General features: G+C 69.0%; 197 protein-coding genes, 3 pseudogenes and 2 riboswitches (1 of these 202 cut by a window edge). Of the genes and pseudogenes, 112 read left to right on the plus strand and 88 right to left on the minus strand.

Features of this window, described 5'->3' with window-relative positions; all coding sequences use genetic code 11:
• Positions 1-225: 225 nt before the first annotated feature.
• On the plus strand, positions 226-1,401 hold the full coding sequence (locus ACXC9Q_RS32520) for a DUF418 domain-containing protein (RefSeq protein ID WP_457060488.1): 1,176 nt from the start codon (positions 226-228) through the stop codon (positions 1,399-1,401).
• On the opposite strand, the gene ACXC9Q_RS32525 is transcribed toward ACXC9Q_RS32520, so the two are convergent.
• Complete coding sequence (locus ACXC9Q_RS32525; protein WP_457060489.1) at positions 1,347-1,985, minus strand: peptidoglycan recognition protein family protein; 639 nt, start codon at positions 1,983-1,985, stop codon at positions 1,347-1,349. The two genes, ACXC9Q_RS32520 and ACXC9Q_RS32525, sit on opposite strands and share 55 nt — an antisense overlap.
• A gap of 106 nt (positions 1,986-2,091) precedes the next feature.
• Here ACXC9Q_RS32525 and ACXC9Q_RS32530 point away from each other — a divergent pair, with 106 nt between their 5' ends.
• Both ACXC9Q_RS32530 and ACXC9Q_RS32535 read left to right on the plus strand, forming a co-directional pair.
• Positions 2,092-2,562 carry a hypothetical protein gene (locus ACXC9Q_RS32530; RefSeq protein ID WP_457060490.1) on the plus strand — a complete coding sequence of 157 codons (471 nt, stop codon included), beginning with the start codon at positions 2,092-2,094 and terminating at the stop codon, positions 2,560-2,562.
• Entirely contained in the window at positions 2,559-3,512 is a 954-nt protein-coding gene (locus ACXC9Q_RS32535; RefSeq protein ID WP_457060491.1) for a hypothetical protein, read from the plus strand. The genes ACXC9Q_RS32530 and ACXC9Q_RS32535 overlap by 4 nt, the downstream gene beginning before the upstream one ends.
• Here the strand turns inward: ACXC9Q_RS32535 and ACXC9Q_RS32540 are convergent.
• Positions 3,444-3,857: a hypothetical protein gene (locus ACXC9Q_RS32540; RefSeq protein ID WP_457060492.1), complete on the minus strand. Its 414-nt coding sequence runs from the start codon at positions 3,855-3,857 to the stop codon at positions 3,444-3,446. The two genes, ACXC9Q_RS32535 and ACXC9Q_RS32540, sit on opposite strands and share 69 nt — an antisense overlap.
• A 109-nt stretch (positions 3,858-3,966) precedes the next feature.
• Between ACXC9Q_RS32540 and glnA (ACXC9Q_RS32545) the strand changes: the two genes are divergently transcribed.
• Entirely contained in the window at positions 3,967-5,307 is a 1,341-nt protein-coding gene (gene glnA / locus ACXC9Q_RS32545; RefSeq protein WP_328522078.1) for a type I glutamate--ammonia ligase, read from the plus strand.
• Positions 5,308-5,371: 64 nt separating this feature from the next.
• Here the strand turns inward: glnA (ACXC9Q_RS32545) and ACXC9Q_RS32550 are convergent, their stop codons facing one another.
• The gene (locus ACXC9Q_RS32550; RefSeq protein WP_457060493.1) at positions 5,372-5,515 is read right to left on the minus strand and encodes a hypothetical protein; all 144 of its coding nucleotides are present in this window, start codon (positions 5,513-5,515) and stop codon (positions 5,372-5,374) included.
• 44 nt (positions 5,516-5,559) lie between these two features.
• The gene (locus ACXC9Q_RS32555; RefSeq protein ID WP_457060494.1) at positions 5,560-6,054 is read right to left on the minus strand and encodes a hypothetical protein; all 495 of its coding nucleotides are present in this window, start codon (positions 6,052-6,054) and stop codon (positions 5,560-5,562) included.
• A 190-nt stretch (positions 6,055-6,244) separates the two neighbouring features.
• On the opposite strand from ACXC9Q_RS32555, the gene ACXC9Q_RS32560 reads away from it, so the two are divergent.
• Both ACXC9Q_RS32560 and trmB read left to right on the plus strand, forming a co-directional pair.
• The gene (locus tag ACXC9Q_RS32560) at positions 6,245-9,244 is read left to right on the plus strand and encodes a bifunctional [glutamine synthetase] adenylyltransferase/[glutamine synthetase]-adenylyl-L-tyrosine phosphorylase (protein WP_457060495.1); all 3,000 of its coding nucleotides are present in this window, start codon (positions 6,245-6,247) and stop codon (positions 9,242-9,244) included.
• A 179-nt stretch (positions 9,245-9,423) separates the two neighbouring features.
• Complete coding sequence (gene trmB / locus ACXC9Q_RS32565) at positions 9,424-10,134, plus strand: tRNA (guanosine(46)-N7)-methyltransferase TrmB (RefSeq protein WP_457060496.1); 711 nt, start codon at positions 9,424-9,426, stop codon at positions 10,132-10,134.
• Here the strand turns inward: trmB and ACXC9Q_RS32570 are convergent.
• Positions 10,115-12,745 carry a family 78 glycoside hydrolase catalytic domain gene (locus ACXC9Q_RS32570; RefSeq protein ID WP_457060497.1) on the minus strand — a complete coding sequence of 877 codons (2,631 nt, stop codon included), beginning with the start codon at positions 12,743-12,745 and terminating at the stop codon, positions 10,115-10,117. The genes trmB and ACXC9Q_RS32570 overlap by 20 nt on opposite strands.
• Before the next feature lie 218 nt (positions 12,746-12,963).
• Between ACXC9Q_RS32570 and ACXC9Q_RS32575 the strand changes: the two genes are divergently transcribed.
• The 5 genes from ACXC9Q_RS32575 (at position 12,964) to ACXC9Q_RS32595 (ending at position 16,437) form a co-directional block, all read left to right on the plus strand.
• Positions 12,964-13,050, plus strand: coding sequence for a putative leader peptide (locus tag ACXC9Q_RS32575; RefSeq protein WP_363818422.1), 87 nt, complete (start codon positions 12,964-12,966; stop codon positions 13,048-13,050).
• 98 nt (positions 13,051-13,148) lie between these two features.
• Positions 13,149-14,231 (plus strand): ABC transporter substrate-binding protein, encoded by a 1,083-nt coding sequence (locus tag ACXC9Q_RS32580; RefSeq protein ID WP_457060498.1) that lies wholly within the window; start codon positions 13,149-13,151, stop codon positions 14,229-14,231.
• Between the two features lie 28 nt (positions 14,232-14,259).
• Complete coding sequence (locus ACXC9Q_RS32585) at positions 14,260-15,057, plus strand: ABC transporter ATP-binding protein (RefSeq protein WP_457060499.1); 798 nt, start codon at positions 14,260-14,262, stop codon at positions 15,055-15,057.
• Positions 15,044-15,922 carry an ABC transporter permease gene (locus tag ACXC9Q_RS32590; RefSeq protein ID WP_457060500.1) on the plus strand — a complete coding sequence of 293 codons (879 nt, stop codon included), beginning with the start codon at positions 15,044-15,046 and terminating at the stop codon, positions 15,920-15,922. The genes ACXC9Q_RS32585 and ACXC9Q_RS32590 overlap by 14 nt, the downstream gene beginning before the upstream one ends.
• Before the next feature lie 83 nt (positions 15,923-16,005).
• A complete protein-coding gene (locus ACXC9Q_RS32595) occupies positions 16,006-16,437 on the plus strand; it encodes a PLD nuclease N-terminal domain-containing protein (RefSeq protein ID WP_457060501.1) in 432 nt (143 codons plus the stop codon).
• 70 nt (positions 16,438-16,507) lie between these two features.
• Here ACXC9Q_RS32595 and ACXC9Q_RS32600 read toward each other — a convergent pair whose 3' ends face one another.
• The 4 genes from ACXC9Q_RS32600 to ACXC9Q_RS32615 all read right to left on the minus strand — a co-directional run bounded on the left by ACXC9Q_RS32600 (position 16,508) and on the right by ACXC9Q_RS32615 (position 18,510).
• Positions 16,508-16,801: a WhiB family transcriptional regulator gene (locus ACXC9Q_RS32600; RefSeq protein ID WP_131350551.1), complete on the minus strand. Its 294-nt coding sequence runs from the start codon at positions 16,799-16,801 to the stop codon at positions 16,508-16,510.
• A 221-nt stretch (positions 16,802-17,022) separates the two neighbouring features.
• Positions 17,023-17,577 (minus strand): histidine phosphatase family protein, encoded by a 555-nt coding sequence (locus ACXC9Q_RS32605; RefSeq protein ID WP_457060502.1) that lies wholly within the window; start codon positions 17,575-17,577, stop codon positions 17,023-17,025.
• 9 nt (positions 17,578-17,586) lie between these two features.
• Positions 17,587-17,928, minus strand: a complete 342-nt coding sequence (locus tag ACXC9Q_RS32610) for a hypothetical protein (protein WP_457060691.1) — start codon at positions 17,926-17,928, stop codon at positions 17,587-17,589.
• Positions 17,929-17,994: 66 nt separating this feature from the next.
• Positions 17,995-18,510: a GNAT family N-acetyltransferase gene (locus ACXC9Q_RS32615; RefSeq protein WP_457060503.1), complete on the minus strand. Its 516-nt coding sequence runs from the start codon at positions 18,508-18,510 to the stop codon at positions 17,995-17,997.
• Positions 18,511-18,763: 253 nt separating this feature from the next.
• Here ACXC9Q_RS32615 and ACXC9Q_RS32620 point away from each other — a divergent pair, with 253 nt between their 5' ends.
• The 3 genes and pseudogenes from ACXC9Q_RS32620 to ACXC9Q_RS32630 all read left to right on the plus strand — a co-directional run bounded on the left by ACXC9Q_RS32620 (position 18,764) and on the right by ACXC9Q_RS32630 (position 22,008).
• Complete coding sequence (locus ACXC9Q_RS32620) at positions 18,764-19,843, plus strand: 3-deoxy-7-phosphoheptulonate synthase (RefSeq protein WP_457060504.1); 1,080 nt, start codon at positions 18,764-18,766, stop codon at positions 19,841-19,843.
• A 140-nt stretch (positions 19,844-19,983) separates the two neighbouring features.
• Positions 19,984-21,705: pseudogene (locus ACXC9Q_RS32625) on the plus strand (phosphocholine-specific phospholipase C); the annotation flags it as partial.
• A 42-nt stretch (positions 21,706-21,747) separates the two neighbouring features.
• Entirely contained in the window at positions 21,748-22,008 is a 261-nt protein-coding gene (locus ACXC9Q_RS32630; RefSeq protein ID WP_457060692.1) for a phospholipase domain-containing protein, read from the plus strand.
• 65 nt (positions 22,009-22,073) lie between these two features.
• On the opposite strand, the gene ybaK is transcribed toward ACXC9Q_RS32630, so the two are convergent.
• Together ybaK and ACXC9Q_RS32640 are read right to left on the minus strand one after the other, a co-directional pair.
• The gene (gene ybaK, locus ACXC9Q_RS32635; protein WP_457060505.1) at positions 22,074-22,562 is read right to left on the minus strand and encodes a Cys-tRNA(Pro) deacylase; all 489 of its coding nucleotides are present in this window, start codon (positions 22,560-22,562) and stop codon (positions 22,074-22,076) included.
• The gene (locus ACXC9Q_RS32640; protein WP_457060506.1) at positions 22,555-23,235 is read right to left on the minus strand and encodes a helix-turn-helix transcriptional regulator; all 681 of its coding nucleotides are present in this window, start codon (positions 23,233-23,235) and stop codon (positions 22,555-22,557) included. Before ACXC9Q_RS32640 ends, ybaK begins: the two co-directional genes overlap by 8 nt.
• 76 nt (positions 23,236-23,311) lie before the next feature.
• Between ACXC9Q_RS32640 and folE the strand changes: the two genes are divergently transcribed.
• Positions 23,312-23,923, plus strand: coding sequence for a GTP cyclohydrolase I FolE (gene folE / locus ACXC9Q_RS32645; protein ID WP_457060507.1), 612 nt, complete (start codon positions 23,312-23,314; stop codon positions 23,921-23,923).
• 30 nt (positions 23,924-23,953) lie between these two features.
• On the opposite strand, the gene ACXC9Q_RS32650 is transcribed toward folE, so the two are convergent.
• Positions 23,954-24,280, minus strand: a complete 327-nt coding sequence (locus ACXC9Q_RS32650; protein WP_457060508.1) for a hypothetical protein — start codon at positions 24,278-24,280, stop codon at positions 23,954-23,956.
• Between the two features lie 389 nt (positions 24,281-24,669).
• Between ACXC9Q_RS32650 and ACXC9Q_RS32655 the strand changes: the two genes are divergently transcribed.
• From ACXC9Q_RS32655 to ACXC9Q_RS32690, 8 genes are read left to right on the plus strand one after another with little or no spacing between them, the layout of a single operon-like run.
• Positions 24,670-26,562: a glycoside hydrolase family 127 protein gene (locus ACXC9Q_RS32655; protein ID WP_457060509.1), complete on the plus strand. Its 1,893-nt coding sequence runs from the start codon at positions 24,670-24,672 to the stop codon at positions 26,560-26,562.
• Positions 26,563-26,568: 6 nt separating this feature from the next.
• Entirely contained in the window at positions 26,569-28,260 is a 1,692-nt protein-coding gene (locus tag ACXC9Q_RS32660; protein WP_457060510.1) for an ABC transporter substrate-binding protein, read from the plus strand.
• 3 nt (positions 28,261-28,263) lie between these two features.
• Positions 28,264-29,229, plus strand: coding sequence for an ABC transporter permease (locus ACXC9Q_RS32665; RefSeq protein ID WP_457060511.1), 966 nt, complete (start codon positions 28,264-28,266; stop codon positions 29,227-29,229).
• Entirely contained in the window at positions 29,226-30,209 is a 984-nt protein-coding gene (locus ACXC9Q_RS32670) for an ABC transporter permease (protein ID WP_457060512.1), read from the plus strand. Before ACXC9Q_RS32665 ends, ACXC9Q_RS32670 begins: the two co-directional genes overlap by 4 nt.
• The gene (locus tag ACXC9Q_RS32675; protein ID WP_457060513.1) at positions 30,206-31,012 is read left to right on the plus strand and encodes an ABC transporter ATP-binding protein; all 807 of its coding nucleotides are present in this window, start codon (positions 30,206-30,208) and stop codon (positions 31,010-31,012) included. Before ACXC9Q_RS32670 ends, ACXC9Q_RS32675 begins: the two co-directional genes overlap by 4 nt.
• Positions 31,009-31,833 (plus strand): ABC transporter ATP-binding protein, encoded by an 825-nt coding sequence (locus ACXC9Q_RS32680; protein ID WP_457060514.1) that lies wholly within the window; start codon positions 31,009-31,011, stop codon positions 31,831-31,833. The genes ACXC9Q_RS32675 and ACXC9Q_RS32680 overlap by 4 nt, the downstream gene beginning before the upstream one ends.
• A complete protein-coding gene (locus ACXC9Q_RS32685; protein WP_457060515.1) occupies positions 31,830-33,107 on the plus strand; it encodes an alpha/beta fold hydrolase in 1,278 nt (425 codons plus the stop codon). Before ACXC9Q_RS32680 ends, ACXC9Q_RS32685 begins: the two co-directional genes overlap by 4 nt.
• 52 nt (positions 33,108-33,159) lie before the next feature.
• Positions 33,160-33,876 (plus strand): GntR family transcriptional regulator, encoded by a 717-nt coding sequence (locus ACXC9Q_RS32690; RefSeq protein ID WP_457060516.1) that lies wholly within the window; start codon positions 33,160-33,162, stop codon positions 33,874-33,876.
• Between the two features lie 50 nt (positions 33,877-33,926).
• Here the strand turns inward: ACXC9Q_RS32690 and ACXC9Q_RS32695 are convergent, their stop codons facing one another.
• On the minus strand, positions 33,927-34,904 hold the full coding sequence (locus tag ACXC9Q_RS32695; protein ID WP_457060517.1) for a carbohydrate kinase family protein: 978 nt from the start codon (positions 34,902-34,904) through the stop codon (positions 33,927-33,929).
• Between the two features lie 112 nt (positions 34,905-35,016).
• Between ACXC9Q_RS32695 and ACXC9Q_RS32700 the strand changes: the two genes are divergently transcribed.
• The 4 genes from ACXC9Q_RS32700 to ACXC9Q_RS32715 all read left to right on the plus strand — a co-directional run bounded on the left by ACXC9Q_RS32700 (position 35,017) and on the right by ACXC9Q_RS32715 (position 40,837).
• Positions 35,017-35,634 (plus strand): O-methyltransferase, encoded by a 618-nt coding sequence (locus ACXC9Q_RS32700; protein WP_457060518.1) that lies wholly within the window; start codon positions 35,017-35,019, stop codon positions 35,632-35,634.
• Positions 35,631-36,284, plus strand: a complete 654-nt coding sequence (locus ACXC9Q_RS32705; RefSeq protein WP_405065666.1) for an ABC transporter ATP-binding protein — start codon at positions 35,631-35,633, stop codon at positions 36,282-36,284. The genes ACXC9Q_RS32700 and ACXC9Q_RS32705 overlap by 4 nt, the downstream gene beginning before the upstream one ends.
• Positions 36,281-37,870, plus strand: a complete 1,590-nt coding sequence (locus tag ACXC9Q_RS32710) for a DUF6297 family protein (protein WP_457060519.1) — start codon at positions 36,281-36,283, stop codon at positions 37,868-37,870. Before ACXC9Q_RS32705 ends, ACXC9Q_RS32710 begins: the two co-directional genes overlap by 4 nt.
• Before the next feature lie 807 nt (positions 37,871-38,677).
• Positions 38,678-40,837 carry an MMPL family transporter gene (locus ACXC9Q_RS32715; RefSeq protein ID WP_457060520.1) on the plus strand — a complete coding sequence of 720 codons (2,160 nt, stop codon included), beginning with the start codon at positions 38,678-38,680 and terminating at the stop codon, positions 40,835-40,837.
• 71 nt (positions 40,838-40,908) lie between these two features.
• Here ACXC9Q_RS32715 and ACXC9Q_RS32720 read toward each other — a convergent pair whose 3' ends face one another.
• Both ACXC9Q_RS32720 and ACXC9Q_RS32725 read right to left on the minus strand, forming a co-directional pair.
• On the minus strand, positions 40,909-41,682 hold the full coding sequence (locus ACXC9Q_RS32720; protein ID WP_457060521.1) for a peptidoglycan recognition protein family protein: 774 nt from the start codon (positions 41,680-41,682) through the stop codon (positions 40,909-40,911).
• Between the two features lie 81 nt (positions 41,683-41,763).
• Positions 41,764-42,615 (minus strand): helix-turn-helix transcriptional regulator, encoded by an 852-nt coding sequence (locus tag ACXC9Q_RS32725; protein ID WP_457060522.1) that lies wholly within the window; start codon positions 42,613-42,615, stop codon positions 41,764-41,766.
• A 145-nt stretch (positions 42,616-42,760) separates the two neighbouring features.
• Between ACXC9Q_RS32725 and ACXC9Q_RS32730 the strand changes: the two genes are divergently transcribed.
• Positions 42,761-43,540 carry an NAD(P)H-dependent oxidoreductase gene (locus tag ACXC9Q_RS32730; protein ID WP_457060523.1) on the plus strand — a complete coding sequence of 260 codons (780 nt, stop codon included), beginning with the start codon at positions 42,761-42,763 and terminating at the stop codon, positions 43,538-43,540.
• 136 nt (positions 43,541-43,676) lie between these two features.
• Positions 43,677-45,578: a glycoside hydrolase family 76 protein gene (locus tag ACXC9Q_RS32735; protein WP_457060524.1), complete on the plus strand. Its 1,902-nt coding sequence runs from the start codon at positions 43,677-43,679 to the stop codon at positions 45,576-45,578.
• On the opposite strand, the gene ACXC9Q_RS32740 is transcribed toward ACXC9Q_RS32735, so the two are convergent.
• Complete coding sequence (locus ACXC9Q_RS32740; protein WP_457060525.1) at positions 45,575-46,630, minus strand: LLM class flavin-dependent oxidoreductase; 1,056 nt, start codon at positions 46,628-46,630, stop codon at positions 45,575-45,577. The genes ACXC9Q_RS32735 and ACXC9Q_RS32740 overlap by 4 nt on opposite strands.
• Positions 46,631-46,717: 87 nt before the next feature.
• Here ACXC9Q_RS32740 and ACXC9Q_RS32745 point away from each other — a divergent pair, with 87 nt between their 5' ends.
• From ACXC9Q_RS32745 to ACXC9Q_RS32755, 3 genes are all read left to right on the plus strand, one after another.
• Entirely contained in the window at positions 46,718-48,124 is a 1,407-nt protein-coding gene (locus tag ACXC9Q_RS32745; RefSeq protein WP_457060526.1) for a DUF2252 domain-containing protein, read from the plus strand.
• Positions 48,125-48,229: 105 nt separating this feature from the next.
• Positions 48,230-49,201, plus strand: a complete 972-nt coding sequence (locus tag ACXC9Q_RS32750) for an aldo/keto reductase (RefSeq protein ID WP_457060527.1) — start codon at positions 48,230-48,232, stop codon at positions 49,199-49,201.
• 153 nt (positions 49,202-49,354) lie between these two features.
• The gene (locus ACXC9Q_RS32755) at positions 49,355-50,167 is read left to right on the plus strand and encodes an RNA polymerase subunit sigma-70 (RefSeq protein WP_457060693.1); all 813 of its coding nucleotides are present in this window, start codon (positions 49,355-49,357) and stop codon (positions 50,165-50,167) included.
• A 28-nt stretch (positions 50,168-50,195) separates the two neighbouring features.
• Here ACXC9Q_RS32755 and ACXC9Q_RS32760 read toward each other — a convergent pair whose 3' ends face one another.
• Together ACXC9Q_RS32760 and glnA (ACXC9Q_RS32765) are read right to left on the minus strand one after the other, a co-directional pair.
• Positions 50,196-51,362 (minus strand): helix-turn-helix domain-containing protein, encoded by a 1,167-nt coding sequence (locus ACXC9Q_RS32760; protein ID WP_457060528.1) that lies wholly within the window; start codon positions 51,360-51,362, stop codon positions 50,196-50,198.
• A 310-nt stretch (positions 51,363-51,672) separates the two neighbouring features.
• A complete protein-coding gene (gene glnA / locus ACXC9Q_RS32765; protein ID WP_328522032.1) occupies positions 51,673-53,097 on the minus strand; it encodes a type I glutamate--ammonia ligase in 1,425 nt (474 codons plus the stop codon).
• A gap of 189 nt (positions 53,098-53,286) precedes the next feature.
• On the opposite strand from glnA (ACXC9Q_RS32765), the gene ACXC9Q_RS32770 reads away from it, so the two are divergent.
• Positions 53,287-53,754: an RDD family protein gene (locus ACXC9Q_RS32770; RefSeq protein WP_457060529.1), complete on the plus strand. Its 468-nt coding sequence runs from the start codon at positions 53,287-53,289 to the stop codon at positions 53,752-53,754.
• A gap of 75 nt (positions 53,755-53,829) precedes the next feature.
• Here ACXC9Q_RS32770 and ACXC9Q_RS32775 read toward each other — a convergent pair whose 3' ends face one another.
• The 3 genes from ACXC9Q_RS32775 to lipA all read right to left on the minus strand — a co-directional run bounded on the left by ACXC9Q_RS32775 (position 53,830) and on the right by lipA (position 56,920).
• Positions 53,830-55,110 carry a class I SAM-dependent methyltransferase gene (locus ACXC9Q_RS32775; RefSeq protein ID WP_457060530.1) on the minus strand — a complete coding sequence of 427 codons (1,281 nt, stop codon included), beginning with the start codon at positions 55,108-55,110 and terminating at the stop codon, positions 53,830-53,832.
• A 148-nt stretch (positions 55,111-55,258) separates the two neighbouring features.
• Positions 55,259-55,954, minus strand: a complete 696-nt coding sequence (locus ACXC9Q_RS32780; RefSeq protein ID WP_457060531.1) for a DUF4191 domain-containing protein — start codon at positions 55,952-55,954, stop codon at positions 55,259-55,261.
• Between the two features lie 21 nt (positions 55,955-55,975).
• Positions 55,976-56,920 (minus strand): lipoyl synthase, encoded by a 945-nt coding sequence (lipA, locus tag ACXC9Q_RS32785; protein ID WP_457060532.1) that lies wholly within the window; start codon positions 56,918-56,920, stop codon positions 55,976-55,978.
• A gap of 56 nt (positions 56,921-56,976) precedes the next feature.
• On the opposite strand from lipA, the gene ACXC9Q_RS32790 reads away from it, so the two are divergent.
• The 5 genes from ACXC9Q_RS32790 (at position 56,977) to ACXC9Q_RS32810 (ending at position 62,274) form a co-directional block, all read left to right on the plus strand.
• On the plus strand, positions 56,977-58,347 hold the full coding sequence (locus ACXC9Q_RS32790; protein WP_457060533.1) for a sensor histidine kinase: 1,371 nt from the start codon (positions 56,977-56,979) through the stop codon (positions 58,345-58,347).
• On the plus strand, positions 58,340-59,017 hold the full coding sequence (locus ACXC9Q_RS32795) for a response regulator (RefSeq protein ID WP_457060534.1): 678 nt from the start codon (positions 58,340-58,342) through the stop codon (positions 59,015-59,017). The genes ACXC9Q_RS32790 and ACXC9Q_RS32795 overlap by 8 nt, the downstream gene beginning before the upstream one ends.
• A gap of 130 nt (positions 59,018-59,147) precedes the next feature.
• Positions 59,148-60,029, plus strand: coding sequence for an ABC transporter ATP-binding protein (locus ACXC9Q_RS32800; protein WP_457060535.1), 882 nt, complete (start codon positions 59,148-59,150; stop codon positions 60,027-60,029).
• A complete protein-coding gene (locus tag ACXC9Q_RS32805) occupies positions 60,026-61,198 on the plus strand; it encodes an ABC transporter permease (RefSeq protein ID WP_457060536.1) in 1,173 nt (390 codons plus the stop codon). The genes ACXC9Q_RS32800 and ACXC9Q_RS32805 overlap by 4 nt, the downstream gene beginning before the upstream one ends.
• 110 nt (positions 61,199-61,308) lie before the next feature.
• Entirely contained in the window at positions 61,309-62,274 is a 966-nt protein-coding gene (locus ACXC9Q_RS32810) for a LysR substrate-binding domain-containing protein (RefSeq protein ID WP_457060537.1), read from the plus strand.
• Positions 62,275-62,278: 4 nt separating this feature from the next.
• Here the strand turns inward: ACXC9Q_RS32810 and ACXC9Q_RS32815 are convergent, their stop codons facing one another.
• Positions 62,279-63,754 carry a hypothetical protein gene (locus ACXC9Q_RS32815; protein WP_457060538.1) on the minus strand — a complete coding sequence of 492 codons (1,476 nt, stop codon included), beginning with the start codon at positions 63,752-63,754 and terminating at the stop codon, positions 62,279-62,281.
• 87 nt (positions 63,755-63,841) lie between these two features.
• Here ACXC9Q_RS32815 and ACXC9Q_RS32820 point away from each other — a divergent pair, with 87 nt between their 5' ends.
• Together ACXC9Q_RS32820 and ACXC9Q_RS32825 are read left to right on the plus strand one after the other, a co-directional pair.
• Positions 63,842-65,143 carry a sulfatase-like hydrolase/transferase gene (locus ACXC9Q_RS32820; protein WP_457060539.1) on the plus strand — a complete coding sequence of 434 codons (1,302 nt, stop codon included), beginning with the start codon at positions 63,842-63,844 and terminating at the stop codon, positions 65,141-65,143.
• 15 nt (positions 65,144-65,158) lie between these two features.
• Positions 65,159-66,540: pseudogene (locus ACXC9Q_RS32825) on the plus strand (sulfatase family protein).
• A gap of 338 nt (positions 66,541-66,878) precedes the next feature.
• Here the strand turns inward: ACXC9Q_RS32825 and lipB are convergent.
• Complete coding sequence (lipB, locus tag ACXC9Q_RS32830) at positions 66,879-67,595, minus strand: lipoyl(octanoyl) transferase LipB (RefSeq protein ID WP_457060540.1); 717 nt, start codon at positions 67,593-67,595, stop codon at positions 66,879-66,881.
• Positions 67,596-67,726: 131 nt separating this feature from the next.
• Between lipB and ACXC9Q_RS32835 the strand changes: the two genes are divergently transcribed.
• The 4 genes from ACXC9Q_RS32835 to ACXC9Q_RS32850 all read left to right on the plus strand — a co-directional run bounded on the left by ACXC9Q_RS32835 (position 67,727) and on the right by ACXC9Q_RS32850 (position 73,968).
• Positions 67,727-69,865, plus strand: a complete 2,139-nt coding sequence (locus ACXC9Q_RS32835) for a serine/threonine-protein kinase (protein ID WP_457060541.1) — start codon at positions 67,727-67,729, stop codon at positions 69,863-69,865.
• Positions 69,866-70,401: 536 nt separating this feature from the next.
• The gene (locus ACXC9Q_RS32840; RefSeq protein ID WP_457060542.1) at positions 70,402-72,018 is read left to right on the plus strand and encodes a DUF222 domain-containing protein; all 1,617 of its coding nucleotides are present in this window, start codon (positions 70,402-70,404) and stop codon (positions 72,016-72,018) included.
• Positions 71,987-73,633, plus strand: a complete 1,647-nt coding sequence (locus ACXC9Q_RS32845) for a transposase (RefSeq protein ID WP_457060543.1) — start codon at positions 71,987-71,989, stop codon at positions 73,631-73,633. Before ACXC9Q_RS32840 ends, ACXC9Q_RS32845 begins: the two co-directional genes overlap by 32 nt.
• 71 nt (positions 73,634-73,704) lie before the next feature.
• Positions 73,705-73,968, plus strand: a complete 264-nt coding sequence (locus tag ACXC9Q_RS32850) for a hypothetical protein (RefSeq protein ID WP_457060544.1) — start codon at positions 73,705-73,707, stop codon at positions 73,966-73,968.
• Between the two features lie 787 nt (positions 73,969-74,755).
• Here the strand turns inward: ACXC9Q_RS32850 and ACXC9Q_RS32855 are convergent.
• The 3 genes from ACXC9Q_RS32855 to lpdA all read right to left on the minus strand — a co-directional run bounded on the left by ACXC9Q_RS32855 (position 74,756) and on the right by lpdA (position 79,361).
• Entirely contained in the window at positions 74,756-75,646 is an 891-nt protein-coding gene (locus ACXC9Q_RS32855; protein WP_457060545.1) for a TIGR01777 family oxidoreductase, read from the minus strand.
• Between the two features lie 141 nt (positions 75,647-75,787).
• Positions 75,788-77,737, minus strand: a complete 1,950-nt coding sequence (sucB, locus tag ACXC9Q_RS32860) for a 2-oxoglutarate dehydrogenase, E2 component, dihydrolipoamide succinyltransferase (RefSeq protein WP_457060546.1) — start codon at positions 77,735-77,737, stop codon at positions 75,788-75,790.
• Between the two features lie 244 nt (positions 77,738-77,981).
• Positions 77,982-79,361: a dihydrolipoyl dehydrogenase gene (gene lpdA, locus ACXC9Q_RS32865; protein ID WP_457060547.1), complete on the minus strand. Its 1,380-nt coding sequence runs from the start codon at positions 79,359-79,361 to the stop codon at positions 77,982-77,984.
• Positions 79,362-79,529: 168 nt separating this feature from the next.
• Here lpdA and ACXC9Q_RS32870 point away from each other — a divergent pair, with 168 nt between their 5' ends.
• Complete coding sequence (locus tag ACXC9Q_RS32870) at positions 79,530-79,847, plus strand: hypothetical protein (RefSeq protein ID WP_457060548.1); 318 nt, start codon at positions 79,530-79,532, stop codon at positions 79,845-79,847.
• A 7-nt stretch (positions 79,848-79,854) separates the two neighbouring features.
• Here ACXC9Q_RS32870 and ACXC9Q_RS32875 read toward each other — a convergent pair whose 3' ends face one another.
• On the minus strand, positions 79,855-80,625 hold the full coding sequence (locus ACXC9Q_RS32875) for a carbon-nitrogen hydrolase family protein (protein WP_457060549.1): 771 nt from the start codon (positions 80,623-80,625) through the stop codon (positions 79,855-79,857).
• Between the two features lie 29 nt (positions 80,626-80,654).
• On the opposite strand from ACXC9Q_RS32875, the gene ACXC9Q_RS32880 reads away from it, so the two are divergent.
• The 3 genes from ACXC9Q_RS32880 (at position 80,655) to ACXC9Q_RS32890 (ending at position 82,459) form a co-directional block, all read left to right on the plus strand.
• On the plus strand, positions 80,655-81,293 hold the full coding sequence (locus ACXC9Q_RS32880; RefSeq protein ID WP_457060550.1) for a GntR family transcriptional regulator: 639 nt from the start codon (positions 80,655-80,657) through the stop codon (positions 81,291-81,293).
• A gap of 157 nt (positions 81,294-81,450) precedes the next feature.
• On the plus strand, positions 81,451-82,128 hold the full coding sequence (locus tag ACXC9Q_RS32885) for a DUF2848 family protein (protein WP_457060551.1): 678 nt from the start codon (positions 81,451-81,453) through the stop codon (positions 82,126-82,128).
• 1 nt (position 82,129) lies between these two features.
• Positions 82,130-82,459: a cupin domain-containing protein gene (locus ACXC9Q_RS32890; RefSeq protein ID WP_457060552.1), complete on the plus strand. Its 330-nt coding sequence runs from the start codon at positions 82,130-82,132 to the stop codon at positions 82,457-82,459.
• Here the strand turns inward: ACXC9Q_RS32890 and ACXC9Q_RS32895 are convergent.
• Complete coding sequence (locus tag ACXC9Q_RS32895; protein ID WP_457060553.1) at positions 82,448-83,944, minus strand: leucyl aminopeptidase; 1,497 nt, start codon at positions 83,942-83,944, stop codon at positions 82,448-82,450. The two genes, ACXC9Q_RS32890 and ACXC9Q_RS32895, sit on opposite strands and share 12 nt — an antisense overlap.
• Positions 83,945-84,042: 98 nt before the next feature.
• On the opposite strand from ACXC9Q_RS32895, the gene gcvT reads away from it, so the two are divergent.
• From gcvT to ACXC9Q_RS32925, 6 genes are all read left to right on the plus strand, one after another.
• Positions 84,043-85,149: a glycine cleavage system aminomethyltransferase GcvT gene (gcvT, locus tag ACXC9Q_RS32900; RefSeq protein ID WP_457060554.1), complete on the plus strand. Its 1,107-nt coding sequence runs from the start codon at positions 84,043-84,045 to the stop codon at positions 85,147-85,149.
• Between the two features lie 473 nt (positions 85,150-85,622).
• Positions 85,623-86,630: an ABC transporter permease gene (locus ACXC9Q_RS32905; RefSeq protein WP_457060555.1), complete on the plus strand. Its 1,008-nt coding sequence runs from the start codon at positions 85,623-85,625 to the stop codon at positions 86,628-86,630.
• Positions 86,631-86,671: 41 nt separating this feature from the next.
• Positions 86,672-88,429 (plus strand): ABC transporter substrate-binding protein, encoded by a 1,758-nt coding sequence (locus ACXC9Q_RS32910; RefSeq protein WP_457060556.1) that lies wholly within the window; start codon positions 86,672-86,674, stop codon positions 88,427-88,429.
• A 106-nt stretch (positions 88,430-88,535) separates the two neighbouring features.
• A complete protein-coding gene (locus ACXC9Q_RS32915; RefSeq protein ID WP_457060557.1) occupies positions 88,536-89,528 on the plus strand; it encodes an ABC transporter permease in 993 nt (330 codons plus the stop codon).
• Between the two features lie 32 nt (positions 89,529-89,560).
• Positions 89,561-90,688 carry an ABC transporter ATP-binding protein gene (locus ACXC9Q_RS32920; RefSeq protein WP_457060558.1) on the plus strand — a complete coding sequence of 376 codons (1,128 nt, stop codon included), beginning with the start codon at positions 89,561-89,563 and terminating at the stop codon, positions 90,686-90,688.
• A gap of 18 nt (positions 90,689-90,706) precedes the next feature.
• A complete protein-coding gene (locus ACXC9Q_RS32925) occupies positions 90,707-91,789 on the plus strand; it encodes an ABC transporter ATP-binding protein (protein WP_457060559.1) in 1,083 nt (360 codons plus the stop codon).
• 194 nt (positions 91,790-91,983) lie between these two features.
• Here ACXC9Q_RS32925 and ACXC9Q_RS32930 read toward each other — a convergent pair whose 3' ends face one another.
• From ACXC9Q_RS32930 to ACXC9Q_RS32990, 13 genes are all read right to left on the minus strand, one after another.
• On the minus strand, positions 91,984-93,315 hold the full coding sequence (locus tag ACXC9Q_RS32930; RefSeq protein ID WP_457060560.1) for a sugar ABC transporter permease: 1,332 nt from the start codon (positions 93,313-93,315) through the stop codon (positions 91,984-91,986).
• Positions 93,312-94,127 carry an ATP-binding cassette domain-containing protein gene (locus tag ACXC9Q_RS32935; protein ID WP_457060561.1) on the minus strand — a complete coding sequence of 272 codons (816 nt, stop codon included), beginning with the start codon at positions 94,125-94,127 and terminating at the stop codon, positions 93,312-93,314. Before ACXC9Q_RS32935 ends, ACXC9Q_RS32930 begins: the two co-directional genes overlap by 4 nt.
• A 149-nt stretch (positions 94,128-94,276) precedes the next feature.
• Positions 94,277-95,353 (minus strand): substrate-binding domain-containing protein, encoded by a 1,077-nt coding sequence (locus ACXC9Q_RS32940; protein ID WP_457060562.1) that lies wholly within the window; start codon positions 95,351-95,353, stop codon positions 94,277-94,279.
• A gap of 171 nt (positions 95,354-95,524) precedes the next feature.
• The gene (locus ACXC9Q_RS32945) at positions 95,525-96,715 is read right to left on the minus strand and encodes an ROK family transcriptional regulator (protein ID WP_457060563.1); all 1,191 of its coding nucleotides are present in this window, start codon (positions 96,713-96,715) and stop codon (positions 95,525-95,527) included.
• A 731-nt stretch (positions 96,716-97,446) separates the two neighbouring features.
• A complete protein-coding gene (locus tag ACXC9Q_RS32950; protein WP_457060564.1) occupies positions 97,447-98,232 on the minus strand; it encodes an adenosylcobinamide-GDP ribazoletransferase in 786 nt (261 codons plus the stop codon).
• Between the two features lie 236 nt (positions 98,233-98,468).
• Positions 98,469-98,999 carry a bifunctional adenosylcobinamide kinase/adenosylcobinamide-phosphate guanylyltransferase gene (locus ACXC9Q_RS32955; protein WP_457060565.1) on the minus strand — a complete coding sequence of 177 codons (531 nt, stop codon included), beginning with the start codon at positions 98,997-98,999 and terminating at the stop codon, positions 98,469-98,471.
• Positions 98,992-99,846, minus strand: coding sequence for an ECF transporter S component (locus tag ACXC9Q_RS32960; RefSeq protein WP_457060566.1), 855 nt, complete (start codon positions 99,844-99,846; stop codon positions 98,992-98,994). The genes ACXC9Q_RS32955 and ACXC9Q_RS32960 overlap by 8 nt, the downstream gene beginning before the upstream one ends.
• Positions 99,843-101,453: an ABC transporter ATP-binding protein gene (locus ACXC9Q_RS32965; protein ID WP_457060567.1), complete on the minus strand. Its 1,611-nt coding sequence runs from the start codon at positions 101,451-101,453 to the stop codon at positions 99,843-99,845. Before ACXC9Q_RS32965 ends, ACXC9Q_RS32960 begins: the two co-directional genes overlap by 4 nt.
• Complete coding sequence (locus ACXC9Q_RS32970; protein ID WP_457060568.1) at positions 101,450-102,538, minus strand: CbiQ family ECF transporter T component; 1,089 nt, start codon at positions 102,536-102,538, stop codon at positions 101,450-101,452. Before ACXC9Q_RS32970 ends, ACXC9Q_RS32965 begins: the two co-directional genes overlap by 4 nt.
• Positions 102,539-103,246 carry an SCO2322 family protein gene (locus tag ACXC9Q_RS32975; protein ID WP_457060569.1) on the minus strand — a complete coding sequence of 236 codons (708 nt, stop codon included), beginning with the start codon at positions 103,244-103,246 and terminating at the stop codon, positions 102,539-102,541. It abuts the gene before it with no gap.
• Between the two features lie 86 nt (positions 103,247-103,332).
• Positions 103,333-103,464, minus strand: a riboswitch (cobalamin riboswitch).
• Positions 103,452-103,661: a hypothetical protein gene (locus ACXC9Q_RS32980; protein ID WP_328521993.1), complete on the minus strand. Its 210-nt coding sequence runs from the start codon at positions 103,659-103,661 to the stop codon at positions 103,452-103,454. (Overlaps the previous riboswitch by 13 nt.)
• Positions 103,658-104,668: an aldo/keto reductase family protein gene (locus ACXC9Q_RS32985; protein ID WP_457060570.1), complete on the minus strand. Its 1,011-nt coding sequence runs from the start codon at positions 104,666-104,668 to the stop codon at positions 103,658-103,660. The genes ACXC9Q_RS32980 and ACXC9Q_RS32985 overlap by 4 nt, the downstream gene beginning before the upstream one ends.
• Before the next feature lie 22 nt (positions 104,669-104,690).
• Positions 104,691-105,278: a DUF3043 domain-containing protein gene (locus ACXC9Q_RS32990; protein ID WP_457060571.1), complete on the minus strand. Its 588-nt coding sequence runs from the start codon at positions 105,276-105,278 to the stop codon at positions 104,691-104,693.
• Between the two features lie 164 nt (positions 105,279-105,442).
• Here ACXC9Q_RS32990 and ACXC9Q_RS32995 point away from each other — a divergent pair, with 164 nt between their 5' ends.
• The 4 genes from ACXC9Q_RS32995 (at position 105,443) to ACXC9Q_RS33010 (ending at position 109,026) form a co-directional block, all read left to right on the plus strand.
• Positions 105,443-106,270 (plus strand): PspA/IM30 family protein, encoded by an 828-nt coding sequence (locus ACXC9Q_RS32995; RefSeq protein ID WP_457060572.1) that lies wholly within the window; start codon positions 105,443-105,445, stop codon positions 106,268-106,270.
• The gene (gene pspAA / locus ACXC9Q_RS33000) at positions 106,267-106,542 is read left to right on the plus strand and encodes a PspA-associated protein PspAA (RefSeq protein WP_457060573.1); all 276 of its coding nucleotides are present in this window, start codon (positions 106,267-106,269) and stop codon (positions 106,540-106,542) included. Before ACXC9Q_RS32995 ends, pspAA begins: the two co-directional genes overlap by 4 nt.
• Positions 106,543-106,810: 268 nt before the next feature.
• Positions 106,811-108,337, plus strand: a complete 1,527-nt coding sequence (locus tag ACXC9Q_RS33005) for a sugar transferase (RefSeq protein WP_457060574.1) — start codon at positions 106,811-106,813, stop codon at positions 108,335-108,337.
• An 89-nt stretch (positions 108,338-108,426) separates the two neighbouring features.
• The gene (locus tag ACXC9Q_RS33010) at positions 108,427-109,026 is read left to right on the plus strand and encodes an RNA polymerase sigma factor (RefSeq protein WP_457060575.1); all 600 of its coding nucleotides are present in this window, start codon (positions 108,427-108,429) and stop codon (positions 109,024-109,026) included.
• Positions 109,027-109,059: 33 nt separating this feature from the next.
• Here the strand turns inward: ACXC9Q_RS33010 and ACXC9Q_RS33015 are convergent, their stop codons facing one another.
• The 11 genes from ACXC9Q_RS33015 to ACXC9Q_RS33065 form a co-directional block, all read right to left on the minus strand.
• Positions 109,060-109,431 (minus strand): hypothetical protein, encoded by a 372-nt coding sequence (locus tag ACXC9Q_RS33015; RefSeq protein WP_329475636.1) that lies wholly within the window; start codon positions 109,429-109,431, stop codon positions 109,060-109,062.
• A 6-nt stretch (positions 109,432-109,437) separates the two neighbouring features.
• Positions 109,438-111,063 (minus strand): right-handed parallel beta-helix repeat-containing protein, encoded by a 1,626-nt coding sequence (locus ACXC9Q_RS33020; protein WP_457060576.1) that lies wholly within the window; start codon positions 111,061-111,063, stop codon positions 109,438-109,440.
• Between the two features lie 31 nt (positions 111,064-111,094).
• The gene (locus ACXC9Q_RS33025; protein WP_457060577.1) at positions 111,095-112,309 is read right to left on the minus strand and encodes a glycosyltransferase; all 1,215 of its coding nucleotides are present in this window, start codon (positions 112,307-112,309) and stop codon (positions 111,095-111,097) included.
• Complete coding sequence (locus ACXC9Q_RS33030) at positions 112,306-113,535, minus strand: O-antigen ligase family protein (protein ID WP_457060578.1); 1,230 nt, start codon at positions 113,533-113,535, stop codon at positions 112,306-112,308. The genes ACXC9Q_RS33025 and ACXC9Q_RS33030 overlap by 4 nt, the downstream gene beginning before the upstream one ends.
• On the minus strand, positions 113,532-115,163 hold the full coding sequence (locus ACXC9Q_RS33035; protein ID WP_457060579.1) for a hypothetical protein: 1,632 nt from the start codon (positions 115,161-115,163) through the stop codon (positions 113,532-113,534). The genes ACXC9Q_RS33030 and ACXC9Q_RS33035 overlap by 4 nt, the downstream gene beginning before the upstream one ends.
• Positions 115,160-116,377, minus strand: a complete 1,218-nt coding sequence (locus ACXC9Q_RS33040; protein ID WP_457060580.1) for a Wzz/FepE/Etk N-terminal domain-containing protein — start codon at positions 116,375-116,377, stop codon at positions 115,160-115,162. The genes ACXC9Q_RS33035 and ACXC9Q_RS33040 overlap by 4 nt, the downstream gene beginning before the upstream one ends.
• 89 nt (positions 116,378-116,466) lie before the next feature.
• The gene (locus tag ACXC9Q_RS33045) at positions 116,467-118,440 is read right to left on the minus strand and encodes an alginate lyase family protein (RefSeq protein ID WP_457060581.1); all 1,974 of its coding nucleotides are present in this window, start codon (positions 118,438-118,440) and stop codon (positions 116,467-116,469) included.
• The gene (locus ACXC9Q_RS33050) at positions 118,437-120,599 is read right to left on the minus strand and encodes a bi-domain-containing oxidoreductase (protein WP_457060582.1); all 2,163 of its coding nucleotides are present in this window, start codon (positions 120,597-120,599) and stop codon (positions 118,437-118,439) included. Before ACXC9Q_RS33050 ends, ACXC9Q_RS33045 begins: the two co-directional genes overlap by 4 nt.
• A gap of 9 nt (positions 120,600-120,608) precedes the next feature.
• Positions 120,609-122,528 carry an asparagine synthase (glutamine-hydrolyzing) gene (asnB, locus tag ACXC9Q_RS33055; protein WP_457060583.1) on the minus strand — a complete coding sequence of 640 codons (1,920 nt, stop codon included), beginning with the start codon at positions 122,526-122,528 and terminating at the stop codon, positions 120,609-120,611.
• A gap of 1 nt (position 122,529) precedes the next feature.
• Entirely contained in the window at positions 122,530-123,759 is a 1,230-nt protein-coding gene (locus ACXC9Q_RS33060; RefSeq protein WP_457060584.1) for a glycosyltransferase family 4 protein, read from the minus strand.
• The gene (locus ACXC9Q_RS33065) at positions 123,756-125,078 is read right to left on the minus strand and encodes a UDP-glucose dehydrogenase family protein (protein ID WP_457060585.1); all 1,323 of its coding nucleotides are present in this window, start codon (positions 125,076-125,078) and stop codon (positions 123,756-123,758) included. Before ACXC9Q_RS33065 ends, ACXC9Q_RS33060 begins: the two co-directional genes overlap by 4 nt.
• 170 nt (positions 125,079-125,248) lie before the next feature.
• Between ACXC9Q_RS33065 and ACXC9Q_RS33070 the strand changes: the two genes are divergently transcribed.
• The 13 genes from ACXC9Q_RS33070 to ACXC9Q_RS33130 all read left to right on the plus strand — a co-directional run bounded on the left by ACXC9Q_RS33070 (position 125,249) and on the right by ACXC9Q_RS33130 (position 137,915).
• The gene (locus ACXC9Q_RS33070) at positions 125,249-125,614 is read left to right on the plus strand and encodes a hypothetical protein (RefSeq protein WP_457060586.1); all 366 of its coding nucleotides are present in this window, start codon (positions 125,249-125,251) and stop codon (positions 125,612-125,614) included.
• A complete protein-coding gene (locus ACXC9Q_RS33075; protein ID WP_457060587.1) occupies positions 125,614-126,297 on the plus strand; it encodes a hypothetical protein in 684 nt (227 codons plus the stop codon). Before ACXC9Q_RS33070 ends, ACXC9Q_RS33075 begins: the two co-directional genes overlap by 1 nt.
• A 203-nt stretch (positions 126,298-126,500) precedes the next feature.
• Positions 126,501-127,595: an NAD-dependent epimerase/dehydratase family protein gene (locus ACXC9Q_RS33080; protein WP_457060588.1), complete on the plus strand. Its 1,095-nt coding sequence runs from the start codon at positions 126,501-126,503 to the stop codon at positions 127,593-127,595.
• The gene (locus ACXC9Q_RS33085; protein WP_457060589.1) at positions 127,595-128,827 is read left to right on the plus strand and encodes a class I SAM-dependent methyltransferase; all 1,233 of its coding nucleotides are present in this window, start codon (positions 127,595-127,597) and stop codon (positions 128,825-128,827) included. Before ACXC9Q_RS33080 ends, ACXC9Q_RS33085 begins: the two co-directional genes overlap by 1 nt.
• Before the next feature lie 45 nt (positions 128,828-128,872).
• Positions 128,873-129,727: a glycosyltransferase family protein gene (locus tag ACXC9Q_RS33090; protein WP_328521970.1), complete on the plus strand. Its 855-nt coding sequence runs from the start codon at positions 128,873-128,875 to the stop codon at positions 129,725-129,727.
• Positions 129,727-130,392, plus strand: a complete 666-nt coding sequence (locus ACXC9Q_RS33095; protein WP_457060590.1) for a PIG-L deacetylase family protein — start codon at positions 129,727-129,729, stop codon at positions 130,390-130,392. Before ACXC9Q_RS33090 ends, ACXC9Q_RS33095 begins: the two co-directional genes overlap by 1 nt.
• Positions 130,393-130,406: 14 nt before the next feature.
• The gene (locus tag ACXC9Q_RS33100) at positions 130,407-131,528 is read left to right on the plus strand and encodes a class I SAM-dependent methyltransferase (protein ID WP_328521968.1); all 1,122 of its coding nucleotides are present in this window, start codon (positions 130,407-130,409) and stop codon (positions 131,526-131,528) included.
• Between the two features lie 2 nt (positions 131,529-131,530).
• Complete coding sequence (locus tag ACXC9Q_RS33105; RefSeq protein ID WP_457060591.1) at positions 131,531-132,823, plus strand: hypothetical protein; 1,293 nt, start codon at positions 131,531-131,533, stop codon at positions 132,821-132,823.
• The gene (locus ACXC9Q_RS33110; RefSeq protein ID WP_457060592.1) at positions 132,820-133,764 is read left to right on the plus strand and encodes a glycosyltransferase family 2 protein; all 945 of its coding nucleotides are present in this window, start codon (positions 132,820-132,822) and stop codon (positions 133,762-133,764) included. The genes ACXC9Q_RS33105 and ACXC9Q_RS33110 overlap by 4 nt, the downstream gene beginning before the upstream one ends.
• 2 nt (positions 133,765-133,766) lie before the next feature.
• Positions 133,767-135,026 carry a polysaccharide pyruvyl transferase family protein gene (locus ACXC9Q_RS33115; RefSeq protein ID WP_457060593.1) on the plus strand — a complete coding sequence of 420 codons (1,260 nt, stop codon included), beginning with the start codon at positions 133,767-133,769 and terminating at the stop codon, positions 135,024-135,026.
• 2 nt (positions 135,027-135,028) lie between these two features.
• Positions 135,029-135,577: a dTDP-4-dehydrorhamnose 3,5-epimerase family protein gene (locus ACXC9Q_RS33120; RefSeq protein ID WP_328521964.1), complete on the plus strand. Its 549-nt coding sequence runs from the start codon at positions 135,029-135,031 to the stop codon at positions 135,575-135,577.
• Positions 135,574-136,890, plus strand: coding sequence for a glutamate-1-semialdehyde 2,1-aminomutase (locus ACXC9Q_RS33125; RefSeq protein WP_457060594.1), 1,317 nt, complete (start codon positions 135,574-135,576; stop codon positions 136,888-136,890). The genes ACXC9Q_RS33120 and ACXC9Q_RS33125 overlap by 4 nt, the downstream gene beginning before the upstream one ends.
• Before the next feature lie 125 nt (positions 136,891-137,015).
• Complete coding sequence (locus tag ACXC9Q_RS33130) at positions 137,016-137,915, plus strand: phytanoyl-CoA dioxygenase family protein (protein ID WP_457060595.1); 900 nt, start codon at positions 137,016-137,018, stop codon at positions 137,913-137,915.
• 2 nt (positions 137,916-137,917) lie between these two features.
• Here the strand turns inward: ACXC9Q_RS33130 and ACXC9Q_RS33135 are convergent, their stop codons facing one another.
• On the minus strand, positions 137,918-138,496 hold the full coding sequence (locus tag ACXC9Q_RS33135) for a phosphatase PAP2 family protein (RefSeq protein ID WP_457060596.1): 579 nt from the start codon (positions 138,494-138,496) through the stop codon (positions 137,918-137,920).
• 327 nt (positions 138,497-138,823) lie between these two features.
• Here ACXC9Q_RS33135 and ACXC9Q_RS33140 point away from each other — a divergent pair, with 327 nt between their 5' ends.
• Genes ACXC9Q_RS33140 through ACXC9Q_RS33160 form a run of 5 tightly spaced genes read left to right on the plus strand, consistent with a single transcriptional unit; the run spans position 138,824 to position 144,275 of the window.
• On the plus strand, positions 138,824-140,314 hold the full coding sequence (locus ACXC9Q_RS33140) for a sugar transferase (protein ID WP_457060597.1): 1,491 nt from the start codon (positions 138,824-138,826) through the stop codon (positions 140,312-140,314).
• Positions 140,314-141,243 carry a GDP-L-fucose synthase family protein gene (locus ACXC9Q_RS33145; RefSeq protein WP_457060598.1) on the plus strand — a complete coding sequence of 310 codons (930 nt, stop codon included), beginning with the start codon at positions 140,314-140,316 and terminating at the stop codon, positions 141,241-141,243. The genes ACXC9Q_RS33140 and ACXC9Q_RS33145 overlap by 1 nt, the downstream gene beginning before the upstream one ends.
• Positions 141,240-142,223, plus strand: coding sequence for a GDP-mannose 4,6-dehydratase (gmd, locus tag ACXC9Q_RS33150; RefSeq protein ID WP_457060599.1), 984 nt, complete (start codon positions 141,240-141,242; stop codon positions 142,221-142,223). Before ACXC9Q_RS33145 ends, gmd begins: the two co-directional genes overlap by 4 nt.
• A 3-nt stretch (positions 142,224-142,226) precedes the next feature.
• Entirely contained in the window at positions 142,227-143,003 is a 777-nt protein-coding gene (locus ACXC9Q_RS33155; RefSeq protein ID WP_457060600.1) for a WecB/TagA/CpsF family glycosyltransferase, read from the plus strand.
• Between the two features lie 9 nt (positions 143,004-143,012).
• Entirely contained in the window at positions 143,013-144,275 is a 1,263-nt protein-coding gene (locus tag ACXC9Q_RS33160) for a hypothetical protein (protein WP_457060601.1), read from the plus strand.
• Between the two features lie 57 nt (positions 144,276-144,332).
• Here the strand turns inward: ACXC9Q_RS33160 and ACXC9Q_RS33165 are convergent, their stop codons facing one another.
• The 3 genes from ACXC9Q_RS33165 to ACXC9Q_RS33175 all read right to left on the minus strand — a co-directional run bounded on the left by ACXC9Q_RS33165 (position 144,333) and on the right by ACXC9Q_RS33175 (position 149,827).
• A complete protein-coding gene (locus ACXC9Q_RS33165; protein ID WP_457060602.1) occupies positions 144,333-145,832 on the minus strand; it encodes a fibronectin type III domain-containing protein in 1,500 nt (499 codons plus the stop codon).
• 105 nt (positions 145,833-145,937) lie between these two features.
• Positions 145,938-147,464, minus strand: a complete 1,527-nt coding sequence (locus ACXC9Q_RS33170) for a fibronectin type III domain-containing protein (protein WP_457060603.1) — start codon at positions 147,462-147,464, stop codon at positions 145,938-145,940.
• A 143-nt stretch (positions 147,465-147,607) separates the two neighbouring features.
• Positions 147,608-149,827, minus strand: coding sequence for a LamG-like jellyroll fold domain-containing protein (locus tag ACXC9Q_RS33175; RefSeq protein ID WP_457060604.1), 2,220 nt, complete (start codon positions 149,825-149,827; stop codon positions 147,608-147,610).
• Positions 149,828-149,999: 172 nt separating this feature from the next.
• On the opposite strand from ACXC9Q_RS33175, the gene ACXC9Q_RS33180 reads away from it, so the two are divergent.
• Positions 150,000-151,625: a Wzz/FepE/Etk N-terminal domain-containing protein gene (locus tag ACXC9Q_RS33180; RefSeq protein ID WP_457060605.1), complete on the plus strand. Its 1,626-nt coding sequence runs from the start codon at positions 150,000-150,002 to the stop codon at positions 151,623-151,625.
• Between the two features lie 2 nt (positions 151,626-151,627).
• Positions 151,628-152,926, plus strand: coding sequence for an O-antigen ligase family protein (locus ACXC9Q_RS33185; protein ID WP_457060606.1), 1,299 nt, complete (start codon positions 151,628-151,630; stop codon positions 152,924-152,926).
• On the opposite strand, the gene ACXC9Q_RS33190 is transcribed toward ACXC9Q_RS33185, so the two are convergent.
• A complete protein-coding gene (locus ACXC9Q_RS33190) occupies positions 152,912-154,447 on the minus strand; it encodes a right-handed parallel beta-helix repeat-containing protein (RefSeq protein WP_457060607.1) in 1,536 nt (511 codons plus the stop codon). The two genes, ACXC9Q_RS33185 and ACXC9Q_RS33190, sit on opposite strands and share 15 nt — an antisense overlap.
• Before the next feature lie 844 nt (positions 154,448-155,291).
• Complete coding sequence (gene uxaC, locus ACXC9Q_RS33195) at positions 155,292-156,698, minus strand: glucuronate isomerase (RefSeq protein WP_457060608.1); 1,407 nt, start codon at positions 156,696-156,698, stop codon at positions 155,292-155,294.
• A gap of 170 nt (positions 156,699-156,868) precedes the next feature.
• Between uxaC and ACXC9Q_RS33200 the strand changes: the two genes are divergently transcribed.
• The gene (locus ACXC9Q_RS33200; RefSeq protein ID WP_457060609.1) at positions 156,869-157,894 is read left to right on the plus strand and encodes a LacI family DNA-binding transcriptional regulator; all 1,026 of its coding nucleotides are present in this window, start codon (positions 156,869-156,871) and stop codon (positions 157,892-157,894) included.
• The gene (locus ACXC9Q_RS33205) at positions 157,891-159,273 is read left to right on the plus strand and encodes a mannitol dehydrogenase family protein (RefSeq protein WP_457060610.1); all 1,383 of its coding nucleotides are present in this window, start codon (positions 157,891-157,893) and stop codon (positions 159,271-159,273) included. Before ACXC9Q_RS33200 ends, ACXC9Q_RS33205 begins: the two co-directional genes overlap by 4 nt.
• Here the strand turns inward: ACXC9Q_RS33205 and ACXC9Q_RS33210 are convergent.
• Together ACXC9Q_RS33210 and ACXC9Q_RS33215 are read right to left on the minus strand one after the other, a co-directional pair.
• Positions 159,248-160,840, minus strand: coding sequence for a right-handed parallel beta-helix repeat-containing protein (locus ACXC9Q_RS33210; protein WP_457060611.1), 1,593 nt, complete (start codon positions 160,838-160,840; stop codon positions 159,248-159,250). The two genes, ACXC9Q_RS33205 and ACXC9Q_RS33210, sit on opposite strands and share 26 nt — an antisense overlap.
• A gap of 133 nt (positions 160,841-160,973) precedes the next feature.
• Positions 160,974-162,668 carry a right-handed parallel beta-helix repeat-containing protein gene (locus ACXC9Q_RS33215; protein ID WP_457060612.1) on the minus strand — a complete coding sequence of 565 codons (1,695 nt, stop codon included), beginning with the start codon at positions 162,666-162,668 and terminating at the stop codon, positions 160,974-160,976.
• 79 nt (positions 162,669-162,747) lie between these two features.
• Between ACXC9Q_RS33215 and ACXC9Q_RS33220 the strand changes: the two genes are divergently transcribed.
• From ACXC9Q_RS33220 to ACXC9Q_RS33240, 5 genes are all read left to right on the plus strand, one after another.
• Positions 162,748-163,959: a glycosyltransferase family 4 protein gene (locus ACXC9Q_RS33220; RefSeq protein WP_457060694.1), complete on the plus strand. Its 1,212-nt coding sequence runs from the start codon at positions 162,748-162,750 to the stop codon at positions 163,957-163,959.
• Positions 163,960-164,059: 100 nt separating this feature from the next.
• Entirely contained in the window at positions 164,060-164,485 is a 426-nt protein-coding gene (locus ACXC9Q_RS33225; RefSeq protein WP_457060613.1) for an adenylyltransferase/cytidyltransferase family protein, read from the plus strand.
• Positions 164,482-165,207, plus strand: a complete 726-nt coding sequence (locus tag ACXC9Q_RS33230; RefSeq protein ID WP_457060614.1) for a CDP-alcohol phosphatidyltransferase family protein — start codon at positions 164,482-164,484, stop codon at positions 165,205-165,207. Before ACXC9Q_RS33225 ends, ACXC9Q_RS33230 begins: the two co-directional genes overlap by 4 nt.
• Positions 165,207-165,623, plus strand: coding sequence for an adenylyltransferase/cytidyltransferase family protein (locus ACXC9Q_RS33235; RefSeq protein WP_329475684.1), 417 nt, complete (start codon positions 165,207-165,209; stop codon positions 165,621-165,623). Before ACXC9Q_RS33230 ends, ACXC9Q_RS33235 begins: the two co-directional genes overlap by 1 nt.
• Positions 165,623-166,810 carry a glycosyltransferase gene (locus ACXC9Q_RS33240; protein WP_457060615.1) on the plus strand — a complete coding sequence of 396 codons (1,188 nt, stop codon included), beginning with the start codon at positions 165,623-165,625 and terminating at the stop codon, positions 166,808-166,810. Before ACXC9Q_RS33235 ends, ACXC9Q_RS33240 begins: the two co-directional genes overlap by 1 nt.
• A 16-nt stretch (positions 166,811-166,826) precedes the next feature.
• Here the strand turns inward: ACXC9Q_RS33240 and ACXC9Q_RS33245 are convergent, their stop codons facing one another.
• Genes ACXC9Q_RS33245 through ACXC9Q_RS33255 form a run of 3 tightly spaced genes read right to left on the minus strand, consistent with a single transcriptional unit; the run spans position 166,827 to position 171,326 of the window.
• A complete protein-coding gene (locus tag ACXC9Q_RS33245) occupies positions 166,827-168,548 on the minus strand; it encodes a CHAT domain-containing protein (RefSeq protein ID WP_457060616.1) in 1,722 nt (573 codons plus the stop codon).
• Between the two features lies 1 nt (position 168,549).
• A complete protein-coding gene (locus ACXC9Q_RS33250) occupies positions 168,550-169,278 on the minus strand; it encodes a hypothetical protein (RefSeq protein WP_457060617.1) in 729 nt (242 codons plus the stop codon).
• The gene (locus ACXC9Q_RS33255; RefSeq protein WP_457060618.1) at positions 169,278-171,326 is read right to left on the minus strand and encodes a CHAT domain-containing protein; all 2,049 of its coding nucleotides are present in this window, start codon (positions 171,324-171,326) and stop codon (positions 169,278-169,280) included. The genes ACXC9Q_RS33250 and ACXC9Q_RS33255 overlap by 1 nt, the downstream gene beginning before the upstream one ends.
• Before the next feature lie 88 nt (positions 171,327-171,414).
• On the opposite strand from ACXC9Q_RS33255, the gene ACXC9Q_RS33260 reads away from it, so the two are divergent.
• The gene (locus ACXC9Q_RS33260) at positions 171,415-173,001 is read left to right on the plus strand and encodes a hypothetical protein (RefSeq protein WP_457060619.1); all 1,587 of its coding nucleotides are present in this window, start codon (positions 171,415-171,417) and stop codon (positions 172,999-173,001) included.
• An 11-nt stretch (positions 173,002-173,012) separates the two neighbouring features.
• Here the strand turns inward: ACXC9Q_RS33260 and nadA are convergent, their stop codons facing one another.
• Entirely contained in the window at positions 173,013-174,194 is a 1,182-nt protein-coding gene (nadA, locus tag ACXC9Q_RS33265; protein ID WP_457060620.1) for a quinolinate synthase NadA, read from the minus strand.
• An 82-nt stretch (positions 174,195-174,276) separates the two neighbouring features.
• On the opposite strand from nadA, the gene ACXC9Q_RS33270 reads away from it, so the two are divergent.
• From ACXC9Q_RS33270 to ACXC9Q_RS33305, 8 genes are all read left to right on the plus strand, one after another.
• Positions 174,277-174,924: a nucleotidyltransferase family protein gene (locus tag ACXC9Q_RS33270; RefSeq protein WP_457060621.1), complete on the plus strand. Its 648-nt coding sequence runs from the start codon at positions 174,277-174,279 to the stop codon at positions 174,922-174,924.
• Between the two features lie 38 nt (positions 174,925-174,962).
• Positions 174,963-175,838 carry an AAA family ATPase gene (locus ACXC9Q_RS33275; RefSeq protein ID WP_328521936.1) on the plus strand — a complete coding sequence of 292 codons (876 nt, stop codon included), beginning with the start codon at positions 174,963-174,965 and terminating at the stop codon, positions 175,836-175,838.
• Positions 175,839-175,845: 7 nt separating this feature from the next.
• Positions 175,846-176,937 carry a vWA domain-containing protein gene (locus ACXC9Q_RS33280; protein WP_457060622.1) on the plus strand — a complete coding sequence of 364 codons (1,092 nt, stop codon included), beginning with the start codon at positions 175,846-175,848 and terminating at the stop codon, positions 176,935-176,937.
• A complete protein-coding gene (locus ACXC9Q_RS33285; protein ID WP_457060623.1) occupies positions 176,930-178,051 on the plus strand; it encodes an XdhC family protein in 1,122 nt (373 codons plus the stop codon). Before ACXC9Q_RS33280 ends, ACXC9Q_RS33285 begins: the two co-directional genes overlap by 8 nt.
• A 76-nt stretch (positions 178,052-178,127) precedes the next feature.
• Positions 178,128-178,598: a (2Fe-2S)-binding protein gene (locus ACXC9Q_RS33290; protein WP_328521933.1), complete on the plus strand. Its 471-nt coding sequence runs from the start codon at positions 178,128-178,130 to the stop codon at positions 178,596-178,598.
• Complete coding sequence (locus tag ACXC9Q_RS33295) at positions 178,595-180,979, plus strand: xanthine dehydrogenase family protein molybdopterin-binding subunit (RefSeq protein ID WP_457060624.1); 2,385 nt, start codon at positions 178,595-178,597, stop codon at positions 180,977-180,979. Before ACXC9Q_RS33290 ends, ACXC9Q_RS33295 begins: the two co-directional genes overlap by 4 nt.
• Positions 180,976-181,830 carry an FAD binding domain-containing protein gene (locus tag ACXC9Q_RS33300; RefSeq protein ID WP_457060625.1) on the plus strand — a complete coding sequence of 285 codons (855 nt, stop codon included), beginning with the start codon at positions 180,976-180,978 and terminating at the stop codon, positions 181,828-181,830. The genes ACXC9Q_RS33295 and ACXC9Q_RS33300 overlap by 4 nt, the downstream gene beginning before the upstream one ends.
• Entirely contained in the window at positions 181,827-182,669 is an 843-nt protein-coding gene (locus tag ACXC9Q_RS33305) for an SRPBCC domain-containing protein (RefSeq protein ID WP_457060626.1), read from the plus strand. The genes ACXC9Q_RS33300 and ACXC9Q_RS33305 overlap by 4 nt, the downstream gene beginning before the upstream one ends.
• Positions 182,670-182,695: 26 nt before the next feature.
• Here ACXC9Q_RS33305 and nfi read toward each other — a convergent pair whose 3' ends face one another.
• Complete coding sequence (nfi, locus tag ACXC9Q_RS33310; RefSeq protein WP_457060627.1) at positions 182,696-183,346, minus strand: deoxyribonuclease V; 651 nt, start codon at positions 183,344-183,346, stop codon at positions 182,696-182,698.
• Between the two features lie 227 nt (positions 183,347-183,573).
• Complete coding sequence (locus ACXC9Q_RS33315; RefSeq protein ID WP_457060628.1) at positions 183,574-183,966, minus strand: VOC family protein; 393 nt, start codon at positions 183,964-183,966, stop codon at positions 183,574-183,576.
• A gap of 63 nt (positions 183,967-184,029) precedes the next feature.
• Here ACXC9Q_RS33315 and ACXC9Q_RS33320 point away from each other — a divergent pair, with 63 nt between their 5' ends.
• Together ACXC9Q_RS33320 and ACXC9Q_RS33325 are read left to right on the plus strand one after the other, a co-directional pair.
• Positions 184,030-185,268, plus strand: coding sequence for a glycerate kinase family protein (locus ACXC9Q_RS33320; protein ID WP_457060629.1), 1,239 nt, complete (start codon positions 184,030-184,032; stop codon positions 185,266-185,268).
• Between the two features lie 154 nt (positions 185,269-185,422).
• Entirely contained in the window at positions 185,423-185,779 is a 357-nt protein-coding gene (locus tag ACXC9Q_RS33325; protein ID WP_328521926.1) for a HesB/IscA family protein, read from the plus strand.
• Positions 185,780-185,836: 57 nt separating this feature from the next.
• Here the strand turns inward: ACXC9Q_RS33325 and ACXC9Q_RS33330 are convergent, their stop codons facing one another.
• Positions 185,837-187,333 carry a DHA2 family efflux MFS transporter permease subunit gene (locus tag ACXC9Q_RS33330; RefSeq protein ID WP_457060630.1) on the minus strand — a complete coding sequence of 499 codons (1,497 nt, stop codon included), beginning with the start codon at positions 187,331-187,333 and terminating at the stop codon, positions 185,837-185,839.
• 97 nt (positions 187,334-187,430) lie between these two features.
• Between ACXC9Q_RS33330 and ACXC9Q_RS33335 the strand changes: the two genes are divergently transcribed.
• The gene (locus ACXC9Q_RS33335) at positions 187,431-188,141 is read left to right on the plus strand and encodes a TetR/AcrR family transcriptional regulator (RefSeq protein WP_457060631.1); all 711 of its coding nucleotides are present in this window, start codon (positions 187,431-187,433) and stop codon (positions 188,139-188,141) included.
• A gap of 211 nt (positions 188,142-188,352) precedes the next feature.
• Here ACXC9Q_RS33335 and ACXC9Q_RS33340 read toward each other — a convergent pair whose 3' ends face one another.
• The 4 genes from ACXC9Q_RS33340 to ACXC9Q_RS33355 all read right to left on the minus strand — a co-directional run bounded on the left by ACXC9Q_RS33340 (position 188,353) and on the right by ACXC9Q_RS33355 (position 192,376).
• Positions 188,353-189,342, minus strand: a complete 990-nt coding sequence (locus ACXC9Q_RS33340; protein ID WP_457060632.1) for a MerR family transcriptional regulator — start codon at positions 189,340-189,342, stop codon at positions 188,353-188,355.
• Positions 189,343-189,573: 231 nt separating this feature from the next.
• The gene (locus ACXC9Q_RS33345) at positions 189,574-190,899 is read right to left on the minus strand and encodes an amidase family protein (RefSeq protein WP_457060633.1); all 1,326 of its coding nucleotides are present in this window, start codon (positions 190,897-190,899) and stop codon (positions 189,574-189,576) included.
• 104 nt (positions 190,900-191,003) lie between these two features.
• Positions 191,004-191,651: a GntR family transcriptional regulator gene (locus tag ACXC9Q_RS33350; RefSeq protein WP_457060634.1), complete on the minus strand. Its 648-nt coding sequence runs from the start codon at positions 191,649-191,651 to the stop codon at positions 191,004-191,006.
• On the minus strand, positions 191,648-192,376 hold the full coding sequence (locus ACXC9Q_RS33355; protein WP_457060635.1) for a maleate cis-trans isomerase family protein: 729 nt from the start codon (positions 192,374-192,376) through the stop codon (positions 191,648-191,650). The genes ACXC9Q_RS33350 and ACXC9Q_RS33355 overlap by 4 nt, the downstream gene beginning before the upstream one ends.
• A gap of 45 nt (positions 192,377-192,421) precedes the next feature.
• Between ACXC9Q_RS33355 and ACXC9Q_RS33360 the strand changes: the two genes are divergently transcribed.
• Positions 192,422-195,394 (plus strand): FAD-binding and (Fe-S)-binding domain-containing protein, encoded by a 2,973-nt coding sequence (locus ACXC9Q_RS33360; RefSeq protein WP_457060636.1) that lies wholly within the window; start codon positions 192,422-192,424, stop codon positions 195,392-195,394.
• 179 nt (positions 195,395-195,573) lie between these two features.
• Here ACXC9Q_RS33360 and ACXC9Q_RS33365 read toward each other — a convergent pair whose 3' ends face one another.
• Positions 195,574-195,906 (minus strand): ArsR/SmtB family transcription factor, encoded by a 333-nt coding sequence (locus ACXC9Q_RS33365; RefSeq protein WP_328521919.1) that lies wholly within the window; start codon positions 195,904-195,906, stop codon positions 195,574-195,576.
• 198 nt (positions 195,907-196,104) lie between these two features.
• On the opposite strand from ACXC9Q_RS33365, the gene ACXC9Q_RS33370 reads away from it, so the two are divergent.
• Positions 196,105-197,016 (plus strand): cation diffusion facilitator family transporter, encoded by a 912-nt coding sequence (locus tag ACXC9Q_RS33370; protein ID WP_457060637.1) that lies wholly within the window; start codon positions 196,105-196,107, stop codon positions 197,014-197,016.
• A gap of 6 nt (positions 197,017-197,022) precedes the next feature.
• Here the strand turns inward: ACXC9Q_RS33370 and ACXC9Q_RS33375 are convergent, their stop codons facing one another.
• The 8 genes from ACXC9Q_RS33375 to ACXC9Q_RS33410 all read right to left on the minus strand — a co-directional run bounded on the left by ACXC9Q_RS33375 (position 197,023) and on the right by ACXC9Q_RS33410 (position 206,680).
• Positions 197,023-198,201, minus strand: coding sequence for a M20 family metallopeptidase (locus ACXC9Q_RS33375; RefSeq protein WP_457060638.1), 1,179 nt, complete (start codon positions 198,199-198,201; stop codon positions 197,023-197,025).
• A gap of 121 nt (positions 198,202-198,322) precedes the next feature.
• Positions 198,323-198,628, minus strand: a complete 306-nt coding sequence (locus tag ACXC9Q_RS33380) for an NIPSNAP family protein (protein ID WP_457060639.1) — start codon at positions 198,626-198,628, stop codon at positions 198,323-198,325.
• Positions 198,629-198,742: 114 nt separating this feature from the next.
• Positions 198,743-200,323 (minus strand): allophanate hydrolase, encoded by a 1,581-nt coding sequence (gene atzF, locus ACXC9Q_RS33385; protein WP_457060640.1) that lies wholly within the window; start codon positions 200,321-200,323, stop codon positions 198,743-198,745.
• On the minus strand, positions 200,320-202,272 hold the full coding sequence (locus ACXC9Q_RS33390) for a 5-oxoprolinase/urea amidolyase family protein (RefSeq protein ID WP_457060641.1): 1,953 nt from the start codon (positions 202,270-202,272) through the stop codon (positions 200,320-200,322). Before ACXC9Q_RS33390 ends, atzF begins: the two co-directional genes overlap by 4 nt.
• A 2-nt stretch (positions 202,273-202,274) precedes the next feature.
• Positions 202,275-202,892 carry an urea amidolyase associated protein UAAP2 gene (locus tag ACXC9Q_RS33395; protein WP_405065771.1) on the minus strand — a complete coding sequence of 206 codons (618 nt, stop codon included), beginning with the start codon at positions 202,890-202,892 and terminating at the stop codon, positions 202,275-202,277.
• The gene (locus tag ACXC9Q_RS33400) at positions 202,889-203,491 is read right to left on the minus strand and encodes a DUF1989 domain-containing protein (protein WP_457060642.1); all 603 of its coding nucleotides are present in this window, start codon (positions 203,489-203,491) and stop codon (positions 202,889-202,891) included. The genes ACXC9Q_RS33395 and ACXC9Q_RS33400 overlap by 4 nt, the downstream gene beginning before the upstream one ends.
• A complete protein-coding gene (locus ACXC9Q_RS33405; protein ID WP_457060643.1) occupies positions 203,488-205,071 on the minus strand; it encodes an amino acid permease in 1,584 nt (527 codons plus the stop codon). Before ACXC9Q_RS33405 ends, ACXC9Q_RS33400 begins: the two co-directional genes overlap by 4 nt.
• A 53-nt stretch (positions 205,072-205,124) precedes the next feature.
• A riboswitch (guanidine-I (ykkC/yxkD leader) is annotated at positions 205,125-205,233 on the minus strand.
• A gap of 259 nt (positions 205,234-205,492) precedes the next feature.
• Positions 205,493-206,680 carry an aminotransferase-like domain-containing protein gene (locus ACXC9Q_RS33410; RefSeq protein ID WP_457060644.1) on the minus strand — a complete coding sequence of 396 codons (1,188 nt, stop codon included), beginning with the start codon at positions 206,678-206,680 and terminating at the stop codon, positions 205,493-205,495.
• A 447-nt stretch (positions 206,681-207,127) separates the two neighbouring features.
• On the opposite strand from ACXC9Q_RS33410, the gene ACXC9Q_RS33415 reads away from it, so the two are divergent.
• The 3 genes and pseudogenes from ACXC9Q_RS33415 (at position 207,128) to ACXC9Q_RS33425 (ending at position 209,434) form a co-directional block, all read left to right on the plus strand.
• A complete protein-coding gene (locus tag ACXC9Q_RS33415) occupies positions 207,128-208,051 on the plus strand; it encodes a D-2-hydroxyacid dehydrogenase (protein ID WP_457060645.1) in 924 nt (307 codons plus the stop codon).
• Positions 208,048-208,896 (plus strand): annotated as a pseudogene (locus ACXC9Q_RS33420) (amidase family protein); the annotation flags it as partial. The gene ACXC9Q_RS33415 and the pseudogene ACXC9Q_RS33420, both read left to right, overlap by 4 nt.
• A gap of 94 nt (positions 208,897-208,990) precedes the next feature.
• Entirely contained in the window at positions 208,991-209,434 is a 444-nt protein-coding gene (locus tag ACXC9Q_RS33425) for an amidase family protein (RefSeq protein ID WP_457060695.1), read from the plus strand.
• 106 nt (positions 209,435-209,540) lie between these two features.
• Here ACXC9Q_RS33425 and ACXC9Q_RS33430 read toward each other — a convergent pair whose 3' ends face one another.
• Complete coding sequence (locus ACXC9Q_RS33430) at positions 209,541-210,479, minus strand: NAD-dependent epimerase/dehydratase family protein (protein ID WP_457060646.1); 939 nt, start codon at positions 210,477-210,479, stop codon at positions 209,541-209,543.
• 72 nt (positions 210,480-210,551) lie between these two features.
• On the minus strand, positions 210,552-211,958 hold the full coding sequence (locus ACXC9Q_RS33435) for a serine hydrolase domain-containing protein (protein ID WP_457060647.1): 1,407 nt from the start codon (positions 211,956-211,958) through the stop codon (positions 210,552-210,554).
• 61 nt (positions 211,959-212,019) lie between these two features.
• On the opposite strand from ACXC9Q_RS33435, the gene ACXC9Q_RS33440 reads away from it, so the two are divergent.
• Positions 212,020-212,889: a diacylglycerol/lipid kinase family protein gene (locus ACXC9Q_RS33440; RefSeq protein ID WP_457060648.1), complete on the plus strand. Its 870-nt coding sequence runs from the start codon at positions 212,020-212,022 to the stop codon at positions 212,887-212,889.
• Here ACXC9Q_RS33440 and ACXC9Q_RS33445 read toward each other — a convergent pair.
• The gene (locus ACXC9Q_RS33445) at positions 212,863-213,423 is read right to left on the minus strand and encodes a sigma factor (RefSeq protein WP_457060649.1); all 561 of its coding nucleotides are present in this window, start codon (positions 213,421-213,423) and stop codon (positions 212,863-212,865) included. The genes ACXC9Q_RS33440 and ACXC9Q_RS33445 overlap by 27 nt on opposite strands.
• A 78-nt stretch (positions 213,424-213,501) precedes the next feature.
• Here ACXC9Q_RS33445 and ACXC9Q_RS33450 point away from each other — a divergent pair, with 78 nt between their 5' ends.
• A complete protein-coding gene (locus ACXC9Q_RS33450) occupies positions 213,502-213,873 on the plus strand; it encodes a DoxX family protein (protein ID WP_457060650.1) in 372 nt (123 codons plus the stop codon).
• 39 nt (positions 213,874-213,912) lie between these two features.
• Here the strand turns inward: ACXC9Q_RS33450 and pulA are convergent, their stop codons facing one another.
• From pulA to ACXC9Q_RS33475, 5 genes are all read right to left on the minus strand, one after another.
• Positions 213,913-219,612, minus strand: a complete 5,700-nt coding sequence (pulA, locus tag ACXC9Q_RS33455; RefSeq protein ID WP_457060651.1) for a pullulanase-type alpha-1,6-glucosidase — start codon at positions 219,610-219,612, stop codon at positions 213,913-213,915.
• A 79-nt stretch (positions 219,613-219,691) separates the two neighbouring features.
• Positions 219,692-220,408: an SIR2 family NAD-dependent protein deacylase gene (locus tag ACXC9Q_RS33460; RefSeq protein ID WP_457060652.1), complete on the minus strand. Its 717-nt coding sequence runs from the start codon at positions 220,406-220,408 to the stop codon at positions 219,692-219,694.
• Positions 220,405-220,971: a GNAT family N-acetyltransferase gene (locus ACXC9Q_RS33465; protein ID WP_457060653.1), complete on the minus strand. Its 567-nt coding sequence runs from the start codon at positions 220,969-220,971 to the stop codon at positions 220,405-220,407. Before ACXC9Q_RS33465 ends, ACXC9Q_RS33460 begins: the two co-directional genes overlap by 4 nt.
• A gap of 12 nt (positions 220,972-220,983) precedes the next feature.
• Positions 220,984-221,196: a sulfurtransferase TusA family protein gene (locus ACXC9Q_RS33470; RefSeq protein WP_457060654.1), complete on the minus strand. Its 213-nt coding sequence runs from the start codon at positions 221,194-221,196 to the stop codon at positions 220,984-220,986.
• Positions 221,193-222,308 (minus strand): cysteine desulfurase family protein, encoded by a 1,116-nt coding sequence (locus ACXC9Q_RS33475; protein ID WP_457060655.1) that lies wholly within the window; start codon positions 222,306-222,308, stop codon positions 221,193-221,195. The genes ACXC9Q_RS33470 and ACXC9Q_RS33475 overlap by 4 nt, the downstream gene beginning before the upstream one ends.
• Before the next feature lie 94 nt (positions 222,309-222,402).
• Here ACXC9Q_RS33475 and ctaC point away from each other — a divergent pair, with 94 nt between their 5' ends.
• From ctaC to ACXC9Q_RS33515, 8 genes are all read left to right on the plus strand, one after another.
• Entirely contained in the window at positions 222,403-223,296 is an 894-nt protein-coding gene (gene ctaC, locus ACXC9Q_RS33480; RefSeq protein WP_457060656.1) for an aa3-type cytochrome oxidase subunit II, read from the plus strand.
• A gap of 47 nt (positions 223,297-223,343) precedes the next feature.
• Positions 223,344-225,074, plus strand: a complete 1,731-nt coding sequence (ctaD, locus tag ACXC9Q_RS33485; protein WP_457060696.1) for an aa3-type cytochrome oxidase subunit I — start codon at positions 223,344-223,346, stop codon at positions 225,072-225,074.
• Positions 225,071-225,466, plus strand: coding sequence for a cytochrome c oxidase subunit 4 (locus ACXC9Q_RS33490; RefSeq protein ID WP_457060657.1), 396 nt, complete (start codon positions 225,071-225,073; stop codon positions 225,464-225,466). Before ctaD ends, ACXC9Q_RS33490 begins: the two co-directional genes overlap by 4 nt.
• Before the next feature lie 199 nt (positions 225,467-225,665).
• Positions 225,666-226,907, plus strand: a complete 1,242-nt coding sequence (locus ACXC9Q_RS33495) for an Ig-like domain-containing protein (protein ID WP_457060658.1) — start codon at positions 225,666-225,668, stop codon at positions 226,905-226,907.
• 717 nt (positions 226,908-227,624) lie between these two features.
• Positions 227,625-228,830, plus strand: a complete 1,206-nt coding sequence (locus ACXC9Q_RS33500; protein WP_457060659.1) for an ABC transporter substrate-binding protein — start codon at positions 227,625-227,627, stop codon at positions 228,828-228,830.
• Between the two features lie 5 nt (positions 228,831-228,835).
• Positions 228,836-229,564, plus strand: coding sequence for an ABC transporter ATP-binding protein (locus tag ACXC9Q_RS33505; protein WP_457060660.1), 729 nt, complete (start codon positions 228,836-228,838; stop codon positions 229,562-229,564).
• Positions 229,561-230,274 (plus strand): ABC transporter ATP-binding protein, encoded by a 714-nt coding sequence (locus ACXC9Q_RS33510; RefSeq protein ID WP_457060661.1) that lies wholly within the window; start codon positions 229,561-229,563, stop codon positions 230,272-230,274. Before ACXC9Q_RS33505 ends, ACXC9Q_RS33510 begins: the two co-directional genes overlap by 4 nt.
• 5 nt (positions 230,275-230,279) lie before the next feature.
• A protein-coding gene (locus ACXC9Q_RS33515; RefSeq protein ID WP_457060662.1) for a branched-chain amino acid ABC transporter permease crosses the window boundary here: on the plus strand, positions 230,280-230,686 show its beginning. The gene runs 466 nt beyond the window's last position; only the first 407 of its 873 coding nucleotides appear in the window; the start codon lies at positions 230,280-230,282; its stop codon lies beyond the right edge, outside the window.

Genomic DNA, 230,686 nt, shown 5'->3' on the forward strand with positions numbered 1-230,686 from the left:
ACCGCACCTCGGACAACTTCCGCCCCATCACAACACCCTCCAACAATCAGGCGTTGCAACAATCCCCTGAATCTGCCCCCCCGAATCGGGCAGAAAACCCCCCACTCCGCGTTCACCGGTCACGAGGTGGATGGCCGGCGCACCAGCGGGACTAGCGACCAAGGTTCGCCGTCCGGGGACTTTCGGCGGATGTGAGAGCAAGGTCGCGCGGATTGACTCGGTGGTATGAGCGTTCAGGGTGGACCGACCGGGTCGAGTGAGCGGGCGTTGGGGCCGGACCTCGCTCGGGGGTTCATGTTGTTGTTCATTGCGTTGGCCAACTCGCATTACTTCATCTACGGAGACCGGGTGTTCGGGGGGTTTCCGGTGGATGCCGGGCCCGTGGGGATGGGGATCTCGACGTTCGTGGATGGGCGGGCGTTTCCGATGTTCGGGGTGTTGTTCGGGTACGGCGTGGCGCAGATCGTGCGGCGGCAGCGGGAAGCGGGGACCGAGTGGTGGGGGATCCGCAAGCTGTTGTGGCGGCGGAGTCTGGTGCTGGTGGTGCTCGGGTTCCTGCACGCGATGCTGCTCTACATCGGCGACATCCTCGCGGCGTACGGCGTACTCCTCTTCCTCGGCGTCTGGGCGCTGCGCTGGAAGGACCGCTGGCTGTTCATCGTGGCCGCGTTCGTGCTCGTGGTCACCGCACTGCCGAGTGACGACTCGATGGCGACCGCCTCCGACGCGGCGGATCCCTCGATGCTGCCGCCGGACTTCCTCGGCCAGTTCGGCGACCGGATCGTCGTGCAGCCCTTCATCGCCGGGCTCGGATGGATCGGGTTCATCACCCCGTTCCTGATCGGGCTCTGGGCCGGCCGGCGGCGCATCCTCGAGCGTCCCGCCGAGCACCTCACCCTGCTGACCACGACCGCGGTCGTCGGCCTCACCATCGCGGTGGCCGGCGCTCTGCCGGTGTCGCTGGTCGTCGGCGGAGTGATCGACCGGCCGAGCGACCAGGCGCTGAGCATTCTCGGTCCGCTGCACGACGCGTCCGGTGTCTTCGGCGGTTTCGGGTACGCCGCCCTGATCGTCCTGATCGCGCTGCGGCTGAACGACCGCCAAGGTCCGATCACCCTGGCGATCGCCGCCGTCGGCCAGCGCTCGCTGACCTGTTATCTGTCCCAGTCCGTGGTGTGGGCTGTCGTCTTCACGCCGTACCTGCTCGACCTGTCGCGCACGCTAACCCCCACCACGACGGCATTGCTCGCCGCCGCGACCTGGCTGGCGACCGTGGTGATGGCCGACCGGATGCGACGCCTCGGCTACCGCGGACCGTTCGAGCTCCTGATCCGATGGATCACCTATCAGCCGAGGACAACGGCGGCCACCCGGTCGCGCAACTCGGGCAGCCTGGCGTAGAAGACGTCACCGGGGCACTGGGTCGTGTTGTAGTCCCGGTGCCCGACGATCGCCGCGTGCGGATCGAGGCCGTACTTCGTGCACAGCCAGGCGCACGTCAGCACCGACATGTCGAACAGCGCGGTCGGCACGTTCTCGGTGACGTAGATGCCCTCGTGCTCGATGCCGATCGTGTGGCTGTTGTTGTTAGCGGTCTGGGCGCCGAGCACGTTCTGCCCGTTGTTGATCGAGGACAGCGACTTACTCCGGCCCTCCATCAGGAACCCGCCGCGGCTGATCGTCAGTTGGTTGCCGATGTCGATCCAGCCGTTGGTGTCCATGTGCAGGTCCTGGATCCAGTGCTGGACCTTGTACGCCGCCGCGAGCGAGTAGTCGGTGACGTTCGGGCTCGCGGTGTGGTGGATGACGATGTGGTCGGGCGCGCCGATCACGGAGGTGGCGGACCTGGGCGGGCGCGCGGACCATTCCGTGCGCGTGTAGCAGCGCGGCGCGGGGGCCGCCTGGACTGCTGTGGTCGGGAGGGCGACGCCGCCGATCAGTACGCCACCGGCGGCAGCGCCGCGCAGCAGGGTACGCCGGGACATCCGAGGACGTTGGAAACTTTCTGGGGCGGTCATACTTCAGAAAATTCCCTACCGCCAAGTCTGTCAAACCGAGCTCCGCGAAAGCGAGGATGGTCTAATGACGGGCGTGACAGATGGTGTACGGGCGGGGGACGTCCGGCTGGGCCGGATCGGCAAGGGCGTACGGGTAGCGGTCGCCCTGGCCGGAATCGGCCTGCTGATCAACGGTTCGGTGCGGGCCTCCGACGACGCCTGGCCGTTCGGCCCGATGTCGCAGTACGCCGGATCGGTCGCCGACGACGCCGCGATCACGTTCACCCGGATCAGCGCGCTCACCGATGCCGGTACGACGGTCGACGTACCGCTGAACATCGAGGGCGCCGGCGTCGCCCGGGCCGAGATCGAGGCCCGGACCGGCGAGATCGTCAAGGACCCCTCGCTGCTGCAGCAGGTCGCGGACGGGTGGGCGCGCAAGCATCCGGACAAGCCGAAGTACGTGAAGCTCGAACTGATCCGGGACACCACCCAGTTGGTCAAGGGCCGGGTCGAAGGCCCGCCGACGTCCGAGGTCCTCGCCACCTGGGAGGTGCGCAAGTGAGCACCCCCGAGACCGCCGCCGAGACCGCCGACCGGACCATCGCCGGCCGGGTCGCCGACTGGTTCACGCCGAAGATCGCCCTCGCCCGGGTCGCGTGGTTGCGGACGGTCTTCTACCTGTTCGTCATCCTCGACATGCACGCGTTCGTCCGCGACACCCGCGACAAGGGCGAGCACCCCGGCCTCTACCAGCCGTTGCTGCTGGCGCGGATGCTCGATCTGCCCAAGCCGTCGGTGGCCAACACGACCGCCCTGTACGTCGTCCTGATCGTGGCCTGCCTGGTCGGCGCGACCAACTACTTCCCGCGGATCGCGGGCTGGATCGTGGCGCCCGCGTTCACCTGGTGGGTGTTGATCGGGATGAGCGACGGCAAGGTCGACCACGACCACCTCGCCTTGGTGGTCGCCCTCTGGGTCCTCCCGACCGTGAAGGCCGGCCGCCGCGGCCGAGCGTCGTACGGCGATCAGACCAGGTCCGAGGCCGCCGGCTGGGCGATCAAGTGCATCCAGATCTCGGTGATCGCGACGTACTTCCTGTCCTCGATCGCCAAGCTCCGTGGTGCCGGATGGACGCTCGCGTGGCCGAACAGCGCGATCCTGACCTGGGCGATCGTACGACGGCCGCACCCGGTCGGGGAGTGGTTGCTGCACCACCCGTGGATGCTGCACGTGATGCAGTGGGTCGGCATCATCGCGGAGTTCCTGTCGCCGGTGATCCTGTGGCTGAAGGGCCGGTGGCAGTTGCTCGGGGCCCTGTTCTTCCTCGGGTTCCACGCGGCGAACACGGCGATCCTGCTGATCCACTTCCTGCCGACCGTGGTCTGCTGGCTCGCGTTCGCGCCGCTCGAGCGGGTGGTGCCGTGGTTCCAGGCGCGGCGGGCGTCAGAAGGCGGAGAGCCCGAACACCAGGCCGAAGAGAGCCGGGAGGCCAAGGAGCAGGCCGGCGCGTAGCCGGAACCGGCGGCCGCCGGGACCCGGTGTCCGGACGACCCGGGACAGCACGGCCCCGGCGTACCCGAAGACCAGTGCGGCGAGCAGGATCTGCCTGGTCGGCAGGTTGTCGGCGTCGTGGTGGGTCAGTCCGAGCGTGACCAGCCCGGGGCAGCAGAACGCGAACATGCCGAACCCGAGCTCCGGGACCGGCAGCCAGCGCCGGCCGAGGACGTCCCGCTCGGCGGGCCGTTTCTTCCGGATCGACTGGACGAACCGGGCGGTGCTGAGCAGCAGGTCACTCAGGCACAGCAGTGCGGCCACGATCAGCGCCACCTGGTACCCGGCGCCGAAGATCGTCTGCACAAGGGAACACGCTAGGCCCTGACGGGGTGGATGTCGCCCGCAGCACGTAACGTCTGCTTAACAGAGCCGGGGCACACTGTGTGCGGGCTTCACATCTGGAGGTGGACTGATGGACAAGCAGCAGGAGTTCGTGCTGCGCGCGCTGGAGGAGCGCGACGTACGCTTCGTGCGGCTCTGGTTCACCGACGTGCTCGGGTTCCTGAAGTCGGTGGCGGTGGCGCCGGCCGAGCTGGAGGGCGCGTTCGCCGAGGGGATCGGCTTCGACGGGTCCGCGATCGAGGGGTTCGCCCGGGTGACCGAGGCGGACATGCTGGCCAAGCCGGACCCGTCGACGTTCCAGATCCTGCCCTGGCGGGGCGAGACGATGGGCACCGCGCGGATGTTCTGCGACATCAACATGCCGGACGGGTCCGCGTCGTTCGCCGACCCGCGGCACGTGCTGAAGCGGACGCTGTCGAAGGCGGCCGACCTCGGATTCACCTTCTACACGCACCCCGAGATCGAGTTCTACCTGTTCAAGTCGCTCGTCGGCGCGCCCGGTACGACGCCGGAGCCGGTGGACTCGTCCGGGTACTTCGACCACACGCCGCAGGGGATCGGGAACGACTTCCGCCGTGAGGCGATCACCATGCTCGAGTCGATGGGGATCTCGGTCGAGTTCAGTCACCACGAGGGCGGGCCGGGCCAGCAGGAGATCGACCTGCGGTACGCCGACGCGCTGTCGACCGCGGACAACATCATGACGTTCCGGGTGGTGGTGAAGGAGGTCGCGCTGTCGCAGGGCATCTACGCGTCCTTCATGCCGAAGCCGCTGAGTGACCAGCCCGGGTCCGGCATGCACACCCACATGTCGCTGTTCGAGGGGGATCGGAACGCGTTCTTCGAGGGCGGCGCGCAGTACCAGTTGTCCAAGACCGGGCGTGCGTTCATCGCCGGCCTGCTGCACCACGCGGCCGAGATCACCGCGGTGACGAACCAGTGGGTGAACTCGTACAAGCGGCTCGCGGTCGGCGACGAGGCGCCGTCGTTCATCTCCTGGGGGCACAACAACCGGTCCGCGCTGGTCCGGGTGCCGATGTACAAGCCGCACAAGGGGCAGTCGAGCCGGGTCGAGTTCCGCTCGCTCGACTCCGCGGCGAACCCGTACCTCGCCTTCGCGCTGATGCTGGCGGCCGGGCTCAAGGGCATCGAGGAGGGGTACGAGCTGCCGCGCGAGGCGGAGGACGACGTCTGGTCGCTGACCGCCCGCGAACGCAAGGCCCTCGGCATCAAGCCGCTCCCGAGCAGCCTCGCCGAAGCCATCCAGGCGATGGAGGACAGCGAACTGGTCGCCGAAACCCTCGGCGAGCATGTCTTCGACTTCTTCCTCCGCAACAAGCGCGCCGAATGGCAGGACTACCGCCGCCAGGTCACCCCCTTCGAACTCAACAAGCTGTTACCTGTCCTGTAGATCTGTCCACGTGTACTCCAGCAGTCGCTCCTCCGCCGCAAAGCTCAATCAGTTCGCTTTCTGATCAGCCGATCAGCACTTCGAGCACCCTGACGGCACCGATGATGGTGGAGTTCTTCGGCAGCGCGGAGTCGGTGCGGACGAAGAAGAACGCGCTGCCGTTGCTCATGGCAACCACGCCGCGCAGGTAGGCCCGTTTCCAGCGCATGTATCGTCGGTAACACTCGGTAGGCGAAGTGCGACAGAAGGTGTTCAGACGTTGGCGGGCTGCGGTGGGGCGTCGTCCGAGGCGTGTTGCGAGGTCCACCGGGACGCGGCCGTGGAGTGCCGGTACGGCGGCTCGTCCGCAGGCGACTGCGTGAGCGTCTGGATCGGCGGCTCTTCCGCGGCCGGGATCACCGGCGTGCCGTCGGGGGCCAGGGCGTGCACTTCCTCGACGGTGAGCAGGCCGACCGGGCGGACTCCCTCGGTGATCACGACCAGGCAGCCGGGAATCACCTGCTGGGCCCGATTTCCCTTGGCCGGCACGAGAATGCCCTCGGCCTGTGTCCGCCAGGCGCCCGGCGCGAACCGGCGCAGCGCGATCCCTGCCTGACCGTCCTCGGCCGTCCGTGGTGGCAGGTACGCGGTGGCTGTGTAGTCGTAGTCGTAATCCGGCTCAGGCGGCCCGGACACTCGCCCGCCCTGCTGGGGCGTCAACCAGACCACCGTGCCCCGAACAGCGAGCGACCCCGTCATCATGACCATGAGAAGCCATCATGCCGACTACAGCCCGAATATGCCAGGCAACTCCGTGTGTTGATCGCAATCCCCTCGCAATCAGGTCGCGCGCTCATCGAGATTGTGTCACGCGGGAGCCCGCGCGGCAGGTGTGAGGGGCCTGGTAGAGCTGACGCCCGGGGGTTGGCGGGTGGGTGCGCTTGGGTAGCCTGCAGAGGTGGCTGAGGCTCGGAGGGGTTCGTGGGAAGGACGGCTGGCCCGGCTGGGCTTCGGGGATCCGCACCGGGCCGGGGTGATGCTGGAGCAGTTGGATGCGCTGGACAGCCGTAGCCCGATGGCCACCGAGCAGCTGATCACCACTCTGTCGGAGTCGGCGGATCCGGACCTCGCGCTGCACGGGCTGTGCGGCATGGTCGAGGCGCTGCAGCGGCATCAGTACGACGTCGCCGCCTTCACGCGCACGCTCGAGATGGACGACGGCTTCCGTCGCCGGCTGGTGTACGTCCTCGGCGCGAGCGAGGCTCTCGGGCGGCATCTCGGCGTACATCCGCGGCACTGGTACGACCTGGCCGACCCCGCGCTGGCCGGCGCACGCCCGTCGGTCGAGGACGTCGCGGCCAAGCTCGCGACCGCGGTCGACGCCGACAACCCGGTCGATGCGCTGCGCATCGAGTATCGGCGGTTGCTGCTGAGGCTCGCCGCCCGTGACCTCGCCGAGGGTCTGCTGGTCGACGAGGTGGCCGCCGTACTGGCCGACCTGGCCGGGGGAGCGCTCGAGACCGCCCTGCACATCGCCCGCAACGAGTACTTCGCCGCGCACCCCGGCGCGGCCGACTGCCGGCTCGCGATCATTGCCATGGGCAAGTGTGGCGGCCGCGAACTCAACTACGTCAGCGACGTCGACGTGCTGTTCGTCGCCGAGCCGCTCGACGGCGAGCCGGAGGCGCCTGCGCTGAAGACCGCGACCCAGCTGGCCGCCGCCGCGATGCGGATCTGCTCGGCCCACACCGGCGAGGGCACGCTCTGGCCGGTCGACGCCGCGCTGCGCCCGGAAGGCAAGTCCGGCCCGCTCGTCCGCACCCTCGACAGCCACCTCGCGTACTACCAGCGCTGGGCCAAGACCTGGGAGTTCCAGGCGCTGCTCAAAGCTCGCCCGGTCGCGGGCGACGCCAAGCTCGGTCAGCAGTACGCCGAGAAGACCGCGGAGCTGGTGTGGTCGGCGGCCGATCGCGAGGGGTTCGTCGACGACGTCCAGGCGATGCGGCGTCGTGTCGTCGACCACCTCCCCGCGGCCGACGTCGATCGCCAGCTCAAGCTCGGCCCCGGCGGTCTGCGCGACGTGGAGTTCGCCGTACAACTCCTGCAGCTCGTCCACGGCCGCAGCGACGACGCGGTCCGCAGCGGCACGACGCTCGTCGCGCTGGAGTCGCTCACCAAGACCGGGTACGTCGGCCGCACGGACGGCGCCGTCCTCGCCGACGCGTATCGCTTTCTCCGGTCGATGGAGCATCGCATCCAGCTGTACCGGTTGCGTCGTACACATCAGGTGCCGGACGACGAAGCCGACCTGCGCCGGCTCGGCCGTTCGCTCGGCTTCACGAAGAACCCGGTCGGCGACCTGACCGCGGCCTGGAGGAAGCACGCGCTCGAGGTACGGCGGCTGCACGAGAAGCTGTTCTACCGGCCCCTGCTCGCGGCCGTCGCCCGGATCCCCGGCGGCGAGGTGCGGTTGACCCCGGAGGCTGCCAAGCAGCGCCTGACCGCGCTCGGGTACGCCGACCCCGCCTCGGCGCTGCGGCACATCGAGGCCCTGTCCGAGGGTGTGTCGAGGCGATCGTCGATCCAGAAGGCGTTGCTGCCCGCGATGCTCGGGTGGTTCGCGGAGTCGCCGGATCCCGACGCGGGGCTGCTTGCCTTCCGGACCATCTCCGACGCGCTGGGGTCCACGCCGTGGTACCTACGCCAGCTTCGCGACGAGGGCGCGTCGGCCGAGCGGCTCGCCCACCTGCTCGCGAGCGGCCGGTACGCCGTGGACCTGTTGCAGCGCGCGCCTGAAGCGACCGCGATGCTCGCCGACGAACGCGAACTCGTGCCGCGGACGCAGGAAGCCCTGGTGAGCGAGATGTCCGCCGCCGCCGGCCGGCAGGACGAGCCCGAGGCCGCGGTGGCCGCGATTCGTGCGGTCCGGCGGCGCGAGCTGTTCCGGGTGGCCGCGGCGGATCTGTCCGGGCTGCTCGACATCGAGGCGGTCGGGGAGGCGCTGACCGTGATCTCGGTCGGGACGCTGACCACCGCCCTGGACGTCGCGCGGCGGGCAGTCGCACAGCGCTTGATCGCAGATGGCGAGCCCGAGCCGACCCGGATGGCGATCGTCGCGATGGGCCGGTTCGGCGGGCACGAGCTCGGGTACGGCAGCGACGCGGACGTGATGTTCGTCCACGACCCGAAGCCGGGTGCGGACGAGAAGGCGGCGACCGACTTCGCCACCCAGGCGGCGACGGAGTTCCGCCGGTTGCTGGCCTTGCCGGGCGCGGACCCGGCCGTCGCGGTCGATGCCGATCTGCGTCCCGAGGGCCGGCAGGGCGCGTTGGTCCGGACGTTGGCGTCGTACGCGTCCTACTACGCGCGCTGGTCCGCGGTGTGGGAGGCGCAGGCGTTGCTGCGCGCCGATCCGCTCTGCGGTGACGCCGATCTGTGCCGGTCGTTCCGGGAACTGATCGACCCGCTGCGCTACCCGGCGAACGGCGTCAGCGAGCGCGACGTGATGGAGATCCGCCGCATCAAGGCGCGCGTGGACGCCGAACGTCTGCCGCGCGGCGCGGACCCGAGCACCCACACCAAGCTCGGTCGCGGCGGTCTCGCCGACATCGAATGGACGGTCCAGCTCCTCCAGCTCCGCGAGGCGCACCGGGTCCCCGGCCTCCGGACGACGCGCACGCTCGGTGCACTGGACGCGGCCGTCGAGGCCGGCCTGGTGGACCCGGCCGAGGCGAACACGCTGCGGGCCGCGTGGAAGATGGCCTCCCGCATCCGCAACGCGATCATGCTGGTCCGCGGCCGTCCCAGCGACTCCCTTCCGCGCGACCCCCGCGACCTGGCCGCGGTCGCCCAGATCTGCGGCTACCCGCCCGGCGAATCCAGCCGTTTCTCCGACAACTACCTCCGCCTGACCCGCCACGCCCACAACACCGTCGCTCGTCTGTTCTGGGACGACTAGGTCGTGTCTGGTGGTCCATCGCCGTAGCGAGCAGGTACTCGGTGCGGTGCATCGGCGTGCTGGAGCGAAGGTCTCGATGCGGAGCATCGCGGCCTTTGGCCAGTGCGGCGAGGTGCCGTGCCGAGTGCCGCGCAGTAGGCGAGGGACCACCAGACACGGCCTTCTATAGACTCGTGCTGGTGGATGCGGTGGATCAGGTCAGGCAGGAAGGTGTGTTCAGCCACGTCCGGCGGAGTGTGCGGATGACGGTTGGGCAGCGGCGTGTCTGGGAGACACGCTGGTCCGAGCTGGGCCACAAGCTCGAGGACTTGCCGCCGGGAGCGGTCGATCTGGCCGAGTGGTTCGGGCGCGACGCGCCGACCGTGCTGGAGATCGGGACGGGAATGGGCGACGCGACCGCCCAGCTCGCGGTCGCGGCGCCGGAGGTCAACCACCTGGCCGCCGAGGTGTATCCGGCCGGCCTCGGCCAGCTGATGCTGTGGATGGAGAAGTACGACCTCGACAACGTCCGGCTGCTGCACGGCGACGCGCTCGACTTCCTCCGCGACCACGTGGCTCCCGGCGGGCTGGCCGGCGTACGGATCTACTTCCCCGACCCGTGGCCGAAGAAGCGGCACCACAAGCGCCGCCTGGTCACGCCGCCGTTCGTGCGGCTGGTGGCGTCCCGGTTGCAGCCCGGCGGGACGTTGCATCTGGCAACCGACTGGGCGGACTACGCGGAGCAGATGCGCGATATCTGCGAGGCCGAGCCGGCCCTGCGCAACCAGTACGACGGCTGGGCCCCGCGACCCGAATGGCGGCCAGTCACCAAGTTCGAGTCCCGCGCCCAGGCCGAGGGCCGCGAGTGCCGCGACCTCCTCTACACCAAGGTCACGCCGACCGGCTCGTGAAGCTCCACTGCCCGGCCGGCACCGTGTAGATCGTGAACCCGTCCTGGTACGACGCCTCGCCCGCCAGCGGAGCCGGTACGGCGGTGACGTCCGACGCGGCCGCGGACGGTACGTGGACCTCGGCCGTCGTACCGACCGGGACCTGCACGTCCAGTGACAGCACCCGGCTCGTCTTCTTCCACACCACCGACACCCGGCCGCGGATCGTCTCGGTCCGGATGCTCGCGGAGTCCACCTCGCCGCGTGCATCCGGCCGGACCACGATCCGCTCCCAGCCCGCGTCGACGTTGCGGAGGCCGGCCACGTTCTCGAAGATCCACTCCACGACCGTGCCCTGGAAGTAGTGGTTCCGCGACCGCGAGTCGTCCTCCCACTTCTCCCACATGGTGTCCGCGCCGAGCTCGAACCAGTAGCCCCAGCTCGGGTACGTCCGCTGCAACGCGACCTTCGTCGCCGCGTCGCCGTACCCGTGCGCGGTGAGCACCGGCAGCAGTACGCCGACGCCGAGGCAGCCGGTGTTCAGGTGGAAGCCGCGCGCCTCCACGTCCGCGGCCAGCTTGGCGGCGACCCGCTCGACCAGCTCGCCGGGGACCATGCCGAACGCGAGCGGTACGGCGTTGGACGTCTGCCGGTAGTCCGGGTCGTCGGCCGAGCGGTAGCGTCCGGCGGCGCGATCCAGGAACGCGCGGTTCAGGCCGTCGGCGAGCTCGGCCGCCGCCTTTCGATAGTCGTTGGGCTGGCCAATGATGTCTCCGATCTCGGCGGCCGCGACCACGGCCCGGTACAGGTACGCCGTACCCGTGAGCCGCCGATCCTCCGGCGCCGGGCCGCTGCCGAAGCCCGGCGGGAGCCAGTCGCCGAGCACGCTGACGGACAGGCCGTCCTCGACCCGGTCGAGCTCCCAGGCGAGGTAGCGGGTGAGCGACTCCCAGTGCTCGCGCAGCAATCGCTCGTCGCCGTACCAGCGGTACAGCTCGCGCAGCAGGAACGGATAGACCGTCGGCCACTCGGTCGCGGGGGAGAGGTCGGTGAATCCCCAGCCGCTGGACGGGACGATCACCGGCAACTGCCCGGACTCCGCCTGGCTGTCCCGGATGTCGCCGAGCCACTTGGTGAAGAACCGCGCCAGGTCGAGCGTGGCCAGCATCGTCGGCCCGCCCACCTGCGCGTCACCCGTCCACCCGTTCTTCTCGAAGAACGGCGTATCGGTCGGGATCCCGTGCAGATTGCTCAGGATCGTCCGGCGCATCGCCTGGTCGAACTGCTCGTACGACGGCTGGGTCGAGGCGAACCGGGTCACCGGGCGAACGTCGGAGTGGACGACGCGCATCAGCACGTCGGGACGCTCGGTCACGCCCTCGACCTGGACGTAGCGGAAGCCCTTGTAGGAGAAGCGCGGTTCCCACTCCTCGACGCCGTTGCCGGCGGCAATGTATTCGTCGCGCTGGATCCGGTCGCCCTCGACATGCCCGTTGACCGCCACCACGTTGCCATCAGCAACTGTCTCGCCATGGGTGAGGCTGATGGTGGTGCCGGCGTCGGCGGTGACCCGGAGCTTGGTCCAGCCGGCCGTGGTCCGGCCGAAGTCGACGATCCACACCCCGGGCCGGGTCTCGGTCACGTCCGTCGGGGGGACGGTCTCGATGACGCGGATCGGCTCGTGCTCCTGGGCTCGCACCTGTCCGTTCGGTGCGTCCACCTGCGTGGCGGTCGACCACGTCGAGTCGTCGAACCCGGGCGCGTCCCAGCCGGGCAGTGCGCGGCGGGCGTCGTACGTCTCGCCGGTGTAGAGGGAGTCGGAGAAGGTCGGGCCGCCGGTGATGCGCCATGACTCGTCCGTGACCACCTCGGCCGTGCGGCCGTCGTCGTACTCGATCACCAAACGGGCGATCAGGCGTGGCTCGGCGGTCCATGGTGTCTGGTGCCAGCGCCAGACGTTCGGGCTGGTCAGACCGAAGAACCCACGGCCGAGCTCCGCGCCGACCACGTTGTCACCGGGCTGCAGGAGGTCGGTGACGTCGTGGGTCACGTAGAGGACAGTGTGGTCGTACGCCGTGAAGCCGGGGTCGAGGACGGCGTCACTCACTGCTTGGCCGTTGAGCCGGAGGTCGGCGTACCCGAGGCCGCTCGCATACAGCCGGGCTCGGCGTACGGTCCCGTCGACCGCAAAGCCCCGGCGCAGGAGCGGAGCGCTGTCCACCTCGCCACCGATCCAGCGCGCGGCGGCGAACCCCTCGTCGAGGAGAGCGGTCTCGAACCATTCAGGCGCGGCCCACTCGCCGGCCCGGTCGAGTCCGTCCCACAGGCGCACGGTCCAGTGGTAGCGGGTGCGCGGCGCCGCCGGGCCCTCGTGCTCGACGCCGAAGGTCCGCGCCGAGCTCACCTTGCCCGAGTCCCAGACGTCGGCGCTCTCCGGTGTCAGCAGCTCCGGAGCGGTTGCGACGAGGATCTGGTACGCCGTCTGGGTCGCGCCGTACCCGGGAGCCGTGGCGATCCAGCTCAGCCGGGGCCTGGTCACCTCGGTCCCCAGCGGCCGGACGGCGTACTCGGTCTTGAGGGATCGGGCGGTCAATGGACCACCAGGCGTCCAACCGTCCGGCAGTTCGGGCATCAGGCGGCTCCTCAGGCTCGGGTAGGCACCTCGAGGACCGTAGGCAGCCGGGCGGCTCGCTTTCAACACTGTGACCAGATCCGGCCGTGAGTGATCCACGTGCTTCCGACTGAACTCGCTTCGCTCGTTCAAGTGATCGTTTGTCTCACTTCGCGATTTGTCGTCTCACATCGCGAAACCTGAGCATGTTACTCGACTTTGTCCGCTTTCATGGACTCATGCAGGTCACCGCCAACCGGCCCGCCGACGCGCTCACCCGCCGTCGGCACGTCGACCTGCTCCGCGTCGCCTCCGCGACCTGTTGACCTTCGGCGCCGTCCTCAGCCCGCTGCCGTTCCAGCCCGCTCTGAACCACGCCCGCCCGCGGTGAGTCTCCGCCGCCCGCACAATCAAAGGTCTTCCTGTGAGCATTCCCAGCATTCGTCCTGCCCGTCGTCGCCTGTTCGCCGCCTCCGCGGCTGCCCTGGCCCTGCTCGTCGCCGCCGCCGGTTGCTCGCGGGCCGACCGCGACGCCGCCCCGGCCGCCTCGTCCGACAAGGGCCCGGCCACCGAGCTCCGGCTCGGCTACTTCCCGAACGTCACCCACGCCGCCGCGCTGGTCGGCGTCGGCAAGGGCCTCTTCACCAAGGAACTCGGCAGCACCAAGCTGGTGCCGACCAAGTTCAACGCCGGCCCGGAGGCCGTCGGCGCGCTGCTCGGCGGCTCGCTGGACGCGTCCTTCATCGGCTCCGGCCCCGCGATCAACGCCTACGCGAAGTCCAACGGCGAAGCGGTCCGCCTGATCGCCGGTACGACGTCCGGCGGCGCACAGCTCGTGGTCCGGTCGACGATCACCAAGCCGGAGGACCTGGTCGGCAAGACCGTCGTCACCCCGCAGCTCGGCAACACCCAGGACGTCTCGCTGAAGAAGTTTCTGGCCGAGAAGAACCTGACCGGCAAGGTCAAGGTGACCAACCTGGAGAACGCCCAGACCCTGGACGCGTTCAAGAAGGGCGACGTCGACGCCGCTTGGCTGCCCGAGCCCTGGTCGTCGCGACTCGTCCTCGACGCCGGCGCGAAGGTGCTGCTGGACGAGGCGTCGCTGTGGCCGGACGGCAAGTTCCCGACCACCGTGCTGATCGTCCGGACCCAGTTCCTGCAGGAGCACCCGGAGACGGTGAAGGCGCTGCTGACCGGCCTGGTCGCCTCGATCGACTTCGCGAACACCGACAAGGCGGCCGCCAAGACCGTGGTGAACGACCAGTTGAAGGAGGCGACCGGGAAGGCACTGAAGCCGGCCGTCATCGACCGCGCGTTCGAGCACATCGAGATCACCGCGGACCCGATCGCGTCCACGTTCCCGCAGCTGGCCAAGGACCAGGTCACCGCGGGCATCGCCAAGACGGCACCGGCCGTCGCTGGGTTCGCCGACCTCGGCCCGCTGAACGACGTACTGAGCAAGGCAGGCAAGCCGGCCGTCGACGCCGCCGGTCTGGACAGCAAGTAGTTCACGCAGTATCCGAGGGAGGCAGACCATGACCGCGACAGTCGAGCTCGATCAGACCGTGTCGGACAGCGTGATCAGTCCGGTGCGGTTCCACCAGGTCGGCAAGGCGTTCGGGACCGGCCGGAAGGCGGTTGTGGCGCTGGACGGCGTCGACCTCGAGGTCGGGGCGGGCGAGTTCGTCTGCCTGCTCGGCGCCTCGGGCTGCGGGAAGACCACGCTGCTCAACCTGGTCGCCGGTCTGGACCAGCCGACCAGCGGGCGGATCGAACTCAACTCGTCGCGGCCGGCTGTCGTGTTCCAGGAGGCCGCGCTGATGCCGTGGCTGACGGCCGCCGGGAACGTCGAGCTCCCGCTGCGGATGGCCGGCGTACCGAAGTCGCAGCGGCGCGCGAAGGCAGCCGAACTGCTCGAGCTGGTCAGGTTGGCCGGATTGGGTGACAAGCGACCGCATGAGCTGTCAGGTGGCATGCGGCAGCGCGTCGCGCTGGCGCGCGCTCTGGCCTCGACGACGGACAACACCGGTAGCGGCGCGGGCAAGCCGTCGCTGCTGCTCATGGACGAGCCGTTCTCGGCGCTCGATGCGATCACGCGCGACGTCCTGCAGGGCGAGCTGCTGCGGATCTGGCGTGCGACCGGTACGGCGATCCTGTTCGTGACGCACGACGTCCGCGAGGCCGTCCGGCTCGGTCAGCGCGTCGTCCTGCTGTCGTCGCGGCCGGGTCGCGTCGTCCGCGAATGGGACGCCGGCAAGCTGCCCGAGGCTGACTCGGTCGACGAGATCAATGCCGCGCTGCGCAAGGTGATCAGTAGCCATGCCGCAGCCTGAGCTTCTGGAAGCGGGATCGGTCGAAGCCGGCCTGGACGTGCTGGACACGCCGGTCAACGCTCCCGATGGCTCGCGCGCACGGCGAATCGCGGCCCGGGTGCTGCCGCCGGTGGGTGCGATCGTGGTGCTGGTCGTGGTGTGGCAGGTGTTGTGGGCGGCCGCGTTCTGGCCCGAGTTCAAGCTGCCCGCGCCGGCTGATGTCTGGAGTCAGATCTGGCAGCTGGTGACGACCGGCAAGATCGTCGAGTTGTTCTGGGTGTCGGTGCACCGGGCCGTGATCGGCTTCGCACTCTCGCTGCTGATCGCGGTACCGCTCGGGCTGGCGATCGCCAACATCACCGTCGTACGGCGGGGGATCGGGCCACTGGTCTCGGGGTTGCAGAGCCTGCCGTCGGTGGCCTGGGTGCCGGCCGCGATCTTGTGGTTCGGGTTGAACGACCGGGCGATCTACTGGGTCGTGCTGCTGGGTGCGGTGCCGTCGATCGCGAACGGGCTGGTGTCCGGGCTCGACCAGGTTCCGCCGATCCTGCCGCGGGTCGGCAAGGCGCTCGGGGCCGGCCGGTGGGGCGGGATCCGGTACATCCTGCTGCCGGCCGCGCTGCCCGGGTTCCTCGGCGGACTCAAGCAGGGCTGGGCGTTCTCGTGGCGGTCGCTGATGGCGGCCGAGCTGATCGCGACCTCGCCCGAGCTCGGCGAAGGCCTCGGGCAATTCCTGCACAACGGGATGTCGCTGTCGGACATCTCGACGGTGTTCGCCGGCATCCTGCTGATCTTCGTGATCGGGGTCGGCATCGAACTGCTGGTGTTCCGGCCGTTGGAGAACTCGGTGCTGCGCGCGCGAGGGCTGACCGCCTCGGCCCGTTGAGCTTCGCGGCCCGGCTGGTTACGGGTTAGCGACTTGGCCGTCGTGGCGCGGGCGTGTTGCCCGAAGCGCCGTACTGTTGGACCGTGGTCCGATTTCTGCCGTTCCTGATCAGCCTGGTGCTCAGCGTCTACGCGCTGTTCTCCTGCATCCAGACACCCGATGAGGACGTGCCGCACCTGCCCAAGCTGGTGTGGATCGTCCTGATCGTGTTCGTCCCGTTCATCGGGCCGATCGTCTGGCTGCTCGTGTCGCGCACCGCGAGCGGCCGTCGCGATGCCGGCGCCCGGCCGTCGAAGCCGGGCCTGCGCCCGGTCGCGCCCGATGACGACCCGGACTTCCTCAAGTCACTGGATCGCTACCGGGACCCGCGGACGACGGTGAAGCCGCCGGAGGACACCAAGCCACCCGAGCCGCCGAAGCAGGACAAGCCCGAGGACAAGAAGAGACCCAAGGACAAGAAGCCGCCGGCCGCGCCGGAGGAGACCACGGCAGAGCCCGACGACGGTAAGGCCTGAGCTTTCGCGCAGGCCTCACCGGGCCGGACGATCTGCGGCTGTGGGTGGAGGAGAAGCGGCTCCCCGCGGGTTACGCAGACTTTCGGTGTTCGGGCAGGAGGGTGTTGTCGCGTTCGGACTCCGTGGTGCCGCCCCAGACGCCGTACGGCTCCCCCACGGAGAGCGCGTGCTGACGGCATTCGGGCTGGACCGGGCAGGTGCCGCAGAGCGACTTGGCCACCATCTCGCGGGCACGTTTGCGGACGCCACGCTCCGATTCGGGCGAGAAGAACAGCTCTGGGTTGACATCGCGGCACGCGGCCTGCGACTGCCAGTCCCACAGATCCATGAGCGGGCGGGGTAGGCGAGGCATCCCTCTCGACATGGCAACCTCCTTGACTCACCGTGAGCGCGGACGGGCGCTCGGTGAAAACTATGCTCAACTCACACCGAGTTCAACCCTCGTTGTCTCGAACTTCGGTCCATTTGTTATCGCGAAGTGGCCGCGCGACGCCGTCGCGGGCCGTGATCAGGGGTTTTCACGCGGAGCCGGTGTTCACGTCATCACCGGATGTGACATGGGTCACTCGGTTGCTTCAAGCAAGTTCAGAGCGGGCCGTCGTCGGCCGGGTCGTACCGGTAGTACTCGTGCCCGCCGTGCGGCGTACCCGTCTCGCCGGTCAGCGCACGGATCACCATCGCGTGCGTGATCGCGAGCACCGGTCCGTCCGTGCTGGCCGTGTGACGGGCCAGTGCCGCCCGGGCTCGCTCCCGGACCCGGGAGAGTGGCTCCCAGGGTCGCTGGAGGCCTTCCGGCCACTCGCCGTCGTACGCCTCGAACTCGGCGTGGGCCGCCCGTACGTCGGCCACACCGCGCCAGGACCCGGTATGGTCCGGGAGCCAGTCGCGCAGGTCGTAGTCGACCCGGACGCCGAGAGCCAGCCGGTGACCGATGATCGCGGCGCTGTGCAGCGCCCGCGTGAACGGGGAGCTGACCAGGTACGTCGCCTGGATGCCGCTGAGCAGGTCGGCGAGCTCCTCGGCCTGCTTGACGCCGAGGGCGGTGAGCGGGGCGGAGTCGGCCGCCATCCCGGGCCAGCCCCGGGAATCGATCGGCGCGTAGTCCGGCTCACCATGCCGGACCAGGTAGATCTGCGTCACGGGCATGTTCTACCTGAGATGGCGGGCGCCTGCCCATCCCCGGGCGTGGCTGGGCTGGACGGGATCGCTCAGCGCGTCGGGTGGCCGAACCTGATGCAGCTCGTCGAAGAGGTGGTCGACGCCGGCCGGCTCGGCCGGCGACTCGATCCAGCGGACCTCGGTCGCACCCTGGTGGCCGTGCACCGCGAGAACCGAGTGGAGGTCCGGCCAGACTGCCGTCGCGGGGTTGTCACCCCGCCAGCGCAGCGCCACCGAGCCGTCGGTGAACTCACAGCCCTCGGCGACCACACCCGTGCCTGACACCCCACTTGGATCCCGGTACCGCACCAGCTCGAAGGTCCGCGGCCTCACCACCTGCTGCACTCCCCGTTGTCTCGACCCGTCTTGCAGCCCTCAACGAGTCCACACCGCTCGCGGTTACTGACCGGCGACCGAACGACGCATGAAGATCCGCTGTCCGGGGTCGAGTCCGAACGCCGTCTCCGCCGCCAGCAGGTCGGTCAGTCCGGAGGTCAGCTCCTGCGGCGACAGCTCCTGGAAGCCGAGGCGGGCGTAGTACGGCCCGTTCCACGGCACGCTGCGGAATGTGCTGAGGGTCAGGGCCGGCAGCCCCTGCTCCGCGGCCGAGGCGTCGACGTGGCCGATCATCCGGCGGCCGAGTCCCTGACCCTGGTGATCCGGGTGGACGCTGATCTGCTCGATGTGGGCCGCGCCGTCCACCAGCGTGACGAGGACGAAGCCGGTCGGGTGATCGTCGGCGTCGACCGTCACCCAGAGGCGGCCGGCCTGTCGGGCCTGCTCGAAGAGCTGGAGCGGTGGCGGCGGGTGCTCCGCGATGTCCGTCATCCCGATGCGGCGGAAGAGCACGCCGGCGGCGGACTCCAGGGTGCGCAGGAGCTCCAGCTCGTCCTGGCGCGCGGTCCGGATGGTCACCGGACGAGACAACCATGACCGAGGAGCGGGCGTCACGGAGTTTCCGGCAGTGGTAGCCTCTGTCACGTGAAGCGCAGCTATTGGCGATTTTTTGAGTGGCCGGCCTTGGTGCCGGGCGACTCAGCCGATCGCTGACGCCCAACCGCAGACACCAGAGCCGGCCCGAAGGCAAGGACATCCGTCCTTGCCTTTTCTCGTTCCCAGCCGGCTGCCTGCGACCTTCCGCGGTCATCCGGCGGAAAGGTCCCCACTCATGAACACCCTCCCGCAGCAGGCCGATCAGGCGGCAGTCGTCGATCGACGGATCGAGAAGACCGTCCCGCTGATCACGCCGCAGGCCCTGCACGACGAACTGCCGCTGAGCGACGCACTGGTCCGGACCGTGGTCGACGGTCGCCAGGCGGTCGCCGACGTACTGAACGGCGTCGACGACCGCCTGCTGGTCGTTGTCGGTCCGTGCTCGGTGCACGACGCGAAGGCGGCCCACGAGTACGCCGAACGCCTCCGACCGGTCGCCGAGCGACTCTCCGACGGTCTGCTCGTGGTGATGCGCGTGTACTTCGAGAAGCCGCGCTCGACCCTGGGCTGGAAGGGTCTGATCAACGACCCGGGCCTGGACGGCTCCGGCGACGTGAACCGTGGTCTGCGGACCGCTCGTCAGCTGCTCGTGCAGGTCCTCGAGCTCGGCCTCCCGGTCGGCTGTGAGTTCCTCGACCCGATCACGCCGCAGTACATCGCCGACACCGTCGGATGGGGTGCGATCGGCGCGCGGACCGTCGAGAGCCAGGTGCACCGCCAGTTGTCGTCCGGCCTGTCGATGCCGATCGGGATGAAGAACCGCCCCGACGGCTCGATCGCTACGGCGGTCGACGCGATCAAGGCCGCCGCCGTACCGCACGTCTTCACCGGTATCGACCACGACGGCGCGCCGGCCATCCTGCACACCCGCGGCAACCCGGACTGCCACCTGGTACTGCGCGGATCGGACAGCGGACCGAACTACGACGCGGACTCCGTCGCGGGTGCGCAGGAACTCCTCCGCAAGGCCGGTCTGCCGGAGCGGGTGGTCATCGACGCGAGCCACGGCAACAGCCGCAAGGACCACCGCCGGCAACCGGTGGTGGCCGAGGAGATCGGCGCGCAGGTCGCGGCCGGCAACCGCGCGATCGTCGGCGTGATGCTGGAGTCGTTCCTCCAAGAGGGCCGGCAAGACCTCGACCCGACCCGCGAACTGACCTACGGGCAGTCGATCACCGACGCCTGCATGGGCTGGGAAACCACCGGGTCCGTGCTTGAGAAGTTGCGCGACGCGGCGGTGGCCCGGCGGGGATAGCTGTTCATCTGACGGCTGCGCGGCGGCTACGGGCCTTGCCTAGGGTCCGGACCATGACTGAGATCTCCCGGCGCCTGGTGCTCGGTTCGGCGGTGGGTGGGGCAGCGGTCTCGCTGCTCCCACCCTCGCTGCACACCGCGATGGCGCAACCTGTGCGGCGCGGTGGTCTGCGCGCGATCGAGCACGTCATCGTGCTGATGCAGGAGAACCGCTCGTTCGACCACTACTACGGGACGCTCCGCGGCGTCCGCGGGTACGGCGACCGGCAGCCACTGCGACTGCGCGACGGCAAGAGCGTGTTCCACCAGCCGGTGACCGGTGGCGGCGAGGTGCTGCCGTTCTCGATCCGCAAGGCCGCCGCGGACGCGGGCCGCGACCCCGACGACATCCAGTACCTGGGCGCGCTGGCCCACGGCTACGGCGACGCCACTCAGGCCTGGGCCAACGGCTGGCACGACGACTGGGTCCAGGCCAAGACATCGGCCACGATGACCCACTACGAGCGCCGCGACATCCCGTTGCAGTACGAGCTTGCCGAGACCTTCACGATCTGCGACGCGTACCACTGCTCCGTCAACGGCTCGACGAACCCGAACCGCAACTACCTGTGGTCCGGCACCACCGGCTACGAGCCCGGTACGACGCAGCGCGCGGTCACGAACGCGGCGTACTCCTACGACCACGCCGGCTACGACTGGACGTCGTACCCGGAACGGCTGGAGAAGGCCGGGGTCTCCTGGCAGATCTACCAGGAGTGGGACAACTTCACCGACAACGCGGTCGAGTACTTCAAGACCTTCAAGGAGCTCGGGCACCGGATCCTGGCCGGAGTGCCGGGTGGTTACCGGACCACCGAGGAGTTCTACGACAAGCTCTTCGCGAAGACGCCGGCCGAGCAGGCCGAGGCGCTGCAGCAGTTGACGGCGGCGGTCGAGAAGCTGCCGATCAGAGACCAGAAGCTGTTCCGCAAGGCGATGTACCGGTCCGAGCCGGAGTCGCTGATCCCGCGGCTCCGGGCCGACATCAAGGCCGGGACGCTGCCGCGGGTCAGCTGGCTGGTGCCGTCCGCGGTCGACTCCGAGCACCCCGGATCGTCCACGCCGGTGGGCAGCGCGAACGTCGTCTACGACCTGCTCGACGCGATCGCGTCCGACCCGGAGACTCTGTAATCGCTGACCCCACCCCACCACCCCGGTCAGGTGTCGAAGACCGTGCTGCTGATCAACTTCGACGAGAACGACGGGTACTTCGACCACGTCCCGCCGCCGGTCGCGCCACGGCCTGCCACGGGCGAGGGCGACGACTGGTACGCCGGTCAGCCGATCGGGCTCGGCCCGCGAGTACCGATGACGGTGGTGTCGCCGTGGTCGGTCGGCGGGCACGTGGACTCGCAGGTGTTCGACCACACCTCGGTGATCCGCTTCCTCGAGCTGTGGACCGGCGTACGGGAGCCGAACATCAGCAGCTGGCGACGGACCGCGTGTGGCGACCTCACCACGGCGTTCGACTTCGATCGCTCCTATCGGCAGCCGTCGGTCGACAAGCCCGGCCCGGTGCCGGCGCCGATCGCGCGCTGGAAGCCGACGCCGCCGGCCGACCAGGCGGTGCCGCAGCAGGAGCCTGGCCGCCGTCCGGCGCGCGCGATCCCTTACCAGCCGTCGGTTTCCGGCCTTGTTGCTGACGGCAAGTTGATGTTGGCCTTGGGCAATGAGGGCGCCGAGCCCGCGCACTTCGCGATCTATCCGTACGGCGGTGAGCTGCCGGTGCCGGCGCACGTCGACGTCAAGCGGTCCCGGGTCGAGAAGATCGCGGTGGACGGCCCGTTCGAGGTCGCCGTGCAGGGGCCGAACCGGTTCTGGGTCGAGCTGGCCGGCTCGGTCGACGGCGCGGCCGCCGGACTCGACGTGCGCGCCGACCGGCACGGTGACTCGCTGGAACTGGAGTTGGTGAACACCTCGCGCAAGCCGCTGACCGTCAAGGTGAACGCCCTCGGGTACGGCAGCAAGACGGTGGCGATCGAGCTGCGCGGCAAGCAGACCCGCTCGCTGTCCTGGCCGACCGACCACGGCTGGTACGACGTCGAGGTCACCACGACCGACGACACGTCGTACCGCCGCCGCCTCACCGGCCACCTCGAAACCGGCCACCCGAGCATCACCGGCTGACCCACCTCGTTGCGTCCGAAGATGTGTGGCCTATAGCCCTCACATCTTCGGACGTAAGGGAGTGGTCAGCGGGCGATGGGTGCGGTGCGGGCGTTGGTGACGGTGATGAGGTCGGTGGGGGACAGGCCGATGTCGAGGCCGCGGCGGCCGCCGGAGACGTAGACCGTCGGGTGGTCGGTGGCGGTGCTGTCGACGACCGTGGGCAGGGTGCGCTTCTGGCCGATCGGGCTGATCCCGCCGACGACGTACCCGGTGGTGCGTTCGGCGGCGGCCGGGTCGGCCATCACCGCCTTCTTCCCGCCGGCCGCGGCCGCGATCGCCTTCAGGTCGAGCTGCTTGTCCACCGGTACGACGCCGACCGCGAGCTTGCCGTCGACCTCGACCAGCAATGTCTTGAACACCTGCTCCGGCGCGAGCCCCAACGCCTCGGCCGCCTCGAGCCCGTAGGACTTCGCTGTCGCGTCGTGTTCGTACGCATGCGTCGTGAACGCGACCTTCGCCTTCGTCAACGCCACCGTCGCCGGCGTCCCCTGACTCTGCTTGCCCTTAGCCACCAGCCGAGCTTAGTCCGGCCGGGACCAGCCGGACGCAGCAGTGGCCGGGGGTCGGGACGAGGCGGGCTTCGTAGGGGATGTCGAGGGCGCTGACGAGGCCTGCGAGAAGGTGCAGGTTCATGCCGCAGACCAGCTGAGGCTGCTCCTGGGCGATGCGCCGGAACGGGCAGTTCGCCAGCGCGATGCCGTCCTTGTCCGGGCGAGGCTCGAAGCCGTGCGCGGCCAGGATCTCGGTCAGCGGAGCCCCGCCCGCCGCGCGGCCGAGGGCCTCGCCGTACTCGCGGGCCCGGCGGTTGACCGCGTCGCGCGGTGAGCTGCCGGTCGTCTCGGCGTCTGCGACCGCAGCGGCCAGTAGGCGACCCGCGACGGCGTACTGACGCTCGGGCAGGGAGATCTCGATCTCGCGGTCGGAGCGGTGGTAGAGCTTCGCCGGCCGTCCGGCGCCGGGGCCGGTGCGGCCGGTTCGGCGCTCGTAGCACGTCGCGAGCAATCCTTCTTCGGTCAGCTTGTCCAGGTGGAACGCCGCGGTCGTCCGCGGGAGCTCCAGCGCGGCGGCCGCGTCGTCACGACTCACCGGCTCCGGCCGGCCGACGACGTACTCGTAGAGGCGGCGCCGGGTCGGTTCCTCCAGAGCGGCGACCGCCTGCACGCGCGCGTCCCAGGAAGTGTCCACGGAATGATTCTATCGACAACATCGGTTGATGTAAGAGCTATGATGGCAGTTCGTTGAACTCTCAGGGAGTGTGCAGATGGCGATCTCGGCCGACCTCGAGTCCGTCCCCCTTCACATCGTCGCCGGACGCGCGGAGATCGATCTTCCCGCCGCCCAGCGCGCTGTCGCGGATCTGCTGACCGCGCTCGGACGGGACCCCCACAGCGCACATCTCGCGGACACCCCGCGCCGGGTCGCGGATGCGTACGCGGAGATGCTGACGCCCCGCGAGTTCGAGCTGACCACGTTCCCGAACGACGAGGGGTACGACGAACTCGTCCTGGCCAAGGACATCCCGGTGCAGTCGCTATGTGAGCACCATCTGCTGCCGTTCCAGGGTGTCGCCCACGTCGGGTACCTGCCGGGGCAGCGGATCCTCGGGCTGTCGAAGCTGGCCCGCGTGGTCGAGTTGTTCGCCCGCGACCTCCAGGTGCAGGAGCGGCTGACCAAGCAGGTCGCCGATTGGCTCCAAGACCACCTCGAGCCGAAGGGCGTCGGCGTGGTGATCGAGGCCGAGCACCAGTGCATGTCGTTGCGTGGTGTCCGCGCGGTGGGCTCCCGGACGGTCACGTCGTCGCTGCAGGGCATCCTCCGCGACAACCAGAGCTCCCGCCAGGAGTTCTTCGCCCTGACCGGCCTCACCCCGTAGGTACGGCGGTCACAGGCGAAACGTGACCGGTTAGGCCGAGGCGACCACCACCGGTGGGCGGTGATGGGTGTGCCGGCCGGTGGCGAGGATGTGGGCCACCTCGCCGGGGAGCAGGTCGGTGCCGGGGACGGGCTCCATCTCGGAGACGTCGAGCCAGCGGACGACGGTCGCGCCGTCGTGGCCGTGGACGGCGAGGATGGAGTCGAGGTCCGGCCAGACGGCCGTGGACGGGTTGGCTCCGTGCCAGCGGAGCGCGACCGAGCCGTCGGTGAACACACAACCTTCGGCGACGACGCCGGTCCCGGAGACTCCGCTGATGTCGGTGTAGCGCACGAGTTCGAATGTGTGGGGTTTCACCGGCAGACCTCGCCGGGTCTTATCGGGTCGTCGTGGCCGGTGTGGCCTGGGAGAGCTGCCATGGTCCTTTCCCCGCAGTCGACGTGGTTGGGCGCTCGCCACAAACCAGGGACATTACCGACTGTCAGCGGGGAAGTACGGTCTGTAGCGACTCTTCTTCTCAAGACAAGCTAGATCCAAACTGGCCTGACGCGCCAGAGCTCCCGCAGCGTGTCTCATTCCTGGACTCCTTCGGAGCCTGAAACTCCTGACAAATCACGGCAAATCGAGTGCGCCGGCCCGCGAGGGCGTGTTGTCTCCGGTAGGTAAACGTCTTTCGGAATCGCTTGGCAAGGCGTGGGAGAGCACCTTAGGGTCTGTGCAATGTCACACGGTACTGGAGTGCACGGATGAGTGGAGCGGTGCGGACGAGCGCCGGAGCGGTGGTTCCGGTGGGGGAGGTGGAGCTGACCGGAGGGCTGTTGGGTGCCTGGCAGCAGCGCAATCGGGTGGCGACGATCCCGCACTCGATCGGCGAGCTGCGGAAGGCCGGCAACCTGGAGAACCTGCGCCGGCTGGCGGATCCTTCGGTCGGGCCGTACCGCGGGCGGTACCCGTTCCTCGACACGGATCTGTACAAGACGCTCGAAGGGCTCGCGTACGAGGTCGGCCGGGAGGATGCGCCGGCCGGGGCACGGGAGTTCTTCGACGAGGTCGTCGGACTGCTCGAGCAGGCGCAGGCCGGGGACGGCTACCTGAACTCGTACTTCCAGGACCCGGATCAGCCCAAGCAGCCGTGGTCGGACCTCGGCTGGGGGCATGAGCTCTACAACCTCGGCCACCTGATCCAGGCTGCCGTCGCCGCGAACCGCCGGCTGGACGACAGTCGATTGTTGACAATCGCCTGCCGCTTCGCGGATCTCGTCGTCCGGAAGTTCGGCGTGGACGGCGAGGAGGTCGTCGACGGGCATCCCGAGGTGGAGATGGCGCTGGTCGAGCTTTATCGAGAAACCGGGAACGCGGACTATCTGACGCAGGCACGGCTGTTCGTCGATCGCCGCGGGCAGGGGAAGCTGAAGCACACGATCTTCCCGGCCGAGTACTTCCAGGACAACGCGCCGTTCCGGGAACTGCCGTCCGTCACCGGACACGCCGTACGGATGGCGTATCTCGCGGCCGGGGCCGCGGACGTGCACCTGGAGACCGGCGATCCGACGCTGCTGAAGGCGTTGGAGCGGCTGTGGGACGACATGGTCGCGACGAAGCTCTACCTCACCGGTGGACTGGGCAGTCGACACTCGGACGAGGCGATCGGCGACCGGTACGAGTTGCCGTCCGAGCGCGCGTACGCCGAGACGTGTGCGGCGATCGCGGTGATGCAGTGGGCGTGGCGGATGTTCCTTGCCACCGGCAAATCGTCGTACGTCGATGTGTTCGAGACGGTGCTCTACAACGCTTACGCTGTTGGGCTTTCGGCCGATGGAACGGCGTTCTTCTACGACAATCCGTTGCAGCGGCGGCCGGATCATGAGCAGCGCTCCGGAGCCGAGGCCGGTGGCGATCCGCTGCGTCGTCCGTGGTTCGGCTGCCCGTGCTGCCCGCCGAACATCATCCGCTGGATGTCCGAACTCCAGGATCACGTCGCCGCCGTCCGCGACGACACTCTGTACGTCGGCCTGTACGCCGACGCCCACATCACCACCAGCGACCTTGCCCTGACGATCACCACCGATTACCCGTGGGACGGCGAGGTGACGATCACGGTGGAGCACGCACCGGAGGAGGAGCACGCGCTCGCCCTGCGCATCCCGTCGTGGGCCGCCGACGCCAAGCTCACCGCTCCCGGCGGAGTAGAGGGCCCGGTCGTGGCGGCCGACGGGTGGGTTGTGGTGCGGCGGCGGTTTGTTGCCGGCGACATCGTTCGGCTGCACCTGCCGATGTCTCCGCGAGCCCACGGATCGCATCCCTATCTCGATGCGACCCGGGATGCCCTTGCCGTTGCCCGGGGCCCGCTTGTTTATTGCGTCGAGCAACAGGATGTCGAGGCGTCCGTGGACGACCTGTTGCTGACGCCAACCGCGGTCGCGGCGGCGACAGCGCGCCGGCAGGACGACGGCCTCGTGCTCGAGCTGACCGCGGGCGTCGCACAAACACCGGCCGCAGAGCTCTATCCGGTGATCACCGATCAACAACCCCAGACCGCCATCAGCGAGGTGCCGGCGACTTTCGTCCCGTACTTCCTCTGGGGAAACCGTCAGGCCTTGGCCATGCGTGTATGGCTCCGCGCCGCGAACCGAAAGTAGAAACAGATGAAGAGAACAATGCTGGTGGGGCTCGTGCTGTCCGGGGTGCTGGCGGTGAGCGCCTGTGGTGGTGGCACGACCGGGGCCAAGGCAGAGTCGGGCGGGCCTGGCGGCAAGGCGGTGCAGGGCGGCACGCTGCAGGTGCTCCAGAACGCGGCCTACTCCCACCTCGATCCGGCCCGGGGATTCGATGGTGGTGTCAACAACTTCTATCGGCTGATCTACCGGACGCTCACGACGCAGGGCGCCGCGCCCGGTGCCGAGGGCACCAAGATCGTCCCCGACCTGGCGACCGACACCGGCAAGCCGTCCGACGGCGGGAAGACCTGGACATTCACGCTGAAGGACGGCCTGTTCTTCGAGACCGGTGCGCCGATCACCAGCGCGGACGTGAAATGGGGCGTGGCCCGGGCGTGGGATCCCGAGATCGGCATCGGCTCACCGTACGCGAAGCAGTTGATCGAGGCGCCGGCGTCGTACCAGGGCCCGTACAAGTCGGGTGACCTGTCGACAATCGCCACGCCGGACGCGAAGACGATCGTGTTCCACCTCAAGAAGCCGTACGCCGACTTCGGCAGCGTGGTCGCGCAGAACACGTTCACCCCGGTGCCGAAGGGCCAGGGCGCGGGCAACCAGCTGGACAGCAAGCCGATCTCGTCCGGCCCGTACAAGGTGTCCGAGTACAAGCCCGGCGCCTCGCTCAAGCTGGTCCGCAACGACAAGTGGGACAAGAAGAGCGACGACGTCCGCACGGCGAACCCGGACGCGTTCCAGTGGACGTTCGGGCTCGACGGCGCGACCATCGACGAGCGGATGATCGCCGGCCAGGGCGCCGATGCCGACGCGATCGCCGGCACGGTCCAGGCCGCCTCCGTGGCCCGGATCCAGACCCCGCAGCTCAAGCAGCGCACGATGACCGGCCTCGGCGGCTGTACGACGTACATGGGCCTGAACACCACGAAGAAGCCGCTGAACGACGTCAAGGTCCGGCAGGCGATCAACCTCGCGGTCAACAAACAGACAGTCCGCGACGCGGTCGGTGGATCGACGCTCGCCGACATCGCCACCAGCATCCAGCCGCCGACCGTGACCGGCCGGGTGGACTACGACCCGTACCCGAGCCCGGACCACGAGGGTGACGTCGAGGCGGCCCGCAAGCTGCTCACCGAGGCCGGTCTGGCCGGAGGCTTCACGATGACGCTCGACACCCGGGCGCAACCGAAGATGCAGGCGATGGCGGTCGCGATCCAGCAGGCGCTGGAGCCGCTGAAGATCACCGTGAAGATCAACACGATCGACACCGCGACGTACTACGAGGTGATCGGGACGACGTCGCAGCAGCACGACGCCGCCATCACCGGCTGGTGCCCGGACTGGCCGTCCGGTGCGACCTTCCTGCCGCCGCTGTTCGACGGCCGCAATATCACCACCAAGGGCAACTCGAACCTGGCCCAGCTGAACGACCCGGGCGTGAACGCGAAGATCGACGAGATCGCCAAGCTGACCGACGTCACCGCGGCGAACGCGGCGTACGGCGACCTCGACAAGCAGATCATGGAACTCGCGCCGGTCGTCCCGCTGCTGTACGAGAAGGTGCTGATGCTGGTCGGCAGCAACATCGCCGGCGCGTACCTGCACGACGGGTTCTCCGGTGGGATCGACCTGGTCTCGGTCGGCCTTGCCGACGCCGGGAAGTAGCCGATGACAACGACCATCGGGGGGACTAGCACAGCACTGGTCGAGGAGGTGGGGGCCCCGGCTGCGGCTGCGGGTCCCCCGACCTCGACCCGGCGGATCCTGACCACGATCGCCAAGGACAAGGGCGCCGTACTGTGCGTGATGTTCCTGGCGATCGTGGTCCTGATGGCGGTGGCCGCGCCGGTGATCACCAAACTCAGCGGCTGGGGGCCGTACGAGTTCGACTCGGCGGCGATCAACTCCGCGCTGGGCGGCATACCGAACGGCGCGCTCGGCGGGATCAGCCGGGAGCACTGGTTCGGCGTCGAGCCGCAGAACGGCCGCGACCTGTTCGCCCGGATCGTGTACGGCGCGCGGGTGTCGATCACGATCTCGCTGTCGGCGACGCTGCTGACCGGGATCCTCGGTGTCGTCCTCGGCATGCTGGCCGGGTTCTACCGCGGCTGGGTCGACCAGGTGATCTCGCGACTGATGGACTTCCTGATGGCGTTCCCGGCGCTGATCTTCATGATCGCGATCCTGTCCTCGCTGCCGGCCGGGAACCGTCCGGTGCTGCTGGTCGTGGTGATCAGCGCGTTCGGCTGGCCGTACCTGGCCCGGGTGATCCGCGGTCAGACGATGACGCTGGCGAACCGGGAGTTCGTCGAGGCGGCACGGGCGTCCGGGGCGAAGGACGTGCAGGTCGTGTTCCGGGAGATCCTGCCGAACCTGCGCGGCTCGATCATCGTGATGACGACGCTGGCGATCCCGGGCTACATCGGCACCGAGGCCGGCCTGTCGTTCCTCGGCGTCGGCGTCTCGCCGCCGACCGCGTCCTGGGGCCAGATGATCGCGAGCTCGGTCAGCTGGTACTCGGTGGACCCGATGTTCTTCGCGATCCCGGGCGCCTTCCTGTTCCTCACCGTGCTGTCCATGACAGTCCTGGGCGACAAGATCCGCGCGGTGATCGACCAAGGAGAGGCGGCATGACCCGCTACGTGCTGGAGCGGCTGGGCGGGGTCGTGGTGATCTTGCTCGCGGTTTGCCTGTTCACCTATCTGATCTTCTTCAAGCTGTCGCCGGATCCCGCGGTGATGATCTGCGGCAAGACCTGTACGCCGGACCGGATCAACTCGATCCGTGACGTACTGGGGCTGAACCAGCCGATCCTGACCCAGTTCGGGGAGTTCCTCCGGGGCATCTTCGCCGGCCGCGACTACGGCTCGGTGCACTGCCCGGCGCCGTGTCTGGGGTACAGCTTCCAGACCAACGAGTCGGTGTGGAGCATGATCACCACCCGGCTCCCGGTCAGCGTGACGGTTGCGGTCGGCGCCGCCGTACTGTGGCTGCTCGCCGGTGTGATCGGCGGTCTGGTCAGCGCGATCAAGCAAGGAACGTGGTGGGACCGTGCGGCGATGGCGCTCGCCCTCGGTGGCGTGAGCGTGCCGAACTACGTCCTCGCGCTCGTGCTGCAATACGTCCTGGTCGTGAAGCTGCAGGTGTTGCCGTTCCCGTCGGCGCCGGCGTTCGCGGACGACCCCGTGCTGTGGTTCGAGTCGTACCTGATGCCGTGGACCGTGCTGGCCGTCGGCTACGCCTGTCTGTACGCGCGGTTGACCCGGAGCAACGTGATCGACACGTTGTCGGAGAACTACTTCCGGACCGCGCGGGCCAAGGGACTGAGTCGCCCGCTGGTCCTGCGCCGGCACGCACTGCGACCGGCGTTGACCCCGATCGCCACGATCTTCGGGATGGACTTCGCCGGCCTGCTCGGCGGCGCGCTGATCACCGAGACCGTGTTCGGGCTGAACGGGATCGGCAAGATGGCGGCCGACTCGATCGCGAAGAACGACCAGCCGGTGATCATGGCGGTCACCCTGCTCGCCGCGTTCTTCGTTGTCATCGGCAACGTCGTGGTGGACCTCGTCTACACCGCGCTGGATCCACGAGTGAGAGTGACGTCGGCATGACGGATGAGTTGTTCGTGGTGGAAGACCTGACCGTCACATTGCCGACCAGTCGTGGGCCGGTGGATGTGGTGAAGAACGTGTCGTTCACCGTCGGCCGGGACGACACGCTCGGGATCGTCGGCGAGTCCGGGTCCGGCAAGTCGATGACGGCTCTCGCCGTACTCGGGCTGCTGCCACGCGGAGCGGAAACGAAGGGCAGCATCCGGCTGGATGGCGCCGAGTTGCTCGGGCGGTCGGAGCGGGAGCTGCAGTCGGTGCGCGGGAACGCGATCTCGATGGTCTTCCAGGATCCGTTGTCGTCCCTGAATCCCTACTACACCGTGGGTTTGCAGATCGAGGAGATGTACCGGGCACACCGCGGTGGGTCGCGCCGCGCGGCCCGGCAGGTGGCGGTCGCGGCGCTGGACCAGGTCGGCATCCCCGATCCGGGCCGGCGGGCCGACCACTATCCGCATCAGTTCTCCGGTGGCCAGCGGCAACGAGTCATGATTGCGATGGCCCTGTGCTGCTCGCCGGCGCTGCTGATCGCGGACGAGCCGACGACCGCGCTCGATGTCACCGTCCAGGCGCAGATCCTGGAGCTGATGGCTGACCTGCAGTCGACCACCGGGACCGGGATGGTCTTCATCACCCACGACCTGGCCGTAATCAGCTCGATCGCTCAACGGGTGCTGGTGATGTGTGCGGGTGAGCCGGTCGAGTACGGCACGGCCGAGCAGGTGTTCTCGGATCCTCGGCACGAGTACACGCGCACGCTGCTGGACGCCGTACCGCGAATCGATGACGAGGTGGTCGCGTCATGACGTTGCTGAAGGTGCGTGGGGTGACGAAGCAGTTCGTCACCCGCGGCGAAGGCGCGATGGCCCGGAAGTCCACGTTCACGGCGGTCGACGACGTCAGCTTCGAGGTGGAGCTGGGTGAGACGCTGGCGATCGTGGGGGAGTCGGGCAGCGGGAAGTCGACCACTGCGCGAATCGCCGCGCGGTTGCTGGAGCCGACGAGCGGGTCGGTCGAGTTCGACGGGCAGGATGTGACGCGGGCGACCGGGAACGAGTTGGCGTCCTTCCGGAACAACGTGCAGGTGGTGTTCCAGGATCCGTTCTCGTCGCTGAACCCGCGGTACACGGTCGAGCGGATCGTCACCGCACCGCTGACCTATCAAGGGATCACGCCGGCCGGTGGGCGGCGGGCGTTCGCGCAGGAGCTGATGGCACGGGTCGGGCTGAACCCGGACCACTGCCAGCGGTATCCGGCGCAGTTCTCCGGCGGGCAGGCGCAGCGGATCGGCATCGCCCGGGCCCTCGCGGTGAACCCGAAGCTGGTGATCTGCGACGAGGCGGTGTCCGCGCTCGACGTGTCGATCCAGGCGCAGGTGCTGGAGCTGTTGATGCGCTTGCAGCGGGAGAGCGGGTTCAGCTACATCTTCATCGCGCACGATCTGGCCGTGGTCCGGCAGATCTCGCAGCGGGTCGCGGTGATGAACCAGGGCAGAATCGTGGAGCTGGGGTCGCGCGACCAGGTATTCGGGGATCCCCAGCACGATTACACGAAGACGCTGCTGGCCGCAGTACCGCGGATCAATCCGGCGTGGGACGCCAGACGCCGGGCGAAGGAGGCTTCATGACCAGCTACACGATTCCTGGAATGCATGTGCGGGAGCACACCGTCGAGGTGCCGCTGGACTGGGCTGATCCTTCGGAGACCATCACGGTCTTCGCCCGGGAGCTCGTCGACCCGGTGCGCAAAGACGAGGACCTGCCGTGCCTGCTGTTCCTGCAGGGCGGTCCGGGCGGGAAGGCGCCGCGGCCGCCCGGGCGGACGGGGTGGATCGACCAGGCCCTGAACAGCTACCGCGTGATCCTGTTCGACCAGCGCGGGACCGGTCGCAGTACGCCGATCTCCGGGCGGCGGATGGCGTCGCTGTCCGCCGAGGAAGGGGCCGACTACCTGGCCTGCTTCCGGGCGGACTCGATCATCGCCGATGCCGAGCACCTGCGGACGACGGTCTTCGGCGGGCGCAAGTGGTCGACGCTGGGCCAGAGCTACGGCGGGTTCCTCACGCTCACCTACTTGTCGAAGGCTCCGGACGGACTGACGGCCTGCTACGTGACTGGCGGGCTGGCCTCGATCGATCCGTCGGCGGCCGAGGTGTATCGACGGACGTATCCGCGGGTAGCGGCGAAGAACCGTGAGTTCTACCAGCGCTATCCCCACAACGTGGAGCGGGTCGGCCGGATCGCGGACCTGCTGGCGGCTTCCGACGTACGGCTGCCGGATGGTGATCGGCTGACGGTACGGCGGTTCCAGTCGCTCGGGATCGACTTCGGGATGAAACCCGGGTACGAGCGGATCCACTGGCTGCTCGACGAGGCCTTCGACGGGGATTCGTTGTCGGACACGTTCCTCGGTCAGGCGATGGCGTTGTCGTCGTACAGCTCGAACCCGTTGTTCGCGGCGCTGCAGGAGAGCATCTACGGATCCGGCGAGGGCGCCACGGGCTGGGCGGCCGAGGCGGAGCGGAAGCTGCGGCCGGAGTTCGCCGAGGAGGCGCGGCCGCTGCTGTTCACCGGCGAGATGATGTACCCCTGGATGTTCGAGGAGATCCGCGGACTGCGCCCGTTCCAGGGAGCCGTCGAGGTGCTGGCCGGCCGGGCGCGGTGGTCGGAGCTGTACGACCTCGAGCGGCTCGCGGCGAACGACGTACCGGTGGCCGCCGCGGTCTACTACGACGACATGTACGTCGACTCCGGGCTGCAGCTCGACACCGCGAGCCGAGTCGGCAATCTGCAGGCGTGGGTGACGAACGAGTACGAGCACGACGGGCTCGGCGTGGAGCGGGTGTTCGCCCGGCTGACCGAGCTGGTGCGAGCCGTTGGGGGTGGCGTACCCGCGAGTTGAGGGGTGGAGTGCATCACAATGGGCGGCGAGCGGTGACCAGGGAGGTGAACGGATGGTTCAGGGGACTTCGGCGGCTCATCGCGCCGTAGACGGCTCGGCCGGGCCACTGCCGAGCGTGCGGCGGCTGAAGCAGCGCGAGAACCTGCGCGACAGCGTCGCCAACGCGCTGCGGGCGGCGGTGATCTCCGGCGAGCTGGAGCCGGGGCAGGTGTACTCGGCGCCGATGCTGGGCGCGCGGTTCGGGGTGTCCGCGACGCCGGTGCGGGAGGCGATGCTCGACCTGGTCCGCGAGGGCCTGGTGATCTCGCTGCGGAACAAGGGCTTCCGGGTCACCGAGGTGTCCGACGCGGACCTGGACGACCTGGCCTCGCTGCGGCAGCTGGTCGAGCCGCCGACGATCCGGGTCGTAGTACCGGCGATTCCCGCCGCGGACTTCCCGCGGCTGCGTGCGCTGGCGGAGGACATCGTGGTGGCGGCGGAGGCGGGTGACCTGATTGCGTACATCGAGGCGGACCGGGTCTTCCACGTCACGCTGCTCACGTACTCCGGCAACCAGAGGCTGGTCGACCTGGTGTCGGACCTGCGGTCGCAGACGCGGCTGCTCGGGCTCACACCGCTGGTCGAGAGCGGGCGGCTGGGACAGTCGGCGGCCGAGCACCACGAGCTGATGGACCTGGTCGAGGCGCGCGACGGCGACGGCGCCGAGCAGTTGATGCGCCGCCACATCGGCCACGTCCGTGGCCTGTGGGCAGGGTCGCAAAGCAGCTGACGCCGGAGGGAGCCGGCGCCTGCTTCAGTAGGACGCGCAGACGGGTGGGCTTACTTCGTGAGCGCTCCGGCGGCGGTTGCGGCGGCGGGGGAGCCGTAGGTGGCGGTCAGGCGGTCCAGGAAGGCGGGGTGGTCGAGCGTGTACTCCTGGGTGCCGACCGTCTCCAGGACCGTGGTCGCCAGCGTGCAGCCGAGGTGGGCGGACGCCTCGTGGTCGAGGCCGGCCGCGCGGCCGGTCAGGTAGCCGGCCCGGAAGGCGTCGCCGCCACCGGTCGGGTCCACCAGACCCGGCGCCGGGACAGCCGGAACCTTGGCCAGGATCCCGCTGGAGTCCTCGATCACGACGCCGTCGCCGCCGTGGGTGGTGACCCGGACGCCCACGCGCTCCAGGATCTCGCCATGGCTCCAGCCGGTCTTCTGCACCATCAGGCCGGCTTCGTACTCGTTGCTGAACAGGTACGCCGCCCCGTCGATGAGCCGGCGGATATCGGCACCGTCCATCCGCGCCATCTGCTGCGACGGGTCCGCCGCCACCGCGATCCCGTGCTGCTTCGCCAGTTCAGTGTGCTTGAGCATGCCGTCGGGGTCGTCCGCACCGATCAGCACCAGGTCGATCCCGCCGGACTTCGCGTGGATCGCGCCCAGATCGAGCTCCCGCGCCTGCGCCATCGCGCCGGTGTAGAACGAGGCGATCTGGTTCGCGTCGAGGTCCGTCGTACAGGTGAACCGGGCGGTGTGTACGTTCTCACAGACGCGCACGTGCGACACGTCCACACCGGCGGTCGTCAGCGCCGCGCCGTACTCGGCGAAGTCGGCACCGACCGAGCCGACCAGCAGCGACGGCTGCCCGAGCTGGGCCATCCCGTAGCAGATGTTCGCCGCGACGCCGCCGCGGTGAACGACCAGCTCGTCGACCAGGAACGACAGGGAGACCTTGTGCATCTGTTCCTCGAGGAACTGGTCCTTGAACCGGCCCGGGAACGTCATCAGGATGTCGGTCGCGATCGATCCGGCGACGGCGATGCGCATACGGGGTGCTCCCTCAGGTGGGGTGGGTGTGCGACGTGCGGACAACCCATAGAGACTACAGGCGACCGATCTAATACATGGAGGGCGGGAATTCATGGGCCATCAGGTACCTGTGACCGAGGAACTGCACGACTACATGGTCGCGCACGGGATGCCGCTGGACGAGATCGCGACCGAGCTGGTGGCCGAGACCGAGGCGCTCGGCGGCCCCGCGCGGATGCTGACCACCTCCGACCAGGCCGCGCTCCTGACCACGCTGACGCGGCTGATCTCGGCCCGCCGGGCGGTCGAGATCGGGACCTTCACCGGTTTCTCCGCGCTGGCGATCTCGCGCGGTCTGCCGGCCGACGGCGAGCTGATCTGCCTGGACGTGGACGAGGACTGGACGTCGATCGGCCGCAAGTACTGGGAGCGGGCCGGCGTGGCGGACAAGATCGACCTGCGCATCGGTGACGCGCACGAGTCGGTCCTCCAGCTGGACGGCGAGTTCGACCTGGCCTTCGTGGATGCCGACAAGGACTGGTACATCCAGTACTTCGAGGCCGTGCTGCCGCTCGTCCGGCCGAACGGGTTGCTGCTGTTCGACAACACGCTGGCCGGCGGCCGGGTGGCCGATCCGGACGGCCCGGCGGACCGCAAGGAGTTCAACGCGCACATCGCCAAGGACGACCGGGTCGACGTGGTCATGCTCGGCATCGGCGACGGACTCACCCTGGTCCGCAAGAAGTGAGCAAGGCGGGGAGCAGGGCCGCGGCGCGACTGGCAGTGACGGACCTGCAGCACAAGTACGGCGACCGGCCGGTGATCGAGGGACTCACGTTCACCCTGTCCGCGGGCCAGGCGATCGCCCTGGTCGGGCCGAACGGCGCCGGCAAGACGACCGTGCTCAAGTGCATCGTCGGCTCGGCCGAGCCCGCGGCCGGCAAGATCCTGCTCGACGGCCTGCCGATCGACGAGCGAGCCGAGACGGTACGGCGTGATGTCGCCACCCTGCTCGACGACCTGGACTTCTTCCCGGACCTGACCGCGGCCGAACACCTGGACCTGCTCGCCCGCGCGCACGGCAACCCGGAGCCGGAGGACCTGGTCGACACGCTCCTCGACGACATCGGCCTGCTCCCCGCCGCCGACCAACTGCCCGGCTCGTTGTCCTCCGGTCAGCGCCGTCGCCTCGCCTTGGCGACGGCGCTGGTTCGCCCCCGGAAGCTGATGGTCCTCGACGAGCCCGAGGCGCGCCTCGACACCAACGGCGTCCAGTGGCTGTCGGACCGCCTGATCGAGGAGAAGAAGTCCGGCACCTCGATCCTGTTCGCCAGCCACGACCCGGCCCTGGTGGAGGCCGTCGCCGACTCCGTCGTCACCCTCACCCCGCTGCCATGAGCTCAGCAGAAGGCCCGGTCGTCTTCGACCCGAACGACTTCGGGGCGATCCCGACATCCCGCGCACTGCGCCAATGGATGCGCACGACCCGGCGGCGGCACGCGGACCGGTCGTTCTGGCAGGTGTTCGAGGACGCCTACCTGGTCATCTTCACCCTCGCCATGCTCGGCGCGACCGGCGGCAACGTGGTCCACCACCTCAACTCCAACGCCGCCAGCTGCCGGTCGTTCACCTGTGGTGAGCTGTCGCACTGGACGCCGTGGATCGTGGTGCCGTTGCTCCTGGCAACCACGCTCCGGGTGCTGCTGAGCGTGGGTCCCGTCTCCGCGTCGCAGGCGACCGGCTTCTGGCTGCTTGCCACTCCGGTGAATCGGGCGTCTTTGCTGCGGCCGACGTACCGGCTGGTGATGGGCGTGGTGGCGGTGGTCGGATTCGTTGCCTCGGCGATCATCTGGGCGCTGCTGGGATCGAGGTTCGCCGACGTGACCGAGGTGTCGGCGCTGATGGCGGCCCTGCTCGTCTGCGTCGGGACGGTGACGGTCTGGGCGCAGCAGACGGCCCAGCGGTCGCGCTGGGCGCTGCGGATCGCGGATCTTCTGCTGATTGCTGCGGTGGTTCCGGCGGTGGCGCTCGCGCTGCAGCCTCGCTCGCAACAGGACACCTTCGAGAACCTCGTCATCGTCTCGACCTTCACCGGCTCCGGCAATCCCCCGACCAGCCGCGACTGGACGTCGTCCGGGCCGGCGCTGTTGCTCGGCTCGTCGCAGACGTGGCTGCTGATGATCTGTGCGGTCGCGCTGGTGCTGTGTGTGGCGCTCGTCGTCGTCACCTCGCAGACGCTCGACAAACTCAGCCGGACGAGCGTGATCGCGGGCGGGGAGTTGCTGGCCGGTCTCGCCGGAGCGGCGAGCAGTCTGGATATCAGCATGCTGGCCGACGTGGTGTCCGGTCGGCACTGGCGGTTGAAGGGGCGAGTGCATTCGCGGCGCGGTCGTGGGTCGCGAGGGTCGGCTCTGATACATCGGGAGTTCCTGCGGATCCTCAGGTGGCCGCGGCGACTCGTGATCGGCTTCGCGCTGCTCGTCGTCCCGTATGCGGTTTCCGGCGCGGGCTTCGACGTACTGGTGCCTATCGCTGCGGGGTTCGCCGGGTTCGTCGCCGTACGTCCGTTGATGGACGGGCTGCGGTCGGTGTGCCGGTCGACCGGGTTGGTGCGCGCGTTGGGGATGGACCTGCGCGATCTCCGCGTCATCATGGCGGTGGTCCCGGCCGGCTTCGCGGCGCTGTGGTCCCTGCTGGCGTCGCCGGCGATCGGGAACGGGCCGGCCACTTTCGCGGTTGCGGCCGGCATGCTCGCCGGCGCCGTACGTCAGGCGTCGGCCCGGCCCCCGTCGTACTCCGGACCTCTGGTCGCCTCGCCCATGGGCGCCATCCCGCCGGGCCTGTTCTCCCAGCCGATGCGCGGCTTCGACCTGCTGCTGGTCTGCCTGGCCCCGGTCCTCCTGGGAATCAGCTCCACCTGGGTCCTGATCATCCCCTCCATCGTGCTCATGATCATGTTCGCCGTACGCCCCAAAACCGAGTAACCTCACCCGATTAGTGCACCCAGTTAGTTTGGTGCGCCAAAGGACACCGCTTCGCGGCGGCTGTCTGATGCCCCGCCTCCGGCGGTGCGCGGGCTGGTGTCCCGCGCTGGTGTGGTTGGCGCCGAGGACTGTGGCAGGTGGTGCCCTGGTGCAGCCTGGGCGAGGTCCGACAAGGCGTGGTGACTGGCTAAGGACACAGTTGGTTGGGTGCGCCCAAAAGGGCAGCTCCCGGGTCCCCACCTCTCTATCCCACTGGTCTACAGCCGCCCATCGAGTCGTGGTGTACGGCTGCGCAGCGAAACCTCGAGTCGCGGATTGTGGTTGTGAACTGCGTGGTGTCCGCGGCCCCATTCCACGACTCGACGAAGGGGCGCGGCGCTTCGCGGCGGCGTGCGCGAACAGGTGTCGCGGGCTGGCGTGGTTGGCGCCGAGGGCTGTGGGGGGCGGGTGACTGGCGTGTGGTCGGGGGTCCAACAGACGTGGGGAGTGGCTAAAGGAGGCCGCCTTCGGTGGCGGCTGTTGTTGTCGCCTTGGGCGGCGTGCGTGGGCTGGTGTGGTTGGCACCGGGTTGTCGGCGGGTGGGGCTTGGCGTGTAGCCGGGGTGCGGTCCGAGAAGACGGGGTAAGTGGCTCGAGGGATCGGCTGCGGGGCGGCTGTTGTTGTGGGCGGGGTGGTGGTGCGGGCTGGGGTGGGTGGTTCGGGGCGGCGTGTCAGGGGTGGTGTCAGGGGGGTGACTGGGCGGCGTCAGGGGAGTGGGTCAGCGTGGCGGTTGACCTTCTACCAATCACTGCCCGGAGGCAGACCGAGATGTTTCATCGCATCGGGCGCGTTGTCGTCCGTCATTCCGTGTGGACGATCGTGGTGTGGATCGTTGCCGCGGTCGCCATTGCCGCTACGGCACCGAGCCTGCCGTCGAGTAGCGACGAGACCAGCTTCTTGCCCAAGAGTTACGAGTCGATCCAGGCTGCGGATCTGCAGCAGAGTGCGTTCCCGAGTGCCTTCACGCCGTCCGCGATCGTGCTGTACCAGCGTTCGGACGGCGGCAAGCTGACGCCGGACGATCTGAAGGACGCGGGGCGCATCACCGCCGAGTTGGCCGCGAAGAAGATCGATCAGGTCCAGCAGGTCGTTCCCGGGCCGCCGTCGAAGGACGGCCGGTACGTGCTGGGTCTGGTCTCGATGGACACCAAGAGCGCCGGTCAGACGACACAGCTGGACGCCGCGAAGGCGCTGCGCGCGGACGCCAAGGAGCTCACGAAGGGCACGCAGCTCGACGCCAAGCTCGGCGGTTCGGCGGCGCAGGGCCTCGACCAGCAGGACTCCTCCACCCGCGCCAACGCGATGGCGCTGGTCGGCACCTTCGCGATCATCCTGATCACACTGCTGATCATCTTCAGGTCGCCGATCCTCGCGGTGCTGCCGCTGCTCCTCCTGATGACCCTGGTGTCCGCCACCGCCAACTCGCTCATCGCCGACGCCACCAAACTCTTCGGGCTCCAGGCGGACAGCTCGATGTCGGCATTGCTGATCGTCGTACTGCTGGGGGTCGGCACCGACTACTACCTGTTCCTGATGTTCCGCTACCGGGAACGCCTGCGAGCCGGCGATGAGCCCAAGCAGGCGATGGTCAACGCGGTCGGCCGGGTCGGCGAGGCGATCGCCTCGGCAGCCGGTGCGGTGATGATCTCGTTCCTCGCGCTCCTCGTGTCGACGCTCGGCTTCCTCCGGCAGATGGGCCCGGCGCTGGCCATCACCGTCGCGGTGACGCTGCTCGCCGCGCTGACGCTGTTCCCGGCGGTCTGCTCGCTGATCCCGCCGCGCGCATTGTTCTGGCCGTCGAAGGCGTGGCGCAAGGAACCCTCGAACGCGCGCTTCGCGGCGCTCGGCCGCGGAGTGCAGCGCCGGCCGGCCCTCTTCGCCGGCGTCTCCGGCGTGGTCATGGTCGCGCTGGCGCTCGGCACCTTCGGTTTCAAGCCCACCTTCGACCTGGCGTCCGGGTCGATGCCGAAGACCCAGGAGTCGATGGTCGTCCAGACCGAGATGCAGAACGCCTATTCGGCCGGCGCCGCCGAACCGACCTCGGTCCTGGTCACCTCGACCGGCGACGGCCGGCTCGACACGGCTGCGCTGCCCGCGTACGAGCGCAAGCTCAGCGCGGTCGCGGGTGTCGCCGACGTCCAGCCCGCCGCGATCAGCAAGGACGGCCGGACCGCCAACATCACAGTCACGCTGAAGTACGGGTCGGCCACCGACCAGGCGATCAGCGCGGTCGGCGACGTCCGCGACGTCGCGCACGCCGACGCACCGCCCGGCACGAAGGCGCTCGTCGGCGGTATGTCGTCGATCTACAAGGACATCAACGCCGCGGTGAACCACGACTACCGCACGGTGTTCCCGCTCGCCGCGCTGCTGATCATGATCATCCTCGGCCTGCTGCTGCGCAGCGTGGTGGCGCCCTGGTACCTGATGGCCTCTGTCGGGCTGGGCTTCGGCGCCACGCTCGGCGCGACGGTGCTCATCTTCCAGAAGGGTCAGGGACACTCGGGGCTGATGTTCATGCTCCCGGTGATCATGTACCTGTTCGTGGTCGCCATCGGCACGGACTACAACATCCTGATGATCTCCCGGCTCCGTGAGGAGGCGCGGGAGGGCCGCGATCCGCGCGAGGCCGCCAGCAGGGCGGTGCGGCACGCCGGTCCGACCGTGGCCGCGGCCGGGTTCATCCTGGCGGCCACCTTCGCCACCTTGATGTTGGCGGGCAACTCGCTGCTGACCGAGATGGGATTCGCCGTCTCCTTCGGCATCGTCGTCGCCGCGTTCGTGATGGCAATGTTCTTCACCCCGAGCCTGACCGCACTGATCGGCCACGCCGCCTGGTGGCCGGGCCACCAGGACCGGAAGGAGGCCGCGAACGTGGAGGCCGCCGACTCCGACGCCCGGGAGCTCGAACCGTCGGCGAAGAACTGACGTACGGCGTACCGCAACGGGGCTCCGGCGAGAGCCGGAGCCCCGTCCGACGGCCCGTCAAGGGCCTCGCCCTATTGCGTCGCGGGCTCCTGGTCCGCCGGCTGCTCTGGATCGGGTGTTGGTGGTGCATCGGGGACGAGGGGCTGGTCGAGACCGGCGTCCTCGCTGATCGCCGCGCGGGTGACGGCGGCCTCGATGCGGTTCAACTGCTGGCGGAGCGCGGTGCCGGTGCCGGTGGGGGCAGCCCAGAACCGCTTCATGTACTCCTCGATCTCGGCCTGCATCATGGCCCTGAGCTGAGCTTGTGTGTACGGCAAATCGTCCTCCACGTGGCCTGGGGTGAAGTCACCGCGGGCGATCGCCGCCCGGGCTGCTGGACCGGGGCAGTCGGTCGGGTCGGGGCGGACCGCGGAGTGCGGCCTGATCGCCGTGCCGCGGGGATAGAGCCGGCGGAAGTCCGCGATCACCGCACGGGTGGTCGCCTTCATCGCCGCGGTCGGCTGCTCACCGGTGACGAGCACCAGCAGGATCGCGCCGTACCGCTCGTTCACGTCGTTGTTGCCGTTGGCGCCCGACTGGGTGCGCAGACCGCGCAGCGTCCAGGCCCGGCCGGACTGGTCGACGGCGACCTGGTACGCGATGTCCGACCAGCCGCGGGTGTCCATGTGGTAGTCCTGCCACCCGCGCAACGCGGACGCGACCGCGGCCTTGGTGTGGATGACGCTCGTCGACCCGGTGCCGGGCCAGTGGATCACCGCGCCCTCGACCCGGGACACGGTCAGGTTGCCAGGCCCGGCGGTCGGCGGTCGCGCGTTCCACGCGGACCGGGGCAGATATTCGACCATCAGTGCTCCTCACATGCCTCACAGCACCGCATACCCCACGCTGGCGCTCGGTAATCAACCGATCACACGCGGCACCTGACGTCAAGCACTAACAGTCAGTGGATCCGCCACCTTCACTGTGGGATGTCTATCACCACTGAGCGCGCCCAGCAGGCGCAGCCCATCCTCGGCGGGGCTCCCGGGCGCCGCGGACAGCACCAGCAGCTCCATACCTGATTCGCCCGGCAGTGCGAAGTTCTCCTGGTGCAGTTCCAGTAGTCCGACCAGCGGATGCCGGTACGCCTTGCGTCCGTGTGTTCGGGCGCGCACGTCGGCGCGGGCCCAGAGGCGGCGGAAGCGCTTGCTGCCCATCGCCAGCTCGCCGATCAGCGAGGCGAGGCCCGGATCGTCGGGGGACTGCCCGGCCGCCAGCCGAAGGTGCCCGACCACGTCGAGGGTGCAGGTCTCCCAGTCGGCGTAGAGGCCACGCTCCGCCTCCTCGAGGAAGATGTGCCGGGCGGTGTTCAGGCCCGGCATCTCCCGGCCGTAGAGGAGCCCGGCGAGGCGGTTCCCGGCGACTACGTCCAGCCGGTGGTTCATGATCAGCGCGGGTGCAGCTGTGACCAGCTCGAGTACGCGCAGCAACTCCGGTCGCAGGCGCCCGCTGGGCGACTTCGCGCGGCGGCGGCGCTGCCGCGCCAACCGGTACAGATGCTCGCGTTCGGTCTCGTCCAGGCCGAGGACGCGGGCGAGCGCGTCGAGGACCTGTTCGGAGGGCTGGGTGGCGCGGCCCTGCTCCAGCCGTACGTAGTAGTCGACACTGACCCCGGACAGGTGCGCGACCTCTTCGCGGCGCAGCCCTTCGACGCGGCGGCGGCTGTCGGTGGGGATGCCGACGGCGGAAGGGTCGACCCGGGAGCGCCGGGTGCGCAGGAAGCCTGCCAGATCGTCCACGCGCCAAGTATGGCTCAGCCAACGGCCGTAAAGGGTGGTCCTGCCAATACCAGGAAGGCCCGGCCGATGGAAGAGGCGCCTCTGGATGACGCGGCCCTCGACAGCAGAGCATCTGTGGCGACACACCTCGTTGAAGGGAACAACCATGAAGACACTCATCGTCTACGCCCACCCTGAGCCGCGTTCGCTGAACGGCTCACTGAAGGACGTCGCCGTCTCTACTCTCGAAGCCGCCGGGCACGAGGTGCGGGTGAGCGACCTGTACGCGATGAACTGGAAGGCCGTGGTGGACGCGGCGGACTTCGGCGAGTACGCCACCAGCCCGCTGCGGGTGATACCGAGTTCGGCCGGCGCGCACGACGCCGGCGCGCTGACGCCCGATGTGGCGGCCGAGCAGGAGAAGCTGCTGTGGGCCGACACGGTGGTCTTCCAGTTTCCGATGTGGTGGTACACGATGCCGGCGATCCTCAAAGGCTGGGTGGACCGGGTGTTCTCCTACCATTTCGCGTACGGCGTCGGGGTGCACGACGAGACCAGGTACGGCGAGCGCTTCGGTGAGGGAACGCTGCAGGGGCGGCGGGCGATCCTGTCGGTGACCGTCGGCGGCCCGGAGTCCCACTACACCGATCGCGGGATCAACGGCCCGATCGAGGACCTGCTGTTCCCGATCCACCACGGGATCCTGTACTACCCGGGCCTGGAGGTGCTGCCGCCGTTCGTGCTGTACGGCACCGACCGGTTCACCGACGGCGACGTCGAGGACGCCGCGAAGGCGTGGAAGGAGCGGCTGCTGTCGCTGGAGACGACCGAGCCGATCGCGTTCCGTCGGCAGAACTTCGGTGACTACGAGATCCCGTCACTGCAGTTGAAGGAGGGCCTGGAAGTGCCGGGCCGCAAGGGTTTCGGCCTGCACGTTCGGGGTTAGCCACCGCCGAGCCGCAGGACGAACGATCGCTTCGAGCCGAGGTCTTGACATCGTTGTCGGGGCTTGATGAAGTTCCGCGAGGAAGCGGTGAAACGTTTCCAACTCTCGCCGCCCGAGGTACTCGAGGAGATCGATCATGGTCGTCGTGAATCGTCCGGCGCGCGCCCTGCGCGCCGTCCTGGCCGGAGCCGTCGCGCTGGGCCTCGGGTTGGCCTCGGCACAGCCGGCCGGAGCCGATCCGGGCCCCGGTACCGAGGGCGCGACCGCCGTCGCGCGGGCCCGGGTCGCGGCCGACGTGCTGATGAGTTCGTACGAGCCGGTGAAGGCGTGGTTCCCGTCGAGCTGGTGGAACTCGGCGGTCGCGCTGCAGACGATCGGCGACTACATGCAGCGCACTGGCGACCGGCGCTATCTGTCCCAGCTGGACAACACGTTCGAGAAGGACAAGGGAGCGTTCCCGGCGGGATATCTCTCGGGCGATCCGCTGCTCGGCAACTTCACCAGTCGCGCGATCGACGATTCCGAGTGGTGGGGTCTGACCTGGGTGCAGGCCTACGACCTCACCAAGAATCGCAAGTACCTCGACATGGCGGTCACGATCGCCGAGTACGTCGAGGGGTACTGGGATCCCAGCACGTGCGGTGGTGGCGTCTGGTGGGACGGGGAGCGGACGTACAAGAACGCCGTCACCAACGGACTCTGGATCCGGCTCACGGCCGAGCTGCACAACCGGCTGCCTGGTGACCACCGCTGGCTCGGCCGGGCGCAGGACGGCTGGAACTGGCTCAACAGCAGCGGCATGATGATCAACTCCGACGGTCTGGTCAACGACGGTCTGAACAGCAACTGCGAGAACAACGGCGGCACGGTGTGGAGCTACAACCAGGGGCTGGCGATCGGCGCCGGCCTGGAGCTGTGGCGGGCGACCCGGGATCCAGGGTTGCTGACCACCGTACGGCGGCTGGCCGACGCATCGATCGGATCCGGCGGACTGGTGTCGGACGGCGTACTGACCGAGTACTGCGATGCTCCGGACCGGCAGTGCGATGACAATGGCAAGCAGTTCAAGGGCATCTTCCAGCGGTACCGGATGGATCTCGCCGACACCACCCACGACCCGCGGTACGTCGCCTTCGTCCAGCAGCAAGCCAACAGTGTGTGGGACCACGACCGCGACGCGTCCGGACGGCTGGGTGAGCGCTGGTCGGGTCTGACCAATGCCGATCACCCCAACGCGTTCGACTGGCGCACACAGGCCAGTGCGCTGAGTGCTCTGATCGCCGCCGTACCGAAGCAGACTCCTGATCATTCACTGTCCGCGACGCTGAGTCCGGCCCAGCCGGTGGTGATGCCGGCGAGCGGCGGCCCGACCCATGTCAAGCTCAAGGTCGATCTACAGGCCACTGCGCCGGCCGGCACGCTCAAGGTCGAGGTGAAGGCGGCAGCGCCCGCGGGGTGGGCCGTGACGCCGGCGCGTGCGACGACCACGCTCCATCCGCACGGGAACGCCGTACCCGCGCGATCGAGTGTCCAGCTGGACGTGACGATTCCCGCCGGCACGACGGACGGGCACTACCCGGTGACCGCGACGGCGACATCCGGTAGCCGGCTGGCGTTCAGTGCGCAGGCCGACATCCTGGTTGCGCGCACCGTCGACTTCGACACCGGTACGGCGGCCGAGACGCCCTGGTTGTGGGACGCCGACGGCTCACAGAGCAACGGCGTACAGAACCGGTTCGCCGATGGCAACTCCTACTTCGTCTACCGCTTCCCGTTCCCGGCCGACACTACCGCGGCGCACGCGGTGCTGACGATCGACAACGAGTACGTCGTTCAGGTCAGCGGTGACGGTCAGAACTGGACCACTGTCCTGACCGAGACCCGGCAGCTCCACGACGGCGAGAACAAGGCGGACCAGACCATCGACCTGACCCCCTACCTCGGCCCGGACAAGGCCGCCTATGTCCGAGTCTCCGACTCGTTCCCGACCGACGGCTGGGGCGGCCGCGTCTACCACGTGAGCGCCACCTACGGCTAGGCGTTCTTGAGCAGTGGGAGGAGCTGGTCGCCGACGCGGACGGTCTCCTCGCGGTACGGCGTGTCGGACAGGATGAAGTGGGTGAGTCCGAGGTCCTGGTACTTGCGGAGGGACTTGGCGACGTCGTCGGCCGACCCGACGAGCCACGTCGTACCGGCGCCGCCTCCGCCGTACTTGCCGGGAGCGGTGTAGAGGTTGTCGTCGAGGACCTCGCCGCGCTCGGCGAGTTCGAGCAGCCGCTGCTGGCCGACCGCCTTGAACCACCGGCGATCGCGAGAACCTTGGGCCTCGGCCATCTTCGCCACCTTGGCCTCCGCGTCCGCCCAGGCCCCCTCGGTGGTGTCGCGGATGAGCGTGGTGATCCGCAGTCCGAACTCGAGCGGTGGGTGCTCGCGACCGAGCTCGGACTCCAGCGCCCGCAGCCGGCTGATCCGCTCGGCGATCCCGTCCAACGGCTCGCCCCAGAACAGCTGCACGTCGGCGTCGGTCGCTGCGACCCGCTGCGCTGCCTCCGACGCACCGCCGAAGTACAGCCGCGGATGCGGCCTGCCTTCGCGTACGACGGGACGCGTCGCGACCGTGGACCCGGTGACCGAGAAGTGGTCGCCGGTGAACGTGACGTCCTCCTCGGTCCACAGGCGCCGTACCAACTGCAGGAACTCACGGGTCCGCGCGTACCGCTGGGCCTGGTCGCCCTCGGAGTCGCCGTACGCGGCCAGATTGTCCTGACCGGACACGATGTTGATCAGCAGTCGCCCGCCGCTCAGCTGGTCGAGCGTCCCCGCCGCGGACGCGAAGTGCGCGGGCTGCCAGTAGCCCGGCCGGATCGCGACCAGCGGCTGGAAGGTCGTCGTACGCGCGGCCAACGCGGCGGCGACCGTGAACGTGTCGGGCCGGCCCCACCCGGTGCCGAGGAGCGCACCGGCCCAGCCGCGGTCCTCGGCGAGCCGGGCCAGCTCCGTCAACCGCTCGAGGCTGTTGTGTCCCTGGACGGTGTCGTCCCCGCGATGGCCGGGAGCGACCTGGTTCGGGATGTACCAGAGGAAGGTCATGCAAAGCAGTTTATGTTTACCTGATTAGTCGACTTTCAATCGTCTCGCGGTCTGGTCACGGCGGACACAGTGGGCCAGGCTGGGGTCATGACGGCGGACCTGAGCGCCGACGAGCGGGCGGCGCGGGGGAAGGCAGTGCGGAAGGACGTGCCGCTCGAGTCGCACGCCGAGTTCCGGGCGGGCGACGAGCGGGATCCGATCGGGCTGCTGCTCACCCAGGCCGAAGGGCGGGTCCCGGAGCTGATGCCGATCCGGAACGGCCGGATGCTGGCGTCACCGTTCAGCTTCTATCGCGGTGCGGCGTTGGTCATGGCGGCCGACCTGGCACAGACGACCGCGACCGGGCTGACGGTCCAGCTGTGCGGCGACGCGCACCTGTCGAACTTCGGTGCCTACGCCTCGCCGGAGCGGCGACTGGTGTTCGACATCAATGACTTCGACGAGACACTGCCCGGGCCGTTCGAGTGGGACGTCAAGCGGATGGCGACGAGCTTCGTGGTGGCCGGCCGGGACAACGGGTTCAGTGCGAAGGAATGCAACGAACTCGCGCTGACTGCCGTACGGAGCTACCGCGAAACCATGCGCGAGTTCGCGGGGCAGTCGATCCTCACGGTGTGGTACGCGCGCCTCGACGTCGAGGAGGCGGCCAAGAAGTACAAGGCCGCGCTGTCGTCGGCCGAGCGCAAGCGGCGGAAGGCCGGGCTCAAGTCCGCCAACCGGACGCTCGCGAAGGCATACACCCGCGACAATCTGCAGGCGATCGGGAAGCTGACCACTGTGGTCTACGGCCGGCGGCGGTTCGTCTCCGACCCGCCGCTGGTCGTGCCGCTCGAGGAGCTCGCGGGCGTCGACACCGACGCCGTGCTCAGTCAGTTGCACGAGCTCGTCACGAGCTATCGCGACACGCTGCCGCAGGATCGGCGGCACCTGATCGACCACTTCCGCCTCACGAACGTCGCGCACAAGGTGGTCGGTGTCGGCAGCGTCGGCACCCGGGCGTGGATCCTGCTGATGGAGTCGACTGTCCAAGACGATGCCCTCCTTCTGCAGGCCAAGCAGGCCGGTCCCTCGGTGCTCAGCGAGTACGCCGGCCGCTCGGAGTACGTGAACCAGGGAGAGCGCGTCGTGGTCGGCCAGCGCCTGATGCAAGCGGCGAGCGACATCTTCCTCGGCTGGCTGCACGCCGAGGCGGCCGACGGGCCGCAGGACTATTACGTGCGGCAACTCCGCGACTGGAAGCTCTCCGTCGACATCGACAACCTGAACCCCGACGGCATGCGGGGCTACGCCCAGCTCTGCGGCTACACGCTGGCTCGCGCCCACGCCCGTTCCGGCGACCGCTTCGCGATCGCGGCGTACCTGGGAAAGTCCGACCGCTTCGACCGTGCCGTCGCCGAGTTCGCCAAGACCTACGCCGGCCAGAACGACCGCGACCACGCCGCCCTCGCCGACGCCGTCACCACCGGCCGCGTGAAGGCCGAGCCCGGCGTCTGACTCAGTACTGCGAGTTGTGAAGGTCAGTTTGTTTCCGTGTTGGACGGACACAGGGAATCGTGATGAGGATGCTGGAAACGTTCCCGCTACGGTTCGGAGGACCGGATGACGAAGGCAGCACAACGTTCGCTCGGCGACGGTGGACCGGTGGTCAGCGCGCTCGGGATGGGGTGCTGGGCGATCGGCGGCCCGCATGCGCGGCAGGGGAGTCCGGTCGGCTGGGGGGTGATCGACGACACGGAGTCGAAGCGGGCGCTGCGGCGCGCGTACGACCTCGGGGTGACGTTCTTCGACACCGCCGACGTCTACGGCTGCGGGCACAGCGAGAAGCTGATCGCGGCCGCGCTCGGTGACGTCCGGGACGAGATCGTGATCGCCTCCAAGGCGGGTTACACGTACGTCGAGGAGACCCGGGAGGCGCCGGGGGAGAACGGCGACCCCGACTACATCCGGTGGGCCTGCGACGAGTCGCTGCGGCGGCTCGGGACGGATCACATCGACCTGTACCAGTTCCACCTGGGCGGCTACGACCTGGCGAAGGCGGACGATGTACTCGCGGTGTTCGAGGAACTCGTTGCCGCAGGCAAGGTCCGGGCGATCGGGTGGAGCACGGACAGTCCGGAGCGGGCGGCGGTGTTCGCGAAGAGTGAGCACTGCAAGGCGATCCAGCAGCACTTCAACGTGTTCGGCGGCAACGACGAGGTGCTGGAGCTCTGTGAACGCAACGGACTCGCGAGCATCGTCCGCGGTCCGCTCGGGATGGGGCTGCTGACCGGGAAGTTCGACCAGGACAGCAGTCTGCCGGCGGACGACGTACGGCACGGCTGGAACTTCCGCACCGGCGACCAGGCCGAGTCGCTGCGCCGCCTCGACGCCGTCCGCGACGTACTGACGTCCGACGGCCGCACCCTGGCCCAAGGCGCCCTCGCCTGGCTCTGGGCCCGCAGCGAAGCCTTCATCCCGATCCCCGGCTTCAAAACCGTCGCCCAGGTCGAGGAGAACGCCGGCGCCTTGGCACACGGCCCGCTGACCTCCGACCAACTAGCCGAGGTCAGAACGATCCTCACCCGGCAATAGCCCAGTCGGACCTACGGCTGTCCCGGCGGTCGAGTCGGGGCAGCCGATTCCTTTGCGCGGTGGCGGGGGTCTACCTGGTAGAAGGGCCGGCCCAGTGGACGGGTCGGTCTCGACCTGCCGAGGAAGGAACGGTGATCGCGGCGCCGTGCGTCGATTCGGTCGTGGCTGTACAAGATCGCGACCAACGTCTGCCTGAGGGCGTTGGAGCCGCGCCGTATCCGCGTGCTGCCGTCCGGACTGGGCGGCCCGTGCGACGATCCCGACCGTGTGCCGAGCCCAGTTGCGCCCGGCGAGATCTCGTGGCTGGAACCGTTGCCGGACGCGTGGATCACCCCGCCCCACGACGATCCGGCCGCGGTGGTGGTCGCGCGGGAGTCGCTGCGGCTGGCGCTCATCGCGAGCTTGCAGCACCTGCCCGCCCGTCAGCGCGCGATCCTCATCCTGCGCGAGGTGCTGGCCTTCTCCGCGGCCGAGACCGCGGAAGTCCTCGACACCACCACTGCCGCGGTGACGAGCGGCCTGCAGCGCGCCCGCGCCCGGCTGAACGAACTGGAGACGGAGCCCGCCGAGCTGCTCGAACCGACCGATCAGCGGGCACGCGCGCTGCTGGACGGGTACATCGCCGCCTTCGAGCGGTCCGACGCTGCCCTGCTGGAGAAGGTGTTGCGGACGGACGCCACGCTGGAGGCGACGCCATTCCGCGACTGGCAGGCAGGTCGGGCGATGTGCATCCACGTGCTCGACGCCTACGTGCTGGGCACCCCGGGCGACTGGCGGATGCTCGCGACCACCGCCAACGGCCAACCCGCGGCCGTCGTGTACTACCGGGCCCCGGACGGCGTGCTCCGGGCGAACGGTGCCGTAGTGCTGGCCACCACAGCCACCGGTGTCGAACGTGTGGTCGCGTTCCACCACCATCCCGCACTGGTCGCGATGTTCGGCTTCCCGGAGGTGTACCCAGACTGACCCCGACCGACGAGCGAGCGTACAACAGTCAGACTCCGTGCAGCGTCTCTTCGAAGTCGGACACGAGTCCTTCGTCGGGGAAGCGGTCCCGGAGCTCCCGGTCGAGTTCTCCAGCGATCATCAGGAGGTGGATCTTGCTCTGGCGGCCGTGCCTGAGTCCGGTCTTGCCGAGTTCCACGGCCTGTTCCAGGTCGCCGTCGCGGCCCGCGACGATGCCGAGCGTGATCCGGCACTCGGCTATCCGCATTGGGCTCAGCTCGGCGCCGTCCGGGGTGACGTTGTCGTTGATCACGGTCGTCGCGTACTGCGTGGCCAGATCGTCGTCACCGGCGATCCGGTGTACGTCCATCGCGTAGTAATCCCACTTCGCCGGGTCGATCTTGAAGTGGTTGTCCGGCCGGTCCGGGTACGGCAGGCGGTCGAGCATCTCCTTGCCTGACGCAAGCACTGTGCTCAGGTTGGATTCACCGAGCCGGGCTTTCGCCTTGGCTTCCTGTGCGATCAGTTGGACGTGGACGTGGACGCTGGACGACTGCGCGACCGCCTGACCGCGTTGGGCTGCCTCTACGGCCTGCCGGAACCGGCCTTGGGTGAGGGCGAACCAGGCCGTCATCTCGTGACCCCACCCGGCGATCTCGGGGTGGCCTGCCTCGAGGCCGAGTTGCAGCGCCGCCGTACGGGTGGCCTCAGCGGCCGACCGCATGCCCAGGTCGTACTCCACGCACCCGGCGAGCAGGGCGAGCCATCCACCCGCCACCAGCAGGTCCTGATGGGCCTTCAGACCGACCGGGCGCCGTAACAGTCCGCTGACGTGCTGGAGCCACTCGTGCGCCTCCCGCCGCAGGTCCAGGGCGTCGCGGTAGTTGTACTGACAGCACAGTTCCTCAATGGTCGAGTGCAGCGTCTCAAGTGTCTGCGAGGTTGTGTCGCTCGACTGCATCCGCTGGACGAGTTCGGCCGTCTGCCACGGCGTACGGTCCAGCTTCGCCGCGACATCCTCCCGGACGGATGCGATCAGCTCGCCTTTCGCCCTCAGCGCCTCGTCGCACAGCCGGGCCAGGTCGTCGGTCGGGGCCTTGCGGCCGTTCTCGATGTTGCTCAGGTACGACCGGCTGTAGTGCGTGGCTCGGGCAAGGTCAGCCAGGGACCAACCCCGGTGGTCCCGGTACTCCTGTAGCCGCCGTCCGAAGCTCACCCGCCCAGCGTCCCGGAACGAGCCCTGCGACGGCTCCAACCCCAGACGGGGCAGCCGTGCGTACTCGCGCACCACGGGGGCTACCACCGCGACAACCTGCTGACGCGGAACTCGTGTAGCCGCCGCGCGTCATCGGGGCGCGGGCAAGCAGCGCGAAGACCACGCTGGACACGTACGGGCACTTGTGGCGGGATGCAGATGAGTCGACCCGTGCCGCCGTTGGTGCTGTGCTGGCGGCACGGGTCGGGGGTCTCACGGAACAGCCACGGAACGCGGAGCAGTCATGACGACGGTTCCGCAGGTCAGCTGATCAGACGTCGTAGTACAGCTCGAACTCGTGCGGGTGGGGGCGGAGCTGGATCGGGGCGATCTCCTGCTCGCGCTTGAGGTCGACCCAGGTCTCGATCAGGTCGGAGGTGAAGACGTCGCCCTCGAGCAGGAAGGCGTGGTCGGCCTCGAGCGAGTCGATCACGGCCGGCAGCGAGGTGGGAACCTGCGGGATGCCCGCATGCTCCTCCGGCGGCAGCTCGTAGAGGTCCTTGTCGACCGGGTCGGCCGGCTCGATCTTGTTGCGGATGCCGTCCAGGCCGGCCAGCAGCTGGGCCGAGAAGGCCAGGTACGGGTTGGCGGACGGGTCCGGGCAGCGGAACTCGATCCGCTTCGCCTTCGGGTTCGAGCCGGTGATCGGGATCCGGATGCAGGCGGAGCGGTTGCGCTGCGAGTAGACCAGGTTGACCGGCGCCTCGAAGCCCGGCACCAGGCGGTGGTAGGAGTTCACCGTCGGGTTGGTGAAGGCCAGCAGCGACGGGGCGTGCTTGAGCAGGCCGCCGATGTACCAGCGGGCGATGTCGGACAGGCCGCCGTACCCGGACTCGTCGTAGAACAGCGCGTCGCCGCCGGAGAACAGCGACTGGTGCACGTGCATACCCGAACCGTTGTCACCGAAGATCGGCTTCGGCATGAAGGTCGCGGTCTTGCCGGCCGCCCAGGCGGTGTTCTTGACGATGTACTTGAACTTCTGCAGGTTGTCCGCGGTCTTCAGCAGCTCATCGAAGCGGAAGTTGATCTCCGCCTGACCGGCGGTGCCGACCTCGTGGTGGGCGCGCTCGACGACCAGCCCGGACTTCTCCAGGTTCAGCGTGATCTGGTCCCGCAGGTCGCCGAAGTGGTCGGTCGGCGCGACCGGGAAGTACCCGCCCTTGTAGCGGACCTTGTACCCACGGTTGCCGCCGTCCTCGACCCGCCCGGTGTTCCAGGCGCCGGCGACCGAGTCGATCGAGTAGTAGCCGGAGTTCTGCTTGGTCTCGAACCGAACGTCGTCGAAGACGTAGAACTCGGCCTCCGGCGCGAAGAACGCGGTGTCCGCGATGCCGGTCGACTTCAGGTACTCCTGCGCCTTCCGCGCGATGTTGCGCGGGTCGCGGCTGTAGGCCTCGCCGGTCAGCGGGTCGTGCACGAAGAAGTTGATGGCCAGCGTCTTCGTCCCGCGGAACGTGTCGAGGAAGGCCGTGGTCGGGTCGGGCAGCAGCTTCATGTCCGATTCGTGGATCTGCTGGAACCCGCGGACCGACGAACCGTCGAACATCAGGCCCTCTTCGAAGACCTCGGGCCCGAACGACGACACCGGGACGGTGAAGTGCTGCATGATGCCCGGCAGGTCGGAGAACCGGACATCGATGATCTCGATGCCCTCGTCCTTGACGTAGGCGAGCAGCTCCTCAGCGCTGGAAAACATACGTACTCCTAGGGTGGCTCAGAGATTGATCTGAACGTAGGGCCTCGGGATTACTCGGTCGTGACCCTGGTGTTTCGCGGATGTTACGCCCAGCGTGTCCGCGCTGACCCACTGGTGTACGTCGGCTACGCCCTGAGATCTCCAGGTCCGCTGTGAGCGGGGCGTGGCAGCTTCCGTAGGCTAGCCATCATGGCATCATCGGCGCGGCCGGGCACAGGACCCTCCGAAGAATTCCGCTTTCCGGGGAACCGGTTCGGCCTGCCGGAGCACGGTCCGGGCTCGGTCGCGAGCTGGGGCCGGCGGATCCTCGCACTGCTCCTGGACTGGCTGATCGCCGGCCTGGTCGCGTCCGCGGTCACGTCGAAACCGATCTGGGCCGGTGGGAACGACTTCAACACCGCCCAGCTGATCACCTTCTTCGGCATGACCGCGATCCTGACCGGCCTGGCCGGCGGCACGATCGGCCACCGCGTCCTCGGCCTCCGCGTCCTCAACCTCAACGCCCACGGCCAGACCGGCTACGCCGCCCAGGCCGGTCTCCTCGGCGGCGTCATCCGGGCCCTCCTGATCTGCCTCCTGATCCCCGCCGTCGTCTACGACCGCGACCGCCGGGGCCTCCACGACCGCGCGGCCAACACAGTCGTCGTACGCCGCTGACCAGATCACCCCAGCCGAGCATCCGCCGTACGACGCATCAGCAGCGAGCGCCGACCCCGCATGCGCCCATTGTGGTCAGGGGCGGGTCAGGCGGAGTTGGACGTCGTCCAGGTAGCCGGTGCGGAAGCCGGCCTCGGAGTAGGCCAGGTAGAACTCCCACATGCGGCGGAAGGTGTGGTCGAAGCCGAGGTCGGCGATGGCCGGCCACTGGTCGATGAAGCGGTTGCGCCAGATCCGCAGCGTCCGGGCGTAGTCCGCGCCCAGGTGGCGGATCACCTCGGTACGCAGGCCGGTGTGCCGGGCGGTGATGTCGTCGATCACCTTGATCGACGGGATCAGGCCGCCGGGGAAGATGTACTTCTGCACCCAGGTGAACGTGTTCCGGGTCGCCAGCATCCGCTCGTGCGGCATCACGATCGCCTGCACCACGCCGACCCCGCCCGGGGCCAGCCGCCGCTCGATCGCCTCGAAGTAGACCGGCCAGTACTTCTCGCCGACCGCCTCGATCATCTCCACACTCAGTACGGCGTCGAACTCGCCGATCTGATCGCGGTAGTCGCGCAGCGCCACCTGCACCCGGTCGCTCACGCCCGCGTCCGCGATCCGGCGCTGAGCGAGCAACGCCTGCTGCGAGGCGATCGTGATCGCGGTGACCCAGGCACCCCGCTGGGCGGCGCGGATCGCCAGACTCGCCCAGCCACAGCCGATGTCGAGGACGCGTGACCCCGACACGATCCCGGCCGCGTCGAGGATCGAGTCCAGCTTGTTCAGCTGCGCCTGCGTGAGTTCGTCGTACGACGCGGTCGCGAGGCCGGCCACGGGATCGCCACCGAAGTAGGCCGCCGAGTACGTCAGGGTCGGGTCGAGGAACTCGGAGAACATCGCGTTGCTGAGGTCGTAGTGCCGGCTGACGTTCTCCCGGGCGCCGGCCCGGTCGTTCTCCTGCTCACCGGGCTGCGTCCGGGTCACCAGCCAGCGCAGCGACTGGGCCCACTTCGGCAGCAGGTGCCGGGTCTCCTCGTTGCTGAAGCGCTCGGCGAACGGGACGAGCAGGTCGGCCAGATCGGTGCCCGGCTCCGGATCCCAGTCACCGGCCAGGTAGGACTCGCCGAACCCGGACCCGGCGTCGTGCCCGAGCCGATCCAGGAAGTGCGCGCTCCGGTGCACCCGCATCGCCGGGCCGCCCAGCCCGTACGACCGGTTGTTGTCGAGATGGATCGTCGCCGGCAGGTCCTTGGCGATCAGACGGATCGCGGCGAGCGCGCCGGCCCGGCGCACCGGGTTCGACCGCGGGCGGGCCAGTGTCGGCCAGGTCTCGGCCGTCGGCTGGTGCACCCGCGGCATCAGATCCGTCATCTACACCCCTGTATCGATCCGTCCTGGTCGCACCTTAAGGCCAACCAGCCACCCCACAGCGCGACACGAGGGCACTCTCGTGCCACGTCACGACAGATCAACTGCTGAGCGGCTGCCGGGTTACCGGCATCTCACTCAGAGAGAACGCTCAGCGCCCCTTCATCGCCTGCCGGGCGCCCTTGAGGCTGGTCGGCACGGGGCCCTTCGGCATCGGCACCTGCGGGCGGACGGCGTCCAGCGCCTTCAGCCGCTGGAGCAGGTCGGTGATCTCCGACGGCTGCAGCGCGGCCGGCAGCTTCATCACGTGCTTGGTGAGCTTGCGGATGTCGATCTCGTCCTCGCCCTTGCCGGCGACGATCTGGATCACCGGCGCACCACCGGCCACCCGGGTGTGCTTCTTGCCCTCGGCGGCGAGCAGGTTCTTCACCCGGCTCGGCTGCCCCTCGCCGACCAGCACGATGCCCGGCCGGCCGACCACTCGGTGCACGATGTCGGCGTTCTTGGTGACGGCGACGGCGGGCGTCACGGTCCAGCCACGGCGCAGCGTCTGCAGCGCGGACGCGGCCGCACCCGTCTGGCCCTCGATCTGGCTGTACGCCGCCTTCTCGACCCGGCGGCCGAAGACGATCGTGGCGGCGAGGAAGCCGAGTGCGACACCCAGCGGGATCCAGATCATCAGGGGCCCGACCAGCAGGCCTACCACGACGAACACGGCCACGATGCCGAGGAAGATCCCGGCGAGGATCAGACCGATCTTCGGGTCGGACTTCTTGGTCAGCTGGTACGCCGACCGGATCTGCTTGAGCCGGCTGGTCTTCTCTTCGGGCGCGTCGTTCTTGGCCATCTCTACCTTTGTCCGTGATCTCTATGCGTCCTGGGTCGCGGCGGTCATCCGCGACTCCACAGCCTGACGGTACAGCCGACCGGCCCGGTACGACGAACGTACGAGCGGACCGGACATGACGCCGACGAAGCCGATCTGCTCCGCTTCGGCCTGTAGCTCGACGAATTCCTCCGGCCGGACCCACCGCTCGACCGGGTGGTGCCGCACCGACGGGCGCAGGTACTGGGTGATGGTGATGATCTCGCAGCCGGCCGCGTGCAGGTCGCGCAGCGCCTGGCTGACCTCCTCGCGGGTCTCGCCCATGCCGAGGATCAGGTTCGACTTGGTGACCAGGCCGTAGTCGCGGGCCTGGGTGATGACGTCCAGGGACCGCTCGTAGCGGAACCCGGGCCGGATCCGCCGGAAGATCCGCGGCACCGTCTCGACGTTGTGCGCGAACACCTCGGGCCGGGACGAGAAGACCTCGGCCAGCTGCTCCGGTACGGCGTTGAAGTCCGGCGCGAGCATCTCGACGCCGGTGCCCGGGTTGAGCTCGTGGATCTGGCGGATCGTCTCGGCGTACAGCCAGGCGCCGCCGTCGTCCAGGTCGTCGCGGGCGACGCCGGTCACGGTCGCGTAGCGCAGGCCCATGGTCCGGACCGACTCGGCGACCCGGCGCGGCTCGTCGCGGTCCAGCGCCTCCGGCTTGCCGGTGTCGATCTGGCAGAAGTCGCAGCGCCGCGTGCATTGGTCGCCACCGATGAGGAAGGTGGCCTCGCGGTCCTCCCAGCACTCGAAGATGTTCGGGCAGCCGGCTTCCTGGCACACCGTGTGCAGCTGCTCGGACTTCACGAGCTTCTGCAGCGCCTGGTACTCCGGGCCCATCTTGGCGCGGGTCTTGATCCACTCGGGTTTGCGCTCGATCGGGGTCTCCGCGTTGCGCACCTCGAGCCTGAGCAGTTTCCGTCCTTCTGGGGCGATCGTCACGCCCTCCAGGGTACGCGGCCCGAGTCAGGCGTGATCAGGCCCTAGGCTGATGAGCCATGTCAACGCTTGAGCTCGGTACGACGCCCGCGGGCGCTGAACCGGGGACACCACCGGCCACCGGGACCACGGTGCGAGGGTGGGTGCGACCCGGTCCGACTGCGCGGGAGCGTCGTACCGACGTGTTGCTGGGGCTCGGGATGGCGCTCGCCGCGGTGATCGGGACCGAGCTGGCCCGCGGCGCTGCCCCGACGCACGTCGACCTGGGGATCGGCGGGGTCGAGGCGTACGTGCTGAGTGCGGCGATCGCCCTGCCGCTGTGCTTCCGCCGCCGGTACCCGATCACGGTGCTGCTGGCGGTCGCGGTGTTGTTCGTGGTCAACGGCGAGCGGGCCACCTTCGCCTTCGCCGGGAACCTGATCACCCAGGCGACCATGTTCATGGCGGTCTACGCCGCGGTCGCCTGGGCGCGGGATCGGCGGCTGATGAAGGCCTCGGTGGCGTTGGTCTTCATCGCGATGTTCGGCTGGCTCACGATCAACTTCGTCCGGGCGCTGCGCAACAACGAGATCGAAGGGCCGAACCACGCGCTGCTCTCGCCGTACGTCTCCAGCGTCGTCCTGACCCTGGCGCTGAACGCCCTCTACTTCTTCGGCGCCTACTTCTGGGGCCGGACGGCGTGGGGGATCGCGCGGCAGCGGTACGAGCTCGAGCAGCAGGCCACCGAGCTCGCCGCCCAGCAGGAGTCCAACGCCAAGCGTGCGGTGATCGACGAGCGACTGCGGATCTCCCGGGAACTGCACGACGTGGTCGCGCACCACATCAGCAGCATCGGCGTACAGGCGGGCGGGGCCCGTCGCGTCATGGAAACTGACCCCGACGCCGCAAAGAGCGCTCTCAGCGTGATCGAGAACTCCAGCCGCACCGCGGTGAACGAGATGCGCCAGCTGCTCGGAATGCTGCGCGCGGCCGACCCGGATCTGGACCTCGAAGCACCGGCCGTCAAGCAGCCGCAGGCCGGCGCCGACCGGCTGCCCGCGTTGATCGCGGACGTGAACGGCGAGGGTCTGTCCGTCGGTTTCCACCAGATCGGCCCACCGGTCCGGCTGCCGGAGACCGTCTCGGTCTCGGTGTACCGGATCGCCCAGGAGGCGCTGACCAACGTACGCCGCCACTCGACCGCCCGCAGTGCGCACATCACCCTGCGTTACCTCGGCGACGCGGTCGAGCTCGAGGTGATCGACGACGGCCGGCCGAAGCACGCGCCGGTGGGGAGCCGGCTGGGCCACGTCGGGATCCGTGAGAGGGTCGGTCTGCTCGGCGGCGAGAGCGAGATCGGGCCGCGCCCGGTCGGCGGCTTCCGGGTCCGGGTCCGGATCCCGCTCGACCCGCAGAACCGCCCGCTGACCGGAGGGACTCAGGATGAGTGACACCGCGCCGATGCGGGTGCTGCTGGTGGACGATCAGGACCTGGTCCGGGCCGGGTTCCGGATGATCCTGTCGGTCGAGCCGGACATCCAGGTGGTCGGCGAGGCCGCCGACGGCGAGAAAGCGATCGAGCTCGCGCTGACTCTGCGGCCGGACGTCGTACTGATGGACGTCCAGATGCCCGGTATGGACGGGATCTCCGCGACCCAGCAGATCGTCGCGGCGGACGCCGGCAAGGTCGTCATCCTGACCACGTTCGATCGTGACGACTACCTGTTCGAGTCGCTCGGGGCCGGGGCCAGCGGGTTCCTGCTGAAGAACACCGCGCCGGAGGATCTGGTCGACGCCATCCAGGTGGTCCACTCCGGCCACGCTCTGCTCGCGCCCGAGGTGACCCGGCGGGTGATCAAGCGGTTCACCGGCGGCGGCGAACGCGTCTACCGCCCCGATCTGCTGGCCGAGCTGACCGACCGCGAGCGCGAGGTTCTCGGCCTGATCGCCCGCGGCCTCACCAACACCGAGATCGCCAACCAGCTCTACGTCGGCGAGGCCACCGTCAAGACCCACGTCTCCCGCGTCCTGCTCAAACTCGGCCTCCGCGACCGCGTCCAAGCCGTCGTCTTCGCCTACGAATGCGGCCTCGTCACCCCCGGCGACGACCCCACGTCCTGATTCGTCCACCGCGCGGATGACTCGGGTGATCACCCTGGCGGCCGACGTGCGGGGGCGCTTGTCCTGACTAGCTTTGAGGGTGCTGGGGACGGACCCGGCCGGGGGCTGAGCTGATGGGGAACGGTGACGGATGCTGAGGGTGGCTGGGCTCACTCGGCGGTTCGGGGAACAGGTGGCGCTGGACGACGTCCACTTCGACGTCGCGCCGGGGCGGATGACGGGATTCGTCGGGGCCAACGGGGCCGGGAAGACGACCGCGATGCGGATCATCCTCGGCGTGCTGGCCGCGACGGCCGGCGAGGTGCTGTGGAAGGGCGAGTTGCTGACCCAGGAGGTACGGCGTGACTTCGGGTACATGCCCGAGGAGCGTGGGCTGTACCCGAAGATGAAGATCCGCGACCAGCTCGTGTTCTTCGGCCGGCTGCACGGGCTCGACCCGGACCGCGCCGCCGAGCGGACCGACAAGCTCCTCGAACGACTCGGGCTGGCCGAGCGGGCGACCGACGTACTGGAGACGCTGTCGCTGGGCAACCAGCAGCGGGTACAGATCGCGGCCGCGCTGGTGCACGAGCCGATCGCGCTGGTCCTGGACGAGCCGTTCAGCGGTCTCGATCCGCTCGCCGTCGACGCGATGGTGGATCTGCTCCGCGAGGAGGTCACGCCGGAAGTGCCGGTGCTGTTCTCCAGCCACCAGCTCGACCTGGTCGAGCGGTTGTGCGACGACCTCGTCGTACTCGCCCGCGGCAAAGTCGTTGCCGCCGGCCCCGTTGCGGACCTGGCCGCCGGGCCTTCCCTGACCTACAAGCTGGTCGTGGACGGCGACGCGGGCTGGCTGCGCGACGTCCGCGGGATCCAGGTGCGCGATGTCGCCGGGGGTACGGCGCTCTTCGACGTCGAGGACGACGGTGTGGCACAGCAGGTCCTGCAGCAGTCGATCTCCCGCGGGCCGGTCCTCGAGTTCGGACCCGAGCGGGTGGCGCTGAGCGACGTCTTCCGGGAGGCGACCCGATGAACGACCGTACTCTCGATCGGCCCTGGATGCTGATCGCTCAACGTGAGGTGAGTACCAAGCTGCGGGACAAGACCTTCATCGGGTCGACCGCGGTGATGCTGCTGATCGTGCTCGCCGCGGTGATCATCCCGGCGATCCTGGCCGGCCGCGGCGGCGCCGACAAGATCGCCGTGATCGACGACGTCGGCGCCAAGGTGGTGCAGCAGGCGTCGACGACAAAGGGCGGCGACGGTTTCGAGGTGACCCGGGCCGCGGACCGGCCGGCGGCCGAGCAACTCGTCACGAGCGGCGAGGTGAAGGCGGCGCTGGTGCCGGTCGCCGACGGGTACGCCGTCATCGGCAAGGACCGGGTCGATTCGGGGCTGGAGAGCGCGCTGCGCGAGGCGGCCTCTTCGGTGGGGATGGAGCAGAACGCGGCCCAGGCCGGTCTCACTCCCACCGAGCTGCGCGCCGGGACCAAGGTCGATCTGGTGTTGCTGAAGCCCGGTCCGCTGCCCGACATCGTGTCCGACTTCGTCAACATCGGGCTGGCGCTCGTGTTCTACATGACCGCGCTCGGGTTCGGCATGATGATCGCGCAGAGCGTCGTCCAGGAGAAGGAGAGCCGGGTCGTCGAGATCCTCGCCGCCGCGGTGCCGATCCGGTCGCTGCTGTGGGGCAAGGTGCTCGGCAACACCGCGCTGGCCCTCGGGCAGATCGTGGTCATCGCGGGGGCTTCGCTGGTCGGGCTGCTGCTCACCGACCAGGCTGACATCCTCGAGGTGGTCGCGCCGGTGGCGGGCTGGTTCGTGGTCTTCTTCGTCCTCGGGTTCGTCGCGCTGGCCGGGCTGTGGGCGGTGGCCGGGTCGCTGGCCACCCGGCAGGAGGACCTCGGGTCGACCACGCTGCCGGGGCAGATGATCCTGATGATCCCGTTCTTCTTCGCGGTGTTCGCCGGGTCGTCGGCCAAGACGGTCGCGTCGTTCGTGCCGATCGCGTCGTCGATGGCGATGCCGGGGCGCATGCTGACCGAGGACGTACCGGTCTGGCAGCCGTTGCTGGCGATCGCGATCCTGCTCGCCGCGACCGTGCTGATCGTCCGCCTCGGCGCCCGCCTGTACGAGCGGACCCTGCTGCAGACCGGCCGCCGGCTCGGCTACCGCGAGGCGATGGCGCTCAAGGCTGGGTAGCTTTATCGTCCGGCAGGTGACGGGCGTTACAGGAATTGTGTGGGCTGTGACGAAACCGCAATGTTGGGTACCTGTGTGCTGTGCCTACACCTGGACTACGGTCTCAACGCATGAACGTCGAGCTGCGCCACCTGCGGGTGGTCGTCCTGGTAGCAGAAGCGGGGTCCGTCGGACGGGCCGCCCGCTGGCTCAAGGTCAGCCAGCCGAGCCTGACCGCGCAGCTCAAGCGGATCGAGGCAGCGTTCGGCGGTGAGCTGTTCGAGCGCTCCCGCACCGGCGTGACCCCCACTCCGTTGGGCCGGTACGCCGTCGATCGCGCCCGGGCGATCCTGGTCGACGTCGACCACCTGTCGGCGACCGTGTCCGCGATGACGGCAGTGGAGTCTTCGGCCGTTCGGCTGGGTGGGTTCCCGACGGCTCCGATGTCGGGGATCGCGTCGCGGCTGCGCCACCACGGCGAGATCGAGCAGGTCAGCATCGAGGTCGAGTGGTCGACCAGCGTGCTGCTGCAGCAACTGGAGTGCGGGCGGCTCGACTTCGCGCTGTTACGGGAGTTCCCCGGCTTCGAGCTGCGGCTGTCGAGCGGTGTCGAGTCGACCACAGTCGTCGAGTCGGAATCGGCGTACGTCGTGATGGCCGCGGACCACCCGTTGGCGGTCGCGTCGCGGGCACGCGGGGAGATCGAGCTGTCGGCGCTGTCGGGGGAGGAGTGGATCGGGGAGCCGCCGGACGACAGCGGGTTCCATGTGTTGTTCCGGGCGGCGTGCGAGCAGGCCGGGTTCCAGCCGAAGATCGAGCACCACTCGGTGGACACGTCGGTGCTGATGGGGTTCGTGACGAGTGGTCAGGGCGTCGCGCTTGTCTCACCCACGTCGTACCGGATGCTCTCCTCCGACGTCACCACCCGCACCCTGGTCGGCGACCCGATCCACCGGAAGCTGATCCTTGCGTGGAGCACCGAGTCACCGCGTGCACAGATGGCCGGCGACGTGCTCGCCATGGCCAGCGCCGCCTACGACGAAGCCATCACCGAACACGCCCGCCGCGACCAGCACCAACGCATGCACGTCGCCTGAAACCTCAAGCTCCCGCGGGCCTGACCACGGGGTTCTCGAACGCGGTCATGTGGAACTCCCCGGTGTCCTCCGGGTCCTCCATCCGCTCCCGATACTGAGACCCCATCTGCTCCCTGACCGTCGGCACCGCCCCAGCCATCCGCTCCTCCTTACCCGAAGCACCCTGCGGCACCTGCCCCGCCCTGCCTGCCGGAGCCTGCACCACCTGCTCCGCGTCGCCCGCCGGAGCCTGCTCCGCCTGACCAGGAGTCTGCTCCGCCTGACCACGAGCAGTCGGCGGCTCCACCCGTGGGGCCGCCTGCGTCGCATCCTCATCGGCATCCGCCGCTGGCGCCTGCTCCGCCTTGACCGGGGGAGCCTCCTGCGTCGGGTCCTCACCGGCGTCCGGAACCGGCGCGGCCGGGGGAGTCTGCGCGGCCTGCGGCTTCGCGCTGGGCGCTACTCGTGTCGCGTCGTCAGCGTCTGGCGCCGGCGTTTGCTCTTGTTCCGCTTGCGGCTGCTTCACCTCAGGTGCGGCGGCAGGCTGCTCGGGCGCGACCTTGGGCGCCGCCGGCGGCTGCTGCGGCGCTACCGCCGTGGGCTCGTCGTCGGGAGTGACCGCCTTCTCCCGCTGCGATTCGCGCGCCTCCGCGGCCACCGCCGCCCCAGCGGCCGCCCCAGCGACTGCGGCCGGCGCCGCCCCTGCGGTCGACTCGCCACCCTCGGGCTGCTGCGGCTCGGGGGCTGCTTCCGGCTGTTGGGCCGGGACCTGGACGGTCTCGTCGCGGTCCGTGGGGACGAGGACCGTGTCATCGCCCGGATAGTTGCCTGAGGCATCGTCTTCCGGAGCTGCGCCACGGAACTGCGCGGTGTGCTCAGCCCCAGCGGTCGGGTACTGGTCGGTCTGCTCCTCCGCCTGGTTGCGCGGCTGGACCGGCTGCTGCTCATCGTCGAACAGGTCGTCGAAGCGGCTCCTGTTGCCGAACGACTCGCCGTACGCCGGATAGGTGCTCCCGGCAACCGGGTACACCGCCGCGGCGTCCGCCTCCTGCTCCGCCTGCGCGGCCTCCTGCTCACGCTGCAGGCGATCCGCCTCGACCCGCTCCCGCCGCCGGCGCTGCACGCTGCGCACGATCAGCTGGATCGCATACACCAGCGAGATCACCGCAAGGATCGGTACGACGCCGCTCAGCGTGTACCGCCTCGACCCATCGATCATCCCGGTCGTGACGCCCGGGACGTCGTTCAGGAAGTTCGTGGTCCGGTTCGGGATCCAGAGCCAGCAGTAGATCAGCGCGCCGAAGGCGACGAACGCACCGAGCGCACCGGCGCCGGTGAAGTACGACGCCACGGCCCAGAAGATGAGCGCGCCGATGCCGTAGGCAAGCGCCATCTCCTTCGTATTCAGCTCGATACCACCCGGCGCCGCGAGTACCCCGAACACAGCCGGTCCGGCCAGTGCTACCGCCACCCCGAGCAAGAACCCAAGAAATTTGGCCACACCCCCAAGGTAGCGACGTTTTGCCGTCACACCCCGCAGACACTTCGGCACCGCGCGGAAGGGCAATCGCTTGCTTAGGCTGTCCCCATGCGCCCTCCCAACGTCCTCGTTGTCCTGTCCGACGAGCACACCGCCGCTGCGGCGGGGTGGGCCGGGCATCCGCACGTTCGGACACCACACCTGGATCAGCTGGCCGCACAGGGCGTTTCGTTCGACCGCGCGTACACAAATAGCCCCATGTGTGTGCCTTCGCGGCTGTCACTCATGGCTGGCCAGTACGTGCACCAGATCGGGGCTTGGGACAACGGCGTGATCCCTGGACCGTCGTTCCGCACCTGGGGTCATCATCTGCGCGAGGCCGGTTACACCTCGGTGATCGCGGGCCGGACCCACTTCAACGGACCGGACCGGTTGCTCGGGTTCGATCGCCGGCTGACCGACGACCTGGACTTCTGGCTCGACCACAGCGGCAAGCCACCTCGTCGTACGACGGACTGGCGGCGACCGTCCAACTCACACGTGACCGAACACGGCCCCGGCGACCACGTCCACACGAGGCACGACGTCGCGGCGACCGATGCCGCGCTGGACTTCCTGCGCGATCCGGGATCGGAGCCGTTCCTGCTGTCCGTCGGGTACATGCATCCGCACTTCCCGCTGGTAGCACCGCCGTCGTATCGCGCTCTCTACGATGCAGCGGACGTTGAGCTGCCGTCAGCCGCTGCCGACGAACACCCGGTGATCTCGTTGCTGCGGCACGGTTTCCGCAACGACGAGCCGCTGACCGAGGAGGAGTTGCGCGAGGCGACGGTTTGCTACTGGGCGCTGATCAGTCACCTCGACCACCAGATCGGTCGGCTGTTGGCGGCGGTGCCTGACGACACGGTCGTCATTTACACGAGCGATCACGGTGAAATGGCCGGTCACCACGGCATCTGGCAGAAGCAGTGCTTCTACGAGCCCGCCGTACGCATCCCTCTGCTGCTGCGCCATCCGTCGGTGCAGCCAGGGCGCAACCACGACCACGTGAGTCTGGTCGACGTACTACCGACGTTGCGAGACATCGCCGGCCTGACACCGGATCCAGCGCTCCCGGGACGGACTCTGCTCGATCCGCTCGATCGGCCGGTGCTGTCGGAGTACCACGCACAGGGGATGGTCGACGGCGGCTTCATGCTCAAGTCCGGTCCGTGGAAGTACTGCTACTACGGTGTGTGGTGCAGCGGCCGCAGGTCTTCAACGTCGACCTCGATTCCCTCGAGCTGCACGACCTCTCGACCGACGAGGCCCTGGTCGCCAAGCTCGATTCCGAGCTCCGATCGATCCTGGACCCCGACCGGATCGACGTACTCGCGAAATCCGACCAGGCTGAGCGCCTGGCCACCCTGACGAGAGGATGATCCTTTGTCCGCGCCCAACATTCTGCTGATCGTTTCGGACGACCATGGGTACGCCGATCGTGGCGTCCAGGGAATTCACGCCGACGTCCGGACGCCTGCGCTGGACCGGCTCGCGGCCGAGGGGGTGAGTTGCACCGACGCGTACGTGACCGCGCCGATCTGCAGTCCCTCGCGGGCCGCGATCATCTCCGGGCAGTATCAGCAGCGGTGGGGCGGCCAGTGGTTCGACTCGGCCGCGTTCCCGCCGGACGACGTACCGACGCTGGCGGAGATCCTGCGTGATCAGGGTATCGAACCGGGTACTTCGGCAAGGTGCACTACGGGGGAGAGTCGGTCGGTGATCGGGCGTGCCCGCCGCATCACGGGTTCGAGGAGACGTTGTACGGGCTGGCCGGTCAGTCTTTCGGGCGGCTGAACTATCTGCATCACTCTGAGGACGCGGTCTCGTCGTACGGGCAGCCCGCGGCGCATCACATGGCGGTCCAGCCGTTGCTGTCGGGGGACGAGCCGGTTGAGCACGAGGGCTTCCTGACCGCGGAGTTCGGGCGGCGGGCTGCCGAGTTCATCACCGGTGAGGACGAGCGGCCGTACTTCTGCATGCTCGCGTTCAACGCCGTACACAACTTCTGCTGGCAACTTCCCGAGTCCGAACTCGCGGCTCGCGGCCTGCCCGCCTTCCGCGACTGGACGCCGGACGTCAACAACTCCTTCGCCGATTGGTACGACGACGTGATCGTGCCGAACCTGCCGCACGGCCGGGAGTACTACCTCGCACAACTGGAACTGATGGACGCCGAGATCGGCAGGCTGCTGGACCTCGTCGATGACAACACCATCGTCGTCTACACCACCGACAACGGCGGCTCGACCTGCAACTTCGGCGACAACACACCGCTCCGCGGCACCAAGTACACAGTCTGGGACGGCGGCATCCGCGTCCCAATGCTCTGGCGCTGGCCGGGCCACCTTCCCGCCGGCCGCCGTACCGATGCCCTCGTCAGCACGCTCGACCTGGTCCCCACCCTGGCCGCCGCCGCTGGCGCGACTGTCGAGGCGACCGACGGCCTGGACATCCTGCCGGCCCTATCGGGCGAGACGGACGCTGCCCACGACACCCTCCACTGGGACTGCGAATTCCAATGGGCAGTCCGCTCCGGCCCCTGGAAACTCAGCTGGGTGGCCGACAACCTCGACACCCAACACCTCAAGACCTACGAACATGCCCCCATGGGCAACGGGTGGTCCCTGACCAACCTCACCAACGACCTGGCCGAACAACAAAACCACTTCACCACCGAACGCACCGTCGCCACCCACCTACAAACCCTCCACACCACCTGGCGCACCAAGGTCGGCCTCCCCCCACTGACCCACCCCGCCCCATAACCCAAGCGGACCTCACCCACGGTCGCCAGCCTCGCCGAATCACCCGGCCCCACCCACATCCGGCGGTCTCACGACATGACCCCGGCCCGCTCACAACCGGCGACTCACCACACCGCACGGGGACGCTCCGGCCACAACCGACAACCGCGCGACCACCCGGCCCACACCACCGGGCCGGCGGCACCCACAACCCACGCCCGCCAGACGAACGGCATCATCCACAACCGCTCACATTCGGTGCTTTGCCTAGGCACCGACGGATCAGCCGAACAACCACCGGCAAAGCACCGAATGGGAGCTACCCGCACCCACGCACCCACGCTGCGGCAGCAAGACCCTCAGACAGTCAACCCGTAGGTAATCGCCGTCGGCGGTTCCTCATGGTGGTCGATGTCCGGACTCCGCTCGTACTCCTCCCACGCCAGCAGCCGATCCAAGTTCCGGCGCACCGACTCGAGCACCTCCGTCACCGGCACATCCCGCCCCAGCTCCCTGGACAGCGTGGTCACATCCGCATCCGAGATCCCACACGGCACGATCCGATCGAACCAGGCCAGATCGTTGTCGCAGTTCAGCGCGAACCCGTGCATCGTCACGCCCTGCGCGACCCGGATCCCGATCGCCGCGATCTTCCGCTCCCGGCCGCGATCGTCCGCCGCCACCCAGACCCCGCTGCGCCCCTTGACCCGCCCGGTCTTCACCCCGAGCTCGGCACAGACCGCGATCAGCGCCTCCTCCAGGCGCCGTACGTAGTCCACCACGTACACATGTGAGGCCAGCTTCACGATCGGGTAGCCCACCAGCTGCCCCGGACCGTGCCAGGTGATCTTCCCGCCGCGGTCGACGTCCACCACCGGCGTCCCGTCGAGCGGCCGCTCGTGCGGCTCGGTCCGCTTGCCCGCCGTGTACACCGGCGGGTGCTCGAGCAGGATGACCGTGTCCGAACCGGTGCCCTCGGCAACTTCCGCGTGCAGGCGCCGCTGCTCGGCCCACGCAGCCTCGTAATCCACGGCGTCGGCGCCGAACCCGGCCTCCACATACCTGATATCCCTCACGTGTTCGAGTGTATGCGGCGCCCGATCCCGCCGTACTCCGCCATCCACAGGCCACCGCTGTACGCCGAACCCCGATGCCGTCTGTGGATAACTTCCGCGGCGGTTGCGGCGATTCGTGCACTCTCTTGGGCATGGACCTCGACATCGCCGGCTACAGCCTCCGCAAGAAGCTCGGGTCCGGATCCGCCGGCGCCGTCTGGCAGGTCCGGGACCTCGCGACCGGCCGCAACGCCGTACTCAAACGCATCCCAATCACCGCGATCCCCGACCAGGAGAAGTTCCGTGAAGACATCGCCATCCTGCAACGCATCCGCCACCCACACATCGCCCGCCTCCTCGAGTTTCGCGAGACCGGCACCGACTGGCTCCTCATCACCCAGTACGTCGTAGCCGGCAGCCTGACCGCCCTCCGAACCCGCCGCGGCCCCCTCTCACCAGGCGAACTGGTGACCCTCCTCACCCCACTCGCCGAAGCCCTGGACCACCTCCACCGCTCCGGCCTGACCCACGGCAGCCTGACCCCCACCAACACCCTCTTCGACGCTGACGGCCGCCCCGTCCTCACCGACGCAGCCCTCCACCCCGGCACTCCGACCGACGACCGACGAGCCCTCGCCACCATCGCCCATCAAGCCGGCGGCGACCCAGCCACCTTCACCCCCGACCTCTTCACCACCCACAACCTCCCCAGCCGCCTCCTCGCCCTAGCCGCCCCTGAACCCATCGACCTGGCCTTCCCCGAAGACCCCACCACCCCTCTAACAACCCTGCCCGACATCGCCACCCCACCCCGCCCCCCAACCACCACCAAACCCCCCACCACCGACGACCCCCTCCAACGCTCCCGCACCCCCCTCACCCCACTCCCACCCAAACCCCTCGCGCCCCAACCCCCACAAGCCACCACCCCTCACCCGCCCGCCCCCACCAAGTCCCTCCCCAAACCCTCCCGCCGCCCCCTCCGCCGCCCGAAACTCACCCGCCGCACGCCCATCCCACCCCCCATCAACCCCCTAACTCGCCTAACCCCACCAACCCCCACACCCGCCCTCACCTCGCCCCACCCCACAACGCCACCCCACCCGTCGGCCCCGCCCGATACCTCCACGCCGCCCTCTACCTCGACCCCGCCAAAGGCTTGGATCCCCGCACAGGCCTGGACCCCGGCCCGGACCTCGACGCCGCCCCACGCCTCGACCCCGCCCCACGCCTCCACGCCGTCACTCACCTCGACTCCGGCACAGGCCTGGACTCCGGCACAGGCCTGGACGCTGGACGCCGTCCAGAGTGCATCGCCCACGACGACCCCAGCGCCCGCCGAGACCCCAGCACCCGCCCAGACCCCATCACCCGATCAGAGCCGGACGCACACTCCAACCTCCGCGCTCGCTTCGAGCCCGACAGTTGCCTCCACCGCCATCGTCACGCCAACCAGACCTGACCGCCCGCGCACCCACCGCCACCCCTGGCGCCGCAGCCACACCCTGTGGTCCCGCCTCCTACACCCAAGAACCTCACCAGAACGACGACGCTTACCTCACCCCGCGTACGGCGTACTCGCCGCAGCCGCCTTCGGAGCCGTCATCGTCCTAGTCATCGGCATAGCAACAATCGGCGCCCTGAACACCCCCACCACCCCAACCGCTGTGACCAACCAACCCACATCCCGAGAGACATTGACTCAACCCACAACCCCACCGACACCCACTCAACCCGCAACCCACCCGACACCCACCGGACTCGCGAGCTCACCGGCACCCAGCCAGCCCACGCCCTCACCAACATCCACCCAGCCGACAGCCCCGCGAGCAACCCCGCCAACGCCGACCCGGCCCCCAACCTCTCAATCGCCCATCAAGCCCTCGACCACCACATCACGCACCGACGCGGCACGATGGGCGCTCACCCTCCAAGCCCTAGATGCCCAACGCGCACAGGCTTTCTGGACACTCAACCCGGACGTACTGGACAAGATCTATGTCCCCGGCAGCCCACCCTGGCTAGCCGACCGCGCACTCCTCGCCTCCTACCTCAAACAAAACGTCCGCATCCAAGGCCTACGCATCCGGATCGACCAAACCACCGTCACCCACCAGACCCCCACCACCATCACCCTCAAAACCACCGACCACCTCTCAGCCGGCCAAGCAGTGGACCACGCCGGCACCACAACCCCACTCCCGCCCGGTACCCCCACAACCCGCCTCATCACCCTCACCACCACCCGAACAACCCCCACCTGGCGAATCACCACCATCACCCCAACCTGAGCCTCCGCCCGCTCCGACCGCTGTCACACCCACCTCGCACCCGCCACCCCACGCACCCGCCACCGCTTGCGCCCGCCACCCCAGGCACCCGCCACCCCACGCACCCGCCACCCCACGCACCCGCCACCCCACGCACCCGCCACCCCACGCACCCGCCACCGCTTGCGCCCGCCACCCCACGACCCGCCACCGCTCGCGTCCGACCACGCCGGCGATCGAGGGCGTGCTGATGATCAAGTTCGCCGCGATTGGCTTCGTCGTCGCCCTTCCGGCATGGCCTTTGGCCCGTTGACGCTTGTCGTCAGCCTCAGCAGGGTCGTCTGCGCAGGCTCCTCAACAATTGGAGTCATCTGCCGCCTCGACCGTCAGCAGCGACTCGACCGAGCCTGATGTTGCCCGAGGCAACGTCCTTCAGGTTGTCCACAAGGGCTGCAGGTTGTGGACAGCCGACGATGCGTTGTGGATGAGCAGAATCCCTTGAAAACAAGGGGTTCCGGGTTTGGGAACTGTCGGTGGCTGTGTCTAGAGTTGACGGCATGGAACTCCTGGGCGAGCGGCCGGTGTGGTCGATGAGCGGCAGCGAAAAGCTCGCGGCTCTCGACGCCCTCGAGGCCGACCTCGCCCGCCGGCAGACCTACCGCCTCCACCTCATCGCCGGCCTCGACCACGACGGCTACGCCCAGGAAATCGGCGCCCACGACACCACCCAGTTACTCGCGTTCCGCTACCGCCTCGACCGCCCCCAAGCCCGCCGCGACGTCCGCCTCGCCCAAACCCTCTCGAAGTATGCCGCCGTGTCGGCCGCCCTGCCCGCCACCGGCCACCCCGGCGCGCCGGGCAACGACCCGCCGACAGATCCACCCGACGACGCGCCAGAGCCCGACGAGCCGGACGAGGCGGGTGGCGCGGGGGCGGCGGAGGGGTTCCTGCGCCCGGCCCAGGCCGAGGCGATCGTGACCGCGCTCGAGAAAATCCCCGACACCGTCCCGGTCGAAGACCTCGACGTGGCCGAACGCGAACTCCTCGCCCTGGCCCGCCACCTGTCCCCGGCCGAACTACGCAAGGCCGGCCAACGCGTCCGCGACATCCACGACACCGACGGCCCCGAACCCGACGAACACCAGGCCTACGCCCGCGAATCGCTCACCCTGACCGGAGCCGACCGGGGCGTGAAGTTCCGCGGCTACCTGGCCAACGAAAACGCCGAACTCCTCCGCTCCCTCATCCACGCCGGCGCCCGCCCCCACCGCACCCACACCGGCGACCTCGACCCCCGCCCCCGCGACAAACGCCAAGCCGACGCCCTCACCACCGCCCTCACCCTCGCCGCCACCGCCTACGACACCACCACCCCAGCCCGTCCAACTGATGCCGCCACGGCCGGTGCCACTACAGCCCGCGCCCGCACGACGGGTTCGGCCGGTGCTGATACGGCGGGCGCTGGGACGCCGGGTTCGGCCGGTGCCGGTACGGCGGGTGCGGCCGATGCTGATATGGCGGGCGCTGGTCAGGCTGACGTGACTGAGGCCGGCGTCGGTACGACGGGTGCGGCTGGTGCCAGTCCGGCCGGTGCCGGTACGGCGGACGCGGACGGGACGCTCAGGGTCGGCAGGGCGGACGCGGACGGGCCGGGCGGGGTCGGTGCTGGTGGGGCTGGGCGGATTCCGGGGTTCGGTGCGAAGGCGAACATCACCGTGACCATCGACCTGCAGGACCTGAAGTCCGCGACCGCGGACGCCATCGGCGACGTGGTGTACGGCGACGGACTGTCCGCGGCCACCATCCGGCGACTCGCCTGCGATGCGAAGGTCATCCCGCTGGTGTTGGGGTCGAAGTCGGAGCCGTTGGACGTCGGGCGGGCCGAGCGGCTGGTCACCGGCGCGATGCGCCGCGCCCTGAACGCCCGCGACACAGGCTGCGTCGTGTGCGGTGCGCCACCGGTGCAGTGCGACGCCCACCACCTGCAGTCGTGGATCGACGGCGGCGCCACCGCCGTGCACAACCTGTGCCTGCTGAGGCTGTCGCATGAATCGCGTGTCGGGCGGGTGGGGCTGGGGTGGTGCGAAATACTCGGGTGTGGCTGTGAACGTGCGTTGTGGCGATGTGGACCAGCTGATGTTGATGCCTCCTTCTGTGCGGGAGTGGCTGCCTGAGGATCATCTGGCGTTCTTCGTGCTCGACACCGTGGCTGAGCTTGATCTTGCGGAGTTCTTCGCGGCGTATCGGACTGATGGGCGCGGTGGTTCGGTGTATGACCCGTCGATGATGATGGCGGTGTTGCTGTATGCGTACTGCACTGGTGAGCGTTCCTCGCGTCGTGTCGAGCGGCGTTTGGTCGAGGACGTCGCTTACCGGGTGGTCGCGGCGAACCAGCAGCCCGATCACGCCACGATCGCGCGGTTCCGGGCACGTCATCAAGGAGCGATCGCCGGTCTGTTCGGGCAGGTCCTTGGTTTGTGTGTGAAGGCCGGGCTGGTCGATGCCGGTGTGGTCGCGATCGACGGCACGAAGATCGCTGCGAATGCCTCGTTCTTCGCCAACCGCAAACGTGATGCCTTGAGCAAGGAACTCCCAGGGTTTGCCGAGGCCAACGAGTCGCAGGACGTAGCAGGGCTGGCGGGGTCTGCCGGGTTGGCTGAGGCTGCGAAGGCAGCGGCGAGGGTGATTCTGGACGAGGCGGCGGCGGTCGACGAGGCCGAGGACGCCGAGCACGGTGAGTCCCGCGGTGATGAGCTTCCTGCGCAATGGGCAGGTGGCCGGGACCGGCGGGCACGGATCCGGGCCGCGCTGGACGAGCTGGAATCGCAGAAGGCGCGTGACTACGAGACCCGGATGGCCGAGCGGGCGAAGAAGGAGGCCGAGCGCGGCCGGAAACTGACCGGGCCGGCACCCAAGAAGGACACTGCACGGCGGTCGCGTCCCCGGCGGGCCAACACTACCGACCCGCATTCACGGATCATCGCGACCGCCTCGAAGGGCGTGCAGGGCTACAACGCCCAGGCCGCCGCAACCACCGGTCAGATCGTGGTCGCGGCCGAGGCCACCGCAACCACCAACGACCAACCCCACTTCCTGCCCATGGCCACCGCGGTGGCCGAGAACCTCACTGACGCCGGACACGGCGACGGTGTCGGGGCGTTCGTTGCCGACGCCGGCTACTGGACAGCTGCCAACGGCACCACCGGCGTCGGCGCCGAGGTTCTGATCGCGACGAAGAAGTCCTCATGGCGCAAGGCCGACAAGCCCGACGACGACAAGCTCGCGGTCCTGGCCAAGGTCAACCGCGGCGAGTTGTCACAACGCAAGGCCGGCGAGATCCTCGGCGTCTCCCACACCTGGGTGCGGGACATGACCAAGCGGTACTTCGGAAGCGACGGGCAACGCATCACCCGCAGCGCCGAACCCGAACCCGCCGAGTGGATCCCAGTCATCGAACGACTCGCCCGCGGCGAGATATCCAAGCGAGCCGCCAGAGACGAGCTCACCGTTTCCGACACCCGGATCAACGCGATGCTCGCCCACGTCCGAGGCGAGGCCACCGACCCAACCGTTGCACGCAAAGCGATGGACACCAAACTCGCCGATCCCACCAACGCAGAGCTCTACAAGAAACGGGCCTCGAGCATCGAACCCGTCTTCGGCAACATCAAAGCCAATCTCGGCTACCGCCGATTCACCCGCCGAAGCCTTCCCGCCGTGCACAGCGAGTGGCGCCTCATCTGCACCGTCCACAACCTCCTCAAACTGCAACACACAGCCCCCGCCTGATCGGCAGGTCACCCCACCCCACCCCACCCCACCCAAAGACACCCACACCTGCGCCGCGGCCCCAAGGATTCGTGCGACAGCCTCCGCTCTGCCGCCGCCATCACGTCGACCTGCACCACGGCGACTGGACCATCACCATCACCGACGGCGAGGTCCACGTCGCCCGCCCCGCCTGGGCCGACCCGCCACCCCAGCGCGCCACCCGACCAGCCCGGCAACCCGACCCTGCCGACCACGGCACCAGCCTGCCCAACAGCCACCGCCACCGCCGCCGCCACCGCCGCCGCCACCGTCACCGCCCACCGGACCAAGCACGAACGGTGCATCCCGCATGAGCTCACCGCACACGGAACCGATCCTGTGCGATCCATCCCGCGCGGCCTCACCGCTCGCAGGACCAGCCCCGACTGGTTCATCCCGCGCAGCCTCACCGCTCGCAGGACCGGCCCCGACTGGTTCATCGCGCACGGACCCGCCGAACGTCGGACCAAGCTTGTCTGGTCCATCTCGGACGGCCCCAACGCACACCGGACACGACCCATCAGGTCAGTCCCGGACTGCCTCGCCGGCTGAGCTGGGCTCTACGACTCGATCGTCCGGGCTCGGCTCTACGATTCCATCGGATGAGCTCGGGTCGGCAACTCCATCGGTCGAGCTCGGTTCGACAACGCTGTCGTCCGAACTTGGCTCGGCATGCGCGCCGAGGAGCCGTGCGGTCCCGGATGTTCGTAGCTCGTCGGGCCCCGCCATTCGCGGCATACGTGGAGGGATGTTGCAGCGGTTGTTGCTGGCTGGCAGCGAGGGGGCTGGGGATGGGGCGCCTTTGTCGGTTCGGGACGCGGTGAGCTTGGCCATTTGGGGTGAGTTGCCCATCCCATTGGGTGAGCCCGCGGATTCGAAGGGGTGGGGGTTGGTTGGCGATCAACCAAGAGATCTCCAGGACGTGCGGCCGGCTGATCCGTGGCGCGATGGCGCGGGGGTCGTTCCGTAGCGCGGCCGCTGAGGAGATCAGCTGCACCGGACCGGCCTCGGCGACGCCCACAGGAGGGTCGCTACACAACACAGGGTGCCGGCCTCGGGGCCCCGTTGTAGGTCCGGGTGTGCGTAGCGACGTGGTTCAGGTTAGGAGGTCAGGGCGGCGGAAATGGCTGTGGGGGCGGTGGGGTGGTGGAAGGCGAAGTTGTGGGATTGGAGCCGGGCGGGGAGGGCTCGTTTGCTGCCTAGGAGTTCCCAGGCGAACTCGCCCAGGGCGGCCTTCATGACGAAGGCGGGGACGGGGACGAAGGCGGGGCGGTGGAGGGCGGTGGCGAGGGCTTGCGTGAAGTCGTTGTTGGTGGCGGGGACGGGGAGGGTGGCGTTGACGGGGCCGCTGAGGGTGTCGTGTTCGGCGACGAAGCGGACGGCGCGGAGCCAGTCGGTGAGGGAGATGACGGGGAAGTACTGGGTGCCGGATCCGAGGCGGCCGCCGAGACCCACGCGGAAGGGGAGCGAGAGGAGCTGGAACGCGGGCGCCTTGCGGTCGAGGACGACGCCGGTGCGGAGGGCGGCGACGCGGCTGCCGGCGGCGCGGGCGGGTTCGAGGGCGCCTTCCCACAGGCGTACGACGTCGGAGAGGAAACCCTCACCGAGTTCGGAGTCCTCGGTGAGGATGCGGTCGCCGCAGTCGAGCCCGTAGCCGCCGACCCCGCTCTGCGTGATCACAACCGGCGGACGTTCGAGTTGCCCCGCGACGGCCGCGAGAGTTGCGGTGGTGCTGACGCGACTCTCGCGGATGAGGGTGCGGTACGTCGGAGTCCACGGGCGGCCGATGTTCGCGCCGGCCAGGTTGACCAGGACATCGGGGTCGCCGAGTGCGGCCGGATCCAGGTCGCCACGAGCCGGGTCCCAGCGGATTTCGTCGGCGCTCGACGGCGTACGTCGTACCAGTCGGAGCACCTGGTGGCCGTCGGTCACCAGGTCGCGGGCGAGGGCTTTGCCGAGGAAGCCGGATGCGCCGGCCAGGACGTACTTCATCCAGCGTGCTCCTTGATCAGCCATGTCCGTGGTGGGGTCGCGCCGTGGACTGGCTGCGGTTGCAGGTATTCGGGGTCGAATGACAAGGCGCCGGTACCCGTCTCGAGCGAGACGGACACCGGCGCCGGCGTCTGGTCGGGATCAGACGTCGAACTGGGCCTCTTCGAGGCGCTGCTTGACGGCGGTCAGGTAGCGGGCCGCGTCGGCGCCGTCGACCAGGCGGTGGTCGTAGGTGAGGGCCAGGAACACCATCTGCCGGATTGCGATCGTCTCGCCGAGCTCCGGGTGAGTGATGACGACCGGGCGCTTCACGACGGCACCGGTGCCGAGCATGCCGACCTGCGGCTGGTTCAGGATCGGCGTGTCGAACAGGGCGCCGCGGCTGCCGGTGTTGGTGATGGTGAACGTGCCGCCTGCCATCTCGTCCGGCAGCACCTTGTTGGTGCGGGTGCGCTCGGCCAGGTCGGCGATCTTCTTCGCCAGGCCGGCGATGTTCAGGTCGCCGGCGTTGTGCACGACCGGGACCATCAGGCCCTTCTCCACGTCCACGGCGATGCCGAGGTGCTCGGCGGCGTGGTACGTGATCTCGCCGGCCTCCTCGTCGATCGACGCGTTCAGCTTCGGGTACTGCTTCAGCGCGTCGATCGCGGCGAGTGCGAAGAACGGCAGGAAGGACAGCTTGACGCCCTCGCGGGCCTCGAACTCGGCCTTCTTCGCGTTCCGCAGCTTGGCGATCTCGGTGACGTCGACCTCGACCACGGTGGTCAGCTGGGCCGAGACCTTCAGCGAGTTGACCATGTGGCTCGCGATCGCCTTGCGGATCCGGCTCATCTTCTCGGTCGTCCCGCGCAGCGGGCTGATCGACGGAGCCTTCGCCGCGGGGGCTGCGGCGGCCGGGGCTGCGGCGGCGGGTGCGGCTGCTGCGGCCTTCTTCGCTTCGGCGGCGGCGATCACGTCCTGCTTGCGGATCCGGCCGCCGACACCGGTGCCCTGTACGGCGTTGAGGTCAACCTGGTGCTCTGCTGCCAGCTTGCGTACGAGCGGGGTGACGTAGTTCGGGGCGTCGGAGGAGGAGCCGTTCGGGGACGCGGCCGGGGGTGTGGAGGTGGCCGGGGCCCGGGTTGCGGGCTGTGCCGATGCGGCCGGAGCAGCGACGGCGGGGGCCTGGGCCGGAGCAGCCTGGGCGGGGGCGGCCTGCGCGGCCGGGGCCTGCGCGGCCGGGGCCTGTGCCGCCGGGGCCTGGGCGGGGGCCGCCTGCGGGGCCGGGGCCTGTGCAGCCGGAGCGGGCTGGGCGGGGGCGGCTTGCGGGGCCGGGGCCGCGGGCTGGGCTTCGGCGGGGGCCGCGGGGGCGGAAGAAGCGGCCGGGGCGGCGTCGGCGGTGCCTACGATGGCTAGTTCGGCGCCTACCTCTACGGTCTCGTCTTCGGCGACCTTGATTTCGAGGAGCTTGCCGGCGATGGGGGACGGGATCTCGGTGTCGACCTTGTCGGTGGAGACCTCGAGGAGGGGTTCGTCGACGGCTACGTCGTCGCCGACCTGCTTGAGCCAGCGGGTGACGGTTCCTTCGGTGACGCTCTCGCCGAGGGCGGGGAGGGTGACCGAGGTGCCACCGGAGGCGGGGGCCGAGGCCGCTGCGGCCGTAGAAGAGTCAGACGAGGCCTGGGCGGTGTCGGCGGGGGCGGAGTCGGCCGGAGCGGCCTGGGTCTCCGCGGGTGGGGCGGCCGGAGCCTCCTGCGCCGGGGCGGCCTGGGCCGGTGCTTGCTGGGCCGGGGCGGCTTCCGCGGCGGGCGCTTCCTGGGCCGGGGCCTGCTCGGCTGGGGTCTCCGCGGCGGGGGCGGGGGCGGAGGATTCGCCGGCGTCGCCGATGAGGGCCAGTTCGGCGCCGACCTCGACGGTCTCGTCCTCGGCGGCCTTGATCTCCAGCAGGGTGCCGGCGACCGGGGACGGGATCTCGGTGTCGACCTTGTCGGTCGAGACCTCCAGCAGGGGCTCGTCGACGGCAACCGTGTCGCCGACCTGCTTGAGCCAGCGGGTGACGGTTCCTTCGGTGACGCTCTCCCCGAGGGCCGGCAGGGATACAGAGGTCGGCATGACGGTCGTTGCTCCTTCGTCTGATCGGTCGAGTGTCAGCCTACGGTGCCGCCGGAGCGGGCGGGATCCGGGTCACGGCGCCCGCACGCCCCCAACGGCCTCCAACCTACTCGGGCGGCCCACAACCCGCCCGAGCGTCCAAGGACAGGTCACAAGACCGACTGCCTACTGCGCGGCACTCGGCGCGCACCGAGGCACTCCGCCGAGCACCTGCTCGCCACGGCAGCCGGTCATGCGACCTCTCCTAATCGTGGAAGTGCAGTGGTTTCCCGGCGAGGGCGAGGTGGGCTTCGCCGAGAGCTTCGTTCTGGGTGGGGTGGGCGTGGACGAGGGGTGCGACGTCGGCCGGGTAGGCCTCCCAGTTGTAGATCAGCTGGGCTTCGCCGATCAGTTCGCCGACGCGCGCGCCGACCATATGCAGGCCGACGACGGCGCCGTCCTTGGCGCGGACCAGCTTGACGAAGCCGGACGTCTTGAGGATCTGGCTCTTGCCGTTGCCGCCGAGGTTGTAGTTGAGGATCTCGACGTCGCCGTACTTCGCCCGGGCCTGCTCCTCGGTCAGACCGACCGACGCCACCTCCGGCTCGGAGTAGGTGACGCGCGGGATGCCGGCCTCGTCGATCGGGGTCGGCGACAGACCGGCGATGTGCTCGGCAACGAAGATGCCCTGCTGGAACCCGCGGTGCGCGAGCTGCAGCCCCGGCACGATGTCGCCGACCGCGTACACCCCAGGCACGCTGGTCTGCAGCGTCGCGTCCACGGTGACGAACCCGCGGTCGAGCGCTACGCCGACCTCCTCGTAGCCCAACCCGGAGGTGTTCGGGCCACGACCGACCGCGACCAGCAGCAGCTCGGCCTCGATCACCTCACCACCGGCGACCGTCACGCGCACCCCGGAATCCGTCACCGCGACGGACTCGAACGGCGTACCCGTCTTGAAGGCGATCTTCCGCTTCCGGAACGCCCGCTCCAGCGTCTTCGAACAATCCGCGTCCTCGGCCGGGACGAGCCGCGGCAGCGCCTCGACGATGGTCACGGCGGTGCCGAAGGACGTCCACGCGCTGGCGAACTCGACGCCGATCACCCCGCCACCCAGCACGACGGCGGATTCCGGGACACGGTCCAGCGTCAGCGCATGCTCGCTCGCGATCACCCGATGCCCGTCGAGTTCGAGGCCGGGCAGGGAGCGGGAATAGGAGCCGGACGCAAGGATGATGTTGCGGCCGGTGTACGTCGTGTCGCCGACCTGGACCGTGGTCGGGGAGGTCAGCCGCCCCTCGCCCTCGATCACGGTGATGCCGCGGGCCTTGACCTGGCCCAGCAGACCCTTGAACAGCCGGTCGACGACGCCGTCCTTGTACTTGTTCACGCCACCCATGTCGACGCCCTCGAGCGTCGTACGGACGCCGAACTGCTCGCCCCCACGGGCCGAGTCGGCCACCTCCGCGGCGTGCAGGAGCGCCTTGGTCGGGATGCAGCCGCGGTGCAGGCAGGTGCCGCCGACCTTGTCCTTTTCCACCATGGCGACGGACAGCCCGAGGGTCGCGGCGCGCAGTGCGGCGGCGTAGCCACCGCTGCCGCCACCGAGAATCACCAGGTCGAACGTCGTACCGCTATCAGTCACAGGTTCCTCCGTGGGTGTCGGTCGGGCGGCCCCGGATCGCGGTTCCGGCCCGGCGTCATCTTTCCACCGATCCCCATCGGCGCCACCGCCGGGCCGGGCACGCCGCCGATGGAACCGTTACGCCGGCTTTCGCCCCGGGCACTTGCCGGGATAGGGGACACTTACCTCATGAAGTGGTTCGGTCGCCGGCAGAAGGCCGGAACGATGCGCCGGTCGGACACCCCCGATCAGGCGCACCTGCGGGAGTTCGCCCAGACCCGCCAGGGCGTCGAGGGATTCGTCGAGCCGCGGACGGCGGTGACTGAGTACACCTTGCTGCTGGTAGCCATCGACGGCGAGTGGACCCGGCGCCGGGTCCCGTCCGTGCGATGGGCGCACGATTTCGCCAACCGGCTCGGCATCCCGTCGTACGACGCGGCCGTGGTCGGCTACCCGCCCCGGATGCGTGAGTACAACGCCCGCATGAAGAAGAACGGCCGCACGTAGAAGCGATCTAAAGGATCGGCACGCGCGCCCGGACCGTCGCGACACCTGACGTATCGACGGTGGCGTGCAGGATGTCAGCGACTGCCCCCAGCCTCGTGTGAGTCTGGCCCAGCGGACTCGTGAGACTGCTGCGCCCGATGCCCAGCGGATCCGTGCCCACTGGGGGAACGTGGGCCTGGTCGCACGCCAGCAGCCAGGCCTGCGCGTCGGCGGCGCGCGCCCGCGTGAGTAGGTCCCACTGCTCTTCCTTGCCAGGTCCCGCGCCCCACGACGCCGGTACGACGATCAGCTCCGCGCCGAGCCGCCCGAGTGCGGTGAACTGCTCGGCGAACCGCAGGTCGTAGCAGGTCGCCATCCCGATCGTCACGTCCCGCCACCGGAACGTCACCAGCTCCTTGCCCGGAGCAACGGTGTCCGACTCGCGCGAGCCGAAGGCGTCGTACAGATGGATCTTCCGGTACGACGCCTCGACGCCGGGTCCCGTGACGAGCACCGTGTTGTGCACTCGCCCGTCCGAGGACGGCTCGAACAGGCCGGCCGCGACGACGACCCCGAGGTCCGCGGCGACCTTGCGCAAGCCGGACGCGAACGGTCCGTCCAACGGTTCGGCGATGCTGCTCAGGTCGGTGCCGAAGCAGGCCAGCGTGGCTTCGGGAAGGGCGATCAGCTCGGCCCCGTCCGAGGCCGCCTGCCGGACCGCAGCGGTCGCGGTGGCTAGATTGGCGACCGGATCCCGGCCACTGCTGACCTGGGCGGCGGCCACGCGCAGGACTGTCATGAGAACCTCCGAAGCCGTATACATTGAGTATGCAATTGAGTGGGGATTCCGGCCGTGATCGCGCCTATCAATACTTGCGGGGGACGGTGCTGAGCGACCCGGCCGTGTCGGGGACGTTCATCAACGAGCAGGTCGTCGCGACCGAGGTCGGCGTCTCGCGGACGCCGGTCCGGGAGGCCTTGCTGATGCTCGCCGCCGAGGACCTGGTCCAGCTCGTGCCGCACCGCGGTGCGTTCGTCGCGCCGCTGCCGGGCCGGGAGATCGCCGAGCTGATGCAGGCTCGCGGTGTGATCGAGTGCTGGGCCGCGACCACCTCCCTGACGGCCGGTCTCGCCCCGGTCGAGGCGATGTCCGCGGTGCTCGAGCAGCAGCGAGCGGTCGTCGAGCGCGGCGACGCGAAGGAGTTCATCGAGCTGGACAGCCAGTTCCACGCGCTGCTGGTCGAGGCGGGCGGCAACTCGGTCCTCGGCCGGCTGTACGACAACCTGCGGGCCAAGCACGTGCTGCTCGGCGTCGTGGCCCTGCAGCGCAGTGCCACCCGCCGGCAGGACGTACTCGCGGAGCACCAGGCCATCGTCGACGGTCTGGTGGCGGGCGACGCGGCGGCAGCCGAGAAGGCGATCCTCAGCCACCTCGGCACCACCGGCTCGCTTCTCATGCAGGGCTGAGCGCAAGGCTCTCGCCACTGAGCCGGCCGAAGAAGATGCCGCCGAGCGGCCGGGGGGAGCGCTGGACATCGAGGTGGACCTCCACGAGGGGATGTTCCATACTCGTTGTATACGACGTGTTCACGCAAGCGCCGACGCCGAGAAGATGGAGGAATCGATGAGCCAGGCCCTGCAGTTCACCCTGCCGGACGGCCGTGAGCGGACGATCCCGGTCCGCTACGCCCTCAACGCCGGGTACGCCGGTCGCGACACCGAGCAGGTCCAGCACCACGTGGACGAACTGGCCGAGCTCGGCGTACCGGCTCCGGGCCGAATCCCGACGCTGTACCCCCTGTCCGCGTCTCTGGTCGGACGGCCCGAGGTCGTCCAGGTGGCGCACGCCAAGACCTCGGGCGAGGCGGAGTGGGCGCTGGTGGTCGGGGAGGACGACGTCCTGCTGACGGCCGCTTGCGACCACACCGACCGGGCGCTCGAGGTGCATGGCGTTGCCTGGAGCAAACAATCCGCACCGGACCTGCTGGGTGACGTCGCCTGGCCGCTCGCGGAGATCGAAGACGAGCTCGACCGGTTCACCTTGAAGGCATGGGTCCGGCACGGCGACACCGAGCAGCTGATCCAGGACGGCGCGCTGGCCCAGCTGCTGCCACCGGCGTATTGGCTGAAGCGGCTCGGCGACCGCGTCGTCCCGGGTACCGTGCTGCTCGGCGGCACGATCCCGATGATCCCCGGTGTCGACCAGTTCGCCGAAGCGTGGCGGGTGGAGCTGACTGATCCGCGCGGGTTGACCAGTCGCGTCGTGTACACGGTCGAGCAGCTCGCACCGGCCTGGGGCTGACGTGAAGGAGCAGAAGGAGTTCTTCCCCGCCCGGAGCGTGGCGTGGACCGATGCAGGCGCCGGCATCACCCAGCGAGTTCTGAGCCAGGATGTCGACGGCACTCTGACCCGGCTGGCCCGCTGGGCTCCCGGTACGACGTCGGGCACCGAGGTGATCCGGCATGAGTACGTCGAAGAGGTCTATCTGCTCGAGGGATCGCTGACCGATCTCACCCTCGAGCAGACCTTCCACCCCGGCGACTATGCCTGCCGGCCGCCGGGGATGCCGCACGGTCCGTACAGCACGACGGACGGCTGCACGATGCTCGAGATCCGCTACTCAGGTCGCTGACGCGGCCAGCTCGATCAGCGTGCGTACGGCGTACCCCGTGCCACCGGCCGGGGTGTAGCCGGACGCGCCGCCCTCGTTGAAGGCCGGGCCGGCCACGTCCAGGTGGACCCAGTCGATGCCTTCGGCAACGAAGTCGCCGAGGAACGCGGCGGCGGCCAGCGCGCCGCCCCACGGCTCGCCGGTGATGTTGGCCAGGTCGGCGACCTTCGAGTGCGACTTCAGCTTGTCCAGCATCTCGGCCGGGATCGGCAGCGGCCACATCGACTCACCGGCCGCGATCGCGGCGTCCACGACCCTGTCCCGGGCGGTGTCGGTGTTCGCGAACGCGCCGGCCACTTTAGTGCCCAGGGCAACGACGCAGGCGCCGGTCAGGGTGGCCACGTCGACGATCAGGTCCGGCTGGTCCTCGGACGCACGGACCAGCGCGTCGCCGAGCACGAGCCGGCCTTCGGCGTCGGTGTTCAGCACCTCGACGGTCTTGCCGCCGTACATGGTCAGGACGTCGGACGGCCGGGCCGCGGATCCGGACGGCATGTTCTCGGCCATCGCGGCGTACGTCGTGACCTGGACCGGCAGCCCGAGGCGGGCGATCGCGATGGTCGCGCCGAGCACCGCGGCGGCGCCGGCCATGTCGGCCTTCATGCTCACCATGCCGGTGGACGTCTTCAGGGAGAGACCACCCGAGTCGAAGGTGATGCCCTTGCCGACGAAGGCCAGATGGGTGACCGGCTTCTTCGGGGTGTAGCTGATCCGGATCAGCCGCGGTGGGTTGGCCGATCCCTGGCCGACGCCGAGGATGCCGCCGTACCCGCCCTTGACCAGCGCTTTCTCGTCCAGCACCTCGACCTTGACGCCGTACTCCTTGCCGAGCTTCACGGCCGAGGCGGCGAAGTCGACCGGGTTCAGGTCCGAGGGCGGGGTGTTCACCCAGTCGCGCACCTGGGCGACCGCGTCGGCGGTCACCTCGGCCCGCTCCAGCGCGGCCTTGGCGTCCTTGTTCCGGGCCAGGTCGGTCAGCACGGTGAGGTTGCCGGGCGCCTCGGTGGTGCCCTCCGCCGACTTGTACGCCGTGAACGTGTAGCGACCGAGCAGCGCGCCCTCGGCGATCGCGCGGACGCACTCGGCATCCGGCGCCGGCAGCGCGAACGCGACCGACTGCGTGGTCTTCGCGGCCCGGACACCGGCGCCGGCCGCCTTCCGCAAATCCTCGGTCTTCAGCGCACCGTCGGGCGCCTCGCCCAGACCGACCGCGATCACGGTCGCCGACTTGCCCGGCTTCGCACCGGGCACCTTGGTCACCTCTCCGGCCTTACCGGTGGCGCCGAGGCCGGACAGCACCTCCACCAACTTCCCGCCGTACGCGGCATTCAGCGCCTCGGTGCCGGCCGGCAGGGTGACGGCGCCGCCGAGTTTGACCACGCCGATGACTACGGCGTCGGTCTTGACGCCGGCGGCATCTGACTTGCTCAGGGTGATGGTGGTCACGAAATCCTCAGTCCTCCTTGACCGGCGAGGCAGATGGCCGGCCGTGACGGTACGTGCATGCTGCCTCCGCATGCTACGCGTCAGGTAGTTTCCCCTCCATGACCGAGTCGCCTGATCTGAAGAAGTCGCCGCTGCACGAGCGCCATGTCGCGCTCGGCGCCAAGTTCGCCGAGTTCGGCGGCTGGGAGATGCCACTGGAGTACTCGGGCGTCGTCGCCGAACACACCGCGGTCCGTACGTCGGTCGGCGTCTTCGACGTGAGTCACCTGGGCAAGGCGACCGTGAAGGGTCCGGGTGCGGCGGCGTACGTCAACTCGTGCCTGACCAACGACCTCGGCAAGATCGCTCCGGGCCAGGCGCAGTACACGCTGTGCTGCAACGAGCGCGGGGGAGTGGTCGACGACCTGATCGCCTACCTGCACGCCGACGACAACGTGTTCCTGATCCCGAACGCGGCCAACACCGCCGAGGTGGTCCGGCTGCTGCAGGCCGACGCGCCCGAGGGCGTCGTGGTGACCAACACCCACGACGACTACGCGATCCTCGCGGTGCAGGGGACGAACAGCGACGAGGTGGTGGGCGCGATCGGCCTGCCGACCGGGCACGACTACATGTCGTTCGCGACGGCTGACTTCGCCGGTACGCCGGTAGTCGTGTGCCGGACCGGTTATACGGGCGAGCGCGGGTACGAGCTCGTCGTACCGAACGAGGCCGCGGTCGGTGTGTTCGACGCGTTGCTGGCGGCCGGTGCGGCGTATGACATCGTCCCGGCCGGGCTGGGTGCGCGGGACACGCTCCGGACCGAGATGGGGTACCCGCTGCACGGTCAGGACATCTCTCCGGACATCACACCGGTGCAGGCGCGGTCCGGATGGGCCGTGGGCTGGAAGAAGGAGCACTTCTGGGGTGACGAGGCGCTGCGGGCCGAGAAGGAGCGTGGGCCGGCCAGGATCCTGCGAGGCCTGCGTGCGGCCGGCCGTGGCATCCCACGGCCGCACATGACGGTTCTCGACCAGTCCGGAACCGCACTCGGCGAGGTCACGTCCGGCACCTTCTCACCGACGCTGAAGAAGGGCATCGCGCTCGCACTGCTCGACGCGACGGTGAAGGAAGGCGACCAGGTCACCGTCGACATCCGCGGCCGGCAGGAGCCGTTCGACGTCGTCAAGCCGCCCTTCGTCACCGTCCACGTCCGCGAAGGCTGAACCCAGGTCACCCCAGTCCGAGGCCCGAGCCGGCGGAAGCCTGGCTCGGGCCTTTTACTGCGCGTATACCTAGGAGACAGGGCAGCACCAGAGGCTCCTGGGACTTGACCCTCATCACACTCGGTAATGCTCCACGAAGAGTGACTTTTCGTCACAGACTGTCAAAAGCTGGCACAAAATGGTCGCTGGCTGGACTGTGCCGACGCGTTTTGCGAAGGATTGATCGCAACGGGTGACGGATCGGGGTAAATGTTCCGTTCCAGTACCCGTTCCGGTAACGATTTGTGCACTGGTGCCGAGCACCGCTGGCTTGGTGTCACAGTGTCAGGCAGGCTTGCCCGCGGTTGTGGCGGATCGGCCTGTCAAGGGGATTTGGCGAGAGCCCACCACAGAACGAAGCTTCGGCACGATATCCACCGATATGTGCCGGATCCACGGACAGAATTCCGGCTGACAGAGCTGACGGAGCGCGAATGAGTATTGGGTCACCCGACTCGACCGTAGGGATCGAGGACCACCCGGCGTCGGCGGAACCGGTACGTGCGACGACCGTGGCGCACGGTAAGTCCCCGACCCGGATCGCGATGGACCGGCTCCGCAAGGACAAGGTCGCCGTGATCTGCGTGTGCATCGTGCTGTTCTTCGTACTGATCGCGATCTTCGCGCCGCTGCTGGCCAGGCTCGAGGGCGGCGACGTCCAGACCTTCCACCCGGAGCTCGTCGACGAGTTCGGCTTCCCGACCATCGGCATCACGCCCGATCACTGGTTCGGAGTGGAGCCCAAGACCGGCCGGGACAACTTCGCCCGCTGGGTCTACGGGGCCCGGCCGTCGCTGATCGTCGCGTTCGTGGCCACCATCTTCGGCACGACGGTCGGTGTCGTGATGGGCCTGCTGGCCGGATTCCTCGGCGGCTGGGTGGACCGGACCATCTCCTGGTTCATCGACTTCGTGCTGAGCCTGCCGTACCTGCTCTTCGCCATCGCGATGGTCCCGATCGTCGAGTCGTGGCGCGGTGGCAGCTTCAACCTGACACCGGAGGAACAGGCCAGCACTCGGTTCTATGTGCTGATCTTCGTGCTGTCGTTCTTCGGCTGGGCCGGACTGGCGCGCATCATCCGCGGCGAGGTGCTGTCGCTGCGTGAACGTGAGTTCGTCCTGGCCGCCAAGGCCATCGGCGTGTCGACCCAGCGGATCCTGTTCAAGGAACTGCTGCCGAACCTGGTCGCCCCGATCGTGATCTCGGCGTCCCTCGCGTTGCCGGCGTACGTGACCGCGGAAGCGGGGCTGTCCTTCCTCGGCGTCGGCCTGATCGAGCCCCGGCCGTCGTGGGGCCAGACGATCGCCAGCGCGACGAACTGGTTCAAGGCCGACCCGCTGTACCTGTGGCTTCCGGTCGCGGCGATCACCATCCTGGTGCTCGCGCTCGCCCTCCTCGGCGATGCGGTCCGGGACGCCTTCGACCCCAAGACTCGCCGGTAGTACGGCGATTGCCCCAGCGGCAGAAAAGGAGAAACCCGACCATGCAGTGGAAACGGATCACCGCAGTCGCGGCGACGGTCATGCTGGCCGCCGTGGCCTGCGGCAGCCCGTCATCGAACAGCGGCACTACGAGTGACTCGAACGGGCCGGCCAACGCCACCCAGACGAAGGTGACGGACGAGAGCGCCAAGGGCCCGGCCGCCGATGTCGACGGTTTCAAGAAGGGCGGTACGGCGACGATCCTGTCCGACGTGACGCCGGACACCTTCGACCCGACGAACACGTACTACGTCGACGGTTTCCAGATCGAGAAGCTGTACTTCCGGGCGCTGACCCAGTACCGGCTCGACGGCCCCGACCACAAGCCAGTCCTGGTGCCTGACCTGGCCGAGGACCTGGGCAAGGTGTCGGACGACAAGCTGACCTGGACCTTCAAGCTGAAGCCGGGCATCAAGTACTCCGACGGCACGCCGGTCAAGGCCGAGGACTACGCCTACTCGATCAAGCGATCCTTCGCTCACGACCTGTACGACGCGGGACCGGCGTACCAGATCCAGTTCTTCAAGGACGGCGACAAGTACAAGGGCCCGTACGGCCCGAACGGTGACGTCTACGCCGGTGTCGAGACGCCGGACGACACCACGCTGGTCATCCACCTGGCCAAGCCGTTCCCGGACATGCCGTTCTTCGCGGCGTTCACGATGTTCACGCCGATCCCGAAGGCGAAGGACACCAAGCAGAACTACGAGCAGAAGCCGCTGTCGACCGGTCCGTACATGGTCGACTCGTACAACCCGGGCACCGAGCTCAAGCTGGTCAAGAACCCGAACTGGGACCCGGCCACCGACCCGGTACGCCACCAGTACCTGGACGGCTACGACTTCAAGTTCGGCCTGGACACCCTGAAGATCCAGCGCCAGATCCTGGCCAGCTCCGGCCCGGACGCGAGCGCGCTGACCTACAGCAACATCGACTCGACGCTGGTTCCTGAGATGAACGACCAGAACAAGTCTCAGCTGATCCAGGGTGCGACGCCGTGTAACCGGATGGTCCCGATGGACACCCGGAAGATCCCGCTGCCGGTCCGTAAGGCTGTCGCGGCCGCGTACCCGTACGACACCGAGCGGAAGGTCGCGGGCTGGACGTCGCTGGCCGAGCCGTCCACCTCGACGTACATGTCGCCGTCGGTTCCGGGCTGGGAGAACTACGAGATCCCGGGCCTGAACGGCAAGGGTGACGGTGACCCGGTCAAGGCCAAGCAGATGCTGACGGACGCGAACGCGGTCGGCTTCGAACTGTCTTGGTACTACTCGAACGACGACAAGATCGCGACGCAGCGCAGCCAGGTCCGCCAGCAGAAGCTCGAGGCGGCCGGGTTCAAGGTCAAGGCGATCGGCGTGCCGAAGGCCCAGATCCGCACCGTCACCGGTGACCAGAACGCTCCGGTGAACATGCTGAAGGCTCCGACCGGTTGGTGCTCCGACTGGCCGAGCGGCTCCTCCTGGGCCCCGGTGCTGTTCCGTTCCGACGCGATCGCCCTGGGCAACAGCGTCGGCCAGCTCGAGGACAAGGCGCTGGACGCGGAGATCGACAAGGTCTCGAACATGGACCCGAACGAGGCCCTGAAGACCAAGGCCTGGATCAACCTCGACAAGAAGATCATGCAGGACTACCTGCCGGCTCTTCCGCAGTACCAGTCGCGGTCGGCGTTCCTGGTCGGAACCAACATCGGCAACGCGATCAACGACCCGACACAGGGCATGCCCGAATTCACCTCGCTGTTCCTGAAGCAGCCCTGATCGGTACCAGTGACCGGACAGCCGTGAGGCGTCCGTTCTGATCGCAGGGTAGGTGGCCGGACCGGTAACGGTCCGGCCACCGCCAGCGATCGGTGAGGAGAATCCCGTGTTGCACTTCCTGGCGCGTCGCATCGTGAGCGCCCTCTCCGTCGTGCTCGTCACCCTCGTCGCGACGTTCGCGCTGTTCTTCGTCGCGCCCACCGACCCCGCGGGCGCGATCTGCGGTCAGCGCAACTGTCCCCAGGAGCGGTACCTGGAGATCAAGAAGAACCTGAACCTGGACAAGCCGAAGGTGACCCAGTTCGCCGACTACATGAAGGGCATCGTGGTCGGCCGGACCTACGTGACCGCCGGTGTCGAGCGCGATTGCCCCGCACCGTGTCTCGGGTTCTCCTTCAAGAACGACCGTCCCGTCCTGCAGATGCTGGCTCAGCGCGTACCGGTGACGGTCTCGCTGGTCGCCGGTGCTGCGCTCATCATGCTGCCGGTCGGCGTCGCGATAGGTTCGATGGCGGCCAAACGAAGAGGGACGACCGGCGACCGGGGGTTGGTGACCACGTCGCTGGTGATCAGCTCGATCCCGTACTACATCGTCGCGCTGATGGTCGCCCTGTACCTCACCATCTTCTACGCGGTGCTACCGCGCGGTAGCTGGACGCCATTCTTCGAGAATCCCGCCCAGTGGTTCGTCGGGTTGCTGACGCCATGGCTGGTGCTCGGCCTGGTCAACACGACGCAGTACGTGCGGTACTCGCGAGGGTCGATGGTCGAGACGCTCAACGAGGACTTCATCCGGACCGCGCGGGCCAAGGGCCTGTCGGACCGGAAGGTCACCTACAAGCACGCTCTCCGCGCCGGGCTCATCCCGGTCATCACGATCTTCGGCCTGGATGTCGCCGGCATGCTCGCCGGCGCGATTTTCACCGAGCGCATCTTCGACCTGCCCGGCCTCGGTAACCTGGTGTTGGAAAGCCTGAACAACTACGACCTGCCGGTGATCATGGGGACCGTTCTGGTGGCCTCCGTGTTCCTGGTCGCGGCCAACCTGGTCGTCGATATCGTGTACAGCGTGATCGACCCGCGGGTGAGGCTTACGTGAGCACACCCGCCCCTGAAGACCGGAAGGACACCATGGTCGAGAGTGCAGCCGGCCAGCCGGAGACGGCGGCCGCCGTGAAGCGGGGTCCTTCGATCGCGACCCGCGAGAAGCGGCAAGGTGTGATCAACCCGAGCGGCGAGACGCCGTACCTGGTGGTCGAGGACCTGACGGTCAAGTTCCCGACCGCGGACGGCGTGGTCAGCGCGGTGAACGAGTTGAGCTATGCCGTTCCGTTGGGCCGGACGCTGGCGATCGTCGGCGAGTCCGGGTCCGGCAAGTCGGTGTCCAGCATGGCCGTGATGGGCCTGCACGACCGCAAGCGCACCCAGATCACCGGTTCGATCCGGATCGATGGTAACGAGATCATCGGGTTGCCGGAGAGCGAGCTGATGAAGGTCCGCGGTGACGCGGTGGCGATGGTGTTCCAGGACCCGCAGTCCTCGCTGCACCCGCTGTACACGGTCGGCAACCAGATCGTCGAGGCGTACCGGGTGCACCACAAGGTGTCCAAGGACGCGGCCAAGAAGCGGGCCCTGGAGATGCTCGACCTGGTCGGCATCCCGAACCCGGCCCGCCGGTTCGGGCAGTACCCGCACGAGTTCTCCGGCGGTATGCGGCAACGTGCGATGATCGCGATGAGCCTGGTCAACGACCCGAAGCTGGTGATCGCCGACGAGCCGACCACCGCGCTGGACGTGACCGTGCAGGCGCAGATCCTCGACCTGCTGAACAACCTGCAGAAGGAGTTCGGCTCCGCGATCGTGATGATCACGCACGACCTGGGCGTGGTGGCCGAGATGGCCGACGACGTCCTGGTCATGTACGGCGGCCGCTGCGTCGAGTACGGCACCGCCGAGGACGTGCTGGCGAACCCGCGGATGCCGTACACATGGGGTCTGCTCGAGTCGATCCCGACGGTGTCGGCGGCGAGCGAGCGGCTGCGCCCGATCAAGGGTCTGCCGCCGAGCCTGCTGGCCCTGCCGAGCGGCTGCTCCTTCAACCCGCGCTGTCCGTACGTGGACCGGGTGAAGGGCGAGCTGTGCACGACCGAACTGCCGGAGCTGATGCCGGTCGACGGCGCCGGTGCCCACACGTCCCGTTGTCACCTGCACGACAAGGCCACGATCTATACGGCCGAGGTCTTGCCGAGACTGAGCTGACAGGGTCTGAGGAGAGATATGAGCGACACAGAGGGCGTCCAAGGGCGCAAGGTCGACAGTGTTGTTGCGGCGTCCGGCGGTGCGGGGACCCCGCTGCTGGAGATCCGGGACCTGAAGATGCACTTCCCGATCAAGGAAGCGGCCGGTCTGTCCCGGACGAAGAAGGTCGTCCAGGCCGTCGACGGCGTGAGCTTCAAGCTGGAGGCGGGCGGCAGCCTGGGTCTGGTCGGCGAGTCCGGCTGTGGCAAGTCGACCACCGGCCGGATGATCACCCGGCTGCTGACCCCGACGTCGGGGCAGATCCTGTTCAAGGGCACCGACATCGCGCGGCTGAAGGAGAAGGACCTTCGCCCGTTCCGCCGGCAGCTGCAGATCGTCTTCCAGGACCCCTACAGCTCGCTGAACCCGCGGCAGACGGTCAGCAACATCATCAGTACGCCGCTGCGCGTGCACAACCTGGTGAAGCGGGGCAAGGAGGTCGAGCGGGTCCAGGAGTTGCTGGAGCGGGTCGGCCTGAACCCCGAGCACCACAACCGCTACCCGAACGAGTTCTCCGGCGGTCAGCGCCAGCGCATCGGCATCGCCCGGGCGCTCGCGGTGGAGCCCGAGGTGATCATCGCCGACGAGCCGGTGTCCGCACTCGACGTGTCCATCCAGGCCCAGGTGATGAACCTGCTGGAGGACCTGCGCCACGACCTCGGCATCGCGTTCGTCTTCATCGCCCACGACCTCGGCGTGGTCCGGCACTTCTGTGACCGGGTCGCGGTGATGTACCTGGGCAAGATCGTCGAGCAGGGTCAGCGGGACCAGATCTACAACGCACCGCAGCACCCGTACACGCAGGCGCTGCTGTCAGCCGCTCCGGACCTGGGCACCATTCGTGGTGTCCCGCCGAAGGAGCGGATCCGGCTGGTCGGCGACGTACCCTCGCCGATCGACCCGCCGAGCGGCTGCCGGTTCCGGACCCGCTGCTGGAAGGCGGAGGACATCTGCGCCACTCAGGAGCCGTTGCTGGAGATCAAGCCGCAGTCCGGCGCCGGCCACACGGCCGCCTGCCACTTCGCGGAGCCGAAGGTCGACCTGACCGCCGCCACCGCCTGAGAGACACGATCGGCCCCCGCCCCCTGGCGGGGGCCTTTCTCATGCGCGCTCCTCGCCGTGCCGCAGTTCGTCCCGCTCGAGATGCCGAAGCGGGCGATCGTACGGCGGAGCACCACTCGCGCCGCGCATCGGGGCTAGGTGGTGGAACGGTGGGCTCCCGCTTGGTCAGGGTCAGAGAGGGAGCCCACCGGCTGTTACGCGCGGCCGTGGGCCTGGCGGCTGCGGCGGCTGAGGGAGTCGATCGTGACGGCGATCAGCAGGACGCCGGCGGTGACCATGTAGCGAATGCTCGAGTCGAGGCTCAACAGCGCGAGGCCGTTGGAGATCGACATGATCACGAAGGCACCGAGGAGGGCGGAGTACGCCGAACCACGGCCACCGAACAGGCTGGTGCCGCCGATCACGGCGGCGGCGATCGCGTTCAGGTTGGTGTCGGTGCCACCGCTGCTCTGGCTCACGGCTCCCAGCCTGGCGGCCGCGAGAATGCCGCCGACCGCGGCGAACGTCGAACAGGCCGCGAACACGGACAGGTAGATCATCCGCACGTTGATACCGGCCCGACGGGCGGCCTCCACGTTGCCGCCGACCGCGACGACCGAGCGGCCCCAACGGGTCCGCCGGACCGCGAGATCCGTGGCGACGACCATTCCCAGGAACAGCAGGAACATCGACGACACCCCACGGTTGCCGTTCAGGATCAGGACCGGCACGAGGAGCCCGACGGCGAGCGCGCCCGCCTTGATCGCGATCATCGAGGGCGGTGCCGCCGACAACCCGGCGGCGATGCGGGCGCCTCGGCCGCGCAGCCGGGTCAGCACGTACAGCCCGACAACCACCACGATCAGTCCGTAGGACAGCGCGGGGGAGAGGAAGCTGCGGGTGGCGAACCGGACCAGCGCGGAATCGAACGGCAGGTTCAGCGTGCCTTCCTTACCGAGCACCAAGAGTTGGAGACCGAGGAAACCGAGCAGACCGGCCAGAGTGATGACGAAACTCGGTACGCCGAAGCGCGTGTAGAGCGCGCCGTAGAACAACCCGATCACCAGCCCGAGGGCGACGCTGACCACCAGCGACAGCACCAGTGGCCAGCTCTCGTTGACGAAAGTGACTGCGAGCACGCTGGCGGACAGACCGCTGACCGAGCCGACGGACAGGTCGATCTCGCCGAGCAGCAGGACCAGAACGATGCCGAGGGCAATCACTCCGACCCAGCTGGTCTGCAGGGTGAGGTTGACCAGGTTGCGGCTGGACAGGAACGAGCTGTTGGCGATCTGGAAGACCGCCCAGATGATGATCAGGCCGGCCGCCACCGGTACCGACCCAAGGTCACCCGAGCGCAGCCGTGCGGTGAAGGCCGAGACGGCGCCGCTGATGCCATGGCTGGCGATCAGCCGCTCGTCCTGGAGATCGGCCGGCAGTTGGTCGGCGCCATTGGCGTCCACGGCCGGATCGGGGGCCGCCGACGTACCGGACCTCGTTGTCGATGGAGTGTCGTCCTGGGGGCGGGCGGGTCCTCGCAGGCTCATGATGCGGAGCCCTCCTCCCGGCTCCGGCGCGCGGCGCGCTCGGAGACCGCGTTGTCGGTCGCGCCGGTGATGGCCGCGATGATGTCCTGCGTCTTGGTGTCGCTGACCATGAAGACGCCGTTGTTGCGGCCGAGGCGGAGGACGGCGACCCGGTCGGCGACCGCCATCACGTCGGCCATGTTGTGGCTGATCAGGATCACGGCCAGGCCGCGTTCGCGCAGCCGTTCGACCAGGTTGAGCACCTCGGCGGTCTGAGCCACGCCGAGGGCCGCGGTCGGTTCGTCCAGCATCACGACCTTGGGCTGGCCGAGCAGGCTGCGCGCGATCGCGACGGTCTGCCGCTGGCCGCCGGACAGGCTGGCGACCGGGATCCGGACCGACGGGATCTTCGCGGACAGCTGGCGGAGCAGCTCCCAGGACGAGCGCTCCATCTCGACCTCGTCGAGCAGGCTGCCCTTGCGGAGCTCGCGGCCGAGGTAGAGGTTGGCGACGACGTCCAGGTTGTCGCAGAGCGCCAGGTCCTGGAACACCGTCGCGATGCCGAGCTGCTGTGCCTCGGCCGGACTGCTGACCCGCACCTCCTGGCCGTCGAACACCATGGTCCCGTCGTCGGCGGTGTAGACACCGGCGATCGTCTTCACCAGCGTCGACTTCCCGGCGCCGTTGTCGCCGACCAGTGCGAGGACCTCACCGGCCCGGACGTCCAGCTCGATGTTCTTCAGGGCCTGTACCGCGCCGAAACGCTTGGAAATCCCTCGCAGCGTCAGCACCGTGCCGGTGCCGACGTCGAGGGATGTCGGGGTAACAGTCACTCGATCAGCCTCCTGGGCTTCGCTTCAGGCCATGATCGCGGCGATCCGCCCCGCGGGACAGGGCGACGCGGCAACAAATCCGGCCAGGGCTTCGTGGACCGGCCCGGTGTTGCCCCGCACCTCACTGCAGGGCAACACCGAAGGGGCGGTCAGTTGCTGCTCAGGCCGGCAGCGGCGCAGGCGGCGGCGAACGACGCGGTGCAGATGTCGCTGACCTTGTAGATGCCGTCCTTCACCACGGTGTCCTTGATGTTGGCCTTGGTCACGGCGACCGGGTCGAGGATCGTCGACGGGATGCCGCTCTTCTCGGTGGTGGACTCGGGCTTGGCGCCGTTCGCCAGCGCGACCGCGCCCTTCGCGGCGGCCTCGGCCTGCGGCTTGACGGCCTTGTAGATCGTCATCGCCTGGTCGCCGGCGACGATCCGCTGGATCGCGGCCAGCTCCGAGTCCTGCCCGGTGACCGGCGGCAGCGGCGTCACGCCACCGCCCTTCAGCGCTGCGATCGCGCCACCCGCGGTCCCGTCGTTGGCGGCGTACACCCCGACCAGGCCGTTCTTGATCGCGCTGAGCTGGCCCTCCATCCAGGCCTGGGCCTTGTCCGGGCTCCAGTCCGGGGTGTCGAACTCGGCCGCGACCTTGAAGCCACTGGAGTCGAGCACGCTGTGCGCGCCCTTCTTGAAGTCGGCCGCGTTCGGGTCGGTCGGCGCGCCGTTGATCATGGCGAGGTTGCCGGACGTCTTGCCGGCCGCCTTCAGCGTGTCGACCAGGGTCTGCGCCTGCAGCTTGCCGACCGCCTCGTTCTCGAACGAGACGTAGTAGTTGGCGCCGTCGATGAACCGGTCGTACGCGATCACCGGGACGTTCTGGCTCTTGGCGGAGGCGACGACCGCGGCGGCGGCCTTGCCGTCGACCGGGTCGAGGACGAGCACGTTCGCGCCCTGGGTCAGCGCCGCCTCGGCCTGCTGTTGCTGCTTCGCCGCGTCCTGGTCGGCGTTGCTGTAGATCAGCTCGCAGTCCGCGCAGGCAGCCTTGAGCGCCTCGGTGAACAGCGGCCGGTCGAGCGCTTCGTAGCGGGTCGTCTTCGACTCGGGCAGCAGCAGGGCGATCTTCTTCGCGCCGCCCGAACTGCCGGAATCGCCGTCGTCCGAGCCGCAGGCCACCAATGAGACGGCCAGGGCCGAGACGGCGATGCCGAGGCCGACGAGACGGGATGCTGACACGGACATATGGCGGCTCCTTGACGTGAAGGCCCGAGTAGGCCTGCCCCGAAGTCAAGCGTCCGCGAGCCTTGTCGTCAAGACTTGAATTCAAGAAATAGACATATTGGCGTTACATGACCGACGATGACGCAGCGACTTCGGCGTACGGCGTCCTCCGAAGTCGTGCTGTGAGGTTGCTCAGGAGGTGGTGCTGAGCGATTTCGTGGCCTGGGTGTGGCTCAGGACCGAGGCCAGGTGGATGGCGCCGACGATGTCGGCGTCATCGCCGAGCTCGGCCCGGCGGAGCTCGACGGTGGCGGCGGCACTGGGGATGGCGCAGCGGTCGAGGGCCTCGCGGAGCGGGTCCAGGATCAGGTCGCCGGCTTCGGCCATCAGGCCGCCGACAACGATGACCTCGGGGTTGAGCAGGTTCACCAGGCCGGCCACCGCGACGCCGACCCGGCGACCGGCATCCTCGATCACGCGGCGGCAGCCGAGGTCACTGGCCAGAGCGCGAGTGACGATGTCCTTGAGCCGGAGCGGGCCGTGGGACGCCGCGAGGCTGTTGATCAGCGCCCGGGAGCCGACGAACGTGTCCAGGCAGCCGCGGTTGCCGCACCGGCAGATCGGCCCGTTCTCGTCGATCGTGACGTGCCCGATCTCGCCCGCCGTGCCGGCCGAGCCGCGGAACACCTCGCCACCCAGCACGATGCCCGCGCCGACGCCGTACGAGAACTTCAGGTAGCAGCCGTGCTGGACGCCGCGGAGCGCGCCGTTGCGCAGTTCGCCGAGCGCGGCCAGGTTGGCGGTGTTGTCGAGCGCGACCGGCGCGCGGAGATAGCCGGCCATCGCCTCGGCGACATTGACGCCGCGCCAGCCGGGCAGGACCGCGTCGGAACCGGCCTCACCGCTGACCGAGTCGACCGGTGCAGGCAGGCCGAAGCCGATCCCGGCGATGTCCTCGACGCCGGAGCTGACGGTCTCGGCGAGGTCGGCGAGCAGCCGGGCGGCGCGTTCCATCCCGTCGTCGGCGACGTGGTCGGCCTGCAACGGCATCAGTTGCTGGGCGAGGATCTCGCCGGACTCGTTCGCGATCGCGACCCGGACGTCGCGCTCGCCGAACGCGACGCCGGCCAGCAGGCCGCCGCCGGAGGCCAGCGAGACGAGGACGGCGCGGCGGCCGTTGCGGATGCTGCGGGACAGGCCGACCATGCCGGCCTGGTCGAGTTCGCGGACCATGTTCGACACGGTGGCGGCGGACAGGCCGGACGCGGCCGCGATCTCGACCTGGGTCAGCGGGCCGTGCTGGCGGACGACTCCGAGAACGCGCGCACGGTTGGCTTCGCGCAGCGAAGCCTGTGATCCCGGCGCCGGGCGGGTTGCGTTCATTACATAAAGATAACGGATCGCGGGGCGTAAGCCGCCGCACACCGGTCGTGAACCACCAACATCATCATTCGCCTCGCCGTCACTACCCCACTTCATCCTTCATCGGTGACAGTAATGCACCCGTCACCCCGCACCCCTCCGACCCGCCCCATCCGCCTCTGCCTGGCTGACCCACCAGAGGGTGGGTTTGCCAGGCTGAACCTGGTGGCAAACCCGCCGCCTGGTGGGTCAGCCAGCCAGATGGAGCTCTTCTGCTCGACGATCGGTCCGGGAGCGCCGGCGGGCCCGGCGCGGGACATAGGCCGGGGGCCTCTGGGCGAACCGGGCGAGAACGGGTGCCTTAGGTTCGCCGCATCGGACCACGTCCGGGGACCTGGGACCGGTTGTCGCCGGCTGCGACAGGCAATTGCATGTCCCGCCCCACCAGTACCTGACTTAACCCCCACGCCCGCCCGCCGACGCCACCCGAACACCCCGCCGCACTACCTCCGCCGTACCACCTCCGGGACCACCAGGCCGCTAACCGGCCCGGTCGTGCCCCGGAGACGAGAGGCGTGGCGCCGAGTCGTGGATCGCGGTCCCAGAAACCACCAATCCTCCCCCCGAATCCACGACTCGACGACCGCACGATGTCGGCCGGGGTGCGGCCACAGAGGCCGCACCGGCGCGCGACCCGAAGCCGCGCGGACTGCCCACACAGTGAGCAGAAGAGCCCCAAAATGCGGGACGGGTCAGATGGTCAAGGCGAGGGTGAGGAGGGTGATTGGGAGGGCCAGTTCGAGGGTGGCGCCGAGGACGTCGCCGGTGGTGCCGCCGAGGGCGGTCCGGGCGCGGCGGGTGGTGACGAAGCTGGTCGCCACAGCGAGCAGGATGGCGGCCGCGGTGCCGACGAGCAGGCGCACGTCGTGGTGGTCGACGACTGGAGCGCTTGTGGGCGGGGTGAGCGGGGCGGTGAGCCACGCCAGTACGAGAGCGGCGGCCAGTACGACGACTGTCGTGACAGCAGCCGTGAAGGGACGGACCGTGGCGGCGACCATGGCACCGAGGCCATTCGGACGGGCCGCGGGGATCGTTGTACGGCAGGACCAGGGGAGGGTGAGGCGACTGGCGACGGTAGCGATCAGGGTCGACTGCCAGCCGAAGCCGGCCTGGACGCAGGCGGTGAGCGCCGCGACGTCGAGCAGAAGCACCCCGACGATGGCCACCACACCGAAGGGTCCGATGTCGCTCTGCTTCATGATCCGGAGCATGGTCTCGCGATCCCGCCGGCTGCCGAGCGCATCCGCGAAGTCCGCCAATCCGTCCAGATGCAACGCCCCGGACAGCCCCGCGACCACCAGTACGCCGAGCACGGCGGCCAGCAACTCCGCGTCCGGCTGCACCAACTGAGCCACCGCCACCACGCCGGCCGCGATCCCACCGAGCAGTACGCCGACCGCCGGCGCGAGCACCATCGCCCGCCCACCGCCCACCCGGTCGACACGCGACGGCATCCCAGCCGGGAGCAAGCTCAACATGCCCACCGCCAACCGCACCCCGTCACCCCACCCACCACGCCGGCCGGCACCGTCAGCGCCGCCCTCCGCCGGCCCACTCGGCCGCAGGCCGGGCGGCGGCAGATCCGGCGGCCCAGTCGGTGGCCCAGGCTGTGAGGGGTCGGGCGACGCCGCCCCCGGCGGCGGTGCCTGACGCGGCAGGTCAGAAGGCGGCAGGTGAGAAGGCGGCAGATCGGGCGGCGGCTGGTCGGGCGGGGTCATGTCAGGGGGAGGGTTCGGCCGGCGATCGTCCAGAGGACTTGGTCGGACGCTAGGGAGATCGCGGTGTTCAGGCGGCCCATCAGGTCGCGGAAGAGGCGGGTGCCGGGGTCGGCGGGAACCACGCCGGAGCCGATGTCGTTGCTGACAGCAACGACCAGCCGCGGGGTCCGGGTCCAGGCGTCCGCCAGGTCGGCGATGCGTTCCTCGACCAGCCCGGCGCGGCTCAGGTCGGACCAGAGGTCCAGCGCGTCCATCGTGCGCGACAGCCACAGCGTCAGGCAGTCGATCAGCAGCGGTGGTCCGGAGGCGTCGAGCAACGGGACCAGATCGATCGTCTCCGCCAACCCCCAGGTGGCCGGCCGGCGGGCCTGGTGTTTGGCGACCCGCTCGGCCCATTCCGCGTCACCGGAGTCGTCGCCGCCAGTTGCGACGTACAAGACCTTCGGCTCCGAGGCGAGCCGGCGCTCGGCGGCGATCGACTTGCCGGAGCGGGCGCCGCCGAGGATCAGCGTGCGTTGGTCAGGCATCTGTTCTCCCGGGCTCGAAGACGACAGGCGTGTCGAAGGCCGCCTTGCGCGCGGTCCGGCGGAAGGCGGTGAGAACCGGCCGGCCGAGCAGCAACACCAGGACGGCGGACAGCACCCCGCGCGGAATGTCCCACGCCAGCGACGTCGCGACCACGAACAACAGATACCGATGCAGATTCTCGGCCAGCGCGTCACCCGGCACGAACGAGAAGTCGCTGCCGAAGGTCGCGTACGGCCAGAACCACAGGTTCATCACCACGCCGTACATCACCCCGGACACCAGCGAGTACGCCGCCAGCAGCAACAACTCCAACCGCCCGCCCACTCGAGGCAGCAGCCCCGCCAGGCACCCCACCCACGCACAGGCGAACATCTGGAACGGCATCCACGGCCCGACCCCACCAGTGATGAGCGCGCCGCCGAGCAGTGACACAGCCCCCAGCACGAACCCGAACCCGGCCCCGAACGCCCGCCCCGCCAGCACGAGCAGGAAGAACCCAGGCTCCAGCCCGGCTGTCCCTGGACCGAGTGCCCGTAACGCCGTACCGACGGCCGCCAGCATGCCGAGCAGCGAGATCACCTTCGCGTCGATCCCCGCCTCGGACAACTCCGCGAGTACGACGGCCACCAGCAGCGGCAGCAGCAGGACGAAGAGCCAGGGCGCGTCCGTGGTGTGTCCGATCGCGGACGCACCCCCCTGGTCGGTGTGGAGGAACAGCGGCCAGGCGAACGCCAGCAGCCCGACCAGGGACGCAACCACGAGCATGGTCGTGCTCCGGGGCTTGAGGCGGACCAGGCGAAGCGAAGAGACGCGCCGACCGCGCAGCTTGAGCCAGGCCGTCGTCATGACGCCCGTTCCAATGCAGTAGCGACTTCTCCGACGGTCAGGAACGGCAACGGGGCAAAGATCTTCGCCACCTGTGGCGCGAACGACGGAGACCCCGCCATGACCTCGGCTGTATCGCCATCACTGACCAATTCGCCCTCTGCGAGCACCAGCACCCGGGTAGCGACCTCAGCCACCATCTCCACGTCATGCGTCGACAGCACGACCGCATGCCCGGCAGCAGCCAGCTCACGCAGAATCGCCACCAGTCGACGCTTGGCGCCGTAGTCCAGACCCCGCGTCGGCTCGTCGAGCAGCAGGAGCGGCGGAGCACCACACAGTACGACGGCCAGCGCCAGACATAGCCGTTGTCCTTCGGACAGGTCCCGCGGATGCATCGCCTGGTCGATATCCGGAGCGAGCCGATTCAATAGCGCACGGCAACTACCCGCCGGCACACCGAAGTCGGAGTCGGCGCCCGCACACTCCTCCGCGACCGTGGCGGCGTACAGCAGGTCGGCAGGCTCCTGCGGGACCAGTCCGACCGCCTTGACCAGCTCGGAAGGCTTGGTACGACGCGGGTCCGCGCCGGCCGCTGCCGCCGTACCGGATCGCGCCGGCAGGATCCCCACCAGGGCGTTGAGCAGTGTGGACTTACCAGCGCCGTTGCGGCCCATCAGTGCGACGATTTCACCGGCCTTGATACTCAGTGACACGCCCCGCAAGGCCATGACGTTGCCGTAGCCAACCACCAGGTCGGTGCACCGAGCGAGCTCGGCACCCTGGGCAGCCGCCGACCTCTGCGGCACGATGGAGTCCAAACGGCCTCGCAACGCGACAGCGGCCCGCCGGGCGTCGCGGACAGACAGGGGGAGTGGCGACCAGCCGGCCAGGCGTCCCAGCTCCACCACAGGCGGTGCGACCGGAGCGGTCACCATGCGCTCAGCCGGTAGCCCAGTGGACACAGCGGCTGCACCACCGGGTACTTCGATCACCCGGTCGGCGTACTGGATCACGCGCTCGAGCCGATGCTCGGCCATGATCACAGTCACGCTCAGGTCGTGCACGAGGCGCTGCAGTGCGGCCAGCACTTCCTCAGCCGCCTGCGGATCCAGCGCGGACGTTGGCTCGTCCAGCACGAGCACAGCCGGGTGAGAGGTCAGTGCGGCGCCGATAGCGGTCCGCTGCCGCTGCCCGCCCGACAGTGCCGTCAACGCCCGATCCCGTACGTCGGCCAGCCCCAGCAGATCCAGAGTCTCCTCAACCCGTCGGCGCATCACGTCCGGCGCGACCCCGAGCGACTCCATGCTGTAAGCGAGCTCGTCCTCGACCGTGTCGGTCACGAACCCAGCCATCGGGTCCTGCCCGACCATGCCGACCACGTCGGCCAGGTCGCGCGGCCGGTACTCGCTGGTGTCCCGTCCGTTGACGAGCACCCGCCCGGCCAGCGTGCCGCCGGTGAAGTGCGGCACCAGTCCGTTGATTGCTCGCAGCAACGTGGACTTGCCGGATCCGGTCCGCCCGATCACCAGCGCCAGCTCGCCCTCGGGCACGGTGAAGCTCACGTCCCGCAGCGCCGGCTCCGCGGCCCCGTCGTACGTCACTGTCACCCGGTCGAACTCGATCATGCGACCGCCCGCCTGACCTGTGGAGGCGCGACCACCGCTGGAGCCAGTCCGATCAGTACGCCGGCAACGGGCACCAGCGGAACGGGTGGAACGACCAACGGGCCGGCCAGCAGCAGTCCGGGGACACCACGTGCCGCAGCGGTGACCATAGCCCCGGCAGCGATCGCACCGGACGCCACGACCAGCCACTCGGGCAGCGCCCACGGATCCGGCCGGTATCGAGTCCGAGTGACCCGCTGACGCCCAACGGCCATCGCTCCGAGCGCCAGCAGCAGTCCGATCGCCAGTGCGGACGCCGCGAGCGGAAACGCCATGGAGTCGGTCAGCAACGCGTAGACGCCGAGCAGGATGCCCAGCAACCCCAGCAGGACGCAGAGGGCGGTGAGACGACGCTGCGCTTGCGGGACGTGCGCCGTACGTCCGTAGCCGCGCGAGTCCATCGCGGCGGCGAGTTCGACCGACCTGTCCAGAGCACCCTCCAGCACGGGCATGGCCGTCGTCCGGAAGGAGCCGCGGGTGCGGCCGCGCAGACGGCGGGCGGCGCGGATGCGACGGGCGTCCGTCACCAGCTGCGGCGCGAACGTCAGCGCCACCACACAGGCCACACCCATCTCGTAGAGGGCCCCGGGCAACGACTTGAGCAGCCGCCGGGGACTGGCCAGTGCGTTGGCGGCACCGACGCAGCAGAGCATCACGGCGAGCTGACCACCGTCGTACAGCGCGGTGAGCAACGCCTCCAGGGTGACCTCGCCGCCGAGCTTCACCCCGTTTGCCCAGTCAGGCAAGGGGATCTGCGGCAGGGTGAACAGAACAGTGTTCCCCTGCGAGCGGGTGGAGAGCAGCGCCTGCAACACCACCCGGAGGCCGATGACCACCAGACCGAGCTTGAGGAACGCGGCGTAGCTGTGTGCCCAGGGAGCATCGGTCCGGCGGGCGGCCACCACGAATCCGGTCACTGCGAGGATCAGCGCCAGCAGGACCGGATTCCGCGTCCTGCTGGCGGCCACGGCCATGCCGAGCGCCCACAGCCACCAGGCCCCCGGGTGGAGTGCCCGGGGGTACGTCAGTCGATCGACAGCACGCACTTACTTGGCTGTACGGCGGCGACTGAGGAGCAGGCCACCACCGGCCAGTACGACGACAACCGCGGCGGCGATGATGATCCCGCCCCACGGAGCGCCGTCGCTGTCCGAGGAGGATGCGACCGGCGAGGGGGAGGCCGCAGGTGCGGCACCGACCGCCGCACCGATCTGCAGCGTCACCGGGGTGTCGGTGGCCGGGACCTGGATGTTCTTCACTTGGTCGCCGCAGCCCTTGGCTGGGTAGCCCGCGATCCCGCAGGTCAGGCCCTTCTCGATCCGGACCGGCGCGACCGCGGCCAGGATCTTCGCGCCGGTCGCCTTCACGTCGGTCACCACACACGTCCCGGTGGCCGGACCCGGAGTCTCACCGCTGGCCGCGTCCTCCGGCGTACCCGGGTCGACCACAAGGGCCACCCGCTTCTTGCCGGTCTCGGCCGGCGTCTTGCCGCAGATCGCCTCGAAATCCCCCGCTGCCCGAGGCACCCGGGGCTTCGCGCCGCCGACGGCGAACCGCCAGCCCTCCACCGCCCCGTCGGCCGGGACGACGGCGTCGGAGCCCTTCTGTGAGAAGGCCCATTGGCCGGAAGCCCACTGGTAGTAGCCCCAGAAGCGATAGCCGTCCTCGGCCTGTGCGGTGGTGGCGACGGTCCCCGCCAGCAGGAGACCCGCCAGCAGGGCGAGGACCAGTCGTACGGTCCGGTGTGCAGTCATCTCGTGTCCTCGATCGGGCCGTGGCCCGGTGGAGGAAGTCCCGCCTGCACCGGCAGGGTAGGGGCCCCACCCGCGGACCACGGCGGGTAGCTGAGCCTGCCTGCGGCACAGTGTTCCGGCTCGCCACCTGAGGTGGCCTACGGTTGCGGGTCAGCGCCGGACTTGGACCGGCTTCCCTGTGACGCAGGCGTGTTCGGACCGAAGCCTACTCTGGCGCGGCCAGACTCATCGGGCCGTAGACCTCCCGGCCGTCCTCCAGCAGGTACACCTGGCCGACACCGCGGTCGGCCAGGTCCCGCCAGAGCTCACCCAGCCAGCTCTCCGCGTCACCCTGTGCGGAGAACTCGGCCCCACCGACCTCACCGGGGTCGACCAGGGCGCCGGAAGCGGTCTCGAACCGCCAGCTCCAGCTCACGAGCCGGGCCGGGTCTGCGGCGCGTTCTGCGCGGTCTTGGCCGGGTCGCGCTCGACGATGCCGCCCAGCGTCTCGTCGATCCGCTTCAGCAGGCTCTCCTCGAGCCTCACCCCGGACGCCTTCACGTTCTCGGTCACCTGCTCGGGCCGGGAGGCGCCGATGATCGCCGAGGACACGTTCTGGTTCTGCAGCACCCAGGCGATCGCCAGCTGGGACAGCGACAGACCGGCCTCGTCGGCGACCGGCTTCAGGTCCTGGACCCGGGTGAGCACGTCGTCGGTGAGGAACCGCTTGATGAAGTTCGACCCGGCCGCGTCGGTGGCCCGGGAGCCTTCCGGCGGCTGCTGACCCGGCAGGTACTTGCCGGTCAGCACACCCTGCGCGATCGGCGAGAACACCACCTGGCCGATGCCGAGCTCCTCCGAGGCCGGCACCACCTCGGCCTCGATCACCCGCCAGAGCATGCTGTACTGCGGCTGGTTCGAGACGAACGGGATGCGCAGCTCCCGGGCCAGCCGGTGACCCTCCTGGAGTTGCTCCGCGGTCCACTCGGACACGCCGATGTAGAGCGCCTTGCCGGACCGGACGACGTCGGCGAACGCCTCCATCGTCTCCTCCAGCGGCGTCTCGGTGTCGTACCGGTGCGCCTGGTAGAGGTCGACGTACTCGGTCTTGAGGCGCTTCAGCGAGGCGTTGATCGACTCGTGGATGTGCTTGCGGGACAGGCCGGTGTCGTTCGGTCCGCCGGGGCCGGTCGGCCAGTAGACCTTGGTGAAGATCTCCAGCGACTCGCGCCGCTCACCCTCCAGCGCCTCGCCGAGGACCGACTCGGCCTTGGTGTTGGCGTAGGTGTCGGCGGTGTCGAACGTGGTGATGCCGGCCTCCAGGGCCGCCCGCACACAGGCCTTGGCCTGATCGTTCTCCACCTGGGACCCGTGCGTGAGCCAGTTCCCGTACGAGATCTCGCTGACCTTCAAACCACTGTTGCCGAGATAGCGGAAGTCCATACCCCTGACCCTACCGGCCCGGTCAGCTGGGCTTCTCGCCGCGCTTGACCATCGGCTTGGGCATCCGCCATCGGCGCATCTGCATGGTCCGCCGGACCGCGTAGAACCCCAGGCCCTTGGTGGACTCTTTCGGGAACTTCACCGTGACCGCCTTCCGCAGCCCGGCCGAGAGTAGGAACCAGTCCGCCGCGATCAGCACGATCATCACCAGGAAGAGCAGGTTGACCACGCCGGCCAGCCACGGGAACTGCGCCGAGAACACCACGCCGATCAGTGACACCGCCAGCAGGACCGGCAGCGCGAACTCCATCACCGAGTAGCGGGCGTCCACATAGTCCCGGGCGAACCGCCGGACCGGGCCCTTGTCGGCGGCCGGCAGGTACCGGTCGTCGCCGGTGCGCAGGGCGTCCTGCATCTTGGCCCGCTCGGTGCGGACCTTCTCCCGCCGGTACGCCGACGCCTCCTTGCGGTTGCGCGGCTTCTTCAGCGCCTGCTTGCGGGCCGCCTCCGCCTCCTTGCGGGTCGGGGTGGGGCGTCCCTTCCCACCCGGCTTGCCCTGGGGCTCGGCGGGTACGGTGGTAGCTGTCTCAGACTTGGTACGACGGAACACGGGGTCTGAACCTCATTCGCAGGGCAGGTCGCGACTCGGGGTGGTCCCCGGACCTAGGCACTACTTTATCGGGGCCGGTCCTGATGGTGTGGTGACCCGTGGGGACATAGGGTGGATAAGGCACGCCGGGTCGTCACGCCGGCACAGAAGGGGTACGGATATCGATGAGCATCTTCAAGCGGATGTCGACGATCTTCAAGGCCAAGGCGAACTCCGCCCTGGACAAGGCCGAGGATCCTCGCGAAACCCTTGACTACTCGTACCAGAAGCAGCTGGAGCTGCTGCAGAAGGTACGGCGGGGCGTGGCCGACGTGGCCACCAGCCGCAAGCGGGTCGAGTTGCAGGCGTCCCAGCTGCAGTCCCAGTCGGCGAAGCTGCAGGAGCAGGCCCAGAAGGCGCTCTCGATGGGCCGTGAGGACCTGGCCCGGGAGGCCCTGACCCGCAAGTCCGGGCTGCAGGGCCAGATCGACGATCTGCAGACCCAGCACGCCCAGTTGCAGGGCGAGGAGGAGAAGCTGACGCTCGCCTCCCAGCGGCTGCAGGCCAAGGTCGAGTCGTTCCGGACCCGCAAGGAGACCATCAAGGCCACCTACACCGCGGCCGAGGCGCAGACCCGGATCAACGAGGCCTTCTCCGGCATCTCCGAGGAGATGAGCGACGTCGGCCTGGCGGTCCAGCGGGCCGAGGACAAGACCCAGCAGATGCAGGCCCGGGCCGGCGCGATCGACGAGCTGCTCGCCTCCGGCGCGCTCGACGACGCGAGCGGTACGGTCAAGGACAACATCACCCTGGAGCTGGACCGGATGTCGTCCGGCTCCGACGTGGAGAACGAGCTGGCCGCGATGAAGGCCCAGCTGTCCGGCGGCAGTGCGCCGAAGGAGCTCTCCGGTGAGGCCGATGGCGGCGCGGCGCCGCAGTCCGCCCAGACCCAGCAGCCAGTGCAGCAGCCGGCCGCCGAGCCGGTGCGACCTCAGGACGGAGACGTTCGATGATCGTTCGCATCATGGGTGAGGGTCAGTACCGCCTCGCCGACGAGAAGCTCGACGCGCTGAACCTGGTCGACGGCGACCTGGAGAAGGCGGTCTCCGCCGGCGACGAGGCGGCCTTCCAGACCGCGTTCGCCGCGCTGCTGGAGTTCGTCCGCTCCGGTGCCAGGGTGCCGGACGACGAGCTGCACGACTCCGACGCGATCCTGCCGCCGGGCGACAGCTCGCTGGCCGAGATGCGCGAGCTGATCAGCGGCGACGGCCTGATCGCCGGCTGAGCCGCACCCCCGATCTCCGTCCCGACCCGGCGGCTGATCACCTCTTGTAGTCATCCGAAACCCCCGAGGCCCCGCAGAGCGGTCTCGGGGGTTTCTGCCTGTTGGTTGGGTTGCGCCGGGGTAAACACTCCCTTCTAGTGCTGTTGTACGGGGCATCCTCGTAGTACTGTCTGCTTCACGCCGTTGTGGGGGCGGCGTTCATCGAGGTCCGTGACGGGGTGTGGGTTGGTCACGGGCATCGCTTTTCACCTGTGGGGGGTGACTGTGCGTGACTGAATTTGTCATGTCGGAGGGGTTGGCCGAACCGGCTGAGCTGCGGCCGGCGTCGTCGGGGGAGCGTCGTCGGCCGGTCTGGGTGGTTCCGGACGAGGTGCCGGCGATCGTGCCGCAATCGGCCCGGCTCACCGAGGCACGCTGGGTGGGGAGGTACCGGCGGGCTGCGCTCGCCGCCGACCTGGGTGCCGGCGTGATCGGGGGTTCGCTGGCACTGGTGGCCCGGTTCGGGGCCCAGATCAACGTCGGCTACTTCCTGGTCGGGGCCTTGCTGCCGATCGTCTGGGTGGCCTGTGTGGCGCTGCAGCGGGGTTATGAGACCCGCTACTTCGGCACCGGGCCGGAAGAGTTCCGCTCGATCATCCGCGCCGCGGTGGCGCTGACCGCCGTGGTCGCGATCACGTCGTACGCGACCAAGAGCGAGGTCGCGCGTGGATTCGTCGTCCTGGCGGTGCCGATGACGTGCCTGGCGGCGATGACCGGACGCTGGGTGCTGCACCGCAGCATCTCCTGGCGGCGGTTCGCCGGCCGGTGCATGCGCCGGGTGCTCGTTGTCGGACGCAACGATCAGGTGAGTACGCTGCGGCGGCACCTGGAGGAGCGGCCGGCCGACGGCTACGTCGTGGTGGCGAGCTGCCTGCCGCGCGGCGACGCCTTCGAGGAGCCGGAGCTCGAACTCCTGGGCCGCACCGAGATGGACATCCTGGCCGCGGTCGACAAATACGACGTGGATGTCGTCGCGGTGGCCGCGGATCCGGAGCTGGCCGGCTACACGCTGCGCAAGCTGTCCTGGGCGCTCGAACAGCGCGGGGTCGAACTGATCGTCTCGCCGGGGATCGTCGAGGTCGCCGGTCCGCGGATCTCGATCCGCCCGGTGGCCGGCCTGTCGCTGCTGCACCTGGAGCGGCCGTCGGTCTCCGGCGGGCCGCACCTGCTGAAGAGCATCTTCGACCGGGTGGTCGGCTGCCTGCTGCTGTTGGCGATCGCGCCGATCCTGCTCGTCACCGCGGTCCTGGTCAAGCTGACCAGCCGTGGGCCGGTGCTGTTCCGGCAGACCCGGGTGGGTCGTGGCGGAGAGCAGTTCTCGATGCTGAAGTTCCGCACGATGGTGGCCGACGCGGAGGCCCGCAAGGCCGAGCTGGCCGTGCTGAACGAGGGCAACGGGGTGCTGTTCAAGCTCCGCGACGATCCGCGCGTGACCAAGGTCGGCAAGTATCTGCGCCGGTTCTCGATCGACGAGCTGCCGCAACTGGTGAACGTGCTCCGTGGCGACATGTCACTGGTCGGCCCACGGCCGCCGCTGCCCGCCGAGGTCGCGCTGTACGCGATCGACGACGCGCGCCGGATGCTCGTGAAGCCGGGCCTGACCGGTCTGTGGCAGGTCAGTGGGCGCAGCGACCTGACGTGGGAGGAGTCCATGCGGCTCGACCTGCGCTACGCCGACAACTGGTCGATCGCGCTGGACCTGCTGATCTTGTGGAAGACCGCCCGCGCCGTCCTCGGTAGCGACGGCGCGTACTGACCTCGCTCCGGCCTTCTGCCGGCCGGCGCGACATCCAAGCACCACGTCGGGGGACGACTAACAGCGGTGCATTCCCGAGGGGGGAATTCATGACGCAACACCTCAGTGCCGAATCCGGTACTGATCAGGCAACGACCGAGGACACATCTGTCCGGTCCGAAGCCGCGACCCTGGTGATCCAGGCCGCGTCCGGGGACCAGGGCGCGTGGAGCCGGCTGGTCGATCACTATGCGCGGCTCGTCTGGGCCGTCACCCGCAGCTTCCGGCTCAGCGACAGCGACGCTGCCGACGTGTCGCAGATGGTCTGGCTGCGGTTGCTCGAGCACATTCACCGCGTCGACCCCGAGCGGGTCGGCGCGTGGCTGGTCGTCACGACCCGCCGGGAATGCCTGCGGGTGCTGGCATTCCGCAAGCGTGTCCTGCTCACCTACGAGTCGTCCGCGTTCGAGGGACAGCCGGGCGACCAGCCCGAGCTGGACGCCGAGCTGCTCGCCGGCGAGCGGGCGCACGACGTACGGCGGGCACTGGAAAGCCTGCCGGATCGGTGGCAGCAGCTGCTCGGCATGCTGATGGCCGACCCGCCCGCACCGTACGCGGAGATCTCGGCCACGATCGGTATCCCGATCGGCAGCATCGGCCCGATCCGCGGCCGCTGCCTGGAGAAACTCAGACTGCTGCTTGCCTCCTGAAACAGCATTCTGTGTCCGGTCCGGACCGCCTGATCAGAGCATGATCCAGGCGGTCCGGACCGGTCGTTGTGTGCTGCCCGGCCAGCGGAGCAGGAAGCTGACCAGCCGCGCGGCGGTCGGGCCCTCGGCCTCGCCGCCGCGGGACTCGACCGCGACCGGACCGGACGGGGAGACCCGCAGCTCGATGGTCAGGTCGGCCTGTCCGTGCACGTCGACGTCCAGGGTGATGCCGTGGCCGGCGAACCGCAGCCGCCGGATGTCTTCGGAACCAGGGGCGTCGATGATGCTGTCGAAGATCAGGTCGAGGACGTCGAGATCCCGCTCGTGCCGCCCGAAGGCGGCATAGCCGACCGAGCGGAGCAGTGCGATCTGCTCGCCCGCGGCACGCTCAGGAGGCCCGATCATCGCCGCTCAACGCTCCTCGGTCACCTTGATCACGCTGTCGCCGTCCTGCCCGTACGGCGCTCCCTGCCACGAGGCCCAGTTCACCCGGGTGCCCTGACCGTGCACGATGAAGTTCCACGGCCCGGCGTAGGTGTTGCTGAAGAAACGGTTGCCCTGGTGGTAAGTGATGGCGTCCTGCACGGTGGCCTTCTGGTACGGCGACCAGGTCGGGAACGTACCCCAGTTGGAGAACAACCCGTTGTAGCCACAGCCGCTGCGCGACGCACAGGACGTGCCGATGTTGTCCGGGTCGAGGCTGAACACGTTGTCGTGCACGCGGACGTTCTGGGTCTTCCACCGGCAGTCGCCGAGGTACGGCTGGTTGCGGATGTTGGCCGCGTTGCAGGTCTTGGCGGTGACGACCTTCGGGTTCACCAGCGTGCCCGAACCCGTGCTGGTGTTGGCCGGTGAGCCGGAGAACCGGTCCGCGTTCTCCCAGAGGATCACGCCGGCCCAGTTGTCGGTGAAGACGTTGCCGCTGATATCGAAGGTCTGGTTGAACATGCCGGCCACCCGCTTGTCGGCCCCGGACTCGGAAAGGTACAGCGCCGGGGTCGGGAACCCGCCGTTCTGCGGCCCCTTGCCGAGACCGTTGCGGACGAACGTGTTGCCGCGGATCGAGGCGTTGTAGCTGGTCTCGTAGACGACGCCCTCGGCCAGGTTGCCGGAGATGTAGTTGCCCTCGATGGCGAAGCTGGTGTTGTTGGTGTCCGCCCACAGCCCCGCGCTGTGGTTGTCGTGGATCCAGTTGGACCGCACGATCGCGCCGGTGACCTCCCAGAACTTGCCGCCGCCGGTGCAGCCGCAGCCCGACTTCACGGTCTCCCAGTCGTCGGTGTTGTTCCCGGCGATCTCGTTGTGCTCGACCACGATGCTGGTGACCTTGCCGGGGTTGTACGCGCTGAAGCCGTACTGGCCGTTGTCCTTCAGACAGTTGCCGCGGACAACGTTGTGGTCACCGATCATCACGCCGGCGCCGGCGTTCTCCCGGATCGTGTTGGCCTCGACCGTCCACTTCGCGGCGGCGTCGTGGTTCACGGCGCCTTCGTCGTTGTTCGTCCGGCGCGGTCCGAAGTTCTGGATGGTGAGGTTCTTGATCACCACGTCGGTGGCGTAGCCGGTGAAGGCGTACCGGTTCTGCCGGCCGCCGTCCAGCACGGCCCCGGGTGCACCGATGTAGACGTTCCCCTGCTTGGGGATGACCTGGGAGAACGCGCCCGAGCCCAGCGTGTGCTTGCCGGCCTCCAGGTAGAACGTGGTGCCGGCCGGGCTGGCCTCGGTGACGTCGTGCAGGTTCTGCGTGGCGCTGACGACGACGGCGCCCGCGGGTGCGGTGGCCGGTCCGGACAGTGCCTTGGCGTTCCCGCAGATCCTGGCCGGCGGGGTTTTCGGCGCCACCACGGGCGCCGCGGTGGACGTCGCGGCGGGGCCGGACGACGCCGCCCCCGACGAGGACGGCCGGTTCGCGACATAGACACCGGCGCCGGCGACGACCGCGAGTACGGCCACTCCGGCGGCGATCACCGTCCGCCGGTTGCGGTACCACGCGGTTCCTCGGCCGGAGACCGGCGGGGACGGGTCGCGCTGTTCCATGGCTCTTCCTTCGGGGGGCACGTGCTGTGGGCTAACGAGGCGGTGTCGCTGACCGGTCGATGGCGAACCGGTAGATGTCGAGCAGTTGCTCGATGGCGTGTCCGGGGTCGTGCTTGGCCTCGTACGTCGCCCGCGCGTTGCGGCCGAGGACGTCGTACCGGTCGGGGTCGGTGTCGACATCGAGCAGGAGCTTCCCCAGGTCGTCGGGGCGGCCGGGATCGAACAGCGCGCCGTCGACCCCGTCGGTGACGAGTTCGGGGAAGGAGCCGTGGGCGGACGCCAGCGGCGGTACGCCGACCGCCATCGCCTCGATCACCACCAGCCCGAACGTCTCCTCCCACTCCGACGGCAGGACGACTCCGCGGGACTCGCCGAGCAGCTCGAAGACCTCCGGCTTGCTCAGCAGGCCGCGCAGCTCGACCGACGGCCGCTCGGCCGCCCAGGCGGTCACTTCGTCCAGCATCGGGCCGCCGCCGGCGATGACCAGCCGCAGCGCGTCGTCGCCGGCGATCGCGCGGTACGCGTCCCAGCCTTTCATCAGCAGGGGCGCGCCCTTCGCCGCGTCGAGCCGGCCGACATAGGCGACCTGTCGCTGCTTGCGTCCGTCGCCCGGGATGCCGACCGGGCCGTCGTACGGCACGTAGTTGTAGCGGACGAAGCTGCGGTCCGGGTCGAAGCGCAGTCCGGCCAGCAACCTGCGCTGCGACTCGGAGATGAAGACGAACGCCGAGACCAGGTCGCGCCAGCTGCGCCGGTGGCTGCGGGTGTTCAGCACCGTGCTCGCGGTCGCCAGCGTGGACCCGCGGTAGCAGCGGTGCTGAACACCGGGGAGCGGATTGCCGCCCGCACAGTCGTGACAGACGGCGCCGTCGCGGAAGAAGTCGCCGCTGGCACAGAGCAGCTTGTAGTTGTGCAAGGAGATCACGACCGGAACGCCCGCGTCCCGGCAGGCGTAGAGCACGGACGGGCTCATGACCGGGAACGTGTTGTGCACGTGCACCACGTCCGGGCGGAACCGCCGCAGCGTCTCGCCCAGATCGCGTTTCGCGGCCGGGTTCCAGACCACGCGGGCCGGCAAGGTGGCCTTCTTCCAGGCCGGCCAGTCCTCGATCTCGTCGCTGCGGCGCTCGAACAGTTCGACGTCCTGGCCGGCCGCGGCCAGCGCCGCGAGCTCCTGATCGACCACCCGGTTCTCGCCGCTGGGCGCCGTCGAGCGGTACCTGTTGTGCACCAGCAGGATCTTCATCGTGCTCCCTCACGCGGAGTCCACGAGTACACCAGCGACGCGGCCAGTGTCAGCTCGAGAAGGTACGGCGACGCCTCGCTGAGCCCGCTCTCGGTGAACGAGGCGACGACGCAGTAGGCGACCAGGAAGAGCGCCAGCGCGCGGCGCGGGCCCTGGGGCTGGAACCAGGCCGCGATCAGGACGAACAGGACGAGCACGATCGTGATCGCCACGCCGAGCAGGCCGACGTCGTAGTACGTGCCCAGCCAGTTGCTGTCGATCGGCAGGCCGTTGAAGGACTTGTTGGACAACCCGAACCCGAAGAAGGTCTCGAACGTCGAGCGCGGCTGCTCGAGGATCGCGTCCCACACCATTTTGCGGCCGGTCAGGGCGCCGAGTTCGGCGGTATCCTGGCCACGGGCCAGCCAGGTGGTCACCACCGAGCTCAGGGTGAGCGCGCCGACCGAGAACACGACGACGCCGATGGCGAACGCCCGGCGGACCCGCGTGCGCGCGGTGAAGAGGCTCAGCCCGGCGATCACCACACCGGCCAGCATGGCGATCAGCGCCGTCCGGGTATGGGTCAGCAACAGGATCGGCGTCGTCACCAGGACACTGGCGAGTGCCACCGAACGACGCAACAGTCCGGCCATCCACAGCACGGCCGTCAGGCCGATCGCGACCGCGGAGTAGTGGCCGACCTGGGTCGGCGGGATGGGCCACAGGACGCCGCCGAGCCGATTCTCGGTGAGCGCGAGACCGGGTGCGACCAGCAACCCGAGCGCGACCGAGCCGACGATGCACCACAGGACCAGCAGATGGGTGCGCACCAGCAGCAGGTCGCGCCGGGTCCACCACGGAGTGAGCAGCCAGAGCACGAGCACGAACAGGAACAGGCGACTTGTCCGGAACAGCGCGCCGAACAGGAACTCGGCCCGGATGCTCGCCATCAGCGCCTCGGCCGCCAGCAGGCCGGCCAGGAACATGTAGACACTGCGCCGGATCCGCGCCGGCCGGTTCACGGTCAGCACCACCATCAGGGCGACGACCAGCGACGACTGGGCGATCAGCTTGCCGACGGAGCCTGGGATCGGAATGATGTGCGGCGCGCCGGGGAAGAACGTCATCACGTTCAGCACCAGCAGGGCCCAGACCAGCTGCACCCGCCGCCGGCGGCGCCGCTCCGGCGCGACGGGCCGGCGGCCGACCGCGGCACCGAGCTTCGGGCCGGCGACCTCGGTGCTCATCGCTCGAACATCTCGATATCAGCGGTCCTGGTCGAGGACTCCAGCTCCGCGACCCCGACGCCCTCGTCGGTCCGGTCCGCCCGCAGTACGACGGCCGTGTCGATCTGCAGGCCCGCGAGCCGCAGCATCTCGCCGGTCGCCTGGATCTTGGCCGTCGTCGACCGTCCCGCCGTGACCACGACGGCCGCCCGGGACGCCCAGCTGCCCAGATGCTCGGCGCCGAGGGCCGGCGTCAGGGTGGCGAGGGTGAGGACCACGTCGGCGACGTCCCACGCGGCGTCCAGGGCGATGTCGTTCGTACCGCCCGAGCGGTTGTTGTCACCCAGCCGCAGGTAGCAGCCCTCGGCCGGTCCGTCGTCCGGGTTCGGCAGGAAGACGTCGAGCCGCTTGCCCGGCTCGCTGAACTGCGACTCGTGCGTGCCGGGCGTCTTGACGCCGAGCGTCGCGGCGAGCAGACCGGTCCCGGTGAGGTCGGCGGCCAGCACGTGCCTGCCCTCGACGGAGTACGACACGGCCAGCGACGCCACGGCCAGCGCGCACGCCTTGACGTCGTCGACGCTGACCACGGCCAGCGCCGGAGTCGGCCGCTTCGACCAGATGATCCGCTGGTCCAGGTGCTGCACCATCAGCTTGATCTCGGGGTTCTGCTGCTGCGAGGCGCGCAGCCGCTTCGGGAACGGCCACAGGCGCCAGCGCGGCGGGCGGCCGGTGCTGAGCCGGACCCGGGCCCCGAGCGAGCGGGCGATGTCCTGCCGTTTCCACGCGCGGTCGGACACGAGCGCGCGAACCACCACGAAGCCCAGCCCGACGAAGAGACCTGCGATCAGGCCGGTCATGGCCTTGATGGCCAGCGTCCGCTTCGCAGACACCAGGACCGGCGCCGCGTCGTCGAGCATCCGGCTGCTGTTCATCTTGGAGGCCGCGACCTGCTCGTCGAGCAGCTGCTGCCGGACGTACGTCGCCTTGTCCCGGGCGGCGCCGAGCCTGATCATCTCCGGGGTCTGCGGCTGGTCCGGACTGTTCGGTTTGCCACCCGCCGCCACCACAGCCTGTTCCGCTGTGGTCTCCTCGTTCTGGGCGGTGACATAGTCGCGGCTGAGTGGCGCCCCCTGGAGCGCGATCTGCTCCTTGCGGAAGATCAGGTACGTCTGCGCCAGGACCGTGGCCAACTTGGTGGCATCCTCGCTGGTCTTCGCGCTGACCTTGATCTCCAGGACCCGGTCGGTGAGTGGCGCGACCGTGTACTCCTTGAGCAGGTCGTCCGGTGTTTCCGGCAGCTTCATCCGTGTGATCACCCGCTCCGCCACGGTGCGGGTGGTGGCCAGGCTGGCGTCGGTGGCCATCGCCTTGGTCGGGTCCTCACCGTCGCGGTGGGTCAGCAGCAGCCGAGCAGCCGAGACGCTGGCCGTCGGCAGGGCGACGGCCGTCGTGATCCCGCCGGCCAGACCGATGATCGCCAGGACCAGCCAGATCCGCATGTGCCGGCGGATGGCATCGCGGAGGAACCGGTAGGTGACCAGGGCGTCCGGCGGAAACGAGGTCGTCGTCTCGTTGGCGAACAGGCCGTCGTCGTCGTCGAACCAGGTGGTCGAGCCGGCCGGGGGATCGGAGTACGGTTGGTTGCTCATCGCGGCCGCCTCGCAGATCCGGTCAGCAGCGTGGGCAGTCGGGAGCCCGCGCGCCGCTGTGCCTGCGAGACCCGGCCGATCGTCCGGTCGGACGGATCGGGATCGGTGACGACCAGGCCGTCGATGGTGCGGTCGTCGGCGGCCGCGGCCACGGCGAGCCGGGCCAGCTCCTCGGCCGTCACGGTGCCGGCCGACAGGGCGACGATCGTACTGGTGGTGGGTTCCGCGCCGTCCAGGTGCGGGGCGTCCTTGTCGACCACGACCAGATGGATGTCCAGGGCAACGGATCCGGACGGTCGCTCCTGGTGGTTGTCGAGCACGATCGACGTAGTGATCCCGATCGAGTTGGCGAAAGCGGCGAGCTGCGGACCGAGTGGACGGGCCTTGTCGTCCTCGGTGAACGAGATGACCGTCAGCGAGGCCGGCGGCCCACCCTTCACGTCCAGGCCCAGGTTGTGCAACGTCTTGCGCAGACTCCAGGCGTCGACGGCGGTCGGGGAGTAGTGCTCGAACAGATAGGCCCAGTCCGACACGTCCGTGGCCCGGTACGACGAGACCGAGGCCAGCACGGGCAGCCCGACCGCGTCGGCGACCTCGTCGCGCAGCCGGAGCCGGCGGTCACCGCGGGCCCTGGCCAGCACAGCGATCGAGCCGGCCGCGGCACCCAGCAGCGCGCCGAGCAGGCCGAAGATGCCGAGATGGACGAACATGTTCCCGCCACGGGCGGTGGTCGCTTCCTCCAGCATCCGGGCTCCCGTTTTCTTCCCGAGGTCACCGGGCAGGTTCTGGTCCGTAGTGACGAACACCAGGTAGATCTGGGCGACCGCGTTGGACAGCCGCATCGCCTGCTGCGCCGAGGTTCCCTTGGCATCGATCCTGATCACGTCCGTCGTGACCGCGGTGACATTGACCCGGTCGCGGACGGTCTTCATGCCCAGCGCCGGCGAGAGGTTCTGGCCGGCGCTCCGCAGCACCGGCTCGCTCTCGGCGATGTAGACCTGGGTCGCGATGCTCTGCGTGCCGGCTTCCTTCTCCGCGTCGGTCGCCGGTGGTGGTGGCAGGACCACCAGCGACGTCGCCGTGTGCAGCGGCGGTTCCAGGACGCCGTAGGCGACCCCACCGAGCAGGCCGACAGCGGCCACCGCGGCGACCACCAGTCGGTGGCGGCGGATGGCCTGCCAGGATTTCTTGACGTCGAGCTGCTGTGTGCTCACAGTCCCCTCCAGTCGAACGTCACTGTGACTTCGGAGTAATAGAGGGCGGTGATCCGCGCCTGATACAGCGCGGGGGCGGTGGAGTCCGGTCAGGACCGGAATCGGAAGGTGCTGGTCGCCGGGGCGTCCGCAGCGAGGGTGCCCGAGCCCACCAGAGTGGTGATCGGGACCTTGTGGCCGAATCGCGGGGAGTACCAGCCCAGCAACGGATCGTCGCCGCCGCGGTGCGCGGTCCAGCTCAGTCCAGCCGGCAACTCGACGATCGCCGAACCCGTGGGCCACTCCAGCCGGCCGATGGGTCCGTCCAGCTCGACGGATACCTCCGGACCGAGGTGCCACGCCATCCGTACGTCGGACGCCGCATCCAGGTAATCCTCGACGCGCAGCACGCCATGATCCAGTACGGCGGTCCGCCGGTGAGTGACCGGTGATTCGCCGGCTCGGTAGCCGTCGTGATCGGCGTCCCAGGTGACCACGTCGCCCTCGACGGCGTACCGGCGTACCCGGCCTGTTGCCCCGCGTAGCCAGAGGAACGGGCCACCCCAGGTGGACTGCTCGGTGCCGGCGACCTCGACGGTGTTGTGGGCGATGGTCGAGCGGAAGTAGTTCCGCCAGGCTTCCTCGCCGTGGTAGCAGTAGGTGCCAGGGTCGGCCAGGATGTCGACGCCGCCGACCCGGACCTCAAGGGACAGCGCGTCGCAGTGCGCGTGGGCGGCGATGGACAGGAAGCCGTGCGGGCCTGCGTCGGCGCGGCACCAGATCTCCGGGCCGGCTCCGTCGACACCGGTGCGGCCGCGCAGGATCGTCAGTCCGGCGTCCCCGAAGTGTGTCGGCCGCTCGGCCGGACGATCGGATTGCTTGCCGTTGACCAAGGAGCCGACGATGACCGCGGTCGCCGTGACCGGAGTCTTCGGCCACCAGGGTGCTCGGCCGACGACGGCGCCGCCGAGCGACAGGAACGCCGACCAGTGGTGGACATCCGGTGGATCGAGGACGAGCACCATGCCCTCGTCGTCATCGCCCTGCCGAGGTGGTCGCAGGGTGTCGTCGACGATCGCCGCGGCGACGTCCACGGTGCGCGTGAGCAGAGCCCAGGTGCGAGGGCTGAGCGGATGACCGGCCGTGTCCGCCTCGAGAGCGGCGTACAGGCCGAGCTCGGAGACGAAGCGGTGGTAGTCGGTCGCGAGCTCGCGGTTCACACCGGACGGGAACGTGTTGGCGTCGAGTTCCTTCTCCAGCAGGGCCGCCGCGTCGGCCCGCCAGCGCGCGCTCTTGCTGAACCAGGGGAACGCGCAGGCGCCGACGAGCTGCCCGGCGGCCTCGGCGATCACGTGGTTGTTCGCCGACGAGCCACGGCTCTCGAACGCGGCGAGGTAGCGCTGGTGCCAGTAGATCTGCCGGAGGGCGAGTTCGTTGTGCTCGAACAGGTCGGTGACCTCGGGCCAGTCGTTCAGCAGCCGGCGGATCCAGGTCCAGCTGATGAGCCGGAGGCCGATCTCGATCCCGCTGGCCCAATGGACTCCGGACAGGAACGGGTTCGACCTCCACCAGTCGTTCAGATGGTCGGCAACGCGTTCGGCGTACGCGTCGTCGTGGGTCAGGTACCAGGCCGCGGCGAGCTGGGTGAGGTGGTGGTGGCGGGACAACTCCCAGACCTGTTTGATGTTCCCGACCACCTCCTCGTTGCGGTGGTTGAGCTTGAACACGTACTGCGCCGGGTCCGATCGCCGGCCCGTGGTCGGGTCGCGGAACCAGTCCGGCGAGCGCAGGTCGGTCCGGTCGGCGCCGAGCACCTCGAGCTTGCCGGCCATGATCGCGTCGGCGGTCGCGATCACTGCCTTGCGGGCCTCCTCCGGTACGGCGCACGCGGTGTGCGGCGGGAGCGTCGTACCGAAGGTCAGCTCCTTGCGCAGCGGGAGGTGAACCTCCGTGTCCTGCCCGGGCCGGACCTGTTGGTAGGCCCAGGCAGTACGGCGTGCGTGGTCGCGGGTGCGCCAGATCAGCTCGGTGGCGGACATCCGGCGCAGGCGGCGGACGTACCAGCTCAGGGGCTGACGGCTCATTGGGTCCCTTGAATGGGCTCCGGGCGGCCGCTCGCGAGGCTGCGGTCGACCGCGATGGTCGCGCGGGTGGTGGCGATCAGCGAGTCGAACGAGATCGGCATCGGGCCGCCGGACCTGACCGCCGCGACGAAGTGTTCGAGCTCGATCCGCTGACCCTTGTCGGTGCCGCGGGCCTTGCGGACGGCCGGCTTGCGGCCGGCCCACACCGAGGCGCTCTGGAAGTTGTCCAGCCGGCCGTTGCGGCCGCCGCCGGTGATATCCAGCGTCTCCTTCGGGAAGCGCGCGTTGCCGCCGCCGACGTAGCTGATCGTGCCGACCGAGCCGTTCGCGAACCGCAGCGTGACGACGACGTCGCCGGCGTCGGGACCGGGTACGGCGAACACCTCGGTCGGCGGGCTGTTGAGCCACCAGCTGAGGGTGTCGATGAAGTGGCCGCCCTCACCGCCGAAGCGGCTGCCTTCCTTGTCCTGGTCGAGGTACCAGCTGGACGGGTCGAGCCGGCCCGCGTTCACCAGGTAGCGCAGCGAGGAGTTGCCGCCGGGGGTGCCGAAGCGGTCCCGCAGGTCGGTCAGCAGCGGGGCGAACCGCCGGTTGAACCCGACCATCAGCCGGTCGTTGCCGGTGGCATCAACCGTGGCGACGATCCGGTCCACCTCCTCGGTGGTCAGGGCCAGCGGCTTCTCGACGAAGACGGCCTTGCCACTCTCCAGCGCCCGGCAGGCGAGGTCGGCGTGACTGCTGTGCCGGGTCACCACGAACACCGCGTCCAGGCTCCGGTCCGTCAGCACCGCATCCGCATCGGTCGAGATCGTCTCGAACCCGAACCTCCGTTGCGCGTTGGCCGCCGACAACGACTTGTTCGTCGCCACATGAGCCAGCACCGCATCCTCATCCTTCTGCAGGTGCGGCAACAACATGCTCGACGCGTAGTTCCCCGCGCCGATGAATCCGAGTCGGACGGAGCCGGTGGTCGGAGCGGACGGTCGCGAAGCCCGCGTCGTCTGCGGCGCGGCCTCCTGCTGGGGAACATCCGGGTACTCGAAGAGGAAGCCGACTCCGGGGAGGGAGCCTGAGCTGAGTTGCTGGTAGACCTCGGTCGCGTCGGCGATCGGGAACACGCTGGCCACCAGGGACCCGACGTCGATCTGTTCGCGGGCGATCAGGTCGATGAAGCATTCCAGGTTGCGGCGTTCGGTCCAGCGAACGTAGCCGGCCGGGTAGTCGATGCCCTGGAGCTCGTAGCGGTCGTCGTACCGGCCGGGACCGTAGGACCGCGAGAAGCGGACGTCGAGTTCCTTGTCGTAGTACGCGTTCCACGGCAGGTCGAGCTTGGTCTTGCCGATGTCGACCACGCGGGCGCGGTCGCGGGCCAGCCGGGCGGCTGTCTCGACCGGGCCGTTCGAGTGACCGCCGGCGGCCAGCAGGATGCGGTCCGCGCCGAGGCCGTTCGAGGCCTCCAGCAAGGCCCGTTCGAGCGTCGCGATCCCGGCCTCGTCCGCGTTCGAGCAGTGCAACGCGCCGGCCTTCTCCGCCATCCGGCAGCGGTCCTCGACCGTGTCGATGCCGAAGACGCGTACGCCGGCCGCGACCAGCAACCGCACCACGAGCTGACCGACCAGGCCGAGCCCGATCACGACCGCGGTCTCGCCGAGCTGCACCTCCGCCTGCCGCACGCCCTGCATCGCGATCGCACCGACCGTCGAGAACGCGGCCTGCTCCGGCGGCACCCCGTCCGGCACCGGCACGCACAGGTTGACCGGCACCCAGTTGTACTCCGCGTGCAGCGCGAACTCGTTGCCCGCGGCAGCGACCAGCTGCCCGACGCTGAACTCTTCGGCACCGGCTCCGACCTCGACGACCACGCCACACAGCGAGTAGCCCAGCGGCGTGTAGGAGTCGAGCTTGTTCATCACCTTCTTGTAGGTGTTGACCGCGCCCTGCTGGGCGACCGAGTCGAGCACCTTCCGCACCTGGTCCGGCCGAGCTTTCGCCTTGCCGACCAGCGACAGCTTCGCCTCGCCGACCTTCATCAGCTCGGTGCCGGTCGAGATCAACGAGTACAGCGAACGGATCAGCACGCCACCGGGCGCACAGGTGGGCGGAGGCACGTCCAGGACCGCCAGCTCACCGGACTTGTAGTTCTGTGCAACCTGCTTCATGTCGGTCCTTCAGAGAGAGGTGATGGTCACGCCGAGGGACCGCATGTTCCGGGTCCAGGTCTCCAGCGTCAGCAACTGCCAGATCTGCTTGGAGTAGTCCTCGCGCCCGGCCCGCTCGTCGTCGACCAGCCGCTGTACGGCGCTCTGCCGCAGGAACCCGCTGCCGACGAGCTCGCCCCGCACCAGGGTGTCGTCGACCAGTTCGCGCAGGTCGTTGCGGATCCACGCCCGCAGCGGCGCGCTGAACGACGCCTTCGGCCGGTAGATGATCTCCTTCGGCAACCAGGCCTCGGCCGCCTTCTTCAGCGCGAGCTTGCTCACCCGCCGGTGGATCTTCTCGCTGCCCGGGATCGAGAACGCCGCCCGCGCGACGATCGGGTCCACGAACGGCGTCCGGACCTCGGTCGACGCGGCCATGCTGGACCGGTCGGTGTAGGCCAGGTTGAGCCCGGGCAGGAACATCCGCGAGTCGGCCAGGCACATCCGGTTCACGTGATCGTCGAGCGTGGTGTCGTGGTAGATGTCGCTGTGCTCGGCGAGCAGCTTCCCGACGTACGGCTCCAGGTCCGGACTGATCAGACCGGTCAGCTGGTCCCCGTCGTACATCGTGTAGCTGCGCCGGAACGCCGTCTCCTCGGACAGGTTCGCGAACGTCTCGAACCGCTTCGCCCAGCGCGCGTAGCGCAGGCCGCGACCGTTCACGGTCACCGGCAGCCGCCGGACCGTGGGTCCGATGAGGCCGTTGCGCAGTACGCCGGGAAGCCGCTGGTACTGCGCTCCCATCACGCACGCGAGGTGTTTGCGATAGCCGCCGAACAGCTCGTCGGCGCCCATCCCGGAGAGCAGGACCTTGACGCCGGCGTCGCGGGCGGTGTCGCACATCAGCAGCGTGTTGATCGCGGCCGGGTCACCGATCGGCTCGTCCAGGATGTCGACGATCCGCGGCAGCAGTTCGACCACGTCCGGGGCGATCTCGATCTCGTGCAGGTCGATGCCGAACTGCTGGGCCACCTTGCGGGCGTAGATCGCGTCGTCGGGCATCGCCTCGAGCCGCTGGTCCTGCGCGCGGAAGGTGATCGTGTACGAGTCGACACTCGGATCGAGCCGCTTCGCCAGCACGGTGACCAGGCTGGAGTCGAGACCGCCGCTGAGGAACGTGGACACGGGTACGTCGGCGACCATGTGAGCGGCGACGGATTCCTCGATCACCGTACGCAGGTCGGCACGCGGGCCGGCCGCTGCCTCGGTCGCGACGTCGGTCACGCGCCAGTACGTCTCGTTCCGGCTACTGCCGTCCGGCCGGAACTCGGCCCACGAACCCGGCGGCAGCTTGTCCACGCCCTCGATCGAGCAGCGCTGCTCGGGCAGCCAGTAGTAGAGCATCGACGCGACCAGCGCGCCGGGCTCGGTGCGGAGCTCCGGTCCGATCGCGGCGACCAGCGCCTTCAGCTCGGACGCGAAGATCACGCCGCCCTCGCGGCGGAGGAAGTACAGCGGCTTGATGCCGAGCGGGTCGCGGGCCAGGTACATGCTGCCGCTGTCCTCGTCGAGCATCGCGAACGCGAACATGCCGCGGAACCGCCGGAGCGCGTCCGGGCCCCACCGTCGCCAGGCCTCCAGCACCACCTCGGTGTCGCCGTTGGTCCGGAACGCGACGCCGGCCCTGGACAGCTCGGCCCGCAGTTCCTTGTAGTTGTAGAGCTCGCCGTTGTAGCAGATCGTCAGGCCGCGCTTGCTGAACGGCTGGTCCGCTTCCGACGAGAGGTCGATGATCGACAACCGGCGGTGCGCCAGGTACGCGCGAACGTCGCCGTCGTCGAACGGGTACACCGCCGAGGCGTCCGGACCGCGGTGCGCGATCCGGTCGCTCATCGTCTCGGCGAGGGCGAACCCGTCGCGCTGCTGGTAGCAGCCGGCGATGCCGCACACCTCAGGACCCCGTGGCCCGGGCGACGTCGCCGACGTGGCTGACGTGACCGGTGAGCTGGTCGTACACCTCGAGGTAGGCCTTGCGCTGGTGGTTCCAGGCGAGCACCCGCTCGACCCGCTCGCGACCCAGTTTGCCCATCCGGCGGCGCCGTACCTCGTCGTCGAGCAGGTCGACGATCGCCTGGCCGTACTGTGCGACGTCGTTGGGCTCGACGTACACGGCGGCGTCCTCGGCCGACACCTTGGTCTCGATCAGGTCGAAGGCGACGACCGGGAGCTCGAAGGCCATGTACTCCATCGTCTTGTTCATCGTCGACACGTCGTTGAGCGGATTCTTCGGATCCGGCGACAGGCCGAGGTCGGCGGTCGACATCACCGCGCGGACGGTCTCGTCCGGCACCCGGCCGGTGAACTCGACGTGGTCGCCGAGACCGAGCTCGTCGCGCAGCGCCACGACGTCGTCGAAGGAGTCACCGCCACCCATCAGCGTGAACGCGACGTCGGTCCGGCCGAGCTTGTTCACGATGTGATCGGCCGCGCGGACGACGATGTCGACGCCGTCCTGCGGTCCCATCACGCCGATGTAGGTGACCAGGTAGCGGTGCCCGCGGCGGAGCGACTCGTCCGCTCCGCCGCGGCGCAACTTGTCCGGGTCCGGCCCGGTGCGGACCACGGTCACGTCGTGGTTCGCCTTGCCGCTGCGGGTGATCGCGATCCGCCGGTACGAGTCGTTCGTCGAGATGACGTGATCGGCCTTGAGGTGCGTCATCCGCTCGAGGAACCGCAATCCCTTGTACGGCAGGCTCGTCGTACCGCCGAAGCGGGACTGGAACAGCTCCGGGCACAGGTCGTGGTGGTCGAAGACGAACTTGGTCCCGTCCAGCCGGCGCAGCAGCATCGCGATCGGCCAGAAGATGTCAGGGGGGTTGCACGCCTGCATGACCTGGAACTTGCCGGCCTTGCGGGCCCGCAGCACCAGCCGCAGCGTCATCAGGAACGAGTAGGCGTACTCGGTGACGAAACCGAGCTTGCTGCCGCCCGGCGCGTAGGCCTTGTACTGGTGCACGGTCACGCCGTCGATGACCTGGTACGACGGGTCGCCCGGACCCTTCGGGCACACGACGGTCACGTCGTACCCGGAGGCCACCAGGGCCTTGCACTCCAGCCAGACCCGGCGGTCGAACGGGACCCAGAGGTTCTGGATGATGATCAGGACGCGCGGACCGTTCACCAGCCCACTCCTTCGTATCCGGGCAGCGCCTCGACGGCGTCGCCGAGCCGGCCGCTCAGGTCGATGGTGCGGGCCGGCGGCGAGCTGAGCAGGGCGTTCACGGCCGCGCTGTCGGTGGCCGAGACGATGGCCAGATCGGCACCCTCGAGGGCTGCCGCCGGGTCGTCGGTGAGCACCCGTTGCAGGTGCGGAAGCTTGGACGTGACGTGCCGCAGGTTCGCGCCGACCAGGCGGCTCGGGTTCACGATCGCGTCGTAGATGCGCAGGTTGTAGCCCTTGCCGAGCAGCCGCTCGGCCAGCTCGACGTTCGGACTCTCCCGCAGGTCGTCGGTGGCGTGCTTGAAGCTCAGGCCGAGCAGCGCGATCTCGCGGCCCGGACCGGCCACGACCCGGTCGACGACGTCGCTCACGGCCCGCTCGTTGGTGGCCAGCGTGCCGGCCAGCAGCGGCAGGTCGGTGTTGTTGACCCGGGCCAGGTGCAGCACCGAGCGCAGGTCCTTGGGCAGGCACGAGCCGCCGAACGCGAAGCCGGGCTTGAGGTAGTACGGCGAGATGTTCAGGCTGGTGTCCTGGACGAAGATCCGCATCACCTCACGCGAATCGACGCCGTAGTGCCGGAAGATCCGGCCCATCTCGTTGGCGAACGAGACCTTGGTCGCGTGGAACGCGTTGCAGGCGTACTTGAGCGCCTCCGCGGTCCGGACGTCGACAATCTGAACGTCGACGCCGAGGAATCCGAACAGGTCGGCCAGAGCGGTACCGACCGTCGGGTTCCGGGTGCCGACCACCACGAACGGCGGGTCGTAGAAGTCCGCCAGGCCCGATCCCTCGCGGAGGAACTCCGGCGTCATCGCCGTACCGAAGGAGAGACCCTCTGGCGGCGGTACGTCGGCCAGTACCTGTTCGACCACCTCGTCGACCGTGCCCGGCGGGACCGTGCTGCGGACCACGATGCTGTGGAACCCGGAGACCGGCGGGTTCACGACCTGCGCGGCTTCCGCGATGTCGCGGACCGCGCGCCGGATGTAGGTGAGATCAGTACTGCCGGCCGGCGTCGACGGTGTCCCCACACAGATCAACGAGACGTCGGCGCGCTCCAGCGCCAGCCGCGGATCGGTGGTCGCGTGCAATCTGCCCGCGGAGACCCCCTCCGCCACCAGCTCGTCCAGGCCGGGTTCGACCACCGGGCTGTGTCCCTCTGTGATCGGACCGACCTTCGCAGTGTCGACATCGACCCCCCAGACGTCGTGGCCGTTGGCGGCCAGGCACGCGGCCGTCACCGAACCCACATAGCCCAAGCCGAATACGGCAACCTTCATAACGCCCCCCACAGGCTCATGACGCAGGCATCCCCCACGTACGTCAGCGCACAGGAGAGCGCGCAAGCCGGTGCGCTGATACATGCCTGTGGAAAATCGGTTCGAGGAAATTGCGCGGAACGTATCCTGAGTCACGCAACGTGTTCGGCGCCCGAGACATCGGAGTAACCATGGAAGCCCTCTACGACCTGCCCTCCGGAGACCGGGTCCGGGTCATCGACACCGCCACCGTCGGCCAGAGCCTCGCGCGGATCCTTCAGCTCTACCGTGAAGGCGCCACCGAGCCGGTCTTCTTCGGCGACCAGCCCCGCCCCGAAGGCGTCGTCATCTCCTTCGACCAATGGGCGGAGTACGAAACCCTCAAGGAAGACGCCGAAAACGACCGCCGCAGAGAACAAGTCGTCCGGGAGCGGCTGGCGACCGCCGGGCCGGAAGACTGGGTGTCGTTCGAGGATGCCGCCCGCGAGGGTGGCTGGGACCTCGACGTCGAGTCGGATGACGACACGAATGGCGGGTCGACCCCGGGCCGCGCTTGATGGGCTACCACCTGATCCTCCACGAGGATCTCCGGGCGCAGATCAATGCTCTGAGCGAGGAGCGCAAGCGTAACCCCGGCGGCGAGGCGGCCAAGGAGTACGTCGCGGTGATCAAGGGGCTGAAGGCACTCAAGGACGGCAGGGAGACCGACTACCAGGGAAAGCAGCTCGGCTACGGTCCGGGTTCGCACGACCTCCGCGACTGTGCGGAACTCAAGGTTCCGGTGGTGAACGAGTTCACGCCTGGCGGCTTCCCTCGAGGTCCGTCACACCGGCTCACCTACCGGGAATTCGAGCCTCTTCCGCGGGTTGAGGACGGCCGGGTGGTCAATGATCCGGACGCCATGGCGTACCGGCAGGTGGTGGCCTTCGCCCACCGTCGCGACGATCCGGCCGCGATCACCGGGCAGCGATTGGGGCGGGAGCGGGGGATGCCCCAGCGGGAGTTCCATGGGTTGACTGGGGGTGGGCGGCCGGAGGTAGGGCGACAGCGGGAAGGGGGCGCAGACGACGCCGCATCGGATTCCGGTGCCGCCGGATCTGATTCGGCAGGCGGCGATTCTGCGGGACAGCCCGCCGGCCGGCACACGCCCCGCGCCGCGGCCAGCGCCTCAGGCGGAGCTCGATCGCCAGTCCGCCCCCGGACCTTCCCAGTCCCAGGAGCGCTGACTCCGCCTCCGTGACCCTCACCCCGGCCCCGGACAGCACGTTGTGCACGGGTCAACCACTGGGACGCCGCCGCGGTGGTTGGGCGGTGCACAAAGTGGCGCCATGCCGGGAGGGGTGAAGGCTCCTTCCACGCTCGAATCCGAATTGGCTGTATCAAGTGCCCCGCCGGTTGATCTGTATTGGTCGACAGGGGAGTGCTGGGGTGAGGGAGCGACGGATGAGAGTTCTGGTCACCGGGGATCGGGGTTACATCGGGGCCGTGATGGTGCCGTTCCTGCGGGATGCTGGGCATCAGGTGGACGGGTTGGACACCGGGTTGTACGAGGGGTGCGACCTGCTGGGGGGCCCGGATCCGATCGGGCGCCGCAAGCCGCGGGACATGCGGGACGTGACGGCGGAGGAGCTCGAGGGGTACGACGCGGTGGTCTGTCTGGCCGCGCTGTCGAACGACCCGCTCGGCAACCTCGACAAGGCCGCGACGTACTCGGTGAATCTGGAGGGCACGCTGAACGTCGCGCGCGCCGCCAAGGACGCCGGCATCGAGCGGTTCCTGTTCGCGTCGTCCTGCAGCCTGTACGGCGCGGCCGGCTCCGAAGCCGTCGCCGAGGACGCCGAGATGTTCCCGGTCACGCCGTACGGCGAGACCAAGGCGCTGGCCGAGCAGGAGCTGGCGAAACTTGCCGACGACACCTTCAGCCCGGCGTACCTGCGCAACGCCACCGCGTACGGCGCCTCGACCCGGCTGCGGCTCGACATCGTGGTGAACAACCTGACCGCGATCGCGATGACCAGCGGTCAGGTCCGGCTGGAGAGCGACGGCACGCCGTGGCGCCCGCTGGTCCACATCGAGGACATCAGCCGGGCGTTCCTGACCGTGCTCGAGTCGCCACGGGAAGTGATCCACGACCAGGCGTTCAACGTCGGCCGGTCCGAGGACGTCGTCCAGGTCCGCGACATCGCCGAGATGGTCCGCGAGGCGGTGCCCGGCTCGACGCTGTCGATCGCCGACGGCGCCGGCCCGGACCTGCGCAACTACAAGGTCGACTTCAGCAAGCTCAACGACACCTTCCCGCAACTGCAACTGCAGTGGACGGTTCGCAAGGGCGTCGACGAGCTGTACAACGCCTACCAGCGACACGGCCTGACGCTCGACGACTTCAACTCCGCCCAGTTCGTCCGGCTGCGGCGGATCCAGCAACTGCTCGGCGCGGGCCTGGTCGACGACCAGCTGCGCCGGCAGACCGACGACCAGTTCCCCGGTCCTGGGGACGCTCTCTTCTTTGAAAACAACTCAGCCGAGGAGAAGCACTGATGGGGGAATCAGTCGCCTGCCGCATCTGCGGGGCAGAACTGACGCGGACGTTCGTCGACCTGGGGATGTCGCCGCCGTGCGAGAGCTACCTGCGCGCCGACCAGCTGGACAGTGGTGAGACGTTCTACCCGCTGCACGTCCGGATCTGTGACAACTGCCTGCTGGTCCAGCTGCCGGCCTACGTCGCGGCCGACGACGTGTTCAGCGACTACCTGTACTTCTCGTCGTACTCGACCAGCTGGGTGGAGCACGCCCGCCGGTTCGTCGTCGACATGCAGGAGCGGTTCGACCTGGGCGCCGAGAGCCTGATCGTCGAGGCGGCCAGCAACGACGGCTACCTGCTGCAGCACGCGACTGCACTCGGCATCCCGGTGCTCGGCATCGAGCCGGCCGCGAACATCGCCGAGATCGCCAACGAGAAGGGCATCCGGACCGAGAGCTACTTCCTCGGCGAGGAGACCGGCAAGGACGCGGCGTCCCGGCACGGGCAGGCGGACCTTGTCGTCGGCAACAACGTGTTCGCGCACGTGCCGGACATCGTCGACTTCGCCAAGGGCCTGCGCGCGCTGGTGAAGGACGACGGCCTGGTGTCGCTGGAGTTCCCGCATCTGCTCCGGCTGATCGAGCGTCGTCAGTACGACACGATCTACCACGAGCACTACCAGTACCTGACCCTGAAGACCGCCGCGCTGGCGCTGGAGAAGGCCGGCCTGACGGTGGTCGACGTCCAGGAACTGGCCAGCCACGGCGGGTCCCTGCGGGTGATGTCGACGCCGATCGAGACCGCGGGGGAGCCGTCCGAGCTGGTCGGCAAGGTCCTGAAGGACGAGGAGGACGCCGGCCTGCACACGGTCGAGGGCCACATGGGCTTCGCCAAGGAGGTCTTCACGATCAAGGCCGAGCTGCTCGAGTTCCTGATCCAGGCCCAGCGCGACGGCAAGACGGTCGCCGGGTACGGCGCACCCGGCAAGGGCAACACGCTGCTGAACCACTGCGGCATCCGCGAGGACCTGCTGACGTACACGGTGGACCGCAGCCCGCACAAGCACGGCATGTTCTTGCCGGGCACGCACATCCCGATCTTCGCCCCGGAGCGCCTCGCCGAGACGCGCCCCGACTACATCGTGATCCTGCCGTGGAACCTGCGGGAGGAGATCGTCCATCAGCTCGGCTACGCACGGGAGTGGGGCGCGAAGTTCGTCGTCCCCATCCCCCGTCTCGAACTGATCTGAATCGTGTTAGGGATCTGAAAACGCGTTGGGGGGAAGGGAAGTCAAATGAAGGTCGTGATCTTCTGTGGGGGGTTCGGGCTGCGGATGCGCAGTGGGGTGGACTCCGCACCGAAACCGATGATGACGATCGGCGACCGGCCGGTCCTGTGGCATGTGATGCGGTACTACGCACACTTCGGCCACACCGAGTTCATCCTGTGCCTGGGCTTCGGGGGGTCCGCGGTCAAGGAGTACTTCCTGCGCTACGAGGAGACGGTGTCCAACGACTTCGTCATGTCGAAGGGCGGGCAGCGGATCCAGCTGCTCGACTCCGACATCAGCGAGTGGAAGATCACCTTCGTCGACACCGGGATCGACACCAGCATCGGTGAGCGGCTCCGCCGGGTCCGTCCGTACCTGGAGGACGACGACGCCTTCCTGGCGAACTACGGCGACGTGCTGACCGACGCACCGATGGACAAGATCGTCGATCACGTGATGACCAGCGACATCACCGCCAGCCTGCTCGCGGTACCGCCGCAGGCGTCCTTCCACGTGGTCGAGTTCGGCACCGACGCCCGGATCACCGGGCTGCGGTCGGCCGCCGACCTGAACGTGTGGATCAACGGCGGCTACTTCGTGATCAAGAAGGAGATCTTCGACGTCCTGCACGAGGACGAGGATCTGGTCGGCGACGCGTTCCCGCGGCTGTCCGCGATGCGCAGGCTGGAGGCGATCCCGCACCACGGGTTCTGGGCGCCGATGGACACGCTCAAGGAGCGCAGCCAGCTGGAGGAGCTGTACCGGTCCGGCAAGAAGCCGTGGGCGCTGTGGAGCCACGAGGCCCGCGAGCAGCAGAGCCAGGTGTTCGACAAGGCAACCGGCGGATCGGCCGACGGGCCGGTAGTGGTGGCGATCTGATGCTCCCGTTCCAGCTCGGCCTGATCGACGGGCCGGTCCACCTGGTTGCCCTCGGCGCCCATCCGGACGACATCGAGATCGGCTGCGGCGGCACGCTGCTCAAGCTGGCCGAGTCGGTGCCGGAGCTGACCGCCGAGTTCGTGATCGCGACCGGGACCTCGCTCCGGCTGGAGGAGGCCCGCCGCGCGGCGGAGCTGTTCCTGCCCGACTGCGAAGTGACCGTCACCTCGGCCGAGCTGCCGGACGGCCGGTTGCCGTCGTACTGGAACGAGACCAAAGAGTTGCTAGAGGCAACGGCTCGGGGCGCTAACACCGGTTCTGGGCGTCGTCCCGACCTGGTACTGGCGCCGAGCCGCACCGATGCGCACCAGGACCACCGGCTGATCGCCGAACTGGCGCCGACGGTGTGGCGCAACCAGCTGGTGCTGCACTACGAGATCCCCAAGTGGGACGGCGACATCAGCCGGCCGTGGCTGTACGTCGAACTGACCGAGGAGCAGCTGCGGGAGAAGGTCGCCCGGCTGCACAAGGCCTACCCGTCCCAGGTCCCGCACGACTGGTTCGACGAAGAGGTCTTCGCCGGGCTGGCCCGGCTGCGCGGGATGGAGTGCCGGGCGAAGTACGCCGAAGCGTTCACCACGGCCAAGGCGATGTTGACATGGTGACCGGAGGGGGAGCAGTGAGCTTCAAGTGTCGTGGGTGCGCGGGGGAGAACGTCGTACCGGTGGTGGACCTGGGTGCGCAGCCCTGTGCCGACTACTTCCCGACCGCGGACACGCCAGGGCCGGATCCGCGCTGGCCACTGGAGCTGTGGCTGTGCCGGGACTGCACGCTGGTCCAGCTCGGTCCGGTCGAGCCGCAGCTGCCTGAGCCGCCGCTGGCGGTCGAGTCGGCGACGAGCATCGCGCACGCCGAGTCGTCGGTGAAGGAACTGCTGCGGGACTACCCGGAGCTCGCCGGTGGAGTCGTGTTCGAGTTCGCCAGCCACCACGGTGGCTCCTGGCTCGAGCACCTGTACGCCGAGGGGTGCCGGCTGGCCGGTGACGGCGAACGGGCCGACCTGGTGGTCGACGTCCACGGCATCGCACACGAGCCGGCGGTTGGCGAGCTGATGCAGCTCCGGGCCGAGCGGCTCGCGCCCGGCGGCCTCCTGGTGCTGGAGTTCCACCACCTGTTGCCGTTGTTCATCGGCAACCAGTTCGACACCATCCGGCACGGTCACTGGTCCTACCTGTCGCTGCGGGCGGTGCAGCGGCTGGGTGCGCTCTACGGTCTGACCGTCGAGTCGGTCAAGCAGGTCGACATGTTCGGCGGCAGCCTGATGGTGATGCTCCGGCACACCGCGGACGCCGAGCCGGACCCGTCGGTCGACGTACTGCTCGAGGACGAGGACGCCGCGGGCATCGCCGACGAGGTGCAGCTGGCCAGTCTGCAAGAGGCTGCCTGGCACGCGGCCGGCGCGCTGCACGATGTGCTGACCCGTCACAAGGCCGCCGGCCGGACAGTGCTCGGGTACGGCGCCCCCTCGAAGGCGCCGGTGTTGCTGGACCTGAGCAAGGTCGGGACCGACCTGCTGCCGTTCACGGTCGACGCGGCGCCGGGCAAGCACGGACGCCGGATCCCCGGCGGCTGCGGCGTACCGATCCGGCCCATCGACGAACTGCGCGCGGCGCGGCCCGACGTCGTACTGATCCTGACCTGGGACATCGCCGACGAGGTGATCTCGCAGCTCGAGACCGGTGGTGGCTGGGGCGCGACGTACCTCGTCCCGCTGCCGGAGCCCCACGAGATGGGCCGCTGACAATGCGCGGAGTCCTGCGCCGCCTCACCTGGGGACTGGCTGATCAGGCTGTGACCAGCCTGGTCAGCTTCGTGGTGGGCATCGTCGTCGCCCGCGAGCTCGGAGCGCTGGAGTTCGGCGCGTTCAGCCTCGCGTGGGTGACGTACGGCGTGGTGGTCAACATCTCGCGTGGCCTGGGGACCGATCCGCTGGCCGTGCGCTTCAGCGGGGTCGAGCGACCGCTCTGGCGGACGGCGGTCGCGAGTTCGTCCGGGATGGCGATCGCGGTCGGCCTGATCCTCGGCGCGGCCTGTGCCGCTGTCGGTGCGCTGCTCGGTGGACACACGGGTGCGGGATTCATCGCCTTGGGCATCGTGCTGCCCGGACTGATGCTGCAGGACAGCTGGCGGTTCGCGTTCTTCACATCGGGGCAAGGCGGCAAGGCGTTCGTCAGCGACATCACCTGGGCCCTCGCCCTGGTGCCGCTGTTGTATCTGGCCTCGCAGGACGCGAGTGTGACCAGGTTCGTGCTGGCGTGGGGCGGGGCCGGAGCGTTCGCGGCGCTGGTGAGCGGGCTGCAGGCCGGCATCATGCCGCGAGTGTCGCGGGCGCTGCACTGGTTCCGGGACCACCGTGATCTCAGCGTGCGCTACCTGACCGAGAACCTGACCATCAGCGGCGCCTACCAGCTCCGGATGTACGGGCTCGGCGCGTTCGCCGGGGTCGCCGCGGTCGGCACGGTCCGCGGCGCCGAGATGCTGCTCGGACCGTTCTTCATCGTGCTGTCCGGCGTCGGCCTGGTCGCGGTGCCGGAGGCGGCGCGGGTGCTGCGGCGATCGATCCGGGCTTTGCCGATCTTCTGCCTGGCGCTCGGCGGCGCGCAGTTCGTCGCGGCGCTGGCCTGGGGGCTGGTACTGCTGGTCGCCTTGCCGGACGCCTGGGGGCACGCGCTGCTCGGTGAGGTCTGGCTGACCTCCTCAGCATTGTTGCTGCCGGCAACTCTGTCGGTGGCGAACGCCGGGTTCAACACCGGCGCCGCGGCCGGCCTGCGCGCGCTCGGGGTCGCCCGGCGCAGTCTGCGGGCGCAGCTGTGCGCCTCGGCGTTCTACTTGGTCGGCGGTGTTGCCGGCGGTGTGATCGGTGGCGCCAAGGGGTCGGCCTGGGGCGCCGCGTGCGCGACGTTCTGCGCCGCCTTCGTCTGGTGGTTCACGCTGCGGATCGGGGTCCGCGAACGCAAGCAGCTGGAAGCGGAGCTGAAGCCTGAGCCGGCCGCGGCGGTTGACCGGCAGGAGATGCCTGAAATGAGGAGCACATGAACGCGCAACCGCGGCTGAGTGTCGGCCTTCCGGTCTACAACGGCGAGAAGTACCTCACGGAGTCCCTGGACGCCCTGCTGGGGCAGAGCTACGGCGACTTCCACCTGATCATCTCCGACAACGCCTCGACCGACAGCACGGAGGAGATCTGCCGGGAGTACCTGGCCAAGGACTCGCGGATCAGCTACTTCAAACAGCCGGTCAACATCGGCGCCACCCCGAACCACAACTGGACGTTCGACCAGTCCAGCACCGAGCTGTTCAAGTGGGCGTCGTACGACGACCTCTACGGCCGGGACCTGCTGGCCCGCTGCATCGACGCGCTGGACGCCGACCCGTACCTGGTCCTCGCGCACGCCCACCAGGCGATCATCGACGGCAACGGCGACATCGTGCTGAAGGTCGACTACCCGCTGGACACCGCGAACCCGCACGCACCGGACCGGTTCCGCAGCCTGCTGTTCGACGTCGGCGGCGACGACTTCTACGGCGTGATGCGCTCCGACATCCTGCGCCGTACGCCGCTGAACGGCAGCTACCACCACTCGGACCGGACGATCATGGCCGAGCTGGCCCTGTACGGACGGTTCCACCAGGTGCCCGAGCTGCTCTTCTTCCGCCGCGATCACCCCGACCGGGCCGAGCGGGCCAAGCCGACCATCCGGTCCCGGTCGGCGAACATGGAGCCGCGGCGGGCGAGCCGGCTGCGGCATCCCACCGTCCGGCTGGTCTCGGAGTACATCGGCGGCTTCGTCGGCGGGATCCGGCGGGCGCCGCTGTCGTCGGCCGACCGGCGGGAGTGCTACGGCCATCTGACCCGCTGGCTGGCGAACCGCGCCGTACGCCGCTCGACGGGCCGGATCGAGGACAGCAAGCCGGCGACGCCGCCGACCGCGATCCCGGAGAGCTCCGGAGTCGTCCGGGGCCGGGAGGTCTCGTAGGCATGAACGACGCAGGCAGGCCGCGGGTCGCGTTCTTCGGCCTGCTGGGATCCGGCAACATCGGCAACCACGGCTCGCTCGATGCGATGCTCGCCTTCGTCCGGACCCGGCACCCGGAGGCCGAGATCAGCTGTGTGTGCGCCGGACCCGAGGTGTTCGAGCAGCAGTACGGCATTCCGTCGGTCGCCATCACCTGGTACCAGCAAAACGGCCCTGGCCGCTCCAGGCTCGACTCCGTTGCGCGCAAGGCGTTCGGCAAGGTGGCCGACCTGGTCCGGATGCCGCGGCTGCTCCGCCAATACGACGTGGTGATCGTGCCCGGTATGGGAGTGTTCGAGACCACGCTGGAGCTGCGGCCGTGGGGCTGGCCGTACGCACTGTTCCTGATGACGCTCTCGGCGCGGATGGCCGGCACGAAGACCGCGTTCGTCAACGTCGGCGCGAACGTGGCCCGCGAGCGGTCGCTGCGGTGGCTGTTCACCGGGGCCGCGCGACTTGCGTCGTACCGCTCCTACCGGGACGGGTACTCCCGGGACGCGATGCGGCAGATGGGTCTCGACACGAGTGGGGACGAGGTCTACCCGGACCTGGCCTTCGCGTTGCCCGAACCCGCCGAGCCGGCGCCGGCCGATGAGTCGCGGCGCACGGTCGGCCTCGGAGTGATGGCTTATCACGGCACCAACGCCGACCGGGCCCGGGCCGACGAGATCTACGCGGAGTACACCGCGAAGATCGTCGAGTTCGCCCGCTGGCTCGTCGACCAGGACTACCGGATCCGCCTCGTCATCGGCGACCCGAGCGACCTGTCGGCGGTCGAAGCGGTCCAGGACGACCTGCGGCAGACCCGGCCGGACCTGGCCGAGGATCGGTTGATCAGCGAGCCGGCCGATTCGCTCGGCGAACTGATGGAACAGCTCGCCGGAACCGACGTAGTGGTCGCCTCGCGCTATCACAACGTGTTGTCCGCGCTGAAGCTGTCGATACCGACCATCTCGATCAGCTATGGGACCAAGAGCGACCTGCTGATGGAGCAGATGCGGCTGGCCGAGTTCCGGCAGCCGATCCAAGGTCTCGACGTGGCGCGGCTCATCGATCAGTTCCGCGCGCTCGAGGCCCGGGCGGCCGCGGTCGTCCCAGCCATGCGTGCACGGAACGCAGAGTACGCCGAGGCACTCGAGCGGCAGTACGAAGTACTGTCCGCTGCGTTGTTCGGGGCCGATACGACGCCCCGCGCCGCGGTGGACATCGAACAGGGGGAATAGCGATGGACGTCATCGAGGTACCGGGAATCGCGGGTGCGCTGGTGTTCCGGCCGAGCCCGCACCGCGACGAGCGCGGGTTCTTCTCGCGCACCTTCGACCGTGATGTGGTGAAGGGGGCCGGCCTCGACCCGGACGCCTTCGTCCAGGACAGCATCTCCCGCTCGCGGCGTGGCGTCGTCCGCGGGATGCACATCCGCGCGGGCGCGGGCGAGGCCAAGCTCGTCCGCTGTTCGTACGGCGAGGTGTTCGATGTCGTGATCGACCTGCGCCCGGGCTCACCGACGTACCGGAACCGTGAGGTCTTCGACCTGACCGGCGACAACCAGGTGACGGTCTACGTCCCGGCCGGGTGTGCGCACGGGTTCCAGGCGCTCACCGAGCCGGCCGACGTGTCGTACCGGATCGACCGGGCCCACGACCCGTCCGAGGACGTCTCGATCGCGTTCGACGATCCGGACCTCGACATTCCCTGGCCGCTGCCGGTCACGCTGATGTCCGACCGGGACAAGGCGGCTCCATCCCTCGCCCTGGCCACCGCGAGGCTGTCATGACCACGTCGTTCGGCAACTCGGTCGCGGCCAACAAGCGGCTGCAGGACCTGATCCCCGGCGGCGCGCACACCTACGCCAAGGGCGAGGACCAGTATCCGGAGGACATGGCGCCGGTGATCTCGCACGGCGCGGGCGCGCACGTCTGGGATGTCGACGGCAACGAGTACATCGAGTACGGCTCCGGCCTGCGTGCGGTCAGCCTGGGGCACGCGCACCCGAAGGTGATCGAGGCGGTCCGGCGCGAGCTGGACCGCGGCAGCAACTTCGTCCGCCCGAGCATCATCGAGCTCGATGCGGCCGAACGGTTCCTCGCCACGGTCCCGACGGCCGAGATGGTGAAGTTCGCGAAGAACGGCTCGGACGCCACCTCCGCCGCGGTCAAGCTGGCCCGCGCGGTCACCGGCCGGCCGCTGATCGCGCTCTGCTCCGACCACGCGTTCTTCTCGATCGACGACTGGTTCATCGCCCGGACGCCGATGTCAGCCGGCATCCCCGGCGAGATCGGCGAGCTGACGATCGGCTTCCCGTACGGCGATCTGGCCGCGACCGAGGAACTGCTCACCCAGCACGAGGGCCAGGTCGCCTGCCTGATCCTCGAGGCGGCGACCCAGCACGACCCGCCGGCCGGGTACCTCGAAGGCCTGCGCGACCTGGCCCACCGCCACGGCGCGCTGCTGATCTTCGACGAGATGATCACCGGCTTCCGCTTCTCGGCTTCCGGCGCACAGGGCCTGTACGGCGTGGCGCCGGACCTCTCCACTTTCGGCAAGGCACTCGGCAACGGGTTCGCCGTGTCGGCGCTGGCGGGTCGGCGCGAGCTGATGGAGCGCGGGGGACTGCGGGACAACCATGAGCGGGTGTTCCTGCTCAGCACGACCCATGGCGCCGAGACGCATGCCCTGGCGGCCGCGATCGCCACCATGAACGTCTACGAGGAGGAAGGCATCTCGGCTCGCCTGCACGAGCTGGGTGACAAGCTCGCCGCCGGCGTCCGCGAGGTCGCCGCCGCGGCTGGGGTCCAGGATCACGTCCTCGTCCGCGGCCGGGCCAGCAACATGGTTTTCGCGACGCTCGACGAGACCTTGACGCCGTCGCAGCCGTACCGCACGCTCTTCCTCCGGGAACTAATCCTCGGCGGCGTCATCGGCCCGTCGTTCGTGGTGAGCGCGGCCCTCACCGACGAGGACATCGCCCGGACGGTGGAGGTCGTCGCCGGAGCGTGCGCGGTCTACCGCGAGGCACTCGACACCGGCGACCCGAAGGGATGGATGGGCGGCCGCCCGGTCAAACCGGTCTTCCGCCGTTACACGTAACGGCTATACATAGACACGACGCGCTGGGGGGCGCGCCCGCCGATGACCTCTCGAGGCAGCCGGCTGGGGTACGGGGACTTGGTCCGAGCCGGTAAGGAGCCGGTTCGACGAGAGGGGGGTTCATCATGCATTCCATCTATGTCGACGCCGAGTTCGGCGACGACGAACGCAGGCAGAAGCTGTACGCCGGCGACCTGTTCGTCTACTCGCCGCGGCCGTCCACGCTGGCGCTGACGGAGTTCGCGGCCGCGATGGCCCGGGAGGCCTTCGCGCCGCTCGATCCGGAGACGGCGCAGTTCGAGATGGCCGTCGAGGACTACGCGGCGTTGCTGGCCGAGCTGAAGCCGGCGTTCATCCATCACCCGGAGTCGAAGCGGCTGATCCAGGAGATGCTGGCCGACTTCGGCTGCGACGAGGAGCAGACGTACTTCGACGTGCCGCGGATGCGGAGCTCGACGTCGAACGACTACCTCACCACCGGGATCGCGTTCGCGTTCCATCCGCACCGCGACACGTGGTACTCGGCGCCGCACTTCCAGCTCAACTGGTGGCTGCCGATCTTCGCGATCAGCGACGACAACGGGCTGGCCTTCCACCCGAGGTACTGGCAGACCCCGGTCCGGAACAGCTCCCGGGTCTACAACTACGCGGAGTGGAACGCGACGAGCCGGAAGATCGCCGCGACCCAGATCGGCACCGACACCCGGATCCAGCCGGTGCCGGAGGAGGAGGTCGAACTGGCGCCGCAGATCCGGCCGATCTGCAAGCCCGGCGGCATCATCCTGTTCTCCGGGGCCCAGTTGCACTCCAGCGTGCCGAACACATCGGGGCGGACCCGGTTCAGCATCGATCTGCGGACTGTACACCTGGGCGATGCCGTTGGGGGCCTGACCGCACCGAACATCGACTCGGAGTGCACCGGTACGACGATGGGCGACTACCTGCGGGTCAGCGACCTGGAGCACGTCCCGGCCGAGGTCGTCGACGCCTTCGACACTCCGAAGGTCGACGACGACGTCGCCTGATTTCAGGGTTGTCGTCTGAGCCGGTCGATCAGCAGTGCTGTCGCCGGGACGACAACGAGTGCGCTGCCTACCCCACCGACGGTGTCGGTGGGGTAGTGCGCGGTCAGGTCGATCTGCGCCCACGCCATCAGCGCTCCACCGAGTACGCCGAGTCCGAGGACGAGCGCCGTACCGAGGATCGGGCCGGCGCGGAGCAGGTCGGCCAGTAACAGTCCCAGCACCAGGCCGATGGCCGCGAGCGCGGCGGTGTGTCCGCTGGGGTAGGACAGGAAACCGTCATGGATCCGGCGATCGACGACGTACTTGAGCCCGGTCGTCAGTACGGCGGTCAGGACCGAGGCAACCACCGCGGTCACGGCCAGGGCGCGGCGCCCGGCGAGCAGACACACCGCCGCGGTGGCGAGCACCAGGAGAGCCCGGCCGGTCGGCTCACCGAGCCAGTCGAGCGCGAGAGCGCTGTCCCGCGCGGCGGACGGAGTGTGGTCGACGACCGATTGGAGCCATCGATCCAGCCGCCCCGGTCGGGTGTCGCCGGCGTACGCCACCGCGGGCACAGTGAGTAGGAGCAGTCCGAGCACCATCAGCGGCAGCACTGACCGCCGGAGCGCCGGCACCACGGCCGGTCGGACCCCTGCGCGCGCACGATCAGCGCCGGCTTGGCTCAATCCCCCCACCCCACGCAAATTCTATCCAAGGGTTCTCGAGTCGGCGTCGTAGCAGGCCCTCACGCGTAGTACTCTGCCATGTCGCACCGCCGACGGGCGGGTGAACTCCTGGGGATGTGTGGCAAGTAGGTTTGCCGTCACCTTTGGTGACGATCTCCGTTTGACAGTTCTGACAGGGAGACTGCAGACTGCGCCGGGCACGCACCGTGTTCGGGCGTTGGCAGCGTGAGACGAGGGGCCGGGGTGAGCGGAGCAGAGGCGCCGGATGCGGTCGATGGCCGCCGGCCGCTCTGGGTGGTGCCGCACGAGGTGCCGGCGATCGTCCCACTGCCGTCGCGGTCGACCGAGCCGCGCTGGGTCGGCGTGTATCGCTGGGCCGCCGTGGGCGGTGACCTGCTCGCCGCGATGCTCGGTGTCTCCATCGCCCTGCTGACTCGCTTCGGCTACCACGTCGGCAGCAGTTACCTGATCGTGAGCAGCGTGCTGCCGCTGGCCTGGGTCGGCGCGGTCGCCCTGTCGAAGGGCTACGACCCGCGGTACTTCGGCGCCGGTCCGGACGAGTTCCGGTCGCTGCTGCGCTCGGGTGTCGGTCTCACGGCCGCTGTCGCGATGGCGTCGTACGTGACCAAGACCGAGATCGCCCGCGGCTTCGTCGTCCTGGCGATTCCGGTGATGGTCGGTTCCGCGTTGGTGCTGCGGTACGCGTTGCGGAAGGACCTGCATCGGCATCGGGTCAGAGGCCGTTGCATGCACAGGGTTCTCGTGGTCGGGCGTAGCGGTCCGGCCGCGACGCTGTGTGAGCACCTGGAGAGCCGCCCGACCGACGGGTTCCGGGTGGTGGCGACGTGCCGGCCGCGCGGCGACGCGCACGCGAACGGGCCGCTGCAGCCGGAGGAGCTGGCCGAGCCGGACATTCTGGCCGCCGCCGATCGGCATGCGGTCGAGGTGGTCGCGGTCGCGACCGATCCGGAGTTGGCAGGGCAGTCGCTGCGCCGATTGTCCTGGGCGCTGGAGCAGCGCGGCATCGAGCTGATCGTCTCGCCAGGCATCATCGAGGTGGCCGGCCCGCGGATCTCTGTCCGCCCAGTCGCCGGCCTGTCCCTGCTGCACCTGGAGCGCCCGTCGGTGAGCGGCGGACCGCACCTGATGAAGGCCGTCTTCGACCGGATCGTCGCCCTCGGATTCATCGTCTTGCTGGCGCCGGTGCTGATCGGTCTGGCGCTGGCCGTCCGTCTGTCCAGCCCTGGTCCGGTGCTGTTCCGGCAGCAGCGAGTCGGCCGGGCGGGCGTCGAGTTCACCATGCTGAAGTTCCGCAGCATGTACGCCGATGCCGAGCAGCGACTCGGGGATCTGTACGCACTGAGCGATGGCAACGGCGTAATCTTCAAGATGCGCGACGACCCGCGGATGACTCCACTCGGCCGGTGGATCCGGCGGTTCTCGCTCGACGAGATCCCGCAGCTGTTCAACGTGCTGCGCGGCGACATGTCGTTGGTCGGCCCGCGCCCGCCGCTGTCGGAGGAAGTCGCCCTGTACGCCGCCGACGACTCGCGGCGGATGCTGGTCAAGCCCGGGATCACCGGCCTGTGGCAGGTCAGCGGCCGCAGCGACCTGTCCTGGGACGAGTCGGTCCGGCTCGACCTGCGGTACGTCGACAACTGGTCGATGACGCTGGACCTGCTGATCCTCTGGAAGACCGTGCGTGCGGTGATCTACGGCGCGGGAGCGTACTGATGGACCCTCATGCACCGGTGTACGTCGCGGGTCACCGCGGCCTGGTCGGCTCGGCGATCTGGCGTCGCCTGGAGGCGGCCGGCTTCACCCACCTGATCGGCGCGTCGTCGTCGGAGCTGGACCTGCGGGATCGGTCGGCCACGTTCGCGTTCCTGGCCGAGCACCGGCCGGCCGTGGTGATCGACGCGGCGGCGCGGGTCGGCGGCATCCTGGCGAACCGGGACCACCCGACCGAGTTCCTCAGCGACAACCTCCGCATCCAGGTCAACCTGATGGACGCGGCGCTCGAGGTCCGCACACCGCGGCTGCTGTTCCTCGGGTCGTCCTGCATCTACCCGAAGTACGCCGAGCAGCCGATCCGCGAGTCGAGTCTGCTGACCGGTGAGCTCGAGCCGACCAACGATGCCTACGCGATCGCGAAGATCGCCGGGGTCATGCAGGTCCAGGCAGTGCGACGCCAGTACGGCCTGCCCTGGATCTCGGCCATGCCGACGAACCTGTACGGGCCGAACGACAACTTCGATCCGACCAGCTCGCACGTTCTGCCCGCGCTGATCCGCCGCTTCGACGAGGCTCGTCGTACCAATGCCCCTGAGGTCGTGTTGTGGGGGAGCGGTACGCCGCGGCGCGAGTTCCTGCACGTGGATGACCTGGCCGATGCGTGCCTGCATCTGCTCGAGCACTACGACGCACCGGAGCCGATCAATGTCGGGGTCGGTGCGGACGTGACGATCCGCGAGCTGGCCGAGCTGGTCGCCCGCGTGGTCGGGTACACCGGTGCCATCAGCAACGATCTGTCCAAGCCGGACGGCACGCCGCGCAAGCTGCTCGACGTGAGCCGGCTGCTCGCGCTGGGGTGGAAGCCGTCCATCGACCTCTACGACGGTGTAGCCGCCACGTACGCCTGGTATCAGGAGCGGGCCGTATGAAGAAGGCGTTCGTCACCGGGATCACCGGGCAGGACGGGTCGTACCTGGCCGAGCTGCTGCTCGCCAAGGGCTACGAGGTGCACGGCCTGATCCGGCGCGCTTCGACGTTCAACACGCGGCGGATCGACCACCTGTACGAGGATCCGCACGCGAAGGACAAGCGGCTGTTCCTGCACTACGGCGATCTGACGGACGGGTCGCGGCTGGTGACATTGCTGGCGTCGATCCAGCCGTCCGAGGTGTACCACCTGGCCGCGCAGAGCCATGTGCGGGTCTCGTTCGACGAGCCGGAGTACACCGGTGACACGACCGGGATGGGGACGACGCGGCTGCTCGAGGCGATCCGGATGATCGGGCTGGACTGCCGGTTCTACCAGGCGTCGTCGTCGGAGATGTTCGGCGCGACGCCCCCGCCGCAGAACGAGGAGACCCCGTTCCACCCGCGCTCGCCGTACGGCGCCGCGAAGCTGTACGGCTACTGGATGACCCGGAACTACCGCGAGGCGTACGACATGTTCGCGGTCAACGGGATCCTGTTCAACCACGAGAGCCCGCGTCGCGGTGAGACGTTCGTGACCCGCAAGATCACCCGTGCGGTCGCCGCGATCAAGCTCGGCCGGCAGGACCGGCTGTACCTGGGCAACCTGGACGCCAGCCGCGACTGGGGCTACGCACCGGAGTACGTCGAGGCCATGTGGCGGATGCTGCAGCACGACAACCCGGCCGACTACGTGATCGCGACGGGTACGTCGTACTCGGTCCGCGACTTCGTCGCACTGTCGTTCGCCCACGCCGGGCTGGACTGGGAGGAGTACGTCGACTACGACGTGCGCTACGAACGCCCGACCGAAGTGGACTCGCTGATCGGGGACGCGTCCAAAGCCACTACCGAGCTCGGCTGGAAAGCCCAGGTTCACGTGCCCGAGCTGGTCCGGATCATGGTCGACGCCGACCTGGCCGCGCTGACCCCGGAGGACTGACAGATGACCGATATGCACACGGAGCTGGCCGCCGCGGATCGTGTCGATGTCCTGGGCATCCATGTCAGCGTGACCAATCTGGACCACACGGTCGCGACGTTCGCGCGCTGGATCGACGGCGACGAGCGGCAGTTGGTGTGCGTGACCGATATGAACGCATTGCTGCACGCCCGTGCCGACGAGCGGCTGACCGAGGTGTACAACACGGCCGGCCTGACGGTGCCGGACGGCATGCCGTTGGTGTGGGCCGGTAAGAAGGCCGGCTTCGAGCGGATGGACCGGGTCGCCGGACCCGATCTGCTCGAGCGGGTGATGGCGGAGGCGGCCGACCGCGGCTGGACGCAGTACTTCTACGGCGGCGCGGAGGGCGTGGCCGAGGAACTGGGCGACACCTTCCAGGAGCGCCACCCCGCGTTGAAGGTCGTCGGTGCCGAATGCCCGCCGTACCGGCCGCTCACCGAGACCGAGGACGCCGAGGTCGTCTCGCGGATGAACGCGGCCCGCCCGGACATCGTGTGGGTCGGACTCGGCGCACCCAAGCAGGAGCGCTGGATGGCCGACCACCGGGATCGGCTGAACGCGTCGATCCTGATCGGCGTCGGCGCCGCCTTCGACTTCCACACCGGCCGCCTCGACCGCGCGCCACTATGGATGCAGCGATCCGGCCTGGAGTGGAGCTACCGCCTGTACAAGGAGCCCAAGCGCCTCTGGCGCCGGTATCTCCTCGGCATCCCGCGTTTCGGCCTGGGCCTTCTTCGCCATCCTCCGCGCCCACTCTAGAGTGAGGCGGTGAAGTTCCGGCGGCCGAAGCTACGTCGGCTGGCCGGACCGGCCGGTCGCGCGAGTTGGGGTTTGGCCGACCAGGCGCTGTCCAGCCTGAGCAATCTCGCGGTCGGAGTAGTGGTCGCGCGGTCCAGCACGGTCGCCGACTTCGGTGTCTACGCGCTGGCCTTCGGCGGTTACACGATCGCTCTCAATGTGTCTCGCGCGGTGTCGACCGAGCCGCTGGCTGTCCGCCACTCCGGTGCGCGGACGCCCGACTGGGAACGGGCGGTGCGAGCCAGTACGGCGACTGCGCTGCTGGCCGGATTCCTGGCGATGCTCGTCGGCCTGGCGATCGCGGCGTTCCCCGGCGTTCCGTCGAAGGGAGTGCTGATCGCCTTCGCGGTGACGATGCCGGGGCTGTTGCTGCAGGACGCGTGGCGGTGGGCGTTCTTCGTGGTGGGTGAGGGGCAGAAGGCCCTGGTCAACGACCTGATCTGGCTGCTCGCGATGCTGGCGATCTTCGGCGGGCTCTATCTCACCGATACGGCGTCGGCGCCTTCGCTGACCTTCGCATGGGGATTGGGCGCGATGATCGCGGCGATAGCCGGGCGGTTCCAGGCCGGCGTCTCACCGCGGCGCCAGCTGATCCGCGAGTGGGTACGGCGGAACTGGGATCTCAGCCCGAAGTACGTGGGGGAGATGCTCGCGGTGTCCGGCACGATCCAGGTCTACATGCTCGGCATCACCGCGGCCGCGGGGCTGGCGGCCACTGCCGGCATCCGCGGTGCCCAGGTGCTGCTCGGCCCGGTGAACGTCCTCAACCAGGGCATCCGGATGATCTCCGTCCCCGAAGCCGCCCGTGCCCTCCGCCACTCCTACCGCCGCCTGTGGCTGGTCGGCCTCGCGATCTCCTTCGGCGTCGGTGCGGGCGCATTGGCCTGGGGCGCCATCTTCCTGCTGCTGCCACCATTCGTGGGTCGTCAGCTCCTCGGCCCGGGCGTCTGGACCCAGGCCCACGAGGTCCTGATCCCGGTCATTCTCTTGCAGGCCCTGGGCGCCTCCAACGCCGGCGCCTTCGCCATCCTGCGCGCCCTCACCGCCGCCACGCGCGGCCTCCGGGTCCGCCTGATCTCCTCGGTCATCCTGATCATCTGCGGCGTCGGGGGCGCCTTCCTCTGGGGCGCGAAGGGCGCCGCCTGGGGCCTCGCCACGGCCTCCTTCACCACCCTCCTCCTCTGGTGGATCCAGGCCCACCGAGCCATCACAGCCCACCGCCGCGCCAATTGATTCCTTACGTCCGAAGAAGTGAGGTCTACAGGCCACACTTCTTCGGACGTAAAGGGCTCAGCGGATGGTGATGGTGGAGTAGCCGCCCCGGGCGGTGTTGTGGCCGTCGTAGACCTCGATGCGGTACATCTGTGAGGTGCCGGATAGGGCTGTCGTGTCGGTGAGGGTGATGTTCGGCCGGCTCCAGAAGGTGGAGTTGGCCGTGGTGGTGGCGACGACCGTGTTGCTCGCACCGCGCAGCAAGCGATAGGTGAGGGTGATGTCGTCGTTGTCCAACGAGGTCTGGACAGTGGCCTTCACCTGGCCGGCCGTAGTACTGGACAGCGTCGGCAGCACCGGGCCGAGGGGCGCGGCGCCGGGGCCGAGGTTGGTGAAGCGGGTCAGACCCTGCTGGCCCACGCCGTTGACCTTGGTGAAGTCGCCGCCGACCCAGAGATCGCTTCCACCGGTCGCCGAGACGAGCGGGCCGACCTCGGTCGGCGGCCCGGCGTTCGTGTTCGGGAACCACGGCCCGAGGGACCCGTTGACCGGGTTCTGCAGCAGCAGGAAGTGCCCGCCGGTGCCGTCACTGAACGCCCCCGGGCAACTGTGCGCATGCGAGCCCTTGAACAGCCAGCCGTTCACCACGGTGAGCGCCTCGGTCGCGCCGAGGCAGGTGCTCTTCCAGACCAAGTTGCCGGTGGCCACATCCGCCGCCCAGGTCCCGTCGAAGCACCCGCCGCCGTCGCCGGCGTTGGAGAAGTACACCCGGTTCCCGGACGTCTCGATGTCCTTGACCCGGGACGTGCATCCACTGGTCGGCAGGGGTACGGCGGAGGCCGCGGCGAACGGCAACAGCCCACCGGTCGAGTTGTTCACGCTCGCAACGGCCCACCGGCTCGTCCCGCCGACCTTCGCGAAGGTCCCGCCCAGGTAGACCTTCGAGTTGTCGTCGGCCGCGTCGATCGCGTACACGTCGTTGTCCGCGTTCGGGTTCCACGGCAGCAGGCTGCCGTTGACGGTGCTGATCGCGGCCGCCCGGTTCCTCGCCACGCCGTTGACGAGCCCGAACGAGCCGCCGAAGTACAGGCTGGGCCCGCCGATCGCGAGCGCCTTCACCCGGTACGACACGCTCGGCTTGATGTTCGCGACCAGTGCGCCGGTCGCGGTGTCGAAGGCTGCGATCCGGTTCCGGACCTGGCCGTCGACGCGGGTGAAGTCGCCGCCGACGTACACCCGGGACCCGTCCGCGGACGCGACGATCGCCCAGACGATCCCGTTCAGCACGTGATCGAAGCCGGTGTCGAGGGCACCGGTGCTCTGGTTGAACGCGGCCAGGTAGGTCCGGCTGGTCTGGTTGGTCCCGGCCGCCGCTCCCGGCGGACGGACCTTCAGGAACCGGCCGCCGACGTACGCCTTGCCCTTGGCAACGGCCAGGCCGAGCACGCTGGCATCGGTCTGCCATGCCGATCCGGCGACGGCGGTCAGGCCGGCCCCGGTGCTGACCGCGGGTTGTGCCGGCGCCAAGCCGAGCACGAGGCCGGCGGCGCCGAGCGCAGCAAACAATCTTCTCCCCATGTTCCCCCCATCCCCTTACCCCCTAGACGTCCGGGAGCCCCCGCTCGGTTGCCTACGACGAAGGGGTCTGCCCGAAAAGGCAGACCCCTTCGTTCGGGACAGTTCCTACGGAATCTTCACGGTCACCGACGGGCTCTTCATGATGTTGCGCCCGTCGTGGACCTCGATGTGGTACGTGTACGTCGACCCGCGCTTCAGCCCCCGGTCGGTCACGGTGTAGGACTTCCGCAGCTGCCAGTAGTACGTGCTGTACTTGCTCGAACCGACGTTGGTCGATCCGCGGAACACGTTGTAGGTCAGCGAGATGTTGTCCACGTCGTACACGTCGGAGTACTTCACGTACACCCGGCCGGACGACGTCGCTGTGACCATCGGCGCCTTCGGTACGGCGGGAGCCGCGCCACCCGGCGCGTTCGTGAACCGGGTCAGGCCCTGCTGGACCTGTCCGTTGACGTGCAGGAAGTCGCCACCGACCCACAGGTCGGTCGCAGTACCGGCCATCGCCAGCGGACCGACCTGGGTGGTGCTGCTCTGGTTCGCATCGGTGTTCGGGTACCAGGGGCCCAGGTTGCCGTTGATGGCGCTCTCGACCAGCAGGTAGTGCGTCCCGGTGCCGTTGCCGAAACCGTTCGGCGACGACGAGCAGTCATGCGCGTGGGAGCCCTTGTAGAGCCAGCTGCCGATCGCCTTGATCGCCTCGGTCGCGCCCAGGCACTTGTTCTGCCACAGCAGCTTGCCGGTCGACACCTGCGCGGCCAGGACGCCGTCGTAGCAGCCCCCGCCGTCACCGCCGTTCGAGACATAGACGTTGTCGCCGAGGGTGTCGATGTCCTTCACCCGCGTCGTGCAGGTGGCCGTCGGCTTCGGGATCGCCGCCGCGGCCGGGAAAGCGAAGGCCGCACCGGTGGTGTTGTTCAGCATCGCCAGCGAGTAGTGGTCCGCGCCGTTGATCGTGCTGAACGGACCACCGACGAAGACGCGGGTGCCGTTGTCGGACACGTCGATCGCGTACACGTCGCTGTTGGCGTTCGGGTTCCACGGCAGCAGGTCGCCCTGGATCAGCCGGACCGCGCCGAGCCGGTTGCGGACCGCGCCGTCGATCTTGGTGAACGCGCCGCCGATGAACACGCTGTTGCCGTAGATCGCCAGCGCCTTGACGCGGGCCGCGACGACCGGGTCCCAGGCCGACACCATCTTGCCGGTGACGACCGAGAACATCGCGATCTTGCTCCGCTTGATGCCGTTGACAGTGGTGAAGTCACCGCCGATCACCACCCAGTTGCCGTCCGGGCTGGTGGCGATGCTGTAGACCGGGCCGTTCAGGACCGGCGCGAACGAGGTCGGTGCGCCGGTGGTGCGGTTGAACGCGGCGACGTAGGTGCGGGCGGCCTCCCCCTGGCCGGCCGGCTTACCTGGTTGCCGGATCCGGGTGAACAGACCACCGGCGAACACGGTGTTCCCGGAGATCGCGATCGCGTTCACGCTGTTGTTGGTCTGCCACGAGGTCTGCTTGATCGCCGAGACAGCGGAGCCGAAGCCCGGAGTCGCCGCCTCCACCGGAGGTCCGGAGGGGATCAGCGCCGCGGCCAGTACAGCCGCGCCGGTGACAAGGGCCAGCACTAACTTCTTCATTTATGTCCTTCGGACAGGCGGGGGTCGAACAGTACGTGCCTCATCACGCACCAGAGGCGGACATTAGCGTTGGAGGAGGTCCACCGGAAGCGGACCCCCTCCTCGCGTTATGACTTTGTGGCAGAACTCCCGGTCAGACCCGGTCAGCGGGCCGAGTAGTGAGACTGCACTTGCGCCGGAGTGAGCGCGTAGGGATAGACCGCGGCCTCGTCGATTCCCATTCCGGTCTGCGTCGCTCCGCCACCCGGCCAGGTGCTGGTGTTGTCGTACCCGACGCGCCACCAGCCGTAGTACACCGACGCCGGGCCGACCAGGGCACTGCCGGCCAGCGCGCCGTCGACGTACAGCTTCATCGTGCCGTTGTCGTAACTGCCGACGACGTGATGCCACAGTCCGTCGTTCTTGCCCGAGATGCTGGTCAGGGTGCGCTGGGTGCCGTCGTTCACGCCGAAGACGACCGAGCCGTTGGTGCGCATGTAGAGCATCCGGTCGCCGCCACCGCCGCTGTTCCCGGTCTTGGAGTTGCCGAAGCCGATGATGCGGCCGCCGCGGTTGACGCCGCTCTGCTTGACCCACGCCTCGACCGTGAACTGCTGAGGCATGCTGTACGCCTTCTCGCCGACCATCCGGCCCGAGGTCGAGCTGAGCGTCATGGCCGTGTTGCCGGCGACCGCGCCTGCGGTGCCCAGCGTGACGCCGGTGAAGGTGCCGTTGTTGCTCTGACCCGAGGCGTCGACGGAGGCCGTCGTACCGGCCGCTTCACCGAGGCGCCAGTACGCCTGCGGGCCGTCCGCGTTGAGGATCTGGTCGTACGCCGTCGACGCCGTGGTGGCGACCGTGATCGGGTCGGAGTAGTTGCCGCGGACCGTCGTACTGCCGTCGGTCACCTCGACCCGGTAGTTCGTCACTTCACCCGGAACCGCGGTGGAATCGGTGAAGTGCAGCCAGGGCCGGTCCCAGGGCTTCGAGGCGGCGGTCCAGGCCGCGATCGTGGTGTTGCTGAAGCCCTTGAGCAGCCGGTAGGTCAGCGTGCTGTCGTCGTTGTCGAGCACGGTCGGGAAGTTGATCTGCACCACGCCCGGCTGGACGCTGTAGGGAAGCAGCTTGGCCGGCTTGGCCGGAGCCGCACCCGGGGCCGCGTTCGTGAAGTGGGTCAGGCCCTGCTGGGCCACGTCGTTCACGTGCAGGAAGTCGCCGCCGACCCACAGGTCGTTCCCACCGGTCGCGAAGGCCAGCGGGCCGACGTTGGTGACGCTGTTCGGGTCGGCGTCGGTGTTCGGGAACCATGGACCGAGAGACCCGTCGGTCAGCTTCTCGCTCAGCAGGAAGCGGTAGTCGAAGCCCTGCGGGAAGCCGCCCGCACCCTGGTTGGCGCAGTCGTGGGCGTGCGAGCCTTTGTAGAGCCAGCCGTTGACGACCTTCACCGCCTCGGTGGCGCCCAGGCACTGGTTCTTCCACTTCAGCGCGTTCGTCGCGATGTCGACCGCCCAGGTGCCGTCGAAGCAGCCGCCGCCGTCACCGCCGTTGCCGAAGTACACGGTGTCGCCGCTCGCGTCGATCGACTTCACCCGCGTGGTGCAGGAGCCGTTCGGCGGCGGGACCGCGGACGCGCCCGGGAACGGCAGTACGCCGCCGGTTGCCGGGTCGAGGCTGGTCACGGTGTTCTGGTTGGTGCCGTTGACGGTACTGAACTGGCCACCGGCGTACACCTTGGAGGCGTCGTCGGCGACATCCACCGCGTATACGTCGCCGTTCACCGCGGGTGCCCAGGGCAACAGGGTGCCGACATCCGTGGTGACGGCCGCGAGCCGGAGCCGGTCCACGCCGTTCACCAGGCCGAACGAGCCGCCGAAGTAGACCGTCGTACCGGAGACGGCGATCGACTTGACCCGGAAGGACACCGAGGGCTTCCAGTTCGCGACCAGGGCGCCGGTGGCGGTGTCGAAGGCGGCGATCCGGTTCCGCGTCTGGCCGTTCACGGTGGTGAAGTCACCGCCCACGAAGATCCGCGAGCCGTCCGCGGTGGCGGCCACCGCGTAGACCTGACCGTTCAGGACCGGGTTGAACGAGCTGACCAGCGCCCCCGTGGAGGCGTCGAAGGCGGCCAGGTACGCCTGGCCGACCTCGCCGGTCCCGGCCGCCGCGCCCGGCGGGCGGACGCTGGTGAACCGGCCGCCGGCGTACGCCTTACCGGCCGCGACCGCGATGCCCTGCACGCTGCCGTTGGTCTGCCAGCTCGGACCGGCAGTCGCCGCGAGCGAGGCCTCGGTGCTCTGCGCCGGCGGCGCGAGCACGAAGACCAGTGACCCGGCGATCAGAGCGCCCACGACCCCCAGACGCGCGAACGTCCATCTCTTCTTCATCCTGCGATGTCCCCCCTCGGACACACGGGCGCCACTCACGGCGCCGTACATAGTTCTCACCTGCCCCCGAGAACTCTGAGGAAGAGAGTAGGGCACAGGACGAGATGCTGTGTCCACAGCGCGCCCATGTGCCTATATCCTGGGGCGCTGGCGCGAGGGAGTGAGGTATCGGATGGAACCGGGCACAGTGGTCTGGCGGGAGACCGCCCAGTCACTGCTACGGCAGAAGTGGCTGATCATGGGCTGCATCCTGCTCGGACTGGTCGGCGCCTCCGTGTTTGCGCTCTCTCAGACTCCGCGCTGGACGGCCTCGAGCCAGCTGGTGATCGGCCCGGCGGTCCCGCCGGCCCTGGTCGGGAAGCTGTCCACGAGCGCGGACAAGACCGGCCCGCTGGGCATGGACCTGCCGGCCGAGACGCAGGCCCGGGTGATGGCCAGCCCGACGTTGCTGCGGGCCGTGGTGCAGTCGCTGGGCATGCCGGACGACGACCAGACTCTTCAGGACCTGGCTTCGGTGACCCGGGTGAAGGCTGTTACCGACAACGCCTACCTGGTCACCACCGACGGCCCGACCGCGGCGAAGGCGGTCGAGCGGGCCAACGCGATCTCGACCATCTACCTCAAGCAGCGCAACGACGAGGCCAAGGCACTGCTGACGAACCTCGCCGCGCAGGCGCAGGACCGAGCGACGGCCGCGAACAAGCAGTCGCGCAGCCTCGTCAGCCAGATCACCGAGGCGGTCCAGCGAGGCGACAACCAGACCGCCGCGGCGTACCGGGACCAGCGGGTCGGGCTGGCCACCGAGGCCCGCCAGGCCGCGGACGACTCGGCCGCGATGCTCAAGGCGCTGACGGCCGTCGGCGCGGGCAGCCAGTTGGCCACGCCGGCCACGACCGACACCGCGAGCTCGTCGCCGATTGTGGCCCGCGACATCCTGGTCGGCGGCATCCTCGGGTTGGTGCTGGGCTTCGGGCTCGCACTGCTCCGGTCGCACCTGACGCCGTACATCCTGACCCGTGACCAGGCGGCGCGCGCCGCGAGCTCGCCGGTCATTGCGGCTTCCGAGGGGCACCGCCGCCGGTTCTGGCACCGGGCCGCTCCCGAACTACCGCAGTACGAGATCACCGCTCTGGGCGCCGAGGCGAGCGGGGCGCTGGCTCGCCGGGAGCTGAACCCGCGGGCCTTCGCCGGTGGCGGCCCGGGTGCGCTGCTGGTGGTCTCGGCCTCGCCCACGCCGAACTCGGCCGGTATCGCGCTGGCGATGGCCGAGGCGAACGCTCGCGACGGTCGCGAGACCTTGCTGGTCCTGGCGGACATCGAGGGTACGCCGGTGCTGCCGCATCTGACCGGGCACGAGGGGCTGACCGACCTGGTGATGGAGCCGGCGGCGACGCGGGCGATCCGGGCGCGGAAGCTGTTCCGGCCCGGGACGGTCGCGGACCTGTATGTGCTGCCGCCCGGGTTGAACCACGAGGAGACCGCGGAGGCCGTTGGCCCGTCGCTGGTGCCGGGCATCGTGGCGGATCTGCCGCCCGGGTACTCCGTGGTCATCCACGGGCCGGCGTCGGTCGGGCGGCACGGGATCACGCCGCTGGCGGCCGCCGTCGACGCGTCGGTGCTCGTGGTGCAGGTCGGCCTCGACAAGGAGATGGATGTCGCGCGGCTCACCGGTGCTCTGCAGTTCGCGGGTGCTCCGGTGCTGGGCGTCGTATTGATCGGGGCCTCGTCGCATGACGAGACGCTGGGGATCCCGCTGAACTACAAGCCACTCGACTCGGCTGTCGCGCCGATGCGCTGACGATGCGATCCACGACGACGTACCGCGGTGGCACCGGGCTGGCGCCACCGGTGCCGGGGACGGTCGCGGGGGAGATCGAGAAGCCGGCCTGGTTCTGGCTGATGCTGTGGTGCCTGTTCGTCCTCGGCGTCCAGCCGTGGTCGTCGCGGGTCGCCGCGCCGCAGGGTACGACGGGCTCGACGAACAGCGTGATGAAGGGGTTGTTGCTGGGGGCCATCTTCCTGATCGCCCTGGCCGCGACCAAGCCGGGCTTCCGGACCCGGGTCAATCCGGCCGGCAGCATGTACGTGATGTACGTGCTGTTCGCCTGCGCCACCGCCTTCCTGCTGGCGGAGCCGCTCGGGCCGTTGACGCGGCTGGCGCGGTTCCTGATCGGGCTGGTGCTGGTGTTCCTGCTCTGGCGGCCGCTGGTGCAGGTCCCGGAGCGGCTGATCCGGGCGCATCTGTGGGCGCACCTGTTGCTGGCGGCAACGGTCGTGCTGAGTCTGGCGTACGCGCCGTCGCAGGCCTGGCGGCCGTTGAGGTCGCTCGGCGCCGGGTACCGCCTGCAGGGCGTGATCATCCCGATGCTGCCGCCGCGGGTGGGTGAGGTCGGCGCGATCCTGCTCGGGCTGGCGCTGATCGGGTTGCTCTGCCGGAAGCTCTCGTTGCTCCCGGCGGGGGCGTTGATCGGGCTGGGCGGCGTACTGATCGCGGCGAGCCGGACCCGGACCTCGGCGGCCGCGGTCGCCCTCGGGCTGGTGATCGCGCTGATCATCACCCGGAAGACGTGGGCCGGGCGGATCATGAGTCTGGCCGTGCCTGGGCTGCTCGGGATCGCGTTCCTGACCATCGGGTCGTTGCATACCTGGTTGTTGCGTGGGCAGGGGACGCAGCAGATCAGTTCGCTGAGCGGGCGGACCACGAGCTGGCAGGCGGTCCTGGACGAGAAGGTGTCGATCCAGACCGCGATCATCGGCCACGGGCTCGGCAACAAACGGGTGCTGCTGCGCCGCGGCGAGGGCGACATCGACGTGATGGCGATCGACAACAGCTGGCTCGGCCTCTACTGGGAGACCGGCCTGCTCGCCGTCATCATCGTCGGGCTGGCCCTGGTCCTGGCCTGGATCTCGGTTCTCCGCGCGCCGACGCCGTACATCCGCGCCTGCGGAGCCCTCCTGCTCGGCTACGTCACGGCCGCCTCCCTCAACGAAAGCGGCCTCTCCGACCTCAGCTCCATGACGCTGCACCTACTGGTAGCCGCCGCCGTCTGCGACGCCGACCGAATACGCCACCGATCCAGAGCTCTAACTACTCACTGAGTCCTGGTCGAAGCCTGATTGCTGCCATTGGTCCCAGGTCATGGTTTTGCCGCGGTAGGCGAAGCGGTCCGGCGTGCCCGCGATCTGGTAGCTGCTGCGGCGGAAGGTGAGGGCGCCGGGTTTGGTGGGGGAGCCTTTGTTCTCGACGACGCCGGTGGTGGCGGTGGCGCTCAGGACGACCAGGTTGCCTTCGATGAGGACATTGGACAGGACGTAGGTGCCGCGCGGGCCGTCGCCCCGGGTGCGGGACTGCAGCGAGATGCCGTTGCGGTTGGCCTTGATCAGGTTGCCGCGGACCTGCACGTCCGACGAGGTGTTGACGTTGATGCCGCCGCCGTCCCACAGGGTTCCGCCGGAGCCGCGGCCGGTGCCGAAGCCGTTGTTCTCGACCACGTTCTGGTCGATCACCGCCTGGTAGCTGATCTCGTACCGGATCCCGTCGGCCGCGTTGTCCCGGATCCGGTTCCCGGTGATCCGCCGGTCGTACTCGGCGATGTCGCTCCACATCCCGATCCCGCGGTTCGCCACGATGTCGTTGCCCGACACCTCGCCCGACGACCGGGTCGACTTGATCCCGCCGGACTCCCAGTCCGCGATCCAGAACCCGTCGGTGTTGTTCCGGGTGACCAGGTTCGCGGTGATGCGTACGCCGGCCGACTTGTACTGCCCGATCCCGAGCTGCCCGTTGTCCGCGACCGTGTTCCGGCTCACCTCGGCGCCGTCGCCCTCGATCACCATGATCCCGACCGCGTGGTTCCAGCGGACCTCGTTCGCGTTCACCTTCCACCCGCGACCGACCTGCAACGCACCACCCTGCGGCCGGCTCGCGAAGTGCTCGATGGTCAGCCCGGTCACCGTGACGTCGTCTGCCGACTTCTCGATCGCGGTCTGCGTGCGGGACAGCTCGACCTCGCGGCCACCCGGGTCGTCCCCGACGTACACGGCGTTCGCCTCGTAGTCCCCGAAGAACGTGCCCGGCGTCAGCTGGTTCAGGCTCATCACACGGGTCAGATGCTTGCCGTCGACGAACACTTGCTCACCGAGCTGACACGGCTTGGCCTTGTTGTCCTCACACTGCCCCTTGAGCGGGTACGCCGCCGGCAGCACCCCACGCACCACCCACGCATCACCGGCCCGCTTCCACCCGCTCAGCCGCACGGATCCCGTGAGTACGACGCCCGCACCGCCACCCAACGTGTCACCGGTACGCGGCCGGATCGCCTTGCTGATCCGATGCACGCCTTTGGCGAAGCAGAACACGCTGCCCTCGGGGGAGGGGTCGATCACCGTCTGCGGATCCGTGCCGACGGGGATCGCGATTCCCCGGCAGGGCTTCGCCGTACCAGGACCTGTCGGTCCTAGCGCCGCGGCGGCCGCGGCAGGCGGGCTCGTCGGCACGGTCACCGTGGACGTAGCCGACGGAGCCGACTCCGGCGGCTTGCCGGTACTCCCGGAGTCAGAGCAGCCCGCGAGCAGCAACATCAGCACGGCACCACCCACCGCGACACCACGACGCCTCATCCACGTCCCTTCACCCGCCCCCGGCGAACAGATCTGCGAGAGACTACCCGCCACAAGGTCAAGCCTTCACCCGCGCCCCACGCACTGGCACGTCCATTCGCCGATCACCGTGGGCTGGGACAAGCACCGGGCGCCCTAGACAGGGCGGTATCTGCTTGGTGGTGGTACAGATCGCCCCGCGGACCCGAACCGCCCGCTGTCGCGTTCAAGTCGGTTTGATGCGCTGCCGCGCCCGCACCGTCCTCGGCCGACTGGGCGTGCCAGCCCAACAGGAGGTGTCGGTCCCGGGGTATTGGTCGGGCGAGGCATTCACGCCTTGCCCCAGCCGGCCATGTCGGGGCCAGGGCGGACACCTCCTGCCGAGCTGGCACACCCCAGCCACATCCCCCCGCGAGCCACCGCCCGCCGACCAGCCCCGCACCTGCGGGCAGGTGCGGTGACTGGGCGGGTTCGTCGTGCCGGCGGTGGGACCGGTGGCGATCCCCGGGACCTGAGACACGATCTGGGTGCCCCGGACAGGCTGTGCGGACAGGCTGTGCGGTGTCCGAGGTCCCCCGTACCTGTCCGAGCTCGCGGCAATCGCGCCGATCACACACCGGGCGCAAGCATTTCGGGACTCCGGCGTCTGGGTGTCTGGATGCTGCCGGCCGGATGCCGGGAACCGGGGGCCGTGACTCGACCGCGGGCCTTCTCAGCTCACCCGATCCAGGTCCGCCCACCGACCTCGACACGGCAGGCCGGCCACCACCCACACATCGAGCAGAAGATCCGTTACTGCTTGTCCGCGGCACCCAGGAGGTGTCCCAGCCCCGCAAGCACACTCGCAGGTGCCGCGGTGTGCGCGTCAGCCGAGGTAGGTGTCGTGGGCGAGGTTGTAGGCGAGGTCCTGCGCGACCTGCAGTGCGTCGTCCTCGTCGAGGCGGTGCTGCACGACCAGGTTGGCCAGGTAGCCGGCGTCGATCCGCCGGGCCAGGTCGTGCCGGGCCGGGATCGAGAGGAAGGCACGGGTGTCGTCGACGAAGCCGGAGGTGTTGTAGAAGCCGGCGGTCTCGGTGACCAGTTCGCGGAAGCGACGCATCCCGTCGGGGCTGTCGAGGAACCACCACGGTGCGCCGAGCCGCACCGCCGGATACACGCCGGCCAGCGGCGCGAGCTCCCGCGAGTACACCGTCTCGTCCACCGTGAACAGCACGATCCGGAAGCCGGCAGCGTGCCCGAACCGCTCGAGCAACGGCCGCAGCGACCGGGTGAACTCCGCCGCCACTGGGATGTCGTGCCCCTGGTCCGGCCCGTACGTCGCATGGATCGCCGGATCGTGATCCCGCAGGACGCCCGGATGCAACTGCATCACCAGGCCGTCCTCGGCCGACATCACCGCCGACTGGTACAGCATGTGCCCAGCGAACGCCGCCGCGTCATCGGCCGACACGCCGCTCTTCAACGCACTCGCATAGATCCGCGCCGCCTCCCCATCGGACAGTGGTACGGCGGCCGCACTCAGATGCCCGTGGTCCGTCGCCCGCGCACCCGCCGCGACAAAGGCCTGCCGCCGCTGCCGGATCGCCTGCAGGTAACCGTCGTACGTCGAGGTGTCGACCTCGGCCAGCGCGCCCAGCTGTTCCGCCAGGCCGGGCCAGCCGGGCCGATCCAGATGGACGACGGCATCCGGCCGGAAGGTCGGGATCACCCGGCCGGGCAGGTCCGCCGCCAGCTTCGCGTGCTGGGCGAGGTCGTCCGTCGCGGCGTCCGTGGTGGAGATCAGCTCGATCCCGAACCGGTCGAGCAGCGCCCGGGGCCGGAACTCCGGCTCGGCGAGCCGCGCGGAGATCTGGTCGTACAGCTCGTCCGCGGTCTCGGCCGACGGATGCGTGGTCACGCCGAGGACCTCGGCGAACTCGTGCTCCAGCCAGTACCGGCTCGGGGTCCCGAGGAACAGGTTCCAGTTCGCGCAGAACTCCCGCCAGATCTCGCGCGGACCGGCGGTCGTCCGGCCGTCGCGGCGCGGAAGTCCGAGGCGGTCGGGGGAGATGCCTTGGGAGATCAGCATCCGGGTGACGTAGTGGTCCGGCACGACCAGCAGTCCGGCCGGGTCGCCGAACGGCGCGTCGGTCGCGAACAGGCTGATGTCGACGTGCCCGTGCAGGCACAGCAGCGGCAAGTCCTTCGTCGACGCGTGGATCCGGCGGGCGACGGCACGGGCCTCGCCGGCGGGCAGGGCGCGGTCCGGATGAGGCTGCAGGGCCTTCGGCATGGGTCCTCCGGTTCACAGGGGCTGCAACGAACTCTGCAAAGGATTGCAGTGCTCTCATGTCCGCACAAGTACTTGTCCACAAGGCGAATGAATAGCCGAAACGTCGGCCCGCGGCGAGCGCTTGACACAGCACTGCAACCGATTGCAGACTCAGGCCCGAGGAGGTGACCATGCCGCCGACGATCCGGGATGTGGCGCGGCTTGCGGGTGTGTCGGCGTCCACCGTGTCCCGGGCGATCTCGATGCCGGGGATGGTCAACGCCGCCACCCGGGGCCGGGTGGCCGCCGCGGTCGAGCAGCTCGGCTATCTGCCGAACCGCGCCGCCCGCGGTCTGATCACCGGCCGGACCGGCACGATCGGCCTGGTCGTGCCCGATCTCGCCAACCCGTTCTTCGCCAGCCTGACCAAGGGCGTGCAAGCCCGCGCCCGCCGGTCCGACGTCGCCGTCTTCGTCGCGGACACCGACGAGGACGCGGTGGCCGAGGTCGGCCTCGTCCGCGCGCTGTCCAAACAGGTCGACGGAGTGGTCCTCTGCTCGCCCCGGGCAAGTGACGCCGACCTGTCCGCGATCGCCCAGGACACCAACGTCGTCCTGGTCAACCGCGCGGCCGAGGGCATCCCCGGCATCACGTACGACAACGAGGAAGGCATGCGCCAGGCCGTCGCCCATCTGGTCGCGCTCGGCCATCGACGAATCGCCTGGGTCGGTGGACCGGTCAAGTCCTGGTCGACCCAGCATCGCGGTCTCGGCCTGCGCAACGCGGTCGAGGAACACGGCGCCACACTGACCCCGGTCGGCAACTTCGCACCGACGTACGAAGGTGGCATCGCCGCGGCCGATCAGGTCGTCGCCACGGGAGCCACCGCGGTCATCACCTACAACGACCTGGTCGCGATCGGATTGCTGGCCCGCTTGCACGCCCGGGGCATCTCGGTGCCCGGCGATCTGAGTGTGGTCGGCGTCGACGACATCGCGATGTCTCGGATGGCCCGGCCGGCTTTGACCACGGTCCGGCTGCCGAAACAGGAGGCCGGCCGGATCGCGGTCGAGCTCCTGCTGACCCTGCTCGACGACCCGGACGGCTCCGTCGACACCCGTGGCACCCTGCACGGCGACCTCGTCGTCCGCGACTCCACCGGCCCCGCCCCCATCCACCGCCCAGGACGAACCAGAGCGAAAGGCGTCGTAGCTTGAGCAGGCTCAGTCTCACCAACCTCCCGGTCCGCCCCGAGGTCGACCCGCGCGCGTTGTCGGTCGGCATCGTCCACCTCGGACTCGGCGCGTTCCATCGCGCCCACCAGGCCGTGGTCACCGAGCGGGCCGCGGTCGTCAGCGGTGAGACGCGGTGGGGGATCGCCGGTATCAGCCAGCGCTCCGCGACGGTCCGGGACCAGCTCGCACCCCAGGACGGCCTGTACGCCGTTCTGGAGCGCGGACTCGGTGATCCGTCGGTGCAGGTGATCGGGAGCATCCGCGAGGTCCTGACCGCACCGGAGGACCCGGAGGCGGTGGTCGCCCGGATCGCGGATCCGGCGGTGTCCGTGGTGACGCTGACGGTGACCGAGAAGGGCTATCGCGCCGCCGGTGCCGGGCTCGACCTGACCGATCCGGAGATCCAGGCGGACCTGACCGGCCGGCCACCGCGGACCGTGGTCGGTCAGCTCGCGGCCGGACTGGCGCGGCGGGCGGAGCCACTGACCATCGTGTCCTGCGACAACCTGGTTGCGAACGGCCCCTTCCTGCGGAAGCTGGTGACGGACTACTTCGAGGCTCTCGGCAAGGTTCCCGACGTCTTCGAGGCGACCCGGTTCCCGGCCAGCATGGTGGACCGGATCGTGCCCGCGACGACCGAGGCCGACCGGAATGAGGCTGCCCGGCTGCTCGGCGTACGCGACGAGGCTGTGGTGGTGGCGGAGCCGTTCCTGCAGTGGGTGATCGAGGACGACTTCGCCGGCGACCGACCCGCGTGGGAGCGGGGCGGCGCGGTGCTGACGGCGGACGTCGCGCCGTGGGAGCAGGCGAAGCTGCGGATGCTCAACGCCACCCACTCGATGCTCGCCTACCTCGGCGCGTTGCGCGGATACGCGACCATCGCGGAGGCGGTCCAGGACGAAGAGTTGTCCACGCTGGCCCGCGCGCTGATGACCGAGGACGTCGTACCGACCCTCACCCCGCCCGACGGCCTCGACCTGGCCGAGTACGGCGCGAGCGTGCTGGAGCGGTTCGCCAACCCGGCGTTGAAGCATCGGACCACGCAGGTCGCGATGGACGGCTCGGTGAAACTGCCGGTCCGGATGCTCGGCACGGTCCGCGATCGGCTGGCGGCGGGAGCCGAGCCGCGGGTGATCTCGCTCGCCGTCGCGGCCTGGATGGTCTACGTGCTGAAGACTCCGGCCCTGGACGACCCGCAGGCGGACCGGCTCAAGGCCGCGATCGCGGGGGTGAGCGAGCCGGCCGCCGTGGTCGATGCGTTGCTGGGCGTGGACTCGATCTTCACACCCGACCTGCGCGACTCAGCTGTGTTCCGCGAGCTGCTGGTCGAGCACGTCAGCGCACTGTCAGCACGCCCGTAGCGTCCAGGATCGCCTGCCCGATCCTGAAGGCGCTCGTGGTGTCCTGGCCGGTCTGGCGCCACTGCTGGGCGGTGTACCACTGGCCGGCCTTCTGGAACCGCTCAGCGGTCAGGCTGTCGAGGATGTAGGTATTCCCGTTCAGCGTGACCTCGCCGGCCGGGATGGCGGCGCCGGAGTTCTGCACCATGCCGGTCGCGGTGGTGCCGCCGCGCATCGTCACCTGGTTGCCGGAGACAACGATGTCGCGGAGCCGGTTCTGTCCCCACGGGCCGGAGCCGCGGGTGCGGGACTGGATCGAGATGCCGTTCACGTTGTTGGCGACCACGTTGTCGCGGACCTGCACGTTCGACGACGTGTTGATGTTGATCCCGCCGCCGTCCCACAGCGACGTCCCCGAGCCGCGGCCGGTGCCGAAGCCGTTGCCCGTGATCGCGTTGTCCTCGATCACGCCGTTCCGGCCGATCTCGTAGCGGATCCCGTCCGCCGCGTTGTCGACGATCTGGTTGCCGGCGAAGGTGCGGCCGTCGTCGTACGCGTCGCTCCACAGCCCGACGCCGCGGTTGTACTGGATCAGGTTGCCGCTCACCCAGCCGCCGCTGGACCAGGTGGTCTTGATCCCGCCCGACTCCCAGTCCGCGATCCAGAAGCCGTCGGTGTTGTTGTAGCTGACCTCGTTGGCCGAGATCGACGCGGACTTCGTGCTGTACTGGCCGACGCCGAGCTGGCCGTTGGAGTGGATGTGGTTCCGCTCGAGGACGGCGTTGTCGGCGTTCACCAGCATCGCGCCGACCGCGTGGTTCCAGCGGATGTCGTTGGCGATCACCTTCCAGCCCAGCCCGAGCACCACCGCACCACCCTGCGGTGGCGTGGCGAAGTGTTCGATCGTCAGCCCGCGCACCGTGACGCCGGTCGCGCTGGACTCGATCGCGGTCGGCGTCTTCGACATCTCCACCGCGTGCCCGGCCGGGTTGCTGCCGAGGTAGATCGCGTTCGCCGCGTAGTCGGCGTAGAAGGTGCCGGGAGCAACCTTGTCGCGCGTTGCCACTCGGGTCAGGTGCTTGCTGTCCAGGAAGAGCTGCTCGGCCAGGTAGCAGACGTTCGCCTTGTTGTCCTCGCACTGCCCCGTCTGCGCGTACGCCGGGGGCAAGGCTCCCGTGGTCACCCAGTCGCCGTTGTTCGCCGACCACTTGGTCAGCCGGACCGATCCCGTGAGTACGGCGCCCCGGTCGCTGGCGAGCACCTGGTTCGCCTTCGGGTGGATCGTCTCGGTGAGCCGGTGCAGGCCGGCCGTGAAGCAGAACGTCGTACCCGTCGGGGCGTCGTCGACGATCGTCGCGGCGTCCTGGGCGGGCGTGATCGTGACACCGGTGCAGGCCGGCGCCTGCGACGGCCCGGTGACGAAGGTGCCGTCGGCCGGCGGGGGAGTGGCGGACTGATCATCGGGCAGCAGTCCGGGGATCAGGTCGATCGGGTCGTCGGCCGGCACGCCGTGTGCCGGCAGGGCGGTGACGGCGGCGGCAAAGGTGCCTGCTGCAACGATCGCGAGAACTGCGGTAGCTGTCTTCATAGAGCGGAGCCTCCGGTGGCACAGGTGAGCCCTGAGCGCACCCCCCATGGCGCGGCTTCGCTTCGCAGACTACTACTACCTCAGGTAGTCGTGGCAATACGTAGCGCACAAATATGTTGCGGTCGGCAAGCGATCAGTTCGCGAGGAAGCTGCCGACCGTGTCCAGCCCGGCGTCGCGCCAGCCGGCCGCGGTCAGCTTGGTGCCGGCCATCGCGAACCGCTGCGCGCCGAGCGCGTCCAGCACGTACTTGTTGCCGCTGAAAACGACTTCGCCGGCCGGGATCGGGGAGCCGGAGTTCTGCACCATGCCGGTCGCCTGGGTGCCGCTGGTCATCTCGATCGTGTTCCCGCTGACGCGGATGTCGCGCAGCAGGTACGTGCCCCACGGCCCGGTGCCGCGGGTACGGGACTGGATCGTGATGCCGTTGACGTTGCCGGACACCTTGTTGCCGCTGACGGTCACGCCGGACGAGGTGTTGATGTTGATCCCGCCGCCGTCCCACAGCGACGTACCCGAGCCGCGGCCGGTGCCGAACCCGTTGCCGCTGACCGTGTTGTTCTCGATCGTGCCGTTGCGGCTGATCTCGAAGCGGATCCCGTCGGCGGCGTTCCCGACGATCTGGTTGGAGCTGATCACCCGGCCGTCGTCGGCGACGTCGGCCCACATCCCGATGCCCAGGTTGGCCTTGATTACGTTCCCGCTGACGGTGCCGGAGGACCGGGTCGACTTGATCCCGCCGGACTCCCAGTCGGCGATCCAGAAGCCGTCGGTGTTGTTGGAGCTGATCACGTTGCGGGTCACGGACGCCGCGGCCGAGCTGTACTGGCCCAGGCCGAGCTGGCCGTTGTGGTGGATCAGGTTCTTGTCCACCTTCGTGTTGTTGGCCTTGACCAGCATCACGCCGACGGCGTGGTTCCAGCGGACATCGTTGGCGGTCACCTTCCAGCCGGGCCCGGACACCAGGGCGCCAGCCTGGGGTGCGCTGGCGAAGTGCTCGATGGTGAGGCCGCGCACGACCACGCCGCTCGCGCCCGACTCGATCGCGGTCGCGGTCTTCGACATCTCCACCGCATGCCCGGCCGGGTTGCTGCCGACGTAGATCGCGTTCGCCGCGTAGTCGGCGTAGAAACTGCCGTCGGAGACCGCGGAGGCGCTCGCGACCCGGGTCAGGTGCGTACCGTCGACGAAGACCTGCTCCCGCAGGTAGCAGACGTTCGCCTTGTTGTCCTCACACTGCCCGCTCATCCCGTACGCCGCGGGTAGCGCTCCACGCACCACCCAGTTCGCGCCGGACTTGGCCCATCCGGTCAGCGGCACGGACCCGCTGAGGACGGCGCGGTCCGCGCTCGCCAGCACCTGGTCCGCCTTGGGACGAAGGGTCTGCGCGATCCGGTGCACTCCGGCGGCGAAGCAGAACGTCGTACCCGCGGGCTTGGCGTTGATGATCGACTGGGCGTCGTCGCTCGGCTTGATCACCACACCGCTGCACGGACCAGCGACGGCCGGACCTGCCTCGTCGGAGTCCACGGTGGGGACCGTCGGGACCGGGGGAGTGGGGGTCGTCGTTTCCGGCTTCTTGGCGGTCGGCCGGGTCGTGCTCTGCTTCGTCGAAGGACCGGCCGTCCGGGTCGCCTTCGGTGGCTTGCTCGCCGGTGCGCCGGGCGTCTTGGGGACGCGGTGCGAGGGGAGGACGCGGGAGGCCGCCGAGTCGGCGGCGCGTGACTTGGCCGCGGTTGTCGCGTTGTTCTCGTTGGCGATGACGGGGAGCGCCACGGTAACGACGGCGAGCGCAGCCGCGATAAGCGCTGCGAACCACAACTTCCTCAATGCACCCTCCGGGCGTTGCATTACCCCGTGAACCAGGTGTAGCCACCGCGAGACTTAAGGTAGTGCCATGCGGGTCGCCATGTTGCACAACCGTTACCGGACGGGTCAACCCAGTGGCGAGAACACCGTCGTCGCGCAAACGGTTGATTTATTGCGTAACTCAGGACATGAGATCGACCTGTACGCCCGGAACAGCGACGATATCGCCGCCATGCGCCGAAAAGATCGCGCACTGTTACCGTTCCACTCCGTTTGGTCATTTTCGGCGGAACGCGATTTAACACATCTATTGCAGGCGCAGCGGCCCGATGTGGTGCACATCCACAACACGTTCCCGCTGTTCAGCGCCTCGGTGCTGCGCGCGGCGCACCGGCTGGACCTGCCGGTCGTGGCGACGCTGCACAACTTCCGGCTGCTGTGCGCCAACGCGGTCCTGCAGCGCGACGGCCGGCCGTGCGAGTCCTGTGTGGGCAAGCTTCCGCTGGCCGCCGTCCGGCACGGTTGCTATCGCGAGTCCCGCGTGCAGACGTTGCCGCTGGCCACGAGTATCGGCGTCCACAACACGCTGCACACCTGGCAGCGATACGTCACCACGCTGGTCGTGCCGTCCGAGTTCGTCCGGGACCGGTACGTCGCCGCCGGCTACGACCCGGATCAGTTCGTGGTCAAGCCGCACGCCGTACCGCACGCCGGCGCGGTGCGCAGTGGCGCGGGGGAGGCCGTGGTGTTCCTCGGCCGGCTGGTCGAGGACAAGGGGTTCGCGGATCTCCTGCAGGCCTGGGATTCCTCGCTCGGCAAGCTGGTCGTCGTGGGCGACGGACCGCTGCGGGCCGAGGCCGAGGAACGGGCTCGGCGGGACCAGTCTGTTCAGGTGCTTGGTCAGCTACCTTGGGCGGCCGGCATGGATGTGCTCCGGTCCGCGCGCGCCGCCGTCGTACCGGCGCGTTCGTATGAAAGCTTCGGACTCGTGGTGGTGGAGGCGTTCGCGCACGGCGTGCCGGTGGTTGCGTCCCGGCTCGGCGCGCTCGCCGAGCTGGTCGACGACGGCGAGACCGGGGCGCTGGCCGAGCCCGGCGATCCGGAGGGACTGCGGAAGGCCATGGGGTTGGTCGCTGATCCCGAGACTTCGATAGCCTTCGGCGAACGAGCCCGACAGGTCTATCTCGATCGCTTCACCCCGGAGCGTGACCTCGCGGCCACGGAGAGGATCTACACCGATGCGATCGCCCGGCACGCGGACAGCGGCCGGACCCGACGGGGACGCTGGGCGAGCCGTGCGCGAACGGTATAAAGTCACCGCTGACGTGGGGGGGCGCGTCGCACCGGGCATATCGACACAGGGCTCCGTCCGAGAGTCGCAGGGGGCAGCGCTTTTGCTGGGGGATGGAAGCTTGTTGCGGATCGGATGTGTGGCCGGGGTCTTCGACCTGTTCCACGTCGGCCATGTCGACGTACTCGAGCGGGCTCGCCGCGCCTGCGACCGGCTGGTCGTGGGTGTGCTGACCGACGAGTGGGCGCTGGACGCCTGGGGTGCGAGGCCGTTCGTCCCGCTGGTCGAGCGGGCCCAGATTCTCGAGAACCTGCGGTGTGTCGACGAGGTGGTCGTCGTGGACGGCGTACGGCCGGAGTGGCTGACCGGCGTACTAGGGGTCCGGACCGTGTTCGCCGCCAGTCGCCTGGACGGTGTGCTCGGGGTGGACGAGCTCGACGGGATCCCGCCTGCGCTGATCACCGTCCTGCCGGCCGGCCGCGGTTCCCGCAGCCCGATCCTGCGCGCCGCCATCGACCAGCGCCAGTCCCGCAGTTCCGTCGCATGAGCACGTTGCGGGAGACGGTTGGACAGCTGTCCCGGGCGCAGAAGCCTTCGGCGGGTACGCCGGCGTACTCGCGGTTCGTGAACCGGCGGATCGGGCGGGTGTTCGCGGCGGCCGCCTTCCTCGGGCACCGGACGCCGAACCAGGTCAGCCTGGCTTCCGGCTTCTGTTCCCTGATCGGCATCGTCTTGATCGCTCTGGTTCGACCGTCATTGCCGCTGGCGCTCGCGGTGACCGCGCTGCTGGTGCTCGGGTACGGGTTGGATTCCGCGGACGGACAGCTGGCCCGGTTGCGCGGTGGCGGGTCGCCGCTCGGTGAGTGGCTCGACCACATGATCGACTCGATCAAGATCGTCTTGCTGCACAGCGCCGTACTGATCTCGTTCTACCGCTTCGATGCCTTCAGCAACGAGTTGGTGCTGCTGGTCCCGCTGGCTTATGTCTGCATGTCGTCGGTGCTGTTCTTCGGGCTGATCCTGATCGACCAGCTGCGCCGGCGGCACGGCGCTGCTCAGCAGCCCAACCAGCGTGGCGATTCCGTGCTCAAGTCGTTGCTCATCGCACCGACCGACTACGGCGTCCTGTGCCTGGTCTTCCTGGCCTTCGGCACGCCGTCGCTGTTCATCGTCCTGTACGGCGCTCTGCTCGCGGCCAACCTGCTCTTCCTCGCGGCCGCATTCGCCAAGTGGTACCGGGAGATGGCCGTGCTGGGGGCGAACGGCTGATGGGCATCGTCGGCTACGCGCCCGGGGTCTACGATATGTTCCACATCGGCCACCTAAACATCCTCCGCCGGGCCCGCGAGCAGTGCGACCACCTGATCGCCGGCGTCGTCGAGGACGAAGTGGTGGCCCGGATCAAGGGTCGCCCGCCGGTCGTCCCGCACGACGAGCGGATGGACGTCGTGCGCGCGCTCGGCCTGGTCGACGAGGTGGTCAGCGACTGGTCCAGCGACAAGTTCGAGATGTGGAAACAGCTCCGGTACGACGTTCTTTTCAAGGGCGATGACTGGAAGGGCACCGAGAAGGGGATGAGACTGGAGAGGCTGCTCGGCGAGGTCGGCGCGCGGGTGCACTACTTCCCGTACACGGCTTCGACGTCCAGCACCGATCTGCGCAGGCTCCTGGAGGGGATGAGCTGATGCCGGCCCGGCCGAAGGTTCTGCTCAGTGCCTACGCATGCCGGCCGCAGGGTGGCTCGGAACCGGGGGCCGGCTGGGCCTGGGCGAAGGCCGCCGCACGCGATCACGACGTGTGGCTGCTGACCCGGGGCAAGTTCGCGCACGAGATCGCCGAGGAGCTGGCGATCCGGCCGGTTCCGGGGCTGACCGTCGTACCGCTCGAGCTGCCGAAGTGGATCCTGCGGCTGCGGCGCCGGCCGTCGGACGTGTACTGGTACTACCCGCTGTGGCAGGGGCTGGCTCGCCGTACTGCGCGGGAGCTGCACGCGCAGCACACCTTCGACGTGATCCACCACCTGACCTTCGCGGTCGACTGGATGTCCGCCGGCGTGGTCGAGCAGTCCTCGGCCAAGGTGATCTGGGGACCGGTCGGCGGGTCGACCACGGCACCGCTGTCGATGGCGCACTGGCTCGGTCCGCGTGGGCTGACGGCCGAGCTGGTACGGCGCGCCTTCACCGGCCTCCGGCGTCGCGTCACGGGCCGGAAGCTTGCCCAGAGCGCCGACCTGATGGTTGCCCAGAACAAGGATGTGGCCGAGGCGTTCCGCCCGTACGCGCGAGAGATCGCAGTGCAGCCGAATGTGGCGATCCGGCGGTTCACCGCGTCGGGGCCGTACGAGCCGTTCGGTGCCCCGGGCATCAAGACCGCGCTGTTCGTCGGGCGGCTGATCCCGTGGAAGGGCGTGCTGCTCGGGATCAGCGCACTGGCGCGTCCAGAGGCGGCGAACTGGGAGCTGCGGATCATCGGCGACGGGCCGGACTGGCGGCGCGCGGAGCGGCTGGCCGACGAGCTCGGGGTCCGCGACCGGGTCGAGTTCACCGGTCAGCTGCCGCGGGAGGACGTGCTCGCGGCGATGTTCCGCGCCGACGCACTGCTCGCACCGGCGCTGCGCGAGGCGGCCGGCTGGGCGGTGACCGAGGCGCTGGCGTCCGGGTGCCCGGTCGTCTGCGTCGACCGCGGCGGACCGGCCGTCATCGTCGGCCCGGGCGAAGGCGTCGCCGTACCCTGGCGAGGCGACGTGGTGGGCGAGCTGGCGAAGGGGCTCGCGTCCCTCCGCGGCCGCATCACCCCGGTCGACCGGTGGGGCCCCGACCGCCTGCCCGACATCCTCGCCACCTGGTACACCCCAGCCCGCGTCTCCCCCTGACCGGCCTGGGCGAGCGTCAGTCCGCCGATTCCGCAGGGCCGCTGCCGTCCCCGATGGCCAGGAAGGCTGCCCATTCCCTGGGCGGCGCGTCCTCGGCCGCGAGGTTCAGCGCCCCGATCCGCAGAGCCTGGGCGGGACCTGCCGATCCGAGAGCTTCGACGACATGTCGCATCAGGCGCCGGCACGCGTCGTCGTCCACCTTCCACTGGGCGGCGACAATCGTCGACGAACCAGCTTCGAGGACGGCGGCCGCCATGCCGAGCAACTCGTCGCCGGGACCGACGAGGTAGATCCCGCCGTCGCAGATGCTCAACGTCGTACACCAGCTTCCCTTGAGGTCGAGTGCACGGATCCGGGACAAGTCCATCGATCCGGGCGAGCCGCGACCCAGGCCGAGGAAGAGCTGGTGGTTCGCCGCCGCGGCGGCGGTCGGGAACGAGCCGTGGGTGGCGATGTGTACGACGTTCGCCGCCGCGGCGCCTGCTTCGAGGGCGGCGGACGTCGCCTGCGATCCGATCCGCGCCTCGATCGGCCAGCCCCGGTCGGTCCAGACCTGGTGCAGGTGCTCGACCTCGTCGGCGGCGGCCGGTAGCGCGGGCAGTCCGGCGTACCCGAGCAGAGGGTTGCCGAGGGCAAGGGCTGCGTGACCTGCGCGCGGCGATCGGCGCAGGTGCAACCACACCGAGGCGCTCGGGCAGACCGTCACGGTCGTGGTTGCCAGCCAGGGGAGACCGTCGGCGTCGACCAGCGCCATCCAGGGACACGGGTGCAGCTGCCGGTGCGGGACGATGATCCAGTCGGTACGGCCGTTCGGTGCGCCAGTGTCGAGGATGGGCTGGACGAGGAAGCGGTGCAGAAGATGCGCGAACGCGTGCGCTGCGGCTGGATTGTCGCCCTGGATCGCGGCCCGGGCCCGGCTGGTCAGATTGCCCAGCGGGCTGACGTCCATCGGCCGTCGCCCGTCGACGCTGATGCTACCGATGAACGTCTCGTCCTCGGGCGACGACGGCACGGTCAATGGAATCACGGTGGCGACGTCCCGGGTCACCACCAGTGCCACGAGATCGTGCGCGGGATGCAAGGGGTGGTACGGGATGACGTACTCGACGAGGACCTGCGTCGGTCCGAGCGCGTCCTGAATGTCGCGCAGCGACGCCGTGCCGATGCCGCCCCGAAAGCCGCGGTCCCCGTCCGCGTAGAGGCTTTCCAATGTCGCGAGTGCGGCTGCACGGTCGGCCTGCAGCTCGGGGCTCTCGACGTGCCGAACCGCACTGACAAGCATGAGCTCCTGATCGGCCGGGGAGTCGTCGAGGTCGGGTGCGAAGGCAACGACCCGAGCGGCGTACGCCGCCTCGTCGGGGTGACCGCTGTCGCCGTGCTGCGCGCCGGCCAGCGTGTCGAGCAGCACTCTCGATCGAGCCGCCTCAGCGAGCATGAACACCGTGGCGACGTCGACCTGGTCGTCATCGAGGGCATCGCGCAGCAACGGGCCGATCAACTCGTCGGCCAATCCGGCGTCGGACAGGCGACCCTCCCGGCTGTGAGCGCGGAGGCGGAGCCGATCGGATGTGGCGACGATGCCGTTCCACAGGTCGCGCCGCCCGCTTCCGTCCGGGTCCGCGCGTTCGAGCGCGGCCTGCAATGCGTGTGCGGCCGTCAGCCAGGCGGTGTCGTCGCCGTTCTCCGCGGCCAGCGCCATCGCGACCCGCAGCCGGGCGGTCGCGCGAGTCTCGGCCATCTCAGTGGTATCTGCTCTCGAGCTGTTCGAGCACCACCGCGACCGCCGAAGCCTTGCCGGACTCGTCCCGGAAGGCCAGGTCGAGGGGCAGTACGTCGGCCGCGCCGGCCACTTGTCGCAGTACGACGTCGAGCTCGTCCTCGTCCTGGCTCCACCGGTTCGCCATCGCCGCGTCGGCGGTGATGGCGAGAATGGATGCCAGTCGTTCGACCCAGCCACGTTCGTCCGGATCGTCGACGAGTGGTTCGGCCGCGCGCAGCGCCACGAGCAGATCCCCGAGGGCTCGAGTCAGCTGCCGGTCTCGAGCTTCCGCGGGCTGGTCGGCGGGGGCGGCGTCGGCACTGAACCACGAGCAGTCGGCCGCGAGTACGAGCGAGCGGAAGCTCGTGTGTGTCGAAGAGATCTCCCGCGCCACGCCGTCGAGCTCCAGCGCCTGTTGCCGGACGCTGTCATAGTCGGGCACCGACGTGGCGATCATGAACAACGCCTGCAAGGCGTCGAGCCGATTGCGCAGGGAGCCGTCGCGATCGCCGAGCGACAGGTAGATGATCGACGCCGCCGATGAGGCCAGGAAGGCGATGTCGGGCCGCCCCTGCTGAGCGGCTTGGATCGCGTCCGCGCGCGCTGTCTCGGCGACGTCCGATCGGACCATCTCGGGATTGGCGTCGAAGAAGGACTGCCCGGACGCCTTCGACAGCGCCTTGTACATCGGCGTGAGATCCATGCCCATCAGCCTTCTCCTTCGATTCCAGCTGCCGCACCGGACCACGTCATCCGGAGCCCGGGGTGGCCGTAGAACACGTACGCCAACGGGGTCGCCGTACCCTTGGAGCCATCGCCGAATCCGGCCCGGATCCGGCGCAGTGCCTCGCCGACGGTCAGGCCGCGGCGCAGCGTCGACTCGTAGAACTCCAGTGCGATGTCCTTCGCAACGTCGTCGTCGACATCCCACAGCGGGGCCAGGAATCCGCGGAATCCGGTCCGCAGGAACGACCCGGCCAGCCCGCCGTAGCTGGACAGGATGGAACTGGCGGTGCCGACCTGGCAGGCGTTGAGGAAGACGAACGGCGCACTGACTCCGCCGATCGTCGATCCCTCGACGGTGATGATGTCGAGCCGGCGTCCTTCGCTGAGGATGACGCCGGTGTACTCCTGATGTTCCAGACCGACCTCGCCGTGGCTCGCGAAGTGGATGGCCTGTGGCGTGAACGGTGCGTCGTTGCGTGTGAGGTTCGCGCTCATCAGGTCGTCCACGTCGCCGTCGCTGACGGTCAGCGGCATGGCGCCGTATTCATGGGCGATCGACTTGCCCTCGGCCACGGCGTACGGAAGCTCACGTACCTTCCGGTCGGCGGCGAAGTCGCCGATCACGACGGCCAGTGCGTCGACGTCGATGTTGGTCGGCGGCGGCGCGGCCGGCCGGTCCGGCCCGCGCCGGGACCGCTTCGGTGGCACCCAGCGTCCGACCTGCCAGAGCGCGGCCAGGGGGCCTTCGGTCCCGTCCGGAAACAGCGCGGGATCGACGGAATCCGCGTCCACCCACGCGAGTTCCCAGGGGACGAACGGCTCACTGGTGATGATCAGCAACGACGGCGTCTGGCCCTCAGGTTCGCTCTGCCAGGTTGCCTCGATCGCAGCCCAGAACTCGTCGGGGATCGGATGGAGGACCAGCTTGCCCAAGCCTCGGACCGCATTCGGTAGCCCCTTGGAGCCTTTGGCGCCGGGCAGGGCTTTCATCACCATCTCGGCGAAGGCTTGGGCCGAGGGCTGCTCGAGTTGGGTCCGGACCGGCTTGTCCGGGCGCGGTATCCCGTCCCGCGTGTGGAAGATCCACTCGAGATCCGGGGTGTCCGGCTCGGTGCGGACCTCGACCGTCAGGCTCGGCGGCAGGCTGTCGACGGTCAGCGTGACTCCGGTGCCGCCACTCATCGGTGGAGCCTCATCGGAGGTCGCAGCCGGCGGCTCGTCGTCGGCTTGGTTGCTCACGACAACGTCGTGCCAGGCTTGCCCGCAGCGCTCACCGTCGTACTCGAAGTAGACTTCCAAGGTCCGGGTGGCGCGGTGCCGGACCTCTGTCGGTACGACGGCGAATTCGACAGTCGGCCCGTTCGGATCATCGCGATCGACCGTCAGGCTTCGACTGATGCCGTCGGGAAAGCTGAAGCCGAAACCCGCTACCTGGACGACGAATGTCAGCTGGGCGGGGGCGCCGGGCACGATGATCGGCTGTTCGTCCTCGTCATCGGTCGTGGGTTGATCGCTGAAACCGACCGTCAGCGGGAACCGGACCCCAACCTCGGCGGCTTCCGGAGCGTCCAGGGCCGCGAACGCCCGGAAGCGCCGTGGCGCCCCGGTGTTTCCGGCCGAGGGCGCCGGTTCGGAATCAGCCTCGTCCGGCGGTGAGGACTCAGGCGCGTACTCACCGCGGTTGGTGGCTTCTTCCGAGCCAAGTCGCAGCACTCCGAGCACATCGACGTTCCGGAGCAGGACGTCGCCGGGGCGCGCCGGCGCAGCGTACGGGTGCAGGACGTCGTCCAGGCTGACGATGCGATTGACCGGGAGCCACTCGAGGTCGAGCGCCGAACCCAGCTGGTCTTCCGGGTCCGCATCCTCGAGCACGAGCCGGATCGAGCCGACATCGAGCGCGTAGTACTTGTGTGCCTCGGCATCGGCGTACTGCACGACGACGAGCGCGCGCTCACCAAGCCCGCTGAGCGCGTCCGTGACGTCGTCGACCGACCACGTGTCCGTCAGGACCATGGCTGGCTCTACGTACATGCTCCATCCCCCTGCGTCGAGTGTGAACTGGCGCTCACAAGAGGTCAAGGGCGACCATGGGTGCCAAGGGACTCGCAGGGCGCTCGTGATGGGCGCAAACGGGGAGGGGGAGATCCAGTTGCCGGACGACACATCCGCACCAGCCGCAATCGAGCTCGATGCCGAGGGCAAACAGCTTCAGCTGCAGGCCGAGAAGGCCAGGTACCTCGAAGCCATCGCGAAGGCAGAGCAGGCCACCGCCGCCGCGAAGACCCCGTCGGTGGCGTCGATGCTCCCGACGGTGACGTCCGCACCCAAGGGTGAGGTGACCGTAGGCGAGAAGGCCGGAGCGATCGGAGCATGGCGAGCGCATCGAATGGTCGATCGGATTGCGGAGCTGATCGCCGGTCAGTTGGAGGGTGAACTGAAGCTGGCGAAAGGTACGTCGGTGCTGGTTGTCGACGACCGCGCGCTGCTCGAGGGTGACTGGACCGCACGGCAGGTTGTGTCGACTCTCACCCGGCTTCATCAGCGGGTAAGCGGCCTCAAGGAGGCTATCGACTCCGCGAAGGGTGACCTGGGCAAAGGGATCGACAAGTACCAGCAGGAAGAGAGCGAGCGCGAGGAGGCAGAGCGGAGGACGGTCGACGAGGAAAGGCCAGGTGATCGTGGCGGTTGGAGCCGCGAAGCCGAGACGGGCGCGCCAACGTCAGGCCAGCCCGCGGCAGCAGGTGCGACGCCGGTCGGCACGAATGGCGTGCTCGGCGGTGCGGTCGATCTGCTGGGACTCCTGCGCACCGACTACGCCCTGACGGCCGGGAACGTGGCGTCGACGCCGACAGAGCTGGTGACGCTGGCGGCTGGGCACCTCGCCCGTGCCGGGTACAAGGTCGAAGCGGATCTGTTCACCACCGTGCCGGGGTCGCCGAGCCTGGCGAAGTACGGCGAGATCGTCGGCGCTCGCAACAGGCTTGTGCAGGCCCTGTCGAAGTTGCAGGCGAAGCTCGCGCCGGTAGAGGCCGAGCTGACTGCGATCAACCGCCGCATCGCGTTGATCGAGCAGGAGTGGGCGGCCGCGGTTGCCGACAAGGAGGGGAAGAAGACCGGCGAAGTCCTGCGTCCTGCCGGAGATCTGCTTGCGCTTCAAGCGCAGCGGCGCGAGCGGGTGGCGGGTCTGGTCCGGAACCAGGTCGCCGACGCGGTGAAGAACCTCGCCGAGGTCGACGCCTCGATCGAGGCGCTCGTAAAAGCACCGCAGGGCGGGCAGTCTCCGTTGTTCACGGCCGCGCGTCGCGAGCGTCTCCTCGGCGCCGCCGGGGGCCGGCGGCCGATCAGCCATGTCCTCTACGTCAACCTGGATTCCCTGTCCGCCGACACAGTCACCCGCCGCTCGATCCTCGGCGCGTCGGGCATCGTCCGCTTCCTCACCGCGGCAAACGCGTCGTGGTTGCTGCTCAGCACCACCACGGGGACGATCGTGGCCGGCCGGCAAGAACTTTGCTCCGACATGCTCACCCTGAGCCTGGCCACCGGACGAGCGACGTACGCCAACGACCCCGAATCCCTGACGCAATACAGCAGCCAGATACGCGATCCGCTGCTCTGGTTCGAGTGGTTGTGCCGTGCCGTGGTCCTCGCGCTGGTCATCGTCCTCGGCGTCGTCGGCATCGTCGCGCTGTTGAAGGCACTCGGATAACCCCGACGACGCTAGTCGCGGGCGGTTTTGCCGGGGAGGGCGAGCATGCGGTCGAGGGCGAGCCTGGCGTACTTCTCGGTGTCCGGGTCGACCTTGATCGGGTTGACGACGTGGCCGGCGACCAGGTTCTCCAGCGCCCAGACGAAGTGCGGGAGGTCGATCCGGTTCATCGTGGCGCAGTAGCAGACCGCCTTGTCCAGGAACACGATGTTCTTGTCGGTGTGCTGCTTGGCCAGCCGCTGGACCAGGTTGAGCTCGGTGCCGACGGCCCACGACGTACCGGGCTCGGCCGTCTCGAGGGTCTGGATGATGTACTCCGTCGAGCCGACGAGGTCCGCCTTGGTCACGACGTCGTGCCGGCACTCGGGGTGCACGATCACGTTGACGCCTGGGACTCGCGCCCGTACGTCGTCGACCGACTCGGCCGTGAACCGCCCGTGCACCGAGCAGTGCCCGCGCCACAGGATCATCTTCGCCGCGGCCAGTTGCTCACGGGTCAGGCCGCCACCCGGCTTGTGCGGGTCGTAGACCACGCACTCGTCGAGCGAGATGCCCATCTTCAGTACGGCGGTGTTGCGGCCGAGATGCTGGTCCGGCAGGAACAACACCTTCTCGCCCTGCTCGAACGCCCACTCGAGCGCGGTGTCCGCGTTGCTCGACGTACACACCGCGCCGCCGTTGCGGCCGCAGAACGCCTTGATGTCGGCGCTGGAGTTCATGTAGGTGACGGGCACGGTCACGTCCGCGACCCCGGCGTCGGCGAGCGCGTCCCAGGCGGCCTCGACCTGCTGGATCCGGGCCATGTCCGCCATCGAGCAGCCGGCCGCCAGGTCCGGCAGGATCACGGTTTGCTGGTCGTTGGTGAGGATGTCCGCGGACTCGGCCATGAAGTGCACACCGCAGAACACGATGTACGGCGCGTCCGGCCGGTTGGCCGCGTCCCGGGCCAGCTTGAACGAGTCACCGGTGACGTCCGCGAACTGGATCACCTCGTCGCGCTGGTAGTGGTGCCCGAGCACGAACACCTGGTCACCCAGCGCCGCCTTCGCCTTCAGCGCCCGCTCGACCAGATCCGGGTCTGACGCCGGCGGCAACGCGCCCGGGCACTCGACACCCCGCTCCGAGTGCGGGTCGGTGTTCTGTCCCAGGAACAGCAGAGGAAGAGCCTTCGGGCCATCCGCAGTTGTCGTCACGTCAAACATCGTGCCATGCCCCACCCCCGCCGCCGCGTGGTACACGTCACTGCCCGAACTGTGAAATCGCTACCCTCCGAGAGTGAAGATCGCAGGAATGGTGCTCGCCGCCGGAGCCGGCCGCCGGATGGGCAGCCCCAAGGCACTGGTTCACGACCCGGACGGAGTCACCTGGGTGGTGCGCGCCTCGCGGCTGCTCGACGGCGCTGGTTGCTCGCCGGTCCTGGTCGTGGTCGGAGCCGCCGCGGACCACGTACGGGCCGAGCTCACGGGTGAGCCGGTCGAGGTGGTCGAGGCAACCAATTGGGCCGAGGGCATGGGTGCTTCACTCCGCGCCGGCCTGACGACCCTGCAAACCGCAGCCGGGGCCGGGGCCGGGGCCGGAGCCAGGTCCAGGGCCGGGACCGGAGCCGGGACCGACGCCGGGATCGACGCCGTCCTCGTTGTTCCGGTCGACGTCCCGGGCCTGACGGCCGCCGTCATCCGGCGGGTTGCGGCCGCCGGGAGCCGGTCGGCACTGGTACGGGCCGTGTACGGCGGACAGCCCGGGCACCCCGTGCTGCTCGGACGTGACCACTGGGACGGCGTGATCGCGACGGCACGGGGGGACGAGGGCGCCCGCGCGTACCTCAAGCGGCACGAAGTGGTGGAGATCGAGTGTTCGGATCTCGCGGAGGGTGTGGACGTGGACACCGTCGGGCAACTGCCGGAGGGCCACCGGCCGGGCTGAGCCTTGGCATCCCGGGGTGACGGGGCGATGCTGGGCAGATGAACCCCGTCGGCTCCGCGAGTGAGCTTGCCGAGCGTCTGCGGGGGACCGGGTATCTCGCCGGCGAGGGCTTGGCCACGGTCGGGTACCTGGCGCTGGCCCTGCACCGGCCGCTGCTGCTGGAAGGCGAGCCCGGCACCGGCAAGACCTCCCTCGCCGCCGCCCTTGCGGAAGCGCTCGGCGTCGAGCTGATCCGGTTGCAGTGCTACGAAGGCATCGACGCGTCCCAAGCCCTCTACGACTGGGACTTCCCGCGCCAGATCCTGCATCTGCGCACGGTCGAGGCGACCAGCTCCGATGCGGTCGTCGAAGAGGTGGAGAAGAGCCTGTTCGACGAGCGGTTCCTGCTCGCCCGCCCGGTCCTGCGGGCGCTCCGCGAGAGTCCCGCCGTCCTGCTGGTGGACGAGATCGACCGCGCCGACGACGAGTTCGAGGCGTTCCTGCTCGAGGTGCTCTCGACGCACGAGGTGACGATCCCCGAGCTCGGCACGATCACCGCCGACGAGCCGCCGATCGTCGTCCTCACCTCCAACCGCACCCGCGAGGTCCACGACGCGCTGAAGCGCCGTTGCCTCTACCACTGGATCGACCACCCGGGCCTGGCCCGCGAGGTGGAGATCGTCCGCACCCGCCTGCCCGAGGTGTCCGCCCGGCTGGCCGAACAGGTCGCCCGGTCGGTGCAGCGGATGCGTGAACTCGACCTGCTCAAGCCGCCCGGCGTCGCCGAGACCCTCGACTGGGCTCGCGCGCTCGATGCTCTCGGCACCGACATACTCGACGTAGAGACCGCGGCCGCGACCCTCGGCGCGGTCCTGAAATACCGCGAGGACATCGACCGCGTCCGCGCGTCGCTCGACCGGTTGCTGGCGAGCTGAGCCGGAGATGACCACAGCGGATGTCGCCCTGGCCGGCTTCGCATCGGCCCTGCGGCACGCGGGTCTGGCCGTGACCGCCGACCGGGTCCACGTCTTCCTCCGAGCGGTCGCCACCCTCGATGCGACCATGACCGCCGACGTGTACTGGTCCGGCCGAGCCGCGCTCTGCAGTGGACCGGACGATACGGCCAAGTACGACGAGGTCTTCTCGGCCTGGTTCTCCGGGGAGCGGTCGGGCGGCGTTGTCCGCCGTACGCCGCAGTCTTCGGTGCAGGCCGCACTCGATGCCGACGACGGCGCCGCGGGCGAGGACAGCGACCGGACGGTGAACGTCTCCGCGAGTACGACGGAAGTTCTCCGGCACCGCGATGTCGCCGAACTGTCGGCGAGCGACCGGGCCGAGCTGGCGCGACTGTTCGGGACGCTCCGGCCGCGAGTTCCGGTCCGGCGTGCGACGCGGCGACGCCCGTCGTACCGGGGGGAGATCGACCCGCGGCGGATGCTCCGGGCCCAGCTGCGACAGGTCGGCGAGCCGGCCCGCGTCCAGTACCGCCGGCGCGGCACCCGCCCGCGCCGGATCGTCGTACTGGTCGACGTCTCCGGCTCGATGCGCCCGTACGCCGACAGCCTGCTGCGGCTCGCGCACACGATGGTCCAGCAGGCCCCGCGCTCGGTCGAGGTCTTCACCATCGGCACCCGTTTGACCCGGGTGACCCCGGCGCTGCGTCGCCGCGACGCCGAGTTCGCCCTTCGCGCGGCGGGGGACGTCGTACCGGACTGGTCGGGTGGTACCCGCCTCGGCGAGGTGCTGAAGGTGTTCCTGGACCGCTGGGGCCGGCGGGGGATGGCGCGGCGTGCCGTCGTCGTGGTCTGCAGCGACGGATGGGAGCGCGGGGACGCCGCGCTGCTCGGGGCGCAACTGGAGCAACTGGCCGGCCTCGCGCATCGCGTGGTCTGGCTGAATCCGCATCGGGGCAAGCCCGGGTATCTGCCGGTGCAGTCCGGGATCGTCGCCGTCCTGCCGTACGTCGACGACCTCGTCGCCGGCCACAGCCTGGCCAGCTTCGCGGATCTTCTGGAGGTGGTCGCCGATGCGTGACGTGCTGGAGCGGTTGATGACCTGGTGGGACGCGGGGGAGTCGGTTGCCGTGGGCACCGTCGTCGCGACGTTCGACTCCGCGCCGCGGCAACCGGGTGCGGTGATGCTGGTCGGCCCCGGCCTGGAAGCCGTCGGCAGTGTCTCGGGCGGCTGTGTCGAGGGCGCCGTCTACCAGCTCGGTGAGGAGATCCTCGCCTCGGGCGAGCCGGTCCTGCAGCGGTACGGCGTCAGCGACGAGTCGGCCTTCGCCGTGGGCCTCACCTGCGGCGGGATCATCGACATCTTCGTGGAGCGGGTCGACCGGACGTCGTACCCGGAGCTCGCCGAGGTGGCCGGCGACATCGCCGCCGGGCGTCCGGTGGCGGTGGCGACCGTGGTCGCGCATCCGGATCCGGCGCGGGTCGGGCGACGGCTGGTGGTCAGACCGGAGGGCCGGGCGGTCGCCGGGAGTCTCGGGTCGGAGCGGGCCGACGACGCGGTGGTCGACGATGCTCGCGGACTGCTGGAGAACGGCCGTACGGAGACGTTGGAGTACGGGCCGGACGGGCAGCGGCGAGGCGAGGGGATGCGGGTGTTCGTGTCGTCGTACGCACCGGTGCCGCGGTTGCTGGTGTTCGGGGCGATCGACTTCGCGGCGGCGGTCGCGCGGCTCGGGTCGTTCCTCGGCTATCGCGTGACGGTCTGTGACGCACGGGCGGTTTTCGCGACCGCTTCGCGCTTCCCGTCCGCCGACGAGGTGATCGTCGACTGGCCGCATCGCTACCTGTCCGCCGAGGCCGCGGCGGGCCGGATCGACGGCCGGACCGCGATCTGTGTGCTCACCCACGACCCGAAGTTCGACGTACCGCTGCTGGAGGTCGCGCTGCGTCTGCCCGAGGTCGCTTACATCGGTGCAATGGGCTCCCGCCGTACGCATGACGACCGCCTGGAACGGCTCCGGGAGGCCGGCCTCACCGACGCCGAGCTGGATCGTCTCGCCAGTCCGATCGGCCTCGACCTCGGCGCCCGCACGCCGGAAGAGACCGCCGTCAGCATCGCCGCCGAGATCATCGCCCAGCACTGGGGCGGTGCCGGCGACCGCCTCTCGCGACGCGCGGGCCGCATCCACCACTGATCCGATCTCTTGTGGTCGAGATCACAGCGGAGCAGGATCAACCGTACGGCGGTTGCTGACATCTGGAGGCGGGGCGATGACCCGGATCACGGTCGAGGTCGACGGAAGCAGCTTCACGGACGACGTGGAGCCGCGCACGCTGCTGGTGCATTATCTGCGCGAGCAGCTGGGGAAGACGGGCACTGTGGTCGGCTGTGACACCGGCAACTGCGGCGCCTGCACAGTGCACCTGGACGGACGGAGCGTGAAGTCCTGCTCGCTGTTCGCGGTCCAGGCCGACGGGCACGAGGTGACCACGATCGAGGGCCTCGCGACCGATGGGCAGCTGCACCCGATGCAGCAGGCCTTCCACGAGAACCATGCCTTGCAGTGTGGATACTGCACACCCGGCATGATCATGCAATCCATCGATCTGATTGCCGACAATCCGGATCCCACCGAGGACGAGGTCCGCCTCGGCCTCGAGGGCAACCTCTGCCGCTGCACCGGCTATCAGAACATCGTCAAGGCCGTCCGGGCCGCAGCCGCCGCCGGAGGTGGCCGATGACCACCACCGAGGACCGCCCGGCGACCGAGATCGGCGCCCCGCGCCGCCGCAAGGAGGACGCGCGCCTGATCACCGGCCGGACCCGCTGGACCGACAACATCGTCCTGCCCGGCATGCTGCACCTCGCGATGGTCCGGAGCCCGTTCGCGCACGCCCGGATCACCGCCATCGACACCGCGGCGGCCCGCGCTTCCACCGGCGTGATCGCCGTCCTGACCGGTGCGGACATCGCCGACGAGCAAGGCGCCCTGCCGAACGCCTGGCAGGTCACCCCGGATCAGAAGGCGCCGGTGCACCCGGCCATGGCGGTCGACCACGTCGCCTTCGCGGGTGAGATCGTTGCCATGGTCGTCGCGCGTAACGCGGCTGAGGCGAACGACGCCGCCGACCTCGTCGACGTGGACTACGAGGAATTGCCGCCGATGCTCGACCTGCGGTCCGCGGCAACGGACGAGGTGCTCGCCCATCCGGATCTCGGCACGAATGTCTCCGCGGTCTGGAAGTACGACTCGGCCGAATCCGGTACCGGCGGCGACGTCGAGGCGGCGATCGCGGCCGCCCGCGACGGCGGGATCGTGATCGAGAAGGAGATCCGTCAGCAGCGGCTCATCCCGGCGTTCATGGAACCACGGGCGATCGCCGTCGACCCGACCCCGGAGCAGCTCACCATCTGGTCCTCCACGCAGGTGCCGCACTTCGTCCGGATCTTCACCTCACTGGTGCTCGGCATCCCGGAGTCCAAGGTCCGGGTGATCGCGCCGGACGTCGGCGGCGGCTTCGGCGGCAAGCTCCAGTTCACCCCGGAAGAGGTGCTGACCGTCGTCGCGGCCCGCCGGACCGGTAAGCCCTGCAAGTACAACGAGACCAGGTCAGAGTCGTTCATGTCCGGGCACCACGGGCGGGACCAGTGGCAGAAGGTCACGCTGGCGGCGGACGCCGACGGCACGGTGACCGGCCTCAAGGTCGAGCTCGTCGTGAACATGGGCGCCTACCTCGGCCTGGTCACGTCGGCGATCCCGCTGCTTGGCGCATTCATGTTCAACGGGATCTACAAGTTTCCCTCGTACCAGCTCGGCATCACGAACGTCTTCACCAACCTGACCTGGACCGACGCATACCGTGGCGCCGGCCGGCCGGAGGCGACGTTCGCGATCGAGCGGTTGATGGACGAGCTCGCGGCCCGCGTCGGCGTCGACGCGCTGGAGATCCGGGAGCGGAACTGGATCAAGCACGAGGAGTTCCCGTTCAGCACCGTGTCCGGGCTGCGGTACGACTCGGGCAACTACGAGGCCGCGACCGCGAAGGCGCGCGAACTCTTCCGGTACGACGAACTCCGCAAGGAGCAGGCGGAACGCCGGGCGGCCGGCGACCCGGTCCAGCTCGGCATCGGCGTCTCGACGTACACCGAGATGTGTGGGCTGGCGCCGTCGCGCTGGCTCGGCTCGATGGGGTACGTCGCCGGCGGCTGGGAGCACGCGTCGGTCCGGATGCTGCCGACCGGGAAGGTCGAGGTGGTGACTGGAACGAGCCCACACGGGCAGGGTCACGAGACCGCGTGGAGCCAGTTGGTGGCCGACCGGCTGGGTGTCGCCTTCGAGGACGTCGAAGTACTGCACGGCGACACGCAGGTCGCCGCGCGCGGCCTGGACACGTACGGGTCCCGCTCGCTGGCGGTCGGCGGGATGGCGGTGCTGGCCGCCGCCGACAAGGTGATCGAGAAGGCGAAGCCGATCGCGGCCCAGTTGCTGGAGGCAAACGTCGACGACCTCGAGTTCTCCGCCGGGCGCTACGGCGTCCGCGGCACGGACGCGGGGATGACGCTGGCCGAACTCGCGTTCGCCGTCCTCCAGGCGCACAAGCTCGGCGGGTCCGCGGAGAGCCATCTCGACGCGGAGGCGACGCACGACCCGGAGGACTTCTCGTACCCGCACGGCACGCACCTGTGCGCGGTGGAGGTCGACACCGAGACCGGTGAGACGAAGATCCGCTCGTACGTGAGCGTCGACGATGTCGGCGTGGTCGTCAATCCACTGATCGTCGAGGGGCAGGTGCACGGCGGTTTGGCGCAGGGCATCGCGCAGGCCCTGTTCGAGGAGGCGGTGCACGACGATTCCGGCACGCTGGTCACCGGGTCGTTCGACCAGTATCTGGTGCCGGGTGCGCCCGATCTGCCGAGGTTCGAGACGGCACGCACAGAGACTCCGGCGACGACGAACCAGCTGGGTGTGAAGGGTGTCGGCGAGGCCGGCACGATCGCGTCCACGCCGGCGGTTGTCAATGCGATCGTCGACGCGGTCCGGCATCTCGGCGTGACGGATGTCGCGATGCCGTGTACGCCGTACCGCGTGTGGAAGGCGTTGCAGGAAGGAGCTCGGTCATGATTCCCGCGGCGTTCGAGTACTTCAGCCCGACGTCGGTGGACGAGGCGGTGGCCTTGCTGCGTGAGCACTCCGACGCGAAGGTACTGGCCGGTGGGCAGAGCCTGATGCCGGTGCTGCGGTTGCGGCTGGCGGCGCCCGAGACGATCGTCGACCTCGGCAAGATCGACGAGCTGCGGGGCATCCGCGACGACGGCGACGCACTGGTCCTCGGCGCGATGACACCGCACAGCACGGTGCAGTCCGATCCGCTGGTCGGCGAGCATGCCCGGTTGATTTCGTTGGCGACGGCAACGGTCGGGGATCCGCAGATCCGGCACCGCGGCACGTTCGGCGGCTCGCTCGCCCACGCCGATCCAGCCGGTGATCTCCCCGCGGTGGCGGTCGCACTCGACGCGTCGTTCGTGATCGCCGGGCCGGACGGTCGGCGTACCGTGGCCGCGGCGGACTTCTTCCAGGGGGTGTTCAGTACGGCGCTCGCCGAGGACGAACTGCTGGTCGAGATCCGGGTGCCGAAGTACACCGGTTGGGGAGCGCACTACGAGAAGTTCAACCGGGTCGCCCAGGCGTGGTCGATCGTCTCCGTCGCGGCGGCCGTCCGGCTGGACGGCGACTCGATCGCGGAGGCGCGCGTTGCGCTCGGCAACATGGGGTCGACGCCGATCCGGGCGGCCGCGGTCGAGGACGCGCTGATCGGCCGGCCGGCGACCGCCGAGGCCGTGCGCGAGGCCGCTGCCCGGGCCGCGGAGGGGACGTCGCCGGTGACCGACATCAATGGTGATGCGGACTATCGGCGGCACCTGGCGACGGTACTCACCCGCCGGGCGGTCCTGGCTGCGGCAGGTACCGGATGAGGCTGGAGCACAAGTTCGTCGTACCGGCTCCGATCGAGCAGACCTGGGCCGCGTTCAACGACCTCGAACGGGTGGTGCCGTGTTTCCCCGGCGCCACCCTGACGTCGTACGACGGCAACGAGTTCATCGGCTCGTGCAAGGTGAAGCTCGGGCCGGTGTCCTTGCAGTACTCCGGTAACGGCGCCTTCGCGGAGCGCGATCCGGCGGATCACCACGCGGTGATCGAGGCCAAGGGCAAGGACCGTCGCGGCAACGGCACCGCGACCGCCCGCGTCACCGCCCAGCTCGCCGCGGCCGGCCCGGACTCCACCGAGGTCACCGTCGGCACCGACCTCACCATCACCGGCCGCCCCGCCCAGTTCGGCCGCGGCCTGATCCAGGACGTCTCCAACCAGCTCCTGGACCAATTCACCGCCTGCCTGACAACCAAACTGAAAACACCTGCCGACTCGCCACAACCCGCCGACCCGGCCCAACCCGCCGACCCGGCCCAATCCGCCGGCCCGGGACAATCCGCCGGCCCGGGACAATCCGCCGGCCCGGCGCAATCCGCGGGCTCGGCACGACCCGCCGCCGACTCGGCACAACCCGCCGGCACGGCGCGACCTGCGGAGGCGGCGAGTGGGGCTGCGCCCGCGGAGTCGTCCTCGCCAACCGCGTCCACCACACCGCGGATGTCGGCCACACCACCGTCGAGCTCGGCCACCGACCCGGCACCAGCCGAAGCCCCGGCCCTGAACCTCGCCAGCACCCTCCTCCCCGTCCTGGCCCGCCGCCTCGCCCCCTACCTCATCGGCGCCGTCCTAGCCCTCATCCTCCGCCGCCTGTTCCGCCGCTGACCAACGCCTGGGTTCCGGGGAAGTTGTCAGCCGGCGCGCAGGGCCTGCCGACTGAGGTGGTCGGCGGCGCGGGTCGTCTCCGGCAACCGGTACGACGGCGTCAGCCGAAGTACGTGCTGAACGGCGGCCGGCAAACTCACCCGATGCCCAACCGACACGTACACAGGCTTAACCCCGTCCTGTGTCCGCACCACCGCTCCCACCACCTCGCCTGCATCCACCAGTTCAGTGGTCGCACCCCGCTCCCACCCCGGCTCGTCGTACGAACCCACGAACGCCATCTTCGCCACCCCGATCGCCGGGATCCCCGTCAGTACGCCGAGGTGACAAGCCAGCCCGAACCGCCGCGGATGAGCCACTCCCTGCCCGTCACACACCAGCAAGTCGGGGGTCGTGCCAAGCCGGTCCAACGCGGCCAGCAAGGCGGGCACCTCACGGAACGCGAACAAGCCCGGCACATACGGGAATGTCGTCTCGCCGAACACCACGGCTCGGTCGACCTCCCCGAGCGCGTCCCAGTCCAGTACGACGACTGCGGCCGACAGCCAATCCCCGTCGTACGCGACATCGAGCCCTGCGACGTACTGCGGACTCCTGCCCGTATCCGTCCGGTCGACCAGCCCGCGCAACTCCTCCTGCACGGCGATCGCCTCGGCGGCGGTGGTCGGCGATTGCATCGAGCCACCCCAGTGCCGCGTCAAGCAAGGTTGGCGAAGTAATCCGGAGTCACCACCACCCCGTGGCCGGCCGCGGCAGTCAGGTGCGGGGTTCACCTCTGATCTGGCCCCTTCACCCCTCGTGTGCGATGGGTAGAAGGGTGCAGCTGCGAGGTTCTCCCCGGAAATTGACCCGTGTGGGAAGCCACGTGCGGTAATGACGCCAACGATTCTTGGCGAGGCAGTGGCTACAGCTGCGGTGGTCCGCCGGGCGGCCACTCGACCAGTTCGATCCGGTAGCCGTCGGGGTCGGTGAGCCAGGAGGTCTTCGGGCCGTCCGGGCCGCCGGGGAGTTCTGGCAGCGCCGGCTCGAGGCCGGCGGCGGTCAGCCGGTCGATGGTGGCGCTGAGTGAGTCGACCTCGATCGCGAAGTGCTCGAAGCCGCCGGTCTCGATCGACCCGTCGGCCGGCCGGTGCACGAGCTCGAGCGACACGGCCGGTTCGTCGGGGAGCTTCAGCCAGACAAGGCTGGAGCCGTCGTCGAACGGCACGGTGCTGAGCTCGGTGTAGCCCACGGCCCGGTAGAAGGCGAGCGACCGCTCAAGGTCACTCACGCGGAACGCGAAGAGGATCGTCTTCATGTCGACGATCCAACTGTCGACCACCAGGCCCGTCAACGCTTGGGGGTAGGAGAGGATGTCGGCATGCGAGTGCTGATTGCGCCGGACAAGTTCGCGGGCACGTTGACGGCCGTGGAGGCGGCCGCGGCCATCGAGGAAGGATGGCGGCGGCGGGATCCGGAGGCCGAGGTACTGGTGGCGCCGATGGCGGACGGCGGGCCCGGGTTCATCGACGTACTCTCGGCGGTCGTCGGCGGGACGCTGCTGTCGGTCACCGTTCGCGGACCGCTCGGCGACGACACCCCGGCGACGGTGCTGCTCGCGGGCGAAACGGCGTACGTCGAGACCGCGCAGGCGTGCGGGTTGCACCTCGTGGAGCCGAAGCTGCGCCGGCCCGAGGACGCGACGACGTACGGCGTGGGTCAGCTGATCGCGGCCGCGGTCGACGCCGGGGCGAAGCGGATCATCCTCGGACTCGGCGGCTCAGGCACGAACGACGCCGGCGCCGGACTACTCGCCGCCCTCGGCGCCACGGCAACCAGCGGTCATCAGACGCCCGGCGGTGATCAAGCAGCCGATGGTGGTCAGACGGCCGATGGTGGTCAGACGGCCGATGGTGGTCAGACGACCGGCGGTGGTCAAGCAGCCGATGGTGGGCGGGCGAGCGGCGGTGATTCGGCGGCGGGTGGTCGGCTGGACGCGGGGGCCGCTGGGCTGGCCGGGTTGACCTCGGTGGACCTGGAGCCGGCTCGGGCGCGGATGGTGGGGATCGAGTTCGTCGCGGCGAGTGACGTCGAGAACCCGATGCTCGGGCTCCGTGGCGCCACCAACATCTTCGGCACGCAGAAGGGGATCACCGACGACCGCAAGCCCCCGGTTGACGGGTGGCTGACCCACTTCGCCGAGCTGGCCGATCGGAAGACCGCGGACAAGAAGGGCGCCGGCGCCGCGGGCGGGCTCGGGTACGCGCTGCTGCTGCTCGGCGCCGAGCGGGTGTCCGGGATCGACCTGGTCGCGGAGCTGACCGGGCTGAAGGAGAAGGCGTCGCGGGTGGACCTGGTGCTCAGCGGCGAGGGTGCGTTCGATTTCCAGTCCCGCGACGGCAAGGTGATCGCTGGGGTCGCGAAGGTGGCGAACGACGCGATGCGGCCCTGCGTCGTACTGGCCGGCAAGGTCCTCATCGGGGCTCGCGAGATGCGCACGATGGGCGTCGAGTCGGCGTACTCCTTGGTGGACCTGGTCGGCGAGGAGCGCGCCTTCGCGGATGCACACGGATCGCTCGCGGCGGTTGCGGAGCGTGTTGCCCGCACCTGGGCTCGCTGACCAGCCTGTGACCGGGGTAGTTGATCCTGGAAATTGGTGTGCGACCATGGGAATGGTTCCGGATCGGCGCTTGTTGGTGCGGAATGACAGCGGACTTTCCGCGCACGGCTGCCTGCCACGCAGCCGGGCGCTCACGAGATGACTGGAGTCAGGAATGACTGAAGCGCAGACCGAGCAGGCCGTCGCCACGGGTGTGATCCTCACCGACGGGGCCGCCGCCAAGGTGAAGGCGCTGCTCGAGCAGGAAGGTCGCGACGACCTCGCGCTGCGGGTCGCCGTGCAGCCGGGTGGTTGCTCCGGCCTGCGGTACCAGCTGTTCTTCGACGAGCGTCAGCTCGACGGCGATGTGGTCGCCGGTTTCGGTGGCGTGAACGTCGTGACGGACCGGATGAGCGCGCCGTACCTGAAGGGCGCCTCGATCGACTTCGTCGACACGATCGAGAAGCAGGGCTTCACGATCGACAACCCGAACGCCACCGGCTCCTGCGCCTGCGGCGATTCGTTCAACTGATCTACCGCCGAAGCCCCGCTCGCCACACTAGGCGAGCGGGGCTTCGTCATGCCCGGATCAGTGCGCCGAGGCTCCTTCGCGGGCCTGCTTCGGCAACAGCCAGGTCACCGCGAGGCTGATCAGGAACATCCCGATCGCGACCAGGACGGCCGTCTTGGTGGCGCCGAGGAACGCGTGCGCCGGCAGCAGCTGGAAGAAGATCGTGCCGATCACGGCGACCCCGATCGCGCCGCCGAACTGCTGCACAGCGGTCAGTACGCCGGACGCCGACCCCGCGGCCTGGTCGTCGATCGATGCCAGGATGATGTCGAACAGCGGCGCGAACACCAGGCCGGCACCGATCCCGGTGGCGAGGGTCGCCGGCACCAGATTCCAGATCGTGGTCGCATCGCCGTACGTGTGCAGGGTGAACCAGACACCGCCCATCGCCAGCGTCATCACCGCGACGCCCAGCTGTAGCGCCTTCCGGCCGAGCTTCGGAGCGAGCAGGCCGCCGGACAGCGGCGCGCCGATCGCGATCCCGAGCGAGAACGGCACCATCGCGAGGCCGGCCTTCAGCGGGCTGTAGTGCAGTCCGAGCTGGGTGAACAGGTTGAAGACCAGCATGAAGCCGGACATCGCCAGGAAGAACGTGGTGATCACGCCGAGTCCGGCGACGTACCCGCGGTTGCGGAACAGGGACGGGTCGATCACCGGGTTGCCGGACCGGCGCTCACGCCGGCCGAACAGGACGAACGTCGGCACCGACGCGACCATCATCAGGATTGTCCACAACGGCCAGCCGAGCTCGCGGCCCTGGACCAGGGGGTAGATCAGCAGACCGGACGCGAGGCTGACCAGGATCACACCGGCCGCGTCGAGCCGGGACGCGCCCGGCGTTTTCACCTCGGGCATGAACCGGAGCGCGCCGACCAGGGCCGCGATGCCGATCGGGACGTTGATGAAGAAGATCATCCGCCAGCCGGCGTCGAACCAGTTCGCGTCGATCAGGGCACCGGCGATGATCGGCCCGGCCACCGCCGACAGGCCCATCACCGGTCCGAACATCGCGAACGCCTTGCCGATCTCTTCCGCCGGGAAGACCGCCTTCAGGATCGCGAAGCCCTGCGGGATCATCACCGCGCCGAGCAGACCTTGCGCGACCCGACTGCCGATCAGCAGCTCAGGGCTTGTCGACAATCCGCAGATCACGGAGGCGACCGTGAACCCGACGGCGCCGATCAGGAAAAGCCGTCGCCGGCCGACCAGGTCGCCGAGCCGGCCGAAGCTGATCAGCCCGATCGCGAACGCCAGCGTGTAGCCGGCCAGCATCCACTGCATCGCCGACTCCGACCCGCCCAGCTCGGCCCGGATCGACGGCGCCGCGATGTTGACGATCGTCGCGTCGACCAGGTCCATGATCTCGGCGATCAGCACGGTCGCGAGGACGAGCCAGCGCCAGCGGTACGGCGTACTCGCGGAGCCGGTCGGTGGTTGGGCGGCCGGGTTGGCCGGGGTGGCCGGGGTGACAGGCGTGGCCGGGTCGGCCGAGGAGGTGGCGGTCGAGGTGCTCATCGGTGGCTCCTGAAATTGCGAACGGTGTTCGTTGACGAACACTGTTCTACGTGCGAACAGTGTTCTTGTCAAGTACGGTGTTCGCTACAGTGGGGCCATGACCCAGTCGCCGTGGCAGCCGATCAGTCCCGAGAAGCCCGTCCGCGCGGCCCGCGCGCCGCTGACCCGGGAGCGGATCGTCGACGCGGCCATGCGGGTGCTGGTCGAGCAGGGGTACGAGGCCGTGTCCATGCGCAAGGTCGCCTCGGCGCTCGGGACCGGACCTGCGTCGCTCTACGCGCACGTCGCGAACAAGAAGGAGCTCGATCAGCTGCTGGTCGACCGCGCGGCGCAGGACATGAAGCTCCCGGAGACGCCGGATCCGGAGCGCTGGCAGGAGCAACTGAAGGACGCGATGCGTGAACTGCTTCGGGTGATGCGGGCCAACCCGGGCGTCGCCCGAGCCGCGATCGGTCAGGTACCGCTGGGGGAGCGGGCCCTGCTCAGCACCGAACGGATCCTCGGCATCCTCAAGGCCGGCAACCTTCCCGACCAGGCCGCCGCCTGGGCCGTCGACCTGATCCCGCTCTACGTCACGGCGATCGCCTTCGAGGAGAGCGTGCAGGGAGCCGCCGGCTGGACCGAAGCAGACGTCGAAAGCTTCATCGCCGGCCTCCGCAACTTCTTCGCCTCCCTCCCCGCCGACCGCTACCCCCTGACCATCGCCCTCGCGGGCCCGCTCACCTCCGGCGCCAACACCGACGCCCGCTTCGAATTCGGCCTCACCGTCATAGTCGCCGGCCTAGCCGCCCTAGCCGAAACCCCATAACCCCAGCCCCAGCCCGCGCTCCCAGCCCCAGCCCCGCGCCGCGTCCGGCCTCTCCCGGCCTGCGCGGCGCCCTACCCGACCTCGCCGAAAGAGCCGCAATCCCAGCCCCGCGCTGCGGCCGCACCTTCGTCGGGTCTACCTATTCGCCGATGCCTGGCTGCATGCCACAGCCTGACTACTCGCCACAGCCTGACTACTCGCCACAGCCTGACTACTCGCCAAGGCTTGACGGCTCGATCGGCTCTTGGAGTTCGGTGACCCAGTCAGCCGGGTCGTCCGGACAGTCGAGGTACAGCTCCCGCGCAGGCTCCCTGGACCGATAGCCGTTGTCGTCGATCCAGCGAGCCAGCGCCTGCCACGCAGGCAGCACCTGGTCGATCGGCCCGCGATACACCAGCGTCGCAGCACGCACCGCTGGCAGATCAATCACCTCAAGCCCATTGAGGTCGCCACCAGCCCGTTGCGCCTTGCCACCGGTCCGTTGCGCGTTGCCGCCTGGCCGTTCCGCGTCGCCGACAACCCGTTCCGCGTCGCCACGAGCCCGTTCGGTGTTGCCGCCGGCCACCTCCTGGTTGCTGTCAGCCCCCTTCAGGTTGCTGCCGGCATCGACAGTGGCCGGGACAGTCGCGCGTACGACGACCTCGTCCTCGTTCTCACCCGACTGCGGTCGCGACCGTTCGTACAGACACGTCAAGCGGCCGACCGGTCGGACATCGGCATCGGGGAGCCGGCAGCCGAGTTCGTTACAGAGGGGACGGACGACCGGGCTGATGTCCTCCGGCGTGAAGCTCGCAGCTGTCGTGGTCAGTCCGACCAGCCGGATCGCGGGCAGTTCCTTGATCACGACGTCGGCGGCGGGCAGGTCGCCCGTGATGCCACGCAGCCGCGACTCGACTTGCGCAAGCCGGGCGTAGCTCTCGGCGACGGTCGACTCCAGTTCCGCACGTCGGATTGTCAACAATGCGCGCAGCTCGGCCGGGCTGATCTCGTCCGCGATCATCGTCCGCACCTGCTCGAGCCCGAACCCGAGATCCTTCAACGCGACGATCCGGTTCAGGTCGGCGAACTGCCCGGCGGTGTAACTGCGATAGCCCGTCGTCGGATCGACGTACGCCGGCCGGAGCAGCCCAATCGCGTCGTAATGCCGCAACATCCGAACCGACACCCGCCCGTGCCGCGCGAACTCCCCGATGGCGAACAATCCCCACTCCCTTCCAACTCGACGCTAACGCACGCCCACCCGGACCGAGGCTCGCGCACTCCCAACTAGCCGAGGCTCGCGCACTCCCAACTGAGCCGAGGCTCGACGCTCCCGTCCGAGGCAACGCTCGCGCGCCCGCCCATCCGACGCCAGGCTCGTGTGCTCCCATCCGAGCGGCGCTCGTGCGTCGCCAGCGGCGGGTCCTTCCGGCTCGACCAGCTGGTGAGTGACTCAAGCGGCGAGCAGTTCTGCGAAGGTGATGGCGGTGTCGTCCTCGTGCCACGGACCGATCACCTGCGCGCCGACGGGCAGACCGTCCGGCGTCTGCCCGATCGGCATGCTGAGTGCGGGATGACCGATCAGCGAGGCATGGGCGATCCAGAACGCCTGAGCGTCGTACCGCTGCTCGCCGTACGACGTCTTGATCGTCCGCGCCTCGAACGGCCGGTCGTCGTGGGGGAACGCGGCGGTGAAGCTGGTCGGACACAGGAACACGTCGACATCCTCGAAGTACTGCTGCCACTTCTGCCGCGCGACCATCCGCCGACGCTCCTGCTCGATCACCTCGGCGAGACTGGCGGACGACGGCGCGCCGCCATGCAACGCGAAGAACAGTTCGACTTGGGATCCGAACGCCTCGGCCTGCTCCTCGGGATCGACCCCGTCGGGCCAGCCCTCGACGATCTTCGCGCCGCTCCGACTGAGCCGGTCGATCGTCTCGGACAGCACCGCGCCGACCTCACTCGACACGGGCGCGGCCGCATGGTCGGACACAACGCCGACCCGGAAGTCCGCAAGCCGCTGCCGCCGCGATGGCCGAAGCTCCCACGAGAACGGCGCCGCCGGACCGCCGGTCACCCGCAGTGCCGTCCGCAGGTCCGCGGCCGATCGCGCGAGTGGTCCGATTGTCGACAAGTTCGGGAACTCGTTCGGCAGTTCCGGCGGGCCCGGCACTTGGAATCCCTGCAGTGGGACCAGTCCGGTGGTCGGCTTCAACCCGTAGACACCGCAGTACGCCGCGGGCAGCCGGATCGACCCGACGAGGTCCGACCCGTACTCGAGGTAGCTCAGTCCCGCGGCCAGCGCCGCCGCGCCACCTCCGCTCGAGCCGCCCGGCGTACGGGTGAGGTCGGCCGGGTTGTTCGTCCGCCCGTAGATCTCGTTCGAGGTCTGCCCGAAATCCACGAGCATCGTGTGGACATTGCTCTTGCCGACAATGATCGCGCCGGCTTGGGTGAGTCGTTCGACCACAGTCGCGTCCCGATCCGCGACGTACTCCGCGAACGCCGGATTGCCCCACGTCGTACGCATCCCCGCGACGTTGAAGCACTCCTTGATCGTCATCGGTACGCCGTGCAGCGGTCCGATCGCGCGCCCCTCCGCGGTCGCCGCATCAGCCGCATCCGCGGCCCACAGCGCGAACCCCGCCCGTGTCTCCACGATGGCGTTCACCGCGTCGTCATCCGCGATCCGCGCCAGCACGTCCTCGGTCACCGCCCGCGAGGTGACCTCACCGCGCCGAATCCGCCCCGCAATCTCCGTAGCCGTCGTCATCATGCCGCCGGTCTACGCCCTCACACCGTGTCAGAGTCAATCAACCCACCAGCCGCCGAAAGGACCTGGCACCAGCTGACATCTTGCGGCTAACCGCCGACCGCTAACTAGCGGTTGGTGAGGCGGGCGATGGCGTCTTCCATGTGGGCGGCCAGGAGGTCGTCGGCTTGGAGGTGGTCGCCGGCGCGGATGGCCTCGGCGATGTGTCGGTGTTCGTCGACGCGGGCCTCGGCGCCCGAGTAGGTGGCCGCGAGGGCGTGGATGCACATCCGGGTTTCGGTGATGAGGGTTTTGTGGATGCGGGTCAGGCGGGGGCTGGCGGCCAGGTGGACCAGGAGTTCGTGGAAGGCGATGTCGATTTCGCCGACGGCGGCTGGGTCGCCTTCGGCTTCGCTCATTGTGCGGACTACGGCGAGGAGTTCGTCGCCAGCCGCCTCGTAGTCGCCGGCGACGACGCGACGGGCGGCCGTGCGTTCGATCGCCTCGCGGGCCAGGTACATGTCGCGGATCTCGTCCACTGTCATGTCGATGACGAACAGGCCGCGGTTGCGGATCGGGACCAGCAGGCCTTCCTGGGTGAGCCGCTGCATGCCTTCCCGGAGCGGCCCGCGGCTGACGCCGAGCTTGCGGGCCAGGTCCGCCTCGCCGAGCTGGGCGCCGGGCTTGAGCTCGCCGGCTCCGATCGCCTTGCGCAGTTTGTCGGCGATGATGCTCGGCGTCGACTCCTGCGTCAGCGGCTCGATGTAACTGGTCACGCGTAGGTCCCCCTTGATGAAAACAGACTGCCCAAGCTTGGCAGAGACGGTACTGGGCCAAGCAAATCGAGCCCTTTCCACACCGTCACCTGGTTCGCGGTGAGCACCGGCTTGCCGATCGCCGCCTTCAGATTGTCGACAATCTCCAGCGTGTGCATGGCCGTGTCCGGCACCAGGATCGCCTCGGCGTCCGGGTGGTCCGCGGCTTTCACCATCGCGATCACTCGATCCGCGGCGAGCGTGCCGACCTCCGCCGCGGTGATGATCCCGTGGCTGCCCATCGCGACCACCTCGATCCCGCTGCCGGCGAGGAACCGAACGAAGTGCTGCGCGACATCCTCGGGGTACGACGCCGCGACCGCGACCCGCCGTACGCCGAGAGCGCGGCACGCATGGACGAATGCGATCGACGTCGACGACGCCGGTACGCCGAGCGCCTGAGCGACCCCGGATGCCTGGATACGCGCGCCCTCGGGCCCGAACACGGAACTGCCCGACGTGCACGCCCACATCACCGCGTCGGGTTGCTCGGCCGCGAGTTCGGAAGCGCCCTCGGCGAGCCGTTCGGCCCGGCCGAGGTCGAGCAGGGCGTCGACCCGGTGCGCGTCCTCGCCGACCGAGGTGATCACGACCGGCAACCGGATGGATCCGTCGAGCCGCGCCTCGAGCGCCGGGTAGTCGTCCTCCGCGCTGTGTCCGGGGTAGAGCAGCCCTACTGTGACCATCTGTCCTCCTGGCTGACCGGAGCGCAAATAGGTAGATTGTCGACAATGCTATCCCCAGACAACCTCGCCGCTGGAGGAGTCGATCCGCGTGCGGGCTCCGGTCTCGGGTACGACGTCGCGCGGCTGGCGACCGATCTTCGCCGGGAACTCAAGGGGTCCGTGGCGGACGACCGACGGACCCGGGCGCTTTACGCGACGGACGGTTCGAACTATCGCGCCGTACCTGACTTGGTCGTCGTACCCGCCGATGCCGAGGAGTTGGCGATCGCGGTCACGCTGACCGCGGCGGCCGGGGCGCCGGTGGTGCTGCGCGGCGGGGGTACGTCGATGGCCGGCAACGCGATCGGTGGCGTCGTGATCGATGCGTCGCGGCATGTGAACCGGGTTCTGGACATCGACGCGGGCGCGCGGACGGCGGTCGTCGAGCCGGGGGTCGTGTTGACGGACCTGCTGGCGGCGGCGAAGCCGTACGGCTTGGCGTTCGGGGCGGATCCGTCGTCGGGGAGCCGGGCGACGCTCGGCGGGATGATTGCCAACAATGCGTGCGGGGCGCATTCCGTGGCGTGGGGGACGACTGCCGACAATCTGCAATCGCTGGATGTGGTGCTTGCCGACGGCACCAGGATGACGGTCGGGTCCACTGGAGACCGCGCTGAGTGTGCGGCAAGGCTCGGGCGCGAGGGGGAGGTGCACCGGGCGCTGCAGGCGTTCGTGGATCGGAACGAGTTGCTGATCCGGCGGAGGTTCGGGCAGTTCAGCCGGCAGATCTCTGGGTATGCGCTGCAGCGGTTGTTGCCGGAGTACGGGTACAACGTGGCGGCGCTGCTCTCCGGGAGCGAAGGTGGGCTGGCGGCGACGCTGCGGGCGACGGTGCGGTTGAGTGAGTTGCCGAAGGCAAAGGTTTTGTGTGTGCTCGGGTTCGGGGACTCGATCAGTTCGGCCGACTGTGTGCCGATCGTGTTGAGGCATCACCCGCTGACGATGGAGTCGATCAACAGCGACCTGGTCGAGCGCCTGCCGTCGGAGGTCCGCGACGCCGCGGTAAGCGCCGGGTTGCCGGCCGGGAAGGCGTGGTTGCTCGTCGAGATGGGCGGAGACGACGAGGTGCTCGCCGCCCGCGCCGCCCAGGCCATGCTCGACGAACTCCCCGCCTCCGCCCCGTCCGGGGGAGCCGCGGGCTCGGGCGCGTTTGCGGTCGGGGCGGCTGCGACGGCCAGTCTGGTGACGGATCCGGAGGCTCAGGCTGTTTTGTGGCGGTGTCGGACGGATGCGGCTGGGCTGGCGACTCGGCGGGCGGATGGGGCTGAGGCGTGGGGTGGTTGGGAGGATGCCGCCGTACCGCCTGCGCGGTTGGGTGCTTACCTCCGCGGCCTTGACGAGTTGCTGGGCCGGCATGGTCTGTCCGGTGCGTCGTACGGGCATTTCGGTGAGGGTTGCATGCACATGCGGATCGACTTCGACCTGTTGAGTACGCGCGGCATCGCGACGTACCGGGAGTTCGTCGAGCAGGCGACGGAGCTCGTGGTCGGGTTGGGTGGTTCGGTCTCCGGCGAGCACGGCGACGGGCGGGCGCGATCGGAGTTGCTCAGCCGGATGTACGGCGCCGACGGGGTGCGGCTGTTCGCGGAACTGAAGGAGATCTGGGATCCGGCGCGGGTGATGAACCCCGGCATGATCGTCGACCCGCGGCCGCTCGACCTGGCGATCCGTCACGACGGGCCGGCGAAGGATCGTCGATTGCCGACAATCTTCATGTATCCGGACGACGGGGACGGCTTCGCGCAGGCGCAGCGCCGGTGTGTGGGGATCGGCAAGTGCCGGCAGAGTTCGGGCGGCGTGATGTGCCCGAGCTACCAGGTGACGTACGACGAACTGCATTCGACGCGCGGCCGCGCGCACTTGCTCTGGGAGATGCTGCAGGGCGACGTGATTGCCGACGGCTGGCGGTCGACCGAAGTACGCGATGGGTTGGACCTTTGCCTGTCCTGCAAGGGATGTTTGTCCGATTGCCCGGTCAATGTGGACATGGCGACGTACAAGGCCGAGTTCACCTACCATCACTACGCTCGCCGCCCGTGGGCGCGGCCGTTGTCGCATTGGTCGATGGGGTGGCTGCCGTTGTGGGCCCGGCTGGCGTCGCCGGTGCCGGGGCTGGCGAATCGTTTTGCGAGGGCGCGGCTGACCAAGCGGCTTGGTGGGATCGCCGCCGAGCGCGAAGTTCCGCCCTTCGCGCCGCGGACCTTTACTTCTTGGTTTGCTGCTCGTGGGGGTTCGTCGACCGGTGGCAGCAAGGTGGTGTTGTGGCCGGATACGTTCACCGATCACCTGGCGCCTGAGATCGGGCGGGCGGCGGTCGAGGTGCTGGAGGCGGCTGGGTTCGAGGTGGCACTGCCGGACAGGCCCGTGTGCTGTGGTCTGACCTGGATCTCGACCGGGCAGCTGAAGAAGGCCCGGCGCGTCCTCAACCGTTCGCTGCGGATCCTCGGGCCGCATCTCGCCGCAGGTACGCCGATCGTGGGTCTCGAACCGAGTTGTACTGCGGCTCTCCGGCACGACGCACCTGATCTGATTGCCGACAATCCGCTCGTCGACCAAGCCGCGCACGCGACGCGCACCTTCGCCGAGTTCCTGGTCGAGTCGGGTTGGGAACCACCGCATGTCGGTGGAGAGGCGCTGGTGCAGACGCATTGCCACCAGCACGCCGTACTCGGGTTCGACGCAGATCGCCGGGTGATGGCGGCGGCAGGGATCGACGCCACCCTGCCCGACTCCGGGTGCTGCGGTCTGGCCGGCAACTTCGGGTTCGAGCGCGACCACTACGACGTCTCGAAGGCGATCGGTGAGCGCGTTCTGCTCCCCGCCGTACGAGCGTTGCCCGAAGCAACCGCCGTACTTGCCGACGGCTTCAGCTGCCGCACCCAGATCGCCCACGGAACCTCACGCCGAGCCCACCACCTGGCCGAACTCCTCGCAACCGCGCTCCGCCCGCAAGGCGAGGACCGCGGCCCGCGGGTGTAGTTGTGCACCGGTAGCCCGGTGCGGTAGCCCGGTCGTGCGGGTGGTGCGGTGGTGCGGTGCGGTGGGGTCGCGCGGTGGTGCGGTGGTGCGGTGCGTCGGTGGTGGGCGCGGTGGGCCGGCGGCGCGGTGCGCCGGTCGTGCGGTGCGCCGGTCGTGCGGTGGTGCGGGTGGTGCGGGGGCTAGTTGGGGAGGTCGCGGTCGAGGTGGTCGGCGTGGAAGAGGGCCTGGTCGAGGAGTTTGCGGACGTGGTGGTCGGCGGCCGAGTAGTAGACGAACGTGCCTTCGCGGCGGCCGCGGACCAGGCCGGCCAGGCGGAGTTTCGCCAGGTGCTGACTGACCGCGGCCGGTGCGGCACCGGTGAGCTCGGCCAGGCAGGCGACTGACGATTCGCCTTGAAGGAGTGCCCACAGCACGCGGATCCGCGTCGGGTCGGCGAGCAGGCGGAAGGATTCGGCGGCGAGATGCACCTGCTCCTCGTTCGGCATCTCGAAGTCGTCGATCGACGAGTGCATGCCCGGCACTCTACCCGGGATCTGCCTACTTGCGTATATGCATGGATGCGCAGATAACATGATCTCATGGATGCAGGACGCGGAGCTCCAGCGGATCACGGTCGATCGCACAATCACGACCACGGCCACGATCATGGTCGCGGGGATGGGCATGAGGCCGGTGGTGGGTGGCGGGGGCCGGTCGGGTGGGTGGTGCGGATGGTCAGGCCGCATCGGCATGACGCGGCGGAGTCGGTCGACGCCGCACTCGAAGGGAGTGCGGAGGGCATCCGCGCAGTCAAGCTCAGCCTGGCCGGCCTCGGCCTGACCGCGATCGCCCAGGGCAGTCTCGTGGCGCTCACCGGCTCAGTGGCACTGCTCGCCGATACCGTGCACAACTTCTCGGACGCGTTGACCGCGGTTCCGCTCTGGGCGGCCTTCGTACTGGCGCGCCGGCCGGCAACCCGGCGCTACACCTATGGGTACGGGCGCGCCGAGGATCTCGCCGGGATCTTCATCGTCGGGATGATCGCACTGTCGGCAGTGGTCGCCGGGTACGAGTCGATCCACCGGCTCGTCGACCCGCGGCCACCCGAGCACCTGACGGCTCTGATCATCGCCGGTCTGGTCGGATTCGCCGGCAACGAACTCGTCGCGGCGTACCGGATCCGGGTCGGCCGCCGGATCGGCTCGGCGGCGCTGGTCGCGGACGGACTGCATGCCCGGGCCGACGGGTTCACCTCACTCGCGGTCGTGCTCGGCGCGATCGGCGTACTGGCCGGCTTCCCGCTGGCCGATCCACTCGTCGGTCTCGGTATCACGGTCGCGATCCTCGTCGTACTGAAGAGCGCGTGGACCGACGTCTACCGCCGGCTGATGGATGCGATCGATCCGGAGCTGCTCGTCACCGCCGAGACCACCCTGCGTGGCACACCCGGCGTGACCGCGATCGAAGACCTCCGCCTCCGCTGGACGGGCCATCGCATCCGAGCCGAGACGAGCGTTGTCGTCGATCCGTCCCTGACCCTCGCCGATGCACATGCGATCGCGCACGACGCCCATCACCGCCTGTCCGACTCCCTGCCCAAACTCCACAGCGCCACAGTGCACGTGAGTCCTGCCGGGAGCTGATCCAGCTCAGCTCAGGAGGCGCAGGGCGGTGAGAGCGTACGCGCGGGCAGCCGTCACGAGCTCGTGGATCGCCACGGATTCGTCCGCGCGGTGAGCCTGGGTGGTGACGGAGCCGGGGCCGAGGACGACGACGGGTACGCCGAGATCGCGGGCGACGTACCCGCCGTCGCACGCCGCGGTCCAGCCGCCCAACGGGAACTCGGGACCGCCGGCGTCGAGCCGGGCGGACTCGGTGATCCGGACGATGTCGGTATCGGCCGCGGTCTCGAAGGCGGGCATCTCCATCGGCATGTCGAGGTCGACCGTCAGTCCGCGGTCCTCCAGCCGGAGCGCAGCGACGCGGTGACGGAGATCGTCGAGTACGGCGGCCGGCGACTCGCCCGGGAGTAGCCGGCGATCGGCGACGATCACGCACTCGGCGGGGACGATCGATCCACCGGTGCCGCCGTTGATCTGACCCACGCTCCAGGTGGCGGGGCCGAGCAGTGGGTGGGGGTCGGCGGCAAGGATCGCGTGCAGCCGTTCGATCTCGGCGACGACTGCCGCGGCGCCGTAGATCGCGTTCGCGCCATCTGCCGGGTTGCCGGCGTGACAGGCACGGCCGTGGACTGCGACGCGCAGGTACGAGTCGCCCCGGGCGGCGATGATTGTCTGCAGGTCGGTCGGTTCGGCGGTGATGCACCCGACGAACGATCGTTGGGTGTCGGCGACGTACGCGCGAATGCCTTTGCCGGTCTCCTCCTCGTCCATGACCGCCGCCAGCTCGATCGGTCCGCTCAGGCGGGTGCCGCGCAGCGCGGCGAGAGCAACCAGGGCCGCCGCGAGGCCGCCCTTCATGTCGGAGGCGCCGCGGCCGTAGATCCGCCCGTCGCGAACCTCGCCGCCGAACGGGTCGGTCGTCCACCCGTCACCAACAGGCACGACGTCCGTGTGCCCAAGCAGCAACACCCCCGCATCATTGCCGGAGGCAAGCGTGATGGTGAGGTTGTCGCGGCCGGGCTCGACGGGCGTGGTGACCACCTCGAGCCCGAGCTCCCGGGCCGCCGCGGCCAGGACCGCGACTGTCGCCGCCTCATCGCCGGGCGGGTTCTGCCCAGGAGCCCGCAACAGTTCCGTGGTGACCCGCACCAGCAGATCCTCATCGATACGATCCAGCACAGCCTGCTCGGCGGACGTCACGCTCATGCCGACCTAGCCTAGGCCGACTTCCCGGTCAGGTGGGCCCGCCGGCCGCCGTACGACGTGACCGGAACAACCGCCGCGCCGACTCCGCCGCATCGTCCTCCGAGGCCGGCACCGGAAACCTTCACCGCTCGAGCGGGCGGAGGAAGCTGCGGTCGTAACGCAGCACGCACCCGCTGTCGTCCCGAATCTTGTCCGCGGCAACGAAATCCGGATCCACCCCGAACAGCGTGCGGTACTTCTCGTACGCCGCCAGGCTCGGGAAACTGAACAACGCAAGCGCCCGATCACTGGCGCCTTCCGCAGGCAAGAAGTACCCGTGATGAGTGCCACCATGCCGCTCGACCAGCTCGATCCACCGCCGGCCGAACTCCTCGAACGCCTCGATCTCCGCCGGATCGATGACGTAGTCGACGACGCACGTGATCATCTCGCTCCTCCTTGCTCTCGCCGCCCGGTTGCATTCTGGAGTCTCGCGGCCGGCGGGACGGCCTCGCCGCGCCCCCCACCTGCTCGGCGGACGTGACGCTCGTGCCGCCCTAGCCTAGGCCGACCTCCCGGCCAGGTACGCGCGCCAGCTGCCGTACGACGTGATGTCGCACGCCGGATCCGCGCCATCAGCCGTACACACGAACCCGAGCACCCGCTGCCCGTCCGACAACTCCACCGGACCGATCGCCAACGGCGGCTCGACCGTCGCCAGGAACCCGCCGAACTCACCAGCCGGCAAACTCCAGACCTCCACCTCGATCCCGGCGCCGCCCTGGTCCGGCACCGTCCGGGTCAGACCAGGCCGCGGTCCGTCCACCAGATACATCCGGTACGACGCATCCGTCCGCGCATCGAACGCGAGCCGTCCACCCCGTCGTACCAGTTCGTGGTTGAGCGGCTGCCCGGACAGGTGCGCACCCGCGACCGCGAGCAGGATCTCCTCCGCAGGTTCACCACACCACGTCGCCGCGAGGTCGATCAGTACGCGGTCGTGCCCCGCCGGCGCGAGCAACTGGATCCCGAACGGCAGCCCGTCGCTCCGGTCCGGCCCAGGGAACGCGACAGCGCACAGATCCAGCAGGTTGACCATGTTGGTGAACCGTCCGAGCCGGCTGTTCACACCGATCGGGTCCGCCGCGACCTCTGCCAGCGTCGGATGCTCCGGCGTCACCGGCAGAAGCAGTGCGTCAAGTTGCGTCCACAGATGTTCGCTCGCCCGCGCCAGGATCGCCAGTCGATCGAACCCGGCGAACGCATCGGCCGCGGTCAGCGCGGCACCATTGTGGACAATCGACCGCACAGTCGGGTCCACCGCCGGATCATCGACGAGCTTGTCCCCGAAGGCCAGCCAGCGCTCGGCCAGCCAAGGGCCGGAGTACAGCAGGTCGGCGGCTGCGAGCAGCGGCTGCACATCCACCTTCACCACGTCGCCGAGCCGATAAGCCTGGTCCAGTGTCGCCTGCCAAGCCTCCTCGTGCAGTGGGTCGAGCTCGAGAGACACATCCGGTACGCCGATCACCGCAGGGGACCCCGGCACTCGGCCCGGCCGGCTGTGCGGCAGCGACTCGTACCTCCGGGACCACGCATCCTCCGGGTCGAAGGCAACCATCACATCGAAGGCGCGGCGCGCAGTGGCGACCGACCGGGCCATCACCGTCACGCAGTCGAGCGACCGACAGGCCGGTACGACGCCGCGCGCGGAGACGATCCCCCGACTCGGTTTAATGCCGACAATCCGATTGAAGGCAGCCGGCACCCGGCCACTCCCGGCGGTGTCCGTACCGAGCGCGAAGTCGACCTGCCCGCTCGCAACCGCGACCGCGCTGCCTGAACTCGATCCACCCGACACGTGCTCCACCGAGTAGACCGAGTGACAAGCGCCGTACGGCGACCGCGTGCCGACCAGCCCGGTCGCGTACTGATCGAGATTCGTCTTCCCCAGCGGTACGGCGCCCGCCGCAACCAACCGGTCGACCACAAAGGCGTTCTGCGCCGCCGGCTTGGCATTGCGCGGATCCCCAGCGGTCGTAGGCACCCCAGCCAGATCGATGTTGTCCTTCAACGCCATCGTGAGCCCATGCAGTGGCCCGGGCCGAGCTTCGACCGGCTCGACGCGGGTGATCCATTCGTTCATGCTCCCCACCGTGCCCGTTCGGCCTCGAAGGCGGCTCGGCGTTTGGCTCGTAGGGTTGCGATGTCCACGGGTGCCTCCTGTTCGATGCGGCGTACGTCGGCGATCGAGAACGTGGACGGGCTGACCCGGAGGTCGGCCCGGCCGGCTGCGATCTCGGCTCGCTCGTAGGCGAGTTGATCGGCGCTCACCGGGGTGAAGCGGATCAGGTCGAACTGCCGCAGCAACCACGGCTGCTCGTCGGCAGGGGAGAGCCGCCAGACCGGGACGGTCCGGCCGACCAACTGGTAGCCACCGGGTCCCTCCATCCCGTACACGCACAGGTAGATCCCGCCGATCCCGACCGCGTTCTGCGGTGTCCAGGTGCGCGCCGGGTTGTACTTCGTCGTCACCAGCCGATGCCGCGGATCGATCGGTACGGCGACCGGCGCGCCGAGGTAGACGTCGCCGAGTCCGACCACCAGGTACGTCGCGGCCTGCACGATCTCGAAGACCTCGTCGCGTTCGCGCAGATCGTTGACCCGCCGGATGAACTCCACGTTGTCCGGGCACCAGGGCGCGTCCGGCCGGACCGAGGTCGCGTACCGGCGCATCGCCTCATGAGCCTCCGGGTGGTCGAACGCGATCGGCAACGTCACCTCCCGCGCCGGCAGCACCACGGTCTCGGGATCCTCGAGCCCGGCGGCGAGGAACGCCAGTCGCTCGGCGAGCTGGGTCAGCGCCAGCCGCGACGAGTCGACCGCCACCAGCATCGACCGCACACCCTCGACGATCTCCGTCACACCGTCCGGCCGGTCGGCGCGCAACGACTGCGCCAGCAGGTGGATCCACACCCGCACCGTGAGGTCGAGCTCGGCCGGTCCCGCTTCGACCAGCAGATGCCGCTCGCCCGCGCATCTGATCGTGTACGGCGGAGCCGTGGTCGCGCGCTCGGTGTGGTGTAGAGCCTGGGGACGGTCCGTGGTGCTGATCGGGGAGGCGAGCTCGGCCGGGTCCTGGCGGAGATCACTCAACCAATGACGCCGTACCCGGATTGCCTCGGTCGCCGCTGCCATCGTCACCGGGACCAGATCGACGGTGTCGCCGGCGCGGAGTTGCCCGAGCATCCATCGGTCGGCCTCGATCACCACGGCCGGTACGACGAAGCCGCCGAGCGACGGGCCGTCCTTGCCGACGATGACCGGGGTGTCTCCGGACAGCATGATGCCGCCGACCGGGTACGCGGAGTCGTGCACGTTGGACGGGTGCAGACCGGCCTCACCACCGTCGGTCCTGGCCCAGCCCGGCACCGGACCGACCAGCCTGATCCCGGTGCGATCGGAGCGATGGTCGACAATCCAACTGTTGGCAAAGAACTCGTCGACACCCTCAGCGGTGAGATGGTCCGGGGCGCCGTGCGGGCCGGCGATCACCCGGACTCGCCAACTGCCGGAGAGCTCCGGAAGATCGACCGACAGCGGGGTGAGCAGGTTCTCCCGCCGGCCCAAGGGGAGTTGGTCGCCTGCCGTGAGCGCGCGGCCGTCGTGACCGCCGAAACCACCGAGCACGAAGGTCGATCGGCTGCCGAGGACGCGCGGGACGTCCAGGCCGCCTTCGATCGCCAGGTACGCGCGCAGACCCGGGCCGTCCAATGCACCCAGGTCGAGCACGGCCCCGGCGGGCATGCGGACGACCAGGCCAGGGCGGACGGGGAACCCGTCGATCGTCGCGTTGCGGATCGCGCCACCAACGCAGATCAGCCGGTCCTCGTCGCAGGTCAGCACTGGTCCGGTGACCACACACTCCAGTCCGGCCGCGCTGTCCGGGTTACCCACCGCGGCGTTGACCAGTGCGAAGGTCAGTTCGTCCGCCGCGCCGGAAGGCGGTACGCCGACGTCCCACAGCCCCGGCCGGCCCGCGAGGTCCTGGATCGTGGTCTGGGTCCCCGGCTTGACGATGGTGATGACGGCCACCGTCACCACCAGCCCACGAGCTGGATCGGCGTCGGATTCCAGCCGTTGCAGGGATTGTTGACCTGCGGACAATTGCTGATCAGCACCAGGATGTCCCGGGACGCGGTGAGCTCGACGTACCGGCCCGGGGCGGAGAGGCCGTCGTCGAACCTCAGGTCTCCGCCGGAGGTGACGGGGACGTTCATGAAGAAGTTGATGTTGTGGGTGAGCTGACGCTGTCCGATGCCGGCCTGCGCGCCGTACCAGAGGAAGGTCTGGCGGCAGGCGTGCTGGTGCCGGGTGTGCTCGCCGTACCGGATGACGTTGCTCTCCTGGGAACACGCGCCGCCGACGGTGTCGTGCCGGCCGCAGGTGTCGTCGCTGATCACCGCGAGCTCGTCGAGCCTGGTCGACAACAGCCGTGATCCGGTCGTGAGGAAGACGGCCCGTTGCTCGCGGATCGTGTCGAAGGCGGAGTACCGGTTGTCGATGTCATGCGCGTCGTACAGCAAGGTGTCGACAGCCTGATTGCCCTGCAGGTCGACAATCTGCAATCGACCGCCCGCCGGCACGGTGAGCAGTGCGCCATCGCCAGGCTCGACCACGGTGTCCAGAGCGGTACTCGTCTCGGTGATGGTCATGCGATCAGCTCCCGGGTCAGCTTGAGCGCACGTATCGCTTCCTCGCGGAGCTCCGGATCGCCTGGCGTCGCGGCCTCGATGTGTACGGCGACTCCCGCGGCCGGACCGTCGGACAGCAGATGCGGCGCGGTGGAGATGACGACCAGCAGGTCCTGCTCGGCTCGCAGCGTCACGGTGTCGCCGGCTCGTGCGTGTGCCGGTACGAACGCCAGCGATGCGCGCGGGTCGTCAGAGATCGCGACCTTCGAGAAGAAGTTGATGCAAGCATGCAGATCGGCTGCTCCGAAACCGTGCTTGGCGAGTTCGAGCAGCACCAAGCGATCGGCTCGCCCGCCGGTAAGGCAGTCGTGCCAATCGAGCGTCGATGCGACGACGGTCGCCAGGGCGAGGCCGCGGTCGGACATCAGGACCATGCCGGACCGGATTCGCGCGGACATCTGCGATTTCAGTGTGTCCGGGATGTTCAGCCGATCGAGTCGGTCGGACCCAATGATCAGCACCGACGCATTCGCACCGTCGGCCAGCGCGGTCAGGGTAATGCTTCGCCCCGCCCGAACTGGTGCCGACCACGCCGCGGCGGCAGGGATGTCGTGGTTCATGCGCCGGCTCCTTCCGCTTCGGCGACGGCGGGCGCCGCAGCGGACGGCAGGACCAGGCCGATCGAGGCGTGGTACGCGCGGCGCTGGTACCGGTAGGCGATCACTCCGCCGAGGCCCACGATCGCGAGGGTGATCAGCGGCAGATAGTGCAGATACCAGCCCGCGCCGGCCGGGTCGTACACCTCAGCCCGGGGCCAACCGAGGTTGATCGCCATCGCGAGCCCGTAGGAAACCGCGACGATGTTGACAATCAGACCGAACCGTCCGAGCGAGAACAGCGGCCGGCCTTGCTCATCGACCCCGGCGGCCGGTCCGCTGCCGCTCAGCCGTCGTACCAGCAGAGGTGCGGTCACCATCAGATACGCGACGTAAAGCAGCATGATGCAGACGCTGGCGAGGCCGAGGAACAGGCCCGCGTTGCCCACGTTCACCACCAGGCAGACGGCGGCGAGGACGCCGGGCACGATGGTCGCCGCGACCGGCGTGCCGGTACGGCGGGATACCTGGCGCAACTGACGCGACGCCGGCAGGACGTTGTCGCGTGCCATCGAGAAGATCATCCGCGCGGCCGCGGTCTGGATCGCGAGCGTGCAGACGCAGACGGCGAGCGCGACGTCGAGGAGCAGCAGCTTGCCGGCCGTCGTACCGAGCCGGCTGGTCAGCACGTACGGCAGACCCTGCGTGGCGAGATCGCCATCGGTCAGCGACGGCGCGGCCATCAGCGCGGCGACGATGAGGAACGCGCCACCGATCCCGGACGCGACAACCGCCCGGATGATCGTCCGGGGCGTGGTCGCCCTGGGCCGGTGGGTCTCCTCCGACAACTCACCCGCGCTGTCGAACCCGACCAGCACGTACGCCGCCATCAGCGCCGAGATGAGCAGCGGTACGACGTACCCGGTGGTGCTGTCGAGGTTCGTCGTGTGCAGTACGACAGACGGCCCGCGCTCGGCTCTGGTTGTCAACAAAACGACGATCAACACGACACCGACCAGCTCGCAGGTCACGCCGACCGAGTTGACCACCGCGGTGATGCGGACGCTGGTCGCGTTGAGAAGGGTGGTGGCGATGAGGAGTAGGCAGCCCAGGACAACGGCGTTCGCCGCGCCGTCCTTCGACGAGAGCGCCGAGTCGGTTCCGACCAGCTGGAAGCCGGACCAGACCGCCGGCAGCACGACCTGCAGCGCGATCGCCGCGGTGGCCAGCGTGATGATCTGCGCGATCACCATCGTCCAGCCGGCGAACCAGCCGACGACGGCGCCGCCGAGCCGCCGGGCCCATTGATAGATCGCTCCGGACAACGGGTAGCGCGCGGCGAGTTCGGCGAAGCACAACGCCACCATCAGCTGGCCGGCCAGGACCGCGGGCCAGGTCCAGAAGAACGCCGTACCGCCGAAGCCGAAGCCCAGTCCGAACAGCTGGAAGACCGTCGTGAGGATCGACACGAATGAGAAGCCGGCCGCGAACGAGGCGTAGGTGCCGACCCGGCGCGAGAGCTGCTGGGTGTAGCCGAACCGGCCCAGGTCGTTCGCGCCGAGGTCGTCGGTGGGTGAGGTCAGTGTTTCAGGGGTGGCTGACATTCCGGCCTCCATCGGATCGGCCCGGAACGCACACGGCACCCGGGGCCTTCAAGGCCTCCCGGGCTTTTGTCCCGCCGTGGAACGGCGCCGTCGTGACGGCGCCGCCTCCCCTCTCGGACCAGACCTGCCGCGATCGGCAGCGGAACCCTAGGGGCGCCCCGCCCTGGCGGCGGGTCTTCTTTAGTTCAGGGCGTGCCGGTTTCGGTCGGCGTCCTGAGGTGTAACGAGACGGTTAACGAATCCTCTCACCGGGGACGGAAGTAGTGAGAGAAGAGAGCCTCTGCCGGCGCTCGCGGGCTGCGGTTGCCGCGGCCCCACAGGCTACGGTTGCCCGGCTCCACGGGCTACCGTGCCCGGCCCCACAGGCTGCGTTGCCCGGCTCCACGGGCTGCGGTTGCCCGGCTCCACGGGGTGCGGTTGCCTAGGGCAACAGCTTGTCGGCGGCCCGGCGCAGGCGGGTGACGCCCTCGTGGATGCGGTCCGGAGGCGTCGAGGCGAAGCACAGGCGGAGCGCGTCGTGGAAGCGGCCGGTGGGGGAGAAGGCCGGGCCGGGGATGAACGCGACGCCTTCGGCCAGGGCGATCTCGAACAACTCGCTCGTGTCGACGCCGTTCTCCAACGTGACCCAGAGGAAGAAGCCACCCTCGGGATCGGTCCAGCGGGCGATGTCCGCGAAGTTCTCCTGCAGTGCCGTGTGCATCGCGTCCTTGCGGCGCTTATACTCGAGCCGCTGCGTGACCAGGTGCTCCTCGAGGTGGCCGCCGGTCAGGAACCCGGCGAGCAGCCGCTGAGCCGGCAGGTTCGTGCAGGTGTCCATCGCCTGCTTCGCGTTGATCAGCAACGGCTGCAGTTCGGGATCGGTGTCGACCCAGCCGACCCGGAGTCCCGGCGCGACGATCTTCGAGAACGTGCGTACGGCGAACACGAGCGGATCGCCCGCGCCGAGCTCACGCAGCGACGGCAACGGGTCCCCGGCGAACCGCAGCAGTCCGTACGGATCGTCGTCGATCACCATCGAGCCCCAGGATCGGGCGAGGTCGAGCAGCTTGTGCCGGCGCTCGAGGGTGAGTGTCGCGCCGGACGGGTTCTGGAACGTCGGGATCGTGTAGATCGCCTTCGGCCGTCTTCCGTCGAGGAGCCGTGGTAGATCGTCGACAATCATCCCGTCGACATCGACCGGGACCTCCAGCAGTTCGGCGCCGTACGAGAGTGCGGTCGCACTGCCGTTCGTGTACGTCGGCGATTCGACGACGACCAGGTCACCGGGGTCGACGAAGAGCTTGCAGAACAGGTCGAGGCCCTGCATCCCGCCGGCCGTGATGGTCAGCCGGTCGGCCGTGGTCTCGTCGGTGGTGCCGCGGAGCATCTCGAGCAGGGCGGCGTGCAGCGGTGGATCTCCCTCGGTGGCCGCGTAGTCGTACGCGTCGGGGCGGCTCAGTTGTTCGGCAGCGATCGCGGCGAGGACGGCCGACGGTACTGCTTCCGCGGCCGGTGATCCCATCGCGAACCGAACGATGTCGTGGGTTTGCTTGTGCAGCAACGACGTACTCGAGTCGATCACCGACCCGACCAGCCCGGCGACGCGTGCGGCGTACGGAAGAGCTTGCACGGAACTACCTCCTGATGGTCGGCTCGTCGGACAGATCGCTGAGGCGCTCGACGCCGCCGGCGGTGACCACGATCGGCTCGGACAGACCGACGCGTGGTCATGCGACTCAGTGTGGGGCTGGGGCAGGATTGTTGACAATCCTACGGCCGGGTTCCTAGCCTCGACGCATGCCACCCCCCGCCGAGCGCCCCATCATCGCGGTGCTCTGCGAACGGTCCCAAGCGGCAGGCACGGAGCCGGGTGCGGGCAGGGTGCCGGGTGTGGGTGTGGGCGCCGAGGTGGGTGTGGGCGCGGGGGCAGGTCCAGGTGCGGAGCCGGGCGCGGATGCGGGCAGAGTGCCGGGTGCGAGTGCGGGCACTGAGCCGGGTTCGGAGGTGGGCACGGGGCCAGGTGTGGGTGTGGGCGCCGAGGTGGGTGTGGGCGCCCCTGGGTGGGGGTGGGTTGTTGGTGCCGCCGGGGTTGGGTGGGTTGGGGGTCGAGTTTCGGTTTTGTGATGCGGGCGGGTTGGGGGAGGCGGTGCGTGGGGCTCGGGGGTTGATGTTGTGGGACTTCTTTTCGACGGCGGTTCGGGATGTGTGGGCTGAGGCGGGTTCGGTCGAGTGGATTCATGTGACGGCGGCCGGGGTGGACACGTTGCTGTTCGACGAGCTTCGGGACTCGGATGTCGTGGTGACGAATGCCCATGGCGTGTTCGACCGGCCGATCGCGGAGTACGTGCTGGGCGCGGTGATCGCGCATGCGAAGGACAGCCGGCGCAGCCTGGAGTTGCAGCGACGGCACGACTGGCAGCATCGCGAGACGCGCAGCATCCTCGGCGCGACCGCGCTGATCGTCGGCACCGGAGCGATCGGACGGGAGACGGCCCGGCTGCTCAGCGCTGCCGGTCTGCAGGTCCGCGGAGCCGGACGGGTCGCCCGCCCGCACGACCCGGACTTCGGCGAGGTCGTTGCCAGTAGCAATCTTTCGGCCCAGGTGGGGTGGGCCGATCACGTGGTCCTGGCGGCGCCGCTGACCGACGCGACGCGAGGGCTGGTCGACGCCGAGGTACTGGCGGCGATGCGGCCCGGCGCGCATCTGATCAACGTCGCACGTGGTCCGATTGTCGACGAAGTCGCGCTCGTGAAAGCCCTGCAGGACGGGCGAATCGCGGCCACCCTCGACGTCTTCGATCACGAACCGTTGCCGCCGGGCCATCCGTTGTGGGACGCGCCGAACGTGACGATCACCGCGCACATGTCCGGCGATGTGACCGGCTGGCGGGACACGCTGGCCGCACAGTTCGCCACCAACATCCGGCGCTGGCTGGCCGGGGAACCCCTGCTGAACGTGGTGGACAAGAAGCTCGGCTACATCCCGGCAGGAGCCCGATGACGCAGGCAACCGAATTGGTCGACGGATATCGGAACGGCGCGATCTCGCCAGTGGAGGCGACGCAAGCGGCGCTGGATGCGATCGAGCAGTACGACGACCAGGTCAACGCGTTCGTCCTGGTGGATGCCGAGGGCGCCGTCGCCGCCGCGAAGGAGTCGGAGGCCCGGTGGCATTCCGGAGAACCACTAGGCCCCGGCGACGGCGTACCCACGTCGATCAAGGACGCCTTGTGGACAAAGGGATGGCCGACCCTGCGCGGCAGCACGCTGATCGACGAGGCCGGGCCGTGGGACGAGGACGCTCCGGCCGTTGCTCGCCTCCGGGAGACCGGCGCCGTCATCCTCGGCAAGACGACCACGCCTGAGTACTCGTGGAAGGGCGTCACCGACTCCTCCAGGTACGGCGTGACGCGCAACCCCTGGGATCCGTCGACGACGCCCGGCGGTTCGAGCGGCGGATCAGCGACCGCGGTCGCGCTCGGCATGGGCGCGTGGTCGGTCGGCACCGATGGTGGTGGATCGGTCCGGATCCCGGCCGCGTTCACCGGAACGGTCGCGCTCAAGCCGACGTACGGGCTGATCCCGTTGTATCCGCCGAGCGCGTTCGGGACGTTGTCGCACGCCGGGCCGATGACGCGGTCGGTCCGGGACGCGGCCGCGCTGCTCGACGTGATCACCGGGTACGACGCCCGCGACTGGTCCGCGATGCCCACGCCGGCCACGTCGTTCCTGCACGGGCTCGACGACGGTGTTGCCGGCCTGCGGATTGCCTTCTCGTCCGATCTTGGGATTGTCGACAATGATCCCGAGGTCGAGGCGCTCGTCCGCACAGCGGTCGGTGTGCTCGCGGACGCCGGGGCCGAGGTGACCGAGGTCGATCCGGGGTTCGCGGACCCGGTCGACGCGTTCCACGTGCTGTGGTGGTCGGGGCGCCGCGAAGGTGCTGTCGTTGTACGAGGTCGACGATCGCGTCGATCCCGGACTGCGCCGGGTTGCCGCGCTCGGAGCGTCGTACTCGGCTACGGACTTCCTGGAGGCAAGCACTACCCGGATGGAGCTCGGGCAGCTGATGGGACGGTTCCATCAGACGTACGACGTCCTCGTGACGCCGACGCTGCCGATCACGGCGTTCCCGGTCGGCCAGGATGTGCCGGACGGTTCGAAGTCACCGGATTGGACGAGCTGGACGCCGTACACCTATCCGTTCAATCTCACCCAGCAGCCGGCACTCAGTGTGCCGTGTGGGTTCACGCGAGCGGGGCTTCCCGTCGGACTGCAGGTGGTTGCGGCGAGGCATGCGGATGCGCTCACCCTGCGCGTCGGCCAGGCGTACCAAGCGGCGACCGACTGGCATCTCCGCACACCCACCTTGGCGGCACGATGAGCAAGTACATCACCGTCAGCCTGGAGAACCTCGAGGAGTTCGCCGCGGCGTGTCAGGAGCGCTGGATGGGCGGCGCCCGCGGCGAAACTCTCTCGTTCAACCGGCTCTAGAGACCGTTGCGGAAGCCGTCGCGCCACGAGGCGTAGCCGGGCTGCCAGCCGAAGATCGCCTTGGCGAGGCTGTTGTCCGCGCCACGGATCTCGGTGAAGGCCGCGACCCCGACATCGCCGGCCGCGAGCCGGCCCAGCCACGCGGGAACGTGCCGCGGCGGCTTCGCCCCGAGGATGCGGGCGAACTCCGGCAACCACACCGCCGCCTGCGCCGGGTCGTCGTCGGCGATCTGGAAGATTCCGGTCGCGTCGCTCTCGACCGCCTTCACCGTCGCGTCGGCCGCGTCGTCGTAGTGGATGAACGACCACACCCCGGCCCCGTCGCCGATCACCGGCAGCTTGCGCTTCTGGATCAGCTCGACCATCGAGCCGCCCTTGCCGATGTCACCGGTCGGGCCGTAGAAGCTCCCGTACCGCAGCGCGACACCCTCGATCCCCTCGGCGTTCGTCACCACCGACTCGAGGTGCCTGATCCCCGCCATCGTCTTGCGCTGCGCCGGCACCGGCTCGGCGTCGAGCGGATCCGCCTCGGTCTTCGTTGCGGAGCCACCGTGCTGCAAGTTCCAGCCGGCGTACGACTGGACGACGAACCGTCGTACGCCGGCAGCCTGGGAAGCGGCGAGCAGGTTGTCGGTGCCCTCGGTGCGGAGCCGGTTCGTCAGCGCGAAGCTGTCGTCGAACTTCTTGAAGTCGATCCCGCCCTTGAGTGCCGTCATCTGGTGCACGACGACCTCCGGCCGAACCGACTCCACCGCGGCTGTCACCGCGGCAGCGTCGAGGCCGTCCGCGAAGACCACGTCCGCCCCGAACGCCCGCACCCCGGCCGCGCTGGACTCCGACCGGATCATCCCGGTCACCTCGTGCCCGGCCGCGACCAGTTGCGGCACCAGCGACCGGCCGAGTCCGCCGGTCGCACCTGCTACCAAGACCTTCATGTCATTCCTCCGTCGTCTGTCGTTACGACCCGGAGGACACGCGCCGGCCTCAGCGTGTGACAGTGACGCCGATCACGCCTCCGAGGTGACCGTGAACGAGGTCGGCCCGAAGGACACGTTCTGGGTGACGTCGATGGTCAGGTGGTCGGTCGGCGGGTGGCAGGCGAGCGTGAGGACGAACGGCGTCTCGAGGAAGCGGATCGTCGCCACGAACTTGTCACCGTCCGCGTGGGCACTGGAGACGACGCGCTGCCGGACCTGGGGATCGGCCTCCTTGAGAACGCCGACGGAGTTGAGCCCCCGCCAGTCGCCGGGCTCGCAGACGATGTCCACCGGGTCGGTCGCGCCGGGCTCGAGCCCGGCGAACGTGAACGTGCCGGTCCCGTCCGGATCCAGCCGGACCGCGGTCAGCCCGGTGGCGTTGTCGTCGGCGAACCGGTGGGTCTGGCCGTTACCGCCGGTCGGTGCGGCACCGGTCGGCGGCGCGAGCTCCAGTCGCTCGGGGCGGGCGACCGGGGTGACCTCCTTGCCTTCGAGGGCCGGGAGCAGGTGATCCCAGACGGTGTTCAGGATCGCCTGCATGTCCTCCGTCGCGCTCGTGACGATCAGGACAGCGTCGTACGCCGGGAAGACCAGGCAGAACTGGCCGAACGCGCCGTCGCCGCGGTAGGTGTCGTGGCGGCCCCGCCAGAACTGGAAGCCGTATCCCTGCTTCCAGTCCGGGTTCTCCTGGTTGTCGTTGGGCACCTGCTTGGAGGTGGCCGCCTCGTACCACTCGGCGGGGACGAGTTGCTTGCCCTCCCACACGCCGGCCTGGAGCACGAGCTGACCGAAGCACGCCAGCGACTCGGTGTTGATGCTCAGACCCCAGCCGCCGACGGTGACGCCCTCCGTCGACACCTGCCAGGACGCCTCGGTCGCGCCGAGCGGCTCGAACAGCCGGGGGCGCAGGTAGTCGAGCAGCCGCTCACCGGTCAGTCGCTGCAGGATCGCTGACAGCACGTACGTCGCGCCACTGTTGTACACGAACACGGTGCCCGGCTCGTGGTCGACGTCGAGCCCGAGGAAGACTTTGATCATCCGGCGGTCCCGGGAGAGTGCCTCGACGGTGTCCTGGCTGTGCCCGGTGGTCATGGTCAGCAGGTGCCGGACCTTCATCGCGGCCAGGTTGTCGCTGATCGTCGCGGGCAACTCGTCGGGCTCGAAGAACGAGATGACCTGGTCGTCCAGCGACAGCAGGCCGGCGTCGATCGCCAGGCCGACGCCGGTCGAGGTGAAGCTCTTCGACACCGAGAACAGCAGGTGCGGATCGGTCAGCCGGTACGGTGACCAGGCCTCCTCGAGGACGACGTGACCGTGCCGCAGCAGCATCACGGTCTGGATCTCCGGCGTGGACGCGTCGAGCGCCGCGACGAACGCGTCGAGCGCCGCGGCGGACAACCCCTGGGCTTCTGGCGTACTCCGTGCAAGTCTGCTCACCCCAGGCACGTTATCTTCCCGAACGGACAAATATCAGGTGAGTTCCGCCAAACGAGCAGCTGTGATTGTCAACCCGATCAAAGTGCCCGACGACTTTCGCCGGACCGTCGAGACCGCCGTGACCGAGCGCGGCGTCGACATCGCGCTGTGGCTGGAGACGACCGAGGACGATGCGGGCGTGACGATGGCCCAGCGCGCGATCAAGGACGCCGTCGACCTGGTCGTGGTCGCCGGTGGGGACGGCACCGTGCGGGTGGTCTGCGCCGAGCTCGCCGGGACCGATATCCCGGTCGCCGTGCTGCCGGCCGGGACCGGGAACCTGCTGGCCCGCAACCTCGGGATCTCCCTGGACATGGATGACGCGCTGACCGAGGTGCTCGACGGCACCGAGCGGCGGATCGACAGTGTGCAGATCGAAGGCGACGAGCTGACCACCGACCGGTTCGTCGTGATGGCTGGCATGGGACTGGACGCGGCGATCATCGCGGACGCCCCGGACGAGCTGAAGAAGCGGGTCGGCTGGGCGGCGTACGTCGTGTCGACGATCAGGAACCTGAACAGTCCGTCCGTGCAGGTCGAGATCACCGTCGACGACCAGCCACCGGTACGCCGCCGGGCGCGGACCGTGGTGATCGGCAACGTCGGCACCCTACAGGCGAACATCCCGCTGCTGCCCGACGCGGTCCCGGACGACGGGCTCATCGATGCCGTGGTGCTGTCGCCCCGAACGGTCGGCCAATGGCCGCGGCTGGCCTTGAGCCTGGTGGTGAAGTCGATGCGCGAGCAGCATGTCCAGCGGTTCACCGGGCGGCGGATCCAGGTGACGGCCGCGAAGACCGTACGACGCGAGCTGGACGGCGACACCATCGCGGACGGCCGCTCGCTCAGCGCGTCGGTCGATCCGTCAGCCCTGGTCGTGCGGGTGCCCTGACGACCCCAGCTGGGTGAGTTTGTCGGGATTGACGACGCCGTGGATGGTCGTGATCCGGCCCTCGGTGACGACGAACGACCAGATGGCGATGGTGCGATCGGCCGGGTCGTGGACGCGGAGCGCCGGCTGGCCGCCGACGTGCACTCCTTCGACGGCCAGGTCGCCGAACTTGCCGAAGGCGCCGATCAGCATCCGGGCGACATTGCCGGCACCGTGCACCGGTCGCGGGAAGCCGCCCTTGCCGCCGCCGTCCCCGGAGTCCGACAACGCGGCCCGGTCGGCGAGGTCGACGTACTCGTCGACGGCCGGCTCGGGCAGCCACGGGCCGAGGTAGGTCTCGCGCTGCCGGCGCGCGGACCGCAACTGATCGATCGCCAACCGCGTCGTCACCGTGGTCAGGAACGCCTTCGGCGACTCCACCGCAGCTTCTCGATGCAGCCGGAGATAAGCCTCCTGTACGACGTCCTCCGCGTCACCGAAGCTCCCCAGCATCCGGTACGCGATCGACAGGAGCAGTGGCCTGAGTTCCTCCATCACACCTTTCACAGACGATCGAGGACGCCTCCCAGTGACAGTGTCACAGGATCGGATTGTCGATCGTCTGCAATCGGCATGAACACAGTCACCTGGGTCTTCTCCGGAATCCTGGCCGCGATCTTCGCGTACTCCGGTGCCGTCAAGGCCACCATGTCCCGCGCCCGCCTGCTCGCCACCGGTCAGACCGGCATCGCGCCCTTCCCGATGCCGCTGGTCCGCGTCGTCGCCATCTGCGAACTCCTGGCCGTCGTCGGCCTCTTCGCCCCTTGGCTGACCGACCAGGCCCGACTCCTTACACCCCTCGCAGCCGTGGGCTTGGCCATCGTCATGATCGGCGCCGCCACCTCCCACGCCTCACTCCGCGAACCCAAGCCGGTCGCCGCCAACACGACTCTGCTGGCTCTTGCCGCTTTCGTCGCCGCCAGCCGCTTCGCAGCCCTCACCTGACACAGCCTGGTCAGGTGAGGGCCGGTCCTCCTCGCCCAGCTAGTGCTGGACGAGTACGGCGACGGTTCGTGGTGGGACTGTGGCTGTGCCCGTTCCGGCGGTCCAGGTGGTCTGCTTGACGACTGTGTCGGAGCCGTTCGCCTGGACGGGGGACAGGGCCAGGTTGGCGCCGGCCAGGCCTGGGACCTGCTGTGTGACCGCCGCTCCCGTGGAGTTGAAGACGACGAGGACGCCCTTCAGGGCCGGGTCGACGTTCGGGCCTACGGTGTCGTCGATGCGCATCGTGATCACACCGGGCGTCGTGCCGCTGACCGGGAAGGTGAGCTTCTGGTTGATCAGCTCCGCGGAGCCGAGCCGGAACAGCGGGCTCGAGAAGCGCAGCTTCAGCAGGTCGGCGGCTGCGGCGGAGGCGGTCGCCACGTCGGCAGCGGTCGGCTTCAGCGCCGGGTTGGCGAGCAGCGGCTTCATGTAGGACCACTTGGCCTCGTTGTCGGCCTTGGGCGGCAGACCGTGGCCGAAGCCGTTGTCGGCGCCGGTCCAGTCGAGGGTGTTGAACCAGTCACCCGAGTCGTAGGAGTTGCGATCGAGCGACTTGCTCCGCAGCAGGTCGGCGCCCGCGTGCCAGAACGACGGCGTCTGGGCCAGCGCAGTCGTTGCCAGTGACACCGTGTTCATCCGGATCCGGTCCGGCATCGTCATGGCTGTCGGCAACTTGTAGGTCAGCGTGTCCCACAACGTCTCGTTGTCGTGGGCATCGACATAGCTGATCACCTCGTCCGGCTGGTCGGCGTACCCGGCCGGTGCGCCGTTGTAGTCGACCGCGTCACCGCGGACGACGTCGCCGGTCGAGGCGGAGCGGAAGGTGAACGAGCGCAGGTTGCCGGCCAGGCCGAGCTGGATCAGATCCGTGTCGTGGGCGAGTCGCTGAGCGCGTTCGGCGGGCGTGCCGTTGATCGGGTCGCCGTTCGGGTCGCTCGCCTCGCCAGAGCCGAAGCCCTGGATCCGCGGATTGTCGTCGAACGGACCGCCGCCGCGGACCCCGTCGCGGAGCCGGTCGGAGAACGTGCCGATCCCGGTGCCGCCGAGGTTGCCCTGCCGCGCTTGGACGAACAGCGCGTCGTTCGCGACCTCGCCGAAGTTCCAGCCCTCGCCGTACAAGTAGATGCTCTTGCCGTCCACCCCGTCCTTGGCCAGGGTCAGCTTGTCCAGCGCGGCGCGGATCTTCAGCATGTTCGCCTTGCTGTGGTGGCCCATCAGGTCGTAGCGGAAGCCGTCGACCCGGTAGTTGCGCGCCCAGCTGACGGTGCTGTCGACCATGATCTTCTCGGCCATCGCGTGCTCGGTGGCGATGTTGCTGCAGCAGGTCGACGTCTCCACCTTGCCCGTCGCGTTCAGCCGCTGGTGGTACCCGGGCACGACCTTGTCCAGCACGGACGTCGGCGCCTGGCCGGCCGCCGGGGTGTGGTTGTAGACCTGATCCAGTACGACGCGCAGCCCGGACTTGTGCAGTCCGCCGACCATCGTGCGGAACTCGGCGACGCGGGCCAGGCCATCACCGGCGGTCGCGTACGAACCCTCCGGCGCAAGCCAGTGGTACGGGTCGTAGCCCCAGTTGAAGCCGTCCTTCGCCGCGACCGCCGTCACGCAGGCCTGCTGCTGATCGGAGTCCGCCGGGAACGACGTCAGATCACAGGCCGGCGTCTGCTGCCCGGTCTCCGGGATCGACGCGATGTCGAACGTCGGCAACAGGTGCACGGTGTTGAGACCGGCCGCCGCGAGCGTCTGCAGGTGCTTCGTCCCGTTGCCCTGGTCCGCGAAGGCCAGGTAGGTCCCGCGGTGAGCGGCCGGCACGCTGCTGTCGTTGATCGAGAAGTCGCGGACGTGCAGCTCGTAGATGGTCGAGTCGACACCCCGCGCCAGCTTCGGCGCCGGCGTACCCGACCAGAGCGCCGGCTTCCCGGCCGGATCGTTCAGATCGACGGCGACCGAGTACGCCGAGTCCGTCGTGAGCGCGACCGAGTACGGATCGGTGACGACGTTCGTCTCGACCTTGCCCGTCGAAGGCGCGTAGACCTTCACCTCATAGCGGTACGACGCGTTCTTCCACGACCGTGGTCCGTCGACTGACCACGACCCATCGTTGTTGAGTCGCATCGGCACCCGGCTGGACCCGACCAGCAGGGTCACCGCTTGCGCGGTCGGCGCCCACAGCGTGAACGTCGGCGCACCGCCGTGCCAGTTCACGCCGTACGTGCGCCCCGCGGCACTGCCGTAGACATCGTCGAGCACACCCGGGATCTGGACGCCGGTCGCATCCAGCAACCGACCCACGTCGTCGTACTGTGCGAGCCCGAGTTGTCCGGTGAGGATCTTCCGAGCGTCAGCGTGGTCGAGTCTCAGCGCGGTATAGCCCTTCAACGCCGGGAACTTCGCCAGCACCGACGCAGGGATCCCGGCCGGGTCATAACGCAGTCCGGACGACGAGCCACCGATGTCGTTCGCGTCGACCTTCAGCGAGCCGTCGGCCGACCAGTGCAGTCGCCAGCGCGATTGCTCCGGGTGGGCGACCGGCGGTACGGCGAGCAGGTCGCGAGTCAGCCAGTAGGCCTTGGCCTGGCTGAGGTCCGGCTGCGCACCCGGCCGGGACGTGGTCACGGTCAGCACGTGGGTTGCGATGACGTAGGAGAAGGTGACGACCAGACCGTCGCCCGGAACGGTGAACGGGATGTTTGCGCCGTTCTTGACTCCGCCGGCGCCGTAGTTCTCGTCGAAGGACAGGTTGTGCGCGACCTTCGCCTCATAACTCCCCGCTCCCAACTCACTGGTCGACCACGTGTAGGTTCCGTCGCCGTTCTCGTCGGTCAGCCACGGCCGCATGCACGACGGGTCCCAGTCGCCCGGACAGCCGAGCTCCGACTGGAACGAGCCGGGCACGGTGATGATCGGTCCCTCGGCACTGGACGTGACGTAATGCCGCCCGTGTTCGTAGTAGAAGGTGACCGGACCGGTTGGAGCCGTGTAGGAGATGTTCGCGCCGTTCAGGACGCCGCCGGCACCGTAGTTCACGTCCCAGGTCTTGTTGATCGCGGCCTTGTACGCGTGCTCACCAGCCGGGAGGGTGTACGTCCCCTTCCACACCTTGTCCTTCGGGTCCAGCGTCAGCTGCGCCTGGCTGCAGGCCGGATCCCAGTCACCGGCGCAGCCCATCTCACTGTTGTGATCACCAGGCACGCTCACGTTGGCGGGCTGTACGACGGGACCGGTCCCACCACCGCCACCACCTGGCGTCGGAGCATCGCCGACCACGCCGTACGAACCGGAGACCGAGTAGTTACCCGACACATCCCGCAGCACGGCCCGGTACTCGAGCAGCGTCCCCTTGGGCAGCGCCGACACGTCCTGGAACACGCGGTACGGCGCGTTGTCGTCGGAGCCGAGTCGCTGCCAGGCCGTCGTACCCACAGGCCGGTAGCCGAAGGTCACGGTCACTGGAGTGTTCTCCGGCACGGCCGCACCGATCTCGGCACGCCCACCGACCGTCGCACCGAGCTCCGGCGAGCTCATGTAGACAGCCGGAGCCTTGGAGCGCGACCGGACCTTGTTGGCTGCCTGGTAGACGGTCACGGACAGCGGCGCCTGGCTGAGCAGCACTCTGCCCTCACGGTCGGTCTTGACCGCGTTGGAGCCGCCATAGACCGGCTTGAGCCAGGTGTTCGGGCCGTACGTCGGGATCGTCGCGGACGCGGACGTCTTCGAGTTGTTCGCGACCACCAGGTATTCGATGTTGTCGGTGCCGAGCCGGCTGAAGGCATACAGGCCGTTGGTGTTCGACGAGTAGCGGTGCACCTGCCGGCCGTCGGCCAGCGCCGGGTACTTGGCCCGCAGCTGCTCCAGGGCCGCGATGTGCTTGTACATCGGCGCGTTGACGTCGTACCGGTCCTTGCTGCCGATCGTCGTCGTACCGGATCCGTCGACGACCTCGTCGTCGGCGTAGTCCGCGGTCTTGGTCGCGAACATGTCCTGCCGCGCGTCCTTGTCACCGCCCGGACCGGTGAACCCCTGCTCGTCGCCGTAGTAGATGACCGGCTGCCCGCGGGTCAGGAACATCAGCGAGTGCGCCAGCTTGTCCCGCGCCAGCAGCTCCTGACCCGACGCGCCGCCCTGTTTGAGGAACATGCCGACGCGGCCCATGTCGTGGTTGCCGAGGAAGGTCGGCAGTTGGTACGCGTTCGAGTCGGCGTCGGTGTAGTAGTCGTCGCCCGCGTAGAAGTCCTGCAGCTTGGTGCCGGGGTCACCCTTCGCGTAGGCGACCGCGCTCTGCTGGAAGCCGAAGTCGAGCGTGGCCTGCAACGCGCCCTTCGTCGTGTACGTCGACATGAACTGCGGATTCGCGTCGAACACCTCGCCGAACATGAAGAAGTTCTTCGACCCCGCGCTCTTGGCCGCGGCCAGGATCGCCGGGGAGAACTTCTGCCAGAACTCGATGTTCACGTGCTTGACGGTGTCGATCCGGAACCCGTCGATGCCGAACTCGGCCCAGGTCTTGTAGACGTCGATCATCCCGTCGCGGACCTTCGGCTGCTCGGTGAACAGGTCGTCCAGCCCGACGAAGTCGCCGTACTCCGCGGACTCGCCGGCGAAGGTCGAGTCGCCGCGGTTGTGGTAGAGCGTCGGGTCGTTCAGCCAGGCCGGCACCTTGACGGTCTCGTCCGCCGGCGTCCGGAACACCGGCACGTTCGGGAACGAGGTGTTCTTGTCCAGCGGCGGGAACGTGTCGCCGCCCGCATAGGTCTTGTCGTCGAAGACGTTGCCGGCAGCATCCTTGTACGGCGACGTCGACTTCGGGATGTACCCGTACTGATGGGACTGGTAGTCGATCACGTCCGCGGTGTGGTTGGTGATGATGTCGAAGAAAACCTTCATCCCCTTGCGGTGCGCGAGGCTGATCAGCTGCTTCATGTCCGCGTTGGTGCCGAGGTGCGGATCGATCTGGGTGAAGTCGGTGATCCAGTAGCCGTGGTACCCGGCGCTCACATTCGCGCCCTCGCCCTGCACCGGCCGGTTCTTGAACGACGGGGTCAGCCAGATGGACGTCGTACCCAGGGACTTGATGTAGTCGAGCTTCTGGATCACGCCGGACAGGTCGCCGCCGTGGTAGAAGCCCTTGTCGGCCGGGTCGAGTCCGGTCTGCAACCGGTCGCCGGTCAGGCCGCCGGCGTCGTTCGCCTTGTCGCCGTTGGCGAACCGGTCCGCCATCAGGAAGTAGAACCGCTCCTTCGTGAGGTCCTTGCGCAGACTCGGCGACGCCAGCGTCTTGTCGGCCGCGGTCACGGCCGGCCCGGCGAGGTCGACCGGCTTCACCGTGACGACGTGACTGGTGTCGTCGTAGCTGAACAAGAGCTTCGCCGGACCCTGGATCGCGAGCGGGATGTTCGCCCCGTTCAGCACACCGCCGGCGCCGTAGTTCTCGTCCCAGGCATGGTTCACGGTGACCTTGTACTCGTACGAGCCGGCCGGCACGTCGAACACCTTCGTGTACGGCGCTGCCGCCCCCAGACTGGTCGCGGCGCACCCCGGATCCCAGTCCGCCGCACACCCCAGCTCATCCTGCAACGACCCGGTCAGCGTGATCACCCGCTCGGCCGTCACTTGCGCCGGCGCGGAAGTCGCCGTACCTAGTCCGAGAACGATCACCGCCGCCGCGGTGAAGCCTGCCGTCCAACGCCTGAACCCACGCATCACGGTTCCCTCCCAGCCGGTGACCCTGGGCGGACGCTAACCCGCGACTTCCATCGTGGGAAGGCCTGGGACGTCGCGGTCAGGTGACGAGGCCGGGAAGCGTGGACTCGATCGGCGTGCGGAGCACGGTCGTGGCCTCGTCGTCGTACGGGGTCGGCTGGGCGTTGAGGACGATCAGCGGCTTGCCGGCGGTCAGTGCGAGGTCGCAGAGACCGGCAGCCGGGTAGACCTGCAGGGAGGTGCCGACGGCGAGGAAGACGTCGGCGGACTCGGTGGCCGCGACGGCCCGGTCGAGAACCGCCTGGTCGAGGGACTGGCCGAAGGACACGGTCGCCGACTTCAGGATCCCGCCGCAGACCTCGCAGGCCGGGTCCTCGTCGCCGGCCTCGAGCCGGGGGAGTACGTCGGCCATCGGGATCCGGCGTCCGCAGCCGAGGCAGTCGACGAACCAGATCGTGCCGTGCAACTCGTGGACCAGATCAGGCGACGAGCCGGCCTTCTGGTGCAGGCCGTCGACGTTCTGGGTGATGAGTCCGGTCAGCCGCCCCTGGCGTTCCAGCTCCACGAGCGCCAGGTGACCCGGGTTCGGCTCGGCGGTCCAGGCCGGGGCGGCCAAGCGATGCTTCCATGCCTCCACGCGGACCTCGCGACTGGCGACGTACTCGTCGATGTCGAACATCGCCTGCGCCGCCGGGTCCTTCGTCCACAACCCCTGCGGCCCGCGGAAGTCGGGGATCCCCGACGCGGTCGAGATCCCGGCTCCGGTCAGTACGGCGAGGCGTTCGGCGTCGATCACGCCTTCGACCGTAGCGCCTCCCATTCGGGAGCCAGGATCGCCATCGTGATGTCGTCGACCCACTCACCGTCCCACTTGAGCGCGTGCCGCAGCCGCCCCTCCTCGACGAACCCGGCCTTCTCGTACACCCGCTGTGCCCGCGGGTTGAACGCGAACACCGTGAGCGAGATCCGGTGCAGGCCGAGCTGCTCGAACCCGTAGCCGACGATCAGCCGGGTCGCCTCGGAGCCGAATCCGTGATCCCGGCCGTCCGCGCCGATCAGGATCCGGAAGTTGCAGGACTCGTCCTCCGGACTCCACTTGTTGAGCACCGCCTCACCGACGGTCCGGCCGGTCGCCTTCGACACGATCGCCAGATCCAGGCGGTCGGTCTGATCCTTGCGGGTCCGCAGCCAGTCTCGGTACGTCTCCTCCTCGACGCCACCACCGTCGTGGTCGCTGGTGAACTTGCTCACCTCGGGATCGGCCATCGCCGCCATCAGCGCGTCGTAGTCGCTCTCGTCCAACGGGCGCAGGATGACGAGGTCACCGGTCAGTGTCGGCTTGTGTGCGAAGTCGGTCACCCGCGGAGTCTCTCAGCTGACGCGTCGAACGACATACGTGTTTCCTGCCGCCGACACGAGTTCCTGGGAGCGCATCCGGCACCAGGCCGGGATGTCGGTGGCCGCGGCCGGATCATCCGCGAGGACCGTGACGGTGTCGCTGACGGCAACGGTCGGTAGCGTCTTGGCCAGTTTGATCACCGGGAGTGGGCAGAGCAGGCCGCTGCAGTCGAGGTCGACGTTCACATCCCCACCTCCGCCCGGATCCGCCGGACCACACCAGGCACCACCGCACAGAACCGGTCGATCTCCGCATAGGTCGAGCCGCGCGTCAGGGAAATGCGGACGTTGCCATGAGTCAGGACGCCCATGGCCGCGAGGACATGCGACGGCTTGAGCGTGCTCGACGTACAGGCCGAGCCACTGGAGACCGCGAACCCTTCCGCGTCCAATGCGGTCACGAGTGCCTCGCCGTCCACGTAGAGACAGGAGAACGTCAGGATGTGCGGCACGCGGTCGTCGGGATCGCCCACCACCTCCACATCCGGGATGTCCGCGGCCACTCGGCGTCGTACTTCGTCGATCCAGGCCCGGTGCTGCTTGTTCAGCTCCTCGGCCTCGCTGAGCCGGGCCTGCAACGCGGCAGCGGCTGCCAGCGCACTCGGCACGTCCGGGAACCCGGGGGAGAGGCCGTCCTCCCGCTCGTCCATCGGCCACGCCGGCGCGATCCGTGTGCCCTTCTTGACCGCCAGCAGGCCGACGCCCGCCGGTCCACCCCATTTGTGCGCGCTCGCCGTCAACGCCGACCACCCCGCGGGTACGGTGTCGTGCCCGATGGAGGCGGCCGCGTCGACGAACAGCGGTACGTCGCCACACGCCTCGGCCGCGGCGTCGATCGGCTGCCGCGTGCCGACCTCATGGTTGGCCGACTGCAACGCCGCCACCGCCACCCCGGTCTGCCGCACCGCCGCCGCGAACGCATCCAGGTCAACCCGGCCCGCCGAGTCCACACCCACCTCGACCCCGTCGGCACCCGCGGTGTGCAGTACGGCGGAATGCTCGACAGCACTGTGGACAACGGTGGACCCGGCCCGCTTCCGGGCGGCCGTGATCGCGGTCAGTCCGGCGCGGATGGCCGCCGTACCCGAGGTGGTCAGATACAGCTCGTCCGGCCGCACTCCGACCGCGTCCGCGAGCACCGCGCGGGCGTTGTCCAGCAGCAGCCGCGCGGTCCGTCCCTCGTGGTGCAACCGGACCGGATCCGCCCATCCGGAATCGACTGCCGACAGCAACATTTCCCGCGCGGCCGGATGCAACGACTCGGCCGACGCGGCATCCAGATAGGCACGCTCACTCACACGGGAAACGCTAAGCCCTACCTGTCCGCAAGATCGCCAAAGGTGTCCAGTAGTGTTTGGTCGTCAGTCTCACTTGGGAAGGGAAAGGCGCCCCGTGGGTTCGAACGGCACGCCCGGAGTGGAGGAGCGCACGGCAGTACCTGCCGGCGCCACACGTCCGGCGAAGCGACGCCTGCTGGTTGGTACGGGAGTGGTGCTCGGCACCCTGCTGCTGACCGGTTGTTCGCAGGCGACCAAGGAGCAGTGGAAACGGGGCGGTCTCCCCGTGGGTGCATCGGACCGGACCGGGGCCATCGAGAGCCTCTGGGTCGGTGCCTGGATCGCCGCCCTGATCGTGGGCGTGCTGGTCTGGGGCCTGATCCTGTGGGTCGTGGTGCGGTACCACAAGCGCAACGACGACGCCCCTCGGCAGGTGCGGTACAACCTGCCGCTGGAGGTGCTCTACACGCTGGCGCCGTTCGCCATCATCGGGGTGTTGTTCTTCTACACCATCGAGCACGGCAACGAAGTCACCAAGATGTCGGCCAGCACGGACCACACCATCAACGTGGTCGGCCAGCAGTGGCAGTGGACCTTCAACTACAAGGACACCGTCGACGGGCAGCAGGGCGTCTGGGAGACCGGCACGCTGTCCAAGCCCGCCCAGCTGTGGCTGCCGGTGGACGAGTCGGTCGAGTTCGTGCTGACCTCGCCGGACGTGATCCACTCCTTCTGGGTGCCGTCGTTCTACTTCAAGCTCGACGTCATCCCGGGCCGGACGAACAAGTTCCAGCTGACCCCGACCAAGACCGGCATCTTCGCCGGCAAGTGCGCCGAGCTCTGCGGGCTCTACCACAGCCGGATGGTGTTCTCGGTGAACGTGGTCTCCCGCGACGAGTACGACGCGCATCTGCGCGAGCTGGCCGCCAAGGGCCAGACCGGCGCCGCCACCGGTGGCTCGGACGCGACCACGATTCCCGGGCACGGCGAGCAGGAGGGCGAGAAGTGACCGACATCGCCGAGCGCACCGGCGCTATCGGTACCAGCACCACCGTGATGCCGCGGCGGCGCAGCAAGGGCCAGATCGCGGTCAAGTGGCTGACCACCACCGACCACAAGCTGATCGGCCACATGTACCTGATCACGTCGTTCGCGTTCTTCCTGATCGGCGGCGTGATGGCGCTGGTGATCCGGGCCGAGCTGGCCAAGCCGGGTCTGCAGATCGTGAATGAAGAGGTCTACAACCAGCTCTTCACCATGCACGGCACGATCATGCTGCTGCTGTTCGCGACCCCGCTGTTCGTCGGCTTCGCGAACGAGATCATGCCGATCCAGATCGGTGCCCCCGACGTGGCGTTCCCGCGGCTGAACATGTTCAGCTTCTGGCTGTTCCTGTTCGGCGGCCTGATCACGCTCAGCGGGTTCTTCACCCCGGGCGGCGCGGCCGACTTCGGCTGGTTCGCCTACGCCCCGCTGTCCAACGCGGTCCGCTCGCCGGGTATCGGCGGTGACCTGTGGATCATGGGTCTGTGGATGGCCGGTCTGGGCACGATCCTCGGTGCGGTCAACTTCGTCACCACGATCATCACCATGCGCGCACCGGGTATGACGATGTTCCGGATGCCGATCTTCACCTGGAACATCCTGGTCACGTCGATCCTCGTCCTGATCGCCTTCCCGATCCTGGCCGGCGCGCTGCTGATGCTGGAGGCGGATCGAGCCTTGGGGGCTCACGTCTTCGATGCCGCGAACGGTGGGCCACTGCTGTGGCAGCATCTGTTCTGGTTCTTCGGGCATCCCGAGGTGTACATCATCGCGCTGCCGTTCTTCGGCATCATCACCGAGATCCTGCCGGTGTTCAGCCGCAAGCCGGTCTTCGGCTACATCGGTCTGGTCAGCGCGACGCTGGGTATCGCGGTCCTGTCGGTGGCGGTGTGGGCGCACCACATGTTCGTCACCGGAGCGGTGAACCTACCGTTCTTCTCGTTCATGACGTTCTTGATCGCGGTCCCGACCGGGGTCAAGTTCTTCAACTGGATCGGCACGATGTGGGGCGGATCGGTGTCGTTCGACACGCCGATGCTCTGGGCGATCGGCTTCTTGACGACATTTCTTTTCGGCGGTCTGACCGGCATCATCCTGGCCTCGCCGGCGCTGGACTACCAGCTGTCCGACTCGTACTTCGTGGTCGCGCACTTCCACTACGTCGTGTTCGGCACCGTCGTGTTCGCGATGTTCGCCGGGTTCTACTTCTGGTGGCCGAAGTTCACCGGCCGGATGCTCGACGAACGCCTCGGCAAGCTGCACTTCTGGCTGCTGTTCATCGGCTTCCACACCACGTTCCTGGTGCAGCACTGGCTCGGTGTCGAGGGCATGCCGCGGCGCTACGCGTCGTACGGCGCGAACGAGGGCTTCACGACGCTGAACGAGGTGTCCAGCGTCGGCGCCTTCATCCTCGGCCTGTCGATGCTGCCGTTCTTCTACAACGTCTACAAGTCGCGCAAGTCGCCGAAGGTCGGCGTCGATGACCCGTGGGGCTGGGGCCGGTCGCTGGAGTGGGCGACCAGTTCGCCGCCGCCGCGGCACAACTTCGAGAAGCTGCCGCGGATCCGGTCCGAGAGCCCGGCGTTCGACTTGCACCACGCCGACCTCGCCCTGGCCGAATACCCGGACAACCGGGCCGGCCAGGACAACCTGCTGGACGCGGGTGAGGACGAGGGCCGGGTCGAGCACCTGGAGCAGGTCGTCGCCGCGGATACCGAGGCTGAGGGGAAGGACAAGGCGTGAAGGTCGAAGCCTGGGTCTTCGGGATCCTGAGCGTGTTCGTGCTGGTCGTCACGCCGATCTACTGGCTGATGTCGAACGACCCGACCGGGACCACCGCGCTGGTGATGACGTTCTTCCTGGCTCTGCTGGTGACGTTCTACCTGAGCATCACCGCCCGCCGGATGGACGCCCGCCCGGAGGACCGCAAGGAAGCCGAGATCGTCGAGGGAGCCGGTGAGCTCGGCTTCTTCCCGCCCTACTCGTGGTGGCCGCTGTGGACCGCGCTGACGCTGGCGGTGGCCGTGCTCGGCATCGTCTTCGGCTGGTGGCTGTTCATCGCCGGCTGCGGCATCGGCATCGTGACATTGAGCGGCTTCATCTTCGAGTATTACCGCGGTGACCACGCTCACTAGTTGAGCGTCGTACGAAAAACGTCGTCCGGGAACGAACCGGGCGGCGTTTTCGTGCGTCTTTAGAGACGCCACCGGTAACAGGCCGTTGTGGTCCGTACCACTCCGGTGGCGGTGCGTTGCACGGAACTGTCCGTTTGGCGGGTTACCCTTGCGGCGGTTTGACCAAACAGGGGAGAGCTGGGGAATGGTGAGCGGTTCGGTGAGGAAGCACGGCCTTGCCGTGGCGGGGATCTGTGTCCTGCTGCTGGCCGGTACGGCGTGCAGCGACACGGAGGCGGGCGGCAACAGCCCGTCAACGCCTGGTGCGTCCACGACGCAGGGCAATGGCACCCCCGGCGCGTCGACGACCCCGGGCGCGTCGACCACCCCGTCGGAGGATCCGGCCGCGGCGAATCTCACGATCGTGCCCGCCCAGGGCGCGTCGTCGGTGCAGCCGGACAAGCCGGTGACCGTGTCCACGTCCCAGGGCAAGCTGTCCGAGGTCACGCTGAAGGACGACGACGGCGACAAGGTCGACGGCAGTTTCAACACGGACAAGACCCAGTGGACCTCGTCGGACCACCTCAAGCCGGGCGCGTCGTACACCCTGAGCGGCTCCGCCGAGGGCACCGACGGCGGGACCGTGCCGATCAGCTCGAACTTCAGGACGCTGAAGGCCACGAAGAGCCTGAAGGCCTCGGTCGTCCCGCTGAACGGTGAGACCGTCGGCGTCGCGCTGCCGATCCAGATCTACTGGAACAACCCGGTCAAGGACCGTGCGGCGGTGGAGAAGCGGCTGAAGGTGACCACCTCGGTGCCGGTCACCGGCACCTGGCACTGGGTGAACAGCAAGCAGGTCAACTACCGGCCGATGAACTATTGGCCGGCCGGCACCAAGGTGAGCGTCAACATCGACACCCAGGGCGTCAACGCCGGCAACAACACCTGGGGCACGAGCAGCCGCAAGATCGCGTTCTCGATCGGCAAGTCGGTCGTCAGCACCGTGAACGTCAAGAAGCACTCGATGACTGTGACGATCAACGGCAAGCTGGCCCGCACCATCCCGATCACCGCCGGCAAGGACGGGTTCACCACCCGCAGCGGCGTGAAGGTGATCATGGAGAAGTTCACCACCAAGCGGATGGACGCCGCGACGATCGGCATCAAGCCGGGCGACCCGAACTACTACAACATCAGCGACGTGAAGTGGGCCCAGCGGGTGACCAGCTCCGGTGAGTTCATCCACGGTGCGCCGTGGTCGGCCGGCAGCCAGGGCAGCGCCAACGTCAGCCACGGCTGTGTCGGCATGAGCCTCGCGGACGCCCAGTGGTTCTTCAACCAGACGCTGCGCGGCGACCCCGTCACCGTCACCGGCACCGCCCGCCACATGGAGCCCGGCAACGGCTGGACCGACTGGAACACCACCTGGGCCGCCTACAAGGCCGGCTCCGCCCTCTCCTGACGCCAGAGCATCGGCTGCCCGCAGGCTAGTCACACCTCCACAGCGGAGATGCGACAAGCCTGCGGGCAGCTGTCGTGTTGGCCGGCGCCTTCCCGTCAGTGACCCATTCGGTGTTGTTATCGCGGGGGTTTTAGCGGCGCACGGCGAGTATTGGCAGATGGGCACGTGCGCGGTCCCGGCGAATGAGGCTCGAATATTAGTGACTACGGTCACATACAACGTGTGGCCGCGCCGACTGCCGACCTTGCCAGGCGGTGGAACTCTCCTTGCCTGGAACGGTCGAACGCGCCTGTGCGCCGGCTACCTCCGTGGCGCCGGCCGGCCGGGCGCAGTTTGCCGGAGTTGCGCACGACGTTTACGGAATTGTGCAGCTACACATTCCCTTTGGCGACCCGAAGAATGCCTCCGAAATGGCAGACGCCGCATTGTTCGGGATCGGGCGAGCAATCTCCGTAAAGAACTCGACGGGCTCGACAAAGCTCGGCGGCCGGGTCCGCGACCCTGGACGACGGTTCGACCCGCGGAGGACCCAGCGAGCACCTCCCACGGCACCTGGCCGCGGATCCCCCCGGCGGCACCCCGGCACGAGTCAGGTCAGGAGCCCGAACCGGCCTGGTCCACCGATCCGAGCAGTTGAGATATCTGATGCTAGACATTGAGATTTCAGTGCCTTAGATTGCAAATGCCAAGCTCGCCCTCGAGATCAAGGAATTTGCGATGCGCCGAATCGTCGTTCTCCTGACTGTGTGGATCCTTGGGTTGACCGTGGCCGCCGGCTGCGGCGGCCCTGCTGACTCAGGGCGATCGTCCGCGAAGGCGAAGTTGCCGGACGGGTCGATCGTCATCGGAATGGCGGTCGCGCGCTCGGGGTTCGCTGCGGCGTACGACCTCGGGCCGTCTCGCGGCGCCGAGCTGGCCGTGGCGGACATCAACGCCCACGGCGGCGTCCTGGGCCACCACCTCGAGCTCAAGTACGGCGATACGAAGTCCGACCGGGCGCTCGGCACCACCGTGGGGCTCGACCTGCTGTCGCACGGGGCGCAGGTCATGCTCGTCACGTGCGACTTCGACCTGGGCAGTCCCGCTGCCATCGCGTCGACCAGCAAGAACGTTGTGGCGGTGTCGCCCTGTGCGGGCTCCTCGCAGTTCGACGTGCCCACGCTGGGACCGCTTGCGTACTCGATGGGCACCAAGAGCGCGGCCGGTGCGGAGAACGTCGCCCAGTTCGCGTACGACAAGGGTTACCGGAAGGCGTTTCTCTGGCTCGATCCGAGCATCACGCACACGAAGGAGACCTGCGCCGCGTTCGAGTCGAGGTTCAGTGCCCAGCCGCAGGCCAAGGTGGTCGGGACCGAAACGATCCAGCAGAATGACGCGTCGTTCGCCGGCCAGATCGCGCGGCTGCGGGAGTCCGGCGCCGACGTGCTCGAGCTGTGCAGCTACAACCCGGGAGCGGCCACGGCTCTGCGTCAGCTCCGAGCTGCGGGCGTCGACATCCCGGTGACGTCGAACATCGCCATGGACGGCAACTATTGGCTGCAGAGCGTTCCGAACCTGAAGAACTTCTACTACGACGCCTTCGGGTCGCTGTACGGCGGTGATCCGCGCGCGGATGTGAACGACTTCTTCGCGCGCTACAAGGCGAAGTTCGGCGAGCCGGCTGTCACCGCCTACGCGCTCACCGGCTATGCGACGATCCAGGTGATCGCCAAGGCGATCGAGACGGCTCAGACCACCGACGGCGCCGCGCTGGCGAAGGCGATCGACGGTCTGGCGTCGTACGAGACGATCGCCGGTCCCGCAGGGTACAGCGCGACGCAGCACATCGTGACCGACCGTCCCGCGGTGATCATGGGCGTCGACGGAGGCCGGGTCAGCCCGGTCGCCATGTACGCCGGCGGACGCAAGATCGCGAAAGGCTGAGCCCGATGCGGCCGCTGCTGTGCACGAGCCACGTGACCGTGCGCTTCGCCGGACTGTGCGCGCTGGACGACGTCGGACTCGAGCTGGACCACGGCGAGATCCTCGGGCTGATCGGGCCGAACGGGGCCGGGAAGACGACGCTGCTCAACGTGCTGTCGGGCTTCCAGCGCCCCACTACGGGCGAGGTCGAGCTCGACGGCCTGCGGATCACTGGCTGGGATCCACCCCGTCGGGCGAGGGCGGGCATCAGCCGCACGTTCCAGGACGTCCGCTTATTCCCGCAGATGACAGTGCGCGAGAACTGCGAGGCGGCGGTGGTCAGCTGCGGCGGAACCTGGGCGGCCGCGCGCGCTCGTGCGAGCGAGGCACTGGACCGGCTCGACCTCGATGAGAGCGCCGATGTCCTCGCCCGCGACCTGCCGTACGGAGTGCAGCGGCGCCTCGGCATGGCCCGCGCCCTGTGCGCTCGGCCACGAGTGCTCCTGCTCGACGAGCCGGCGGCGGGCCTCAACGACGACGAGAGCGTCGCGATGGCACAGACCGTGCGGCAGATTCACGAGGAGCTCGGCTGCGGGATCGTCGTGATCGAACACGACGTGCGGATGATCCTCAGTCTGTGCGATCGCGTGCATGTCCTCGACCACGGCGTCACGCTCCGGGTCGGCAGCCCCGACGAGATCCGGACAGATCCCGAGGTCGTGTCCGCGTACCTGGGGGCGGAGGCGATGGGATGACGCTGCTCGAGATCTCCGACCTGCAGGTCTCGTACGGGCCGATCGACGCCGTGAAAGGGGTTTCGCTGAGCATCGAACGAGGCGACGTGGTCGCGGTCGTCGGTCCGAACGGGGCCGGCAAGTCCAGCATCCTGCAGGCGATCCAAGGTTTGGTGCGATCGCGGAGCGGAACGGTCCGCTGGCGCGGCGCGGACATCACGGACTGGGCGCCGGAGCGCAGGGCCCGGGCGGGCATCGCGTTCGTCCCGGAGTCGCGCGGCGTGTTCCGGACGCTGTCGATCGGTGAGAACCTCCGTCTGGCCGGCTGCGCGCTGGCCGGAGGCGTCGATGTCTCGGAGCGGGTGCGGCTGGCCCTGCGGCACTTTCCCGCGCTGGCGGATCGCCTCTCCGAGCGCGCCGCGGTGCTGTCGGGCGGCGAGCGCCAGCAGCTCGCGATCGGACGGGCGCTGGTCGCCGCGCCAGAGTTGCTGATCCTCGACGAGCCTTCGCTCGGGCTCGCTCCGGTGGTGCTCGACGACCTGTTCGCCAATCTCGCCGCGCTGCGCGACGAGGGGCGGACGATCCTCCTCGTCGAGCAGAACGTCGCGCGGGCGGTGAAGCTCGCCGACCACCTGTTCTCGCTGCGCGGGGGCGTGATCGAGCGGGTGGACGAGCCCAGCGAACTGCTGCGGAACCCGTCGTTCCGGGCCAAGCACCTGGGCATGGGGTGAGCGCGATGGCTCAGAACCTCGTCAACGCGCTCAGCCTCGGCAGCCTCGACGCCTTGATCGCCGTCGGTATCGCCCTGCTGTTCAGCATCATGGGACTGATCAACTTCGCTCACGGCGAGCTGATCATGATCGGCGGGTACGCGCTGCTGTGGTTCGCCGCGCTGCCCTTCGCCGTGGCGGCGGTACTCGTCGTGGCCGTCGTCATCGGGTCCGGGCTTGCGATGGAACGGCTCGCCTTCCGCTCCGTGCGCGGGGCGACCGGGGAGACGCTGCTGATGACGTCCTTCGCCCTCAGCCTGTTCATCCAGGGCGGCGTCCTGCTGTTCGAGGGCGCCAACCCGAAGAGCGCCGACGTGCTCGGGAGCCTCGGAGCGAGCGTGGAGGTGGCCGGATTGTCCGTCGGCAAGCTCGA

The organism is Kribbella sp. CWNU-51 (assembly GCF_054073265.1).

Coding starts and splice junctions, on each gene's coding strand:
- ACXC9Q_RS32520 (WP_457060488.1), top strand. CDS start 226: ATGAGCGTTCAGGGTGGACCGACCGGGTCGAGTGAGCGGGCGTTGGGG.
- ACXC9Q_RS32525 (WP_457060489.1), bottom strand. CDS start 1,985: ATGTCCCGGCGTACCCTGCTGCGCGGCGCTGCCGCCGGTGGCGTACTG.
- glnA (WP_328522078.1), top strand. CDS start 3,967: ATGGACAAGCAGCAGGAGTTCGTGCTGCGCGCGCTGGAGGAGCGCGAC.
- ACXC9Q_RS32550 (WP_457060493.1), bottom strand. CDS start 5,515: ATGCGCTGGAAACGGGCCTACCTGCGCGGCGTGGTTGCCATGAGCAAC.
- ACXC9Q_RS32555 (WP_457060494.1), bottom strand. CDS start 6,054: ATGGTCATGATGACGGGGTCGCTCGCTGTTCGGGGCACGGTGGTCTGG.
- ACXC9Q_RS32570 (WP_457060497.1), bottom strand. CDS start 12,745: ATGCCCGAACTGCCGGACGGTTGGACGCCTGGTGGTCCATTGACCGCC.
- ACXC9Q_RS32575 (WP_363818422.1), top strand. CDS start 12,964: ATGCAGGTCACCGCCAACCGGCCCGCCGACGCGCTCACCCGCCGTCGG.
- ACXC9Q_RS32585 (WP_457060499.1), top strand. CDS start 14,260: ATGACCGCGACAGTCGAGCTCGATCAGACCGTGTCGGACAGCGTGATC.
- ACXC9Q_RS32590 (WP_457060500.1), top strand. CDS start 15,044: ATGCCGCAGCCTGAGCTTCTGGAAGCGGGATCGGTCGAAGCCGGCCTG.
- ACXC9Q_RS32600 (WP_131350551.1), bottom strand. CDS start 16,801: ATGTCGAGAGGGATGCCTCGCCTACCCCGCCCGCTCATGGATCTGTGG.
- ACXC9Q_RS32620 (WP_457060504.1), top strand. CDS start 18,764: ATGAACACCCTCCCGCAGCAGGCCGATCAGGCGGCAGTCGTCGATCGA.
- folE (WP_457060507.1), top strand. CDS start 23,312: ATGGCGATCTCGGCCGACCTCGAGTCCGTCCCCCTTCACATCGTCGCC.
- ACXC9Q_RS32655 (WP_457060509.1), top strand. CDS start 24,670: ATGAGTGGAGCGGTGCGGACGAGCGCCGGAGCGGTGGTTCCGGTGGGG.
- ACXC9Q_RS32660 (WP_457060510.1), top strand. CDS start 26,569: ATGAAGAGAACAATGCTGGTGGGGCTCGTGCTGTCCGGGGTGCTGGCG.
- ACXC9Q_RS32665 (WP_457060511.1), top strand. CDS start 28,264: ATGACAACGACCATCGGGGGGACTAGCACAGCACTGGTCGAGGAGGTG.
- ACXC9Q_RS32670 (WP_457060512.1), top strand. CDS start 29,226: ATGACCCGCTACGTGCTGGAGCGGCTGGGCGGGGTCGTGGTGATCTTG.
- ACXC9Q_RS32675 (WP_457060513.1), top strand. CDS start 30,206: ATGACGGATGAGTTGTTCGTGGTGGAAGACCTGACCGTCACATTGCCG.
- ACXC9Q_RS32680 (WP_457060514.1), top strand. CDS start 31,009: ATGACGTTGCTGAAGGTGCGTGGGGTGACGAAGCAGTTCGTCACCCGC.
- ACXC9Q_RS32685 (WP_457060515.1), top strand. CDS start 31,830: ATGACCAGCTACACGATTCCTGGAATGCATGTGCGGGAGCACACCGTC.
- ACXC9Q_RS32690 (WP_457060516.1), top strand. CDS start 33,160: ATGGTTCAGGGGACTTCGGCGGCTCATCGCGCCGTAGACGGCTCGGCC.
- ACXC9Q_RS32695 (WP_457060517.1), bottom strand. CDS start 34,904: ATGCGCATCGCCGTCGCCGGATCGATCGCGACCGACATCCTGATGACG.
- ACXC9Q_RS32710 (WP_457060519.1), top strand. CDS start 36,281: ATGAGCTCAGCAGAAGGCCCGGTCGTCTTCGACCCGAACGACTTCGGG.
- ACXC9Q_RS32715 (WP_457060520.1), top strand. CDS start 38,678: ATGTTTCATCGCATCGGGCGCGTTGTCGTCCGTCATTCCGTGTGGACG.
- ACXC9Q_RS32720 (WP_457060521.1), bottom strand. CDS start 41,682: ATGGTCGAATATCTGCCCCGGTCCGCGTGGAACGCGCGACCGCCGACC.
- ACXC9Q_RS32730 (WP_457060523.1), top strand. CDS start 42,761: ATGAAGACACTCATCGTCTACGCCCACCCTGAGCCGCGTTCGCTGAAC.
- ACXC9Q_RS32735 (WP_457060524.1), top strand. CDS start 43,677: ATGGTCGTCGTGAATCGTCCGGCGCGCGCCCTGCGCGCCGTCCTGGCC.
- ACXC9Q_RS32740 (WP_457060525.1), bottom strand. CDS start 46,630: ATGACCTTCCTCTGGTACATCCCGAACCAGGTCGCTCCCGGCCATCGC.
- ACXC9Q_RS32745 (WP_457060526.1), top strand. CDS start 46,718: ATGACGGCGGACCTGAGCGCCGACGAGCGGGCGGCGCGGGGGAAGGCA.
- ACXC9Q_RS32750 (WP_457060527.1), top strand. CDS start 48,230: ATGACGAAGGCAGCACAACGTTCGCTCGGCGACGGTGGACCGGTGGTC.
- glnA (WP_328522032.1), bottom strand. CDS start 53,097: ATGTTTTCCAGCGCTGAGGAGCTGCTCGCCTACGTCAAGGACGAGGGC.
- ACXC9Q_RS32770 (WP_457060529.1), top strand. CDS start 53,287: ATGGCATCATCGGCGCGGCCGGGCACAGGACCCTCCGAAGAATTCCGC.
- ACXC9Q_RS32775 (WP_457060530.1), bottom strand. CDS start 55,110: ATGACGGATCTGATGCCGCGGGTGCACCAGCCGACGGCCGAGACCTGG.
- ACXC9Q_RS32780 (WP_457060531.1), bottom strand. CDS start 55,954: ATGGCCAAGAACGACGCGCCCGAAGAGAAGACCAGCCGGCTCAAGCAG.
- ACXC9Q_RS32790 (WP_457060533.1), top strand. CDS start 56,977: ATGTCAACGCTTGAGCTCGGTACGACGCCCGCGGGCGCTGAACCGGGG.
- ACXC9Q_RS32795 (WP_457060534.1), top strand. CDS start 58,340: ATGAGTGACACCGCGCCGATGCGGGTGCTGCTGGTGGACGATCAGGAC.
- ACXC9Q_RS32800 (WP_457060535.1), top strand. CDS start 59,148: ATGCTGAGGGTGGCTGGGCTCACTCGGCGGTTCGGGGAACAGGTGGCG.
- ACXC9Q_RS32805 (WP_457060536.1), top strand. CDS start 60,026: ATGAACGACCGTACTCTCGATCGGCCCTGGATGCTGATCGCTCAACGT.
- ACXC9Q_RS32810 (WP_457060537.1), top strand. CDS start 61,309: ATGAACGTCGAGCTGCGCCACCTGCGGGTGGTCGTCCTGGTAGCAGAA.
- ACXC9Q_RS32820 (WP_457060539.1), top strand. CDS start 63,842: ATGCGCCCTCCCAACGTCCTCGTTGTCCTGTCCGACGAGCACACCGCC.
- ACXC9Q_RS32835 (WP_457060541.1), top strand. CDS start 67,727: ATGGACCTCGACATCGCCGGCTACAGCCTCCGCAAGAAGCTCGGGTCC.
- ACXC9Q_RS32840 (WP_457060542.1), top strand. CDS start 70,402: ATGGAACTCCTGGGCGAGCGGCCGGTGTGGTCGATGAGCGGCAGCGAA.
- ACXC9Q_RS32845 (WP_457060543.1), top strand. CDS start 71,987: ATGCCTCCTTCTGTGCGGGAGTGGCTGCCTGAGGATCATCTGGCGTTC.
- ACXC9Q_RS32855 (WP_457060545.1), bottom strand. CDS start 75,646: ATGAAGTACGTCCTGGCCGGCGCATCCGGCTTCCTCGGCAAAGCCCTC.
- sucB (WP_457060546.1), bottom strand. CDS start 77,737: ATGCCGACCTCTGTATCCCTGCCGGCCCTCGGGGAGAGCGTCACCGAA.
- ACXC9Q_RS32870 (WP_457060548.1), top strand. CDS start 79,530: ATGAAGTGGTTCGGTCGCCGGCAGAAGGCCGGAACGATGCGCCGGTCG.
- ACXC9Q_RS32875 (WP_457060549.1), bottom strand. CDS start 80,625: ATGACAGTCCTGCGCGTGGCCGCCGCCCAGGTCAGCAGTGGCCGGGAT.
- ACXC9Q_RS32880 (WP_457060550.1), top strand. CDS start 80,655: ATGCAATTGAGTGGGGATTCCGGCCGTGATCGCGCCTATCAATACTTG.
- ACXC9Q_RS32885 (WP_457060551.1), top strand. CDS start 81,451: ATGAGCCAGGCCCTGCAGTTCACCCTGCCGGACGGCCGTGAGCGGACG.
- gcvT (WP_457060554.1), top strand. CDS start 84,043: ATGACCGAGTCGCCTGATCTGAAGAAGTCGCCGCTGCACGAGCGCCAT.
- ACXC9Q_RS32905 (WP_457060555.1), top strand. CDS start 85,623: ATGAGTATTGGGTCACCCGACTCGACCGTAGGGATCGAGGACCACCCG.
- ACXC9Q_RS32910 (WP_457060556.1), top strand. CDS start 86,672: ATGCAGTGGAAACGGATCACCGCAGTCGCGGCGACGGTCATGCTGGCC.
- ACXC9Q_RS32920 (WP_457060558.1), top strand. CDS start 89,561: ATGGTCGAGAGTGCAGCCGGCCAGCCGGAGACGGCGGCCGCCGTGAAG.
- ACXC9Q_RS32925 (WP_457060559.1), top strand. CDS start 90,707: ATGAGCGACACAGAGGGCGTCCAAGGGCGCAAGGTCGACAGTGTTGTT.
- ACXC9Q_RS32930 (WP_457060560.1), bottom strand. CDS start 93,315: ATGAGCCTGCGAGGACCCGCCCGCCCCCAGGACGACACTCCATCGACA.
- ACXC9Q_RS32940 (WP_457060562.1), bottom strand. CDS start 95,353: ATGTCCGTGTCAGCATCCCGTCTCGTCGGCCTCGGCATCGCCGTCTCG.
- ACXC9Q_RS32945 (WP_457060563.1), bottom strand. CDS start 96,715: ATGAACGCAACCCGCCCGGCGCCGGGATCACAGGCTTCGCTGCGCGAA.
- ACXC9Q_RS32950 (WP_457060564.1), bottom strand. CDS start 98,232: ATGTTGAGCTTGCTCCCGGCTGGGATGCCGTCGCGTGTCGACCGGGTG.
- ACXC9Q_RS32955 (WP_457060565.1), bottom strand. CDS start 98,999: ATGCCTGACCAACGCACGCTGATCCTCGGCGGCGCCCGCTCCGGCAAG.
- ACXC9Q_RS32960 (WP_457060566.1), bottom strand. CDS start 99,846: ATGACGACGGCCTGGCTCAAGCTGCGCGGTCGGCGCGTCTCTTCGCTT.
- ACXC9Q_RS32965 (WP_457060567.1), bottom strand. CDS start 101,453: ATGATCGAGTTCGACCGGGTGACAGTGACGTACGACGGGGCCGCGGAG.
- ACXC9Q_RS32975 (WP_457060569.1), bottom strand. CDS start 103,246: ATGACTGCACACCGGACCGTACGACTGGTCCTCGCCCTGCTGGCGGGT.
- ACXC9Q_RS32985 (WP_457060570.1), bottom strand. CDS start 104,668: ATGGACTTCCGCTATCTCGGCAACAGTGGTTTGAAGGTCAGCGAGATC.
- ACXC9Q_RS32995 (WP_457060572.1), top strand. CDS start 105,443: ATGAGCATCTTCAAGCGGATGTCGACGATCTTCAAGGCCAAGGCGAAC.
- pspAA (WP_457060573.1), top strand. CDS start 106,267: ATGATCGTTCGCATCATGGGTGAGGGTCAGTACCGCCTCGCCGACGAG.
- ACXC9Q_RS33010 (WP_457060575.1), top strand. CDS start 108,427: ATGACGCAACACCTCAGTGCCGAATCCGGTACTGATCAGGCAACGACC.
- ACXC9Q_RS33015 (WP_329475636.1), bottom strand. CDS start 109,431: ATGATCGGGCCTCCTGAGCGTGCCGCGGGCGAGCAGATCGCACTGCTC.
- ACXC9Q_RS33020 (WP_457060576.1), bottom strand. CDS start 111,063: ATGGAACAGCGCGACCCGTCCCCGCCGGTCTCCGGCCGAGGAACCGCG.
- ACXC9Q_RS33025 (WP_457060577.1), bottom strand. CDS start 112,309: ATGAAGATCCTGCTGGTGCACAACAGGTACCGCTCGACGGCGCCCAGC.
- ACXC9Q_RS33030 (WP_457060578.1), bottom strand. CDS start 113,535: ATGAGCACCGAGGTCGCCGGCCCGAAGCTCGGTGCCGCGGTCGGCCGC.
- ACXC9Q_RS33035 (WP_457060579.1), bottom strand. CDS start 115,163: ATGAGCAACCAACCGTACTCCGATCCCCCGGCCGGCTCGACCACCTGG.
- ACXC9Q_RS33045 (WP_457060581.1), bottom strand. CDS start 118,440: ATGAGCCGTCAGCCCCTGAGCTGGTACGTCCGCCGCCTGCGCCGGATG.
- ACXC9Q_RS33050 (WP_457060582.1), bottom strand. CDS start 120,599: ATGAAGCAGGTTGCACAGAACTACAAGTCCGGTGAGCTGGCGGTCCTG.
- ACXC9Q_RS33065 (WP_457060585.1), bottom strand. CDS start 125,078: ATGAAGGTTGCCGTATTCGGCTTGGGCTATGTGGGTTCGGTGACGGCC.
- ACXC9Q_RS33070 (WP_457060586.1), top strand. CDS start 125,249: ATGGAAGCCCTCTACGACCTGCCCTCCGGAGACCGGGTCCGGGTCATC.
- ACXC9Q_RS33075 (WP_457060587.1), top strand. CDS start 125,614: ATGGGCTACCACCTGATCCTCCACGAGGATCTCCGGGCGCAGATCAAT.
- ACXC9Q_RS33080 (WP_457060588.1), top strand. CDS start 126,501: ATGAGAGTTCTGGTCACCGGGGATCGGGGTTACATCGGGGCCGTGATG.
- ACXC9Q_RS33085 (WP_457060589.1), top strand. CDS start 127,595: ATGGGGGAATCAGTCGCCTGCCGCATCTGCGGGGCAGAACTGACGCGG.
- ACXC9Q_RS33090 (WP_328521970.1), top strand. CDS start 128,873: ATGAAGGTCGTGATCTTCTGTGGGGGGTTCGGGCTGCGGATGCGCAGT.
- ACXC9Q_RS33095 (WP_457060590.1), top strand. CDS start 129,727: ATGCTCCCGTTCCAGCTCGGCCTGATCGACGGGCCGGTCCACCTGGTT.
- ACXC9Q_RS33105 (WP_457060591.1), top strand. CDS start 131,531: ATGCGCGGAGTCCTGCGCCGCCTCACCTGGGGACTGGCTGATCAGGCT.
- ACXC9Q_RS33110 (WP_457060592.1), top strand. CDS start 132,820: ATGAACGCGCAACCGCGGCTGAGTGTCGGCCTTCCGGTCTACAACGGC.
- ACXC9Q_RS33115 (WP_457060593.1), top strand. CDS start 133,767: ATGAACGACGCAGGCAGGCCGCGGGTCGCGTTCTTCGGCCTGCTGGGA.
- ACXC9Q_RS33120 (WP_328521964.1), top strand. CDS start 135,029: ATGGACGTCATCGAGGTACCGGGAATCGCGGGTGCGCTGGTGTTCCGG.
- ACXC9Q_RS33125 (WP_457060594.1), top strand. CDS start 135,574: ATGACCACGTCGTTCGGCAACTCGGTCGCGGCCAACAAGCGGCTGCAG.
- ACXC9Q_RS33130 (WP_457060595.1), top strand. CDS start 137,016: ATGCATTCCATCTATGTCGACGCCGAGTTCGGCGACGACGAACGCAGG.
- ACXC9Q_RS33135 (WP_457060596.1), bottom strand. CDS start 138,496: ATGGTGCTCGGACTGCTCCTACTCACTGTGCCCGCGGTGGCGTACGCC.
- ACXC9Q_RS33145 (WP_457060598.1), top strand. CDS start 140,314: ATGGACCCTCATGCACCGGTGTACGTCGCGGGTCACCGCGGCCTGGTC.
- gmd (WP_457060599.1), top strand. CDS start 141,240: ATGAAGAAGGCGTTCGTCACCGGGATCACCGGGCAGGACGGGTCGTAC.
- ACXC9Q_RS33155 (WP_457060600.1), top strand. CDS start 142,227: ATGACCGATATGCACACGGAGCTGGCCGCCGCGGATCGTGTCGATGTC.
- ACXC9Q_RS33165 (WP_457060602.1), bottom strand. CDS start 145,832: ATGGGGAGAAGATTGTTTGCTGCGCTCGGCGCCGCCGGCCTCGTGCTC.
- ACXC9Q_RS33170 (WP_457060603.1), bottom strand. CDS start 147,464: ATGAAGAAGTTAGTGCTGGCCCTTGTCACCGGCGCGGCTGTACTGGCC.
- ACXC9Q_RS33175 (WP_457060604.1), bottom strand. CDS start 149,827: ATGAAGAAGAGATGGACGTTCGCGCGTCTGGGGGTCGTGGGCGCTCTG.
- ACXC9Q_RS33180 (WP_457060605.1), top strand. CDS start 150,000: ATGGAACCGGGCACAGTGGTCTGGCGGGAGACCGCCCAGTCACTGCTA.
- ACXC9Q_RS33185 (WP_457060606.1), top strand. CDS start 151,628: ATGCGATCCACGACGACGTACCGCGGTGGCACCGGGCTGGCGCCACCG.
- ACXC9Q_RS33190 (WP_457060607.1), bottom strand. CDS start 154,447: ATGAGGCGTCGTGGTGTCGCGGTGGGTGGTGCCGTGCTGATGTTGCTG.
- uxaC (WP_457060608.1), bottom strand. CDS start 156,698: ATGCCGAAGGCCCTGCAGCCTCATCCGGACCGCGCCCTGCCCGCCGGC.
- ACXC9Q_RS33200 (WP_457060609.1), top strand. CDS start 156,869: ATGCCGCCGACGATCCGGGATGTGGCGCGGCTTGCGGGTGTGTCGGCG.
- ACXC9Q_RS33210 (WP_457060611.1), bottom strand. CDS start 160,840: ATGAAGACAGCTACCGCAGTTCTCGCGATCGTTGCAGCAGGCACCTTT.
- ACXC9Q_RS33220 (WP_457060694.1), top strand. CDS start 162,748: ATGTTGCACAACCGTTACCGGACGGGTCAACCCAGTGGCGAGAACACC.
- ACXC9Q_RS33230 (WP_457060614.1), top strand. CDS start 164,482: ATGAGCACGTTGCGGGAGACGGTTGGACAGCTGTCCCGGGCGCAGAAG.
- ACXC9Q_RS33235 (WP_329475684.1), top strand. CDS start 165,207: ATGGGCATCGTCGGCTACGCGCCCGGGGTCTACGATATGTTCCACATC.
- ACXC9Q_RS33240 (WP_457060615.1), top strand. CDS start 165,623: ATGCCGGCCCGGCCGAAGGTTCTGCTCAGTGCCTACGCATGCCGGCCG.
- ACXC9Q_RS33245 (WP_457060616.1), bottom strand. CDS start 168,548: ATGGCCGAGACTCGCGCGACCGCCCGGCTGCGGGTCGCGATGGCGCTG.
- ACXC9Q_RS33250 (WP_457060617.1), bottom strand. CDS start 169,278: ATGGGCATGGATCTCACGCCGATGTACAAGGCGCTGTCGAAGGCGTCC.
- ACXC9Q_RS33255 (WP_457060618.1), bottom strand. CDS start 171,326: ATGTACGTAGAGCCAGCCATGGTCCTGACGGACACGTGGTCGGTCGAC.
- ACXC9Q_RS33260 (WP_457060619.1), top strand. CDS start 171,415: ATGGGCGCAAACGGGGAGGGGGAGATCCAGTTGCCGGACGACACATCC.
- ACXC9Q_RS33275 (WP_328521936.1), top strand. CDS start 174,963: ATGAACCCCGTCGGCTCCGCGAGTGAGCTTGCCGAGCGTCTGCGGGGG.
- ACXC9Q_RS33280 (WP_457060622.1), top strand. CDS start 175,846: ATGACCACAGCGGATGTCGCCCTGGCCGGCTTCGCATCGGCCCTGCGG.
- ACXC9Q_RS33285 (WP_457060623.1), top strand. CDS start 176,930: ATGCGTGACGTGCTGGAGCGGTTGATGACCTGGTGGGACGCGGGGGAG.
- ACXC9Q_RS33290 (WP_328521933.1), top strand. CDS start 178,128: ATGACCCGGATCACGGTCGAGGTCGACGGAAGCAGCTTCACGGACGAC.
- ACXC9Q_RS33295 (WP_457060624.1), top strand. CDS start 178,595: ATGACCACCACCGAGGACCGCCCGGCGACCGAGATCGGCGCCCCGCGC.
- ACXC9Q_RS33300 (WP_457060625.1), top strand. CDS start 180,976: ATGATTCCCGCGGCGTTCGAGTACTTCAGCCCGACGTCGGTGGACGAG.
- ACXC9Q_RS33305 (WP_457060626.1), top strand. CDS start 181,827: ATGAGGCTGGAGCACAAGTTCGTCGTACCGGCTCCGATCGAGCAGACC.
- nfi (WP_457060627.1), bottom strand. CDS start 183,346: ATGCAATCGCCGACCACCGCCGCCGAGGCGATCGCCGTGCAGGAGGAG.
- ACXC9Q_RS33315 (WP_457060628.1), bottom strand. CDS start 183,966: ATGAAGACGATCCTCTTCGCGTTCCGCGTGAGTGACCTTGAGCGGTCG.
- ACXC9Q_RS33320 (WP_457060629.1), top strand. CDS start 184,030: ATGCGAGTGCTGATTGCGCCGGACAAGTTCGCGGGCACGTTGACGGCC.
- ACXC9Q_RS33325 (WP_328521926.1), top strand. CDS start 185,423: ATGACTGAAGCGCAGACCGAGCAGGCCGTCGCCACGGGTGTGATCCTC.
- ACXC9Q_RS33330 (WP_457060630.1), bottom strand. CDS start 187,333: ATGAGCACCTCGACCGCCACCTCCTCGGCCGACCCGGCCACGCCTGTC.
- ACXC9Q_RS33335 (WP_457060631.1), top strand. CDS start 187,431: ATGACCCAGTCGCCGTGGCAGCCGATCAGTCCCGAGAAGCCCGTCCGC.
- ACXC9Q_RS33345 (WP_457060633.1), bottom strand. CDS start 190,899: ATGATGACGACGGCTACGGAGATTGCGGGGCGGATTCGGCGCGGTGAG.
- ACXC9Q_RS33355 (WP_457060635.1), bottom strand. CDS start 192,376: ATGGTCACAGTAGGGCTGCTCTACCCCGGACACAGCGCGGAGGACGAC.
- ACXC9Q_RS33360 (WP_457060636.1), top strand. CDS start 192,422: ATGCTATCCCCAGACAACCTCGCCGCTGGAGGAGTCGATCCGCGTGCG.
- ACXC9Q_RS33365 (WP_328521919.1), bottom strand. CDS start 195,906: ATGCACTCGTCGATCGACGACTTCGAGATGCCGAACGAGGAGCAGGTG.
- ACXC9Q_RS33370 (WP_457060637.1), top strand. CDS start 196,105: ATGGTCAGGCCGCATCGGCATGACGCGGCGGAGTCGGTCGACGCCGCA.
- ACXC9Q_RS33375 (WP_457060638.1), bottom strand. CDS start 198,201: ATGAGCGTGACGTCCGCCGAGCAGGCTGTGCTGGATCGTATCGATGAG.
- ACXC9Q_RS33380 (WP_457060639.1), bottom strand. CDS start 198,628: ATGATCACGTGCGTCGTCGACTACGTCATCGATCCGGCGGAGATCGAG.
- atzF (WP_457060640.1), bottom strand. CDS start 200,323: ATGAACGAATGGATCACCCGCGTCGAGCCGGTCGAAGCTCGGCCCGGG.
- ACXC9Q_RS33395 (WP_405065771.1), bottom strand. CDS start 202,892: ATGACCATCACCGAGACGAGTACCGCTCTGGACACCGTGGTCGAGCCT.
- ACXC9Q_RS33400 (WP_457060642.1), bottom strand. CDS start 203,491: ATGAACCACGACATCCCTGCCGCCGCGGCGTGGTCGGCACCAGTTCGG.
- ACXC9Q_RS33405 (WP_457060643.1), bottom strand. CDS start 205,071: ATGTCAGCCACCCCTGAAACACTGACCTCACCCACCGACGACCTCGGC.
- ACXC9Q_RS33430 (WP_457060646.1), bottom strand. CDS start 210,479: ATGAAGGTCTTGGTAGCAGGTGCGACCGGCGGACTCGGCCGGTCGCTG.
- ACXC9Q_RS33445 (WP_457060649.1), bottom strand. CDS start 213,423: ATGGAGGAACTCAGGCCACTGCTCCTGTCGATCGCGTACCGGATGCTG.
- ACXC9Q_RS33450 (WP_457060650.1), top strand. CDS start 213,502: ATGAACACAGTCACCTGGGTCTTCTCCGGAATCCTGGCCGCGATCTTC.
- pulA (WP_457060651.1), bottom strand. CDS start 219,612: ATGCGTGGGTTCAGGCGTTGGACGGCAGGCTTCACCGCGGCGGCGGTG.
- ctaD (WP_457060696.1), top strand. CDS start 223,344: ATGCCGCGGCGGCGCAGCAAGGGCCAGATCGCGGTCAAGTGGCTGACC.
- ACXC9Q_RS33500 (WP_457060659.1), top strand. CDS start 227,625: ATGCGCCGAATCGTCGTTCTCCTGACTGTGTGGATCCTTGGGTTGACC.
- ACXC9Q_RS33505 (WP_457060660.1), top strand. CDS start 228,836: ATGCGGCCGCTGCTGTGCACGAGCCACGTGACCGTGCGCTTCGCCGGA.
- ACXC9Q_RS33510 (WP_457060661.1), top strand. CDS start 229,561: ATGACGCTGCTCGAGATCTCCGACCTGCAGGTCTCGTACGGGCCGATC.